This is a genomic window from Sphingobacterium sp. LRF_L2 (assembly GCF_965644235.1).
Taxonomy (GTDB): Bacteria; Bacteroidota; Bacteroidia; order Sphingobacteriales; family Sphingobacteriaceae; genus Sphingobacterium.
Map to the genome: position 1 here is coordinate 1 of NZ_CBFFRI010000007.1, position 230686 is coordinate 230686.

Below are 230686 nucleotides of genomic sequence, written 5' to 3' on the forward strand. Positions count from 1 at the left end.
TCCTTCTGGAATCAGCAGCGGTAAGAGGGCTTTAAAAGAATCGTGCATCTCAACAAAATATCAAGCTGCAAATATCTCATTATTTTTTCTCCTCTCCACAACATTTAAACATGATACTTTTTATTGCCCCCAACAATTCCGATTGATCCAATCAAACATGCCCCTTGACCGTTTCATCTTTAGTAAGATACAAAAAAAGCTTTTCAATTTTCATGAAAAGCTTTCCTATATCATTAATTACTAATAATTTTATTCTTTTTCTACTTGCATATAATTCAGCTCTAGTGGCGTCTTTCTTCCAAAGACCTTCACCATCACCGTAAGTTTCTTCTTGTCTTCGTGAACTTCTTCGATTTCTCCGGTAAAACCATTGAAAGGACCGTCGTTCACTTTTACTGTTTCACCAACATAGTAAGGAACATTCATGCTTTCTCCCTGCTCGGCCATCTCGTCCACCTTACCTAAGATACGGTTAACCTCCGCCGGACGTAATGGTATTGCATTCCCGGCTTTATCACCCAAAAATCCAATAACACTATTTAAATTTTTGATAGCATGTTCAATTTCCCCATCCAATGCCGCTTCAATCAAAACATATCCTGGGTAGTAATTACGCTCCTTAGCAACCTTCTTACCATCGCGCATTTGGTAGTATTTCTCCATAGGAATCAATACCTGTGGAACCAAGTGCTGTATACCTAATCGCCCGATTTCAGCTTCTACGTATTGCTTTACCTTCTTCTCTTTTCCACTAACGGCACGAACTACATACCATTTCAACGATTGATCTGCCATAAAATTTTATTGATAATTAGGAGGTAATTCCGTACAACAATTCTAACACATTGCTTGACGCTTTATCCATAACGAATACAACTAACGCAATAAGGATAGATGCTACAAGTACTACCACAGCCGAACTCTGTAACTGAGACCAAGTTGGCCAAGTTACTTTCTCCGTAACTTCGACATAAGAGTCTTTAAAAAAATCAAGTACTTTAGCCATTTTTAGTTTACCTAAATTATTTTAGCACGGGCACCAGGACTCGAACCCAGACCAAAGGTTTTGGAGACCTTCGTTCTACCTTTAAACTATGCCCGTGTAGAATTTATTTTACTGATGCAAATATAGTGTTTAAGCACTATTAGAGCAAATATTATTTATCTTTTTTTTACTTTTCTAACTATAAAAGCTAGAGAAAAAAACAAGCTAATTAGCCTCAGCTAATTAGCTTGTTTTATATTGTAGTATAATCCAAAGATTACGCTAAGATTTCAGTTACCTGACCAGCACCTACTGTTCTACCACCTTCACGGATAGCGAAACGTAGACCTTTTTCCATAGCGATAGCGTTGATCAACTTCACAGTGATAGTGATGTTATCACCAGGCATAACCATCTCAGTACCTTCTGGTAAAGAAATTTCACCTGTTACGTCTGTTGTACGGAAATAGAACTGAGGACGGTATTTGTTGAAGAATGGAGTGTGACGACCACCTTCAGCTTTTGACAATACGTAAACCTCAGCTTTGAAATCTGTGTGAGGAGTTACTGTACCTGGTTTACAGATAACCATACCACGACGGATATCAGTTTTCTCAATACCACGTAACAACAAACCTACGTTATCACCAGCCTCACCGTAATCTAAAATCTTACGGAACATCTCAACACCTGTAACTGTAGATTTCAAGTTCTCAGCACCCATACCTAAGATCTCAACTGGATCACCAGAGTTGATTACACCTCTTTCGATACGACCTGTAGCAACTGTACCACGACCTGTGATTGAGAATACGTCCTCGATAGGCATCAAGAAAGGTAATTCTGTCAAACGTGGAGGAATTGGAATGTAGTTATCTACAGCATCCATTAATTCCATGATTTTGTCAACCCACTCAGGCTCGCCATTTAACGCACCTAAAGCTGAACCTTTAACTACTGGAATATCATCACCTGGGAATTCGTAGAATGATAATAATTCACGAACTTCCATTTCTACTAAGTCTAATAATTCCGCATCGTCTACTAAGTCAGTTTTATTCATAAAAACAACTAGAGCAGGTACACCTACCTGGCGAGCCAATAAGATGTGCTCACGAGTTTGAGGCATAGGACCGTCAGTAGCAGCAACAACGATGATAGCACCATCCATCTGAGCAGCACCAGTAACCATGTTTTTCACGTAATCGGCGTGACCTGGACAGTCAACGTGCGCATAGTGACGGTTAGCTGTTGAATACTCAACGTGTGCAGTGTTAATTGTGATACCACGCTCTTTTTCTTCAGGAGCAGAGTCAATTGAATCAAATGAACGAGCTTCTGACAAACCTTTATCAGCTAATACTTTAGTGATAGCGGCTGTAGTAGTAGTTTTACCGTGGTCAACGTGACCAATAGTACCAATGTTTAAGTGTGGTTTACTACGGTCAAATTTCTCTTTTGCCATGTTTATGCGAATTAGTAATTATAAAATATTTCTTAATTAATCCTTTACAAAAGTAAAAAACTTTTTTGTTATACGAGCCAAAGATGGGATTTGAACCCACGACCTCTTCCTTACCAAGGAAGTGCTCTACCCCTGAGCTACTTCGGCTTTCCTAAAAGCTTATCTACAGATAAATGCCCCCACCTTATTTTAGATATTTTCACCAAAAAGACAGAGACTTAAATCAAATATTAAAAAAAATGAGCGGAAGACGGGTCTCGAACCCGCAACCTATAGCTTGGAAGGCTATCGCTCTACCAATTGAGCTACTTCCGCTTATTGTTCGAATTCCGAGTAAAAATTCGAACGGTTAAAAAAAGTGTGGAGGGAGAAGGATTCGAACCTTCGAAGCCGAAGCAACGGATTTACAGTCCGTCCCATTTGACCGCTCTGGAACCCCTCCAAACCTGCAAATTTCTTTGCATTTTAGAGCCTCTTATCGGAATCGAACCAATGACCTACTGATTACAAGTCAGTTGCTCTACCAGCTGAGCTAAAGAGGCGAATTATATTTTAAAAAACTCTCTTTCTAAGAACGTCTATCCTTTCAGATAGCGAGTGCAAAAATCTAATTTTGTTTTGACATTTGCAAGTTTTTTAAAAAACTTTTTTTTATCGTGTTAAAGAACTTTTCCAATCTTCCTCAAACATCACAACCGTGTTTGATTTTGATGATGCAAAGATAGCGACTCCTTCGAAACTTCAAAACTATTTACGAAAAAAAAACGCTGTTTTTTACCATATACTTGATATGCAATGAAATAATTTACATCTTGCACCGCCTTTAAAAGGCAGCATATACTTACATATTCATGAATTTCGATTTTACGATTAAGAAAACACTTTATTTCGCGCTCATTTTTAATTTAATTTTTACAATTTCCACCCATGCACAAGAAGGCAATCTAGTAAAAAGAGTAATCAATAAATTTTTATCATCCGAAAAAGATTCCACCCGTTCGGCGAGTCTTATCCTTCTCCCTGCTGTTGGATATGCACAAGAATCAGGACTTGAATATGGAATTGCAGGTACTTATAACTTCTATCTAGACAAAGCTGACCTAGCAAGCAGAACATCGAACGTCACGTTGATTGGAACACTGACGACAAAACAACAAAAGAATATCAAACTATTAACGGACATCTGGACTAAAAAGAATAAATATCATATTTTATCGGAGTTACGTTACCGTGATTGGCCTTTCAATTTTTATGGATTAGGCGCAGATACCTGGGCAGCAGATGAAGACTTTATCGAACAAAAGCTTATCCGTGCAAAGATAGATGTAGAAAAAAACATAGCTTCGAACCTCTATGTTGGCGTAAATAGTAGTTTTGAATATTTCAAATTTAACGATCGTGAGTCTGGCGGCATTTTTGACAGCCCAGAGGTCTTAGGCAAAACCGGAGGCCGTTATGTTTCCTTGGGAATATCCACATTATACGACAACCGCAACAATACAACGTATACAACCGTCGGCATATATTCCCGACTGAAATATGCTTATGCGCCCAATTTTTTCGGAAAGGACAACTATCAAGGAAGTCAATTAGAAGCTGATATAAGAGCCTTTCATCCTTTATCCAAGACACTAACGATTGCCGGTCAGATCCTATACCGAGGCACATTTGGAAAAAACATTCCTTTTTATGCTTACCGGGACCTCGGAGGTGATATGACGATGCGCGGCTATTATTTAGGTCGTTATAAAGACCGTAATTATGCCACCGCCCAAGCAGAACTTCGTTACAGATTTATGCCTCGCTTTGGTATCGTCGGGTTCGCTGGATCAGGAAGCACGTTCTCTGAGCAGCACAATATTCGTTTCGTACCGAGTTTTGGTGGTGGTATCCGTTATTTTTTCAGCTTAGAACATAATAGTACAATTCGTTTTGATTATGCCTATGGCGAAAAAAGACCTGGAGAATCTAGACAATCTGGATTTTACTTAAGTATTAGCGAAGCCTTTTAGATTGGTCTATCCCCCTATGAGGTCTCTTTTTCACGCGTTATCCAATAAGGATAACGCAATACAAAGTTTTCTTTTTGCTGGCCTTTTCTTTGCATCAGGACGCCAAAATGAAATAAGTTAATGGAAACGACCACTGCAGGATTATGGATCAATCTATCCCATTTTTTTTTGCTTTTTGTCGGCTCATGGATAACGACAATCTTGCCGGCACGGACTGCTTCGATAATTTCTTCCTCCGACACAGTTCCTAGGTCAGCCCATAAGGCTTCGTTATTTTCAGAAAATGGAAAATACGCTATAGACCTTATGTTTAAAAACGAAAGTAAATCCCTCAACAAAAATTTATAGCACGCCGAAAAATCAAATGGAAACTCCACAGGGGCAGCTTTGTAATCATGGGTATAGATCACATTTTCTGTAAGTCCGTAAACAAAAGGAGAATGTGTACCATGCCTGCTATTAGAAATAAAAAAATGTTTAATTAAAGCCCAATTATAACATAACATGCTGCAAAAATAATATTTTGATCTTGCTTTAAGGCTGAAATTGAAGTATAAAGGAACTACCTTTCCCCTCCTCACTCTCCACAAATAGATTGCCTTTATGTAAGAGCATAATCTGTTTACTCAATGTAAGTCCCACCCCTGTGCCCGATTTTTTTGTTGTAAAGAAAGGCGTAAAGATCTGCTCCTGTATATCTGCAGGCATTCCACAGCCATTATCTTGTATTTTGATAATCGTATAACCATCTCTATTTATTCCTGCCAAACTAATATATGGACTGTCCACTTGTTTGACCGCTTCTATAGCATTTAGGAGAAGATTGATCAGCACCTGTTCAACTAAATTAACGTCGGCCCGCAAAACAAGCCTCGTATCCTTTAATATAATATCTAAATCTATATTTTTTTGTAGCAGTGTGGGTTCTAACAACTGATAAATATTCTCAAAAAGAACTTTCAATTGAATCTCGTCAAAATTAGGCTGATCCACTTTATTAATCAGTCGGTAACTCTTTGCAAATTGAAGCAACCCCTCACTTCGGCGTTTTATGGTATAAATACCAACTTTCAGATCTTCAATATCTTCTTCCCGATGTCCCTGTTCAAGTCGATCGTGCAATGTCTCAGCGAGGGAACTAATAGGCGCTATCGAGTTCATAATTTCATGTGTCAAAACCCTTAGCAGCTTATGCCACGCTTTAGTTTCAGTTTCATCGATAGCTTCATTAATATCCTGATAGACTACTATTCTGAAATTTCCATCCTGTGTATCAAATTCGGAACTATGCATCAAAAGCTTGATCTTGCCGACAGCAGAATTAGCCGTATCCACCTGCTGCCTTCCCGTCTTCATATGGATCGTTTTCTCATACAGGTCTTGATGCCGTTTTGTTAACCCCGCGATATTTCCCAAATGTGGTGTCTTAAAAAGCTGCTTGAACGCATCGTTAATCCAAATGACTTTTCCCGTATCAGACTGATAAAAAATAATGGCAGAATCCAACATATTGATAACCTTGTTCAGATATTGATGTTGAATCTCCTTATCTATACTAATTTGTTTATATACCTGATTGATTTGATTAAAGGCTGTAAAAAGCTTTCCTTCGACACTTTTTACACGGTTTACAGCAAAACGTCGCGTAAAGTCCCGATAACGCACGGCCTCCGAAAAATCCAATACATGATTGACCAATTTTTGCTCTGCACGAAACCATTGGTAACTCACAAAAAAAAACAGCAGAAAAAGACCTGCAGCGTAGACATAAACTTTCAAAAACAACAAAAAGGCTATCGCTGTCGCTCCTCCCAACATAACCAACACCTTTAAAAAGTAAAAGAAACCAGATCTCCCCATTTAAATGTTGTATTTCTCCATACGACGGTACAGTGCAGCCCTGGTAAGACCTAATTCTCGTGCCGCCTTACTAATGTTTCCTCCATAGCGTTCAATAGCTGATTGAATCGCCTTACGCTCCATTTCTTCTAAACTCGGGTTAGAAATCGTTTGATTTCCAACTGCGGACGCTAAAACCGCATCTTGTTCTATAGGTGAAAACAAAATATCAACTTCTCGGATACTTTGTTCTTCAGCCATTATTACCGCTCGCTCCAAACTGTATTGTAGCTCACGCACGTTACCAGGAAAATGGTAGGATTTCAGCTTTCGCAATGCATCTCCATCTATCCCTTCAATATGCTTATGATATTTCTGGTTATAAAATTTCAAAAAATGATTAGCCAATAATACAATATCATCCCCCCTCTCGCGCAATGGCGGAACTTGAATCTCTACCGTATTTATTCTGTATATCAAATCTTTCCTAAAGCGGCTTTCATCCGCTAAAGATTTCAAGGGTACATTTGTAGCGCTTAAAAGGCGTATATCGATAGGAATACCTTGATACGACCCCAGAGGTGTTACCAACCTATTTTGCAATACCGTCAATAACTTAGCCTGTTGCTGAAGGGTAATATTTCCTATTTCATCAAGAAATAAAGTTCCACCATGTGCCGCTTCAAATCTCCCTTGACGATCTTCTCGAGCATCGGTAAAAGCACCTTTTTTGTATCCGAATAATTCGCTTTCAAAAAGAGTATCTGTCAATGCCCCGACATCAACCTTCACATAAGGCGCTTTAGACCGCAATGAACGACGATGCAAAGCTTGCGCGATCAAATCTTTTCCTGTACCATTTTCACCCAAAATCAGAATATTAGCTTCAGTAGGAGCCACCTTGTCCATCTTATACTGTAAATCTTCCATGATGGCTGATCGCCCCACCAATTCCGATTCTTCGGACGGCTTAACATTGACTTTTTTGCCCCCGGTATCTTGCTTCGCCTCCTCAAAGACCGTGCTCAACGTCTGTAATAGAAGGTCATTCTGCCAAGGCTTTACAATGAAATCGGAAGCCCCCTGTTTTAATGATCGCACAGCCAAATCCACAGCACCATAAGCAGTTATCATAACAACTTTGATCTGCGGATATTGTGTCTTAATCTTCCCAAGCCAAAATATCCCTTCATTTCCAGTATTGATAGCACTCTTAAAGTTCATGTCTAAAAGCACAATATCCACCACTTCTTTTGCTAAGATATTTAAGAGATTCTCGGGATTCTTCTCCACAATCACCTGCTTAACCTTAGGTTTCAAAAGAATACGCACAGCGGTCAAAAGATCCTGGTCATCATCTACTATTAATACAGAAGCCTTTTTCATCGTTTACTAAGATAACTATAAATCCAATGAGCCTGCATAATAGTCATTAATATATTTCTGCAATAACCATTCATATTGTTTGATTAGCAGTTGATTTTTCGTGTTATCTAACTTGTTCTTTGCCGTAAGAAACAATACAGAGTTACTATTACCCGCCTCAAAATGCACCTGTGCTATGCGAAAAGCTTCCGTATAACTTCCTTCTTGATCCAACAAGTTGGATACATTTTTTTGCAGCGTAATCAAACTAAAAACAGCCTTAGCCGTCTCTTCACGGAGATTATTTTCTTGAATTTTTTGGTTCCATTCCGCTTCATTCAAATCCAATTTTGCTAGCTTCACATTAGTCCGGATACTCATCTGACTAAAAATAGGAACGCTAAGTGTCAATCCCGCCCACTTTGATGGATAGCTTTTAAACTGCTTCCAATAATTATAGCCTGCTGGATCCACGCTTGAAAAGCGTGACTCAATTCCTGCAGAAAAAGATAACGAAGGGTAATAAGAAGACTTTGCAACCTGAATACCTTGTTTAGCCTCGTTTATACGCGCTTCAAGCGCTCGAAATTGAGGTAACACCGATAAAGCTTGTTTGTAGAGCAGCTCACGCGAAACGATCCCTTCTCCCAAAGGCAAAGCCAAAGGAACAAGATCTGGCAAAACATCAAGAGACATATTCAATAGAGATGCTAAGCGAGCCTTACAATCGTTTAGCGTCTGTTTGGTCCCCATTAATGTATTCTGCTCCGAACTTGCTTGTCCTTTCAAATCATAATAATCGCCTGGATTTATATCCCCTTCCCTATTCAGTATCTCTGATCGATGAAGGGTCTCCACTGTTACAGCAAGTTGTCCTTCTGCCTGTTTAAGCATATCTTGCGCGGTAAGCACCAACACATATGCCTCAATAACATCTAATTTGAGTTCATTAACAGCAGTTTCAAACTCAAACTTTCCTGCTTCACGTGCACTTGCCTTCATACGGGTATCATGCAAAATGCGTAATCCATTGAAAACAGGAACACTCAGCGACAACGATTGATTTCCAGAGAAATAACTGGATTCTACAAATTGATTAGTCGTACTATTTACACTTCGACCTTGGTTGTAATAATGACTCAATCCACCACTGACTGAAGGCAGACGGTTATATTGCGATTGCTTATAAAGGATTTCATTACGTGATAAACTAATCTCCGATTTTCTCAAATTAGGGTTATTTTTGACCGCAATTTCTATACACGCTGAAAGAGACAAGCTATTCACAGCCTGCCCTCTCCCTGCATGAAAAAGACAACTCAATATAATCGAAGCAAGGATTCTAAATAACATACTCAATATATTTTAGAATCAGCAAACACAGGGCATGCCAAATAAAGAAACAGCTGTATACCAAATACATACAAAAACATTACATTCAAAAATGTCCATTAACGAACAGTCGGTGTACGTAGATGAACAATGTAGCATTCAATAATCCAGCAGTAGAAAAATTTGATCCTGCTATCAAAATAACCCACATATTTCTATAAATCTACGGTTAAAATAATTTCCTTATTTGATCATTCTTCTGCCTTTCTTCGGACCAACTTCTACCTTTCTTCGGTCATCGCTATACTTTTGTTATACTGCCGTTATACTGTTGCTTTACATATGTAACGCGACAGTATAACGGCAGTAAGTAAATAGTAAGTCAAAGGCGGAACAACATCCGAAGTTAGTAGGATGTTGGTTAAAAGTTTGGTAAATAGAATTATCTACACACAGTTGTACGCCACCGAACAAGAACTGTCCACTATCGAACACCCAACAATAGCACAAACAAAACAAGACTCTAAAAATCAGTAAATTACATTATTGGCACAGCTTTCATAGCCATAAATAAAATCGACTTCATATTATGGACAGACCTTTAGAAAAGAAGAAATGGAATACAAAACGTATATTAACGCTTACAGGCGTTATAGGTATTGTCGCATTAATTGGAGCTAGCTATTATTTTACAAGTGGAAATAGCAAATTAAACGTCGATGGAGACAGGATAAGCATCAGCGAGGTAAAAGAAGGAACATTTCAGGAATTTATCCCAATCAATGGAACCGTATTACCGATAAGTAGTATTTATTTGGATGCTTCTGTTGGCGGCCGTGTTGAAGAAAAATATGTAGAAGATGGTGCGGTACTCAAAAAGAACGATCCTATTATGCGTCTGTCCAATACCGATCTGGAACTTAGCCTTGTGAATCAAGAAACACAAGTGTTGAATCTCCTAACACAAGCACAAATTGCACAGACAAACGCACAACAGGTTACTATATCCAATCGCAATCAGATGGCTGAAGTTGAGCAAGCGCTCAAAGAAGCCGAGCGTATATATACGTTAAACAAAAAACTATATACCGAAAAAGCCATCGGTTCTCAAGAATATCAAAAATCTGTCAATGAATACAATTATCAGAAACAGCGTGTGGAGCTTACAAAGCAGATCTTGAAACAAGATGAGGTATCCAATCACCAAAAAGCAACCCAAGATCAAAAAACGTATGAACGTACACAAAGTGCGCTAGAGCTCATGCGGCAAAAGGTGGGAGATCTCATCGTTCGCTCCCCTGTAGATGGTCAACTTACATCCTTTGACGCAGAGATCGGCCAAAACAAAAATGCCGGCGAACGCCTCGGCCAAATAGACGTACTCACAGGCTTTAAAGTCAGAGCAGAAATCGATGAACACTATATTAACCGTATCTTCACGGAACAAGTTGGCCAATTTCTCATTGGTGGAAAAACATACGAACTAAAGATTAAGAAAGTCTATACACAGGTAACCAACGGACGTTTTCAAGTAGATATGGAGTTCGTAGGTGACGCGCCAAAGGGAATTCGTAGAGGACAAACTTTACAGATACGTCTCGCTCTGAGCGATGAAACAAGAGCAATATTACTCGCAAAGGGCGGTTTTTACCAGCAAACGGGAGGCAACTGGGTATTTAAATTAGATAAAAATGGTACAACGGCATACCGTGTCGACATACAATTAGGACGACAGAATCCAGAATACTATGAAGTAATTAGCGGTTTACATCCCGGCGATAAAGTGATTGTCTCGAGCTACGAAACATACGATAAGATCCAAGAATTGAATATAAAAAAATAGTGCCCCTTAACACAAAATATATGATCAAAATAACAAATCTCCAAAAATACTACCGGACAGAAGAAGTCGAGACAGTAGCATTAAACAACTTGAATATCCATGTCAAAGAAAGCGAGTTTGTTGCCGTTATGGGTCCTTCAGGCTGTGGCAAATCGACTTTGCTCAATATCATTGGACTATTAGATGATCTTGATGAAGGCAGCTACCTGTTCAATGATATTGAAGTTGCCAAATTCAAAGAACGCGGTCGTTCAGACCTACGCAAGCATAACATTGGATTTGTATTCCAGAGCTTTAACCTGATCGACGAGCTCACCGTCTTTGAAAACGTAGAGCTTCCTTTAGTTTACACGAATGTCCCTGCTGCAGAACGCAAGCGTCGCGTTGAAGAAGTATTGGAAAAAGTACAAATTATGCATCGCCGCAACCACTTTCCGCAACAGCTATCGGGCGGACAACAACAGCGTGTAGCGGTAGCACGCGCCGTCGTAAATAACCCCAAATTAATTCTTGCGGATGAACCTACAGGAAACCTCGACTCCAACAATGGAAATGAGGTTATGCAGCTCCTAACGGAATTAAATGAAGCGGGAACAACAATAGTCATGGTGACCCATAGCGAACATGACGCCAAATTCGCCGATCGAATCATTCGCATGTTAGACGGACAGGTCATTATGGAAACAAGTGCGACCTAATAAATCCACACAGTAACCAACTATTAATCTCATAAACCAAACGACAATGAGCAATATTAAATTAATTTTCAGACAACTATGGCGAAACCGCCTCTTTGCGTGTTTAAATGTATTTGGACTTGCCATTGGAATTAGTGCCTGTTGGCTTATTTTCCGTATCGTCAATTATGAATTTAGTTTTGACCAACATCATCCGGAAAGGGAACAGATTTATAAGGTTCATACTTCTTACGAAGAAAAAGATAAATTGGATCATTTTGATGGTGTCCCCGCTCCCTTACCGGCATACATCAAAGAAAACTTCGCAAATATTGAACTTACGGTCCCCGTCTTTAAACAATATTTCGAACGCGTCAGTAATAACGGGGGTACACAAAAAGTAGAATTCGAAGATCAAACTGAAATAATCGGCACAACAGGCGACTACTTCAAAATGACATCTTACGTTTGGTTGGCCGGTGACCAAAGAAATGTATTAAAAAACAACCATGAAGTTATACTGACGGAATCGCGGGCGAAACTGTATTTTCCAAGTATGCCCATAAACCAAATCATCGGACAGACATTGTCCTATGACAGCACTTTGTACAATGTCAGCGCTGTTGTAAAAGATCTGGCTCATCCAAGCAGCTTTATCGGCAAAGAATTTATTCGGGTTCCGGAAAAGGAATGGACAAGCACAAATTGGAACAACTCAAACTCCAACTGGGAACTTTTTGTTAAGGTAAAATCCCCGAATTCCCTTCCCAACTTCATCAAAACAGTCGACAAAAAGGCCTACGAAATGACGCATGCTGAATTTGACAAGTTCGGATTTAAGATGCATATCAATACTATATCTTTAAAAGACTTACATTTTACGCCTTACGCCCAAAATAATGTGGATAAAAAAATAATGTATGGTCTGATTGGTATCGGTATATTTCTTCTCCTACTGGCCTGCGTCAATTACATCAACCTGACTACAGCACAAATCCCACAACGGGCTAAGGAAATTGCCATCAGAAAAACATTAGGCGAAAGTCAAAAAAGAATTACAAAGTCCTTTTTGCTAGAAACGTTTTGCATTACAGCCTTTTCTGTACTTTTATCCTGGCCTTTACTGGTTCTTATTCAAACTATTTTAGCCTCTTATATTCCGGATCAGCTTACGCACTATCCCGATTCCTGGGGAGTGGCTTTATTTTTAACCGTATTGACAATTACAATCACCTTCATTTCAGCAGGTTACCCCATTCTATTAACAAACAAAGTCAAGATTGTTGAAGTCATTAAAATATCGAACACACAAAGCATCAAATTTGGTAGCCTTTCTTTTCGGAAAATACTCATCATTTTTCAATTTCTGATTGCTCAACTGTTTGTTATCTCAACTTGTATCATTGGTCTACAATTGAAACATGCGCTACAAAGCAATCCCGGTTTCGACAAGGATGCAATCATCACCTTACGCTTTCCCAGCAAAAGCTATCAGGACAGCAATGTTGACCCCTTCGTGTTCAAGCAAGCGATTACCCATGTTGCTGGAGTCGAGCAGGCTTCTTTAGGCCACCTCCCCATGAGCATGGACCATTGGGGAAATACCTTATTTATAAAAAGTGATACGGGACAGGTAAAAGTGGATGTACAAGTGAAATTTGTCGATCAGGATAACTTTAAGCTCTATAATTTCAAAATGCTAGCTGGCCGACCATTACAGCTGGCCGACACAAGCACAGGCATCGTTTTAAACTTAGCCAGCATTCAAAAATTGGGTTTTAAATCTGCCGAACAGGCCCTCGGGATTTTTGTGACGTATTCGGACAAACAGCGGCAGATTGTGGGAGTAACCGACAATTTCCACACAAAAAATCACCATGTAGCCATCCAACCGGTCATGATGGTGAGCGCAATTAAAAAATGGGAATTGAACAGGCTCAGCGTCAAACTCAACAATAATTCAGCGACTTGGCCAGAAACGTTAAAGCACATTGAAAAAGAATGGAAGAAGTACTATCCTCAAGCTCCATTCAAATACGACTTCTATGATCAGCAAATTAAAGAACTCTATAGCAGTGACCTCAAGTTTTCGAAGATCATTAACCTATTTACATCGACGACAATTCTGATCAGCTGTTTGGGACTGATTGGCCTGGTTACCATCACCACAATACAACGCACAAAAGAAATCGGCATTCGCAAAGTGTTGGGAAGCACCGTACTCGGGATTGTCGGACTATTATCAAAGGATTATATCAAACTTATACTCATTTCAATTTTGATTGCCACCCCCATTGCATGGTGGGCAATGCATAAATGGCTGGATGATTTTGCCTATAAAATAGACCTATCCTGGTGGATGTTTATGATTCCGGCTGTAGTCACCCTCTTCATTGCGTTTTTTACGATGAGCTACCAATCCATAAAAGCCGCACGAGCGAATCCAGTTGATAGTTTAAGAGACGAGTAAATAACGACATAAAATCACACACCATGATAAAGAACTACATCAAAATCGCCTGGCGAAATTTGATCAAACACAAAATGTATACATTGATCAAAATTGGAGGTTTTGCATTCAGTATTACGGCTTGTATATTAATAGCAATTTACATTCTTCATGAAAAAAACTATGACAACAACTATAAAGATGTTGATCGGATTTTCCGCATAGTAGGTGTTTTCAATGATCAAGGGGTCATCAAAAGAGGAACGTCTTTCCAAGCGCCGTTGAGTAAAGTCATAAAAACGGACCTTCCCGAAGTTGAATATGTAGGCAGAATTTTACCCAATGCATTATTTTACGGTGCTGGTAGTAATCAGGTGTCTACCGAAGACAACAATGAAAGTGTCTATGAAGATGGCTTTACCTATATGGATCAAGAAGTTCTGGACATGTTAGAGTTACCTGTACTATTTGGCAACCGGCAGCAGGCACTGCTTGCCCCGCGGTCATTGGTCATGACAAAGAGCAAAGCTGATAAGCTATTTCCCGGCAAAAATCCAGTTGGAAAAGTAATCTACCTGAATGGCAATAAAGAATCTCCTTACACCATACGCGCCGTTATAGAAGATTTTCCAAGCAACTCACATCTAAACTGTTTTAATTTCTTGCTGACGTTAAAAGATTTCGTTTTCTATCCTGGCGAGCAAGACAACTGGGGAGCGACAAATTACCCTATTTACATCAAATTGCGCCAAGGTACCGATATCCCACAATTTGAGAAAAAACTGACAGCACATATCCAAAAAAATTATTGGATACCAAAACTTAGAGAACTAAATAACGGCAAATCTGCCGATACTTGGGGAACGGTAGAGCTGACTTTACAACCCATTAAAGATATTCACCTCTACTCAACAGGTATAATGGATTATAAACAGTTTGAGCAAGGAGATATCAAATTCATTTGGCTGTTCGGTGCTATTGCAGTTTTCATACTACTTATTGCCTGCATCAATTTCATCAACCTATCTACTGCAAAATCAGCCAACAGAGCCAAGGAAGTCGGACTTCGCAAAGTCATCGGATCTCAACGCCGTGATCTTATCGTTCAATTTTTATGTGAGTCTGTATTATACAGCCTCCTCTCCTTCCTTATAGGCGTGCTCCTTGCGTGGATTACCCTTCCTCTATTTAATCTGGTATCAGGAAAAACTCTTGATTTTCCGTGGTTAAACGGGGTATTCTTCTTTACTATTTTTCTTGCAGCCCTATTTGTAGGAATCCTTGCCGGTATTTATCCTGCCTTCTATCTATCGAGTTTTAAACCAGTATCGGTATTTAAAGGTGAAATTCGACAAGGCTCCAAGAATCCTACCCTGCGGAATGGTATGGTGGTTTTTCAGTTTGTAACATCCGTGATTCTTATCATCTGCACATTTATCGTAAACTACCAGATGAATTTCATTTTGAACAAAAAAATAGGATTTGATAAAGATCAGATTATTGTACTACAGGGAACAGCAACATTAGGCAGCCAATTAAAAGCGTTAAAAGAAGAACTCGGGAAACTCCCTCAAGTAAAATCGGTTTCAATAAGCGACTATTTACCCGTTCAGGCCTCGGGTGTAAAACGTAACGGAAATGGCTTTTGGAACGAAGGCAAAACCCAAGAGGCGAGTCAAAATGGTCAGTTTTGGGGCATAGACGAAAACTACTTAACGACATTCGGTATGCAACTCGTTGCTGGACGAAATTTTTCGAAAGATATCGTTTCGGATTCTTCTGCAGTAATCATCAATGAAACGCTTGCCCGAAATCTCGGACTAAAGGATCCTATTGGAGCACGTATCACCAATGGAACGGTTTACACCGTGATAGGAGTTGTTCAAGATTTCAATTTTGAGTCTTTAAAAGATAATATCGGAGGCTTATGCCTAGCCCTGAACAATAGCCCTACGATGTTGGCCGTAAAACTTACCGGCAAAGACATGGAAACAAACATCCAAGCTTTGCAGCAGGTTTGGGATAAATTTGCACCAAACCAAACGATACGATACAGCTTTCTCGACGAAAGTTATGCAAAGATGTATGTAGACGTCAAACAGACCGGCAACTTATTTACTGCGTTTTCAATCTTAGCTATTTTTATAGCCTGTTTAGGTTTATTCGGATTAGCAGCATTCATGACGGAACAACGGATTAAAGAAATCGGTATCCGTAAGGTACTTGGCGCAAGCGTCGGTAGCATCCTCAAACTGTTGACAAAAGATTTCCTACGTCTGGTGATCGTAGCGAATGTTATTGCATTTCCTGTCGCATGGTGGTCAATGCATAATTGGTTGACTGATTTTGCTTACCGGATCCATATACAATGGTGGTTTTTCTTAGTTGCCGCTGCAGTTTCTATACTTATCGCATTATTTACTGTTAGCTATCAAGCCCTAAAAACCGCTAATAGCAAGGCTATTGATAGTTTACGAAACGAATAAAAACGATAACATAGCGAGGCCCAAGATATAGGTTAATTACCCTGTTAAATTTTAAACGATGATCAAGAACTATATAAAAATTGCATGGAGAAACATTCTTAAAAATCGATTCTTCAGTTTGCTGAACATATTTGGACTCGCCATTAGTCTATGTGTAGCTATATTACTCGTTACCTACGGTCGTCAAGAGCTAAGCTTCAATAAACAATTCGACAAGCAAGAAAACCTATACAGGGTTATCATGCAGGCAAACAGTGAGTATAATTTTGAAAAATGGACCGAGCTGCCGAATGCTGTAGGTCCAGCTTTGCTTGCTGACATACCAGAGATTACCTCCATGGCACGTATCGTTAAACTTGATTTTACAGGATTTGGTTCCATAAGGGCAAACGAGCATAACTATATCGAGCAAAATATTCATTTAGTGGATTCTTCTCTTTTTGATCTTTTCAACTTGAAATTTAGTGAAGGGAACAGCAGAACCGCCTTCCTAAATCCCAAAAGCATTGTTATCTCTGAACAGAAAAAGCAAAAAATTTTTGGAGACCAACCAGCCTTAAATCAAAAATTAATCATCAACCAACGGGACACAGTTACGGTATCAGCAGTCGTCCAAGATTTCCCTAAAAACAGTACCTTTGAAGCCGACTTATTCTTGAATATCATGGACTCTTGGATGGGCAAAAATGTATACTGGTCTAATGCGAGCTACCAAACATTTTGTCTACTTAGACCCGATGCTGACGTGGCTAACGTCGGCAAAAAAGCAACGGCACTGATCGACAAATACGTCCCAAAGGATCACCAATATTACATACGTTTCTTTTTGCAGCCCTTATCGAAAATACATTTGTATTCGGCCGACTTCCGCGACAGTATAACCAAACAGAAAGGCAGTATAACCACCGTACGCACCGTCTTCCTACTTTCTATTCTTATCGTGATCATCGCTTGTATCAACTACATGAACCTAGCGACTGCTCGTTCCCAGAAAAATGCGAAAGAAGTAGGAATAAATAAAGTTTTAGGGGCGCAACGCAGCCAAATAAAAGTTCGCTTTTATATAGAGACTGCAATCATTACATTCTTTGCCATTGTAGTAGGACTAGGTATAGCGTTGGTCGCTTTGCCTGCTTTCAACCAATTAATTTCTGATCAATTAAACATTTCGCAACTTCTTTCTCTAGAAAATAGCCTGCTATGTTTTGGCATTTGGCTTCTAGTGACGCTTGTTGGAGGAAGTTATCCTGCCGTAATGATGTCGAAGATTCCGAGTTTGACACTCATGAAAAAACTCATTATCAATAGTAATCAGGCAAATTATTTACGGAAGGGACTTGTAGTCTTTCAATTCACCTGCTCTAGCATCCTAATTATTGGAGTCATCGTTGTCTCCTTACAAATGCAGCATGTGGCTCAAAAAGATCTAGGCTATGAGCCAAATGGTATTGTGATTGTTCCAATTCGATCCATAAATTCTCCCGAAAAATTTAACAATATTAAAGCATCCATAAGCAACCTAGCGAATACAGATGCTCTAGCTACCGTACAGAGCTATCCTGGATTTGGAGAAAGTGGAAAAACAATATATCGACCAGGAGGGGCAAAGGAAGGCCTTCCGATAAGATCGTCAAGCAGCTATGGCCCTGTTGTTCCCACACTAGGTTTACACCTCCTTGCAGGGTCAGATATACCAGAATTAATCGCAAAGAATGATACAAGCTGCTATATGCTAATCAATGAGGTTATCGCAGGTTATCTTGGCTATAAAAACCCCGAGGAAGCGGTCGGACAGCACGTACAGACAGAAATGTCAACAAATACCATCATTACGGGTGTGGTTCGAAACTTTAATTTCGAAAGTCTCAAAGATGCAGTGGGAGGATATACCTACTACCGGATGAATAATCCAAACGAGGGCTATCGTTATTTCCTTATCCGCCACCATGCTGAAAACATAACCACGTATGTCACACAGCTACGGAGCATATTTGAGCAACAGCTACCCGATGCAGCTTTTGATTACCAATTTTTAGACGATTATATCACTGGTTTTTATACCACAGAATACAAAACAAATAAAATCATTACCACATTTTCGTTCCTTACCATTGGCATAGCATGTTTGGGGCTCTTTGGCTTGATGGCATTTACAGCAGAACAACGTAGAAAAGAAATTGGCGTACGTAAAGTCTTAGGAGCAAGTATTTATAAAATAATCCACATGCTGTCCGTTGACTTTTTAAGTTTAATACTTATCGCGCTACTTATCGCAACACCTATCGCTTGGTGGTTATTATCGACCTGGTTAGATGATTTTAACTATAAAATTGAGATTCCTTGGTGGTCATTCCTTATGTCTGGCTTATTTTCATTAGCCATAGCGCTGCTAACTGTAGGATACCAAGCCTTACGAGCTGCAAAAACAAATCCGGTAGACAGTTTACGTAACGAATAAGGAACAAGCTACAAAATGAGGAAGCCATAACAGCATAATCTCTTTGATGGTCACGAAGCTGTTCGCTGATGTACAATTACTGTTCGAAATCGAACAATACAGAAAAATTAAAAAAACATAAACAACTAAAAAACAAACAGATAAAAACAAGGCTTAGGAATTGTCTACTGTATAATCGCGGTAGATTAACAATAATAAAGAAACGATCTCACGAATAAAGTACAACCATATGGTAAAGAACTATCTAACAATTGCTTGGAGAAACCTCTTAAAAAACAAGGGGTACTCGACTATCAATATCCTCGGTCTAGCGATGGGGCTTGCCTGTTGTCTATTGATTGTATTATATATTCAGGATGAGCTTTCCTTTGATCAATACCATACCAATAAGGATCGGATTTACCGCGTTGTGCATACATCAAAAGAAACGAATACGTTAGCGCGTAAAGAGATCTGGGGAAATGCCCCCATAGGCACAACACTTAAAGCAGATTTTCCCGAAATAGAGAAAATAACCCAGTTCTCTGGGCAGGCATCCATCTTATTTAAATATAAAGAAAAAGCATTTCAGGAAGAGCGTGTTTTCTTCATGGATTCTACCGCTTTTCAAGTCTTCAGCTGGAAAGTCCTGGCTGGAGACCCCACAACAGCTTTAACAGCACCGTATTCGGCTGTTTTAACAAAAAGTACGGCACAAAAATATTTCGGAAATGAAAACGCTATTGGAAAAACACTAGATGGAGGATTGGCAGCAGGAAGAGCAAATGAAGGAATCTATACCGTCAAGGCCATCATTGAGGATATTCCGAGCAACTCACATTTTACGTTCGACGCGCTCCTTTCCATGAGTACATTTAAAAAGAACATTCCCGAATTATTCGAGGCATGGGGATATGTTGATTTCTACACTTACATCCTGGTAGGTGAAAAATTCGATCTCAACCAGTTTCGAAAAAAGATACCAGATTTTCTAAAACGTACACAGGCATTTGCAGAAGACAAATATACATTTGATCTTGAGCCACTATCCCAAGCCTACTTACATTCTGATGCCAGTCGACAACCTGGTGTAACGGGTAACATGCAAAATCTATACATATTCTCGATCATTGCAGTTTTTATACTCGCTATCGCCTGTGTAAATTTCATGAATCTGGCAACTTCAAGATCGATGGAACGAGCGAAAGAGGTTGGCGTCAGGAAAGTGGTCGGCGCTAGTCGGAGCAACCTCATTATTCAGTTTATGTCCGAATCGCTAATGTTGGTTGCCCTATCTGCGGTATTAGCTATCGTCATAGTCTTAATCGTTCTACCCTTCATGGAAACATTCACCGGGAAACAGTTGACATGGCTAAGTCTAATACAATTAAATACTGTATTCGTGTTTTCAGGAATCGTGCTGATCACCGGTATTCTTGCAGCCAGTTATCCTGCATTAATTTTAGCCCGCTTCAAACCGGTCAAAGTACTCCACGGAAAGAGAATTCGAAGCGGGACAACCGGAAGTAACTTACTGCGAAAAACGTTAGTCATCTTTCAGTTCAGTCTTTCCATAGCCCTCATTGCCGGCACACTCATCGTGTTCTCTCAATTAACGCATCTGCAGCACCAAGACCTGGGATTTCAAACCACACAAAGGCTTGTCATCGACTTCAACTTTGATGAAAAGATCCGAAATTCGCTGGAAGCGGTAAAAAAAACATTCGCTGATGATAAAGACGTACTGTCCGTATCCGCCTCCCGAACTGTTCCAGGAACATTCTTTCCAAATGCCTATACCGAGATTGAATCTGCAGAAGGAAAAATGATGGGAATAAATCCCTCACTATTTGAAGTTGATATCGACTTTATACCGAGCTTTCATATTGCCCTAGCTGCCGGACGTGCTTATTCCCGAGATTTTCCGACAGATACAGCACATGCTATGGTCATCAATGAAGCTGCAGCTCGTGTATGGGGCTACGCAGACCCCAAAGATATTATCGGAAAACGCTTCTCTCAATGGGGACAAGAGGGACAGATTATCGGTGTTGTCAAAGATTTTAACTACCTTTCTTTACATAGTAAAGTTGAACCATTAGCATTAAGATTAGAACCTGGAAGTAGTCGATACCTCACAATTGAAGTAAAACAGGCTAATATGGTCCAAACACTAGAAAGGTTAAGCTCCACATGGAGCAAGATTGCTCCTCACAGACCATTTTTATACAGTTTTTTAGACCAGAATTTTAACAAACAATACGAAGCAGACTTTCGCTTTAGAACCTTATTCTCCGCATTTTCTAGCTTTGCATTATTTATAGCTTGTCTTGGTCTATTGGGATTAGCTACCTATACTGCACAGCAACGTATTAAAGAAATCGGCATCCGTAAAGTATTAGGTGCTTCTGTTTTTGAATTGATAAGCCTTCTTTCCTTTGACTTTTTAAAATTGGTCATTATTGCAATAGTCATTTCTATTCCTATTGCCTGGTGGGCCATGGGCAAATGGCTTGAGAATTTTGCTTATCATATACGGCCTGAATGGTGGATGTTTACTTTAGCAGGTGCCTGCGCAGTGGGAATAGCTATCCTAACAGTAAGCTTCCAAGCATTCAAAGCTGCCAATACAAATCCCGTTCATAGCTTAAGAAATGAATAGTGAGCATACAAAACATTAGGAATAACATAAAAGTAGGAAAAGATGATAAAAAACAATATCAAAGTAGCATGGCGTTCGTTGGGAAAAACAAGAACACTTAGTGTTATACATATTCTCGGTCTTGCCGTTGCTATTGCTGCAGCCACATTACTGTATCTCACGGCTATGTACGAACTTTCTTATGATAACTTCCACACCAACAAAGAGCAAATCGGTTTACTATATACGGAGAGCCAGCCTGAACAAGGTATCGATAGGAGTTCTACCCTTCCCACACCTCTAGCGCCTCTTCTGAAATCTACTTTCCCCGAAATACAATATGTTAGTCGCTATCTGAACACAAGCATTATTTTACGGTACGGCGAAAAACAAATCGAATCAGAAAACAAATACGTAGATAACGATTTTCTATCCATCTTCAGTTTCCCATTAGTGCAAGGCAATACCCAAGCTTTAAATGGCTTGGATAATATGGTCATCGATGAAAACACCGCACAGAACTTATTTGGCCGCAGCGATGTTGTTGGCAAACAACTTGAGGTATACCAGAACGGTAAATGGGACGCAAAGACCATTACCGCTGTTGCAGCCAAAGTGCCCTCAAATTCAAGTCTTACATTTAACACCCTTTTACGCTTTGAACACAAACCAAATTATCAAGGTACAATAAACGATTGGGGACACAAAGATCACAGCGTCTTTGTCAAGCTCGCTTCTGGGAAAATCAACGATGATACGTTTACTAAAAAAGCAAAGTCCTTTATAGATCTATACTACAAGGACGAAAGCAATATGTTGAAACGGGACGGAGGAAAAATCGATAAAAATGGCGTATACATTTCATTACACCTGCTCCCTTTAAAAAACTACCACCGCAATGACCTGGATGTCGGGCATAGCGGCTCACCACAGTTTCCTTGGATATTGCTGGCAATTGCAGCCCTAATTCTATTTACAGCTTGTTCTAACTTCGTCAATTTATCATTGGCAAATTCCTTCGCAAGGAATAGAGAAATTGGCACACGTAAAACATTGGGAGGCTCGACATTACAGCTCATTATACAACTCTGGACAGAATCGCTGCTGCTTTGTATTCTCGCTTTGTTTATCGGACTAATCATAGCCTGGGGATTATTAGGACAATATAACGCCCTCATGAATTATCAACTATCCATAGGTAATTTGTTTAGCACACAAAATATGAGCATCTTCCTATTGCTATTCTTGGCTCTTACGATCGTCACCGGCGGCTATCCCGCATGGCGTATTGCACGTTCAAATATTATACAGACGCTAAAAGGAACCTCGAATATAAAGAGTAGCAAATTAAGAAACAGCTTAACAGTCATCCAATTTTGCATTGCCACGGTCCTGATTTTGGCCACCATTATCATCAGCTTCCAGCTTCGCTATATCGCAGATCGTCCCTTAGGATTTAACAAGGAGGAAGTGATCAGTATTCCAATTGGAGAAGGCGTTGATCATGAAAAAGCACTACAGCAAATGCGTGTAGCACTCGCATCCCAACCCTGGGTTGAGGGGGTAAGTGCTTCGGATATTAACTTGGGTCGTGGACGTGACGGCAGTATGTCAACAAGCCGTTTTGGCTTCGATCATGAGGGCAAACAAATCTACACCAATTTTATGCGCGTAGATTACGACTACCTAAAAACACTGGGGATAAAACTACGAAATGGTCGTGATTTCGACCGCAGCTATTCCAACGATACCGCGACCGTCCTTATCAACACCCGAATGGCCGCTCAGCTAGGCGGAATAGATAAAATATTGGGAAAGACCCTCGAAATGGATGGAAATCCGCGGGTAATCGGTATTATTGACGATTTCAATTTTCAGGATCTCCGTCGAAAAGTAGAACCACTCACCTTATCAATAAACCCCAATATCTTCACTGTATCTTATATTTTTGTACGGGTGAAAACCGATAACCTTAACCAAAGTATGGAGAACGTGGAACGAATCTGGAAACAGTTAAATCCTAAAGCGAACATCGCGGCTTCCTATCTCGACGAGAATACCCAAAACATGTACCGTGATGAGCAACGTTTTGCACAAATTATAGTCAGCGGAGCCGTAGTTGCCATTGCTATCTCTTGTCTAGGACTGTTTGCCCTCGCTTTACTTATGATAAATAAACGTATAAAAGAGATCGGTATTCGCAAGGTACTTGGATCATCCGTGTCCAATATCGTTATATTGTTATCGAAAGATTTTTTAAAACTAACACTCTTAGCTTTCATTATTGCATCGCCCTTGGCCTGGTGGATGATGAACAACTGGCTTAAAAGCTATGCCTATCGTATCGATATGGAATGGTGGATGTTTGCCGCTGCAGGAATAATAACAATAGCCATTGCACTCGCCACGATTACCTGGCAAACTTTAAAAGCCGCAACAAGTAACCCAGTAGATAGCTTAAGAGACGAATAAACAAACCTTTTCAACAATATGTTACAGCTATTTTTTAAATCGGCATTTCGCCAACTTTTAAAATATAAGTTTTATTCCATGCTACACATTTTTGGTGTAGGTTTGGCAATAGCCTGTTTCCTATTCATTTTTACTTTTATAAGCTATCAACAAAGTTTCGATACCTTTCACTCCGCAGCCGATCGTACCTTCATATTGGTCGAGGACTTGCATTTAGACAAAGTAGAGCACAGTAAGGGCGGATCATATGCGATGTTCGATGCCATCAATAGCGAGCTCCCTCAAATTGAACGCGCAGCGCTATACATCGATAAAGAAGACATCCAATTAAAAGTAGGAAGCAGTGTATTTAAAACTGACGGAAAAGCAGCCTACACCTCTTCTGCCTATTTTAGCATATTTGACCAACCTTGGATATCGGGAGTACCGGATGATCTCAACAAACCTAATACTGTAGCAATAACCCGCTCTTGGGCACAAAAGTATTTCCCTGATAAAGAGGCTATGGGACAAACGATCCTTGCAGAAGGGAGAATAAACCTCACTGTCGTAGGTATAATAGATGATCGTCAAAATTCCGATTTCCGATCCGATATATACATCTCGCTCTCTTCTTTAGCTGCGGTACGGGACATTTCAAAAAATGAAGGTTTCTTCCATATGTGGGGATATACCAATAGCGCAAATAATATAATTGTAACATTGCGAAACCCACAAGATCAAAAGATAGTGGAACAAGAAATTCGGAATTTAGTAGCGAAACACTGGCATAAAGATGTATTAAAGTATTATACGTATAAACTACTTCCTTTAAAATTATTTCATTTCGATACAGATTACGGAAAAGGTATGCAACAATCTCTTTTACTCATACTAGCAGTCATAGCAACGGCAATCCTATTGATGGCTGTCGTCAATTACTGCAATATTATGTCTGCCCAGCAATTTCATCGTCATAAAGAAATGGGTATCCGAAAAATATTAGGCAGCTCTAAGCAACAACTTTTCGCCCAATACCTCACCGAGTCTATATTGGTCTCCTTTCTCGCATTGCTATTTGCCTTTGTCCTACTCTATTTCTTCTTACAGTGGAGTAACACATATCTTCTCGCCACAGAACCCATTTATATACTATCAATAACTAATCTTCTGTTTACTGGTATCGGTATCTGGTTATTCGTTGTTTTACTGACCAGTCTTTACCCGGCCTTTTCTATCAATAACATACAAAGCAGAATTAACTGGATAGAAAAAAAACAAAAAACCAAGAATTGGGGAATGAAATCCCTAATTGTCTTCCAAAATACCATAGCATTACTATTGATATCTGCCACCATCGTTATTGTACAACAAGCTTACCACCTAAAAAACACTGATGTAGGATTTAGCCGGAATAAGATCCTGATCCTCCCCCTACGAAAGGAAACCGTAAAAAATCAAGAAAAATTACTTAATTTCTTACGTGGGCATACAGACGTCGAATCTTTCAGCCGATGTGAAAATCCTCCGGCCAACGATAAGGTATGGGGCGGCACATTTCAATTCGATAACAGAGAGGAATGGGAAACATGGCCTGCACGCTATGCTATAGCCGATAGTTCCTACCTAACGACATTTGGAATCAAACTCTTGACAGGGAGAAACTTTAAGGAAGATCAAGTAAATCCCGAATTTTTGATCAATGAAAAAATGGTTAAAAACCTAGGACTAACTGACGTAGATGAAGCAGTAGGAAAACGCTTACATGCAGGCGGACTCAATGATGCTTTCGTAGGAACAATTGTAGGGGTCGTACAAGATTTTAACACGAACTCCCTCTATGAGCCAATTTCTCCAACAGTAGTCGGATATAATGCAGAACGCATAAAAAAACTGGCTATAAAATACACGGGACACGATCTTCAAGGCTTTTTAGCAACAATGGAATCCTCCTGGAAAACATGGTATCCTGATCAGCTTTTCGAATATAACTTCTATGATGATCAAATCGTTGAACTGTATCAAAAAGAAATACTCCTCGAAAAATTGATCTGGATAGCTGCAGTAGTTGCCATTCTCATCAGTATTCTTGGAATTTTAGGTCTGTTATCAATAAACATTATAAAACGGAGTAAAGAAATTGGCATCCGTAAAGTTCTTGGATCCAGCATAAGAGATATCGCTATACTACTAGCACAGGACTTTCTAAAATGGATTGCATTAGCCTTTGTCATTTCCGTTCCCATCAGTTTATATATACTTGAACATTGGCTCAACAACTTTGCCTTTCGGATAGACCTAAAATGGTGGATGTTTTCCTTTGCTGGCCTGGCATGTCTGTTGATAACAAGCCTGTCTATTGCCTATCAAGTCGTGAAAGCGGCCTATGTGAATCCGGTAAACAGCCTGAGAGATGAATAAAAAAGTAAATAATAACCATACAGCACCACGACATGATCAATAATCACATCAAAATTGCTTTCCGTACAATCTACAGAAAAAAGGCACAGAGCATCACGAATATCATTGGTTTAGTGGCAAGCATGACCTTTGTACTGCTCATTGCAGCCTATATTTGGCAAGCTTATCAAGTAAACAGCCATCTTCGAAATAAAGACAGGCAATTTGTATTACAAAGTTCCTACAAACAACCCGGAATAGGTCTAGATCTTACTACGGTAGGAGCCTTACCGAAGGCGCTAAAAGAACAATACCCTGATTTGGTAGCAGACTATTACCGTTTAGACGGGTTGACCTGCATCATCTCCAATGGAGCAACTGTCTATGAAGAAAAGGTTTCCGTAGGCGACCCATCAATTTTGACAATGTATGGATTTGAATTATTAGCAGGAGATCCCCATACTGCACTCAACTCACCAACATCAGTGGTCTTAAAAGAAGAGGCTGCAATCAAATATTTTGGAGAAACGGATGTCGTAGGACGTCGATTGAGCATTCGGAATTTTGCCGGCGAAAAACAGGATTTCGAGGTCACAGCCGTACTTAAATCAACCATACAAAACTCTGTTATGGAGCTCATGCCTGCCTTACAGACCTCCATATTTCTTCCTATCAGCAGCGAAAAATACTTCGATAGAAGCATAGACAATTGGTCGAACATCTGGATCGTAGGATTTCTTGAGCTCCAAGAAGGGGTAACTCCAGATCAATTGAATCTCCCCATAGAAAAGCTTCTGCACGAACATGCAGATAAACAGATTGCTGAGAACCTTGTTCCTAAATTAAATCCTTTACCATCTTACTATTTGGATGACAACAAGGGTGCCATCCGTCAACTTATACTCATACTAAGTTGTACAGCCGCTTTTTTAATCGTAATGGCCACCGTTAACTTCATCAATTTCAGCATAAGTCAAAGCTTTACACGATTAAAGGAGATTGGTGTACGTAAGATCATGGGGAGCAGTAAAATTCGACTTATCTTTCAATTGCTTATCGAATATAACATAATCGTATTCATAGCGGCCTGCATTGCCTTATTCAACTATCCCTTACTCGCTCCATTGTTCTCATCTATCATGATGAAAACCTTGCCTTCTTTAACCGATCTGCCGACTGTATTCTTTATTTGTTTCGCCCTCGGCACCCTTTGTTTAGGCTTACTGGCGGGATTATACCCTGCAATCAGGCTATCCAAGAATCCCATTACGAGTGCGGTAAAAAATCAATTTCCGGATTTTGGAGGAAAGCATATTGTTCGACAAGTACTTCTCTTCGTGCAGTTCACTGTTGCGCTTATTGTTTTGATTTCATCCATTGTGATTTCGAGACAGGTAGATACCTTTATCAACGGTAATTTGGGCTACAACAAGGACTATCTGCTCACGGTACAGGTGCCGCGGGACTGGTCCGAGAAAGGCCTACATCAGATGGAAGTGGTTCAACAAGAGTTAAAACAGCTTCCTCAAGTCCAAGATATCAGCCTTTCTTATGGCGTCCCGAACGCTTTCGGCAATGGTATACAAAAGATAAAAAAGGTAGGGGCAGAACAAGATATCGATGCGCTCCTCATCACATCAGATCAACACTTCGCATCTACTTATCAGATCCCCCTATTAGCCGGAGAATTTTTTGCAGCCCAAGCTGATGAAAGCATTACGTCCAAACTAGTGATCAATCTTAAAGCAGCGTTCGCTTTAGGATATGCAACGGCAGAAGAGGCCATTGGTCAGCGGATCACTTTATTTGAAGATAGTTTTAGCGGAATAATTGCAGGTGTAACTGCTGATTTCTATGCAAACTCCATGCACAGCTCCTCGCCTGCTGTAGTTTGGTTTCCGCTGAGAGCTACAAATCAATACCGATTCCTGTCCATCCGTTTAAAGGCTGGCCCGATTACCGCAGCATTGGCACCTATTGAAAAAAAATGGAAACAACTGATGCCCGAAGCTCCTTTTGACTATAAATTTATGGATCAAACGCTCGAAAGCATGTACAATACAGAATTTCAATTGCAACGAGCAGCCAAATTAGCAACCGGTATCTCTATTATCATCGTGGGATTAGGAATTATTGGACTGACGAGCCTATCGATCAATCTCCGTTTAAAGGAAATAGGCATCAGAAAAGTTTTAGGAGCATCACTACATCAAATCATTTTCCTTTTCAGTAAAGAGTTTTATGTCACATTTTCTATTGCGCTTGCTGTTGGTATTCCAATAAGCTATATGTTCATGAAACATTGGCTGGCAAATTACGTGCTGCGGACCAAGCTAGATAGCACACTATTTATTTTACCAATGCTTGCACTTGCCTTACTTATATTTTGTTTTATAGGTATACTCATCATTCGATCTACAAAACATAACCCCATAAAACATTTGAGAGACGAATAAAGAACAGGCATTCTTTAATGACGAATATGCACACGGAATAGTCAACGTACTATTCCGTCTTTTTCTTATATTTTTTGATGTTGCCCTCTCTAATATACTCAAGTTGCCCCTCTTTACAATAACCGGTTAGATATACAGAAAATTTATTACTATCCGCTTTGTCCGAATGCAATTCCCGGATGACCTCAGCTACTCGCCTAGGCGTATTGAAAAAGTCGCTGTTATAGACAAGATTATCTAACTTTTGGGTAGCCTCTATTTTACGCTTAGCATCTGGGGGAAGACTATACAATGGAGATAAATCAATATCGAAACCTAAAATCTCTTTGGGCTGTATCGCTAAGGCCCTACAGATTAATATAAAATTGTAAAGACTAGCCCCTTTCCCCTTTTCTAAAGCAGAAATCGTATTAATAGTTAATCCTGTCATTATGGCTACATCATTCTTCGCATAAGAGAGGGCTTCACGACGCTGTCGAAGACGAACGCCAATTTCAATAAGGATATCTGTATTCGCTTTGTACACAAAACAAATACCGCTAATATTTGCGCAAACATTAAATAATTATTTTACAAACATTTTGCGCAAACAAAATTATTACGTATACTTGTGTAGAAAATTAACCACTTTATCCATTATGCGTAAACTTAAATACAAAAACATTATCAAGTCGCCCGTTTAGCTAAACAGGTATACTCTTTTCAATCCTGTCCTATTACTTTTGAAACTGAACATGCTCATTCGAAAACCAATATAGCAGAATAGGACAATACAATTTTTATTTTGATGCAAACATCGCTTTTATCGCGATCTGGGAATTGTTTGCAATGTATGCAACAAGCCCCTGTAGAGATAAACTGCTCTTTGACATATTGCTGTTTGAAAATTCAGCGGGATTACGGAACATAAAAGAGTCCAATCTCCTGATGGGAAGATCAATCACGGGTAACACTGGTAAATACAACAAAGAGGCTCCTTGTGGCGCCGTAGGGTGAGGGTATAAGCCACTCACTAAATACTTTTCTTTAAAGAAATGCTAACGGTGAAAACCGAAATCAAGAGATGCTTCCTATAGGTCACATTTCTAAAGGTATTCACAACTCCGTGTAAACTGCTTTTCAAGAATGTCAGTTTTTATAGATCACTTCTTGAAAGGTATTCACAACAGTAGAAAGGCTACAAAATTGCCTTCTCTTATTGCTATAGAACACACTTTGAAAGGTGTACACAACTGAAGAAAAAACAACTGTACAAAAATCTCAGGTGTTATAGATCATACTTTGAAAGGTATACACAACGCATTCCGATGGATTATCAATCAATTTTAATTGTTATAGCTCACACTTTGAAAGGTATACACAACGGGTCGGTTTTTATTCATTTCCGTGAATGGTTGTTATAGATCACTTTTCGAAAAGGTATACACATATCTGCGCGCCTGAGTAGCGTTGTTATAGCTCACATTTTGAAAGGTATACACAACTAAAACCAATATGAAACCTCGTATCGTTCGTTGTTATAGATCACTTTTTTGAAAGGTATTCACAACTAATCATCCTCTGTATAATTTGTAGACAATAGGTATTATAGATCACACTTTGAAAGGTATACACAACAGTAGAGCGATTTTATTAGTTCCTCGATAAGTTGTTATAGATCACATTTTAAAAGGTATACACAACTATTCTTTTTCATTTATTAACCGCGAGGTGTAATAGATCACATTTTGAAAGGTATTCACAACGGGGTCGGTTTTTTTTAAGGGTGTTATAGATCATACTTTGAAAGGTATACACAACATACCACTGGTATTTATTTCCCATTGAGCGTTGTTATAGATCACACTTTGAAAGGTATACACAACTTCCCATCAGTCTTGGTCTCCGCGTCGACGGTGTAATAGGTAACATTTTGAAAAGAATACGTCCAATAAAGATATACACAGCCAACAGGCTAAAATAAGAATCAGAACTGAGCGTCAACGATGCTAACAACAAAGAGGCTCCTTGTGGCGCCGTAGGGTGAGGGCATAACACTCGCCAAGTACCTTTTATTTAATAACGACCGCAGACCTATAGCAGCTTAAATCAAAAGTTCCTATAGCTCATACTGTTGCCTCTGTAAACCTCCCGTCCTTTGACGCACCTTACATTTCCGTTAGTATATATCTTCCCTCCGAATCTTCCAAACAGCACTATATCTTAGTCATCAAGCGGGGCACAACAATCCGAAAATCCGGGCTCTTTCGAACATATTCGAGAGACATGGCATCGGTATGGCCTATCCTATTAACGACTTTTAACGAACAACAAATTATGAAGAAACAGCTACCAGATATAAACAAACAATTAATACGACTCAGGGAAGGCAACGAAAAAGGACTCGACTTCTTCTACAGAAAGTTTTACAATTATTTTCTTTTCCGTGCAGAAAAGGCAACACAAGATGCTTGTGCTGCAGAAAGTATTGTTCAAGAGGCCTTTCTACGACTATGGCTTTTTCGTGAAAATATCAATTCTGAAGAGGCACTGTTTAACTTTCTTAAAACACAGCTTAAAGGCGCAGTCAAAGTATTTTACAGCAAGACACGGAATAGATTTCACCGCAGCCTACTTCGTCTCGATAGTATAGAAGACTATCAGGAATTTATGCTCGGCTACGAACTTGAGGAAGAAGAACAGTCCAATATGGTCTACCTTGATCAATTGGAGGAGGAGAAACAGGAGAAGCTGACAAAAATCAATACCCTCCTCCCTCATCTCAAAAGTGAGCAGCAGCTTTTTATACAGCTTTGCCTTAAATATAGTTTCAATTATGAACGTATAGCCTACTACCTCGGTGGCATATCCGACTACGAAGTCAGCACACAGGTAGAAAAAGCGATTGGACAACTACGAACAATATTCGGCAGCGCAGAAAAGATGTCCGCGTTAAATAAACCCTCAAAAATGATTATGCAAGGCGAGTTTAGCGATCAACAAACCGAGATCTTTCACATGCGTTATGAACTACAGCTTTCCTTCGATCAGATATCGGAAGCGCTCAACTTAAACGCGACAACAGTTAAGAAACTGTTCGTGGAAGCGCACACAAGAATTAAACAATCCAAGAAAACGGCATAAAGAACTTTTCCCATGGCAAAAGATACCATCGTACTGACACGCAAAATTCAACTTTATATCGATTGCGACGATAAAGATAAACGGGCTGCATATTTTAAGACCTTATTCACTTGGCAGGATCTTGTTTTCCGAGGGTCGAATATGGTGCTCACCCACCAATATGTACAAGAAAATCTCAAGGATCTTATTTACCTGGAAGAGGGTGTTAAAGCCAAATTGGCCAATGCGACAGCCGATCCCGAAGGGATATTAAATACCTCTCGCATGAATACCACATACAAAATCTTATCCATGTATTTTAAAGGCGAGATTCCGACTAATATTCTTTCTACCGTAAACACCTCGCTGATCAAAGCTTTTAATTCAGATCGATTGGCTTACTGGAAAGGCGAAAAATCCTTACGTAACTTCAAAAAAGATCTGCCGATACCCTTCAGCGGAAATAGCCTTAAACTAAGTAACGATGAAAAAGGCAGGGAATTTCTAATATCACTTTTTAAGGTTCCTTTCCGAACTTATCTCGGCAAAGATCGATCGGACAAGCGTGTACTGCTACAACGGGCACTCGTAGGGCAAGTAAAAATCTGTACCAGCGCCCTGAAGATAGTGAAAGGAAAAATATTCCTGCTACTCGCTCTCGAACTGCCAAAAAAACATCATGAACTCAAAGAACATGTTATTGCTGAGGCTTCCTTGTCCGTCGAACATCCTATTACGGTAAGCATAGACAAAAATCATTTTCAGATCGGTAATAAAGAGGAGTTTCTATACAGAAGAATGGCAATTCAAGCAGCTCGACACCGAATACAGAAAGCCGCCGCTTTTAACAAAGGTGGAAAAGGACGCAAAAAAAAGATGAAGAGTGTCGAACAGTTCACCAATAAAGAGAAAAATTATGTAAACGACCGATTGCATCTCTATAGCCGACATTTGATCGATATATGCATCAAACAACAGGCGGGCACACTTCTATTGGTCAACCAAACAAGCAAAGAGGAAGTGGCGAAAGAAGATGAATTTCTCCTTCGAAACTGGAGCTATTATGGTTTAGTGGAAAAGATTAAATATAAGGCAAATATGGCTGGAATCAACGTTATCATTGAATAAGCATCCACCGTTCACGCAATCCGTTTTCGATGGATACTTATCAAGATCAACAGGCCTTGACCTGTAGTATATATACTTGTGGGTTAGTCTAGCTTAAGCTGTCCATCTAACAAATTGATGATACGCTTTCCATATTCTGCATTCTTTTCGGAATGGGTAACTTGGATAATCGTGACACCATCTTCATTCAGCTCTTTAAACAGCTCCATAATCTCTTCTCCTTGTTTTGAGTTGAGATTTCCTGTGGGCTCATCTGCGAGCAATAGCTTTGGACTCGCGGCCAGGGCTCTAGCAATACCCACAATCTGTTGCTGTCCCCCTGAAAGTTGTGCCGGAAATAAGTCTTTCTTACCCACAATGCCAAATCGGTCGAGCATATCAGCAACGATAGCCTTCCTTTCTTTGCCCGAGAGATCTTTATAAATCAAGGGTGTCTCAATGTTTTCATAGACAGTCAACTCGTCGATAAGGTGGTACGATTGGAAAACATAGCCCATATACGATTGAAAGAGCGCAGTCCTCTTTTTCGCTTTCATCGCTAAAACATCTTCATCCAAGAAGAAATACTTTCCTTCATTTGGCTCGTCCAACAGGCCGATAACATTTAACAATGTAGATTTTCCTGAGCCCGAAGGCCCCATAATTGAAACAAAGTCTCCCTCTTCAATCGTCAGATTGATATCTTTCAATATAAAAGACCGTGTGCCTCCTACATTATACCATTTAAAGATATTTTCTAGTTTTATCATTGTCATGTTTACTTTATCTGCGCCTGTCTTTAACGAACAAATTTCTTATTTTCCCGATACCAATACCCAATATAATCTGTTTTTACCAATATCCCTATTACAAATCGAAATAGTAGAAACGTACTTGTATTCTTTCGCGAGAAATATCCAATCGCCAAGCCAAAAACACAAAACGCTAAACAACAGAATTTTAACAAAAACAATCAAATACAAACTGTTCACTATCGAACAATATTCGTCCGATAGCGAACAACAAATAGTGGTATATTTACAGTCTGCTTTTCTTCTAGGATACAGCAGACTGTACCCTACCCTAAAGCCGTTACAACCGTATTAAATCCGAGTTGAGTCCGAGTCAAGTCCGGGTTTTAGTCCCTCTCACCGCAGAAGAGTTTGGCCGGAAACTTTCTCACAGCTACTTTCAATAACGAATCAATCTGCCTGCTACACCCTAGCGAAACTAATGGAAATATTTTTGATGACTGAGAACGACTTTGCTCTTTAAACACCTTATACCCCTCCGCACACGTTACTAACAATTCTAGCATTATCTTTGCAATACGATAATAAAATCGTAAATTCGTTTAAGATGAATGAACAGGAATTAAAAGCTTTGATTTCCCTGTTGGATGATCCTGATACGGAAATCTATAACACTTTAGAAGATAAGTTGATTACTTGTGGCCCAGAGGTTATTCCCTTATTGGAACAGTCTTGGGAAGAATCTTTCGATGTATTGCTTCAAGGGCGTGTAGAACAGATTATTCATAAGATACAATTCAATGAAGTAAAAAACGACCTGCAGCTGTGGAAAATAAGCAACCAAGATGATTTATTGGAAGGTTTATTAACCATCAACCGATACCAATATCCGAATCTGGCAGAGCAGGAGATCTATACAAAGTTAGCGGAACTGAAAAGAAGTGCATGGTATCACCTGATGTATGATATGAGCCCTTTGGAAAAGGTGAAACTGTTAAACAATGTCCTTTTTCGCGAATTTGGACTATCCGGCAATACCTCCGATTACCATGCGCCACAGAATTCTTTTATCAATAAGGTACTAGAAACAAAAAAAGGAAATCCGATATCGCTCGCTTGCGTGTATAGCTTGGTAGCCCAACGTCTAGATATTCCCATCTACGGAATAAATCTCCCAAAACACTTCGTATTAGCGTATATGAAGGAGGAAAATCCAGAGGAAGTATTGTTTTATATCAATGTATTCAACCGGGGACAGATTATGCGCGAGGAGGATCTGGTATCTTTCTTACAGCAGCTAAATTTACCTGCTAGCGACGAATACATGAAACCCTGCAATAATCTAGCCATCATCAAACGTGTACTCCGCAATCTTATTGCGGCTTACAACCATGTAGACAACCTTGAGAAACGCCAAGAAGTGCAGTTATTACTGGATCTGATCGATCCTACGTAGAACTTCGTTCATCCAGAGCCAATGCTACTGGGGTTTGGCTCGTTTCCAAGACCTTATCAGGAGCTACATCGCCTTCATCGGTGATCAAGAAACGGGAAATCTTTTTCGCACTTTTATCTGCGACATAAAGATAAACACCATCTTCACGTGTATCGATCACTACATCTAAGGGCTGAATCAAGCCCGTAGAAACTCCTGTTATGATGCGTGTGGGTGTAATGCTCGTAGTGGACTGTTCTACAAGATCTGAAAAATTCTCGAAAATAAGGATGCGTCCACTTCCTTCTGTCGTCGTACTAACATAGTCCGTAACGGCTAGTATGTTTTTAACCGAGTCATAGAATAGTCCCCGAAGATTTGTTGCATCAGCAATCTCCAACGTCTTTGCAGGTGCTATCGTTGCAGAAGAATCTGTCGTGCTGACAGCAACCGTTGTGATATCGTCAAAAACTAAAATTCCCTTTGTTCCACTTATGCTCGACACAAACAAACGGTTATCGCCATAAGCAGCCCCCCACATTTGCAGACCAGTCGTTTTCAACTTTTTTCGGGCATTTGCGTGTTTGGTTTGTCCGTCGGGACGTTCAAACACATAAATACCGGCAGAAGCTCCGGTACCATTGACAACAAACATCGTTCGCGATAACTGATGGTAAGCCATTCCTTTCACAGAAGTCAATACCTGATTCCCAATACGGCCAATATTTGTTAAGTTTCCTGTTTTTGATCCAACGCTCATCACCCTAATTAACGTATCATTTTGTCCCGATGGATTAGCACTCGCCTGAAACAGCGTACTCAACGTTGGATTATAGCACAATGGCCCTCCGCCTTTTGCCTCAGACAGGTGCCTTAAGGAGAATTTAAACACCGAAGAGTCGGCAGGATAAATAATACGGACATTCGTGTCCGAAGCCGTTGTCGTTGTTTGATAATTTTCAAAAGAAACGTATAACCTGGTAAATTTTCGCGTAGTGGACTCCGGTTCTTCATCATTTCGCTCACAGGCATAAAATCCGACTATTGCTGCAAAAAAAATAAAAACCTTATATATGAGAAACTTCCTAGACATAATCTTGCTTTGCTATGTTACAAAAGTATAAAAATAAACGCTTCGAGTGTCTCTAAAGCGACAAGCAAGCTGTTAAGTTTTGTAAAATCTTACACTTTTCCGTAAAATTGCAGGATAATTACCTGTTATCATGGACAACAAAGAGCTCAAAAGGGAGAAATTAAGCTTACCCAAGGAAGGAAAAAAATTACTTTTGCACTCGTGCTGCGCACCCTGTGCAGGTGAGGTTATGGAAGCTTTAATTGCCTCAGACATTGATTTCACCATTTATTTCTACAATCCAAATATCCATCCAAGAAAAGAATACGATCTTCGAAAAGAAGAAAATATTCGTTTTGCGGAAAAACATGGTATTCCTTTTATCGATGCAGATTACGATGTCGATCATTGGTTTAATCTGGCAAAAGGTATGGAGCAAGAACCTGAACGTGGTATTCGTTGCACCATGTGTTTTGACATGCGTTTTGAAAAAACAGCTGAATATGCTGCAGCAAACGGATTTGATGTGATTTCTAGTTCGTTGGGAATCTCCCGTTGGAAAAATATGGAGCAAATAAATGATTGCGGTCTTCGCGCAGCTTCTAGACATCCGGAAATGGAATATTGGACATTCAACTGGCGTAAAAAAGGAGGATCAGCGCGTATGCTGGAAATCAGCAAAAAAGAGAAGTTCTATATGCAGGAATACTGCGGCTGTGCTTATTCTCTACGCGATACCAACAAATGGCGAATGGCCAACGGCCGCGAAAAAATCGAACTTGGGAAATACTATTACGGAGACGAAGAACAATAATTTTAAAGAAAGTTTCCTTTTTACTGAAATAATAATTAACTTTGCAGGCTCAAATGCAGATTTCAAAATATCTAAAACAATATAGGATACCGTTCTCAGGTCTATCGAGAGGGAAACACGAATTTGAATTTGAGATTGAAGATAAGTTCTTTGACTGTTACGAACATAGCCTTGTTAAAAAAGGAACATTACAAGCCTTGGTCTCTCTACAAAAACAGGAGAACATGTTGGTTGTCAATTTCCATATCACAGGGATGATTCAATTGACTTGTGATGTTTGCTTAACGGAGTTTGATTCGCCTGTAGAGTTTGAGGAGCGCGTGCTTGTTAAATTCAGCGAAGACGATTGGGCAGACAACACGGAGGAAGTGCTTACATTATCTAAAACGGATTACGAATTGGATATTGCCGAACTTCTCTATGAATACATAAATGTTCGTGTTCCTTATTATAGCAAATGTTCGGAACAAGGTATTGGGATTAGCTGCGATCCAGAGATGTTGGCAAAGCTAAGTAACGAAACCGAAACAACAGAAGAAGAAAATACAGAAGAAAAAATAGACCCGCGTTGGGATATATTAAAGAATATTAAAAATAACTAAAACAGAAATACGAGATGGCACATCCAAAGCGTAAAACTTCGAAATCCAGAAGAGACAAAAGAAGAACACATTATAAGGCTGAAAGACCTACGTTAACGGTATGTAGTGAAACTGGTTCAGTTCATACACCTCACCGTGCATACACAGTAGATGGTAATCTATATTACAACGGAAAATTGATTATTGAAAACACCGCTGCTGTCTAACGACATCATTCAAAGAAATTAAACATCCCAAATAGGTGTAAAATTCAATTTTTATACTTTAATTTGGGATGTTTTTGCGTATTATTGATTTAAAAAATAATAACGAATGAAGATTGGTTTAGACGTTTTAGGTGGAGATTATGCCCCTAACTCTACGATAACTGGAGCTATCGAAGCTCAAAAAATATTACAGGGTAATCAACGTCTTGTTCTTATCGGAGATGAGTATGATACCATCAATCGATTGAAGCAGGCTGGAGCGGATCCTGATAATTTTGATTATATCCATGCTCCTGATGTCATCAGTATGCATGAACATCCAACGAAAGCCATCAGCCAAAAGCCGAATTCTAGCATAGCAAAGGGATTTGAGCTTCTTAAAAATGGTGAATTGGATTCTTTTGCCTCCGCTGGAAACACAGGTGCAATGTTGGTTGGCGCAATGTTCAGTGTCAAAACAATCCCAGGTGTTTTACGTCCTGCAATAGCCACAAACGTACCCAAGATAAAAAGTGGTTATGGTATATTATTGGATGTTGGTGCCAATGCAGATTGTAAACCCGAAATGCTCAATCAGTTTGCTATACTAGGCAGCCTCTATGCAGAACATGTCTACGGTGTGGAAAATCCTAAAGTTGGTTTATTGAACATTGGAGAAGAAGAAGAAAAAGGGAACAATTTAACAATAGCAACCTACCCCCTCTTAAAAGAAAATTCTAAAATCAATTTTATTGGCAACACAGAAGGACGGGATTTGTTCACCGACCTTGCTGACGTATACGTATGCGATGGTTTCACGGGTAACGTCGTGCTAAAACTAGCAGAATCTTTCTATGTGGTAACACTAAAAAAGGGAATGAAGGATGATTTTTTTGATAGATTTAACTATGAGCGTTATGGAGGCAGCCCTATACTAGGCGTAAATGCGCCGGTTATCATAGGACATGGTATCTCTACGCCCGAAGCTATCAAAAACATGGTTTTACTTTCAAAAGACATGATCGAATCGAAATTTATCGATAAAATCAAGTCTGCTTTCAATTAATTTTAATATGTCAAAAATACATGCTGCCATTACCGCAGTACACGGTTATGTGCCTGACTATATCCTAACCAACCAAGAGTTGGAAACCATGGTCGATACAAATGACGAATGGATTGTTTCCCGTACCGGAATTAAAGAAAGAAGAATACTAAAAGGAGAAGGTAAAGCAACGTCAGACTTAGCAGTCCCCGCAGTTGAGGGATTATTGAAAAAAAGGGGAATTACTGCTAATGATATCGAACTTATCATTTTTTGTACGAGTACACCTGATATGCTGTTTCCTGCGACGGCGAATATTCTTGCCGAAAAAATCGGTGCAAAGAAGGCTTGGGGATATGATTTACAGGCTGCATGTTCGGGCTTTCTTTTTGGATTGACCACGGCAGCACAGTTTATCGAATCTGGAAGACATAAAAAGGTATTGGTTGTCGGTGCGGATAAGATGTCGTCTGTCGTAAATTACGAAGACAGAAACACCTGTATACTTTTTGGTGATGGCTGTGGCTGTGTTCTTTTAGAACCCAACGATGAAGGAAACGGACTACTTGATGCTGTTTTAAAAACAGATGGAGCGGGCGGGCCTTTTCTTAATATCAAAGGTGGAGGATCTCTCAATCCTGCAACGCATCAAACTGTAGATGCGGGGTTACATTACGCTTACCAAGAAGGACGTACCGTATTCAAATTTGCTGTTACAAATATGGCAGATGTAGCCGCTGAAGTAATGGAAAGAAATAAGTTAACGGCCGACGACGTTGCTTGGCTCGTTCCTCATCAAGCCAATAAGCGTATCATCGACGCTACTGCTGAACGCGCTGGATTACCAGAAGAAAAGGTAATGGTTAACATCCATAAATATGGAAACACGACAAGTGGAACAATACCACTGTGTCTTTGGGAATGGGAAGATAAACTCAAAAAAGGAGATAATCTTATTCTTGCAGCATTTGGTGGAGGCTTTACATGGGGATCTATTTTCCTAAAATGGGCATACACAAAATCATAATATTTGCGCTTAAAAAAATAACTTTCTTTAAGTTTGCTTAAATTTAAAAATTCATCGGACGAAATTTTAACATAAAACCTACTAGAAAATGAGTATGGATATTAAACAAATTCAAGACCTGATTAAATTTGTTTCAAAATCAGGCGTGAATGAAGTCGCTATCGAAGAAAAGGACTTTAAAATTACCATAAAAACAAATCAAGAGCCTACATACGTAACTGCTACAGTACCTAGTCCAGTAGCAGTGCCTGCTCAGGCGATTGCTCCAGCGGCTTCTGTTGCAACAGTTACAACCCCTGCTGCTCCTGTTCAGGAAACATCCAACCTGATTACGATTAAGTCTCCTATGATTGGCACATTTTACCGCTCTTCGGGACCAGATAAACCAACATTTGTGAATGTCGGTGATGAAATTACTTCAGGAAAGGTGTTGTGTATCGTAGAAGCTATGAAACTTTTTAACGAAATCGAATCGGAAGTTTCTGGTAAAATCGTAAAAATCCTTGTAAATGATGCTCAACCTGTAGAATTCGACCAACCATTATTCTTGGTTGATCCTAGCTAATTGTGTTCTTCTTATACAGAACATGATTTTTCGCGAATATTCGCACACTACAGTAACAACATTATTTATCTATGTTTAAAAAAATATTAATAGCAAATAGAGGAGAAATAGCCCTTCGTATCATTCGCACTTGTCGCGAAATGGGTATTAAAAGTGTCGCTGTATATTCTACAGCAGACAGGGATAGTTTACATGTTCGCTTTGCAGATGAAGCGGTTTGTATTGGTCCTCCTGCCAGTAGAGACTCCTATTTAAGCATACCTAATATTATAGCAGCAGCTGAGTTAACAAACGCAGATGCAATCCATCCGGGCTATGGCTTCCTTTCTGAAAATGCTAAATTTTCTGCTATCTGTGCAGAATATGGCATTAAGTTTATAGGTGCTACATCCGAACAGATCGAAAAAATGGGTGATAAGGCTTCTGCCAAAGACACCATGAAAAAAGCAGGTGTTCCTACGGTACCTGGTTCTGACGGACTTATTCCTGATGTAAAAACCGGTATTCGCTTAGCCAATGAAATTGGCTACCCTGTTATCATCAAAGCTACAGCTGGTGGCGGTGGACGAGGTATGCGTATTATTTGGAAGGATGAAGAGTTTGAACCAAACTGGGATTCAGCACGTCAAGAGGCTGCAGCAGCTTTTGGTAACGACGGTATATACTTGGAGAAATTCGTAGAAGAACCCCGCCATATCGAAATTCAGGTTATCGGAGATCAATATGGAAAAGTTTGTCACTTATCTGAGCGGGATTGTTCTATTCAACGTCGCCACCAAAAATTGGTGGAGGAAGCTCCATCTCCTTTTATCACGCCTGAACTACGTGCTAAAATGGGTGAAGCGGCCATAAAGGGAGCGCAAGCCGTAAACTATGAAGGAGCTGGTACCATTGAATTCTTAGTGGACAAACATCGCAACTTCTACTTTATGGAGATGAACACCCGTATCCAAGTTGAACACCCTGTAACGGAAGAGGTTATTAACTTCGATCTCATAAAAGAGCAGATAAAAGTTGCTGCAGGTATTCCAATTTCTGGAAAGAGCTATGAGCCAACCAGGCATGCTATTGAATGTCGTATCAACGCTGAAGATCCATTTAACAACTTCCGTCCATCACCCGGAAAAATCACTAATTTTCACTCACCAGGCGGACACGGTGTACGCGTGGACACACACGTATACGCAGGTTACAGCATTCCACCAAACTACGATTCCATGATTGCCAAATTGATTTGTGTGGCTCAAACACGCGAAGAGGCAATCAACACGATGGAGCGTGCTCTTAGTGAGTTTGTTATCGAAGGTATTAAAACAACAATACCTTTGCATTTGCGGTTAATGCGCGATCCGAATTTTAGAGCGGGAAATTTTACCACCAAATTCATGGAGACATTCGATTTAACGGAATACCCTGAAGATGAGATTTAATAAAATTTCTTTTACATAAGCATAAAATACCATTCTTAACTAGAAGAATGGTATTTTTGTTTTTATCGGTAATATATTATTGAAATGTCAAAATCAAACGAACTCATAAAGGCTATTAAAGATAAAGGAAAAAATTTAGAGGCAGAGATGTCCTTTTTTGATCATCTAGAAGTACTCCGATGGCATATTATCCGATCTGTTATTGCCATTGCTGTTTTTGCTATTCTTGCTTTTACCTTTTATGATTTCGTATTCAACGAAGTCATCATGGGTCCCAAAAATTTAGACTTTTGGACTTACCGCATGATGTGTAAAGTGGGCGATCTACTTAGTTTAGATGGCTTCTGTGTCGAACAGATTCCGTTCAATATCATCAATACGGAGTTGGCAGGGCAATTTATGCTACAGATCAACTCTTGCCTCCTAATGGCACTTGCATTAGGCTTTCCTTACCTCCTATTTGAAGTTTGGCTCTTTATTAAACCTGCTTTAACAGACGTCGAAAGAAAATCAGCGCAAGGATTTGTATTCTATGCCTCTATTTTGTTTATCATAGGTGCACTGTTTGGCTATTATATCGTTGTTCCGCTATCGGTAAACTTCCTCGCTAATGTATCGTTGAGTCAGGAAATCACCAATCAAATTACGATAGATTCTTATCTATCGACAATAGCAACACTAACGTTGGGCTGCGGCGTTGTATTCTTACTTCCTATTCTCGTTTTCATCTTATCGAAAATTGGACTTATGACACCGGAATTTATGCGTGCAAGCCGCCGTTACGCGACTGTCATCATTTTGATTATTGCCGCGATTATCACGCCAACAGCGGACGTTATTACGCTACTTACGGTCAGTGCACCAATGTTCTTACTTTATGAATTAAGTATCATGGTGTCGGCCAACGTAAAGAAAAGAAAACAGGAAGCCGAGAAAGCATTTTATAAAAACTAATCAAATATATCATGTCTAAAAAGATAGCCATAGGAAGTGATCATGCAGGATTTGCCTACAAAACAGAAATCATAGCATTTTTAAAAGCAGAAGGGTTTGAAGTAGAAGATTTTGGTCCAACAACAGAAGCATCGGTTGATTACCCAGATTTTGCGCATCCGGTCTCTTCTAGCGTAGAAGAAGGAAAAAACGAGCTTGGTGTATTGGTTTGTGGTAGTGCCAATGGTGTAGCGATTACGGCCAACAAACACCAAGGAATCCGTGCAGCAATTGCTTGGCAAAACGAAATATCGGCTTTAGCCCGTCAACACAACAATGCCAACATTGTATGCATCCCGGCTCGTTTTATTGATATAGAGTTGGCAAAAAAAATTGTCAAAACCTTCCTCACCACAGATTTCGAAGGTGGTAGACATGCAACACGTGTAGGTAAAATTGCTTGTAGCTAATCGGCTAAAAATGGTAAATAAATTACTCCGATCATTTGTCTTTGTATCGTTACTTTACAGCTGCGCAGTTGCACAAGATGCTACACAAGAAACGTATGCTGCCCAACTTTCTGAAAAATCGGCAAAAGCCCATCTATCCTTGTTAGCATCGCCTGCTTTCGAAGGACGCGGAACAGGACAAGAAGGTGGAAAAAAAGCAGCAAACTATATCGCTGAACAATTTCAATCTTATGGATTAGAAGCGCCAGTGGCCGGTAGTTATTTTCAGCCATTGCAGCTTGTACGTTCTTCTTACCAAGTACATCGGTTTTTTATTGGAGAAAAAAGCTTCCAGAATGGGAAAGATTTCTTTATCCAAGGCGATAATACCAACGCAATATTTACGTCATCTGATATTCTTTTCGTCGGATACGGTATCCAGGCCCCTAAACATAATGATCTAGAAGGCATTGATATTACGAATAAAATCGTGCTCGTCATTAACGAGGGGGAACCCTTAGACGCGAACGGGCATTCTATCATTACCGGATCAAAGAAAATGTCGGATTGGTCAACCAGTAGATTCAAACGTATACAGGAACTTGTCAAACGAAATCCAAAAATGATTTTAGCGACAAATGCCACTGCACCGGAAATGATTGCAAGGTTTGGTAATCGCCCTAATGCGGGAAGATTTATGTTGGAAAAAGGAAATACCGAGCCCGAACAAAAACAAACCGTTCCTGTTGTTACCATTACGGAAGATGTTGCGAATGAGATTCTTTCGAGAAAGAAGACGAGCATTGCGGAGCAAAAAGTGAAAAATTCGTCATTCCGTATACCGATTGCCATTGATATCGAAATGGGGGTGACGAAAGAATCATTCAACGATCCCAATGTATTAGGTTTCTTAGAGGGGACAGACAAAAAAGATGAAATTGTCGTCATATCTGGACACTACGATCATGATGGCATTTTGCCTGATGGCACAATTTTTCCTGGAGCAGATGATAATGGTTCGGGAACAGTCGGTGTGTTGGAACTAGCACGTGTCTTTTCTCAAGCAAAAAAAGATGGTAAAGGTCCTAGACGAAGTATTCTTTTTATCGGTTTCGCAGCAGAAGAAAAGGGTCTTTTAGGATCCCAGTTTTATTCAGAAAACCCAATATTCCCGCTAAAACAAACGGTGACTTGTTTAAATATGGATATGATTGGCCGTATCGATGATAAGCACCTGAATGGAAATCACGACTATTTACATGTTATCGGTTCTGACAAATTGAGCACAGAACTCTACGAGATCAATAAAAAAGCCAATAGTCTTTACACAAAAATGGAACTGGATTATATGTATGATAATCCAAAGGATCCGATGCGTATATACTACCGATCCGACCAGTATAACTTCGCAAAGCATAATATTCCAGTTACGTTTTATTTCTCTGGCTTACACCCACATTATCACACACCTGACGATACGGTGGATAAAATTGATTTTCCGATGATGGTTAAGCGGGAGAAACTTGTTTTTCATGTCGCATGGGAAATTGCAAATCGGGATAAACGACTTGCCGTAGATAGCCACAAAGAATAATATTTATCGAAAAAAGCCTTCTTAATCAAAGAAGGCTTTTTTTTCGCCCTCCCCCACAAACTCAGCGTTTTTTATTTTCAAAAAGGCGACCTCTGAAAACCGAACAATATCCAGCCATATTTGTTAAGCCTTTATACACAATGTATCAGTATGGCTTTTGTAGATTACTATAATGTATTAGGGGTTGAAAAAACGGCTTCCCAAGATGATATAAAGAAAGCATACCGGAAACTTGCTAGAAAATATCATCCGGATATGAATCCCAATGACGATGCGGCGAAGCAAAAATTCCAGGAAATAAATGAGGCAAACGAAGTACTCACTGACCCTGAAAAGAGAAAAAAATACGACCAATATGGCGAAAACTGGAAGCATGGGGAGGCCTATGAACAGGCGCAACGTCAGCAAGGGGATCAACGGAGAAGATCGGGAAATAGCTTCGAAGGGTTTGACTTTGGCGGCTACACAGGTGATTACGATGCGGGCGAGTTTTCAGATTTTTTCGAACAGATGTTTGGGAATCGACATGGAGGTGGAAGACAAACAAAATTTAGGGGAAATGACTTCAATTCTGTTCTTGAACTCACATTAAAACAGGCATACACAACGCACCAACAGACATTCAACATCAATGGTAGGAACATACGAATCACGGTTCCTGCAGGGGTAGAAAGCGGACAAAAGATTAAACTAAAAGGGCAAGGCGGAGAAGGTGTCAATGGAGGTCCTTCTGGAGATCTCTTTATCCAATTTGATGTAAAACCTGATCCTTTATATCAACGCGAAGGCAATGATCTGTTTAAAACCGAAGAGATTGATCTATATAAGGCTATCCTGGGTGGAGAAATGATTGTCGAAACATTGGCTGGGAAAATAAAAATAAAAGTTAAGCCTGAGACACAAAGTGGAACAAAGGTTCGGCTTAAAGGGAAAGGCTTCCCAATCTATAAAAAGGAAGGCGAATTTGGCGATTTATTCGTCCATATTCACGTGAAACTCCCAACGGACTTATCGGAACAAGAAAAGGTTCTATTTAAACAACTAGCAGATTTAAGGAAATAGAATATGGCAAATACATGGATAAAAGTGCGCGATCTTTGCGCCTCTCATCAAATAGAAATACAATTCGTCCGCGAACTTTCAAATCATGGAATGATCAAAATATTTGTCGAGAAAGAAATTGAATTTGTTGATGAAGAACAACTAAGACCTATAGAGCAATTTGTCTCATGGTATTATGATCTCGAACTGAACATACAAGGTATTGAAATCGCTGCGAACTTATTACAAAGGATAGAAAGCTTGCAACAAGAAATTGAACAATTGAAAAAGCAGAAGCATACTGTTATCAATACGCTGCTTTAGCAATTAGAAAAAAAGGGATCTCCCCATATTTAATCAAAATCTATTCTACGACGAAGCGACTTCTTCTGTCCTTGTTTTTTCTTGCGATCCAGTCGGTCTAAAACCTGAGATTTAGGAATTTTTGTAGCTATGCGTTTCTTTTCTTGTTGGAGTGCCTTTGCCAATAACGTTAAAAATCTTTCGATAACAATTTCTTTATTCTTGAACTGACTACGGGTGTCCGAAGCATCCAATTGTAAAATACCGTCTTTACTGATTTTATTGCTGAGTTTGTCCTGTAGTCTTTGTCGCTGATCTGCACGAAGACATTGGGAGGCATGAATATTCCAAAACAAAGAGACTTTAGACTCCACCTTATTCACATGCTGCCCACCTGCCCCACCTGACCGAGCTGTGCTAAAAAACAATTCCCTCATTAATAACTCTTTATTCAGTTCCATTTCTTTTTTGGTTACTATTTGCTAAACAAAATTATTGCAAAACAATTATAAAACCATCCTTATCTTTACGCCGTTAAAACTAAAATCACAGCGTGCTTATTCCTACGGAAAAAAGCTCGTTTAAGAGTAAGCACGAACAGACGAAACGAGTATACATAGAACTTGATTCGTATGACGAAAGATAAAAACATTATCTTCAACTAAGATACGATCATGTTACTAGAAGTATGCTTATTACATATAACAATTAAAAATAACACATATGAAATATTCATGTTAGACAAATACAAACACGCATGACCACGAAGTAGCATGAGTGCCAATGAAAACAAAATAACACGAATAATATTCCATATGGCCATTAAAAAACAAACCGAGTGAAACGAGCTCATTTATTCCAATGAAATCTAACACTCATAAATAATAATATTCATATGAAAATCGGTATCGTATGTTACCCTACGTTTGGAGGTAGCGGTGTTGTCGCAACAGAGTTAGGCAAGGCTTTAGCTTCCAACGGTCATGAAATACACTTTATCACCTATTCACAGCCTGCACGTTTAGACTTCTTTTCTGAAAATCTTTACTACCACGAGGTCTCAATGGCACAATATCCGCTATTTGACTTCTCTCCCTACGAATCTGCACTCGCGAGCAAACTCGTCGATGTAGTCAAATTTGAAAAGTTGGATTTACTACATGTGCATTATGCTATTCCGCATGCATCCGTCGCCTTCTTAGCGAAACAGATTCTTGCTTCATATGGGATACATATTCCCGTCGTCACCACATTACATGGAACGGATATCACTTTAGTGGGAAAAGACAAGAGCTTCAGTCCTGTCGTTACTTTTTCTATTAATCAGTCTGATGGAGTTACGACAGTATCAGAAAATTTAAAGGAACAGACCTTAGAATATTTTGATATAAACAGGGATATCCGTGTCATTCCTAACTTTATAGACTTTTCGCGCTTCCACAATAAAAGCAAAGAGCACTTTAAACGCGCTATTGCTCCAGGGAACGAAAGAGTGATTACCCATACGTCCAATTTTAGAAAGGTGAAAAACACCCTTGACGTAGTTCGGATTTTCGAAAAAGTAAACCAAGTTATACCAAGTAAATTGCTCATGGTAGGAGATGGTCCAGAACGGAGAAATGCAGAAGAGTTAGCCCGCCAACTGGGAGTCAGTCAAGATGTACGTTTTCTCGGGAAACAAGATGCCATTGAAGAAATCTTGTCGGTGTCTGACCTCTTTTTAATGCCCTCCTCTTCTGAAAGTTTCGGACTAGCAGCTCTAGAAGCAATGGCTTGTCATGTTCCCGTTATATCAACAAGTACAGGTGGACTCCCCGAATTAAACGTACATGGTCTGAGTGGCTATCTGAGTGAAGTAGGTGATGTGGACGACATGGCAAAAAATGCCATACATATTTTAGAAGATTGTGATCGCTTAAGTACTTTTAAAGAGGCTGCATTTCTTCGGGCGCAAGAATTTGATCTCGCTAAAATTCTCCCTCTTTATGAAAAATATTACGAAGAAGTGCTATTGGCATCGAAAAAAGCCTAATATAATCACAAATCGGTGAGAAAAAATTTTTATCTTTGGCTTTTGGAAAATGCTCCCAAAAAACAATCATGAAATATAAACGTATCTTACTTAAACTTAGCGGCGAAGCCTTAATGGGCGAACAAAGTTACGGCATAGACATTAACCGTGTTATGCAGTACGCAAATGACATTAAAGAAATCCACAGCCTTGGATTAGAGATTGCAATCGTTATTGGCGGAGGCAATATTTACCGGGGGTTAAGTGCGGAGAAAGCTGGTATGGATCGCGTTCAAGCGGATTATATGGGTATGCTTGCAACTGTAATTAACAGCATGGCATTGCAAGACGCGCTAGAAAAAGTTGGACTAAAGACCCGTTTATTGACTGCTATCAAAATGGAACAGATCTGTGAACCTTTTATTCGCAGAAGAGCTGTACGCCATTTAGAGAAAGGTAGAATTGTAATATTTGGTGCAGGAACAGGTAACCCCTACTTTACAACGGATACTGCGGCATCTTTACGTGCCATAGAAATAAATGCAGATGCTGTTATTAAAGGTACACGTGTTGATGGTATTTATACTGCAGATCCAGAAAAAGATCCTACTGCACAACGATACGATACGATTTCTTTCCAAGAAGTATACGAAAAAGGATTAAATGTAATGGACATGACCGCATTTACGTTATGTCAAGAAAATAAATTACCTATCATTGTCTTTGATATGAACAAAGCTGGAAATTTGAGAAAATTAGCAGACGGAGAGCATATCGGTACAATTGTTAGTTAAACAAGCTATTGCAAAAGAAATACTAGAGATATGAACGAACTAATTTCCTTAGAATTAGATGACTGTAAAGAGAGCATGAAGAAAGCTGTGGCTCATACAGAATCTGAGTTAACTAAAATAAGAGCTGGCAAGGCTTCTCCGTCAATGTTAGACGGCATTTCTGTTGACTATTACGGTAGCATGACTGCCCTTTCTCAGGTGAGCAATATCAATACGACAGATGCCAGAACAATTGTTATCCAACCTTGGGAGAAAAACCTTATTGGTGCAATTGAAAAAGCAATTATCGACTCTAATATTGGATTGAATCCACAAAACGATGGTTCTGTTATTCGTTTAGCAGTGCCACCGCTAACGGAAGAAAGACGCCGTGATTTGGTAAAGAAGGTTAAAGAAGAAGCAGAGAAAGGTCGTATCGCCATTCGTAACATCCGCAAAGACGCCAATGAATCTATCAAAAAATTGAAAGGTGACGGCGTATCGGAAGATGAGATCAAAACAGGAGAAGGCGAAGTTCAGAAATTGACTGATTCATTTATCGTTAAAGTAGATCAGTTGACAGAGTTGAAAGAAAAAGATATCATGACGGTTTAATCGACCTTTATTTAAAATGTTAAAAAAGGATTCCCTAATCAAGAATCCTTTTTTCGTTTATATATTTTAAGTAACTTTCATTAAAAAATCACCAATTTAAACACAAAGTGACTATGCAAAATAATAGAAGGAAATTTATAAAGCAGGCCGGCATGGGTTTGTCTGCTGCTTTTTTGAGCCCCTATTTATTTTCCTGTGATGGAAAAAAAACAGGAACTGGTCCATTCCATAATATAGGAATCCAACTTTACTCTATTCGAGATCTCATTAGCGTAGATCCTGTTAAAACACTGGAAACTGTAGCCAAGATTGGCTATAAACATGTGGAGACTTTTGGTGTAGACGCCGCTGCAGGAAAGTATTGGAACTTGCCTATTGCCGAGTTAAAAAAGGTCTTGCAAGATAACGATCTCAAATCCCACAGCGGACATTATGATATGTCCAAATACCTCAGCAGAAACCATCAAGATAAAGAAAATATAGAGAAATATATTGAGATCGCACATGAATTAGGTCAGAGCTATGTCGTAGCTCCCGTAACGCCTATGGACGACCTAAATAATCTCAAGGTGGAAGACTACCAATATGCTGCCGAACAGCTTAACAAAGCCGGCGAAATGGCAAAAAAAGCGGGAATCAAAATTGGTTATCACAATCACTTTTGGGAATTCCGGAATTTCGCAAATGGCACTAGAGGTTTAGACATACTTATTGCTTTTACACAGCCGGATCTAGTAGATTTCGAATTAGATATTTTTTGGATAGAAAAAGCAGGATTAAGTGCCCAATCTTATTTCGAAAAATATCCTGGAAGATTCCCAATGTGGCATGTAAAAGATATGGATAAGAATTTTACGACCCCAGTAGTAGGCGAAAAATTTGACAAGTTGGATTTTATGGAAATCTTTAAAGAGATAAAATACACGGAGGTAGGGACCGGCGCTATTAATTATGTAAACATTTCGAATTACGCAGATAAGGCTGGTCTAAAATATGCATTTGTGGAGCAAGACGACATCCATATGCCCAACAAGTTTGAAAGTATTAAGAAAAGCTACGATTATGTAGAAAAATTTCTTGCTAAATAACAGTAATGGCCGTCTCTGACGGCCATTACTGTTATTTTTTAAAAGTCAGTCTGTTCGACTTCCTCAGCATTCCGTTCTACAACTTCTCTTAATTCTTCTTTGAAAGCTATTACCCGTCGAGATAGTTCTTCGGAGTTAACAGCCAAGATCTGAGCCGCCAAAATACCAGCATTTTTTGCTGCATTTAAAGCCACCGTAGCAACAGGTATTCCATTAGGCATCTGTAAGATAGAAAGTACCGAGTCCCATCCATCGATCGAGTTTGAAGACTTAACAGGAACGCCAATAACAGGAAGATGTGTGATTGAAGCAACCATACCTGGTAAATGTGCTGCACCACCGGCACCAGCGATAATAACCTTTAGACCACGCTCTGCAGCAGATTTCGCATAGTTGAACATCCGTTCTGGAGTTCGATGTGCAGAGACAATAGATACTTCAAAAGAAACATCTAGCTTCTTTAACAAATCTATCGCATCTTGCATGACGGGAAGATCAGACTTACTCCCCATAATAATACCTACTAAAGGTGTTTTACTTATACTCATCCTAATTATAATGTCTATGCTTTTACTTTCAACGTATTTTGTACCCAACGGGCATTTTTAATCGCCAATTCACGGTCATCATTTACGATACATACATGTCCCATTTTTCGAAATGGTTTCGTATATTTTTTTCCGTATAAATGGACAAATACCCCCTCAACCCCCAATACCTCTTCTACACCGTCGTACTTCGCAAGTCCCTCATACTTTGGCTCCCCCAACAGATTTATCATAACAGCTGTTGTTCTAGCTGCTGTAGAGCCTAAAGGCAAATTAAATATTGCTCTAAGGTGCTGCGCAAACTGAGAAGTAATATTCCCCTCAATAGTTTGATGACCGCTATTGTGTGGTCTAGGAGCTAATTCGTTTACTAGAATGCGACCATCTTTCGTTAAAAACATTTCAACCGCAAGTAAACCAACTATTTGTAAGTCACTCGCAATCTTTTTGGCAATCTCTTCTGCTTTCACCTGTATATCTTTCGATAAAGTCGACGGGGAAATAAGGAATTCCACCAGATTAGCCTCAGGGTTAAACTCCATTTCCACTAAAGGAAATGAAGAGATATCACCTCTATCATTTCTAGCAACAATCACTGCGATTTCCTTCTCAAAGTCTACCAATTCTTCTACTAATGAAGGTTCTTGGAAAGCAGTATCTAAATCTTCAACACTATTAATCTTTTTCACTCCTTTCCCATCATATCCATCTCTTCGTAATTTCTGAATATAGGGTAATGCGATTACCGTATCAGCAAGATTATCTTTAGAAGAAATCAATTGAAAGGCAGCAGTGGGAATATCGTTTTGTTTGAAAAATTGTTTTTGAAGACCTTTATCTTGAATTAATCGGATCACACGAGATTGAGGATACACCAATACACCTTCTTCTTCCAACTTCTCTAAAGCATCTACGTTCACCTTTTCAATCTCAATGGTAATCATATCGAGGTCTTTTCCGAAATTGTACACCGTATCAAAATCATGAAGAGCTCCACACTCAAACCTATTACATAGCTTACGGCAAGGCGCATTCTTGTCAGGATCTAACACATGCACATTTACGTTGTAATTGATCGCTTCTTGGATGAGCATACGTCCTAATTGTCCTCCGCCAAGAATTCCCAATTGCATCTCACCATAAAAATCTTTTGCCATAATGTTTTAAAATATATTAAACGTTTTCAGGAAAATACTGATCCTGTAAAATGTTTTCAGTTTCTATCTTCTTTTGAAGTTCTAAAAAGGCGCCAATTAAAGCCTCAGGCCTTGGTGGACAACCTTGCACATATACATCAACTGGAATAACCTTATCCACACCTTTCACAACATGGTAACCATGTTGCCAATATGGACCTCCACAATTTGAACAAGACCCCATGGAAATTACATATTTCGGTTCAGGCATTTGCTCGTAAAGTTTCTTGATTCGATCAGCCATCTTGAATGTAACCGTACCAGCTATAATCATTACATCTGACTGGCGAGGTGAAGGACGCGGGAAGACTCCTAAGCGATCAAGATCATAAGTTGAGGCCATAGCTCCCATCATTTCAATGGCACAACAGGCTATACCAAAACTAACAGGCCACATCGATGATAACCTCGCCCAGTTTAACAAATCATCCATCTTGGCAATAATAACTCCACCACTCTGATTTTGAGGTGTACTCATAGATCAATCATTTGATTTCTTAAATTTAGGCCGAAAACCTACAGTCGCCTTTGCAACTACAGGTGTCTCCTCTCCTTTTTGACTTTCGACCTCCGGTTCAACGGATTTTCTATAATCTCGGACGGAGTAAGTCTTATCATTTAAAATTGCATAAGCCGTATCTGGAATACCAACTGAAACCTGCGGCTTTGTGTGTATAGGCTTTATCCAAGAGATATCGCCTCTCTTCCAAACGTATATTAACCCAAGGATCAGAATACCTATAAAAATTCCCATCTCCACCAATGTGAACCAGCCCCAACGACTATCTGCCAATACAAATTCCCGTTGACCAAACACCGTTGACCACGGAAAAACAAATATCAGCTCGACATCAAAAAGAAGGAAAACTAATGCGATAACATAAAACCTAGAATTGAGCTGAACCCATGATGTTCCGATGGCTTCTTCACCACATTCATAGGTACTTAATTTTTCAGGATTGGGTTTCTTAGGCGATAATACCTTCGCTAGGAGAATAGTCATAGATACAAGCAAAACACCTACTATTCCAATGAGTAGTATTTTTCCGTATTCCGATAACTGCGCGGGGTCGTCCATGAGGCAAAATTACTAAATATAAAACATAAATTTAATGAAAGATTCCTAAAAATAAAAAGGAAAGCCAATCTTGCTTTCCTTTTTATTTTTAGATTACTCAATTTCTCTAAAAGGGCTTACCAGGCATTTTTGGCATATTCCTCATCATCTTTGATGCAATATTCGGATTAGACATCTGTTTCATCACTTTACGCATATCAGCAAATTGTTTCAACAATTTATTGACTTCGTTAACGTCTGTACCAGAACCTTTTGCTATACGGATTCTTCTTTTTACATCAATAGCATCCGGATTCTCACGTTCAAAAGGCGTCATGGAATCAATAATAGCTTCAATAGGCTTAAAAGCGTTATCATCTACCTCAACATCTTTTAATGCCTTCCCCACACCCGGTATCATCCCCATCAAATCTTTCATATTCCCCATCTTTTTGATCTGTTGAATTTGAGATTTGAAATCATTAAAATCAAACTTATTTTTTCGGATTTTCTTCTGTAATTCTGCAGCTTGTTTCTCATCAAACTGTTGCTGCGCACGCTCTACCAACGACACAACATCTCCCATACCTAAAATACGGGAAGCCATACGATCAGGATAGAATACATCTAAAGCTTCCATCTTCTCGCCTGTACCAATAAACTTGATTGGTTTATTCACAACCGACTTGATGGAAAGCGCAGCTCCACCTCTCGTATCACCATCCAATTTAGTAAGAACGACCCCTGTAAAATCCAATCGATCATTAAAAGCTTTCGCCGTATTGACAGCATCTTGACCGGTCATGGAATCCACAACAAATAAAATCTCGTGTGGCTGTGTCGCATCTTTAACAGCCGTAATTTCGGTCATTAGTGCCTCATCGATTGCAAAACGACCTGCCGTATCAATAATAACGACATTATATCCGTTACGCTTCGCTTCCTCTACCCCCTCTTTGGCAATACCAATTGGATCATTAGATTCACGGTTGACATAAACCGGTACATTCACCTGTTCACCTAAAACCTGTAACTGGTCAACGGCCGCTGGGCGATAAACATCTCCGGCCACCAACAATGGCTTCTTACCTTTTTTATCTCGAAGATAATTTGCTAGCTTTCCAGAAAACGTCGTTTTACCCGCTCCATTCAAGCCGGCGATAAGAATAACAGTTGGATTTTTAGAAAGATCCAAATCCGTCACTGTACCTCCCATAAGGCCAGTAAGTTCGTCATTCATAATCTTCGTCAACAACTGTCCTGGCGAAATACTCGTTAATACGTTTTCACCAAGAGCTTTCTGACGAACCTCATCTGTAAATGTTTTTGCTGTTTTATAATTCACATCGGCGTCCAACAACGCCTTGCGAATTTCTTTCATCGTCTCTGCGACGTTTATTTCAGTAATACTTCCTTGTCCCTTTAATACTTTAAAGGCCCTATCCAGTTTATCCTGTAAATTCTGAAACATGTTTATTTCTCGTCTTAAATATTGCTAAGTGCCAAAGTTACAAAATAGTGTCGAAGCTACCATATTTTTATGTGCATAAAAAAATGCGACACTTTCGTATCGCATTATAATATTAATAAATGAATTATACCCCAATCTAGTCCCTACGACTTAGAAGAAGAGAGGCGTAATATAATAATGTTACCAAAGCCGATAGCGCCGCTACAACGTAAGTCATTGCAGCCCATTTCAAGGCATCCTTAGCACCATCGTGTTCATCACGGCTGTGTGTTACATTTGAGGTATTTAACCATGCAAGTGCTCGGTTTGAGGCATCAAATTCCACCGGAAGGGTCACAAAAGCGAAAACGGTCGTTAAGAATAAAGCCCCAACACCTATAGCAAGCACCAAAGGATTATGTGTAAAAGCTAACAACAACACACCCGCAAACAATACCCAAGAAGTTAAACGCGAGGCAATACTCACCATCGGCACCATTGCTGATCGAAACTGTAACCAAGAGTAAGCCGTTGCATGTTGTACAGCATGTCCACATTCATGGGCAGCCACAGCAGCAGCAGCCACACTACGTCCATAATACACTTCTTGACTCAAATTAACCGTTTTGTTTGCAGGATTATAATGATCCGAAAGCTGGCCTTCATTAGCAACCAAGACCTGTACATCATGAATACCATTTTCTTGAAGCATCTTTTGTGCAATTTCCGCCCCAGATAAACCAGAGCTCAAAGGATACTCCGAATATTTCTTAAACTTATTCTTGAATCTTGTCTGAACGATCCAACTGACTAACGCTATTCCTATAAATATTATCCAATACATATTATATATTTTTTCTTTTCATTGATATGCAAATCATACGCAAATAATATTCCATTGCATCACATATTGGTGAATATACTAAAAAAATACCATTTTGACAGCAATAAGGTGAAGCACCACCAATCAAAACTGTCATTTCTTCTCCTATGCAGGAAACTCAATGACAAATGGTCGGGCAAGTACTACATCGAAACGGCAACGGAAACTAAAAATCATTGCACTCGAGCGTATGAAGTGTTTAAAGCAACGACAATTCACCCCAATCACACAATGATAGTTAATTTCTAGACCTTAGAAATTTGACAGGTACAGTAACGGCAAACGCTACCCGAGGTTCAACATCATGTTATGTTCTTCAATCATCTTTCGCAGATTATTAAGCGCATAGCGCATCCTGCCTAACGCAGTATTAATGCTAACGCCTGTAATATCAGCAATATCCTTAAAGCTCATATCACAAAAGTGTCGCATAATTAACACCTCTTTTTGATCATCAGGCAAACGCTGAATAATTTTTCGCAAGTCGAGGTCGCGTTGATTAGCCATGAGTTTTGACTCAACACTTTCATCGGCAAATTCCAATACACCAAAAATATCGTAACCTTCGCTACTCACAACCGTAGGACTCCGTTTTTCCTTTCTAAAATGATCAATGACCATATTCTGAGCAATACGAACCACCCAAGGCAAAAACTTACCTTCATCGTTGTATCGACCAGATTTCAACGTCTTAATTACTTTAATGAATGTTTCTTGGAAAATATCCTCAGCTAGATATTCATCTTTAACCTGAAGATAAATCGATGTATATATCTTGGATTTATATCGATTTAATAAAACCTCTATACCGGCCTCATCCCCCGCAACATAAGCTTGAATCAGTTCAAGATCACTTTTATCTTTTAACACTTTCATAATAAATCTCCCAGATTTAGTTTGAATTAATTTTAAGAGTAAAGTGTTTTATATAGGCGCTCCTTTTTTTAATTTATATTCCAAATCAACTGAAAAATAACGAAGTTTCAAATTAAGCAGTTGATTTTTAACATTTCTTTACATTTAATCACATTCCTGTTACAAAATAAACATACAACAAAAAAAGAGCCAAAAAAAAGAGCCTGGTATGACTACCAGGCTCTTTTAATTCTGTTTTTCAGTTATTTGTATAATGGAAATTGCGCCATTAATGATTTAACCTTCTCGTGAATGCTGTTCAACGCTACTTCATCAGCCCGTTTTGACAATGCCTCATCAATTAATTCACCAATTTGAACAATTTCATTCTCTTTGATTCCACGTGTTGTAATAGCTGCTGTACCAAAACGAACACCAGACGTAACAAACGGAGAACGTGTATCAAAAGGAACCATATTTTTGTTGGTTGTAATTCCAGCTTTACCCAATACAGCCTCAGCTTCTTTTCCAGAAATATCTTTATTACGAAGATCGACTAACATCAAATGATTGTCCGTTCCACCAGAAATAATGTTATAATCTCTATCGACAAAGAACTGCGCTAAAACAGCCGCATTCTTTTTAACTTGTTGCACATAGGCAAGATATTCATCTGACAATGCCTCACTATAAGCAATTGCTTTTGCAGCAATCGTATGCTCTAATGGACCGCCTTGCGTACCCGGGAACACCGCTAAATCCAACAATTGAGTCATTGTACGAATCTCTCCTTTAGGATTCGTAAGTCCCCATGGATTTTCGAAATCCTTGCCAACCATAACCATACCTCCACGTGGTCCGCGAAGGGTCTTATGTGTCGTTGTGGTAACAATATGACAATGAGGAAGAGGATCACTTAATAAGCCTCTCGCAATTAAACCAGCTGGATGCGAAATATCAGCAACAACAAGCGCACCGATTTCATCTGCAACTTTACGGATACGTGCATAATCCCAATCACGGGAATAAGCAGAAGCACCACATATGATTACTTTAGGTTTTTCTTGCAAAGCGATTTCTTCAAGCTTCTCATAATCGATTAAGCCTGTATCCTCCTTAACACCGTAAAATAATGGCTCATACAATTTACCTGAGAAATTCGCAGGAGAACCATGAGTCAAGTGACCTCCATGAGAAAGATCAAAACCAAGAATTTTATCACCTGGTTTTAGAATAGCTAGGAAAACAGCAGCATTTGCCTGTGCGCCAGAATGTGGCTGAACATTCACCCACTCTGCGCCGAACAATTTCTTTGCACGATCAATCGCGATGTCTTCAATCTGGTCTACGACTTCACAACCGCCATAATAACGCTTGCCCGGTAAGCCTTCAGCATATTTATTTGTTAATACAGACCCCGCAGCCTCCATGACCTGTTTGCTCACAAAGTTTTCGGACGCAATTAACTCAATACCTTCTTCCTGACGTTTTAGCTCATCTGCTATGAGGTTAAAAACCACCTGATCTCTTTCCATTATTTTATTCTTAAGGAGTAAATTTTATTAAACTTCTAAATTTGTCGCAAATATAGCATAAATCCAACGAAAAGACGTACTTACGACTTTATTCTTTTTTATCCTTTCATTTCTCGCTTCAGAAGCATTTGGACAGATTGATATGGGCTTACCTCTATACCTTTCACATGATTCAATACAATAGCTACATATTGAGCAGAGGTCCCATTTTCCGGAAGTGTTTTCAAGGTATTCTTGAAAAGTAGTAATGTATCGTTTTTCAAATCAGTAACCATCTTCCAAGCAACTTCAGAAACGTATAGCTGCTGCGCTAAATTATGTTGGTATTCATTTTCTAAATCGGCAATAAGCTTCGCCACAAAAGAAACCGGGGCAACCTCATCTTCATGATTTCGTCCGATAGCCTGCTGCGGATCCATACGATGAACGAGCAACAACAATCGTTCGTAAGCCGCGAATTCCAATTGTTGCAGCGCCTTATTTTGAGAACGCCCCTGAAAAGACCTTGCCTTATAAAGAGTAAGTTCAACCTTGGACCAAAACATCCTAAAAGCTACAGCAATCCCCAAAAAGACGCCAGACGCAACAACAAAAACCTGTGTAAACAACTCAATAAGTTCTTTATTCATTCGTTATCTTAAATAATGATTGTTTTATTATTGTCAAAAATAGACACACCTAAAAAGTGTGATCAAAAATATGTAAATTTGTTGATTCTTAAAGGTTTTAATTTAAGCGTAATACGTATGGAAAGTGCAACGATTTCAGCACCGGTATCATTAACCCAAGGTGCAATAAATGAATTAAAAAAATTGATAGATCAACAAGAAATTAGTCCAGATTTTGGTTTACGTGTGGGCGTCGAAGGCGGGGGCTGTTCGGGCATGAGCTATATTTTAGGCTTTGATCAAAAGAAAGACGGGGACAGCGAATATAGTATAGAGGGTATACGCATCTTTATGAATAAAGCTCATGGACTGTACCTCGCTGGGATGGAAATTGATTTTAAAAATGGGCTAGATGCACGAGGTTTTACCTTCAACAACCCCAACGCGACTAGCACATGCGGCTGCGGAAGCTCTTTCTCGGCATAAATAGTAAAAAAACAGGCTAACAAGATATCGTTTTTGTTAGCTTGTTTATCCTATCCCCTCCCTCCTTCTATTTAAATCTCCTTTTTTCAATTTCATCTATTCCTAGCTGCAAACAGCTATAGCCTATTTATTCTTAAATATAAAATCATTAAATTAGCGACCTTTAATAAAACACAGGAAAAGTCGGATGTATAAGGAATATAAGCAGTTAAATCTGCCTGCAATAGGGAAAGAAATATTGAAACGTTGGGAATCGAATAATATCTTTGAAAAAAGTATTTCGAATCGCCCAGCTAGTAAACCATACACCTTCTATGAAGGCCCTCCTTCTGCGAACGGAATGCCGGGGATTCACCACGTTATGGCTCGTTCCATAAAAGACATTTTTTGTCGATACAAGACGCTTAAAGGTTTTCAAGTAAAAAGAAAAGGTGGCTGGGACACACACGGTTTACCAATAGAGCTTGCTGTGGAGAAAACCTTAGGCATCACGAAAGAAGACATCGGCAAAAAGATATCCGTTGAAGCGTACAATGACGCCTGTCGCAAAGAAGTCATGAAATACACAGATGTTTGGAATGACTTAACTTTGAAAATGGGATATTGGGTAGACCTCAATAATCCTTATATCACTTATCAAAGTGAATATATAGAAACATTATGGTACCTTTTAAAAGAGTTGTACAACAAAGGACTACTCTATAAAGGTTACACAATCCAACCTTACTCTCCTGCTGCGGGAACAGGATTAAGTTCACATGAACTCAACCAACCCGGGACATATAAAGATGTAAAAGATACCACCATCATTGCGGAGTTTCGACTGGATAAAACACAAGTTCATCCATTATTGGGCGAACTAATAGATTCTGAAGAGGAAGATGTCGCATTTATTGCGTGGACGACAACTCCTTGGACTCTGCCTAGTAACACAGCACTTGTTGTTGGAAAAAACATTGATTATGTAAAAGTTAAAACATTCAATCAATACACTGGATCACCAGTTTCTGTTATCCTCGCTAAAAATCTTGTAACCAAGCATTTTAAAGCTGAAGGTGAAAATGCATCATTTCAAGATTTTCAAGTAGGTGCCAAAGTTATTCCTTGGGAAATCGCTACAGAAATTAAAGGTGAGCAACTTGTGGGCTTACGTTACCATCAGCTTCTTCCTTACATTACTTCTGAAGAATTATTGGACAAGGCTTTCCGTGTGATTCCGGGCGATTTCGTAACAACAGAAGATGGTACAGGTATCGTACATGCTGCCCCAACTTATGGTGCGGATGACTTTCGTGTGGCAAGGGAACACGGAGTTCCGGCAATACTTGTCCGCGATGAAAACGGAAAAGATGTACCAACAGTAGACCGTACAGGTCGTTTTGTGAAGGAAATCACTGATTTTGCCGGTCGTTTTGTGAAAGAAGAATATTACACAGCCGAAGAACGAAGTGATAAAGATTTTCGTCCTACGGATGTGCTTATTGCCATAAAACTAAAGGAAGAGAACAAAGCATTCGATGTAAAGAAATACGAACACACCTACCCACATTGTTGGCGGACGGACAAACCCGTACTTTACTATCCTTTAGATAGCTGGTTTATCAAGACTACAGCTGTTAAAGAGCAATTAGTCACATTAAACAAAACCATAAATTGGAAGCCTGAAGCTACAGGCTCCGGTCGATTTGGCAATTGGCTTGAAAATTTAGTGGACTGGAACCTTTCCCGCTCGAGATACTGGGGTACTCCCCTTCCTATTTGGCGATCAGCTGACGAAAACGAAGAGTTATGTGTAGGTTCATTACCTGAACTACAAGATCTTTTAGAGAAAGCAATCCGATCTACTGTGCTAACTGCTGAAGAAAAAGCGGTTAATCAAGCTTATTTAGATAAATTCGGGACAGAAGAGTTGGATCTTCACCGCCCCTATGTGGATCACATCGTATTGGTATCCGAGAACGGGCAGAAAATGTTTCGTGAACCGGATCTGATTGATGTGTGGTTTGATTCAGGAGCTATGCCTTATGCTCAATGGGGATTAGATCATGAGAAACTTGCTCAAGGTCTAGAAAACCCGTTTAAAGAGGGCTACGAACAAGCATTCCCTGCAGACTTCATCGCCGAAGGGGTGGATCAAACTCGCGGGTGGTTTTTCACGCTACATGCGATATCTACCATGATTCGCGGCTCCGTAGCGTTTAAAAACGTGGTTTCCAACGGTTTGGTTCTCGACAAAAATGGAAACAAAATGTCAAAAAGATTAGGCAACGGTGTCGATCCTTTTGCAACCATTGAGCAATATAGTGCAGATGCTACACGTTGGTACATGATCAGCAACGCAGCACCTTGGGATAATCTAAAATTTAATGAAGAAGGCTTGGATGAAGTGCGTCGCAAATTTTTCGGCACGCTTTATAATACCTACGCATTCTTCGCTTTGTATGCAAATATTGATAACTTCACCTATGCAGAAAGTGATATCCCACTAATAAACCGTCCAGAAATAGACAGATGGATCATCTCTTTGCTAAACAGCTTGACAAAAGAGGTTGATGAATATTATGCGGACTATGAACCAACAAAGGCTGCTCGTGCTATTCAAAATTTTGTAGATGAACATCTAAGCAACTGGTATGTAAGATTATGTAGACGTCGTTTTTGGAAAGGAGAATACAGTGAAGATAAAATCTCTGCCTACCAAACACTTTATACTTGTCTAGATACCATTTCGAAATTAATCGCACCGATATCTCCATTCTTCGCCGATCAACTGTACTTGGATTTAAATACGGGATCAAACAAAGAAAGTCACGAATCTGTGCATCTTGCTGATTTCCCAACATATCAAGAAAATTTAGTAGATAAAGAGTTGGAAGAGCGTATGGCTTTAGCACAGGACATCTCTTCGTTAACATTATCATTACGGAAGAAAACCGGTATTAACGTTCGCCAACCTTTGAACAAAATTCTCGTGCCTGTGTTAGACGGGGCTTTTCAAAGCAAAGTTGAAAAAGTGCAAGAATTGATCCTATCGGAAACGAATATCAAAGAAATTTCTTTTATAACAGATACGACAGGAATAATTAAAAAGAAAATAAAACCAAACTTTAAAGTTCTTGGCGCGAAAGTTGGTAAGGATATGAAAGTGGTAGCCACTGCGATCCAAAGTTTAAGTGATTCTCAAATAAATCAATTAGAATCAGCGGGAATTTTAGAATTAGCAGGAACATCACATAGTATCAAACCGGAAGATGTAGAGATTATTGCAGAGGATGTTGCTGGATGGCAAGTAGCAAACCTAGGAAAATTAACCGTAGCATTAGACATCAACATTACAGCGGAACTTAAGAAAGAGGGACTTTCTAGGGAATTGGTGAATAGAATCCAGAATTTACGTAAAGAAAAGGGATTCGAAGTAACAGATCGTATTCATGTTATCTTAACACAAAATACTGAAATACAAGAAGCTGTAAACGATAATTTGTCTTATATTTGCACTGAAATTCTAGCGAACTCTTTAGACTTTAAAGAAGCATCGGTTGAGTCCGGAGATACTATCGAGATCGATGGTATAGAATTAAAGGTAATTATTGATAAAATTTAATTATGGGAACGACGAACGAAAAAACACGCTACAGCGATGCTGAACTGCAAGAGTTCAAAGATATTATTCTTGAAAAAATTCGCATTGCGAAAGAAGAATTAACATCGTTAACATCTACACTCAGCAATAGCAATGCTAATGGAACGGATGACACAGCGGGAACGTACAAGACTCTAGAAGACGGTTCTGCCACACTAGAAAAAGAACAGATCAATCAATTAGCTGCCCGTCAGAAGAAATTTATTGATAATCTTGATGCCGCATTGGTACGTATTGAAAACAAAACGTATGGCATTTGTCGCGAAACAGGCAAACTTATTCAGAAAGAGCGTTTGAAGGCAGTGCCACATACAACGCTCAGCATCGAAGCAAAAAACAAACAATATTAATTTAAAGATTTAAAAAGATGAGATCGCCTCAAAAATTCTTTGGGGCTGTTTCATCTTTCTTGTATATGAAAGGCTACACAAGACCTCTACTGCTTATCTCCATTATTTTATTAGTAGACCAATTGTCTAAATTTTGGGTAAAGCTTAACATGACGATTGGTCAGGACTTCAATGTCTTAGGCAATAAATTCCTTATTCATTTCATCGAAAATAATGGAATGGCCTACGGAATGGAGTTTGGCGGCGAATTTGGCAAATTATTTCTGACACTCTTTCGTATTATTGCCGTTGCGGGAATTGGCTACGGCCTTTACTATATGGTGAAGAACAAATATCATCGAGGTTTTATTTTAAATGTAGCGCTTATTTTTGCTGGCGCGCTAGGAAATATCATTGACTCGACGTTCTATGGACTCCTATTCAGTGAAAGTACATTCTACGAAAAAGCGGTATTATTCCCAAGTACGGGAGGCTATGCTTCTCTATTTCATGGAAAGGTCGTAGATATGCTATACTTTCCTTTACTTGAAGGAAATTTCCCAGATTGGTTTCCAATATGGGGTGGAGAGCATTTCTTATTTTTCCGACCTGTTTTTAATATTGCAGACTCCGCAATTTCTGTAGGCGTTTTTCTTATTTTAATCTTTCAACGACGTTACTTTAAGGAGGAACATAAAGAGAAAGAAAGCGCAAATAGTGAAATTTTAGAAGATTAATGAAGCCCCAAATGGGGCTTTTAATTTTTTGTAAGGTTCGCTTTGTGGCAACAATAGTCGGTACGCACGACATCTCTTCCTGTGAGATTGCATATAAAACTAAATTTAACTAAGTTTGACCAATGAAGTACTTATCAATATCTTATAAAATAGCTTGCACACTTCTGGTTCTATGCGCTACCGTTCCGTTATCATTTGCTCAAATCAAGCAGCAAAACCTGAAAAAACACATTTATTTTCTAGCCTCGGATCAAATGAAAGGACGAGGAACAGGTTCTGCCGAAGTAAAAAAGGCCGCAAATTATATAGAAAAAGAGTTTAAAAAATATGGTTTGTCTCCACTAGGAGAAGTAGGTTACAGACAGTCCTTTGAAGCCCGTGTCCGGAAAGTCGTAGTGAAAGACAGTATCCGAACCGCAGAAAATATTATTGGATTTCTAGACAACAAGGCTCCTTACACGATTGTTGTAGGTGCCCACTATGATCACTTAGGAGAAGGACATCAAGGTAGTTCAAGAGATTCCCTAGGTGTGGGAAAAATTCATAATGGGGCTGATGATAATGCTTCGGGTGTCTCCGGTCTATTAGAGTTAGCAAGACACTATAGTAGTAATAAGGAAATAGAGAAATATAACCTGCTTTTCATCGCATTCGGAGCGGAAGAACTTGGGTTGATTGGATCAAAATACTTTACAGAACACCCCACAATCCCTCTAGAAAACATACAGTGGATGTTAAATATGGATATGATTGGTCGGTACAATCCAGAAAATGGCCTTGCCATTATAGGCTATGGAACAAGTTCCAAATTTCCAGAAATTTTTGAAGGAATACAGAGTGAAATTAAATTCTATACCAGTAGAGACGGCAGTGGAGGATCCGATCAAACTTCTTTCTATAAAAAGAATATCCCTGTTTTATTCTTCCATACCGGAGGACACCCAGATTATCATAAACCTTCAGATGACGCGGATAAAATAGATTATCCATCGTTACGAGCTATTTTAGAACTTGAACGTCAAATTATTGATCATTCAATGAAACAACCTAAAATGGATTTTCAATGGACCAACTAAAACCCAAGTTATTAATCACTGGGGCCAATGGATTCTTGGGCCAGAAGTTAGTTGAAAAGATTGTTCCTACAGATCAATATATAGTCTATGCAACATCTAATCGTGACAATCGAAATCACCTCAAAGAAGGTTACATTTACATCTCGAGTAATTTTGAACAACCGGACTCTTTAAAACAACTTTTAGAAGAAGTTAAACCAGATTTTATTATTCATACCGCAGCTATCAGCAGTGTCGAAGCATGCGAAAATAATCCCGCAGCTTGTAAAAAAATCAACATAGACAGTGTTCTTGAACTTGGGGAATACTGCAAGAAATACGACAAATATCTATTATTTCTTTCTACTGATTTTGTATTTGATGGAGAGAATGGTCCTTATACAGAATCAGACAGGACAAAGTCTCTAAATGCATATGGCTCAACTAAAATAGCGGCAGAAGAAACATTAAAAAAAACGAACTGCCGCGCCAGCATTTTACGAACCATCTTGGTGTATGGTGTAAATGGAGATAGAGAGCGTTCTAACTTAGTCCTATGGGCAAAAAAACAATTGGAAATAGGTACTACTATCCGGGTGGTGCAGGATCAGTGGCGTATGCCTACATTTGTTGACGATCTCGTTAAAGCCTGTCAAACTGCATTGGAAAAAGAAGCTGAAGGTATTTATCATATCTCGGGAAGTGAAATGATGTCTATTTTGGAAATCGCTCAGGGAGTCGCTAGTTTCTGGAATCTTGACACATCGCTTATCACCCCAATTTCTGCGGCGGAAATTAATCAAGCAACCAATAGGCCTCGCAAAACTGGCTTTATTTTGGATAAAGCGGCGCATGAACTTGGCTATCGGCCGACCTCATTTCTTGACTCTTTGCAAGAAATTGACAAACAACTAAAATTTTATAAAAGATAAATGGAATCTAAGAAAGCAAAAGAATCGTATACAGAGATGAATGAACTCGTTCTTCCCAACGATACAAATACCTTTGGCAACTTGATGGGAGGACGCTTGTTGTATTGGATGGATATTTGCGCAGCTATGGCTGCTCAAAAACATTCAAACAGCCCCGTCGTTACTGTTTCAGTAGATAATGTTTCCTTTAAAAGATCGATAAAACTTGGGGAAGTGGTCACCATAGAAGCGCAGGTTACTCGCGCCTTTTCGACTTCTATGGAAGTGCGAATGGAGATATTTGCCCAAAATCTACCAGAGGGGACTAAAGAAAAATCAAACGAGGCTTATTACACTTTCGTAGCGATTAACAAAGACAACAAACCTAGAGTTGTTCCAGCTTTGGTTCCGGAATCAGACATCGAAAAAGAGCTGTTCGAAAAAGCCCAGCAAAGAAGAGAATTACGTCTAATATTAGGCGGAAAACTCTCTCCAGAAAACGCTATCGAGCTCAAAAACATCGTGAATGCAACAATGAAAGGCTAAACAAGCGACAGTAGCTTAATGTTACTGTCGCTCCTGTTCTTTATATTGCGGCACCTAAGGCAACAATACGATCGAATTCTTCTACCTTAAGAGGCATCACAGAAAGTCTACCTTGCTTAACGAGTGCAATATTCTGCAAATATTCATCTGCCTTTATTGTTTCTAATGTAACGGGATGATGAAAAGTTTCCACTGGAGCCAAATCAACTACAACCCAACGTTCGTCATCTGTCGTTGGATCTTGATACGATTCGTTAACCACTTTGGCAATACCAACAACCTCTTTCCCTTCATTACTGTGGTAAAATAGAACAAGATCACCTTTTTGCATTGACTTTAGGTTATTGCGGGCTTGATAGTTTCGCACCCCATCCCAAAAGGTTTGCCCATCCTTATTGAATTGATCCCAACTGTATTTAAAAGGTTCTGATTTTACAAGGAAATAGTTCATGTCTACGAGTAAAGATTAAAATTCTAATACGTTATCCTTCCTGTTCCAAAACTTCCATTTTTTCGGCAAAATGTGCACAATAATCACGCAAATCACCAATTACTTTGTCCGCCATAGGATCTCCCCCAGATGCTCTTAAAAAAGAATCACCTAAAGTTTGTAAAGTTTCATAAAAGAAGCGCTTCATTTCATCATAAGGCATCTCTTTTGTCCAAAGGTCTATACGTAACGAGTTTTTATATTGTGCATCCCATAATGCTAAAAACATTGCCTTAGCAGGCATTTCGTCCGATGTCTCTCCATCCGTAGAAGACCAATCAATCGTGTCTGGAACATTATTTTCGTCTAATGTGACATTTAATTTTATTTCTGCTTTTTTCATCTTCTATTTTTTGACTGCCGGCAATACCGACAATAATTTCAATTTTAATCTATCAGGCAATCAACGCCAAATATTTTTAAGTACAATCATCAATATACCTGCGATCAAGATAAACGCAATTTCATTCAACCACAATTTCTTCAGATTGCGAACCAAACTTCTAAACAACAAATCAACCGCGGAAACAACAACCAAGAAAAGTAGAACTTTCCACCAAGAAAAAATTAACTGATCATTTCCCCATTCGGAAATAGTCCATGTCAAAAAACAAGCTATAACGATATTCAAGGGGGTCAACTTCATCTGGATCGTCCTTTTGTTGGCTTTTTAGTAGATTTAGCTTTGCTTGCTGACTTAGATCTTCCATTATTCTTGAGTGCATATTTCTTTTCGTGGAATGCACCTTTAAAATCTGGATCTTCTTTCTTTTTTTGGTTATCGATTTCTCGTGCTATGGCTTGCCTTTCCTCAAAACCAGTCTTCTCCACGAATACTTCTAACGGAACGTCTTCAACAGGTATTTGCTGTCTAATTAATTTCTCTATCTTCTCGACGTAATATTTTTCTGCGGGATTGCAAAATGTTATAGCATCCCCCTGATTATATGCTCTTCCCGTTCGACCTATTCGATGTACATAATCCTCTATAACAATAGGAACGTCGAAATTAAAAACATGACTTACATTGGAAACATCCAACCCCCTTGCGGCCACATCTGTTGCTACGAGAATACGGATACTTCCCTCTTTAAATGCGTTAATAGAATTAATCCGTGTATTCTGTCCTTTATTCGCATGGATGACACGTACATGATCTTGTCCATATTTTCTTTCCAGGTAATGGAATACGTTATCAGCAACTGTCTTTGTTTTGCAGAAGACAATAATACGATGAAAAGCTTCATCGTCTTGCAATAAATGTTGGAGCAAATTTAACTTCGTCTTTAAGTTTGGGACTTCGTATAATCTTTGACTCACAGTCTTTGCCGGTGTTGCCTGTTCTGTAACCTCAATCACCGTTGGAAAGGCTAAGAAATCACCGGATATCTTACGCACCAGCTCGCTCATTGTTGCTGAAAACAGCAGATTCTGTCTTTTTCGGGGAACAATTTCCAAGATCCTATGAATCTTACTTATAAACCCCATATCCATCATCTTGTCTGCTTCATCCATCACAAGAAATTTTAGGCCCTTTGTAAGGATTTCTCCTTCAAGGTATAGATCTAAAAAACGCCCCGGTGTCGCCACAATGATATCACATCCTGCTGCCAATTGTTCTTTTTGAACTTTTGGTCCCAAACCTCCATACAACACGACTGTCCGTAGATCCAAGTAAGTAGAAAAGCTTCTTATATTTTCTTCTATTTGCATTGCCAATTCTCGCGTAGGAGATAATATCAATGCGCGAGGATCACTTCCTTGAGCATACTTTAGCTTCATCAATATAGGAAGTACAAAAGCGGCAGTCTTACCTGTACCCGTTTGTGCTATCCCCATCACATCTTGCCCCGACAAAATAGGAGTTATTGCTTTCTGCTGAATCTCCGTTGGAATTGTATATCCTGCTTCCTCTATCGCATTAAGCAGTTGCTTGTTGAGTTTGAAATCTTCAAATGACGCCATTCGGCAAAGATAAGCAAATCCGCAGACTTCGTTTGATCAATCAGAATATATGACATTCATCCTGCATGTGGAATAAATTTCCGTTTAATTTTGAATTGAAAAGGAATTAAATCAACTTTGTGCTTTATAAATTGGTTAAACATGAAAAAAATTTGGATTTTCATACTACTTACCGCAGTAAGTATGGCCACATTTGCCGACGAGGGAATGTGGTTTCTCATGCATTTAAAACGCCTGAATGAAGCGGACATGCAGAAAAAAGGCTTAAAGCTCAGCGCTGAAGAGATTTACAGCATCAATAACTCCTCTCTTAAGGATGCAATTGTACAGTTCAACGGCGGATGTACTGCCGAAATCGTATCTGGACAAGGTCTTGTTTTTACAAACCATCACTGTGGATACGGAGCTATCGCAGAATTATCGACTCCTGAACATGACTATCTGACTAATGGTTTTTGGGCAAAATCGTACGCTGAAGAACTTAAACCAAAGTCAATGTCTGTACGTTTCTTCGTAAGAATGGATGATGTATCGAAACGTATTTTGAGCTTGGTGAATGATAAAATGAACGAAAAAGATCGCGAAAAAATCATTAATCAAGAAATAGCAAAGATTGAACAGGAAAATAGCGAAGGAGGAAAATATGTGGTATCTGTAAAATCTTTCTACAATGGTAACGAATATTACTACTTCGTTTATCAAGATTATACTGACGTGCGTCTTGTAGGTACTCCCCCTAATAGCATAGGCAAATTTGGCGGCGATACGGATAATTGGGAATGGCCAAGACATACAGGGGACTTTTCTATTTTCCGCGTCTATGGCGATAAAGATGGAAACCCAGCTCCGTATTCGGAAGAAAATGTTCCTTTAAAACCTAAATATTTCCTTCCAATTAGTCTTAAAGGTGTTAACGAGGGTGATTTCTCCATGATTTTAGGCTATCCGGGACGTACAAATCGTTGGATGCCAGCAGCGGGAATAGATCAAAATGTGAATTTCGCTTATCCTGCTTGGGTCGAGGCCTCCAAAACTGGTATGGATGCAATGAAGAGACATATGGATAAGGATCAAGCTGTTAAATTAAATTATGCATCAACTTATTCTGGAGTTGCTAATTACTGGAAAAATCGCCAAGGGATGATTGATGCCTTGACAAAACATAACACGGCTGCAACAAAACGTATTCAAGAAGCTAAGTTTCAAAAATGGGCTAATAAAAAGGCAAACAAAAGTCAGTATGCTGATGTTTTGTCGACCATCAATAGCTATTATGCAACAACAAATGAAAAAGCGAAACATGACAATTACCTCATAGGAATGCTTCGTTCGTCTACCTTCGCAGCTCTTCCGTATAGCTTAGGTAGCGCTTTAAAACAATATGCTGCAGCAAACGAAGCCAAACGCGCACAAATGCTACCTAATTTCGAAGCAAGTGTCGCTGAAACATTCGAAAAAATATACATCCCTTTAGAAATTGATGTATTATCAGATGAGCTCAACCTCTACGCAAAGAAAGCTGGCCAAATAGCTCCTTATATACAAGAATTAGCATCCAAAAATGGTGGTAATTTCCAAAAAGATATCCAATCAGCTTTTCAAAACAGCGTTTTTGGATCTGTAGACAAGTTGGATAGTTTTCTAAAGAGTCCCTCGGATGAAGCTATCGATACCGATCCATTATACCTTATTTCCAAAGCTTTAATGGATAAATACAGAGAAAAATCTCCCGAAATAGACAACCTTAATGACAATTTTCAAGCAGCATATAGAAAATATATTGCTGGAATTCTAGCGTCGAATCCGAAAGGTAAATATTACCCTGATGCTAATTCCACTTTACGCTTAACCTATGGTACTGTAAGAGCATTGCCTAACGATCCTAGAAATGACGCAGAAATCAACAACTATACGACATTGAAAGGAACGATCGCGAAATACAAACCAAATGATGAAGAATTTGATCTTCCGAAACGCCTAATGGACTTGTATGAAGCGAAGGACTATGGTCGTTATGCAGATAAAAAAGGATATATGCCGGTCAATTTCCTAAGTGATCAAGACATTACAGGAGGAAATTCAGGGTCTCCTGTATTAAATGCAAAAGGTGAACTTATTGGATTGGCATTCGACGGGAATATTGAAGCTATGGCTGGTGACGTGATTTTTGATCCAACACTTCAACGGACCATTTCAGTAGATATTCGCTACGTGCTTTTTATCATCGATAAATTTGCTGGCGCCCAAAATATCATAAATGAACTAAAAATTGCGGAATAAGAGCTAAAACACAAATTTATTTTTGAATTTAAATACAAAAATTGGACATTGGTTCGTTGTTTTTGTATATTTATGATATCTTAGAACAGGAATTAATAGAAACTAAAATTATATAATTAAAAATGGAAAATTACAACAAATTAAAAAGCTTAGTAGCATCTATCGAAGCTGATGCAGATAAGTTCTTCAACAACGGAAACTCAGCAGCTGGTACTCGTGTACGTAAAGGTTTGCAAGAAATCAAAACTTTAGCACAAGAAATTCGTAACGAAGTAACATCTAAGAAAAACGAAGAGAAATAATTTTTTTTTCTTGTCAAATAAAAAATGGTCACTGTAATCAAGTGACCATTTTTTATTTATACAGAACTGATGTGCTGTTATAATAGCAGATTAATCATCAAAAAGTTAAATTCTTCCTCAGTGCTCCAGTCACCTATACCCATCCTATCCCGCATAAAATTATACAGTTCCATTCGAGACATCGGCTTATCACGCTTTTTCCCAAGTTCGGCAGTAATCACAGGTTGATACAGTTCCACTTTTGTAGCGTATATGCTGTAATGTTGCTCTGGAACGGCTGCACCTAATATCATGCCAGGAAGCCCATGAAAAACCGCAGGGCCAGACGACAACGGAATCTCGTCTGTATAAAAGGCAACAACAAAAATCGAATCCAGTAAAATGCCATTGGCACGACGACAGGAATATCCCGCAATATCGCGATACTCATTTGTGATCTTCCATTTAATGTCCAGCAAGGAGTCTTGCGTTAAAATATTCGAGCCGCCATATTCCAACAAGGATTTAAAGCTATTATTTTTTAGATGCTTGTAATATGTCGTGGAATAATCAAACCCATACCATATTAGATTACGCATCATATTCGTCAATTCTTCTTTGACTGGTTCAGCGCGAGATTCATCTCCCTGAAAAGATAGTGTACTTTTAAACACATAGGTATTTGGCGCTTTGCTCATTAATTGCTCCACGTAGCTCCGATCAAAATTATCATTCTTGGCGAGTGCCATCTGCCGCTTCATAAAATTCTTGACGTGCACCGTCTTTTCAAAGTGGATCACTCCTCCAGTAGGAAAATGCGCATATTGCGCAACCAACACCTTCGTTACAAGTGTTAGCAATACGATAATCCATGTTTGCTTTTTCATCCTTATTGTCCTCCTTTCATCGATGTGAAATCCCAGCTAACTTTAAGCATAAAATAGCGAGATATCGTGTTATACGTATCTTGAACCAGTGTACTAGCATATTGCTGTCTGCTAAAGCCTATATTTTGGTTTAAAATGTCATTAATAAAGAAGTCTATCAGGAGTGACTCATCTTTCAGAAACTTTTTGCTCAGTCCCGGTCGTACCAACAGACGTTCAATTTTTTCATCAAAAATTTCCGTTGGTGCTTGATAGGTATAATTCATTGTGGTATATAGCTTTAATTTTAGTGGCATATAATAAGATAGCTCGGTAAAGTTATTAAATACAAATCCGTTGCTATTCAAGTTGGGCTGTAGTGAATTGCGTAAGGAGTTATAACCTGGAGCCAACTCCACATTAAAATCAAAACCCTTCTTCGTCCTTTTATTAAAACCTAATGATACTGAGAAATCGTAGTTATCGTTTTCGCTCAAGGCCCCATTAATGTAATTGAAGTAATTATTATAAGTACCATCAAAAGATAGTGAACCATTAATTTTAGACTTTTTCACGACACTGCGTGAAAAGCTGCTCCATAAACTAAGCGTGTTGGCCACTTGGTCCAAATTTGCATAAGAAAGTGTACGTCGACCGTTATCTATCTGAATATTCTGTTGGATGTTGTTAAATCGTTGCGACCAATTTAACGACAGATAACCGTACGAATCTTTCAACATATTATACGTATTATAGCGCAGATTATAGCTGTTGCTCTGCGACGGACGTAGGTTTTCATTTCCAACCACAATGTTCAGCTGGTCCGTATTTTGGCGCAAAGGTTGTATCTGCGTTAGCGAAGGCAAATTATTGTTTCTCGAAAAACGGAAGCTTACACTTTTCGCTTTCGTTATCTTGTAGCGGAACTGCAAACTCGGGTTATAGGTTAAAAAGCTCCTTTCTAGATCCATGCCCTCGTAGTTGTTAATCTGATACATTTGATCGTTACGCACATTATTCGTCAAGTTGGCTTCAATGATATCAGATCGGTAACTAAAGGCTAGATTAGCTGCATTTCGCGTGGTATTAAAATTAAAATGGTTACTAAATTCTTCATCCAACAGCGTATAAGCATTTTCCGTATTGGAGAAGTCAAACGAGTTATTGATAGACGTTGACACTCCTCGGATAAATTCATACTGCAAACTCGCATTTATGCGCTTCGTTATCGGCTCTGTATACGCCAATGTCGATCTAAAATTATTGCTGCTCGATCGCATTTCCTTACGTTGATCGATGACAGAAACACTATCCAGTATAAAGAAATTAGCTTCCGATTTTAAGAAACCATCTCCGTCAGATTCATTGTAACTTCCGTTGATCCGCAAAGACAACGATCGCCCTTCTTTCTTTAATTTTCTAGTTAAGTAAGTACTGTAATCCAGCGATTGTGTTGCCGACACGCTCTCTTGTAAAGATGTATTATCATTAATACGTTCATTATCTCCATCCATAGTAATCGCCGTATGCGATTTGCTTACCTCCGAATTTCCCTTGGCGGCACCTATACTCATGGTTAGGGTCGTCAAGGAGTCTACTTTTAAATCATACCGTGCATTAAACCTGTGCTTTTGATTTCGTGTAGTATTCAAATCGCTTTCATTCGAATTTTGTACCGCATCAACTAAATTCTCCTGTGAAATACGTGAACTGACCTCATTGTTTTCCACGATACCAAATTTGTAACTGGTGTTAAGCTTGTGCTTGCCTTCTTTCCAAGCATCAGCAAAAGAAACCCCTGTACTCAATGCCCTCGGAAGTCCTCTCCCATTCCAATAATCCATATTATCACCCGTCCAGGAAAACGAAACCGATCCATCATCCGACACCTCGGTGCTAAAACTTGAAAAGCCAAACTTATCCTGATCTTCCCAATTTAACGATATCGTACCATCATTAGAGGTTAAGCCAAATAACCCAATCTTTTGCGTACCGTTGAATTTGTTCAGAGCCATTGTCCCTGTATAATAGCCGTTATTTTGATCTGCGCCTCCCCCAGCTTCCACTTTGCCAAACAGCCCCTTTTTAGCATCTTCTTTCAATTTCAGATTAATCGTTTGTAAACGTTGTCCATCATCCACCCCCGTGCGCTCTGCCTCTTCCGATTTCTTTTCATACAATTGCACCTTATCCACCATATCCGAGCGCACATTCCGCGTGACGAGCGTTGGGTCATTGCCAAAAAACTCTTCCCCATCTACCAATACCTTTTCCACCGTTTTACCCTGCGCGGTTATTTTACCATCTGCATCCACCGAAATACCAGGCAATGCCTTGAGCAAATCTTCTACTTTGGCATTTTTTTCCACGGCAAAGCTAGAAGCGTCGTATTCGGTGGTATCGCCTTTAATGACAATAGGAATTTTCCCCGTAACCATCACTTCTTCAATCAAGAGACTCACGCTATTTAATCCTATTTGTCCCAATGAAATATCATCTTCACTATTTATTTCTTTAAAGTAATCCCCAAATTTGGGATAAGTAACGATCAAGAGGTAAGCCGAACTATCGGGTTTACGCAGCGAAAACTTCCCATCTTGATCCGCTCGGGTATGTGCCACCAATACAGAATCTTTAGCTTGCAGCAACATCACAGTCGCATTCACCAGCTTAGTAACACCATCACTTTCGTCCACTACGATACCTGTAACAGCTTTTTGACTATACACATACGTACTCAGCAACATGGAGAGAAATAGGAGGAACGGCAGTTTCATAATATAAATCCGTTAATAATTTAGTTATACTACGAAACTATCATAATGACACATCTTTTCAAAACCAATTGAAATTATTAACATTTTTTTAACAAGTCCGGCATCCACACCTCTTGACACACCATTGTGGTTAAGGAATAAAATTATAATTGGTAGCTTTGCAAAAACATTAAGCTATGCAAACGATAAAAGAATATGTTCAATCCAATCAGGAGAGATTTTTAGAAGAATTATTCGCTTTATTACGTTTTCCGTCTATTAGTGCGGATCCTAAATACAAAGAAGACGTCGTAAAAACTGCGGAATTCGTCGCCGAAAAACTTAAAGAAGCAGGAGCCGATCAAGTAGAAATTTGCCAAACGGCTGGAAATCCGATTGTATATGGTGAAAAAATAGTTGACGCTTCACTTCCCACAGTATTAGTGTATGGTCACTACGATGTTCAACCAGCAGATCCATTAGAACTTTGGCACACGCCACCATTCGAGCCAACAGTACGAGATGGAAAAATCTACGCGCGCGGCGCAGCAGATGACAAAGGTCAATTTTACATGCATGTCAAAGCTTTCGAATGCATGATGCAAAACAATGCATTGGCATGTAACATCAAATTTATGATTGAAGGCGAAGAAGAAGTTGGTTCAGCCAACTTGGGCACCTTTGTAAAAGATAATAAGGAGCGTTTACAAAATGATGTTATTGTCATTTCAGACACTTCGATGATCAGTATGGAACAGCCTTCACTGGAAACTGGCTTAAGAGGTTTATCTTATGTTGAGGTTGAAGTGACTGGGCCAAATAGGGATCTTCACTCTGGCGTATACGGCGGAGCAGTTGCTAACCCTGCCACGGTCCTATCAAAACTAATCGCATCCCTACATGATGAAAATAATCATATTGCAATACCAGGTTTCTACGACGATGTTGTTGAACTTACCGCAGAAGAGCGTGAAGAGTTGAATAAAGCTCCTTTTGATGTAGAAGAATATAAGCATGATTTAGGTGTAGATGAAATATGGGGAGAAAAAGGTTATTCAACGATAGAGCGCACCGGAATTAGACCAACGTTGGAGGTCAATGGTATATGGGGAGGCTATATCGGAGAAGGAGCAAAAACGGTACTCCCATCTAAAGCTTTCGCTAAAATATCCATGCGATTGGTTCCCAACCAAAACTCACAACGTATAACACAACTTTTTAAAGATCATTTTGAAAAAATAGCGCCAAAATTCGTCAAAGTAGAAGTAAGACCACATCACGGAGGTGAACCAGTTGTCACCCCTACAGATAGCGTCGCTTACAAAGCTGCGGAAAAAGCTTTAGAAGAGGCCTTCGATAAAAAACCTATTCCAACTCGGGGCGGCGGATCCATCCCTATCGTAGCGCTATTTGAAAAAGAATTGGGCGTAAAGACTGTTTTATTAGGTTTCGGACTAGATAGTGATAATTTACATTCCCCAAATGAAAAATATGGCATAGAAAACTATCTAAAAGGAATAGAAACTATCCCCTCTTTTTTCAAATATTATGCAGAGTTAAGTAAATAAAAAAAGAAAGGATGTTCCTCGAAAATATTCATCGAGGAACATCTTTTTATGGCATTCAGCGATCGAAGATCGAACAGAAACAAACGCAGGAGAAATCTCCTGTATATTGGATTTAAAACCAATTTTACCTATGTTTGGATATGCTTAAATTATTGAGAAAAATCCATCTATATACTTACTTTGTTGCTATTCTCTTTTTCTTTTCTTTAGCTTATCCTTTCCTATATTTTCTGGCCAAAGATTACGAAAAGCAATACAATAAAATAGTAACAATACGGCGTTGGATTAGTTTAGCGGGCATGTATACACTAGGTATGAAGGTTGAAGTCGATACAGAATCTGATATAGACTGGTCAAAGAACTATGTCATCTGTCCGAATCATACCTCTTTCTTGGACATCACGGTTCTGACCTACCTTTGTCGATCTCCCTTTTCCTTTATGGGTAAAATAGAATTACTCAATAATCCAGTCACCCGAATTTTTTTTAAAACGATTGATATCCCTGTAAAAAGAGATAGTAAAATATCTTCGTTCAAGGCCTATAAAAAAGCGATAGGTATCTTGAATGACGGCAAATCATTGGTTATATTTCCAGAAGGAAAAATTGACGACTCTTATCCTCCTATCTTGCATTCTTTCAAATCCGGTGCTTTCAAGATGGCGGTAGAAAATAACATCCCCATACTACCGGTGGTTATACAAGACGCATGGAGAATATTATGGGACGATGGAAAGAAGTATGGTTCTCGTCCAGGAACAATCCATGTAAAAATATTATCACCTATCTACACCGATTCCTACGATAAAGAAAACCTGGATCAACTCGGAGTCGAGGTGTACAGCAAGATGAAGGCTATTTGGGATATCCAGAATAAATCGTAACTTAAAACTGTTCTAACCAGAAAGGCATGGAGGAAAATTTTTTAATTCAAATTGAAGATATTGGCCGTGAATACATAATAGGAAGTGAAAAAATCTACGCACTAAAATCTGTAACACTAAACATTCATAAAGGTGAATTTGTAGCACTCATGGGGCCTTCTGGATCAGGAAAATCTACACTTATGAATATCCTCGGCTGCTTAGATACACCAAGCAAAGGTCAATATATACTAAATGGCATCAATGTGTCAGATATGAGTGAAAATGAACTTGCGGAAGTTCGAAATAAAGAGATTGGATTCGTCTTTCAGACTTTTAATCTTCTTCCTAAAAGCACAGCACTTGAAAATGTAGCTCTTCCTTTGATTTATGCCGGTATACAAAAAAAAACTCGACAAGAAAAAGCTTTAACTGCGTTAGAAAATGTTGGCTTAGGAAACCGTGTAGACCACAAGCCGAATGAGCTATCCGGAGGACAGCGTCAACGTGTTGCCGTTGCTAGAGCATTGATCAACGATCCTTCTATTATTCTAGCTGATGAACCAACAGGTAATCTAGATACGAAAACATCCATCGAAATTATGGGGTTAATGGAAGAAATACACCGCAAAGGAAATACGATAATACTGGTCACACACGAAGAAGATATTGCTCAACATGCCCATCGTATTGTTCGCATGCGTGATGGACTTATAGAGGATGACTACAAAAATCCTAGCATTAAATCCGTGTATCCAAGACTTGATGCATTAAATGAAAAAGGTTCCGATTTCGAAAAAATAGATTAAAATAACCTATATCCTTTCCTTCAGAAAACTGATCTACTTTTATCTGCTTATAGAGCATAGAAATAAAACAAATCACCCAGTTAATTTTAAATAACTGATATACAAATAATTATATACAAAAAAATTTGATAACATTCTTTTGACTTGATTTAGTGAATAATAATGTTATTTTTGCCCAAAATGGCAACTTAAATTATTAGATATGTATTGGACACTAGAACTTGCATCACATTTGGAAGATGCGCCATGGCCAGCAACTAAAGATGAGTTAATAGATTACGCTATTCGTTCAGGGGCTCCAGTTGAGGTAATTGAAAATTTACAAGCCCTAGAGGATGATGGAGAGCCTTATGAAAACATCGAAGAAATTTGGCCAGATTATCCGACTAAGGATGATTTCTTTTTTAATGAAGATGAGTATTAAGACAAAATAAAAAACGCCTACCATGGGCGTTTTTTATTTTTATATATTAAATTAAACCTCTATTATTCTTATATAGTCTCTTAATTAAAATGACTACATACTCATGAGAATAATTTCCTTATCTATTATACTGTATTTTTTTTGCTCGATAGGTCACGCACAGTCCTCCTTCGAAACAGATCAAGATAAAGATATTGCAGTAATACAGTCCTTTCTGAAGGATATCGCAAACACTTCAACACGTCCCGATGTCATTCTTAGTCAACATGTCTTGATTGAAAATACAAATACAGATGAGGCATACGATTATCTAGAAGCAAGTATAGACGAAATCAGGCTGAATCTACAAAGCAAAAAATTAACGGATATTGAATGCATACCTTTCTCAAGCCTTTCCAGAAATTTAACGCGAGATATAGATCCTGAAGGTAAGCCCACATCAAAAATGTACTTTTTATATTATAAAAAAAGACAAATATTCGCCGTCTATATTGCTATGCATAAAATCGCATCTTTTACTCTCGTCGCGAAAGGGAATCAAATGGCGCACTTTGTTACCTATTAATTTTTTAAGCAAAAAAATTTGCAACTACATAATAATTATTTGATATTTGTTTATAACGATTTATAATGATATCAACGAATGTAAATAAAGCATGGTGGTGGCACAACAAATAATGTTGTGGCAAAAACCTATCGCTTGAATTTTTACATCAAAAGAATAGTGGCTTGCCTAAATGGCGAGCCTTTTTTATTTTATTATCCGACAACAATGAAAGAAATATTAGCTCATTTATTTGAGTACAAAACCTTTACCAAACAAGAAGCATACGATATCCTTACAAATATAGCTACAGGAAAGTATGACACACATCAAATCGCTGCGTTTATGACGACGTACGGTATGCGGAGTATTCGCGTAGACGAGTTAAGCGGCTTTAGAAATGCGATGTACGACCTTTGTATTAAACTTGATTTCCCCGAATATGATTTAATAGATTTATGTGGTACAGGAGGCGATGGAAAAAATACCTTTAACATCTCTACTTTAGCTTCATTTGTTGTCGCTGGAGCGGGATATCATGTTGCAAAACATGGAAATGTAGGTGTTTCTTCCAGCTGTGGTTCATCAAATGTTATGGAATATCTTGGCTATACCTTCACAAATAATAAAGAATCGTTGCAAAAACAATTGGATGAAGCAAATATTTGTTTCTTGCACGCCCCTCTTTTCCACCCCGCGATGAAGACCGTAGCTCCAATTCGCCGAGCACTAGGCGTAAAAACCTTCTTCAATATGCTTGGCCCCCTTACAAATCCTGCAAATCCAAAATACCAAGCTGTTGGTGTATTCAGCCTTGAGTTGGCGCGATTGTATAACTACCTGTATCAAAGCACGACAAAACAATATAGCATCGTGCATGCCCTAGATGGTTATGACGAAATATCACTAACAGGAGATTTTAAGATCATTGACAACGATGGAGAACAATATTACACAACCGAGGGCCTTGGATTTAAGAAAATATCAGCCATTGATCTGGCAGGAGGCAGCTCGGTAGAAGAAGCATCTAAAATATTCTTAAACATTATACAAGGCAGTGGAAGTGATATACAAAATAACGTAGTTCTTACCAATGCTGCATTTGCTATTAAAACAATACATCCAGAGAAAACATTTGGAGATTGTTTCTACGAAGCCGAAGAATCTTTATTAACAAAGAAGGCTTTCAGTAGTTTCAAAACTCTTATTCAAAAATAAGATGACTTTACAAGTAAAAGTTTGCGGCATGCGCGATGAAAAGAACATAGAGGATCTCCGCATGTTAAACATTGATTACATGGGATTCATATTTTATGAGCGATCGGAGCGTTATATCCAAAAAGTTCCGCTACTTTCCAGTGTCGGCAGCGAAATAAAAAAAATAGGAGTTTTCGTAAACTCGCCTATCGATTTCATAACTCAAAAGTTAGAAGATGGCTTAGATGGTATACAACTTCACGGTAGCGAAACGCCTTCAATTTGCCAATATTTTAAGGATAAGGGCATACTTGTATTGAAAGCTTTTGGTATACAAGAAAACTTTGATTGGCAACAATTAGAACCCTATATTAAACATGTGGATTATTTTCTTTTCGACACAAAAAGCCCAAAACATGGAGGAACAGGAAGAACATTCGATTGGACAGTATTAAAATCTTACCCTTTTGACACACCATACTTTTTAAGTGGAGGACTAGGCTTAGAAAACATAACAGAGGCATTAGCAATTTCCGACACTCGTTTAAGAGGTTTGGATTTAAATTCCAAATTTGAACTGTCACCTGCCAATAAAGACATCGAAAAATTAAAAAAAGCTTTGAAAATTATAAAAGATGAGTAAATATCAAGTTAACGATAAAGGATACTATGGCCCTTTTGGAGGTGCTTATGTCCCTGAAATGCTTTACCCAAATGTAGAAGAACTTCAACAGAAATATTTGGAAATAATGCATGAAGAAAGTTTTCAGCAAGAATTTCATGATTTATTAAAAAATTATGTTGGTCGTCCTTCTCCACTTTATTTTGCAAAGAGACTTTCGGAAAGATACGGAGCCAATATTTTTCTGAAACGCGAAGATCTCAATCATACCGGTGCCCATAAAATAAACAATACTATCGGTCAAATCTTACTAGCAGAGCGTCTTGGAAAAAAACGAATCATCGCAGAAACGGGTGCGGGCCAGCATGGTGTTGCCACCGCAACAGTTTGTGCATTGAAAGGTCTAGAATGTGTCGTCTATATGGGCGAAGTTGACATACAACGCCAAGCCCCAAATGTAGCCCGCATGAAAATGATGGGTGCTACGGTTATCGCTGCACAGTCTGGTAGTAAAACACTCAAAGATGCAACGAATGAAGCACTACGTGATTGGATTAACAATCCTATCGACACCCATTACATCATTGGATCTGTTGTGGGTCCTCATCCCTACCCTGATTTAGTTGCAAAATTTCAATCGATCATATCTGAAGAAACAAAGAAGCAGTTGGTAGAAAAAACAGGAAGTAGTCTTCCCGATTATGTATTAGCTTGTGTCGGTGGTGGATCCAACGCCGCTGGAATGTTTTATCACTTCTTAGATGACAATAGTGTAAAATTAATTGCCATCGAAGCCGCTGGTCACGGCGTCAACAGTGGGGAATCTGCGGCAACAACAGCTTTGGGCAAAGAAGGCGTATTACATGGTAGCCGCTCTATATTAATGCAAACCGAAGACGGACAGGTCGTGGAACCTTATTCTATTTCTGCAGGATTAGACTATCCTGGCATAGGCCCTCAACATGCTTGGTTGTACAAAAGTGGACGTGGTCAATATGTTAGTATAACAGACGATGAAGCAATGAAAGCTGGCCTTCTGCTAACGCAGTTAGAAGGTATCATCCCTGCTATAGAAAGCTCTCATGCTTTAGCATATCTGGAGAAAATGGAATTTAATAGAAACGAGAATGTAGTCATCTGTCTCTCAGGAAGAGGCGACAAGGATCTAGACAACTATATGAAATATTTTGGATTTTAAGAGATGCAAACAACAAATACATTATTTACAGCTAAAAAAAACAGATTATTATCCATCTACTACACAGCAGGCTACCCTTCGCTAGATAGCACCATCTCTATCGCGACACAACTGGAAAAGGCAGGTGCCGATTTTCTAGAAATAGGCTTCCCGTATTCAGACCCCGTCGCTGATGGACCTGTAATCCAACGCAGCTCTGAAATCGCCTTACAGAATGGCATGACTCTCCATCTTCTTTTTGAACAACTGAAAGAATTAAGAAAAAATGTTTCTATTCCAGTATTTTTAATGGGATACTGCAATCCGGTATTACAATATGGGGTTGAGAATTTCTGCAAATCGTGTCAGGAGGTCGGTGTAAATGGTGTGATTATCCCCGATCTCCCGATGTATGAATACGAAGAACTCTATGAAGCCATTTTCAAAAAATATAATATCAGCAATGTTTTCTTAGTTACACCACAAACTTCCGAACAGCGTATACGTAAAATCGACAAACTTTCTACAAGCTTTATCTACCTGTTGTCATCCAATGCAACAACTGGAAAAAACTTAAATGTGGGGGATCAAACAACCGCATATTTTGAACGTTTAGCGAACATGAAATTAGAACACCCACTGGTTGTCGGATTTGGTATTTCAGACGCAAGAACATTTGAGAAAGCAACGGATCACGCGAAAGGTGCAATCATTGGAAGTGCTTTCGTTAAACTGTTAGCGGAAGAGAATTATGAAGGGAAGATAGAAAGCTTCATAAAGGAAATTAAACAGTAATAACAGGGGGCTGTGTAGCTCAATTAACAGCCCCTGTTATTCTTATAAAAAACATTCCCATCAGACTCTTTGCATTGAACCTCATTTAATTTTTATTACCTTTGTAGAGAATGAGAGCACTATTGGCATATATGATGTTGTTTTTCTACAGTTTGACCTGTACAGGAACAACAGTTTATATGCATCTCTGTCGGAGCAGCTCTAATCTAATTATACAAGACAATAATGAGACAGTTCCTCAAACTTGTCCATTTTGCAAAGAGAATAGTGAAAAAACAACTAAACAAGATACGAAGGAGCAGAGTTGTTGTACTACCGAGCAAAGCGATTGTTGTCATGACATCAAATTAGATTTGAAAAAAGGAGACCAGGATAATGAAAATGCACCTACGGTCTATTCTTTCTTCTCACTATCCCCTGCTACCATTACTCTTTTTTGGATTATTGGCTTCCAAAGAGAGACAAAATCTCTGGATACTCCCGACTCTGGAAATAATACGTTATTAGTTTCCACGAATTCTCCACCTTACCTTAAACATTGTAACCTAAGAATTTGAAAATGGTCTTTTAACTAAATATTTTCTAAGCGCTAGATAGGGATCTATCAACAGCTTAGCACTGTTTAATTTAATTCCATGTCATCAAATTCTAAAAAATGAAATCTATTTACACGGGTTTATTGACCCTATTTTTAATTCTATTTTGCTTATTTTCTTTCGGACAAACAAACAACACCATCACATTTGAAGTTGGAGGAAATTGTGGGCTTTGTAAACAGCGAATCGAGAAAGCTGCAAAAATAAAAGGTGTTTCAGAGGCTTCTTGGGATCCTAGTAGCGGAAATGCAACAGTTACTTTTAATCCGACTAAAACCTCATCAACCGATATTAAGCAAGCCATTGCTGATGTAGGTCACGACACCGATGAAATCGCCGCTAAAGATGAGATTTATGCACAACTTCACGAATGCTGTTTATACGAAAGATTAACAAATAAAGGTGATACTATATCTAACACACCTAGCCAAGATCACAAGGTCCGCGGCGTAGTGGTTCAAGAAACTGGAAAAGGAGAATTGACACCTATACCTGGTGTAAACGTATTTTGGCTAAACAAAGGAAAAGAAGGGGTACAAACCAATGAAAATGGTGTTTTTGATATTAAACATGAGGAAGGGTATAACGATCTTGTCGTTAGTTTCGTAGGAATGAAAGCAGACACCATTACCATACAAAATCCGCATGAGGTTCTCGTTATCCATGCAAAAGATAATGTACTTGCCGAAGTCGTTGTATCCCGGAAACAACGTTCTACCTATATATCCTCTTTAAGTCCTAACCGTGTAGAAGTTATTACAGCAAAGGAACTATTTAAAGCAGCTTGTTGTGATCTAAGTGAAAGCTTTGTAACCAATTCATCGGTAGATGTGGTGAATAGTGACGCCGTTACTGGTGCTAAACAAATTCAATTACTAGGTTTAAGTGGCGTTTACACCCAGTTGACTGTAGAGAATCTTCCTGGACCGAGAGGATTTGCGTCTCCCCTAGGACTGAACAGTATGGCAGGCCCATGGATAGAATCAATACAGATTAGTAAAGGTATGGGCTCTGTAGCGAATGGATTTGAAAGCATGTCGGGACAAATCAATGTAGAATTGAAGAAGCCTCATAACAGTGATCGTCTGTATTTTAATGCCTACGCCAACAATATGGGAAGAACAGATGTAAACTTGAACCTTGCCCAGAAAATAAATGATAAATGGTCTGTCGGGTTATTACTCCATGATAACTTTATGTACAATAAAGGTATGAACTTCAGTAATAATGGTTATAGAGATATGCCTGTCGGTAATGTTTTTTCAGGAATAAATCGTTGGCATTACGAGAACGGCAAAGGACTGATTGCACAATTTGGAGTTAAGTATCTAAGCGATGACCGTACCGGAGGAGAAATAGATTTCGAGAAATATTCCGACAAGTTAACGACTAACCGATATGGCTTAGGATTTGATATTAATCGAATTGAAGGTTTTGCAAAGATAGGCTATGTTTTTCCAAATCATAAGCTACGCAGTATTGGATTGCAGCTCTCAGGCTCGCATTATCGCCAAGATAGCTACTTTGGATTGACGACATATAACAATGAACAAAACAGTGGTTATGCAAATTTACTCTATCAAGATGTTATCGGTAGTGTAAAACATAAATACAGAGCAGGATTCTCTCTTTCCTACGACAAATTTTATGAAACGGTCAAAACAAATACATTTGACCGAACAGAAGCAGTAAGCGGGGCATTTTTCGAATACACTTTCGCTCCCAACGAGAAGTTTGATGCTGTATTAGGCTTACGTCAAGATTACAATAACATATTTGGATGGTTCACGACACCACGTCTAGCTGTTAAATATGCTCCGACCCAAACTACCACGATTAGGCTTAGCTCGGGCCGAGGACAGCGCACAGCAAATATTTTTGCCGAAAATCTAGGAATATTCGCTTCAAGTCGCTCGATTCCCTACACCAATCTCGCCCATTCCGATGGAACGGTATATGGTTTAAAACCTGAAGTTTCATGGAATACTGGTGTTACTGTAGATCAAGACTTCCAATTGTTTGGCAGAACATCAGGTGTATCACTAGAAGTATTTCATAATAACTTCACGAACCAAGTGGTGGTCGACTGGGAAAACCCTCGCGAGGTGTCCTTCTACAATCTGGAAGGAAAGTCTTTTTCTAACAGTTTACAAGCCGAATTTAGATTTATGCCTCTTGAACATTTTGAATCAAAGATTGCCTATCGTCTTTTGAATGTTGAAACAGATTACAAATCGGGACGACTACAAAAACCCTTAACAGCAAAACATCGAGGCTTTATTAATCTGACATATAATTTACTAGAGACCTGGAACTTTGATTACACCCTTAATGTTGTCGGAAAAAAGCGTTTACCCTCTACATCCGAAAATCCTGAAGCTTACCAACTAGGAAACTATGCACAAGCTTACACAACAATGAATGCACAGATTAGCAAAAGCTTTGGAAAAAACAATAATTTCACCATATACATTGGTGGCGAAAACCTTACCAATTTTTATCAAAAAAATCCCATCTTAGCATTTGATGATCCATTTGGACAATACTTTGATACAAATCTTGTATGGGGACCAATAACAGGAAGGCTATTTTACACCGGTGTACGATACGGTATAAAATAACTAAAAAGCCCCGTTATCTCAGATAGGAACGGGGCTTTTTATTCAAGAACACGCAATCAAAAAATCTCTTTAAGTTTCTGGTACAGCCTTGCAACAGGCAATCCAACAACATTCTCATAGGATCCATGTATAGCTTTTATTCCCATTAATCCAATCCATTCTTGAATACCATAAGATCCCGCTTTGTCTAAAGGCATATACTGGTCTACGTAATGGCAAATCTCTTCCTCCGATAGTTCAAAGAATTTCACAATCGTCTCCTCAACAAAATCGTAAACACAATCTTCGTAAGAGATAGCAACAGCTGTTAAGACCAAGTGTTCTTGTCCCTGTAAGGATCGCAAAGTTTCAATAGCTTCACTTCTATCCTTTGGTTTACCCAAAATACGTCCTTCATGAACAACGACGGTGTCTGCTGTAATCACCAAAGCATCCTGAAATTCCGATTTCTCGAAAACATACAACTTATTCAAGGCAATACTCCTAACGATTTCAGAAGGACTTAATTGCTTATCAAATTGTTCATCGGTTTCTTTTACAATAACTTGAAAATCTATTTCAAGCTTAGCCAGCAATTCCTTTCGTCGTGGTGATTGTGAGCCTAATACCACCCGAACATCCTTTAATCGATCTATTAACATCATTATATACTTCTTATTTCGGTTAATACCGACCAACGTCCTGTCAAACGCAATATCTTCTCGATAACATCCCGAACACATCCTTCCCCTCCTCTTTTTGGAGAGACGTAGCCAGCTATATTTTTTATATCATCTACAGCATCATACGGACACAAAGATAACCCCACATTATTCATACAATCAAAATCAGGAATATCGTCTCCCATAAAAGCAATTTCATTCTTCTCCAACTGAAAACGTTGAACGATCTCCAACATGAGCGTCAATTTATCCGACACACCTATATAAACCTCTTCAACACCCAATCCTTTCAGCCTATGCAAAACCCCCTCAGATTTCCCTCCTGTGATCACGATGATCTTAAGCCCTGCTTTTATTGCAAACTGAATTGCATAACCATCTTTTATAGAAAACTTCCTTAATTGTTCTCCATTCTCTGTAACGAGAACAGTCCCATCTGTCAGTACACCGTCAACATCCAAAAACAACACTTTTATTTTTGCAAAATCTTGTAAAATCATAGTGATCAAAAGTACTTAAAAACCTATAAATTCAAAAAAAACGAATACCTCACTAATCCGTTAAAGACATATTATTATTGCAAAGAGACATAAAATCAAAAATATGTCAGAAATTGGTTGCAATAACAATCAACAGCACCAAAACCATTGACAAATAATGTTTTTAGCTGTACATTTGCAGTGTAATCAATGAAAAATCAACGATTACATTATTAAATTGTCTTTTCATAATTTAGGTTTATAATTGGTTAGTAGCAGACCCTGACGCCCATCGTCAGGGTTTTGTTTTTGCAGCAACTTAATTCCCTAAAATACATTAAATAAAAAAAGTCGATAGGATTCTCCTATCGACTTTTTTTATTTAATGGCAACAACTAGTGTTTTCCTTTATCTCCTGTATTTGGTTTAGATATGGAAGTTCGCATATCCGTATCAGCTTGAATATTCTGCATCTTATAATAATCCATAATGCCCAGATTACCATTTCGAAATGCTTCCGCCATAGCCAAAGGGACCTGCGATTCCGCCTCTATCACTTTTGCCTTTGCTTCCTGTGCCTTCGCCTTCATTTCCTGTTCAGTAGCAACAGCCATAGCACGGCGTTCTTCTGCCCTTGCATTTGCAACTTTCAAATCTGCCTCTGCTTGATCGGTTTGCAATTTAGCACCGACATTTTCTCCAATATCAATGTCTGCAATATCAATCGACAAAATTTCAAAAGCTGTTCCCGAATCCAAACCTTTAGATAAAACGGTTTTTGATATTCTATCTGGGTTTTCCAATACTTCTTTGTGATTTGTAGAAGAACCAATAGTCGTTACAATACCTTCTCCAACTCGAGCTAAAATAGTCTCTTCTCCAGCGCCCCCTACCAACTGATTAATATTTGCTCGTACAGTAACTCTAGCTTTTGCAATAAGCTGAATACCGTCCTTGGCAACTGCTGCTACAGGAGGCGTGTTTATAACCTGAGGGTTTACAGAAAGTTGAACCGCATCAAAAACGTCTCGCCCGGCTAAATCAATGGCTGTTGCCAATTTAAAATCCAACGGGATATTTGCCTTATCAGCCGAAATTAAAGCCTTGATCACCTTATTCACGTTTCCACCTGCAAGGTAATGGGTTTCTATCTCATTAGATGTAATACGCAACCCTGCTTTAGTAGAAGTAATCATCGCATTGGTAACCAATGAAGGCGGAACTTTACGCAAACGCATCAGCACCAAGTTTAAAAGGCTTATTTTTACGTTGGAAAGTTGCGCTGTGAACCACAAATTAACAGGCAATAAATACAACAATAAAAAGAATGCTACAACGGCACCTACAATGATCAAAACTAAACTAATTCCTGGATCCATAATCTTCATGTTTTAAGTGAACCCTAAAGATATTATTTTCTGTTAAATTTTCAGCAAATTAAGACCTTTTATTCGCTTGGACAACCACCTAACAGCGACAAATGCCTTTATTAAGCCTTTGAGGCAATACGTTTTTACCGATTTCATACAATACTACATTATTCCACAATTAATAATTAAATTTGCAGGTACGTATACTCTACCTGAGAAAAACAGTTTATCGATTAATTGACTACATAATTATGGAGCTTAAAATAAGAATATTGCGAAAGTTTCTGATTTTGTCGTATACGGAGTCAAAATCAGTAGAAATTTGCGATATTTAGCACCGTGATTAACATTCAACATACACAAATGTGCATACGAAATAAGGAGTTAATACATTCATAATTCCTTATATATAATATCTGTCGGCTCTATGAAACTAAAAAAAGAAGCAATTCTAAAATGGGAATTATTTATAGGGATATTCCTAGCCTACTTGATTATTATTGGAACCGCAGTTTACTTCTTTAGTACCATCGGTACTAAAGTGGATCGCGTGAAAGTCGCTAATGATCATATTCAACAAAAAACCAATTCGCTGAACGAGATAGACCAAGAGTTATTTAACGCTATACAAGCGAAAACACGTTTTCAACTCAAAAAAAACAATCTTGATTTACAAGAAATAACATCTTTGCGAAAAGATTTAACGCGATCTTTTATCAACTTAAAAGAAGGATTTCAGCCCAACTCAACTATTGGTTCTGAGGTTCGACAACTTGAAGGATATGCAGGAGAAGCGCTAAATCTAAAAATGTTACAAGAAGAGGCAAACCAAGAAATAGCCGACTTTAAAGAAATTTCATTGCAGGACCAAGCGGAGGTCAACAAAATGATTTTGTCCATAAGGAATTTGCTGCTTAAGGAGCGTCAAAAGATGTCCCAAGATTTTCATGACTCTATTTCCTCCTCAAAACAAACCGCTTATTTTCTAATCGGGCTTCCGCTATTATTCATCTTTTTCATTTTTAACCGTGTGCTAAAAATTGTAAAAGAACTCAGTCGCCGTTCCAAAGAAACACATGAACTTAATAAAGAGATCCAGAAAGCGCAGAAAAATATTGAAGAATCAAACTGGGTTCTGACCGAATCAAGTAGACTTAACGAAGCCATTAGCGGAATAGATAATGAAAATATAATTGCTAAAACCTCATTCGAATCAATATTGAAATCGATAGATTTTTTAGCAGGGGCTATTTACATCCGGCGGATGGACTCCTACGAATACATTTTGAAACAACAAATAGGCGTTGACAAAACACACAAACTTTTAAAAAGCTTCGCAGAAGGAGAAGGTCTCTTGGGACATGTAACCGAAACAAAAAAAACAAAAATAATACACACAGATGTAGAGAGTGTACTTAGTTCCTCGACTCTTGCACAATCGAATCAGATCAACACAATCATACTAACACCTCTCGTCTATGAACAGCATGCTATTGGGATACTAGAAATTGGTGGAAGATATACAGACGAAACATTATCCAGTACATTAAAGTACCTGGAACGAGTTTCACGTATCATTGCTACCGCTATTAAATTTGGACAGAGCCATACACTTGTTGAGAATCTTTTGGAAGAAACGCAGCAACAAACCGAAGAGCTGGAAGCACAACAGGAAGAGCTGCGTATCACGAACGAGGAATTAATCTACAAAACAAATTTACTTGAAGCTTCTGAAGAAGAATTGCGTGTCCAACAAGAAGAATTGCAACAGACAAATGTTGAATTAGAGGAAAAGGCAAAACAATTGGAAATCCGCAACGTTGAGCTTAATGAAACACAAAAGGTCGTAGAAGAAAAAATTCAGGAGGTCGAGTTAGCAAGTAAATATAAATCGGAGTTTATGGCCAATATGAGTCATGAGTTACGTACTCCGTTGAACAGTATATTGATTTTAGCCAAGTTACTACAAGACAATAAGATCAAAAATCTGAATGCAGAACAAGTTAAATATGCATCGGTGATCCATAGTGCCGGCAGTGATTTATTACAGTTGATCAACGAACTTTTAGATTTAGCTAAAATTGAATCAGGAAAGGTTGAACTCAATTATGAATCCATTCGCACAAAAGATTTTATAAACAACCTAGAAAACCTTTTTCAAGCTACAGCTCAAGAAAAAGGAATAAATTATGCCATAAAAATTGATTCCAACACACCTAAGGAATTTATCAGTGATGAATATCGACTAGAGCAAGTATTAAAAAACTTCCTATCTAATGCATTTAAATTCACGGAGAAAAACGGCACAGTTGAACTATCTTTCCAAGCAGATAAAGATAATATACGTATTACAGTTAAAGATGATGGAAAGGGAATCTCCGAAGAAAAACAGCAACTCATTTTCGAGGCTTTCAGACAAGAAGATGGGTCGACTAGTAGAAAATACGGTGGTACAGGACTTGGCTTATCGATAAGCCGAGAAATCGCCTCGTTGTTAGGCGGTCGCATAAGCCTAGATAGTAAAATGGGAATTGGCAGCACATTTACGCTCATCATTCCTTATAAAGCTCCTTTCGAAGATCAAAAATTAACAGCGAAAAATATACAAGTCCCAGTTATTACGCCAAACGACACAAAATTAGAGCTAGAAAATTTGTCCCTTTCGCAAGAAACGGTTTCAGCTGACATTACTGCTACCGCAACATCAAAGAACCTTCTAATAATAGAAGACGATATTAATTTTGCTGATATTTTGAAAGATTTCGCACAAATTTATGGCTTTCATGTGATGATAGCACACGACGGAGCGGACGGAATTCAAAAAGCAAAGCAATTTAATCCTCATGCTATCATATTAGACGTTATGCTTCCTGTATCAGATGGATGGGAGGTTTTAAAAACGTTAAAAGCGAATCCCGAAACAAGACACATTCCTATACACATGATGTCTGCTGCGAATTTCAACCAGCGAGAATTTATAGAGCGTGGTGCTATTGGCTTTTTACCCAAGCCCGTATCTGAAGATTCCTTGAAGAAAGTATTTGATAATATCCACCTGAATATTAACAAGGGAATTAAGAAAGTTTTACTTGTTGAAGATCAAGAATTTCAGAGTGAAATCATCAAATCAGCTTTTGCAGAACAAAATATTAACGTTATACAAGCTTTTTCAGCAAAAACCGCATTAAACAAATTAGATGAGGAAGAAAACATAGACTGCGTCATTTTAGATATCAAACTCCCAGACGCGAATGGTCTAGATCTCTTAGATGAAATTAAAGCAATGCCTAATTATGTGGATACTCCAATGATTATAAATACGGCATACGATCTTTCTCAAGAGCAGATCACACATATCAGAAAACACACCAAAGCAATGGTTCTCAAATCTGGGAAAAGCAACAACAGACTTATTGATGAAGTTAAATTGTTCCTTAACAAAATCAGCTCGGAGGACTATTCACCCCTAAAAAACATGGGAAAATTAGACCAAGTCAGTCAGCTATCAGACAGCTTACAAGGGAAAAGGGTGCTTATTGCGGATGACGACATGAGGAATGTGTTTGCCTTAACGACAACACTTCAGGAATACAATATGGAAATCGAAATTGCCAATAATGGCATCGAAGCAGTTGATATCGTAATAAAAAATCCGGGAAAAATAGATATTGTGCTTATGGATATCATGATGCCTGAAATGGATGGATACGAAGCTATTGAAAAAATCCGTCAACAAAAGGAGAACGCTAACTTACCGATTATTGCCGTTACGGCAAAAGCGATGAAAGGCGATCGAGAGAAATCCATCCAGATTGGTGCAAGTGACTACATTAGTAAACCGATAGATATTGACAAACTAGTCTCATTGATGCGCGTATGGCTAAGTTAAGTATATCTCATATCAGTTTTCAAGAACTTCAAGAAGTCGTTACTTTGTTAAGAAACGTATCCGATTTTGATTTATCAGGCTACAGTAAATCATCTTTGAAACGTAGAATACAACGAGTAATGGATTTGGAGCGTATGGACTTTGTAGATTTGAAAAATGCCGTCACAAATATGGGTAACTTTCAAATGTACTTAATGAATGAAATTACAGTCAACGTGACAGAAATGTTTCGAGACCCTAAATATTATGCTACGCTTAGACATGAAGTTCTCCCCTATTTGGAAACGTATCCTGCTCTAAAATTCTGGAGTGCTGGCTGTTCAACAGGCGAGGAAGTATATTCCCTAGCTATTTTGCTTCAGGAAACCGATCTATATCCCCGAAGCTTTATATATGGTACCGACATCAACATACATGTTTTAGAAACTGCAAAAAAAGGTATATATCCTATTAAAAAAATAAAGCAGTACAGCGAAAACTACAATGGAACAGAAGGAACTGGAAGCCTTTCTGACTACTACACAGCAATGTACGAAGCCGCGATTTTCAATAGCGATATACGGAGAAACATACTATTCTCTCAACATAATTTAGTCTCTGACTCGGTGTTTAATGAATTTCAATTTATTTCTTGTAGGAATGTCTTGATATACTTCGACATGGAACTTCAGAATCGTGTATTACAATTGTTTTACGATTCCCTATCAGAATTTGGTTTTCTGTGTTTAGGGCCAAAAGAAACACTACTAAGCCGAGATATCATGGTTAACTTTAAAGTCGTAAACAAGGAGTTTAACATATACCAAAAAATTAAATAATGGAAAAGGCAAAGGAGTTGGTCGTCATAGGTGGAAGCGCTGGATCCTACAATTTAATCGTAGATATCATAGAATCCTTGCCTCTCCAATTTTCTCCTGCCATCGTGGTCGTCATCCATCGAAACCCAAAGTTTACAACAAAAATAGAAGAAACCTTGTCTCTCAAATTAAAAAGAGCTATTGTACCGGCAAAAGACAAAATGCAAATCTGTAGCAATATGATCTATTTTGCGATTCCTGGCTATCATTTACTTATAGAACCAGATAGTACGTTTTCTTTGGATGTTTCAGAACCCGTTCAGTTTTCTAGACCTTCCATTGATGTCTTATTTGAGACTTCAGCAGAAGTATACTGTAAAAAATGCATCGCTTTTCTTCTTTCTGGAGCAAACAAAGATGGAACCGATGGCTTTAGACGCATCCAAGAAATGGGCGGCAAAACTTATGTTCAATCGCCCGAGGATGCCTTAATAACAACAATGCCTGAACATGCAATACGTTCTAGTCATTATACGGATATATTTAGTGATCAACAGATTATTTCCTACTTCAGGAATTTAAAATAGAAAGTCTATGAAAAGTGTAAATCTCCTGATTTTAGATGACAAGGAAGAAAATATCATCAGCCTATCAGCCCTGTTAGCAGATATTCAACACATCAATATTATCAGTTCAACAGATCCAAATGAAGCTTTAAAAATCTGTTGGAAAAATGATATTGCCATTGCCCTAGTCGACGTCCAAATGCCAGGTATTAATGGATTTGAATTTGTCTCTCTTTTAAAATCTAATCCCAAGACGAACCATATTATGGCAATCATGGTGACTGCAATATCAAAAGAAGATAAGTATTTATTGCAGGGATTGAAAAGTGGCGCGGTGGATTATCTTTACAAGCCTTTAAATCCTGAAATCACAGTAGCAAAGGTGATTTCTTTCATCAAACAAATTCATATACAGGAAGAAATAAAGCAAAAAAATATCGCTTTGGAGGAATCCAGAAAGCAACTCATTCTTGCAAAAGAAGAGGCAGAAGAGGCTAGAAAATCAAAAGAGAGTTTTCTCGCAAATATGAGTCACGAAATACGAACTCCGATCAATGGCATCGTAGGAATTATCCACATGTTACGCAGCTCCGAGCTCAATGACGAACAAAAGGATTGGATAAATAGACTCGACACTGCTTCAAATTCCTTATTGCTAATCATTAATGACATTCTGGATATTTCCAAAATTGATTCAGGCATGATGAAAATTGAAATAGAAAGCTTCTCTATCAGAAAGAAACTGGCGGATATCAAAAATATCTTTAAGGTCAAGGCGCTCGATAAGCAATTAGATTTCGATGTAGATATTGACCCATTACTCCCAGAATATATCAAAAGTGATCCGTTGAGGATACAGCAAATCATCAACAATTTTATATCAAACAGTCTTAAATTTACTGAAAGTGGTAATATAACATTAAAAGTAGCTGTACTGGAAAAAACTCTTCATGCGGTGACTGCGCAGTTCACAGTGATTGATACAGGTATAGGCATTAAACCAGAAGCTATAGAAAAAATCTTCTTGGCCTTTGAACAGGGTGATGACGGGATAACAAAGAAATTTGGCGGAACAGGTTTAGGCCTTGCCATTGTAAAACGTCTCGCAGATTTACTAAACGGCAAAGTGGAAGCAAAAAGCACGTATGGCGATGGTTCTGCATTCAGTTTTCAGGCAACCTTTGAACAAACGGAAGAATTGCCTCCTGAGGAAAAAATCGACAAAAAGGTATTTTCAACTTTAGAAAAATTTGACAACTTAACGATACTTATTGCAGAAGACAATGATCTCAACAGTTTCATGCTGGCCCACATGTTAGAATCATGGGGATGCCATGTAGACATCGTAAAAAATGGTCGACAAGCGGTTGAGAATGTTAATCAGCAAGATTATGACTTAATTATGATGGATACGCATATGCCCATCATGTCTGGATTTGAAGCAATCAAGGAGATAAAAAAACATGCCAATCCAAAGAAAGCTTACATCCCTATTATCACCATATCAGCCTCAGTATTAGAGCATGAACAGGCAGCAGCCTATGAGGCTGGAGCTGACAGTGTAATCGGAAAACCTTTTGATCCTGTTGATCTTCATCAAAAGATAAGTAAGCTTATTAGTAAAAAAACTGCGATATCTTGATTCTAAAAAATATTGTTAAATTTGTTGAAAGCACACATATTTAATTTGTAAAATGAAAAGATTATTTGTTTTTCCTGCGATTGTTATCGCTTTATCACTAGCTGCCTGTGGGGGATCAGAAAATAAGAGCACTTCTGCAAGCACTGAAGAAACCGCTACATCTGAACCAACAGCAACGGAGACCGTTCCTGGAATCGAAAATGTAGAATTGTCAAATACAATTTCAGTAGAGTCTAATGATCAAATGAAATTTGACAAAGAGTTATTACGTGTTAAAGCTGGTGAACCTGTTGAGTTGACCCTAAAAAATGTAGGAACACTTCCGAAAGAGTCAATGGGACATAACCTTATTGTTTTGAAGCCTGGTGTTGATATCGCAACTTTCGCAGGTGAGGCAACAGGAGCTGCCGATTCAGACTACATCCCTAAAACATCACTTTCGTCAATCGCTGCACACACGAAATTGTTAGGCCCTGGTGAGGAAGATAAGATATCTTTCACCCTTGAAAAAGGAGTGTACACATTTATCTGTAGCTTCCCGGGTCACTATGGTGTCATGCAAGGAAAAATTGTAGCAGAATAAACTTTTGAATACAAAAAAATAAAAAGCACTTCACGTAGAATAAGTGCTTTTTATTTTTTCAGATGGACAAAAAGATTACTTAGAATTCTCTCCTACCAAAGGAGCAAATTAAAGATCTCCAAAACAGCATTTTTATCCGAGTGTTCTCGTGCATGAAAATGGCTTATTTCTCTTCGCCCTCCGCTTTTCATTACACTTGTTTTTTACAACTTAAATACGATTAAGTTTATTTAATTAATTAACTTTGAGGCCGAAAACTATTTAATAATTTTTATGCAATACGACGTAATCGTTATAGGAAGTGGTCCTGGTGGATATGTAGCTGCTATCCGCTGTGCTCAGCTTGGACTAAAGACAGCTGTAGTAGAAAAATACAGTACTTTTGGAGGTACATGTCTAAATGTTGGCTGTATTCCTTCCAAAGCTTTATTAGATACATCAGAGCATTTTCACAATGCGGCACATAACTTCGACGCACATGGCATTAGCCTAAGCAATCTAAAGATTGATGTCAAAAAAATGATTGAACGCAAAAATGAGGTCATTGCCCAAAATACGGCAGGCATTACATTTTTGTTCAAAAAGAATAAAATAGATTCCTTTGAAGGCGTAGGCTCTTTTATAGACAAAAACACAATCAAAGTAACAAAGAAAGACGGAAGTTCAGAAGAGTTAAAAACGAAGAACGTAATTATAGCAACAGGCTCAAAACCTACTTCGCTTCCTTTTTTACCGGTCGACAAAAAACGCATTATAACTTCTACAGAGGCTTTAAATCTGCAAGAAGTTCCAAAACATCTTATTGTCATAGGTGGCGGAGTAATTGGACTTGAACTAGGTTCTGTATATGCACGTCTAGGAGCTAAAGTTTCTGTCGTTGAATTTGCTAAATCAATTATTGGCACAATGGATGGAGGTCTAGGGAAAGAATTACAACGTGTCCTAAAAAAGAACCTTGGCATGGAGTTTTTCCTTGGACATAAGGTTACTGGTGCGACTACGAAAGGTAAAACAGTCACAGTTACAGCAGAAGATGCCAAAGGACAGAATATCCAAATTGAAGGAGACTATTGTATTGTAGCTGTTGGAAGAACGGCATATACCGAAGGACTTGGACTAGAAAATATTGGTATCAAGGCAGAGGAAAGAGGTAATAAGATTCCTGTCAACGAACATCTTGAAACCGCAGTAGAAGGTGTATATGCTATCGGTGATGTTGTAAGAGGAGCTATGCTTGCCCATAAAGCTGAAGACGAAGGTATTTATGTCGCTGAGCGTCTGGTTGCTCAAAAACCACATATCGATTACAATCTTATCCCTGGTGTTGTGTATACGTGGCCTGAGGTAGCTTCGGTAGGAAAAACTGAAGAGCAGTTAAAAGAAGCTGGTGTTAAATACAAATCGGGGTCTTTTTCATTTAAAGCATCTGGACGTGCAAAAGCATCAGGAGATACAGATGGTTTTGTTAAAGTACTAGCTAACGCTGAAACCGACGAGGTATTGGGTGTTCATATCATTGGCCCAAGAGCTGCTGATATGATTGCTGAAGCTGTAGTAGCAATGGAGTACCGAGCATCGGCAGAAGATATTGGAAGAATATGTCATGCACATCCAACATTCACTGAGGCTCTCAAAGAAGCTGCTTTGGCGGCAACAGCCAATAGAGCTATTCACGCCTAAAAAAGCATAAGAAAGTGCTGCCCTATCGCATAATGCCTAGAGCAGCACTTTTAACAGGAAATAAAAAAGAAGATGAACTTCTATACACGAAAATGGGTTAAACCCGAAGATTTAAATCCTAATGGGTCTCTTTTCGGAGGAACCTTGCTTCGTTGGATTGATGAAGAGGCTGTCATTTATGCGATTGTACAGCTCGGAAACCCGCATGTAGTCACCAAATATATTTCAGAGATTAACTTTGTAAGCTCAGCAAAACAAGGCGATATTATTGAAATGGGGATTGAAGCTGTAAGTTTCGGACGAACCTCTCTGACCATGCGCTGTGTCGTTCGTAATAAAATAACTCGAAAAGTGATTTTATCCATAGATAAATTGGTCTTTGTCAACTTAGACCCGGAGGGTAATCCTAGCCCACATAACAAATCAGAAATTACCTATGCTTATAGCGGCATAGAAAAAACGACTAAATAGCTTCTATCTTTTAGAAGCTATTTGCTTTTTTAAATCCCGTTCTACCCAAAAAGAAACGACAGGAATCAGTGATAGCACCAAATACGTTAACACGCGACTTAATGGCCATTTGTATGTATTCCAGCATAACAATAAAAGAGCCACAAAAAGTACAACCAAAAAGCCATGTATAGAGCCTGCTACTGATACAGCCTCTTTAATACCAGCCAAATATTTTAACGGCATAGCGATAAAAAATAGAATAATAGTAGACACTGCTTCCCAAAGAGCGATTTGTTGGAAAATTCGTAACATAATTAGAATAGAAAATGTTTCCGCAAACATACATGCAAAAACATGAACTCGTGTATTTTAATAATCTATTTACCCTTTCTTGACATAGCAACTATCTGTCATCAACTCTTGTCATCAATAAACCTAAAAAACGATTACTTGATACCCGAAAAATTATGTATTTTTGAGAGTTCTGAATAAGAACAAAGTCTTAACTACTAATATTTTTAAATAATATTCCGTGAGGCTGAAAAGAACCCCATGTGATATTATATATGACGTTAAAAAATAACACACATATGAATTACGACATCGTAGTAATCGGTAGTGGTCCTGGAGGATATGTAGCTGCTATCCGTGCATCCCAATTAGGCTTCAAAACAGCGATCATCGAGCGCGAAGCATTAGGTGGAATCTGCTTAAATTGGGGGTGTATCCCGACCAAAGCCTTGTTGAAAAGTGCTCAGGTATTTGAGTATTTGAATCATGCCGAAGAATATGGAATTAAAGTTCAAGGTGGAGAAGCCGATTTCTCTGCTATTGTAAAAAGAAGCCGTGGAGTTGCAGATGGAATGAGCAAAGGGATCCAATTCTTAATGAAAAAGAATAAGATCGATGTGATTATGGGAACTGCCAAAGTAAAAAAAGGTGGTAAAATTGAAGTTAAATCTGCAGACGGGTCAACAAAAGAATATACAGCTAAGCATACCATCTTAGCAACAGGGGCTCGTTCAAGAGAATTACCTAATCTTCCACAAGACGGCAAAAAAATCATTGGTTACCGTCAAGCGATGAACCTTCCTAAACAACCAAAATCACTAGTCGTAGTAGGCTCCGGAGCTATTGGTGTTGAATTTGCCTATTTCTATAATGCAATTGGCACTCAGGTTACCATCGTTGAATTTATGGACAGAATTGTCCCTGTAGAAGACGAAGAGGTATCAAAACAATTGGAGAAATCTCTGAAAAAGGCGGGTATCAATATTCTTACAAAATCAGAAGTTCAATCTGTAGATACTTCTGGAGATTTGAGCAAAGTTTCAATAAAAACTGCTAAAGGCGTGGAAACCATTGAGGCTGAAGTTGTACTTTCTGCAGTAGGTATTGCGCCAAATATTGAAAACCTAGGCCTAGAAGAAACGGGTATAAAAACAGATAAGGGACGTGTACTAGTAGACGATTTTTACAAAACCAATGTTGAAGGTGTTTATGCTATTGGCGATATCGTAAAAGGACAAGCTTTAGCACATGTTGCATCTGCTGAAGGTATCACCTGTGTTGAAAAAATAAAAGGTTTACATGTAGAAGCAATTGACTATAACAACATCCCAGGTTGTACCTACTGTTCCCCTGAGATTGCCTCAGTAGGCTACACAGAAAAAGCGGCTAAAGATGCTGGATACGAAGTAAAAGTTGGTAAGTTCCCTTTTTCTGCATCTGGTAAGGCTTCTGCTGCAGGAGCAAAAGATGGTTTCGTAAAACTCGTTTTCGACGCTAAATATGGAGAACTACTAGGTGCACATATGATCGGTGCAAACGTTACGGAAATGATTGCAGAAATTGTAGTAGCTAGAAAATTAGAGACAACAGGCCACGAAATGATTAAAGCTATTCATCCTCACCCGACGATGAGTGAGGCGATAATGGAAGCAGCGGCTGATGCTTATGGAGAAGTTATACATTTATAAAATGTATCATAAATAAAAAAGAGAAGCGTAAATTAGATTTACGCCTCTCTTTTTTCATTCCTCTACTTCTGTTGTGAGGCTATCTAAGGATTAATTTCGAATCAAAACTTATTTCCTCCGCGGCAATATCTGCTTCCGTAGCTATATTTTTGAATAATATTTCAGCAGCACATTTACCTTGTAAATCCGGATACTGCTCAATACTTCCCATAGGCGGATTCTCCATATATTTCCAGAGGGGGTAATTTGCATAGCTAATAAAAAAAACATCTCTTTTTTGGACAAGCCCTCTTTGTCTTATATATTTCATAAGATCCAAGGTTACGAAATCATTGAAGGAGACGATTGCTGAGGGACGTGTAGGTAATGCCAAAAGCTTTTCCATAGCCTCGATATTTCCAGATTCTGTTAGATTGGTATGAACCATATATTTTTCATTCAAAGGGATCCTTTCAGCTTCTAGAGACAGCTTATAAGCAACCTCTCTTTCATGTGAGGCCAGAAGATTTTTAGGACCGTTGATCAGCGCTATATTTTGATGTCCAATAGAGGCGAATGCTTGAATAGCCTCTTTCATTCCAGAAGAAAGATTACTATACACTTTATTGACATGTTGTACATTGGGCACACAATCAAAGAACACAATTGGAATTTCCGACTCCTTTAACATATCCAAAAAATGAAGATCTTGTGTATTTTTCCCAAGAGACATTAAAATACCATCTACACGATGTCTTTTAAACGTCTGTATAATTTTTAATTCCCTATCAGGATCATCAAGCGACTGCCCGATAAGAACAGTATAGCCTTGCTTTGAAGCTACGTTTTCAATTTCACTTAACGCCGTCGAAAAAAAAGGTTCAGAGATATTAGACAGAACAACACCAATTGTAAATGTTCGTTGTTGTTTAAAAAAAATGGCAGCTTGATTTGGCTCGTAATGAAGTTCTTCCGCTACTTTTTTCACGCGCATTGTTGTCACCAAACCAATACTTGGATGATCTTTAAGTGCACGAGAAACTGTCGACGGGGAAATCTTAAGCTTTTTTGCAATTTCCTTTATTGTTGCAGGTTTTCTCTTCATATGTCATCTATCAGAAAAAGATCAACACCATCAGTGTTACTTTAGTTTTTCAAAAAGGTGCACTGGTGTTTCTAAGATGGAAATCGAAAAAGAAAATCTTACGCGAAGAAATCGTAAATATTGTTTTATAAAGATAGTTCTCAACTTAATTCGTCGCGTATGACCGAAATATCGTCCTTAGAAACCCCATATTCCTCTACAATATAATCAATTGGATCGATATTTCTAAATTTAAGCTCCTCTATAAAGAAAACCTTTAAAGAAGTTAAATGGGAAGTTAGCTCTTCCCAATCCATATGCTTTAACTTATTTAGCTGTTCTACGGGATTCCCAGATGTTAAAATCCCCACATTTTTCCCTCCATCAAATAACGCAAGCAAATATTTTTTCATATTGGGCTTCAAAAATAACTTTAGAGGAAGATTCGCATTCGCTTTTAATCGTTCATAATTCTCCCCATATACGCTGTCAAGCCCAAAATGATCTAATGTCTTCTCCAACACAGCGTCTTCTCCCATATCTTCAAAAACCAACTTCATATAGTCCAATATAGACGCCGCAAGTGGCCTAGCCTCACTGTATTCCACAAAGTTTGAGAATAAATAATAGACTTGCAATAAATAATCCCGCTTAGGATAAAGCACATCATCTATTTCAAATACATATACCGACTTCGAGTTATCCATGAAACGTTAGTTTATAATATAACAGAATTATATGAGACAAAGTGCTGGTTCATCCCCCTCATTGGAAAAAACGGCAACGCCAGAAAAATAATGTCCAGCTTTCTTCGTACCATCCAAGATATCGTTACCTTCAAAAACAACACGAACATCCATTTCTTTTACTGGATTTTGTAAAACGAGGCAATTGTCCAACGTTTCCGGCAGAAGTAATGCGATTCCATATTCTTCGAGTAAGACACGAGATTCCAATAACGGTTGGAGTTCTGATTTTCCCAAAGGAAGAAGCCACCGATAATCGTTATCGAGACAAAGTTTTAACATTTCATGTGCAAAGGTAGGATTGGCCCCCGTAGGAATCTTCGTATAATTTTGCTTTAAAAGTAGATCCGGAAAGGGTTCTGAAGTAGCGTAGTGGCATATAAAACGAGAAGCCAGGATTTTACCTATCCGCTGGGCAAATGGCTGAGTACCAAAAGTAATTAATATTTTTTCCATATCTATGGCCATCAACTTATTTGTCCATCCCGCATGTGAATGGTTCTATCCGAAATCCCGGCGAGCTCTTCGTTGTGTGTAACAATAATAAATGTTTGGTTCAAAGAATCGCGTAGATCGAAAAATAACTTATGTAAAGATGCCGCATTTTCCGAATCCAAATTTCCAGAAGGTTCATCTGCAAGCAATAAGGAAGGACTATTAATCAAAGCCCTAGCAACTGAGATCCTTTGTTGTTCCCCCCCTGACATTTGATTGGGTTTATGCTGCGCCCGATGAGCAACCCCAAGCCGCTCTAACAGCTCCATAGCCCTTATTTCCACTTGTTTTCTACTCGTACCGTTGATAAATGCAGGAATACAAACATTCTCCAATGCCGTAAACTCGGGCAGTAAGTGATGAAATTGGAAAACAAAACCTATATGTTCATTTCGGAATAAACTCATTTTATTTTCACTCAAGTCACCAATGCTCACTCCATTAATAACAAGACTTCCTCTATCCGGTCGATCAAGAGTACCTATAATGTGTAACAACGTACTCTTCCCTGCACCAGAAGCGCCCACAATAGATACAATCTCCCCCCGTTCGACGGAAAGATCAACACCCCGTAAAATTGGCAGCTGCCCGAACGACTTATAGATTTGACTTGCCTGCAATATCATATTGCGAAGGTAATGAAAATGCCTCACAATTTAACTTGCCAATTCCATCCTTCTAAACTGCTACTATTATCTACTTTTTTACCAAAGAATTACTTGCCCCTTCCATTTAAAAATCATATTTTTACGACAAATTTTTTAAGATGAACATTCACGAATATCAAGCTAAAGAAATACTTAAAGGTTTTGGTGTAAGGGTTCAGGAAGGAATTCTTGCAGAAACTCCAGAGCAAGCCGTACAAGCTGCACAGAAATTAAAAGAAGATTTTAATTCGGACTGGGTTGTTGTGAAAGCACAAATTCACGCTGGTGGTCGTGGTAAAGGTGGTGGCGTCAAATTGGCGAAAAACCACGATGAAGTTTCACAACGTGCCAACGACATCATCGGTATGCAATTGGTTACACCACAAACAGGACCTGAAGGAAAAAAAGTACACAAAGTCTTGATTGCACAAGATGTATACTATCCTGGCGAAAGCGAAATCAAGGAATTTTATGTTTCTGTTTTGTTAGATCGTGCAAAAGGACGTAACATCATCATGTATTCTACTGAAGGTGGTATGGACATCGAAGAAGTGGCAGAGAAAACTCCTCATTTAATCTTTAAAGAAGAGGTTGATCCTAAAGCTGGCTTACAAGGTTTCCAAGCTCGTAAAATAGCGTTCAATTTAGGCCTTTCTGGTGCAGCTCACAAAGACATGGTGAAGTTCATCGCAGCGCTATATAAAGCATACGATTCAATCGATGCCTCTTTATTTGAGATTAACCCTGTATTGAAAACATCCGATGATAAAATCTTAGCTGTTGACGCAAAAGTAAACTTTGACGAAAACGCCTTGTACCGTCATGCGGATTATGCAGCTTTACGTGACGTCTTAGAAGAAGATCCTACAGAGGTAGAGGCCGGAGCGTCAAACTTGAACTATGTGAAATTAGATGGTAACGTAGGTTGTATGGTGAATGGAGCTGGTTTAGCGATGGCTACTATGGATATCATTAAAATAGCTGGTGGTGAGCCTGCAAACTTTTTAGACGTCGGTGGTACTGCTAATGCAGAAACTGTAAAAGCTGGTTTTAACATCATCTTAAAAGACCCGAACGTTAAAGCAATCTTAATCAATATTTTCGGTGGTATCGTTCGTTGTGATCGCGTTGCTCAAGGTGTAATTGATGCCTACAATGAAATCGGTGATATTCCCGTGCCAATTATTGTTCGCCTTCAAGGTACAAACGCCGCTGAAGCGAAAAAATTAATTGATGATTCAGGATTACAAGTTTACTCAGCGATCCTTTTGAAAGAAGCTGCAGAATTAGTTACTAAAGTATTGAAAGGCGAATAATCTCCTTTTCTTTATACAGCATATTAAAGCCTTTGAGAAATTTCTTGAAGGCTTTTTTCATACCTCACCTCTATCCACCTGATGCCAATAACGAAAACAGTGTGCAGCCCGTCTAAAACATACCTTTTTCGCGATACATAGCATATTTAGGAAATAATAAACTATTTTTGTATTCTAAAAAGAAAAAGACGCTTATTACACTAAAAAGAATGGAACACACACGTATAAAAGAGCTATTACAATCGGAAGATTTTGGTAAAGAAGTTATTGTTAAGGGCTGGGTTAGAACATTTCGTAATAATCAATTTATCGCTATCAATGATGGTTCTTCAATGCATAATATACAAGCTGTCGTTGATTTCGAAAATACAGATGAGACGCTATTAAAGCGTATTACCACAGGTGCTTCATTGCGTATTAAAGGCTCCTTAATCGAATCATTGGGAAAAGGACAACGTGTGGAGATTAAGGTAGAAGAACTCTCTATCTTAGGTGATTCAGATCCTGAAAAATTCCCACTACAACCGAAAAAACATAGTCTAGAATTCCTCCGTGAAATTGCACATTTACGATTTCGGACGGGTACATTTAATGCTATTTTTAAAGTACGTAACGCACTATCGTTTGCCGTACATCAATTTTTCAGGGAGCGTGATTTTGTCTATATGCACACCCCTATTATCACGGGATCTGATGCAGAGGGTGCTGGTGAAATGTTTCGCGTCACTACACTTGACTTAAACAATCCTCCACGTACAGAATCTGGAGAGATAGACTATAAAGAGGATTTTTTTGGAAAATCCACGAACTTAACGGTATCGGGCCAGCTCGAAGGTGAGCTAGCGGCTATGGCGTTTGGAAATATCTATACTTTCGGTCCCACGTTCAGAGCTGAAAACTCCAATACGACACGCCATTTAGCCGAATTTTGGATGATTGAACCCGAAATGGCTTTCTATGAGCTTGAAGACAATATGGATCTTGCCGAAGATCTACTTAAATATGTCATCGAATATGCGCTCAAAAATTGTCCCGATGAAATTGAATTTCTAAAAAACCGTTTATTAGAAGAAGAAAAATCGAAACCTCAAAATGAACGTTCTGAGTTCGATCTCATTGAAAAACTTAACTTTGTTTTGGATAATAAGTTCGAGCGAGTGACTTACACTGAAGCTATTGAAATCTTAAAACGTAGTAAGCCCAACCAGAAAAAGCAATTCAAGTATCTTATTGAAGAATGGGGAGCAGATCTACAATCGGAACACGAACGTTATCTCGTAGAAAAACATTTTAAAAAGCCTGTAATACTGACAGACTATCCCCGAGAAATAAAATCCTTTTATATGAAGCAAAATGCTCCCGATGCTAACGGCCGTCAAACAGTTCGCGCAATGGATATTTTGTTTCCAGGAATAGGAGAAATGGTCGGAGGTTCACAGCGTGAAGAAGATCTTGAGAAACTGTTAACGCGTATGGCGGAAGTAGGTATTCCTGAAAAAGAGATGGATTGGTTTTTAGATACACGAAGATTCGGATCGGCACCGCACGCCGGATTTGGTGTAGGCTTCGAACGATTAGTATTATTTGTAACAGGTATGACCAATATTCGCGACGTAATCCCATTTCCACGAACGCCGAAGAATGCTGAATTCTAAGATATAAACTAGAACCGCCGAACATTTTTAACGTTTGGCGGTTCTAGTTTAAAACAAGGAAAATATTCTACTCATCAATATGTAATTGTAAAATCAATAGCGATCACCATTTCATAAGACAAGCATATGCTACTTAAAATATACGACGATAATCCAAATCCTAAACACATACAACAAGCTGTGGAAATAGTAAGAAAGGGCGGCGTTATTATATACCCCACAGATACAGTTTATGGTATAGGATGTGACATAACCAATCATAAGGCTATCGAACGTGTATGTCAAATAAGAGGTTTAAAAGTCGAGAAATCAAATCTTTCTTTCATTTGCTACGACTTGACTTCCATATCAAATTATACCAAGCCTTTTGACACTGCATTATTTAGAGTTTTAAAAAAGGCATTACCAGGTCCATTCACTTTTATTTTTAATGCAAGCGGCCAAGTTCCTAAGCTGTTAAGCTCGAAGAAAAAAACCGTAGGTATTCGGATCCCCGATAATAATATTGTACGAGAAATCGTCAAGGAATTAGGAAATCCAATTGTGACCTCGTCCATACATGACGAAGACGACATTATAGAATATTCTACCGATCCCGAACTTATTTATGAAAAATATAGAGATGTAGTTGACCTCGTTATCGACGGTGGATATGGCGGGAACATTCCTTCTACGATAGTAGACGTAACATCTGGCGAATTTGAAATTGTTAGAGAGGGAAAAGGAGATTTAAACGACTATATCTAATAGATTCTTCACAAAACAGCTTTAAAGGATAATAAATTCCTCAACGACAACATGCCCTACATATTCATTTACCCGTCCAATAATCTGCCTACGCATAATAGCTAATTCATTTTTTATCACGGCAGATTCCACACGAACGAAGAGTTTCTTATCGTGGATATAAATTTTCTGCGTCCTATTTGCGATTGCAATCCCAATAATTTGAGGCCAAGCTGATACAATAGAGGATTCGTCGAATTTAGAGCGTAAGCGATATACTTCAATCCATTTCTCAACAGCTTCCTTTATTCCGACATCATCTTTCGTCGGGATTTCATCAAACTTCTTCTTATATTTCAACAGAACCTCCTTGCACTTCAAAAATACGAATTGGCTTTGCTATTTCATCAAAAATATGTTTTATTCTTTCCCCATCAGTGTCTGTTAAGAAAATCTGACCAAATTCATCCTCGGACACAAGTTGCATCAATTTTTTTGTACGACGCTCGTCGAGTTTATCAAAAATATCATCCAATAAGAGAAGAGGTTTGTATTTTTTCTTACTTCTTAAAAAACTATACTGCGCCAGTTTTAAAGCAATTAGAAAAGACTTTTGCTGCCCTTGAGAACCAAATTTCTTGAGTGGCATACCCTCATGAATCGTAAAGAGCATATCATCCTTATGAATGCCCTGTGTGGTCCTCTCCAAAATACGATCCCTTTCAAAAGATTCTTTCAAAAGATATTCAAATCTATGCGACATCAAGGCTGACTCGTACGTAAGTGACACCTGTTCAGCCTCCTCAGTGAGGAAAGCGTAATACCGTTCAAACTCTGGAAGAAATTCGAGCATAAATTGACTTCTGCGTTGGAAAATACGCTCACCGACGTCACTTAATTGCATATCCAACACCTCAAGTAAACCTACATCAAAAATCCCCTTTTCACGGATTTGCTTCAATAGCGTATTTCGTTGCAAAAGAACCTTATTATATTGGATCAAAATATCGAGATACTGATTATCGGTTTGTGATATTACATTATCTACAAATTTTCGACGTTCCTCACTTCCTTCTGTGACAATTGCGGTATCATTGGGCGAAATCATAACCAATGGAAATTGACCGATATGATCTGCCAAACGTGTGTAATCTTTTTTATTTTTTTTAAATTGCTTCTTCTGGTTTCTCTTCAAGCTGCAAGAAACGGTGTCAGGTAGATCTTCACGCTCAAACTCACCTTGTACCATAAACCAATCCGTTCCCTTTTTTATATGCTGCGAATCAATAGGATTAAAATAGGACTTGCACAAAGCCAGATAATGAATAGCATCGAGTAAATTCGTTTTCCCCGCACCGTTAGCTCCTGCAAAAGCATTTACCTGCGATGAAAACTCAATCGAAGCATCCGTATAATTCTTAAAATTTAAAACTGAAAGTTGTTTTAGCCACATTCGGAGAGAATCAAGATTAAAAAGCCAAAAATAACTATATAGACACAAAACAAAAAATGCGTATAAAAAGTAAGGGCAAAAATATTTTTGCCCTTACTTTTTAAAACTGCTTACACCTGTTACTTTATCTCTTCGAAATCGATAAACTCACCAGCAGTCTGTGTTCCTTTACGGGATTTAGCATCTTCCTGCGGCATATAATCAACCTTGATCTCACCATCTCTTTTCGTTGAATTCGTCTGCTTAAACTGATCGAAGGGGTTATTTGTTGTATATCGATATTCTGCATGTCCATTTCCAGCAGTGGACTGCTGTGCTTTTTGCATAACTCTTTCTGTAAGCTTACGTAAAGCAAAGGGCATTAGTAATCTAAAAAGATACTTCATCCCATAAAAAACAACAAAAAATATGACAATAAATTTTAAAAGCAATTCCATTTTTTTAACCTTTTTATCAAATTTACTAAAATTCCATGTACCCTTTCGTCAACTAAATGTCAGCATCGATACCTTAACAGAAATTAACAATAGACTATCAGGAAGACTTCTTCTTCGCTTCCAAAACTGCCCGAGCGAACTCTTGCGGCTTATGTGAACCTATAATATATATTAATCCATCCTTATCCGTAAGCCAGACAGCTTGCTTTCCCCCAGAATAAAAACGAATTTTTCCATTTTTATGCAAGTTATATACTGGATTATTAAAAACAAATGAGCTATAAGACTTCACCTCGACTTTTGCAATATTGTAAAGATCAATCTTCACCAGCTTAGAAGACCAAAGACCACTCAAAATCAAAAACTTACGACCAACTACAGTTTTATAGTGCACCATATAGATCATGATTAACGATACAACGATAACACCAACTCCTACAATAAAAAATAACTGTCTAGAGGGAAGATTTTCTAAATTAAGACAATACGCAATAAAGCAGAACAAGACTAAAATCATGCGCACACTTATCCATGTAGCATCTCTTCCCAAATATTGTTTTTCTTCAAATAAATATTGTCCTTCCATAGTATTTATTTACAAACTAAAGTAAACACTTTTTTTGTACTTTCAGTGATACGATAACGATTATCTAAACGATAGTTGACAACCCAAATGATATCACCATTTCCATTGATCAAAATGGGAACATTCTTCTTCTCATAAAGATTCACCTTATTCTGTATAAAAAAATCACTCAACTTTTTCCGACCAGACATACCCAATGGAAAAAAATAATCTCCCTCCTTCCAGAAACGTAACACAAGTGGAAAAATAAGTTTATCATAATCAATCTGTGCACTTCCATTCATTATCTTCAGACCTACATCGGTATCTATACGTTGCTCAAAATGCTTATTCCCAAATTCGAATGTATCTGAATTTTCTACCAAAGTCCAAAACGAGTCTTCGTGATGAACATCTAAAGGCCTTAACCAAAGATTGTTTCGATCTAATAACAGCTCGAAATTTAAAGACTGAAAAAGTCTACCAGATTCTCCTCCCCAGCTCTTCTGTAAATCTTCCAACACCTGCTTTGAGAAACCATACGGCTTAAAAAGCTCAAATAGAAGGGCCGTATGATCAATATGCTTGTTGAGCAACAATCTATCGATTCGAATCAATCCATTCTCTTCAAAAAAAATAGTTGACCGGATAGGCTCTATAAACGATTGCAGCAGTTGATAGGTTTCTTGAAAATGCGAGATATTTTCGGTGGCAATTTCATCAAAGTTCGGTGCCAACTCCCGAAACTTGGGAATAATTTCCAACCGAATTTTGTTGCGCGCATATTTGGTAGAAAAATTGGATTGATCATCTCTGTAAATAATATTTTTATTGGAAGCAACTTCTGCAATCTCGTTAGCCGCCAGAAAAAGAAGTGGACGGATGACATGACCACGCTTCGGCAAAATCCCCTGCAATCCCTGTAGTCCTGTTCCTCGCGTAAGGTTTAGTAACATCGTCTCTATATGATCATCACGATGTTGCCCAATGGCAATCCAATCCGCATCTTCCCTTATACGTAACTCCTCGAACCAAGCATAACGTAAGTCTCTTGCCGCCATTTGTATAGAGATTCCACAATTCTCGGCATATACCGTTGTATCAAATCTCTTTACGAAGCATGGAACACCATGCTTCTTTGCAAATCCAAGAACCAGTTCCTCATCTAATTCAGATGCTTCACCTCGCAACATAAAATTACAATGTGCTATCACACAGTCATACCCTAATTGAAGAAAAAGCGAGCTCATTAACATGGAATCTTTCCCTCCACTAACAGCCAACAAAATTTTTGATTTTGAGTCTATAGCAAGGGTTTCTTTTAGATAATTCTCAAATCGGTAGATCAACTCCATGATTCAAAGTTAAGACATTATTTCAAGGCAAAAGTATTTGTCAGGAAAATTTCTGCTTTAACAAATTTTTGCTATTTAATTAGCTATTTTTGCCCTCGTGAAGCATTTTTTTACCCTCATAATAAGCCTTTTCTGCCTAACATCTTTGTTTGCACAAGATGAACTTAGGCTAGTATCCTCACTGTACAGTACGATTATTGACCAAAAGGGTTTCAGTAGTATACAACCTGTCTACTCACATAAAGGAAACACCCTTAAAGCGGATAGCGGCATCATCTATGAAGATGCAATCGGTCGTCAATTTTTTGAGGCGTTTGGTAATGTGGTAATCACACAACCTTCAGGCACACTCATTTATGCAGACAAATTACATTATGATGCAACTCCACAAATTGCAACGTTAACCAACAATGTTCGAATGGTAGATGCCACCTCTGTTTTAACGACAAATTTTCTAGTATATAAGATGCGAGATAAAGTTGGAACATACACAGGGGGAGGACGAATAATCTCCAAAGGCGACACGATCACGTCAAAAAATGCATACTATTTTGAGACAACCCAAGATGCTTACTTCCGTAATAAAGTCGTCGTGAGAACACCCGATGTGAAAATATATACGGATACCATGCGTTACAATTCTGCGCAACGAATGACTTATTTTTTCGGACCGACAAACATTAAGGGAAATAAGGGCGAAAATCTTTATACAGAAAAAGGGAATTATAATACAGCAAATGGTATTGCCAATTTCTCTAAGAATAACCTATATACAGAAGGTACACGTTTTCTAAAAGGAGATAGTCTACACTACGAACGGGAAAGCGGATTGGGAAAAGCTTATAGAAATGTGGTATTTGTAGATACTTTAGATAAATTCTATGCCTATGGAGGATATGGCCTTTATAACCAAGCGGATGAATCTATCACGATGACAGAAAAACCGCTCATCATAACCTTAATCAAAAACGATTCTACAGAAAACACAAAAGTCGACAGCCTAGCTACGGATTCTTTACAGTCCGATACCAAAAAGACCAAGCGTAAAAAGGACAAAGAAACAGATCGAATAGAGGAAATCGAAAGCATAACATCTAAATCTAACGATCCGTTGAAAGATAGCCCACCTCTTGGTGCAGCCGACTCCACGCAAGCACTTCCAAAGCCTGAAAAAAACAAGGTAGATTCAGTTTATATGACAGCTGATACGTTGTATTCTCGAATGATTTTGCTGAAAGATTACAAAGCCCTGGATTTTAAATTAGATCGAGATGGAGGCGCCTTCGAGGAAGAACAAGACGTCGATTATGGTGATGACGATACTATTGGCATAGAAGAAGAAGGAGAACACGACATGATGCTATCCGACTCTTTGTCTATCCCTATAGATAGCCTTGTTTCAGATAGTCTTAAGATCGAAGTTCCCATCAAAAAGGTAGAACAACCTCTCGAAAAAAAATTGGAACAATTGAAGCCCAATGCCCCAAAGACGAAACCCGGAACACCTACAAAACCGCCGATAGAGACCGATATCGCTCGAACGATGCGCCAAGACTCTTTGATGCGCCAGAAGGCCATCGTCCCTCGTGAAGCCGAAGCAGATAGCTTAATTAACAAAGCATTGAATGTAGCACAGCGTCCAGACAGCTCAAACATCATCATAAAAGACAGTACGAATCAAGCTTATCTGGATACAGCAAGAACCCGGATCGTGAAAGCCTACTACAATGTACGGATGTTCAAATCAGACCTTCAAGCCGTCGCCGACTCCGTTTATTATGGTATGGCTGATTCCATGTTTCGATTTATGGGACGTCCAATGATTTGGGCTGAGGAATCTCAGATTTCTTCAGACACTATATATATGCAAATTGTCAATCAACAAATGGACAATGCACTATTAGTCGGTAATGCTTTTATGGTAAACGCAGTTCTAGACTCTCTCAAATACAACCAATTAAAAGGACGGAAAATTACTGCATTTTTTGCCAACAACGCTATGGACCGATTATTCGTAGATGGAAATGCCGAAAACCTCGTATTCTCAACAAACGATAAAACCAACACTATCACAGAAATGTTCCACGATCGCGGTGCGAGGATTAAGATCAAAATGGAAAACAAAAAGATCATCGATTACATTACCATGCGAAAAGTGGATCAGAAGGTATATCCTTTCAAACTTGTAACACAGGAAAATGAAGTTTTACCTGGATTTATCTGGCGACCTCAAGACCGTCCAAAGTCAAAAGAAGATATGATAAACCGCAAACGTGAAATAGAAAAAGATAAACCCGCTGAAACAAATAACAAAAAAGAGGACGATAGTAATTCGTCTGATTTATCGCCAAGGGATAAAGAAGAAAAAACTCCTCCTTCTCCTGGTGCCCATCCACCTAAAAAAGGAGGCACAGGGGCAAAACCTCCGCTCGTTAAATAAAAGAAACGTCCCTCAAATTTTATTTTGAGGGACGTTTCTTTTATTTCTTTATAACGTGTTAACTGTATCGTTCCCTTAAAAAATCTGTTAATTTTTGTACAGCGATTGCTCGGTGACTAATTTGATTTTTCTCAGCAGGAGTCATCTCCGCAAAAGTTTGACTATATCCATTGGGAATAAATATAGGATCATAACCAAACCCTCCACTACCACGGCGTTCGGTGATAATTCTTCCTTCAATAGTACCCTCAAAAAAATGCTGTTGCTCATTCAAATATAAAGATATAACAGTCCGAAAATTCGCGACACGATTTGCGTTATCCCCCAATTTTTCCAGTACCAAGTCAATGTTCTTCTCCATATCGCGCGTACCAGAATAACGAGCAGAAAAAACACCAGGTTCTTTACCTAATGCATCAATCTCTAAGCCAGAATCATCGCCAAAGCAATACAAACCGTATTTGTTTACCAAAAAATCAGTTTTCTGTTGAGCATTCTCCTCAAACGTAACCCCAGTTTCGGGTATATCATCAGTACAGCCAATATCAGCCAACGATTTGATTATAAATCGCTCCCCAACGATAGCCTGCACCTCCTCCAGTTTATTAGCATTATTCGTAGCAAAAATTAATTCCATATAGTGTTGTATTAAACGAGATAAATTATATTAATACGAATACAAACCCTTTATCCATTACAAAGAGCTAATAAACGTTTTAAACTCACCCCAAAAAAGTTTTTTCTTTTCCACATCCGCAAACATTTCCTCAAAACTAAAAGTATTAAAAACTGTCGCAATTTTACCTTTCATATAAGCATTATGCGCAATTATGGGAAGCTTTAAAGATACGGGCTCTACGCCCAAAAGAGTAATTTTGGTTGGTTGAAAGAAGGACATTATACGCTTGAAGTCATTGGGATTGTGCTCATTCGCCAAATTAACCACAGCCACGTTACTTAGAGTTAAACCCAATGCTCCTATCGTTTTGGTAAAAGCCTCCTCAGCTTGCGGTGAAAAATAAGGATACGCTGGATAACGCAGTATAAATAGCACACCTGTCGATTTATCACCTTGGTAGATAAATTCTTCTCTGCTACCTTGCTCTTCATCGCTCCCTCCAACCGAAACCATTACTGGAGTGGAAGCAGTGGCATCCACCTCCCCACATACAAAAATTGTCTCCGACATGAGAGACTGTAAAGCCGCCGGATTATTTGTAAGAAGATTCATTCGACAAATTTTATATTTTGCAGGCTTCATCTCAAGAAATAAAGCCTGCAAAATCAAGAGTTAATGTCCTAAGATATAGGAAAAAATTAGAGGAGCCACAATAGTAGCATCCGATTCCACAACAAACTTAGGTGTATCAATATCTAATTTACCCCATGTAATCTTCTCATTGGGAACAGCACCAGAGTAAGATCCATAAGAAGTTGTTGAATCTGAGATCTGGCAAAAATAAGCCCAAAAAGGTACATCTTCCCATTCCAAATCCTGGTACATCATCGGCACAACACAAATTGGGAAATCGCCAGAAATTCCACCCGCAATCTGGAAGAATCCAACACCTTTACCTCCTGAATTAGCACGATACCATTCCGAAAGATAAATCATGTACTCGATACCTGATTTAACAGTACTCGCTTTCAAATGTCCTTTAATAACATTTGCAGCGAAAATATTTCCTGTAGTAGAATCCTCCCATCCTGGACACACAATTGGCAAGTTTTTCTCTGCTGCCGCCACAATCCAAGAATTCTTTGGATCAATTTCATAGTACTGCTCCAATATCCCAGAATTAACCACTTGATACAAAAACTCATGTGGAAAATAACGCTCTTCCTTTTCTTCTGCAGCATGCCATACATCTTCTAAATGCTTCTGTAAACGACGAAAAGCTTCTTCTTCTGGAATACATGTGTCAGTCACTCGATTATAGTGTTGATCAAGCAATTCTCTTTCTTGCTCAGGCGTTAAATCACGATAATTAGGCACACGTTTATAATGAGAGTGAGCCACTAAATTCATCACATCTTCTTCTAAGTTAGCACCCGTACAGGAAATAAATTGCACTTTATCTTGGCGAATCATCTCCGCTAAAGAGATACCTAACTCCGCTGTACTCATCGCACCGCCCAAAGAAATTAACATCTTACCACCATCTAATAGGTGAGCTTCATAGCCTTTAGCCGCATCCACGAGAGCAGCGGCATTGAAATGCAGGTAGTTTTTCTCCAAAAACTGAGAAATAGGACCTTTTTGTGTACTCATATTCTTTAATTTTCTTTTCTACCCACAAAGGTAAACAAACTGACCGACATGGGGTAGCTTGTTTTTATTTATCCTACAGATACCTTATCCTATGATCCAGCGCTCACATTGATCTAAAAATTCCGGTCGAATATCAGCTCCGATCCCTATTCCGTCAGAAACCGACACATGATAACCATTAAAGTGCACCCCACCCAGAACAGGATCCTCTAAATGCCCAATCATACAGGTATCCAAATCATAAAACTTAACATTTTTTGCGACATAGGCAAAATGAACCTTTGCAGATAACGCGAGACGGGATTCCAACATCCCTCCTATCATACAAGGAACTTTGTAATCACTTGCAACTTGTTGGATCTTCATAGCCTCTGTTATACCACCACTTTTAGCCAACTTGATATTGATATAATCACAACCATCATTTCGACAAATACGCTCCGCATCTCTATGGGAATAAACAGATTCATCAGCCATAATTGGAATAATTGTCTGACTACGCAATTCAGCTAATAAATGATCATTATAAGCTCGCATCGGTTGCTCACAAAATTGAATTTTAAAAGGCTCAAGACCTTGTAATGCTTCCAAAGCTTCATCAAATGTCCAGCCTTGGTTAGCATCAATACGTAACGGGATATCGAAGCCAACAACTCTTCTTATGGCACGTATTCGCATAACGTCTTCTTTCGGGTGTTTACCTAATTTAACTTTCAATACTTCAGCTCCCCTTTCTTTAAAATACAGCGCTTTCTCTGCCATAACTTCTGGTTCTCCAATACCGACTGTAATATCTGTAACAATCTCTTTTTTTTCTCCCCCAAGAAATTTATACAAAGGAAGAGCTGCATCCTTCGCAGCCAAATCGTACAACGCCATATCGAAAGCAGATTTAATCGTCATATTTCCCGCCACGTAATGATTGAGTTCCGACATCCGATCTACAATGGCCAAAGGATCTTTACCTTTCCAAAGTCTGGCAAAATCCTTCGCTAAGGCTAGGCAGGTATCTTGTGTTTCACCAACAATCATCGGGAAAGCAGAACATTCGCCAACCCCATACATTCCCACGTCTGTATGCACACGAATAAACACATTTTGTGCAAAAGACATCGTCCCTGTCGCAATGACAAAAGGTTCCATAGGAATACTTAACCGAAAAATTTCTACCGAAATGATTTTCATAGCTGCAAATTAATTTTAAAATAGTAAAATATCATATAATTTACCATATTCATTTAAAGAGAGATTCTTCTCTCAGCGAGAAAGTAAGGCCACTGATAAATTGATCCAAAAGATCCTTTAATAGCTTTCAAAAAAAAGATTACATATTCTTCTGAATCAATGCTGCCAAAGTCTTTGCAGTTTTTGCATACCCTTCAGCTATTCGATCGTTATTATTTTGCACGCCCACAAACCCCACATCACCGGGAGCTTCCCGACTTTCTATCTTCAGCAAAATCTTCCCAGGATTCGAAGATTCTATAAAAGTCAAAACTGTACTAACCTTAGCCTTCTGTTTCATCACCCCTGCAAACCAACCTGGATAAATCCAAGTCGTGGACACGAGTAGTGTATATTTTGCCTCCTTATTATCTGTAGAAGAAACAATTGATAAATTCTTATTCATAGAAGCTAAGAATTTATTAACAAACGTAGTCGACTTGGAGTCGTCCCAATCCTTCCGCCATACCTCTGCTTCCGCCTCACCTTTGTTCGAACCAATCTCTTCCATTCTATTTTTAATGTAAGTTTGCTCAGACATCATCTCATTATAGAACGTAACATCCCTATAATCAAATGCAATATTTAAAATACGTTGATCCCGTAAGAAGGCAAAATCTCCTGTTAGGATCTTTATCTTTTGGGCAAAACCCAACGAAGGGAGAATTAGAAATAACAACGTAGTAGCCAAAACTACTTTCAATACATGCTTCATATATTTTTATTTAGATTAACGCCTAAATATAAGGTAAAATGACAAGATTTTGCTCTCATCAGAATTTGTTCTCTTACACAATTCTGTTACAGAACGAAATTCTCATTTCTCTAAGTTTATCGAATAAGAATACAATATCAATAAAAAAAACGCTCTTATTTATAAATAAACTAACAACAAAGTTATTTTTTTATAAAATCTTTAACAAAAGATGTTTTTTATTTGTATATTAGCAACCTAATATTTTGAGGAGAAAATGATAAACGAAAGACTACCGGAACAAGGGCTTTATAACCCCGACTTTGAGCACGATGCCTGTGGAGTAGGTTTTGTAGCGCACATCAAAGGTCAGAAGTCGCACCAGCAAGTCAGAGATGCTTTAACCATGTTAGAAAACATGGAGCATAGAGGGGCGTGTGGTTGTGATCCTGAAAGTGGCGATGGTGCTGGTATTATGATCCAGCTACCTCATGAATTCTTATGGGAAGAATGTATAAATCTAGGTATTCAACTCGAAGAACCTGGTTATTACGGAACGGGAATGGTTTTCCTTCCTAAAGAAGAAGAGTTAAATACAATTTGTCGAGCTGCTATCATTTCTGCAACTGAGGAACGCGGAATGAAATTTTTAGGTTTTCGGGCGGTCCCTGTAACTCGTGATGGTATCGGTCCAACAGCATTAAGTGCAGAACCTGAAATTGTTCAGTTTTTCGTATCACGTCCCGATGGCGTTTCCACTACCGAAGATTTCGAACGGAAACTATTTGTGTTAAGACGTTTCATTATCCAAAAAGTAAAACAACATCAAGAATATCCGTTGCCACTTTACATAGCTTCGCTTTCTTGCAAAACTATTATCTACAAAGGGCAACTCACAACATATCAAGTAGGCACTTATTACGATGATCTTAAAGATCCTCGAGTAGTTTCTGCTTTCGGTTTAGTCCACTCTCGTTTCTCTACAAACACGTTCCCGTCATGGTCTTTGGCACAGCCCTTCCGCAATATTGCTCATAATGGCGAAATCAACACCTTGACCGGTAATCTAAACTGGTTTTACGCTGGAGCGCGGTCCTTGTCGTCTCCTTATTTTACAGAAGAGGAGATGCAAATCTTACTCCCTGTTGTAGATCGCGGACAGTCAGATTCAGCATGTCTTGATAACGTTGTAGAACTCCTGCTCCATAGTGGCAGAAGTCTACCACATGTCATGTTAATGCTCGTTCCTGAGGCTTGGGATGGAAATACCCAAATGGATCCTTTGAAAAAAGCATTCTACGAATATCACGCAACACTAATGGAGCCTTGGGATGGTCCAGCTGCATTATGTTTCACAGATGGTAAAACTATCGGGGCTACTTTGGATCGTAATGGATTGCGTCCATTACGTTTTGCCATTACCTCAGACGACCGAGTTATCGTCGCATCCGAGGCTGGAGCATTACCGATCCCAGAAAGTCTTATTATTAAAAAAGGACGTCAACAACCTGGAAAAATCTTCGTTGTTGACATGGAAAAAGGTGTGATCCGTTCCGACGAAGAGGTAAAGGGAGAATTAATCAGTCAACAACCTTACAACGAGTGGTTAAACAACTATAAAATCCGCATGGATGAATTAGAGGAACCTCGTGTAACTTATACTTATTTAAAGAAAGAATCCGTTTTCAAATACCAACAGGCTTTTGGTTATTCACGGGAGGATCTGGAGACGATCTTAACTCCAATGGCTTTAACAGGGTATGAGCCTATTGGGTCAATGGGAACGGATGTCCCTCTTGCTATTCTTTCCGATCAGCCACAACATTTATCGAGCTATTTCAAGCAATTTTTCGCGCAGGTCACGAATCCTCCTATTGATCCGATCCGTGAACGTCTGGTCATGAGTTTGGCGACATTTATAGGAAATGCAGGCAATATCCTGATTGAAGATAAAAAATTCTGTCACTGTGTTACCTTAGAACATCCAATATTAACGTCAAGCGAACTTGAAAAACTTCGTTCGATTGATACGGGTATATTTCAAGCAAAGACTTTACAGCTTTACTTTCAAGCGGATGGCAAACCTGGTTCTCTGGAAGCAGGTCTAGAAAGACTTTGCCGTTACGCTGATGACGCGGTACGCGATGGCTTCGAAGTCATTATCTTATCCGATCGTGCAATAGATTCGCAACATGCTGCTATACCATCTATTTTAGCGGTATCCGCTGTTCATCACCACCTCATCAAAACAGGAAACAGAGGAGCTGTTGGTCTAGTTGTTGAAGCAGGTGACGTTTGGGAAGTACACCACTTCGCTTGTTTATTAGCTTTCGGGGCAACGGCGATCAACCCTTACATGGCTTTGGCTTCTATCCGTACCATGAAAGAACTGGGACAGATAGAAACAGACTTGGCTTGGGATGATTTAAGGAAAAACTATGTCAAAGCAATTTGTGCAGGCCTTCTGAAAATTTTCTCAAAAATGGGAATATCTACGCTACAATCTTACCATGGCGCACAAATTTTCGAAGTGCTAGGTATTGATAAATCTGTTGTAGATAACTACTTCTGTGGCTCTGTTTCCCGTATCGGAGGTCTTGCCTTAGACGATATTGCAAAAGAAGCACTCTCCAAACATTGGCGCGCATTCGGCGAATCACGTGTAGAAAAGAAATTACTACCTGAAGGCGGTATATATCAGTGGAAACGTCGTGGCGAAGGTCACCTTTGGAGTCCTGAAACGGTACACCTTTTACAAAAAGCCTGTCGTACAACGGACTACAACTCTTATAAACAATATGCTTCGATAATCAATAACCAAAAAGAGCGTATGTATACGCTACGTGGTCTATTGGATTTCGCTAAACATAGAACACCTGTTTCTATCGACGAAGTAGAACCTATTGAAAGCATCATGAAACGCTTTGCGACTGGCGCTATGTCAATGGGATCCATTTCTACGGAAGCGCACAGCACTTTAGCCATTGCAATGAACCGTATTGGTGCAAAAAGTAACACCGGCGAAGGAGGAGAAGATCCTATGCGTTTTGAGCGTCTACCTAACGGTGATTCTATGCGTTCTGCAATCAAACAAGTTGCTTCTGCTCGCTTTGGTGTAACATCACATTACCTTACTGAAGCCGATGAGATACAAATCAAAATGGCTCAAGGTGCAAAACCAGGTGAAGGAGGACAGCTTCCTGGACACAAGGTTAATGATTTTATTGCCCGTTTACGTCACGCTACTCCTGGAGTGGGATTAATATCTCCTCCTCCTCACCACGATATCTACTCGATCGAAGATTTAGCGCAGCTAATCTTCGACCTCAAAAATGCAAACCGTAAGGCTAGAATTAATGTAAAATTGGTTTCCAAAGCTGGTGTAGGAACAATCGCTGCCGGGGTAGCCAAAGCACACGCTGATGTGATCTTAATAGCTGGTTACGATGGTGGTACAGGAGCATCTCCTATCAGTTCTATAAAACATGCAGGTTTGCCGTGGGAATTGGGATTAGCTGAAGCTCACCAAACACTTGTACAAAACAAACTTCGTAGCCGTGTAGTTCTTCAAGCTGACGGACAAATGAAAACAGGTCGCGATATCGTTATTGCAACTTTACTTGGCGCAGAAGAGTGGGGTGTTGCAACAGCAGCTCTCGTCGCTGGTGGGTGTATCATGATGCGTAAATGCCATTTAAATACTTGTCCTGTAGGTGTGGCAACGCAAGATCCCGAATTACAAAAACTTTTCTCTGGAAAACCAGAAGATATCGTCAACCTCTTCCGTTTCCTAGCAGAAGAAATTCGCGAAATCATGGCGCAACTAGGCTTCCGGACAATAAATGAAATGGTTGGACGTGCTCAGTTCTTGAAAAAACGGGAAAATATCGACCACTGGAAAGCTTCTAAAATCGATTTCTCTAAAATACTATACGTTGCTAGAAATGAGCCTTCAGAAAGTTTATACAACACACAAGAACAGGATCATGGTATGAGTATGATTCTTGACTGGGGACTATTAACTCAGGCAAAATCAGCTCTTGAAACAAAAACACCTGCGTTCGGAACTTTCAAGGTCAAAAATACGGACCGAACTATCGGAACTATGCTCTCCAATGAGATTTCCAAATTGTACGGTGCAGAAGGTCTACCTGATAACACGATTAATTTTAAATTTGAAGGTTCAGCCGGCCAATCTTTTGGCGCATTTGGAGCCAAAGGTCTTTCGTTCGAATTAGAGGGAGAAGCAAATGACTATGTTGGTAAAGGTTTATCTGGTGCACAGCTGGCTATTTATCCAACAGATGATAGTCCTTTGACAGCGCACGACAATATCATTATTGGTAACGTTGCGTTATACGGAGCCACTTCTGGACATCTTTTCATCAACGGTATGGCAGGTGAACGTTTTGCGGTGCGTAATTCCGGAGCAACAGCAGTAGTTGAAGGAATCGGTGATCATGGATGTGAATACATGACTGGGGGCCGCGCACTTATACTCGGCCCGACAGGAAGAAACTTTGCAGCTGGTATGAGTGGTGGTATCGCTTGGATATACGACATATCAGGTACATTCAGAGACAACTGTAATCAAGAAATGGTTGATCTCGATCCTCTTGATACAGAAGACGAGAACGCCATCATTGCATTATTGAAGCGTCATATTAACTTGACCAACAGTGAAAGAGCTAGCTTCATTTTAGAACATTGGGGTACAGAAAAGAACAAATTCATTAAAGTATTTCCTCGGGAATACAAAAATGTACTACTTAAAAAATTAGTCGAAGCTTAATACAGAGAGGAAATAGTCATGGGAAAACCAACAGGATTTTTAGAATTTGAAAGAGCGCTTCCTCAGAAAGAATCTGTAGAAAGCAGAAAACAAAATTATCAAGAGTTTGCACACAGCTATTCAGATGATCAGCTGAATAATCAAGCAGCTCGATGTATGAATTGCGGAATTCCGTTTTGCCATTCGGGATGTCCACTAGGAAATGTTATTCCAGAATTCAACGATGCCGTTTATGATGGACGCTGGGAAGAGGCTTATAATATCTTAGTTTCTACAAACAATTTCCCGGAATTTACCGGAAGAATATGCCCAGCACCGTGCGAAGCTGCCTGCGTACTTGGAATAAATAAATCGCCTGTAGCAATTGAGGAAATAGAAAAACATATTATCGAAATTGCCTTCAAACGTAACTATGTTCAACCGAACAAAACATACATCAAAACAGGAAAACGTATTGCTGTCGTAGGGTCAGGCCCTGCAGGCCTAGCCGCAGCAGCCCAATTAAATAAAGCTGGCCATGATGTAGTCGTATACGAACGTGACGACAAACCTGGAGGCTTGTTACGTTATGGTATTCCCGACTTCAAACTTGACAAAGACGTCATCGACCGTCGGGTAGAAGTTATGAAACAATCTGGTATTGTATTCCACACAAACGCTGAAGTTGGAGTCAATGTTCCTGCGAGTGAACTTCAGGCATATGACGCAATTGTATTAGCTGGAGGCTCTACAATTCCGAGGAACCTTCCAATACCTGGCCGTGAACTAAAAGGAGTTCATTATGCCATGGAATTCTTAAAACAACAAAACAAACGGGTTGGCTCCTCTCCTATCGATGTAGAGGAGATACACGCCGCTGATAAAAATGTCTTGGTCATTGGAGGTGGTGATACAGGTTCAGATTGTGTGGGAACATCTAACCGTCATGGAGCTAAAAGTGTAACACAGTTTGAACTGATGCCACAACCACCAAAAGAGCGTACCGTTGCTATGCCTTGGCCTACATATCCTATGCTTCTAAAGACTACCACTTCACATGAGGAAGGTTGTCAACGTTTTTGGAGCGTCAGTACAAAATCATTTTTAGGTGATGATAATGGCAACTTACGCGCAGCACTTGTTGTTGATTTGGAATGGGAGACTGATTCTTTCGGTCGACCTACAAAATTCAAAGAGGTTGAAGGATCCGAAAGGGAATTGCCTTGTGAGTTAGTAACACTTGCTATGGGATTCTTACACCCACAGCACGAAGGTCTGTTACAACAATTAGGGGTAAAAATAAATGAAAGAGGAAATGTTGACGCCTTAGAGGGTGACTACAAATCTTCAGTAGACAAAGTATTTGTTGCTGGAGATATGCGACGAGGACAATCATTAGTTGTCTGGGCTATTTCCGAAGGTCGCGAATGCGCTAGAAAAGTAGACGAATACCTCATGGGATATTCAGAACTAGAGCGCAAAGATAAAGCTGTCTCATACGCTTAATTTCATATACTTTAGTACAAAGTGAAAAACCGGACTAGGTCCGGTTTTTTTCATTTTATATACTCTTCTAAACAAGTTTTCTATTCTATCGAAAACTCCTATCATACGACGTCTACAAGTTGGGGAATCAATATTTCTTCGGGAGGCTCACGGCAGGCACTATATCTCCTTCTGTGTTAAGTCTACCTTTGACTTCGCGAATTTTGTCTTCAAATAAGGATAAAGAAAAACAGCTCCCAGAACAATAAAAGCCCCTATATAAAAACCCAAACTCATCGTTTCTTTATGACCAAAGATTAAAATAGCTAACAAGATGCCATATACAGGTTCCATATTGGTTGTCAACGCAACAGTAAATGCACTTAGTTCCTTCATTACTGCCACTCCAAGCACATAGGCTACTGCAGTACAAATTATGCCCAAAAGCAGCAAATAGGCCCAATCTTCTCCATGCAACCACATCTCCTGGCTAAAATCTCCTGTAAATAACATCATAACCGACACCCAGAAAAAAGCGCCTAGCATCTCATAAAAGGTGATAATCGTAGGACTTGTATGTTTCACCATCCGAGCGTTTAATATAGAAAATACACTTGCGCAGACTGCACAAGCTAGCCCGCAAAGAATGCCCCACACATATTGAAACTCAAATTTAAAAATAAGGTAAATGCCGAAAACGATCACCACTCCTATTGTCACATCCGCCTTCGAAATTCGCTTTTTATTGATCAACGGCTCCAGAATTGAAGTAAATAAGGTAACAGAAGACAGAGTAACCAGAGTAACGGATACCGTTGAAATTTTAATCGCGTGGAAAAACAAAACCCAATGTAAACCTACGACTCCTCCGACAAGTAAAAATTGTATTAACCGATCACGAGTAACGTGAACAGATTTGCCCGCAAAAATAAAATAGATAAATAAAGACAACGCTGCGATGAGCACACGGTACCACACCAAATGTAATGCGGAAATTGAGATTAAACCTCCTAATACACCTGTAAATCCCCATATCAACACCGTTAAATGCAGAATAAGGACATTTTTATTAACAATAAATCGAGTCATTACAAAATAACATATGATATTTAAGATCATTAGACGATCCTAAAATACACCTAACGAAGAGGCGCAGAAAAAACAAATAACATAGCTTTTATTTTGGAGCTTTATGCTTTAGCCAAAACCCCAGCGTCAAAAATAACACGTTTGGTATTAAAATCGCAATAAGTGGCGGAAGCCCCCCTTTTAAAGAAAACATTGTAGAAAACTGAACCAGCACTAGGTAAGTAAAACTCAAGGCAATACCTATCCCTAAACTCAATCCAATTCCACCACGTACTTTCTTAGATGAAAGAGACACCCCCATCAACGTCAAAATAAATGCTGAAAAAGGGCTGATATAACGTTTATATTTTTCAAGCAATAAATCCGTCATCATACCTGTCCCTCGCGTTTCTTCCTTGCTGATCCGGTCATTTAGCTCTCGCGTATCCATGGCCGTAAATACATTGTCATAAACCTCGAAATCCCGCGGCAACATATCTAACGTAGTATCACGACTAACACCTTTATCCATCGTCTCTTTCAATCCATCAATTTTCCTAACCGTATAATCTTCAATCTTCCATTTCGTTGCAACAGAATCCCAAGTAATACGTTGTGAAATTAATTTCTCTATGAGCTGATCGCCGTCAAACTTCTCAAGTGAAAAATCAAATCCTATATTTCTCTTTGTATCAAAATTACCTATGTATACATAGGTATTAGAATCGATTTGCATATGAGTGGATGGTGTAGTCGTGCTAACTTTCTGTGGCTTTACATATACATTTTCAAAACTCACTTTAATTTTATTCGTATACGGGATAATCCAGATATTAGAAGCAAACGTAAATAAGAAAATTATACCCGCAGCAATCATATAAGGCCGTAAAAAACGATTAAAGCTCATCCCTCCGCTCAAGATTGGAACAACTTCAGTTTGATCCGCCATCTTCGAAGTAAAGAAAATAACGGCGATAAAATTAATCAGCGGCGTTAACATATTCAAGAAAAAAGGGATACTTCCTAATGCATAATACTCTAAGAACACCTTTGACATAGGCGCCTTATTTTTTAAGAAGTCGTCCAATTTCTCAGAAACATCGAATACGACAATCACTACAATGAAAATACCCACCGTAAAAACGAAAGTACTCAAGTATTTCTTAATGATATAGCGATCTATAATATTCATCTACTAAAAATTATAATTCATTCACCTTGCATGGATAACACTAAAAATTCGAAAACCCGAATTACAACCTCTGGCCTAGCACTTTAACCATTTTCTCTTTCCATGCATAGAAAGTTCCCTCAACGATCTTCTCGCGGGCTTGTTTCACCAACCATAAATAAAAATGAAGATTATGAAGAGACGCAATTTGTGCACCTAAAATTTCTTGTGAACGAATCAGATGTCGAAGGTATGCCTTCGTATGTACTTGATCCACTAACAAATCACTCTCAGCCTCAATTGGTGAAAAATCATCTTTCCATTTTTCATTTTTGATATTGATGATACCGTTCTGTGTAAACAACATACCGTTGCGTGCATTACGTGTGGGCATCACACAATCAAACATATCAATTCCCAATGCGATATTCTCCAAGATATTTACCGGTGTACCCACGCCCATTAGATAACGAGGTTTATCTTTCGGCAATATGTTGGTAACCACTTCCGTCATGGCATACATTTCTTCAGCGGGTTCTCCTACAGAAAGTCCTCCAATTGCATTCCCATCACGGTTAAATGAAGCGATTACTTCAGCTGATTTCTCACGAAGATCTTTATATACAGAGCCCTGAACGATAGGAAAAAGCGTTTGTTCATATCCATACAAAGAATCTGTGCTATCGAAACGGTCGACACAACGTTTCAACCAACGATGTGTCATATCCAGCGACTTACGGGCATAACTATATTCGCAAGGATACGGTGTACATTCATCAAAAGCCATAATAATATCAGCCCCAATCACACGCTGCGTATCCATCACATTCTCTGGTGTAAAAAGATGTTTAGATCCGTCAATGTGTGAACGGAACGTCACCCCTTCTTCTCGTATTTTACGTACTTCCGTAAGCGAATAAACCTGATAGCCCCCCGAATCGGTAAGTATAGGGCCATCCCAATGATTGAATTTGTGTAGCCCCCCAGCTTTGTGCAACACATCCAATCCAGGACGAAGATATAAATGATAAGTATTTCCCAAGATAATCTGTGCTTGGATATCCTGAACAAGTTCATGTTGATGTACAGCCTTCACAGTTCCTGCGGTACCTACTGGCATAAAAATAGGTGTTTGAATAGCGCCATGTGCTGTTTCCAACACCCCAGCTCTTGCCTTCGATTCCTTATCCTCTGCCTGAAGCGTAAATTTCATATCGTTATTTTTCCTCTCTAACCCTTGATAAAATCAACTGCAAAAATAGGATAAAATTCGTGAGTAAACGAGTACGGGACAAAAAGTTAATAAAACTTAACTATTCTCCCAAATATCTTCACAGAACACCTTATCTTTGAGGCTTTGTATGCAACAACTCGAATTACTTATACCTTATTTGCCTTTTATTCTCTTCGGGATATTAGGCATATTAGTGCTCTTACAGCTTTATTATATCTATTTTTCTTACGGTAAACTGAATACTTATAAAGTGGAGACATTCCAGAAAGAAGTCGACCAACCGCCTGTTAGTATCATTATTTGCGCCCATAACGAGCAAGACAATTTACGCGCATTTCTTCCCTATATTATGGATCAGAATTATCCTCAGTTTGAAGTCATTCTTGTCAACGACTGCTCGGATGATGATACCCCTTGGATTCTTCATGAATTTGCCCAAAAGTACCCGAATCACTTTAAAATCGTAGAAATAAAAGACTACATCAGATTAAAGAACACAAAAAAATACGCGGTAACCATGGGAATTAAAGCTGCAAAATATGAACATCTTGTATTTACAGATGCAGACTGTCAACCCCAAAGTCCGAATTGGCTTTCCGAAATCGTAGGCGCTTTTACCTCCGGAAAAGAAATTGTGTTAGGATATTCTCCATACTTTAAAGAGAAAGGTTTCCTCAACAAATTAATAAGGTTTGAAACCACACATACCGCGATGAGTTACCTGTCCTATGCTTTAAAGACTAATGCTTATATGGGCGTAGGTCGAAATTTGGCCTATACCAAAACATTATTTTTTAAAGGAAAGGGATTTAACAAACATATGCACATCAAGTCTGGTGACGACGATCTTTTTGTTAATCATAATGCGACGGCCTCGAATGTAAATATAGCCATTCATCCAGATGCTCATGTATACTCTGTTCCAAAAAAAACATGGAAAAGTTATTATACACAAAAAGCGCGTCATGCTGGAGCCTCCGTCCTTTATCAGACAAAACACAAGCGTATGCTAGCCACCCAATTGGTATCTGCAGTACTTTTTTATACAGCATTGATCACCTGCCTTATCAGCTACCCTTCTTATTGGTTTATTCCAGTATCTTTTTACATGCTACGTCTAATCAGTCAATATATTATTTTTAGTCGTATCTATCGAAAGCTAGCGGTATCGGATCTTCTTTTTTGGCTCCCCCTATTAGACTTTTTTTATTACTTCTATATTTGCATTAACGGTTTATTTAACCGTCGTAAATCAAAACTTTCTTGGAAGTAAGAAATTTAACACACCATGAATCCAACTGTCGACATTATCTATAACTATTTTCCTCGCTTGACGGAAAAACAGAAACAACAATTCGCACAACTAGCAGAAGTGTACCCTTTTTGGAATAACCAAATCAATGTTATTTCTCGAAAAGACATGGATAGCCTCTATCTACACCACGTATTGCATTCCTTAGGTATCGCAAAATTTATAACTGATTTCACACCGGGCACGAGAATACTAGATGTAGGAACCGGAGGAGGTTTCCCGGGCATTCCACTTGCCATACTATTTCCACTGGTTAAATTTCATTTAGTAGATTCCATAGGGAAGAAAATCAAGGTAGTACGCGAAGTCGCCCAAGCTATCGGTCTCGAGAATGTAGAAGCTGATCATATCAGAGCAGAGCAACTCGACTATAAATATGACTTTGTTATTTCTCGTGCAGTAACACGTCTAGGCGAATTCGCGCCTTGGATCAGAAATAAATTTGAGAAAAAAGACAAAAATGGCATTCCTAATGGCATTCTCTATCTTAAAGGAGGAGAACTAAAGGAAGAGATAAAAGAATCAAAACTTAAAGCGGAACTTCACCCTTTATCCAGTTATTTCACCGAAGATTTTTTCGATACAAAATATGTCGTTTACGTGCCGATGTAGTGGCTTCAGCGGTAAAAAACCCGTAACACGTTCTAATCTTCGACACATTTCCAAAATAAATATTTAACGGAACAAGACACATGGACAATCTTCGATAAAATTGTCCATGTGTCTATCAGCCCTCCTTCATTTTTTGCATCCGCTGTTTCTTCTTAAACAATCTTTACGGACTAAAGTACTGCCTCTCCTCAAGGAGAATATTTTTAAGATGATGAACCTTGTTCTTCAAGTATCTTCTGACCTATAAAATTCACTTCTTCATCCATCCCGAAAAGCGGCAATTCTGTCTCAGGATTCAATTTCAACCAAGAGGAATCCGTATCCTTTATAATCTTAAGATACTCCTCTCCATTTTTAAAAACGATATAAACATCCTTTTCTTCGGGGAACACCGAATAAACGACATCTCCCCACTCAATATCAAACGGTTCTTGTGGCCCTTGTAATTCCATATTTTTATTTTCGATCAAAGTTAGAATTTTTAAACAAATTTCTTATTTTTAAGAATCCAGTTATGAACAAGTTACAACAAATTGCACTTACCAAGATCAGAGGTGTAGGTCCTAAGACCGCACGCTTGCTTCTAGACCACTGTGGTTCTGTGGATGCTATTTTTGCGGCCGACAAAAAAGAATTGTTACATATTCCGAATATCGGTCAGACCACCGTAGCCTCTATTTTATCCAAAAACCATATTGATGAAGCAGAAAAAGAGCTTCAATTTATAGAAAAACATCATATTGATGTATTATGGACAGATGACCCACAATATCCAAAACGACTAAAGCAATGTGAGGATGCTCCGTTAGTTCTATATTATAAAGGGCATGCAGCTTTGAATCCCAAGCGATGCGTTAGCATCGTAGGCACCCGAAATGCGACAAGTTACGGAAAACGTATATGCGAAGAATTAGTCGAAGGACTTCAAAATCTTGATGTTCAAATCATTAGTGGACTCGCCTACGGCATCGATGTCAATGCTCATCGTTTAGCGGTACGACACCACATCCCTACAATTGGCGTCTTAGGTCATGGTCTAGACCGCATATATCCTGCTGCCCACCGGGAACTTGCCTCCCGCATGCTAGATGAAGGTGGACTTCTTACCGAGTTTCCATCTGGAACTAACCCCGATCGTTCAAACTTTCCGGCAAGAAACCGGATTATTGCTGGTTTAGCGGATGTCACTATTGTAATTGAAGCCGCTCAAAAAGGAGGTGCATTGATTACAGCAGAAATCGCCAATAGTTATAATAGAGATGTTTGTGCTTTTCCCGGAGCTATCGATCAAGAATATTCTGCAGGATGTAACTATCTCATCAAGACCAATCGCGCCCATCTTATTCGTCATGTCGACGATTTACGCTATCTTATGGATTGGAACTCAACCCTTCAAAGTAAAAAACAAGACACACAGCTTTCTTTACTTTCTATGGCCTTGAGTAAAGATCAACAAACAGTATACAACTACCTAAAAGACAAGGATCATGCCCCAATCGATGCTCTTGTAAACGACTTAGATTGGCCGACAAGTAAATTAGCTATGATTCTTTTAGAGATGGAAATGAACAATATCATACTTTCTCTACCCGGCAAATGCTACAAGATTCTATAAAATTATAACCTTAAATAAATACATGCAAAACGAAAAGAAAAACTTATGGAAAGTGATTGGCGCATCATCGCTAGGCACACTCATTGAATGGTATGACTTTTTCATTTTTGGGAGTCTATCGATAGTCTTATCTACTAAATTTTTTCCTGCCGACAATCCTACTGCCGCATTTCTCTCTACACTCGCGACTTTCGCTGCGGGGTTCGTCGTTCGCCCATTTGGAGCACTGTTCTTCGGAAGACTTGGAGACTTAATCGGTCGGAAATATACGTTTATGGTGACTCTTATGCTTATGGGAGGAGCAACCTTTCTCATTGGCTGTACACCGAGCTACGAAAGCATAGGCTTCTTGGCACCTTTGATTGTACTTATTCTTCGCCTGTTGCAAGGATTAGCACTAGGAGGTGAATATGGGGGAGCAGCTACTTACGTCGCTGAGCACAGCCCTGAAGGACAACGCGGATACTGGACCTCGTGGATACAAACGACGGCCACTTTCGGCCTCTTCATCTCCTTAGTAGTTATCCTTCTTACACGACTACTTCTTACAGAGCAACAATTTGACACCTGGGGTTGGCGTGTCCCTTTCGTCCTATCCATTCTTATGGTTTATGTATCCTATCTCATACGCAAGAATATGGATGAGTCGCCCGAATTTGCAAAAGCAAAATCCGAAGGAAAAACAGCAAAAAACCCTCTTAAAGAAAGCTTTGGAAATAGATACAACCTCAAATTTGTTTTACTAGCACTATTTGGTGCCGCTATGGGACAAGGTGTAGTATGGTATACAGGTCAATTTTATGCTATGAGCTTTATGAAAACAGTCATGTTTATCGACACCGATCAAGCGGACTTGATTTTAGGTATTGCTTTGCTATTAGGCACTCCCTTTTTTGTCATCTGTGGTAAACTAAGCGATAAACTAGGGCGAAAATGGATCATGTTAGCAGGCATGTTATTGGCTGTAACAACCTATCGTCCCATATACGAACAAATGTATCAGCTGAGTAACATTGAAACAAAAATAGAAAACAAAGAACTTCGACATAATGAAACAGAGGTAACCAATATAGAAGGAGAAAAAAAAGAGATCACCACACATCGTAAAACATATACCGATGGAACACTAGTCAAACAAACAACGAGCAAAACACTTGATAAGAATAAAGAGAGCTTGTCAAATGCTCAGGAACAGCATACAAAGACTTCCATACATCTTTCTGGAAGTAATTATATTAAACTTGTCTTACTCATCTTTATTCAGATCATTTATATTACATTGGCATACGGGCCAATTGCGGCATTCTTAGTCGAAATTTTCCCTGTAAAGATAAGATATACGTCAATGTCTCTTCCTTACCATGTAGGAAACGGGATTTTTGGAGGCTTACTTCCTGCTGTTTCTACTTATTTAGCGAGTAATGCACACAGCAATGGCGACCCTCAGTACTATCTGGCAGGATTGTGGTATCCTATAATCATCTCCGCGGTATGTTTCCTTATCGGAACGTTATACATAACAAAATCAATGGCAACAAAAAATATACAAAATTCATAATGGAAAATTTAAAGAAATTTTTAGGCCTCGTCTGGATAGTTTTGGCTATATTAACCGCCTACTTCTGTATTTTTCAATTTGGACTTCCCAAGTTAACAACGGGAAATCAGGAGGATTTAGTCTTCGGAATTATTATTCTTTTTATTTTAACTCCTATAATAAGTATCGGTTTAGCCACTTTTGGCTATTTTGCATGGAAAGGCGAATACGGAGAAGAGAAAATGTAATTTTTATTACTGACAATCAAGCCCCTATACACAGTAAATAAAAAAAGTTTTCAGAACCCTATTTTTTTACTACTTTTGTCGCGGGCAAGTCTCCTACGACCAGCTCCCATTGACTCCCCCAGGTTGGGAACAAAGCAAGGGTAATTGGTTGAGCGGTGCGATAGGAGTAGCTTGCCCCTTTTTTAAAAATCTAGAAGCGCGTTAAGAAGCGCTTTTTTTATGCCTTCTCTCTTCTAAATAAACCCTAGCAACAAGTATCGGATGGATCATGAACAACAGTTGTTGAGGAGGAATAAAATGTCCGATATTTGTTTTTTTTGTACAGCAAAAGCAAGTATAATTGGAACGTCCGCTCGGGATTACCTTATCCCATAAGCTTAAACGAGACGGAAGTTTACTTCGAAGAGAATCTTCTGAAATAACATATTCCCCACCACTTGAACCCCTTTCTTCTTTGGTATTCCATCTTTTCACAAAAATATGCCCAAGCAATTTATAGACCTGGAACTAAAACTAAATTAAAATTGCAAGTATTAAAGCGCATCTTCTACACTAAAAGAGAGAAAGCCAGAACAATAACTCGACAAATGACTCAGCTAAAAAAGTTTTCATCCGTCGGCGAAATGCCTTAAAAAGACAAGAGAACTTTTGACGTATTAAACACAATCACTTTCAATAAAAAAACGATTAATCCATTTTTAGGATATTTTTCGTTTATTTGTAGTCCGAATTAGCGAAAACTTTATGAGTTGGTTTAAAAGAAACAAAGCAGGTATCAGTACTGCTACCGAAAATAAAAAGGAAGCACCTGATGGCATGTGGAATAAATGCCCGAACTGTAAGAAGCCTTTATTGAATAGCGAGCAGATCGAAAACAAATATGTATGTCAATATTGCGATTATCATATCCGTATTGGGTCGTCGGCATACTTTTCTATCCTTTTTGATGACAATAACTTCACTGAATTATTTGAAAACCTGAGCTCTGGAGACCCTCTACATTTTTCCGACACTAAACCTTATCCTGTTCGTTTAGCTGATAGCCAAGCAAAAACAGGATTAAAGGATGCAATCCGTTGCGGACATGGTAAAATAGAGGGACAAGATGTTGTCATTGCGTGCATGGACTTCAATTTCATTGGTGGTTCGATGGGCTCAGTTGTTGGAGAAAAAATTGCCAGATCTATAGATTATTGTCTTGAACATAAGATTCCCTTTATGCTCATTTCCAAATCAGGTGGTGCCCGAATGATGGAAGCAGCTTTCTCTTTGATGCAAATGGCAAAAACGTCAGCAAAATTAGCTTTATTGGCTAAAGCACAAATTCCTTATGTATGCCTTCTAACAGACCCTACAACAGGAGGTGTTACAGCGTCCTACGCGATGCTAGGAGACATCAATATTGCTGAACCAGGCGCACTTATTGGTTTTGCTGGACCACGCGTTATTAAAGAAACAATCAAGAAAGATTTACCAAAAGGATTCCAAACATCCGAATTCGTACTAGAACATGGCTTCCTTGATTTTATAGTCGATAGAAGGAACTTAAAAACAAAAGTTGCTACTTATTTACGACTCGTATACGCATAATCATAGTATTTTTTATAAAGTAAATAAGCCGTCCATTTTAGAAAATTGACGGCTTATCTATTTGAAAGAACTTCAAATATAGTTCAGAAAAGCAGCATACTTTCGATGATCCAAGTAAAATAAATCCTCTTGATGACGATAAGCTTCTTTCTCAAAAGAAATCTGCAGGTAAGCACGCTTGAAATCCCAACATCGTAAAAAATGAATTAGAAATTCAAACAGATACCAAACATAAAAAAGAATCACTCCTAATTCAATAGCCTGTCTAATATGTATATTCTCATGATTAATTAATTTTTCATCCTTACTCAAGCGTTCGTCAATCACAAAAATAAAGGGGAAAATAGTGACAGCTACCGCATTTTTCCCCGAGAAGAAAGCTGTCCAAAACTTACTGACAACAATAATACCTTTCATGCTTTCACCAATGTTTGTAAAATATTCTAAGACGGAAAAATTTTGAAAATCAATCTGACGTCGTATATTTGTTAAAGTAGAAAATAAAATATGCCTTACAAAGAACGCGAAATAAACAAGTTATACTATACGATGGGTGAAGTTACAACCATGTTTGGAGTAAACGCTTCACAAATACGTTTTTATGAGCGCGAGTTTGACATCTTACAACCTAAAAAAAATAAAAAAGGCAATCGTCTATTCACCCAAGAAGATATTTCCAATCTAAAAATCATCTTTAACTTAGTTAAAGATAAAGGTTACACATTACAAGGAGCAAGAGATTTCCTACGCTCCAACAAAAACGAAGTAAAAGAGAACCAACGTGTAGTTGACTCATTGGAGCGGTTGAAAAAATTTCTTCTTGAAGTTAGAGATAGTCTTTAATTAGCGTCCCCCCAACTCAATTACTTCTAGATTTTCTATTCGATCATCCTGAATATCAAAACGCATTAATGTCCGCACTTTATGCCAGCCTTGTTTTCCCGCTGCACCAGGATTAAGATGAAGTAGATTGAGCTTCGGATCAAACTGTACTTTCAAGATATGAGAATGGCCACAAATAAACAATTTCGGTGGATTTCTGCTAATTTCTGGTTTTACCTCATTGGCATATCGACCAGGATATCCTCCAATATGTGTCATCCAAACATCCACCTCCTCACATAGAAAACGCTCGTGTTCCTGGCATACCAACCGAACATCCTTACCATCTATATTACCCCATACTCCTCTAAACGGCTTAAAAGCTTTTAAGGTATCAATAATCTCAACGGTTCCGAAATCGCCAGCATGCCAAACCTCATCGCAAGACTCAAAATAACGAAACACCGCATCATCCAAATAACCATGGGTATCTGATAAAAGACCGATTTTTTTCATACAGTATATAAATTAGTTATAAAAATAGGATATCAACGGCATAGATAAACTTTGCATACTATTACGATTCGATACTGAAACAACATTCTGCCATTAAAAAGCTAAAAAATATGGCCGCAAGATATCTTTGTATCGATCGGAATAAACATTGCGTTCCTTATAAATTGCCATAGTATCCAGTTCGATATCCGTATGAGATCTTCCAATTGTCAATAATTTTCTTATCGGTAATTCTTCAGGAAAAGAAGAGATAGCTAAATCCCGATGTAAGAAAAGAGTACGTACCGGAAGCAACCTGTCAACAATTTCCTCTGCAAGAGCAAGTGGCACTATAAGTTGAAATTGACCATGCGGAGAAAGGTGCTCCTCCACAAAATCAAGTAACCTTTCAAAGAAAACGTAATCGGCATGTTTAGCAATCCCTTTTCTTGGATCAGGATTCCGAAGCGAGTTGGTATAAAAAGGTGGATTGGAAACAATCAAGTCATACCTTTCTACTGGTAACATATCTTCAAAGCTTCCATAAATTGACGTTAATCGCGCATCAAATATCGAATTCCGAAAATTAACCCTAGCCTGCTCGCTCGCATCTCTATCAATTTCAACCGCATCAATATATGCACTTGGATATCTCTGAGCGAGCATCATTGCTATAACCCCTGTACCAGTTCCAATATCAAGGATACGTTTTACCTGACTTCCATCGGCTAATCCTCCAAGAATGACACCATCTGTATTAATCTTCATCGCACAATTCCCCTGATCAACTTCGAATTCTTTAAAACGAAAGACTTTACCCATACACAAAGTTATATTTAAATTCAATCATTTAGAGATTCTTAACTTTATAAAGCAAATTAATTTTGTTACTTTGTCGAAGATTATCACATCATGGCTAGATTTTTCACTTTCGTACTCCTTCTTCAATTGTCATTAACTCCATTTTTCTTAAAAGCCGAAACGCCTGAAGAAAAATGGCAAGACTGTGAACAGATTACAAAGATCGCTTTAGAAAAATTAACTCCTATAGTTGAAAAAAACAACTACGAGAATCTGGAATCCGTGCTTAACACTATACAAAGCACCTGCGGAGAAAATGAATTCACACAACGATTGCGCATACTTCGAACATTAATTGAAAAAAAAACCAGTGGGGCACTTATTGCAGATTATCTAGCAAAAAATTACCAAGAAATTCTAGTCATGCGTTGGGATTATTCGGCAGAAAAAGAGTATAAACGTATATATCAAAACAACAAAGCCGATTTCAATTTTATTCCTCTAAACCACCCTATTGATTCTCTTGTTAAGCTAAAAGCAGAAGCCTTGCTAAACTCGACTTCATTTGTACTTACTGAACAAGAGCGAGAAATTGCCCTTTTATTTGCAGATCATCTTGACGAGTTTTATCAAACCTTTGAAGAAACACCAGCTCAACAGCCAGCTACCTCTCCAAAAGAGAGACAGCACCACGGATACAAAGATCGAACAGGTTTCTCACTATACGCGGGGGCTGAATTTCCGATAACTGGTTCTGATCCCCTTTTCAAAACAAACCCTACATTCGGTTTTTATGTTTCTTCAAAACTCTCCTCACTCTTTCTTTTTGAGGTAGGGGCAAAAGTACGTGTCAACTCAAACGACAGATCGTTCGATTATTTACTTTACGATGAAGTGGAACATGTTAATTCATCCATTTCATTCAGCTTAGGGGGAAACATAGGAGCAAAAGCTTTCGATAACGACAAATTTTTAATCTACCCAAAAGTAGGACTCTACTGGGAATCTACCAGCACAGGTTTATCCGAAGTAACAAGTTACTATGATGATGGATATTACTATGACGATTATAATAACGGATCAACTAGTACAGTGAAGTACCATAATGTAAATACGATGCGCACAACACTAGGAATATCCGTCATGCGTCACTTAGCAAAGAAAAACTATATTGGTCTAGAGGCAGCCTACCACTATATCCCCTATAATTGGGATGACAATCTGATCACATCTATACAACCCAATTATGCAAGTTTGCAATTATTCTTCCGTTTTTAAGCAAGAAGGACTTTCAACAGAACCTCTAGAAATATTAGCGGATAAACGGATCTGTCCGAGCTTCTCTCTAATTTTTCAGTAAACGTTGTATCTCGTCTAATTTCATCAAGGCTTCTACAGGAGTGAGCGTATTGACATCTAGATTGTTAAGCATGTCCCTAATCTTTTCCAAAATAGGATCATCTATAGCAAACATCTGCAATTGGTAAGCCTGTTTTTGAATTTTACGCATACTATCCTTTATTTGTTCTCCACCTGTTCGTTCTTGTTCTAAGCGTTTCAAAATTTCACTTGCCCTACCAATCAATTTCGGAGGCATACCTGCTAATTTTGCGACATGAATACCGAAACTATGTTCTGATCCACCAGGCACGAGTTTACGTAAAAAGATAACTTTATTATTCAGTTCCTTCACCGTTACATTGAAGTTCTTAATCCTCAACATCGAATTCGTCAGTTCATTCAACTCATGATAATGTGTCGCAAATAATGTTTTTGCCTTTGCACTAGGATGATTATGCAAGAATTCTGCTATAGCCCAAGCAATAGAAATTCCATCATACGTACTCGTTCCACGACCGATTTCATCCAGCAAAATCAACGATCTGTCTGACAGGTTATTCATGATACTTGCCGTTTCGTTCATCTCTACCATAAAAGTAGATTCTCCGGAAGAAAGATTATCGGACGCTCCTACCCTTGTGAATATTTTATCGACAAGACCTATTGATGCCTCTTTCGCTGGCACAAAAGATCCCATTTGTGCCATCAATACAATAAGCCCAGTCTGACGAAGCAAAGCTGACTTACCCGCCATATTAGGTCCAGTGATTATAATAATTTGTTGAATTTCGGGATCAAGAAAGGTATCATTCGTAATGTAATCTTCTCCAATAGGTAAGTTTCTTTCAATCACAGGATGTCGCCCACCTTTGATATCAAGAATCTTACTGTCCGACAAAACAGGTTTTACGTAATAGTTTTTCTCTGCAATCAATGCAAAATTCAATAACACATCCAATTTCGCAATCAGTTGTGCATTTAATTGTATAGGCTTAATATAAGCAGCGATATCAACCAATAGTTCGGCATAAATACGATTCTCGATGGCCTGTATTTTTTCCTCCGCACCTAATATTTGTTCTTCGTACTCTTTTAATTCTTCTGTGATATACCGTTCGGCATTAACGAGAGTCTGCTTTCTGATCCAAGAATCCGGCACTTTATCTCGATGTGTATTGGTAACCTCTAAATAATAACCAAAAACATTATTGAAGGCAATTTTTAAGGAAGGAATACCTGTAGCTTCCGCCTCACGACGCTGGATTTCCAACAAATAATCTTTCCCTCCGAAGGCTACTTTACGCAATTTATCCAGATCTTCATCAACACCATCGGCGATTACATTTCCTTTATTAAGCGCGACCGGAGGTTCCGCTTGCAACATTTTCTCCATCTTGTCGCGAATAATCTGACATACATTTAACTGTTCAGAAATAACACGCAACGCCTCAGATGCTTCAAGATCCGTTAATTCCTTCAACTTTTCAACTGCGTATAACGATCTTTTCAGTTGTATAATTTCACGAGGATTTGCTTTCTGCAAGCCTATTTTCGAAATAAGCCGTTCCAAATCCCCAACCTGTTTAATTTCCTTTATCAGACTATCACGTAGATCCCGATTATTGAAAAAGTAATCCACAACGTTCAAACGCTCATGAATAGATTTCAAATCCTTTAGCGGCATCACCATCCAACGTTTTAACAACCTCGCACCCATAGGAGAAGCAGTTTGATCCAATACATCAGATAACGTAATCGCATTTTCGTTCGCAGAACCAATAAGCTCAAGGTTACGAATTGTGAAACGATCTAACCACATAAACCGATCTTCTTCTATTCGAGCAATCTGAGAAATATGTTGTAAATTCCGATGTTCTGTTTCGTTAAGGTAATGAAGCGCTACCCCTGCAGCGATAATCCCGAAAGGCATACGTTCGATCCCGAACCCTTTCGTCGACTTCACTTCAAAATGCTTCAGTAAGGTTTCTATTGCGTAATCTCCACTGTAAGGCCACTCATCCAATGTGTATGTATAGTAGGCATTCCCGAACTGTTCAACGAAATCTTTATATTGTTTCTTCGGCAGAATAATCTCTGTAGGTTTGAACCCCTGCAAAAGTTTATCGATATAATTAGCACTCCCTTGAGCCACCAAAAATTCACCGGTAGATATATCTAAAAAAGAAATTCCATATTGACTTTTATCGCAAAAAACTGAAGCCAAGTAGTTATTCGCCTTTTGCTGAACGATATTATCATTGTAAGATACACCTGGCGTAACCAACTCAGTTACCCCCCGCTTAACAATTGTCTTCGTCTGTTTTGGATCTTCCAACTGATCACATATAGCCACACGTTGGCCTGCACGAACAAGTTTAGGCAAATAGGTTTCCAACGAGTGATGCGGAAAACCCGCAAGCGCTGTTTCTGATTCAGATCCATTTCCACGTTTCGTGAGAACAATCCCCAAAATACCAGCAGCTTTGATAGCGTCCTCGCCAAATGTTTCGTAAAAATCTCCCACCCTAAACAACAATAAAGCCCCAGGATACTTCGCCTTGATCGTATTATATTGTTGCATTAAAGGCGTTTGTTTCTTCTCTTTTGCCAATGGTTTTTCGATTTTTAGTGAGCCGTAAAAATAAGGTAAATGCCTCGATTTGGCAAGTTAACGAATTAGCCAAATCACTTTTATTTTTTTAAAAAATTTGCCCTAGCTTTGCGTCACAAAGTAAAAATCATGGCAATAAAAAGGGCGAAAACAACGAGAAAGAATTCCTCCAGAAAAAAAACAAACTATAACTGGAAACAGACGACAGGGATCTGGTTCATCCGTTTAGTATTGTTATTTTTCGGTTTTACGCTATTTTGGGTACTTTTACTTACCATCATGAATCCACCTGTCACCTATTTGCAGCTTTTAAGAGGATTTGAACGAAAGGCTGCAGGTAAAGAATGGAAGATAGAAAAAGAATGGTTGTCCTACGACGAATTGTCCGATAATTTAAAAAGAGCGGCAATTGGCGGTGAAGACGCACATTTTCTAACCCACAATGGTTTCGATACAGACGCTATTATGAAAGCCTTTGAAAAAAACCAATCCGGCAAAAAATTAAGAGGAGGCAGCACAATAAGCCAACAAGTGGCTAAGAATGTTTTTCTTTGGCCCGAACGTTCTTGGCTTAGGAAAGGATTAGAAACCTATTTCACAGTCCTAATTGAAATCTTCTGGAGTAAAAAAAGAATTCTAGAGGTTTACCTCAATGTTATCGAAATGGGACAAGGTGTATATGGTGCAGAAGCAGCAGCACAATACTACTATCACAAATCTGCAAAGAGCCTTACAAAAAAAGAAGCCGCATTAATCATTGCGATCCTGCCGAGCCCCCAAAAATGGGATGCACGACATCCGTCCAATTACGTAAATAGAAGAGCCAACAGCATCGTTCGTTACATGAACTACTACAGCATCCCTGAGTAAGAAAAACCATCACGAACATAATAAAAGCCAGGAAACATTAAATTTCCTGGCTTTTTATTTTTACTTGAGATCAACAGCTAAAATAGCTTTATCTATTCCTGCAGACACATCAATTGTAAATATATAACTCATTCCATTTTGCAGCTGCTTTCCTGCTAAAATACCAAGGTTACCGGCATCCCGATTATTTGTACCATCTCCAATAAAAATTAAATCGCTGCCAGTCGTCAAAGCATCATTTTTAAATTCTCCTCCCCATCCTTTTTGATGAAAAAATTTGAAATTAATATCCGTTGTTTTTATTTGTTGTCCAGCTACTAGAGTAATGCGATATTTCTTATTCCCTATTGGGGCTAAACACAAGGCTTTCTCTGTAGTCCAACCAACTTCATTGGATAGCCCAGGTTTTCCAACACCTTGACCGATAATCCAGATTGCTCCCGTTCCGTCCGCATTCAATGTAGCTAAATTGTCACCATTCAATACCTCAACGACAAAATATTTATAATCGAAATCTGCAGTAATTTTATATCTTCCATCTGCTGCATCAAAAATAAATTTATCACCGTCTTTTCGAATAAAGTCAGAGTCAAGCCACCAACTTTCCAAATCAGGAATACCTGTCAAAGCAATTTCTTGACCATTTACTAATGATACATTCGCCGCATAATGACTATCGTCGACCATTTGCATCTCAACATCATTTACTTTATAGCTTTGAAAAGGGCTTGCCATATAAGAAAGTGTATTAAACGAAATAGTGTAACTACCCGTAGACAGATACGAAAAAGGAATTTGTTCTGTACTACCCTCCACAATATGGCCATCTTGCCATCCGAAATGAAGCACATTTCCATGCTCTCCAAAAGCCGGAGCTTCGATATACGCCTTTACTTTTTGAGGAAATTCACCTTCTGCCGCGTATTCATGCGTTCCAATCTTATCTAAACGGATTGTTTCTGTAGAGGTAACAAGATTTAAATATGGAAAATCTGGACGGCTAAGCACCAAATCTCGTTGTTCTTCAACCTTAACCATACCAACATTTTCCAACACAAATCGCAATTGAGCTGTGCCATCAGGGACATCTTTCAAAAAAGGTATATAAATCTTCCCACTATAGTTACCATACGTTTTAGTCCGAATCGTCTTCTCAGATACCAGATCACCGCTAAAATACAATTGTACCTTAAGCGTAGAAAGCTCTGTTCCATCATCCGCTACCGCCATGTCAAAAGCAATACTATCACCAAAATAAGCTGATGAAGGTAATTCGTTAATATTCAACATTGGATGCCCGCCACCCAACGAATATTTATAATCTTGTTTACAGGCAAAAAACATTGCCGATACAAGCATAAACCCTAAAAACTTTACGATCTTCTCCATTATCTCCAAGTGTAAGAAACCACAGACTGTGCAGGAATATCATAACTAAAGAATTTTGTACCATCATCAAACGTAATACGTTTCTTTACGTTATTCTCATTAGCCAATACCACAGCATAGCTATTATCTATATTTTTAAAAGCGGATAAAGTAACACCATCTTCCACAAGTCCCTCTGTGCCGATGCGCACTGCTCCAGGTTTTACAACAGCAGAAAGATGACCTATAATAAAGTAATGCGAATTTTTTTTCATCGTCTTGTAGTCTGCAGAATTAATATCAACAGCTCCAAAACAAGTTTGACATCCTCCTTCTCGATTGGGACCACGTTCAGAATCTAACATGAGGTTCCATACGATGACTGCTCTACTCCAATTATTGATAGTCCCCAATGCCACTTCTTTCATGTCATCTAACAGCCTTTTTCCAAGGTTTTGTCCATTATTCCATGTTCCTATAGAGGTTTCTGTGAAGATCAATTCCTTTTCGGGCGCCTTATTATGAATATCAATTAACTCCGCTTTATCCCCCCCATAATTGTGATACGCGGCACCTGCAAAAAAACTAGCGGCAGCAGCATCTTCATAAATTTTCACGGGATAATCTTCCTGACTAGCGATGTTATCGTAATTATAATTATGGTCAAAAGCATATATTTTTGTGGACAATTCAGCTTGCCTCAACTGAGGTCCTAGAGCATCGCGCACAAAATCACGCTGTTCGGACCAATACATTAACATAGAGGCCGAATTCTGCGGATTCAACGGCTCATTTTGTGGGGTAATAGCATAGATATGAATACCTTCGGCTTCCATCGCTTTCAACCACTTTATAAAGTATGTCGCATAATCTTGGTAATATGCAGGATTAAGGTGGCCGCCAGTCCAAGAGTCATATGCCTGCAAACTGGTCAAATCATTAACCTTCATCCATCGAGGCGCTGTCCAAGGCGATCCTAAAACTTTAATTGACGGATTAATAGCCAATATTTCTTTCAAAATAGGTATAACATACTTATTCTCCTCCTCTTGTAACGCAAAATTTTCTATTCCAGGTTGGTCATTCAACGTATATTCACTTAATGAAAAATCGGAACAGCCTATAGCTATACGAATATAACTTTGTCCCATACCTTCTGAAATGGAAAAGGTTTCTTTCAAAAATCGTGTACGATCCTCTTGCGACATACGAAGCAAATTGTAAGCCGTTGAACCGGTGATTGCTGAACCAAATCCATCCATCGTCTGATAACGAATTTGCTCATTAAGTCGGATTGTCCGTGGAGCCATATTGACACCTGTGCCAAAATCCACGTAAGATTTACTAAACTCTAATGTACGAGCCGCTGTGGTTGTATAAATCAACACGTCTCCAGTCTTAGCAGGAGGTGATTCGGGCACAATTTCGCTTGTGCCACTCGAACCGCAAGCCATAATCATCAAACTAAATAAACTGCCAAACAGTATAGTTTTCTTTAAATTTTTCATGTCATCTATTGGTTTTATAAAAGGGTACTTATCGCGTACAGTCTAATTAACATAATTAAACATCCACATTGTACCTTTCGGTTAATAGCCTAAATTTTGTTTAAGATTTGGATTTTGATCTAAAATACTTTGCGGTATTGGCAATCTATACGAATACTTTGTAAAAGGATATAGCTGAGATCGACGGCCACTGTCTTTCGCATAAACATTATTCATAACAGATTCCACCTTTTCCAAGCGCACTAGATCAAACCAACGTTGTCCTTCAAAAGCTAATTCCAGCCTTCTTTCTTTTAAAACAGCATCTAGCAAAGCTGATCGACTACTCCTTATCCCACTATTTAGTTTCGCCAATTTAACACGCCCCCGTATTAGATCAATGATATCAGCAGCAGCATTGAGGTCCCCACTTTCTTGCTGTATAAGCGCTTCAGCCTTTAGCAAGAGAATATCAGCATACCGATATTTGATAATACTGTTTACTGCAGAGCGTAGTTTATACATGAATGGGTAATTATTTGCCGGGTAATAGTTGCTCCATGTTGTTTGATAGTAGACGATCGATTCGTTCAGTCTCACGAGATCTCCTTCAGCTTGATAGGTAGTAATCAAATCTCTCGACGGTGTAACCCATTTCGCCCAAGTAAAATTAGAGTCGTAATTTGTCAAATCACGTCCAAACATCCAAGTTACCCAGTTTCCATTTCCTGCAAAAAACTGTCCCTCCAAAATTGATTCCTTTGTGTTTCTCATTTTGGCATCCGTACGCCCCTCATTCATGCCGAATAAATTTGTAAAGTCGTCTTCCAATGCAAATCCATCCGCAGCCAACTCGTCCGCATATTGAATCACCTTATTATAATCACGCAATGGCTTTTCAGCATAAACTTTGGTCAGAAGTGCGCGCGCAACTGATTTACTAAAGATAGTCTTGTTAGCCATATTGTTAGTAGGCGCGTCTGCAATAGCCTCCAATAGATCTTTTTCAATCTGCTCATAAACTTCCAATTCCGTACTTTGTTTGGGAAAATAAGAATCATAAACCTCCTCAATATTCTCAGATGTTATATCCCTTGCCACCGTTGTAATCAAAGGGACATCCCCCCATAAACGCACCATATCAAAGTAAACCATTGCTCTAAAAATCTTAGCCTCCGCTTTGTATTGTTTTCTTTCTGCGGTTGTCAAACTATTATCGTTAACCGAATCAACATAGACAATCATCTTATTGGCCCGACCAACATCTTCCATATAACGAGTCCAATCCCTTGCGAGTACAGAATTAGATCCTTCGATAGAATTATTTTCAAACGGAAGAACTTCCGCTCCTGTTGTCCCTGCATACGCATTATCAGCATGTGCATCCGCCACGAGTAATAAATCAAGATACCAATGTTCTTGGCGATCACGAATTTGGTCATACAAGGTTTGTCGATGACTGATAACCGCAGCTTTATCCTTAAAAGCCACATATTCCCCAACCTCATCGACCCCTTCACTTATGTCCGAATAAGTATCTAACGGATCCTTCACTAACGAACAGCTCCAAAAGCTCGAAAGAACAAGTATTACTGCTATAACCTGGAAAAAAAATCTTTTCATGTTCTCTAAAATTTGATGTGTTAAAACTCAAGGTTCAATCCAGCCACAAAAGATCGACTTTGTGGATAAGTACCCCAATCGATTCCCTGCACTGCACCACTATTTCCCCATTGATTTACTTCGGGATCAAATCCAGTGTACCTCGTCAACGTTAAGAGGTTACTCACAGAAATAAAAGGTTGTAAGCGACGAATTCCCAAATTAGATAGGCGATTAGTCTTAATATCGTAAGAAAACGAAACATTCTTCACACGGAGATAACTACCATCCTCAACAAAATAACTGGAATTCTTCAAATCAAACCCAGCCTTAGGTATGCTGGTTTGTTGTCCGGGTATACGCCAGCGGTCAAGCACACGTATAGATTGATTTTTCCCATCATACATTCCCTCGGTCTCAATCCTAGATGCATTGAAAATATCGTTACCATAAGACCCTTGCAAAAATATACTCAGATTAAATCCTTTATAAGACAGAGTATTGGTTAATCCAAAAATGAAATCAGGATTAGGGTCGCCGATAAATGTTCTATCAGAGGAAGAAATGCGCCCATCTTCATTCACGTCACGATAACGCAGTTCACCTGTCTCAGGATCAACACCATCACTGATATACCCAAAGAAGCCCCCTAACGATCTCCCTGGCTCATTGCGAACCACATGTTCATCAATAAAATCTGAAGTACGTGCGGTCGTATATATCTTCTGCAACTCCAAATCGGTCAATCTATTTCGATTAAACGAGATGTTAAAATCTGTAGACCACTTCATGTCACCGACCAGGTTTTTACTGCTTACATTAACTTCAAACCCTTTATTGGTCATCACCCCCTCATTACGCATAATAGCCCCAACTTGAGCAGCCCCCGGAGGAACCTGGGCATACATCAACATGTCCGTTGTTTTTTTATGATAATAGTCAAGATTTATTGTCAGTCGACTTGCAAATCCTGTAAAATCAATTCCAAAATTACTTTGTGTGGTCGTTTCCCAACGTAAGTCTCTTGTTCTTAAATTTGCTTGATTTATGGTTGGCAATGCATTCTCCTGTCCCGTCACAAACCAAGCCACTCGGTTTTCATTATATCTTTGTAAATAAGCGTAGTCTCCCAATCCCGACTGGTTTCCAGTTCGTCCCCATCCGCCACGAATTTTCAGATCATCAATCCACACAACATCAGAGAGAAATTCTTCCGTCGAAAGTCGCCATGCAGCGGAGAAAGAAGGCAAAACACCCCAACGATAATCCGGATGTATTTTCGACGAACCATCTCCTCGAAGGTTTGCTGTGACTAAATACTTGCCATCGAAGTTATAAGAAGCTCTTCCAAAAAGAGACATAATAGCCCATTCAGAAGCACCACTCCCGGTATTCGTCCAAGATATTTTATTTGCCACATTAAGCGTTTCGATAAGATCGTTGCGATAATGGGAGCCGTTGATCCAACTATTCGTATAGTCAGAAGTCGTCCACGAAGTTCCTCCCATCAAATCAATATGATGCAATCCAAACTGTTTTTTATAGTTTAAAATATTATCAAACGTAAGAACAGTATTCATGTTTCTATTATCGGATCCCTCACCATACTGCGTTCTTCCCCAACTGGTTGAAATAGGATCTAGGAACGTTGTTGTCAAACCATTACGCCGATCAACGGATAGCATCGTTTTGAAGTTGAGATCCGGACTAAATTTTACGGTAGCACTTCCCGACGCTATCAAACGATTTTCTCTACCTTTATTGTTTTTCGTACGCGCAATATTTTCTAATGGACTCGTGATATTAACCCCATAAAAATCAGTGTAGTATTGCGATGGGTTGTCCAAATCCCAAATTGCGCCATAGGTCGGTGTATTTATAACCGATAAGACAACTCCACCTCGATTAGCCCCATTACCTGTGTTTATGCCATTTTTATTATCGTCCGAGTAGGAAATATTCGCATTGATTTTTAACCAACTTCGCACATCATTTTCAATATTTCCCCGGAAATTATACCGTCGATAGAAAGAAGATTCAATAATCCCCGATTCATTCAAATACCCTCCAGAAAGGAAATAACGCAATTTCTCTGTGCCATCAGATATTGACAACTGGTAATTTTGCATCAACCCTTTATTGAATGTTTCAGCAAACCAATCCGTCTGGTCAGGCAGCCTCTCAGGCAGATTAACCAAACCAATTTCATCTTGCAACTCCTTATACTGCGCAGAATTAAGTGACTCCAACCTACTAATCACTGTATTCTGGGTTACTTGGGCATTCAAAGCGATTTTTGCATCGCCTACCTTACCTTGCTTCGTCGTGACTAGAACCACGCCATTTGCAGCTCTAGAACCATAAATAGAGGCCGATGATGCATCTTTCAAAATTTGCATATCTGCAATATCAGTTGGTGATAAAAAGTTAAGATTATCCACAGGCACACCATCTACGACGTAAAGCGGGTCATTACTCGCATTAAAAGATGTAGTCCCTCGTATGCGAATAGAAGTCTCTCCTCCCGGTGCACCATTAGGCTGCAACACTGAAACACCTGCAGCACGCCCCTGTATTGCTTGCGCTGCTGATACAATAGGACGTTCATTTAAATCCTCCAGCGAAACACTTGATATAGCCGTGGTCACATCTTTTCGCTTTACAGCACCGTAACCTATTACCACCACGTCTTCCAGGGAAGAACTATTCGGAATCAACACAACATCCACACTCAATTCTTGGACAAGAACCTTTCTGTTCTCGTAACCTACAAAAGAAATAGATAAAGTCGCTCCTTTGGAGATATTATTCAGTATAAACTCTCCAGATTCATTGGTCGAAGTCGCCTGTGAAGTACCAATAACTGTGATGGTAGCTCCAACAATAGGCTCACTTGTCTGTCCATCTTTTACCGTTCCTCGTACAAGCGTTATTGTCTGGGAGTACAGCGGTACTTGTACCAACAGAAAAACGAAGAGGAAGAAAGGACACGTCATTTTAGTAGAAAATGCCATAGGTCTTATAATTTGATCTTTATTTTGGAATATAATTGTTCATCCCCGAGGGACTATTACAAAAGTAAGGAATGAACAATCGGAATATGGAGCATAACAAGGCAATTCTGATTCGAAAGTAAACCAGAAAAACAAATAAAAAACTATAAAACAATAAGTTAGCAAACAACAGACAGCTGCAAAAAGTAACCTAAATGTGTTTATAAGGAGCGGATATTCCCTATATTTCGGATACTTTCTTCGAATTCATCCTTAGAACCAGCAACCTTACCGCGCACTTTAACGCGATAATTGTATACTGTGCAGAGCGAATAGCGAAGGAAAGATGCAATCTTCGTAGAGTCCGTAATTCCTAAACGAATAAGTGCAAATATGCGCAACTCGGTATTTAGCAATTCACCAGATTTCAAGATGATAGCTTCCTCAGTACGTAATAAACTGTTAAAATCTTCGATAAAAGAAGGATAAAGATTTAAAAAAATAATATCAAAATTATGATAGAGTTCATCCAGTTCATTCTTAACCAAATCTTGCGATTTTAGAATTTTATTTATCTCCTCAAATTGTTTCAACGTAAACTTCTTCAATAAGGATTTTCGTTGTTCGTCAATCTTATCAATATAACTCGAACAGATATCAAAAAATTGTGCGATATATTCCTCTTTAATATGATTTGATTCCGAAAGGTTACTATTTGCATGAAGCAATAATTGATTCAGATCCTTTAATTCATCATTCGCGTGATGCAGTTCTGCTCGCGCCAAACGTAGTTTCTTCAATTGAAAATATAGCAAGAAGAGCACGACTAACAATAACATCGTGAGTACGCTAATAACCAATAAATTTTGCCGTAGAACACGCTTTTGCGCTAATTCCTTGTCCTGGAAAGCGGCATTGATAATAGAATAAAATGAAGAATTCTCTAAAGATCGATAACGAACATTACAAAATACAGCATCATTTACCGCCTCTTGTATAAAAAGATAAGCCTTATCAATATCTCCTTTACTATAGTAACATTGCGCAAGGCTCTGTAAAGAAGCATTGTCCTTCACCACATACTTTCTGTCGACAATAGCGGATATACCAAAATAATATAATTGTTTTTCGATATCACCCTTATTCTTATAAATAACGCCCATAAGATAGGCAATAACAGCACGGTCTACTTGTTCATCCGTTGTCGATGACAGTAGACGTTGTAAGATTTCCTCAGCTTCATCACTTCTATTACCGTATAGCAATTTTGTTGCTAAAGCTATATCATAAGACAATGACTCCTTATCTAAAATCAATAAAAGGGAATCCCTGTAAACCTCACTTCTTTTGAAATAGAGTTGATTATCACTACTCTGTCCATAATGACTACTAAATGCAGTATAAGCTTCAAAATAAGCTGGCAGCAAATCGGTTGAAAGTCTATCTCTCCTAATTCCTCTAAGAAGTTGTTCCGACTCTATGAATTTACCTGCTGAAGAATAAAGAATTGCCAAATAGATCGAAGCCTTGTCGACCACGAATTCGTTTTGTGCTCCTAGCCCCATCTTTAGGTAGAGCTGTGTATATTTTATTGCGGAGTCAATTTGATATTTGCGATACTCATTAGACAATTGAAATGCCAATTCCAACTTTTTCGTCATCACAGTTTCTTTGAAAAACAAATCTTTGGTTTGCTCAATGCGGAGCAATTTTACTCTTTCAAAGCTCTCTTGGTTCAAAAGGACCTGCGATAGTTCGCGCAGAACGGAATCAGGACCTGCCTGAGCAAATCGAACAATCCCCAACGATAGAAACAAGATGATGAATCGTATAGAAATCAACATATCCAGCGACTAACTTTTCTCTTCCTCCCACCAATCGGTAGTCAAATCATCAATTTCCCTACGATCTTTCTTCGTGGGTCTTCCAGCTCCCCTATCCCGCTTCAACACTGGTGCATGAAAAACAGACTTAAATGCATAGGTATCTTCCACGGGCGTCTGATCAACATAAAACTGTACAGCAGTCTTTGCATCAACACGTCGTTCCAGTAGACCTGTTACCTGAACTACTTTACGTTCTGGCCCCTTCTGTATACTATATACCTCCCCAACTTTAACTACTGCAGATGGCTTCACATTTTGTCCATTCAATTTAACACGGCCCGCCTTACAGGCTTCCGTAGCAAGACTTCGGGTTTTAAAAATACGAATTGCCCAAAGGTATTTATCTATTCTTAACTTTTCCGCAACTGGTTCCATACACAAAAATACTTGAATTTAGGCTAAAATTAGTCAAGATTCTGCGGTGTTTCCGCAAAAAATTGTAATCTTTGCAAGAAAGATCAGTGGCTGAATTAGATAAATAGCGTCACGGTCATTTTTAATTTTTATTTTTTACCTTTTAATTTTCAACATGGAATTGGAATTACAAAAACTGCAAAAATTAGTCGAAGAAGCTTGGGAAGACAGAAAACTATTGGAATACAAAGAATACTTTGAGGCTATTGCCCTCGTAATCCAAAAGCTTGATCAAGGCGAATTACGTGTAGCAGAACCTATTGGAACACGTTGGCACGTTAATGACTGGATAAAAAAAGCAGTTATTCTCTATTTCCCTATCCGTGAAATGAAGGAAATCGACAACGGTCCATTCGTCTATCACGACAAGATGAAATTGAAAACAAACTACAAGGAGCTAGGTGTTCGCGTCGTTCCTGGAGCAAGTGCTCGATATGGCGCATACCTTTCAAAAGGTGTTATTATGATGCCTTCCTATGTGAATATTGGAGCATATGTCGATGAGGGTACCATGGTAGACACATGGGCAACAGTAGGATCCTGTGCACAAATAGGTAAACATGTTCACCTTAGCGGTGGTGTAGGAATCGGAGGAGTACTTGAACCCGTTCAGGCAGCACCCGTTATTATTGAAGACAACGTATTTGTAGGTTCTAGAGTTATCGTTGTTGAAGGTATACGTGTAGAAACGGAAGCTGTTCTTGGAGCAAATGTCGTGTTGACCGCTTCTACAAAAATCATTGATGTATCTGGCCCGGAACCAGTAGAGTATAAAGGTTATGTTCCTGCTAGATCCGTCGTGATACCAGGTTCATATACGAAAAAGTTTCCTGCTGGTGAATATCAAGTCCCTTGTGCACTAATTATTGGCCAACGCAAAGAATCAACTGATAAGAAAACATCTTTAAATGATGCTTTACGTGATCACAATGTAGCCGTTTAAATGAACAACAGTTTCGTTAATAGAAATGATTTGAATAAAGCCCTTGATACGTTGAAAAACGGAGGGCTTATTCTTTATCCCACAGATACCATTTGGGGAATTGGCTGCGACGCAACAAACGAAGAAGCCGTTGAGAAAGTATTTGCATTAAAGGGTCGAGATAAAGCAAAAAGTCTGATTATTCTTTTACACAGCGACAATCAGCTGGTTTCGTATGTCAACGATGTCCCAGAAGTAGCCTATGAATTAATCGAATATGCAGACAAACCACTTACTATCGTATATTCTAAAGCAAAAAACTTAGCTCCCAGTGCCATTGCTGAAGACGGCAGTATAGGGATACGCATTGTAAAACATCCATTTTGCGAACAATTGTTGCAGCGTTTCAGAAAACCCATTATCTCCACATCGGCCAACCTCAGCGGTGCCCCTTCTCCAGCATGCTTTGATGACATCGCAGATTCAGTAAAACAAGGTGTAGACTATGTCGTGGAATTCAATCAACAACAAAAAAGCAATGGAAAATCCTCCACAGTCATGAAACTTGATCCCAGTGGTAAATTCGAATTTTTACGTAAATAATCCAACGCATGAAAAACATTGTAAGCTTAGTTATTGCTCTATTCGTTTCTTTTCAAATTAGTCAGGCACAACAACCCATCGAGCCTGCAAAGAAAGGAATACAATATGGGAAAAAAATTGACCAAAAAAATAGCATCACCGTAGCCGACCTAGAAAAAAAACTGAACAGCTCAGGCAGCTATAAAGGGAAAATCGAAGGTGAAGTCGTAGAAGTATGTAAGAAAAAAGGATGTTTTTTAACCCTTAAACGCGCGAATGGAGAGTCCGTTATGGTGCGATTTACAGATTATGCTTATTTTGTTCCTCAGGATTTAGCAGGAAAAAAAGTAACAATCGAAGGCCGCGCAAAAATTAAAGAAACATCTGTCGATTGGTTAAAACACTATGCAGAAGATAATGGGGCTTCCAAAGAAGAAATCGCTAAAATAACCAAGCCAAGAACCGACATAAGCATTGTTGCCGATGGTATACTTGTTCTCAACTAAAAAAGAGGAACTCTCAAATCAATAAAGTTGTTATCCGAGCAGTAAAAGAGAAGCTTTTTGTATTTTCGTAACAATGAAACACATTTGCACAGCACCTGCTCAGTCTATCAATGCAGGAGGAAAACTAATTACATTCGAACGTCCATTACTTATGGGCATCTTAAATGTAACTCCTGATTCTTTTTTTGACGGAGGACAGCATAACCTTCCAGATCAAGCCGTCGGAAAGGCAATCCAACTTATTCAAGAAGGAGCTGACATCATCGATATTGGCGCATATTCCTCACGTCCAGGCGCGGCATTAATCTCCTCACAAGAGGAAATCGATAGAGCACTACCTGTTATCGAACGCCTTCACAAACAATACCCCGAAGTCATCCTCTCTATTGATACCTTTAGAGCTGACGTCGCCGAAGCAGCAGTGAGATCAGGAGTTCATATCATCAACGATATCTCTGGCGGCACCATCGATAGCAATATGTTCTCCACAGTAGCTCGTCTCCAAGTACCTTATATCCTTATGCACATGCGCGGCACTCCAGAAAACATGCAAGAGCTAACACAGTACGATGATGTTGTCATTGACGTTGCTACATTTCTGGGAGATAAAATAGCCGAGTTACGTGAAATAGGCGTAAAAGATATCATACTAGATCCAGGCTTTGGCTTCGCCAAAAATAGCCATCAGAATCACGAACTTCTCTATCGTATAGACGAACTACAGTACTTCAACCTCCCTATTTTAGGAGGATTATCCAGAAAATCGATGATCTATAAAAGGTTAAATTTGGACGCCACACAGGTATTGCCTGCCACTATCGCATTGAACACCATTCTTCTATCCAAAGGTGTACAGATCCTCCGAGTACACGATATCAAGGAAACAAAACAAGTTGTAGATATACTTTTTGATCACGAATAACATGTGAGCATCAATAAAAAAGGAATCCTATATTGGATTCCTTTTTTATTGATATAACGTTAACAGCATTTAGCGTATAGTACTTCCTGCTTTGATGTTCGAAATCGGATTGACAAAATCCAATCGTCCATCCGCATCTTCCGCCATAAGGATCATACCTTGAGAAGTAATTCCCTTAATTTCGCGAGGTTCTAAATTAACCAAAATTGAGACCTGTTTACCTACAATATCTTCGGGAGCAAAGTATTCCGCAATCCCTGAAACAACCGTACGTTGATCAATTCCTGTATCAATTTTCAGCTTGAGTAATTTCTTTGTCTTTGCCACTTTCTCAGCCTCCAAAATAGTACCCACACGAATGTCCATCTGTAGAAAATCATCGTAACTAATATTACTTTTTGCAGGGCTTGCCTGTGTATTCTGAAGTACATTTTTCGTCTTAGCAGCTTTAAGTTTCTGCAGCTGAAAATCGACCTGTTCGTCCGTAACCTTTTCAAATAACAATTGTGCTTCTCCCAATACCTGACCGTCAGCTACGATCGAAGTACTACCTGCACAGGCCCAATCCTGTGGCTCTAGCCCCAACATAGTAAAAAGTTTACCTGCAGTTTTTGGTAGAAATGGCTGCGCCAAAACTGCCAAATTAGCTACTATTTGTGTCGCAACATACAAAACAGTCTTTACGCGTTCTGGATCCTCTTTAAACAATTTCCAAGGCTCTTCATCTGCCAGATATTTGTTACCCAAACGAGCGGCATTCATAAAATGACTTAATGCCTCCCTAAATCTATACAATGAAATAGACTGCGTAATTTCCAAAGGATAAGATGCCAACTCGTTCAATACAGATTGATCCTGATCAGTTAAAGCAGTACCCAAAGCGACTTTCCCTTCAAAGTATTTATGAGAAAGCACCATGACGCGATTCACAAAATTCCCCAAAATCGCAACAAGCTCATTGTTTACGCGAGATTGGAAATCCTTCCAAGTAAACTCACTATCCGATGTTTCTGGTAAAATCGATGTCAATACATAACGTAATTCATCTTGCTTATCAACAAACTCTTCCAGATATTCGTGCAACCATACCGCATGATTTCTTGATGTAGACAGTTTTTCGCCCTCTAGATTCAAAAATTCATTCGCCGGGACATTTTCCGGAAGTATGTAATCTCCATGTGCATGAAGAATTGCTGGAAAAATTATGCAATGAAACACGATATTATCTTTGCCAATGAAGTGTATCAACGTAGAATCATCTTCCGGGTTTGCTTGTTTCTTCCAATAAGCCTCCCAGTCTTTACCGTGATCGATAGCCCATTGCTTTGTAGCAGAAATATAACCTATAGGAGCATCCAACCAAACGTATAGTTTCTTTCCTTTCGCTTCTTCCAAAGGAACATCAACTCCCCAATCTAAATCACGCGTCATCGAACGTGGCTGCAAGCCCGACTTTAGCCAAGATTGACATTGTCCAAATACATTCGATTTCAACACATTCTTTTTCCCCTCAATAAGCCATTTTTCCAACCAAGGTTGATACTTATCCAAAGGAAGATACCAATGTTTCGTTTCTTTTAAAACAGGAGTTTTACCACTTAACGTCGATTTAGGACTAATCAGATCTGTAGGATTAAGCGAAGTACCACATTTTTCACACTGATCTCCATAAGCCCCTTCATTGTGGCAATGCGGACAAGTTCCAACGATATAACGATCCGCTAAAAATTGGTGGAACTCTTCATCATAATATTGTTCAGAGAACTTTTCTATAAATTCTCCCTTTTCATACAGATTAAGAAAAAATTCCTGAGAAAGCTTGTGATGAATATCTTCTGATGTACGATGATAAATATCAAAATGAATTCCAAAATCCTCAAAACTCGATTTAATCTGCTGGTTGTATTTATCAATAATCTCACGAGGACTTACCCCTTCTTTTTTTGCTTTAATCGTAATCGCAGCCCCATGCTCATCCGAACCACACACAAAAACCACATCTTTGCCATTTAAACGCAGAAAGCGTGCAAAAATATCTCCCGGTATATAAGCACCCGCTAAATGTCCAATATGTAATGGACCATTAGCATAGGGTAAAGCCGAAGTAATTGTAAACTTGTTTTTTGCTAGAATACTCAACGTAGAAAGATTTTAAAATAATAACAACAAACTAAAAAAATAAACAAAAGATTTGTTTGTTTGACAAAGATAACTCAATTTGCGCTTAAAATAAGTGCGAAGGATGAAAATACCTGAATTTCTTAAAAAGGGAGACAAAGTGGCTATTGTATGCCCTGCTAGTTATATCAAAGGCAATATCGACACCGCCATAGAAATTCTTACGGAATGGGGCTTGCAGGTTGTCGTAGGGAAATCAGTCCACGCACAATTCCATCAATTTGCCGGTGAAGACAGCTTACGAGCGGAAGACCTACAAAAGGCATTAGACGCACCCGATATTAAGGCCATTTTTGCCGCCCGCGGAGGATACGGAACAGTCCGCATTATCGATGAAATTGATTTCAGCCTATTCGAAAAAAAACCGAAATGGATCATCGGATTTAGTGATATTACCGTACTACACAGCCACATTCATAATAATTTTCAAATTGCAAGCATACATGGACAGATGCCCAAATCCTTTGAAGATAGTTCCGCTGATGCCCTCACATCACTACGAAACACACTATTTGGCAAACCAATAGACTACACGTATAAACAGGATCGATTTCCCAACCGATCAGGATATGGAGAAGGCAATCTCATCGGCGGAAATCTAGCCATACTTCAGAGTATCCTCGCCTCACCCTCCGACGGCTCCTACGACGATAAAATTCTTTTCATAGAAGACGTTGGAGAAGCTCATTACAACTTGGATAGAATGCTATGGACTTTAAAAAGGGCACATAAATTCAACAAGCTACAAGGATTAATTGTCGGTGGCTTCACCGCCCTTCGCGATAGTGATCCAGCTTTCGGTCAGCGTTTTGAAGAAATTATCTTCGACAAAATCAGAGCGTTCGATTTTCCCGTCTGCTTCGATTTTCCCGCGGGTCATATCCAAAATAACCACAGCCTAGTCTTGGGTCGAAAGGTATCTCTTGAGGTTAAAAACAAAGAAACTACGCTAAAATATATTTAAATCAGACTAATATTCGATAATTTACACAAATAAAAAACACACAACAAAACAGCCCCCACTAAACCCTGTTGAAACGCTTCCTAAAAAAGGGCGTTAATGTTTTTTGCTCATTCCTTTACGTAAACTATCCAAGGTCTTTTTTACGCCCTTATTCTCCCTACCTTAGCCCCGTAAAACAAATTATGATATGGCTATGGAACTGGAATATCCTAATCCCTTAAACATCGCAGCCCCTCTAAGTAAGATGGCCAAACAGATCTACTTGAATCTTGATGCAGACAAATTGGTCGAACAAACGACATCGCGTGGGCAAGGACAACTTAGCGATGCTGGCGCACTATGCATTAAAACAGGAAAATTCACAGGCCGATCTCCTCAAGACCGATTCATCGTACAAGATGAATTCACCAGCAAACATGTAGACTGGGGAGATGTGAATATCCCTATTTCCGAACAAATTTTCGACAATTTACTCGAAAAGATGCGTTTGTTCATTGCCGACAAAGAAATATGGATGCGTCATTGTCGCGCAGGAGCTGATCCTTCCATTGCAATCGATATCACGGTTATCAATACAACGCCTTGGGCAAATCTTTTCTGTCACCATTTGTTTATTCGTCCTACAAAAGATGAGCTAAACAAACACGAACAAGGATGGGTCATTTTGCAGGCTCCCGAATTTCTAGCCGATCCTAGCGTCGATGGAACAAGACAAGAAAACTTCTCCATCATCAACTTTACGAAAAAGATGATTCTCATAGGAGGAACGGCCTACACGGGCGAAATGAAGAAAGCCATCTTTTCTGTCTTGAATTTAATACTGCCTTACAAACATGGGATTCTTCCCATGCATTGTTCTGCAAATGAAGGAATAGATGGAGATACGGCCCTATTCTTTGGGTTAAGCGGTACAGGAAAAACGACCTTATCTGCCGATAGTGATCGAAAATTAATTGGAGATGACGAACACGGTTGGTCGGATAATTTAATCTTCAACTTTGAGGGAGGATGCTACGCCAAGTGCATAGATTTAACCGAAGAAAAAGAGCCAGAAATCTTCGCCGCGATAAGGCGACCTGCATTATTGGAAAATGTATCTTTTTATCCCCTTAGCAACAGTGTCAACTATGCCGATGTCAGCCTAACAGAAAACACACGCGTAGCCTATCCCATCCATCATATCAATAATGCCAAAGAAAGATCTATTGGCAGAATCCCAAGTCATATTTTTTTCTTGACCTGTGATGCGTTCGGTATACTACCTCCTATTTCGAAACTGACAAATGCACAGGCAATGTACCATTATCTATCGGGATATACAGCAAAAGTAGCTGGTACAGAAATTGGTATCCGCGAACCGCAAACAACATTTTCTGCATGCTTTGGCAGGGTCTTTTTGCCGCTATCACCGACACATTACGCGGATATGCTAGGAGATAAACTTACACAAAACCCGGATACAAAAGTATGGCTTGTGAATACAGGTTGGACTGGCGGTGCTTATGGCATTGGGAAACGAATCAGTTTACAACACACAAGAACAATAGTCAAAGCAGCCCTAGCAGGTGCGCTAAACAACGTAGAATTTGAAGCAGATCCTATTTTTGGCATATTAATTCCTAAAAGCTGTCCGCAAGTTCCCAGTGAGATTCTATTTCCTAGAAATACATGGAGCAACAAAGAAGAATATGACAAACAAGCAAACAACTTAGCGACGTTATTTATCAATAACTTTAAACAGTACCAATCAAAAGCAAGCAGCGAAATTAAAAGTGCATCACCAAAACTAACAGCTATACTTGCATAAAAAAAACCTCCGATGTTATCGGAGGTTTTTTTTATAGAAATACCTTTGCATGCCAACTTTCCTTTAACGGAACTTCCCACCGTGCTTCAATCTCATCAGCTTGTGTGAGCATATTATTAAATACGATTGTATCCGCAGTTATATCACCAAGTTTCAACAATTGTTCGAAATCAGCGCGTGATACCACATGTATTTTATGATCCCGATCTGATAGATAGGCCAATTGCAAACGATCAAATAAGGAGACATCCAATTCTTGCTCGATTTTTTTCAATAAATGCACCGACTTATCAATAGAACAGCCCGTCACTGCAGCCTTTTCCTCATCAACTTCCAAGAAAATAAACAAGTTGTATTTTATAGCGTAAGTTCCCGCCAATTGATTTCCATGTGCAGTCCATTGCGCAACGAATTCCTCCAAAATCTGCTCGATAATACCGACTTCAGCTTCTGTAAACGTTCTATTGCTTTGATAAATCCAGACCCTTTTCATCATCTCGAAATTTAATGTGTGTAATAAGGGGAAATCATCAAATAAACGATAACACCTGTAACAGCAACATACATCCACATCGGATATGTGATACGCGCCAATTTTTTATGTCTTTCATAAGCACCTGCTATGCCGCGCACGAAAGTAAACAGAACAAAAGGAATAATAATAATAGACAATAAAATATGCGTTATTAAAATAAAAAAGTATACATATCGAATCACCCCCTCTCCTCCATACGGAGTTGAATCGGAAGTCATATGGTAAGCAACGTACATTACTAAAAATGCTACGGAACATCCCATACAAACCTTAACTAAATTTTCATGTAACTTTATATTTCCTTTCTTTATAGCAGCCACGGCCATAAACAACAACACAGCAGTTAGTCCATTAATTGCTGCATATATGGGTGGCAAAAAAGAAAGTGGTTGAACGTCATAACCTAGTTTTCTAAGGTTAACACCAAAAAGAATAGCAACTGCTACCGGAATCACGATCGACAAGGTGACAATCCACTTCTTGTATTTTTTTTCCTCTTCTGTCATCATCTTATTTCTTCTCTACTTTCATTGGTCGATTTCTGATCTCTTCGACCATTAGTAATTTAATTTCATCTTCTAAGCGATCTACCTCGTCTTTCTGACTAACATCATAGAAACCACGGATACGACGTTTCGAATCAAGAAGAACAAACTGACTTCCTATCAAAAACCGAGAAGAGTCTGCTGGATCAACCATCGCATCAATTAACAACGAATTTTTCGCATAGGCAAAAATATTCTCCGATGGATGCGAAACAATATGCCAATAGCTGCTTTTTTGTTTTTCATAGGGAGCAACAAAAGTAGCCAAATCCGTTTTCGTATCGTTGGGATCTACCGATATGGAATAAAACTGAATACGTGAATTCGACTGGAATCGCTGCGCTAGCAACTGTATCTGATCAAGCATCAAACGGGAGAACGACAAATCCTTCGTATAAAATAGATGAACCACACTCACCGAAGTGTCTGATTTTGGAAAAGAAAGTTTTCCGCTATCATAATCATCTACCTCCAACAAAGGAGCCATATGAAAGATTGTATCCGGATATTCCCTTCCCCAATTACGTTTCATCTCCCCACTAAGTTTCTTCTCGCCGAAGACAGGAAGCGAAACGTATTCGTTCGCTCCAAATCTATTAACAGCTATATATAAAAATCCCGGCAATAATAATATTAATGCCAGGATAATTACTTTCGATTTACTTCTTTGAGTACGGTTACTCATCAAGTTTTTCCCTCCTCACTTACTTCGCAGGAAAGACAGGATGTGATTGCAAATGATGCAATAAATAATCCCCCTCAACGAGCATAAGTACAATAAAGTAAGCAATAAATATAAATCCGATTGCGCAACATACAATGAAACCTGATCGCTCAAATTTCAAGTGCATAAAATACGCTACGATATAAAAGGCTTTTACCAATGTTAAAACGATATAAACCGCATTCAGCAACATGCCTTTTTCAACGATTCCCCAGTGGTGAACAAAACCTAACGCGATTAAAAACTCAAGTGCAGTTAACGCTAGAAGTATAAAAAATACCTTCCAAATACCTTTTTTATCCATTCCACCATGATCGCCATGATCATGTCCTGCTGCTATATTTTCGTGATGATGTGACATTTTCTCTTAAATTTAAAATGAGATAGTTAACAATTAGATTAGATAGAAGAATGTAAATACAAACACCCAAACTAAATCCACAAAGTGCCAATACAAACCTACTTTCTCAACCATAAGGTATGTGCCACGTTTTTCGAATGTATTATTCAATGTCATAAACAAAATAATGATATTCAAAATGATACCGACAGACACGTGGAAACCGTGGAAACCAGTAATGGTAAAAAACAAATTAGAAAATTGCAACGCTGCAGTATACGATATATCTTTTGTAAAATACGGCGCCAATGCTTGCGTAACAGCATCACCTTCTAGACCTGTGGCAGGATTTCTACCAAACCAAAAACCCTCATGGTGCAAATGTGTCCATTCAATAGCTTGACAGCCCACAAAACATAAACCACCCAAAATTGTCCATAGCATCCATTTAATCACTTCTTGTTTTTGATTACGATGTCCAGCATCCACAGCCAATACCATGGTCACCGAAGACATGATCAAAATAAAGGTCATAATACCAACAAACACCAATGGCTGCCCATGCTCAGCGATGCCAGGAATAGACTGAAAAATCTTATCAGCGTCAATCCAGGTAGGTTGTGCAAACTTCTGAGCGCCATAATAAATTAAGAACGCTGAAAATGTGAACGCATCCGATACCAAGAAAAACCACATCATGATCTTTCCATACTCCAAATTCCAAGGCGACTTACCACCACTCCAAGGGCCGTCTTTTACCTTATCTAATTGCGATACAGTTGTTGTACTCATTTTTTACGATTATTGATTCAAAAGTAAGAAAACATAAATATAAATCCATAGAAGATCGAGAAAATGCCAAAATATAATGGCTAAATTCATGCGGAATTGGTTATCTGCAAATGGAATCGGTTTAACCGCTCCAATAAAACAACGAACCAATACGATCAACCCCGCAATAATATGCGCTAAGTGCAGTCCAGTAAATACATAAATAAAGGACTGAGAAGCATTCGTATTAATAAAGTGAATACCGCGCTCCACAAATACCATCCAAGCTTCCACTTGCAGTACGAAAAACACGACTCCAAATACAATTGTAAGGACGAGAAATAGCTTCTGCTTTCCCAGCTGTTCGAGCTTTGCAGCACGATACGCCAGATGTAAAAGCACACTGCTCAAAATAATAACAATTGTACTATAAATAAATACATTTGGTAGACTCGTCTTGATTCCCTTATCAACCCCACTCGCCGTGTATACAATGAAGCCACTGGATAACGCCGCAAACATCATAAACATACCAATCATACCAAGCCAAAGATTAAACTTCTTCGCCTTTCTAGATTGGATCAATTCCTCCGTAGTATAATCTGTATTCTCCATCTATTTCAAAGGGATAAAATCAAACAAAAGCACTAACTGCGTTAATGGTAAATAAATAAACGATGTAAACATCACCTTCTTCGCGGTTACATCTGTCATATGAACAAGATGCTTATAACCATAAAACGAAAAAAGCAAGCCACCCAACAACGATACAGCTGTGAATACATATCCGCCAAACCCATAGTGTAACGGCAAAAAGCTCACAGGAATCATTAACAGCGCAGATATAAAAATCATCCAAGCAGACACTTTATCTTTACGCGTCGAGGGTAATAAACGGAAACCCGCATTCTTATAATCCTCGTCAGCAACCCATGCAATAGCCCAAAAATGAGGAAACTGCCAAAAGAACTGTATTAAAAACAGAACCCAAGGGGTTATGACAATAGCAGCCTCACTTACTGCCGCGTATTCAAAACCAAATCCCGCCGATTTAAAAGCTGCATAGTAACCAATCAATGGAGGTAAAGCTCCAGGAAAAGCGCCAACAAAAACAGCGATAGGCGATTTTTGTTTCAACGGTGTATACACAAATGCGTACAAGATGATCGAAAACACCGACAATAATCCAGCTAAGAAATTCAGTCGCACCAACAATAGCGTACCAAAAATCCCCATGAAGACACTCAACACCAAGGCTTGTCCCGTAGTCATACGACCAGCTGGTAACGGTCTATCTGCAGTGCGCTTCATCAACTTATCTAAATCGCGCTCAATGATCTCATTAAATCCGTTCGCGGAACCAGTCACAAAAAAACCACCAATTGTAAGAATCAACCAATTCAACCAAATAATATCGCCTTGTTGTGTTGCTCCTACCAAAAATGAAATAGACGCCGAAAATACAACCGTTAGCGTGAGCCTTAGCTTGACTAATTTATTAAAATCAGAAATGAACTCCTTCATGAATACTTAATTCTAATCCTCTGTGTGAACATCATTTTACAAACCTCACAAATCTCAGCAACTTTGTCCAAACTATCGTTTTAATTTTGTCATTAATAGCATCAAATAATATTGAGCTCCAAAAAAAAGACTAGCTACAACCAAATGGGTCGTTTGAGCAAACGCTGGAACGTCAAAGCGAGCTAGAATAATTCCGGACATCATTTGAATTCCCACAAGAATTAGTACTATCCAAGCGTATTTACTTTGTAATGTCAATGAACTAAACCTATTTCGAACTAAGAAGAACAACAAAACTGCTAATCCTAGCGATGTATAAGCCAATATTCGATGTACAAGATAAGGTTGTCCTAACTGCTCAACCCATGATGTACGTGATAAACCTTGATCATTTAAATGATCTATATTTTCACGAACCTCTGTACCAAAAACCACCTGTACTACGGTAAGCAATAAAGCTAACAACGATAATGCTTTTAATGGTCCAACTTTCTCCGTATACAAAATACCTTTATTTCGTAAAGTTGTTGCCAAATAAAACGTGAAAATAGCTATTGCGACAATTATCAACGCCAGCAACATATGTACCGTGATGATCCAAGGCATAAGGTTAGTAGAAACAACTATCGAACCCAGCCAAGCCTGCAAAATCACAACAAAAACATTAAGAACGCTCCAAACAACAATCGAAGGCTTGGTTTTACGATAAGAGAAAGAAAAAATTGCTGAGAATAAAAGACAGAAACCTGCAATAACGCCTACAAGACGATTAACATATTCAGTCCACGTTTTCGCAGCATTAAATTCCTCGTGAACCAATATCGATTCGTCATGACGAATTTTATCTGCAATTTCCGCGTATCCAAACAGGTCTACAACCTTTGCAAATCGTTGGTTCTTTTTAGCACGACCTTCGACATACTGCTGTTCATAGCCTTCCGGAAGCTGCGAAATATCGGTAGGTGGAATAACACGATTGAAACACTTTGGCCAATCGGGACAGCCCATACCAGATCCTGTACTCCGAACAATCCCCCCCGCTGCAATAACGAGAAATAAAACAATAATTGTTATTCTGTTTGTTCGAATGAATCGCTTCTCAGCACGCGGATACATAATCCTCTTTCTACTTAACGCTTATGATAAGAGAGAGGTAGGAATAAACCTACCCTTCTATTATTTCTCTATTATTTTGTTTATTCCATTCATTTTGAATGCGAATAGCTTCTTCATTCCCTTCAAAATCATGCGCCATATTTGAGCTCATCGTCTCAGAAAATGGAACATTCTGTGGAATAAAGTCCGTATCATGTCCTGGCTTACTGTAATCATAAGGCCAACGGTGTACCGTAGGAATTTCACCTGGCCAGTTACCATGAATATGCTCTACAGGTGTAGTCCACTCCAATGTATTGGCATTCCAAGGGTTCTGTGGAGCACGTTTTCCTCTCCAAATAGAAGCGAAGAAGTTCCACAAAAAGGCAACCTGTGCCAAACCAGCAATGATAGCAGCCCAAGTAATCAACATATTAACAGAAATCCACTTATCCATAAAAGGGAATGCTGTAAATGTATAATAACGACGAGGTACACCGTCAATACCCATAAAGTGCATTGGGAAGAATACCAAGTACGCTCCGATAAATGTCAACCAAAAGTGTAAATAACCCAACTTTGTATCCATCATACGTCCAAACATCTTTGGATACCAGTGGTAAACACCACATAACATACCGAAGATAGATGCCGAGCCCATTACCAAGTGAAAGTGAGCTACAACGAAATACGTATCATGAAGATTGATATCTAATGCCGCATTACCTAAATAAAGTCCTGTTAAACCTCCTGATACGAAAAACGAAACCATACCAATAGCAAACATCATAGCAGGCGTAAAACGAATATTACCTCTCCATAATGTAGCAATGTAGTTAAATGCTTTTACAGCAGATGGAACAGCAATGATCAATGTTGTAATCATAAATACCCCACCCAAGAAAGGATTCATCCCGGTTACAAACATATGGTGCCCCCATACGATGAAAGACAATACCGTGATACCAACTAAAGAGTAAACCATCGCATGGTATCCGAAAATCGGCTTACGTGAATTCGTTGAAATAACCTCAGATGTCAAACCTAAAGCCGGCATAACAACGATATACACCTCAGGGTGACCTAAGAACCAAAATAAGTGTTGGAATAAAATTGGCGAACCACCTTCATTCGGTAAAATCTGTCCTTGTACAACAAGATCAGAAAGGTAGAACGAAGTACCAACTGTACGATCAAAGAACAGAAGGACAACGGCTGATACCAATACAGGGAATGACAACAAACCTACAATAGCTGTCAAAAAGAAAGCCCATATAGTCAACGGCATTTTCCAAAGATCCATTCCCTTTGTACGCATGTTCAAAATTGTACTCACGTAATTTACACCACCCAATACCTGAGAAGCAATAAATAAGGTCATACTCACCAACCACAATGTCATTCCTAAACCTGATCCAGGGATAGCAGTAGGAACTGCAGAAAGTGGCGGATAAATTGTCCAACCGGCAGATGCAGGTCCGCTTTCAATAAAGAAAGAAGCAACCATGATCACGCATGCAATAAAAAAGAACCAGTACGACAACATGTTCATCAATGGAGATGCCATATCTCTAGCTCCTATTTGATAAGGGATCAAAAGATTACTAAATGTACCCGATAAGCCTGCCGTCAATACGAAGAAAACCATCATAGTACCATGAATGGTAACCAAGGATAGGAAAAACTCCGGCTTTATTCGACCTCCCTCAGCCCATTTTCCTAAGAAAACTTCTAAGATTGGAAAATCTGTTTCCGGCCAAGCTAATTGGATACGGAATAAGATAGACAATAACATGGCGAAAACTGCCATCACAATACCAGTGATTAAGAACTGCTTCGCAATCATCTTATGATCCTGACTAAATATATATTTAGTTAAGAATGTTTCATGATGATGATCGTGTGCATCATGATGCTCCGCGCCGTGCGATATAACTGTACTTGACATATTCGTTTAATAATTTCTTCAATTTATTTTTTCTTCATCGGCTGAAGAGAACTCTATGTAGACAAATAAGTTAACCTACATGTCCACATTTCGATTTCCTATTTCAATTAATTTAATGAAGCTGTAGTAAGTGTTGTAGTTTCTTTCGATTCTACATTTACAAACTCTTTCTGTAAGTCCTCAGTAAAATACTTGTTTTGTGTGCTCAACCATTCTTTATACTCCTCTTCCGTCACAACAACAACTTTCTTCTGCATGTTATAGTGACCAGAACCACAAATCTTGTTACACAACATAACATAGTCATATTTCGGATCGTTCATGCGTTCGCGCATCTCTTCTGTCGTAACAGTAGGTGTAAATTGAAAATAGTTCGTCATACCCGGAACCGCATTAATCTGTACACGGAAATCTGGGATATAAAACGAGTGAATGATATCTTTAGAAATAATGTGAAAACGAACAGACTTATTTACCGGAAGAACAATATCAGACGCCTGAATGTCATCCCATGCATTTTTATCGTTAAAATCAATACCGTAAGAGTTTATCGGAGTTGTCATCTTATAATTACGTTTTCCGATTACACCATCCGCTCCCGGATAACGTACTTGCCATTGGAACTGCTCGCCCAAAACTTCAACTTGAAGTGCAGATTTCTGCAAATCCTCAGGAACATTTGTTATCGAACGCCATGTAAAGAAACCGAACAAAACCAATACCGTTAAAACTACTGCAGGAACAATCGTCCAAATCTTCTCGATCGTATCATTATGCGGGTAGTAATAAGCTTTTGTTTTCGCACGCATGCGATAGATATAAGGAAAGGTTAACAACAACAAATGAACCAATACCAAAACTGTTGTAATAATAACAGTAGTAATGATAAACATGTTATCTAAATCCTTACCATGCTCTGTCACAGCCGAGCGCCAAGCCCAACTTCCCCAAACACTATATCCATAGTAAACAAAACCAAAGAAAGCGACAAGAAAGACAAGGAATAAAACCGATTGAAATGTATTATTAGCGAATGGATTATATTTACCATTCATCTTACGTGTCAATTCATAGATTGACAACACCTTGCCAACCACGGCCACGATTGTACATATTATTAAAAATAACAATACGTAATAAGTCAAGTTCTTGTAGACTTGAGGATCTACCTGTTTCACTTGTTCTGCAGCACCTGGTGTAGCGGCAGCAGTTGTAGATGCGGAAACCGAATCCGTAGCTGCAGGAGCAGCAGCAGTCGTATCAGCGACAGCAGACGTATCAGCAGCAACAGCAGTAGCGCTATCTTTAGCTAATGAATCTTGCTGTATAGCGAAACTAGGCGTAGAGCATAACAACCCTACTGCTAATAAGCATCCCAACACGGCTTTGAATCTGTTATTAATTTTGAATTTCATTTCTTATTAAAACGTTTAAACGTATTATGCAATGACTAGACTATATTTGATGATGTAAACTTTCGTCCAAGAAAGGATGGTTTTTCGGCGCCAATGGATGCTTACTCAATTTACTCATCACAAGGAAAGTGAAAAGACCAACGAAACCAATTGCTGTTCCAATCTCAATAAATCCAAATCCACGATGTGCTTCGACAGTACCTGGCATAATCATAATATAATAATCTAACCAATGTCCACACAACAATAAAATTGCGACAAACAACATCATTCCTTGTTTACGTTTCGCGTCGCGGTCAACCAATAACAACAACGGCGCTACAAAGTTAATGATTATGCTTAACCAGAACCAAGGTTTAAATTCAGGTTCCCATCTTTTGTAGAAATAAACAGTCTCTTCTGGAATATTTGAATACCAAATCAACATAAACTGCGCAAACCAAACATAGGTCCAGAAAATAGAAAAGCCAAACATCAACTTACCCAAATCGTGCAAATGATTTTCATTAACCCAGCTCAAATAACCTGCCTTTTTCACTAAAATAGTAATAACTACGATAGTTGAAATACCACTAACCCACATTGCTGCAAAATTATACCAACCAAACATCGTAGAGAACCAGTGCGCCTCCAAAGACATGATGGTATCAAAAGACCAAATTGGTGTAGTAAATCCAAAAATAACTAAGAAAATAGCCGAAAGCTTAAAACTTCTTTTGTAAGAGTTCAAACCACCTTCTAAGTCCTCTTTATGAGATAACTTATTTAAAGCTAACGCAAATATACTGTATGATCCCATGAATAAAATCTGGCGAATCAAAAATCCAGGTACATTCAAGAAAGCAGATTTTCCGGCAACAAGCTTATCATAATGCGGGCTATTTGGATCTGTCAACCCTTCCGCATTCCAATGATGATATAAATTATGTGTTGTTAAACCCAAAGCTACTATAACCAACAAAAGAATAGCTGCAATTGGCAACACGCCTGCCATCGCCTGCGGAATACGAATCAGACCAGCTGACCAACCCGACTGCGTAACCATCTGAAGCGCTACAAAGAAAGCCCCAGCAGCACATACACAAGTAAAATAATAACCCATCAATAACAGGTTTGCGTATGTACGTTCAACCATAATATGGTCACTTGAAATTAGGCCCATAACAATAGCTATAACACCTACAGCAATTCCCAACAAACTAAGTATCTTGGCGATACCAGCAAATTGAAATTTTTCGCTGAAATTATAATCGTGATGATGATTGTGAGTTCCCATTTATAATATTGATGTTAAATTATTTTTTTTGTAATTCGTGTACATACATGACCACCTGCCAACGCTCTTGTGGCGACAACTGTGAAGCATGAGATCCCATCGAGTTATGTCCATAATAAATTGTGTGATAGATCTTGCCATCTGTTAAATCAGCCATTAGCCCACCTCTAGAAGAAGAAGCTGCATCTGAGCGCTGATAAGACGGAGGAGGAGGAAACGTTTCCAACGAACGTTTTCCACGCGAATCTTCCACAGATCTTTCTTTTGTTATAGGGCCGTCACCTTTACCTTCTTTACCGTGGCAAACCGCACAATAAGTATGAAATAAAGCATCACCTTTTACCAAATTTTCCTGTGTAACGGCTAACGGGCTTTTAAGTTCACGTCCTGCACGCTCATACTCCTCCAAAGAATTTGCAAACTCGAAGCGTTCAAAACCTATTGGATTCGTACCAGCTGGAGGTACCTGAGCCGTAATTTTATTCTTAAAATTATTATTAGGCTGATCCGGATTGTATGCTATCGGATCATACATATTTCTGGAGAATTCCCACCCTGTACTACGCGTCTTTCCATCGCCACAGCTGGAAATTACTGCCGCCAAAGCAAATGCAGCACATACAGATCCAAGAAAACTCTTCTTATTCATAGCTAACATATTTTCTTTCATTGTATTTAACTTCAACCGCACCAGCGTCTTTCAACAAAGACTCTACAAGAGTATGGTCCGTGTTTTCCCGAGCATCCACAGCAATTATAAAACGATCATCCGAAGCTCTCAAATCCATTACACGAGGCGTGCGACCTGGGAAAAGGTGGTTACGGAAAAAGAACGTAGCAACCATACCTAAAGCACACAATAAAATCGTTACCTCGAATGTAACCGGAACAAAGTTTGGAAGAGGCAACGATGGCTTTCCTCCCACATTCATCGGCCAATCGTAAGCCATTGTATAAAACAACAAGCTAAAACCCAAACAAGTACCCAAAGCGCCGAAACAGAATGCTGCAATTGGTAAACGTGACGGTCTTACACCCAATTTAGCTTCAATTCCGTGAATTGGCATTGGGGTGAAACAATCATATATGCTGATATTGTTTGCTTGCAATTTTTCAATCCCATGCATCATATCATCGGGATCAGCAAAACTACCTAATATATATTTTGTATTGCTCATTGCTATTATTTTTGTGTTAATGCGTTAATATCCTCTTGTGTAACAGAATCGTACTTCTCTAACGAGTTCGCAAAGTGCTCCACTTGCTCCGCAGGGAACGCTCCTTCTTGAGCCAGTTTTGTCTTTTGCTGTAAAGATGCCGATTTCAACAACAACTTCACCTCTGCAATAGCGATACCTGGCAAGAAACGAAGGAACAAAAGGAACAACGTAAAGAACAAGCCGATTGAACCTACAAAGATTCCAACATCCGTCCATGTAGGGTAAAACATTGCCCAAGAAGATGGCAAGTAATCGCGGTGTAACGACGTAACGATAATTACAAAACGCTCAAACCACATCCCGATATTTACTACGATTGATAAGACCCAAGAGATAGGAATACTCGTACGGATTTTCTTGAACCAGAACAATTGCGGAGAAATCACGTTACATGTCATCATCGCCCAGTAAGCCCAAGCATAAGGACCAGCAACACGGTTTGCAAATGCGTACATCTCATATTCCGAACCAGAATACCATGCCACAAAAAGCTCTGTTAAATACGCAATACCTACGATCGAACCTGTAGTCATGATAATCTTATTCATAGACTCGATGTGGAACATCGTGATGTAGTCTTCAAAGTTCATCACCTTACGTAAAATCAACAACAAGGTCTGTACCATCGCAAAACCCGAGAAGATCGCTCCCGCCACAAAATAAGGAGGGAAAATCGTTGTATGCCAACCCGGAATAACGGAAGTTGCAAAGTCCATGGATACGATCGTGTGTACAGAAAGTACCAAAGGAGTAGATATACCAGCCAAGATTAAAGATACAATCTCAAAACGTTGCCATGTTTTAACCGATCCATTCCAACCGAAGGATAAAACACCGTATACCTTTTGTTTTAAACCTGTTGCACGGTCACGAACAGACGCAATATCAGGCAACAATCCACAGTACCAAAACACCAAGGATACTGTAAAATACGTTGAAATTGCAAAGGCGTCCCATACCAATGGAGAGTTGAAGTTTACCCAAAGAGAACCAAATTGATTTGGCAAAGGGAAAATCCAATACGCTAACCAAGGACGTCCCATGTGCGCTACGACATAAGTTGCCGCACAAATAACGGCGAAGATCGTCATCGCCTCTGCGGAACGGTTAATGGAGTTACGCCAGTTTTGACGGAAAAGTAACAATACAGCTGAAATCAACGTTCCAGCGTGACCGATACCTACCCACCAAACGAAGTCGGTGATATCCCATGCCCAACCTACTGTTTTGTTCAATCCCCAAGCGCCGATACCTGTCCAAAATGTATATCCAACACTCACTACCCATAACATGGCGCCTATAACAGCTACTGTGAATCCAATCCACCATGCTTTGTTGGGTTTATTTTCAACCGGCAATAAGATATCATCAGTCACTTTTGCGTAAGTGATGTTTTTGCCGGTTATTAATGGTTCTCTTAATATTGATTCGTTATGCGATGACATAATTGCTTTATTTCTGAATTAAATAAATTACGCTTCAAATGTGTTTCTAACTTTTGTCATATACCCAATGTTTGGTTGAACGTTAATCTCTTCCAAAACATAGTATATGCGTTCGCTACGTAGCGCTTTAGAAACTTCAGAATTAGGATCATTAGCATCTCCGAAGATCATAGCGTTTGCACTACATACGCCAGAACATGCTAATTTGATATCTCCGTCTTTCAAAGGACGACCTTCAATTTTCGCTTGAAGCTTTCCTGCTTGAATACGTTGAATACACATTGAACATTTCTCCATAACCCCGCGTGAACGTGTTGTTACATCAGGATTCAACAACAACTGCGTAAACTCATTATTCAAGTAGTTGTCGAAACGTGAATCGTTCCAGTAGTTGAACCAGTTAAAACGACGCACTTTATACGGACAGTTATTTGCACAGTAACGTGTACCGAAACAACGGTTGTAAGCCATGTGATTTAAGCCCTCAGAAGAGTGAACAGTTGCCAATACTGGACATACAGTTTCACAAGGAGCGTGATCACAATGCTGACACATCATCGGTTGGTGCACAACTTTCACGTTTTGGAAATCATTCAAATTCGCGATTTCCTTTTCTTTCGTGTAATCTACACCATCTTCTTCTATCGTGTAGTAACGATCGATACGCATCCAATGCATCTCACGACGACGACGTACCTCATCGCGACCAACAACAGGAATATTGTTTTCAATATTACAAGCAACGATACAAGCACCACAACCTGTACAAGCATTCAAATCGATTGCCATGACCCACTTGTGACCTGGTGATTCAAACTTATTCCACAAATCGTAAGACTTGTGAGATTCAGCAAAACGACCAGATTCAGATGCAGGATTTTTCAAATACTTACCAAAGGTAGTTTCACGAATGATATTTCTTCCTTCAATAGTATGGTGTGTTTGTGTTTGCGCAAGTTCATACGTTCTAGAGACTTTAGAAACTTTAGCTTTTGAAACAAACTGATTCAAGCCATTTTTCTGAAGTACAAATGGATACGCATTTACACCTACATTGTTACCAGCCTTACCAACCTTCGTACGACCATAACCTACAGCTATAGATGCAGTACCTAGTGCTTGTCCAGGCTGAGCCAATACCGGAACCTCAATCTTATATCCATTAGCTTCTACCTCAACGACACCATTTTCACCTAAACCTAAAGACTCGATATCTTTCGGATTTAGCGCAATATAGTTATCCCAAGTTACTTTGGATACAGGATCAGGCAATTCTTGTAGGAAGGCATTATTTGCATAACGACCATCACGAATCGCAGATGATTCATACAAAGCTAATTCAAATCCTTCACCTGCAAGTGTCTTAGCCAAAGACTGAACATTTGCAGCTGCCTCTTGCACATTTCCAGCAAAAGAATAAGTACCAGCAGCAAGTTTTCCTTTATATTCAAAACCCGTTTGTAAGATATCTTTCCATTTCTTCGCACTACCAGCTAAGATCTGTGTCTCCCAAACATTCTTTACAAAATCAAAAATCGGCGTTACATTACCAGACCAAATCAAGAAGCTCTGCTCTGCTTGACGTGTGTTAAACACCGGATTGATAGTTGGCTGCACAATTGTGTAGTATCCCTCGCGAGAAGATTCATCGCCCCAAGATTCCAAATAATTGCTTACTGGAGCAATCACATTTAAGCCTGAAGCCGTTTCATCTGCACGATCCGAGAACGACAACGTAAAGTCAATTTTCGCTAGTGCTTCTTCAACAGATTTAGCATCGTAATAATCGTAAAGCGGGTTCGAATTCAGGAACAACACCGCTCCTACACGTCCAGCTTTTGCATCGTTCAAGAACGTTGCGAATGCCTCTTCTGAACCTTGGAATTTTTTAGAAAAATTATTTAAGTCAATAACAGAACCATATGCACCTAGCGCAACGTTAATAGCGTTCGCTAACACCTGAATATCTGTATTATTAGCTCCTGCAACAACAACAGCCTGACCTTTATTCTTCAATAATTCTTGCGCAGCCAATTTAATAGCTGTTGCCGCACGATCATTACCAGCAATACCGCCAGCTAAAGAAGAACCTGTAATCTCGTTATATAAAGAAATTAACACCGCTCCTTCTTCTGAAGGTTTAATAGCGATACGAACATCCGCGTTAGTACCTGTCATACTCATACCAGCTTCAAACTGAATATGACGTGACATTTTACCGCCTTCTAAGGATTTATAATTTCTATTTTTAATGTAATCTTGTGTATGCTCTTCGCCATCCAACCAAGTTCCTAAGAAATCTGCACCTACCGAAAGTACCACAAGTGCTTTATCAAAAGCATACGATGGAATAACAGCCTTACCGAAATTCAATTCGTTTGCCTTGCGTATTGCAGCATAAGAGATCGGATCCACCTGAACAAGGGTTGTCGTAGGGAAAGACTCTTTGAAAACCGCGATAGATTGTAAAGTAGATGGGCTGTTTACGGTTCTAGAAACAATGGCAATTTGTTTACCTGCACTAGAAGCCTTAACAAGAGCTTGCTTAACTGTAGTATCTACCTTATCCCACTCGGCATCTTTTCCAGCAATCTGCGGGTTCTGCAATTTATTTGTCATATCATACAGATCCAAAACCGAAGAAACGGTAGCGGATTCTGTACCTTGAACTAAACCAACACTATTTGGATTAGCTTCTACTAAAATAGGACGCCCTTCACGCGTTCTAATCAACACACTTTGTCCGTTAAAAGACGAAGCATAATAATTTGGAATACCAGGAGTTACCTCTTCTGGTTTGATAACATAAGGCACTGCTTTATGAACAGGTGTACGATTACACGCCGCTAATGTCACAGCTCCCAAACCGAATCCCAAAGCCTTCAAAAAGTCACGACGAGGAGTCTTTGTACTTAATCCAGCTTCGTTCAATACATCTTCTACAGGAATAGGTTCGGCAAACTCACCTTTCGCATTTTCGACGAAAGCAGGTGTTTGTTGCAATTCCTCCAAACCTTTCCAATATTTTTTGTTGCTATCCATTTAAGCTTTATATTAAAGATTGCGTATTTCTAATTTATTATTAATAGTGACACTTACCACACTCTAACCCACCAATCATAGCTGCTGTCATCTTCTCACCTTTCTTCAACTTCTCGTGAGCTTCAATCAACTGATCGTAATAAGCGTTGTCCGAATTAACTTCTGTGTTTCTGTGACAATCCACACACCACTTCATCGTTAATGGAGAATATTGATAAATCTCTTCCATTGTCTCTACTGGACCGTGACAAGTCTGACACTCGACACCAGCAACAACGACGTGTTGAGAGTGATTAAAATAAGCGAAGTCAGGAAGATTGTGAATACGAACCCACTGAATAGGCTTAGGATTATTCCCATACTGACGCGTATCAGGATTATAATCTAATGCTTTGTAAATCTTAGCGATTTCAGGCGACAATTCTCCATCGTAGTGATCAGAAGCCGTAACTGTATTATGACAGTTCATACAAACATTCGCAGAAGGAATTGAAGCGTTCTTAGATTTAAATGCACCTCCGTGACAATACTGACACTCAATTTGATTGACACCCGCGTGAATCTGATGCGAGAATTTGATAGGCTGAACAGGCTCATAACCTTGATGAACACCGACGTTCCATAAGGTATTCCACCCTAAGACAGCCAAGAAAGCAACCAACATCAAAACAACAAACCCAACGAGTTTCTTATTTTTCAAAAAGGCTTTCGCAAACTTCGCAAAACGCGCTTCCTCAACCGCTTCATTTCTAGCTTGAGCAGCCTCAATTGCAGCTTGATTATTCGCGATAACCTTCTCTAAGGTACGAATAACCCGATTCAAAACTACGATCACGACAATTGCCAAAGCAACAATTGCGATTAAACCAACGATCATGAACGTGTTCGCATCATCTGATTTCGCAGCAGTAGCATCAGCACCACCATCAGCAGGACCTGCAGCAGCTTTTGCTTCTTCATCCTTTACATAAGCGATGATACTTTTGATTTGATCGTCAGACAAATCAGTGAAAGAAGTCATCACCAACTTGTTGTACTCTTCAAAAAGCGCATTAGCAGTAGGATCTCCCGAAGCGATAACCGCCTGCGAGTTCTTAATCCACTTCAATAGCCACTCTTCATCGTGTCTCTCAGACATTCCAGCCAAAGCCGGTCCAACAACCTTCTTTGTCACACTGTGACAGGTGGTACATTTTGACTTAAAAAGCGTCTGACCCTCTTTAACATCTTGCGCATGCGACATTGTAACAGCAAACAACAACATCATTCCAACGGACATTGTCTTCGCAAGTTTTCCCAAAACGGATGAGATATTTCTCATATTTAGCACTTTATACTATTTATTGATGATAAAAAACTTTTTAAACTGCATCGTCGAGATGGTCTAAACCCTCCAAACATGCACAAAAGTATAACTATTTAAGCAATCACTGACAATTTAATGACGCAAATTATCAATTTAAAACCATTCTAAATAACTTGGAAAATGACCCCGTTAAGAGGGTTTTTAGGTTTTATACACCTCTATTTTCCACAAAAAAAACACGAAAAATGAGGCGGAAATTCTTGACATCAAAAAAACAATACAATATGATAATTTTGCGAACTTAGTTCTATGTATAAAATTTACATTTTTGTCTTATTCAGTCTGTGTATCTGCCTATCTTGTACGCAAATATCGGGCTCCGTTTCGAGTCACAATCTCGATCAAAAAAATATGAACATGAACGATACAAACAAATACAACAAACTTAACCCAGAAGAAGAATATGTCATCTTACACAAGGGTACAGAACGTCCTTTCACAGGAGAATTGTTAAACAACAAAGCGGAAGGAACCTATATATGCAAAAGATGTGATGCGCCTCTCTACCTATCTCATGATAAATTCGAATCGCACTGTGGTTGGCCAAGTTTTGATGATGAAATCCCCGGAGCCGTCAAACGTGAGATAGACGCTGACGGCAGACGAGTTGAAATCCTTTGTGCTAAATGCGGCGCACACCTCGGACATGTATTTGAAGGAGAAGGATTTACAGCAAAAAACACAAGACACTGTGTAAATTCCTTATCCATGAAATTCGTTCCTACGAAGAAATAGAAGATTCGCGGATAATCAAGTCGCAAGGAATAGTCAATTGACGGATTTCCTTTAGTCTCCCTTCAATTTGAGCAATTAACGTAGAAATCAACTCCTTTGTTAATTGTTCAATATCTTGCGACACGACAGAAATAGAAGGATCATGCAATTTAAATAGGGTATGCTCGTCAAAAGCCACCATTTTCGGCAGATGCACTTTCTGCCCTTTCAAAGCTTTCAAACCACTTACCGCTAAATAATTTGTAGCAAACAACACGGCATCTAATTTATTGTCGACAACGAATTCTGTAATTTGGTCCTTTGCCTCTTCCTCCGGTGTATCCATATTTAATTTCTTAATAAAAGATTGCACCCGAAATTCATCCATAGCTTCCATATAACCATCCAACCGATCCCGCATTTGGGTCTGATTCGAATAAAGTGAAATCAAGCCTATACGTTTATTATTTCCTTCCAACAGATGTCTAGTTGCCTCATAAGAACCTCTTTTATTATCCGAAACAACGTAGTTCGTTTCCACAGACGGAACAAAACGATCAAATAACACCAATGGAATATTGTTCTGCTTAATCGTTGAGATCGTGTCTTCAAGCCCCTCAGACGGCGTAATGATGAACCCATCGACCTGACGATCCATAAAGAGTTGGATCAGCTCCTTTGCTTTGTTCTCATCGTTATCCATACTACAATAGATGATATGATATCCCGCTTCATAAGCGCGACGCTCGATATGCTTCGCAACATTGGAAAAAAATGGATTGGCAATATCCTCTACAAGAAGACCTAATATCTTTGTTTGTCCTGTACGTAAACTCTTCGCTAATTGGTTTGGCTTATATCCTACTTTTTTTACATAATCTAACACCCTTTTCGTAAGCGCCTCACTAATTCTTTTTTCTTTGGCTTTATCATTTAGTATAAAGGAGACCGTTGTCACGGAAATACCTAGCGCTTTAGCGATATCACTTATTAAAACTCTTTTCTTCATAGATCGGTTTATGGAAATTTTCGTTGACCAATCTACTAAATTTTTTTAGCAAAAGACATATCATAGCTAAAAAAATATTTTTGCTAAAAGGTTTTATTTAACTAAATCCTTTTTTTTGTGTATTATTATCCCCTGAAATCCAAAATGTGATCTAAAAGATTATAGATCAGAAAAAACAACAGCTAACAAACATATAATGAAGAAGCTCTTTATTCCCCTAGTCGGATTACTCGCTTACACAACAAGCATTAGCCCGTCTCATGCGCAAAATCTCACAAAACATGTCAATCTCCTTATTGGGACTGGAGGACATGGACATACCTATCCTGGGGCTACCGTACCGTTTTCACTCGTTCAATTAAGTCCCGACAACGGAAAAGGTGGTTGGGATTGGGTAAGCGGCTATCACATATCTTCAGATAGTATAGAGGCTTTTAGTCATATGCACCTCAGCGGAACGGGCATCGGAGACTGGCTTGACGTTGCTATTATGCCTATCCCTACTCCTGTAACAGGAGAAACAGTCGAAACCCGTGTGAGATTTTCACGCGCAGATGAAGTGACTAGCCCTGGATACTATCGTGTTAAATTAGAAAATGGTATTGAAGCGGAGCTAACAAGTACCGAACGCGTTGGTTTTCATCGATACCATTTCCCAAAAAAGTACACACAGCCTACCATCTACCTGGATCTTGACCATACCTACAACTGGGACAAACCCCTAGAAACGGAAATAAAAGTAATAAACGATAGCACAATTATCGGCAAACGATATTCAAAAGGCTGGGCAGATAAACAGCATATTTATTTTGCAATACGTACATCCAAACCTTTTACAAATACCATCTTAGCAGGGCAAAAAGCAGCTGCAGGTAAAAACGAGAACCAAATCACCATTACAAACAGCGGCGAGCAGAAACGTAAAGCAGCGGATGCACAGCTGATCTTCGATAACACATCGGAAATTCTTTTGAAAGTTGCGCTATCGACCACAAATGAACAAAAGGCATTACTCGCTTTGCATGAAATCCCGGATTGGAACTTCACCCATGTACAACAGACTGCGGAAGCAAAATGGGAAAAAGAACTTGCAAAAATCCAAGTTGAGTCCACAGATGAACAACTAAAAACAATCTTTTATTCTGCATTATACCACACTGCTGTCGCTCCGACTCTCTATTCGGATAGCGATGGTGAATACAAGAATTATAAAGGCGAAAAACACCAAATGAAGAATGCCGGTCAACGGTATACTTTCTTTTCTCTTTGGGATACTTTCAGAGCACTAAAACCACTTTTCACGATAACACAGCCGGAAAAATACAGCGACATGCTCAACAGTCTCCTCGCATTTCATGACGAAAACGGATTACTGCCGGTATGGGACTTAAGTACTTTCGAGACCAATACAATGACGGGGTATCACGCTGTACCCGTATTAGCAGACGCTGTCCTCAAAGATTGGCCGGGCGTAGATCCTGAACGTGCATACCAAGCTATGCGCAACAGTGCATTTCAACAAATTAGAGAAGTACCATCCTATATCGAATACGGCTACGTACCTCAAGATGTCAACGGCGGAAGTGTTACAAAAACATTAGAATACGCTTTTGACGATTATTGCATTGCACTTGTCGCGAAAAAATTAGGTAAAAAAGAGGATGAGTTACTATTTTTAAAGCGCGCGAAAAACTACATTAATCTTTTTGATCACTCTTCCGGATTCATGCGTGCAAAATATAAAAATGGAAAATTTGTGGAACCTTTCGACCCGTTTTATTCTGAACACGATTTCGACAAAAGCCAATACATCGAAGGGAATGCTTGGCAACACTCATTTTTCGTTCCACACGACGTTCGCGGCTTAGCAAAATTATTCCCAAATAAAAATGGCCTCAGCAAAATGCTCGACACACTTTTTACGGCACCATCCTACATGACGGGGGAAAACCAATCGCCTGATGCCAGTGGTTTCATTGGACAATATGCGCACGGGAATGAACCCAGTCATCACATCGCTTACATGTACAGCTATATCGGCGAAGCTTGGAAAACACAAGAAAAAGTACGTTTTATCGTCGATTCCATGTACCACAATAGACCTGATGGTTATGCCGGTAATGAAGATGCAGGACAAATGAGCGCATGGGCCGTATGGTCTATGATGGGACTTTATCCAGCCTCGCCAGTAGGCGGAGAATATGTGTTCGGAAGCCCCTCACTGGATCGCTCAACCATCACCATGCCTAATGGAAAAGCCTTCAGTATTATTGCACGGAACAACAACAAGAAAAATATCTATATTAAATCCGCGAAACTTAACGGAAAAACATATACGAAGACATTCATTACTCATCAGCAGATGTTACAAGGCGGCGAGCTTATATTTGAGATGTCAGATAGACCCAACAAAAAATTTGGAAAAGCGAAGTCAACTTGGCCTACATCAATGGAAAATTAAACAATACAACAGACAAAATGTCACAGCAAACTTTAGGTACAGTTCTTGAACAGTAGGATACAAGGAGAAATTAATATGAGTGACTTTAGCAACATCAACATTCAGGACTTACCTGAAAACGAAGGAAATACGCCAACTGATTTTTACGACAATTTTCGCGTAAAATTGAATACAGTCGAACAATTCCCTAGTTTATATACGTTCAAATTTATCGTAAAAGCGGATGCAGAAAAATTAGAACAAGTAAAAGTATTATTCGAACACCCGAGCACCAAATTTTCGGAAAAAGAATCTTCAGGAGGCAAATACAAATCCATCACCGTAGAGACTTTCGTAAATAATGCAGAAGACGTTATCGATTATTACAAAAAGGTTTCTAAAATAGATTCTGTGATTATGCTATAAACAAGAATTTTCTAAAATAATAAAGGGCTGCAAATGCAGCCCTTTATTATTTTAGAAAAACGCTTTATGCTTGAGGAGCATCTGGTTTTTGATCTTGTTTCGGCTTTTCTTCACGTGGAGGGCGAGGCAATAAAACCTTACGAGAAAGTTTCATTTTACCTTGCTTATCGATATCAAGAAGCTTAACAGTAATCATATCACCTTCTTTCAACACACCATCCATTGTTTCCAAGCGCTTCCAATCAATTTCAGAGATATGCAATAATCCATCCTTACCCGGCATAATCTCAACGAAAGCACCAAAAGGCATAATAGATTTTACTTTTCCTTCATAAATTTCACCAATCTCAGGCTTAGCAACAATCGCACGGATACGGGATACAGCAGCATCAATTGCCGTTTTATTATCAGCAAAGATCTGTACAATACCCTTTCCTTCAACCTCTTCGATAGAAATAGTAGATCCTGTCTCACGCTGCATCTCTTGGATGATTTTTCCTCCTGGCCCAATCACAGCACCAATAAATTCCTTGTCGATCGTCAACGAAATGATACGAGGCGCATGTGGCTTATAATCCTCACGAGGCTCAGCGATGGTTTTCTTCATTTCACCTAAGATGTGTAAACGAGCTTCTTTCGCCTGATCCAACGCTTGTGTCAACACTTCCCATTTCAGTCCGTTGATTTTCAAATCCATCTGACACGCTACAATACCGTTCTCTGTACCGGTTACTTTGAAGTCCATATCACCTAAGTGATCTTCATCCCCTAAGATATCCGATAAGATTGCATATTTACCGGTTTTCTCGTCTGTAATCAAGCCCATTGCAATACCCGAAACCGGGGCTTTCAACTTGATACCTGCATCCAATAAAGCCAACGTACCAGCACATACTGTAGCCATTGACGATGAACCATTTGACTCTAGAATATCGGAAACCACACGAATGGTATAGGGGTTTTCAGTTCCTTCAGGAAGAACCTGTTTTAAGGAACGCATAGCCAAGTTACCATGACCAACCTCACGACGACCTGGCCCACGGTTTGGTCTTACTTCACCTGTAGAAAACGCAGGGAAATTATAGTGAAGAATAAATTTGTTATAACCATTAATAAATGCACCATCAATCATCTGCTCATCATCTTTTGCACCTAACGTAACAGAAGTAAGAGATTGTGTTTCGCCACGTGTAAACACTGCAGATCCATGTGCAGCAGGAAGATAATCTACCTCCGACCAAATAGGACGAACAGTACGAACATCACGACCATCTAAACGGATTCCCTCATCCAGCACCAAGTTACGAACAGCATCATACTGTACATCATGATAATACTTCTTCGCCAAGAACTTCGTCTCATCATCAATTTCCTCACCCAAAGTTTCAAAGAATGCCGCACCTATTTCAGCAAATTTCTCTGAACGTTCGTGTTTAGTAGATCCTGATTTTGCAATAGCATATACTTGATCATATGTTGCTGCAAAAACAGCTTCACGCAATTCAAGATTAGAAGGTTCGTGATTAAACTCGCGCTTAGTTGCAGACCCCACCAAGCTAGCCAACTCCACTTGAGCAGCCACTTGTTTCTTAATAGCATCATGAGCAAAAGCGATAGCTTCTACCATTTCCGCTTCCGAAATTTCTTTGGATTCACCTTCCACCATCACGATATCTTGAGCAGAACCCGCCACAATATATTCCAATGTAGCATTTTCCAAAGCGGACAAAGTTGGATTAATCACCAATTGACCATCAATCTTCGCTACACGAACCTCGGAAATTGGCCCATTAAAAGGAATATCCGAAACAGCCAGCGCTGCAGAAGCTGCCAATCCAGCCAATGCATCAGGCATAATATCTTTATCTGCCGATATAAGGGAAATCATGACCTGAGTATCCGCATGGTATGTCTCAGGGAACAAAGGACGTAAAGCTCTGTCTACTAATCTTGAAATCAAAACTTCATAATCTGACAATCTCGCTTCACGGCGCAAAAAGCCTCCCGGAATACGACCTGTAGCAGCATACTTCTCTTGATAATCCACCGATAGCGGCAGAAAATCTACACCTGGCTTCGCTTCGCGAGCAGAAACCACTGTAGCAAGTAACATCGTATTTCCTTGCTTCAATACAACAGATCCATCAGCTTGCTTCGCTAACTTACCTGTCGACAATTCAATCGCAGGCAAACCATTGCCCAAATCGATTGAAACTTTTTTTTCGTTATAACTCATCTGTAATTCATTTCGACATACGGTTACATCTTTACTATACGTATGTCATCTTATTTTTAGACCTTTAAAATTCACACAAAGGTAAAAAAAAATATACTTTATACCGCAGCTTATAAAAAACATTAGGTACCACCGATTTTTTAGAAATAAATCCTAAATCTCCTTTTTTATCAGCACCACAGGAACGAGCCAATTTCCTCGCACCATTTCCCTATCCAACGTTTTAAATACCATATAAACAAAAAAGCCGCCTACACAAAGTAGACGGCTTCTATTTTTTATTTCTAAAAGCTTATTTGATGATATCACGTAAACCTAATGCTTTGATAATAGCACGGTAACGATTGATATCTTTTTTGTACAGATAAGCTAACAATGAACGACGTTTACCTACCAACATTTGTAGTGCACGTTGCGTGTTAAAATCTTTTCTGTTTTTTTTCAAATGCTCTGTTAAGTGAGCAATTCTTTTAGTGAATAAAGCAACTTGTCCTTCTGTAGAACCTGTGTTTGCTGCTGCACCTGCAAATTCTGCGAAGATATCAGCTTTGTACTCTTTACTTAAATACATCTCTTGAATAATATTAAAGCGTTATAAATTATTTAATTGTGCGCAAAGATAGCAATAAAAACCTAAAAACAAAAAATGATAGAGCAACTTATCATTTACTCCTGCTCCCTTGTCACCTTCTTAAAATCGGCTATGCATCAGCGCATTTCTTTTACGACAACATGTTTAATATTCTTGCGATCGTGTGTATAAACGATATGAATCAATCCATCTTTTCCTTGCATAATAGTCGGATAGCTAAATTCGCCCTTCTCTTCATCTTCCAATGTCAATACATCATGCCAGGTCAAGCCGTCTTCAGACATCGCCAACCGCAACTTTGCCCTACCTTCCCACCAATCTCTCCCAGGGAGATCCGGATTATAAACGATATAAAAATGATCCCCTACACGAATAGCATCCGTTCCCGAGTTTGGATTGACGAGATTTGTCCGTTCCAATGCAGACCATGTTTTTCCTTTATCAGTAGACCATGCCGTCGCAACAACACCTTCCTTGCTACGGCACAGAACTTGTAATCGTCCATCTAGATGTTCCAAGATACTAGGCTGAATAACATTAAAAGCAGACTCGTGATCTATTGGATACGCCGACCAGCTCTTTTGGCCATCTTCACTCCGTTCCACGTGGGCTACCCAGCGATCCTCACTTACTTCCACACTAGAAGGAGAAACCACGGCACCATCTTGCAACGCAATGGGTCTATTTTTTATTGGTCCTAGAATACCTTTAGGTAGTGCTCTTGCTAGAGACCATGTTTGTCCCCCGTCGTCAGAAGTCTTTACCATCCCCCACCATGCTCTGGGATTAGGCCCTACCTTATAATAGAGATAGATCTTATTTTCCTTAGCCGTACGGAATAAAACTGGGTTCCAACAAGGATTAGCCTCCTCAGCCTCCGCCCAAACCTTGGGTTCAGTCCATTTTCCATCTACATATCTCGCCCCCCAAATCACCACATCCTTATTTCCTTCATGCGATCCTCCAAACCAACTCGCTAACAAGACACCGTCTACCGTTTCCTCCAACGTAGAAGCGTGGCATTGTGCAAAGAACTTCCCCTCCTCAAAGAGAAATTCACTTTTTATCACCTTTATTTGCTTCTCCTGTGCAGAAAGATGCAATGTCGCACAAGCGACCAAGAGATATATCATCCATTTCATATACGCTACTTATTTTGATATCAATTGAATAGTTGCGGCATAGTCTACCGCTAGTTTTGGCTTTTGAACCGTCACACGATTTCCTTTTTTCGACCATTTCACTTTACCCTTGTACCCTAAAAACCGGAGTTCTTTTGGCGAAAAATTATCAGGCACAATAAAATCAAATTGCTCTGGAGCAGCATAAACTTCTCCATCCGACAGATGAAACACATTCAACACTTTCCCATCTTTACTTTGCGTGTAGTAAAAGGAACCGTCATGATAAGGTGCAGCCGCCCTAGTACTGTATACCGCAGTTCCATTGACATCAATCCACTTTGACATTTCTTGTAAACGATCATAAGCCGCTTGATCAAAATCGCCATTCGGTCCAGGCGCTATATTTAACAAGTAATTACCGCCCCTTGCTATAATTTTAACCAAGGTCTCTACGATTTTCTTCGTCGGTTTATAAGCATCATTGGGTATATAAGAGAACGAGTCGCCCATCGTAATACAGCTTTCCCAAGGAATATCCAACGGATGCTCAGGAATAGCTTGCTCTGGTGTCACATAATTCTCCCAATTTCCAGGCACGGTACGATCCACAACAATAATTCCCGGCTGGTTCTTCCGCGCCATCGTTCCAATACGATCCATATCGATATCCTGCTCAACCTTAATCGTACGTTGCCATTCCACACTTTGATCAATTGTTTTAAAAGGACGCACCCAGCCGCCATCAAGCCATAAAATATCAACCTTCCCATAATTCGATGTCAGCTCGTTAATCTGATTAAAAGTGAACTGCTTATATTTTCCCCAACGTTCAGGGTATTTCTCAGGATCATAATTCACATTTCTATCTTTTGGTGGAAAATAAGGCCACCAATAATATTCTGTGTGCCAATCGGGTTTAGAAAAATAAGCCCCGATCTTAAAGCCATCTTGTCGAAAACTATTAAATATAGCTTTTGTAACATCAGCCTTCGGATTCGTAGAAAAAGGACTCTTACTTGATGTTATTTTATAGTCGGATTCTTTCGTGTCGAACATCGCAAATCCATCATGATGCTTTGTCGTGAAAACCACGTACTTCATTCCTGCCGCCTTTGCCGCATTGGCCCATTTTTCCGGATTGAAATCTGTTGGATTGAACGATTGTTGAAGACTTTCGTAATTTTTCACGTAATCGTAATAGGTAGCCCCGTGTTCCAATTTGCGTTGTGTCCAACCTTCATCTTCGGGACAAAGACTCCAACTTTCTACAATTCCCCACTGACTGTAAGTCCCCCAATGCATAAACAAGCCAAATTTAAGGTCTTGCCACTGTTCAAGATTTTCGACCACTTGTGGATCAGTAGGTTTTTGGTAGCCCGAGGAGACATTATGAGCCTGGGAAAAAGCAAAAGTAGTTGTCAAAGACAAAGCAACAGCTAAAACGTTTTTATAAAAAGAGCGCATGTGTGTTGATTAAATAGCTAATAATATAAATTCAAATACCAATATACACTTTATGCCCAGAAGAGGCAAATTTACTTATCAAAAACAGCTTCGACTAAACGTAAAGTATGTACATCTTAATGGCATTGACACCCCAAACAATAAGAAAATAGAAAAGCCACCCTGCGGTGGCTTTTCGTTATGCGATACTAAAGATTAATTAACATCCCAGAAAATCTTGGTTGTGCGTGTATCCTTCGCTCGTACAGCCTCGTAATTCGTAGAATTATTCGATACTTCTTCGGTAGGATATAAGAATCGTAAAGGAGGGGTTGCATAATTCGCTAAACCTGCGGTCAAGACAGTAAGTTGCGGGTACCCCGTTCTTCTATATTCAGACCAAGCATGTTGTGCTTGCAAGAAACCGTAATGCAACCATTTTTGCGTAAGAATCAATTCTAGCTTCGTGGTTGAATTACCTGTATAGGTAATGGTTGAGTTATCTACAAAATCATCTATAGCTTCATCTTGCGGATTTGTTGCCTTTGGCAATTCTTTTGAACTGTTAAGCTGATTAATGTAATAATAAAAAGTAATCGATTGCCTAAGCGCGGCATCGTAAGCACTTTTTGCATTTGCATCTGTACCCCAACGTAAATAAGCCTCGGCTTTGTTAAAATTAGTTTCGGACGCTGTCATAACTATTCCTGGCAAATCTACATTATCGAAAAATGTTGTCGAATCTAAAACTGCGTACTTCTGGTAATTTGTTAAAATATCGTTTTCAGTGAATGTGATAGGCATAGCATTGTAATCTGTATTAGGGGTAAAAATACCGTCACTAGTAACACCGAATTTATCATAGAATACTGGTATACGAGGGTCATTTGATGGCTTCATAACCTTATTTAACATATAGTCAGAAGCATATTGGTTATTACCCTCGGATAATGCACTTCTTAAAGTAACAGTATTTGTGGATAATGAATGTAAAAGGATATCTGTACTTTCAACAGTATAGTCACCTAAATTCCCTCCATCAACTAAAGGATATTGTGTAGGATCGCTAAGCATTGCCATTACCTCCGTCTGTGCTGTCGCCTCGTCATAATTTGAGATCCGCATCAAAAGTCTTAAGCGCAGAGAATTCGTATATTTTCTCCATTTAATAACATTCCCACTATTTAAAATATCATATTTGCCAAAATCCCCTGTCGAACTCGCTGAAGCAAAATATGTGTTGATTGTTTTCAAATCATCAATAAATGAATAGTAGAGTTCTTTTTGGTCATCAAATTTAGCTTTTACAATTGTACCATTTACAGGTAAACTACCTGCTTCGGAAAATGGAATATCACCAAAATTATCAATTAGTTTAGAAGCTTCGTCGTACAATACCACTTTTGCAGCTTGTAAAAATATCTCCTGTTCTCCTTTCTCCTCCTCCGTTAACGCAGCATAAGTTCCTTCCATCTTTCTATAGATCCCCATCACACCTGGCGCATAGAAATCTTGCCAGTAATCGTAAGTATAAGAATCATTAGCTTGATACATCGTGTTTGAAGGAATGAATGAGCTTGTCTGTGTAAAAATAGCTTGATTCGATAAAATAAAAGTCCGATAATGCCAATAAGACGGTCTCACACGGTCGTTATTCAGTAAATCCGTAAAGAAACCAGGAATACTAGCCTCCGTTGTCTGATCTGGATTTTCAAACGCCTCCTCTAATTGGCTTTTACACCCCGTAAAACCCAAAATAGATAGCGTAAAAAATAATATAATATAAAATGATTTGTTCATGATAATTTAAGATTAAAAATTAGCATTTAATGAAATACCGTAACTACGTGTAGCCGCATTCGAACCAACATCTACACCTTGTGACCACCACTGGTTTCCAACCGGCGACTCAGGATCTAAGTTCTCTAATGTTCTGTAAAAATAGAATAAATTTCTTCCCAACAAGGAAACACGCAGGTTATTGATTTTTAATTTCTGTGTAACAGAAGACGGTACACGATAAGAAATGGAAAGTTCACGCATCTTGATATACGAATTATCATACACAGCACCTTTTTCACTCCAAGAGTCTGCACCCCATGCAAAGGTATTCAAGTAATAATCAGCCGCACTTAAGTGAACATCATTTTTAGCTCCTGTATTCTGATTCACCCCATCCAATGTCACACCCGTCTCCCTATATTCCATCGTATTCTCGTATTGACCAGTACCCATAGCGTACTTCTGGTTCTCCGAAACCATTTTTCCTCCAAAACGATAATCCACTGTAAAATCTAACATCCAATTTTTGTAATTGAAGGTATTCGTCAAACCACCGATGGCTTTAGGTAATATATTACCAACTTGCTTATATTTGGTTTTATCAATCACATAATAACCTTCATCAGAGATGAGATTATTCCCCTGATCGTCTTTTGCGATATCGTACACGTAGATATTCCCTAACTTTTCACCTTCTTTAGCAACAATCTTTAAAGAACTTTCGTCTGCTGAATAGAATGTCAATTCATCGACACCCGGAGTCAGTTCTTCTAGTATTGTTCTATTAAATGAATAATTTAACCGAGCATTCCAACTAAAATTCTCACGCTGTATCGGTGTCCCAGAAATAGAAACTTCTAAACCGTTGTTTGCAACACGTCCGATATTTACAATTTGACTACTAGCTCCTGAAGAAGCTGGTGTGGTTAAATTTAAGATTTGATCCTTAATATAATTATCATAATAACTAACATCCAATCCCAATCGATTCTGTAAAAATTTCAATTCCATACCAAACTCCATTTCATACTTACGTTCAGGCAACAAGTTTAGATTACCATAGGAGCTATTATAAGTCAAAGAAGGAACAGAGCCATTTACGGTAGCCAAAGCTGTTTGTGTATAAGCGATATTTGCTGCATAAATTGGAGCATCGTTTCCTACAATGCCATAAGATGCTCTTAACTTTCCAAAGTTGAATTTAGAAGATTTTAACCCAAATGCTTCACTAAAAATAAAACTTCCACTAACAGATCCATATTGATAATTATTGTTTGCTGTAGGAAGCGTCGAAGAGTATTCGGATCTATAGGTTCCATCTAAGTAAGCAAATCCTTTATAACCAATATTTGCCATTCCGAAATATGCATATTTGATCATCTCCTTACGCGTATTTGTGGTAGTCGCTTGATCATATGTATTACTTAAACTAAACCAATTTTCCTTCACCAATCCTCCTACTGTTGTTGAAGACTGATCGTTGTATTTCTCTTGACGTGACTGAAAACCAGCACTTACACTATAGTCCCATTCGTTATTGATTTTGTTAGCATACGTCAATAATAGATCACCGTACAAAATAGAGTATAAACCTTTCGAAGTTGCAAATCCTCCAGAGCTACTTGCCGATGAATTATATCGAGTAGCATATTCATTATATCTTTGTTCGCTTATTCCTGCAGATGTGAAGTCATTACCAATACGTCCTCTAAACTTCAAATTTTTCACTAAATCCCAATTCAAGGTCGCGCTTGTCAATATACGATTTTCCGTTTCATCGTAGTTATTTTTGTATTGCGACCAAAAATAATCCAACAAATTATAAGGACGAATAGTATATTTGAAATCTTCTTCGCGCCCTGTTCCAAATGCAGAATATTTATAGCCATCAGTAGTTTGGTATTTCTCTTTTAAAACAGACATATCTTCTGTACGGCTTATAAAACCACCATAAGATCCCAAAACTTGACCCAATAACTGCGAACGATTATGTGTATTGGTATTGATGTAATTAGCCACTACGTCCAACGAAACCTTTTCGTGCATTTTTATCGAACTATTCAAATTAAATGTATTTCTATTTTGCTTCGAACCGGGACTGGTACTTTTGTAGTCCATACGTGTACCGCTTAGTCGATAATTAACTTGATCAGTTTGGTTAGATATCGCAAAATTGATATTCGAGTTGTAACCTAAATCAAAGATATCTTTGTAGTTATCCTCACGTGCCTCATAGGTTTTGGTAGAACCGTCCCACCAGCTCACTTCTTCACCCGTAAATTTAGGCCCGAAATTTCCGTATGAACGAAAATACGGACGTCTCCCCGAAGGAGAATTGGCATCCACAATCCAACCTTCTTCGTCAGCGCCATTCGCCAGATTGGTCGCAGCGTCATAACCCGGACCGTATACATTTTGAAATTTCGGTAAAAAAGCAGCACGCTCTAAAGATCCGCTATAATTAAAGTCCACACCGAGACCTCTTCCTTTAAGACCTTTTTTTGTCGTGATCACAATAACACCACTAGCCGCATCAGAGCCATACAATGCGCTTGCCGCTGATCCTTTCAAAATAGAGAGACTTTCGATATCCGCAGGATTAATATCCAACATACCATTTCCACGAATCCGCTGATCATCCCAGTAGTTATTATTATTTGACCCTGATGATCCATATTGTTGGTCATTTCGAATAATCACACCATCAACGACATACAAGGGCTGCCGTTGGTAATTTAGAGAGTTTATACCGCGGATCTGTACGTTTACAGCACTGGATGCCCCACCTGGAGCTGTCGTAATTTTAACACCTGACGCTTTTCCATATAAAGCTGAGCCAAAGTTTGTATTTCCTGCTTTAGTTATTTCTTCAGCTTTAATATTGCTCACCGCATACCCCAATGCTTTTGCGTCACGCTTTATTCCCATAGCCGTGACCACAACCTCGTCAATCGCCCCTGCGTCCTCCTGTAAAGTAACATCTAGTTTACCGCCAGAAACTGCCAACTCCTGTGTCACATAACCGATAATAGTAAAACGAAGTTTTACACCATTAGCCGCTTGAATAGAATAATTCCCTTGCGCATCTGTTTGCGTACCATTTGTTGTTCCAGCAACGGAAACAGTAACACCTGGTAGCACGCCTTTTGCATCTGTTACTTTTCCCGTAACAGTCTGCTGTGCAAATAACGGCGTAATGCCTGCCAGCATCATCACCATCAAAATGCAACATCCTTTGTAAAGTTTGCTCATGTTGTTTTTGTTAATTTAGTTTTGTTAGTTCAATTGTGTTTTTCTCTTCTTAGACCAAGACATTTGCTGAACAGCAATACATGCCGAGGCCAATAATTGTACATCGTTAATTTCTGAAATTTGTATAGTCGTTTGTTTTGATAGTCTAGGAATGCAATATTCTTGTACAGCAGATTGTATCTGAGGCACTAATGCTTCACCGAAAGCAGCTCCTCTGCCACTGATAATAATTTTTTCTGGATTTAGGATATGAATCAGCGTAGCGATTCCCTTTCCTAGCATATGTGCAATATTTTTCACTGCACGTATAGTCAACTGATCTCCTTTCTCGTAAGCGGCAAGTACTTGTTCAAAACGGACATTTCCCTCCCTTGCATACACCTCTTCCAAACTTGACCGTTCTCCACTCTCCAACGCACAATGAATCTCTTCCATAGCACAAAGCAAAGAGGCTTCAACTTCCAAACACCCCTTTTTTCCACAAGAACAAAGCTTACTTTCATTTGCTAAGGGAATATGACTAAATTCACCTGCATTACCACTGTGCCCGCGAAACAGATTCCCCTGCATCACCATACCCAATCCTACACCCCAATTCAGATTTAACACCAAGACATCATTCACACCACGAGCTAAACCGAAATGTTGCTCTGCAATAGCTATTGCAGACGAATCGTTCTCTATGAAAACAGCAATACTAAATTCATTTTCTAAGCTAGATTTGATTTTATAAAGCGAATTATCTTCGTCAAAAGAATGGTTTATCCCTTCATTTCTATTCACAAAACCAGGCATGGTAACACCGATCGAAAGTACTGATCTTCCTTTTAAATCTTCAATGACCGCATAAATCAATGACTTGATGCATTCAAAGACATCTTTTTGTTCCAACAAGTGAATCTCTACACTTTTAGTACCAACAAGAACCTCATTAGACAAATCTACTGCAGTGGCGTATAAATAATGTTGATCAATTGCCACAGATATTAATGCCCCAAGCTTACTGTTGTTCAACGTAAAATTCATGGCACGTCGTCCTCCTGTCGAAGCACGAAGTCCACTTTCCACGATCATCTTATCTTCTAGCAACTCCTGAACGGCCTTTGTGGTCAGCGGAATACTCTTTCCGACCGACTCACTGATTTCTGCTATCGACTGTATCGACGAGAAATAAATGCTTTTTAATATGGCTGACTTCAGGCTCTCCACAATTAATACTAGTTAGTTAACACAAATATATCATTGAATAATATAACTTCCAAATACTTTTTAAAAAAATTAAAAAGTAAGTCAATCATTTTTTTTAACAGTCTAAAGTACATTTATTCCTTTAAAATTAACTACATTAGAAAAGGATTCTCCGCAAAGGGAAACCCGACATAACATGACTAACAAAACTAATTATGAAACAACGTTATTATTCACTTGATGTTTTTCGTGGTGCAACTGTAGCTCTCATGATTCTGGTGAACAACCCTGGAACATGGCTCCACACGTTTTCACCACTTAAACATGCTCCTTGGCATGGCTGCACCCCCACCGATCTTGTCTTTCCCTTTTTTCTATTTGCTGTAGGAAATGCAATGGCATTCGTAATCCCACGTCTTCAAGCAGAAGGTCAACAGACGTTCTGGAAAAAAGTTTCCAAACGCACATTTTTGATATTCGCCATCGGTCTTTTTCTAAATTATTGGCCTTTTGTAGAATGGTCCAACAATCAACTTGTCATGCGCGAATGGGTCAGTTCAGTTGATCCAACAAAAGGAATACGTATACTGGGTGTACTGCAACGTATAGCCTTGGCCTATTTCTTTGCTTCCATCCTTTCCTATTACCTAACACCCAAAAAGTTAATCTATACCTCTTTCGTTATTCTTTTTGGCTATTGGGGGATAACTATGCTATTAGGCGGTAACGACCCTTACTCTCTCGAAAATTGGTTTGGTACAGCAATAGACAAAAAAATTCTTGGCGTTCCGCACATGTACAAAGGCGAAGGCGTCGCATTCGATCCGGAAGGTTTAGCCAGCACAATTCCAGCAATCGTTCAGGTTATATTCGGCTACCTTATCGGTCTGTTTATTAAACAGCAAGGTGAAGTCAATTGGTTATGGAAAAAAGTCCCAACAACGAAAGAACCTCACTTCAAATTATTAGCGGGGCTATTAGTAACAGGCTTCCTTCTACTCGTTTCGGCATGGACCTGGTCACTCGGCTTTCCTATTAACAAGAAAATTTGGACAAGCTCCTATGTACTATACACCACAGGATTAGGAATCCTGACCATCGGAACCCTCATCTGGTTCATTGAAGTACAGAAAACAGAAAATAAACTAACCAAGTTTTTTGATGTTTTTGGCAAAAATCCACTATTTATCTTCGTCTTGAGCGGACTTCTACCTCGATTTTTGGGATTATTCCGTATCGCAGACGGCTATACCGATAGCGGAGAAATAAATTATACCACAGCACTTAATTGGTTTTATAATCATGTATGCGCACAGATCCCGGGCCCACCAGAAATAGGATCATTCGCCTATTCTTTTTGTTTCTTATCATTTATGTGGCTAGTCTGCTTCTTTTTAGATAAGAAGAAAATTTATATCAAAGTATAAAAGGAAATCGGGCATCTTGTAAAGAGATGCCCGATTTATATTACTTCAAAAAGCTATAGTCTTTCTTCAATGCGAATTCACCAGACAACCTCTCATCCCCTGATGACGATCCCACAAAAAACGTAAATTTACCCTTCTCCGTCTTCCAGTTTCTATCAAGTCCCCACAACTTCAAATCCTCTTTTGCAAGCACAAAAGTAAACTCCTGCGACTCGCCTTGCTTAATCTGCTGTCTCCGAAATTTCTTCAACTGTTTTACAGGGGTAACCACGCTGCTCACCTCATCCACAACATACAATTGCGCAACTTCATCACCGTCAAAAGATCCTTTATTTTTAACGGTAAAACGTATTGTACAGGTAAAGTCCTCCCCTCCTTCAGCCAGATCAACACGTAAATTGTCATAAACAAATTGGGTATAACTTAATCCATAGCCAAATGGGTATAAAGGTTTCGCATCAAACTCAACATAATTATGATGTTTTGGCTTCGTATGATTATAATGTACAGGCAATTGTCCAACAGAACGTGCAATGGAAATCGGCAAACGACCCGCTGGATTATAATCACCAAAAAGAACATCGGCAATAGCAAGACCACCTTCCTGTCCAGGATACCATGCATTTAGGATAGCCGGAATATTTTCTGCGGCCCAATTCAAGTTCAATGGTCTTCCCATAATGGTAACCAACACAATAGGAGTCCCCGTGTCTTTCAATCTTTTCAACAATTCCAGCTGTTTACCCAAGAGATCCAATGTTGCTCGGTCAAACCCTTCACCACTTTCCATATCACTCACCTGCTTAGCCCCTGTTTCTACGTTAGCTGCTCCAGTTGCTTGATAAGAGGTCTTAAAATCCCTAGCACTTGAGCCGCCTAGCACAACAATCGCCACATCCGCCACTTTCGCTACTGCGACAGCTTCATCGATATCATTTGTACTTGTATCACGAATAGCACAGCCTTTTACATAACGAACTTCCGTCGATTTAGAAACCGCAGCTTTAACACCTTCCAAAACAGTCTTCACCTTCTCCTCAGGCTGAGGTGCCGTGTAGTCACCCAGCTGATTGTATATATTGTCTGCATTAGGGCCGATAACCGCAATCTTCTTCAAGCCCTTGGACAAGGGCAACAACTGTTGTTCATTTTTCAGCAATACAACGGATTCCCTTGCCACAGCTCTTGCAAGAGCAATATGCTCTTTTGTACCTACTTTTTTCTCGACCAAGCGTTCATCAACGTAAGGCCTTTCAAAAAGTCCCAATGCAAACTTCTGATACAATAACCGAGCAACAGCCTTATCAAGGGTTTGTTGATCAACCAGGCCTGATTTCACCGCAGCCAACAAATTTCCACCGTACCCAGAACCGCTTAAATCAACGTCTAATCCAGCTTCTATACTTTGCTTAGCAGCGTCTACCGCATTCTCTGCCGTAGCATGACTTCCATTTAAACCAGAAATACTCAGTAAATCCGACACAACAAAACCTTTAAATCCCCACTCATCACGCAAGACCTGATTTAAAAGCCAGGAATTCGACGAACAAGGAATACCGTCAATCGAATTATATGATGACATGACCGAGCCTGCACCTGTTTTTACAGCTTGCTCAAAAGGAGGAAGAAAAGCCTGACGCAGCGCTCGCTCACCTACACTAACGCTTCCTCCATTATGCCCTCCTTCAGGCACTGCGTAAGCTACAAAATGTTTTAACGTCGCAATAATTCTATCGGGATCCCCTGCTCCATTCCCCTGAAAGCCGCTAACCATAGCTTGCCCCATCTGCCCTATTAAATAAGGATCTTCACCGTAACTTTCTTCTGTTCGCGACCAGCGAGGATCTCTCGCTAAATCTAAAACTGGCCCGTATCCATTCTTTCCCCCGACTGCATATGTTTCACGTGCAATCGTTGTTGCCATCTCTTGAATCAGCGCAGGGTTCCACGTACTTGCCTGTCCAATTGCTGTCGGAAAAACCGTAGCACCGATTGCCATATGTCCGTGCGGAGCTTCCTCTGACAACAAAAGCGGTATCCCCAAACGGGTACTATCTACCATATAACGCTGAATAGCGTTTGTCGCTTTCGCGGCTTCTTTAGGATTTAACCCGTTGCTTAGTGTTTTCTGTGTCCAAGGGTCCGCGCGCAAGGTTGCCCAAAGCAAACCAATATGTTGATCTTTGACAGCATCTTTTAGTTTTTTACTTACTCGGATCGATTTTCCATCTTTCTCATACATCTCCCAACCTAAAAGTTTGGACAGCTGCCCAACTTTCTCCTCCACGGTCATTCTGCCGACCAAATCTTTCACTCGATCCTCAATCGGAAGTTGACTGTTTTTATAAGGCAACACTTGCGCAGACGCATTCACGCCTATACAAGCCATCCCAAAAAATAAAAGATACTTTATTTTCATACGTTATTTTGTAACTATTTATAACATATAGCGATCTCTACACGATAAGAGAGATCGCCATACTTGATTTATTAGATGGCCAACTTCGCTGTTCAGTAGCTGTACCCTTTTATTTCGAATTCGCTTCTTACGCTTCCCAATAAAAGTCATTTTCCATACCTATTGTACAGAAACCGGTCTCGTTTCCTTACTGACACCAAACGTAGCCGAAGGCGTACTTCCCATCTCAAACTCTAATTTCCCTCCTTTTAAGATATCTTCGTAAGAAATATAAGACTTATCATATACCTTACCGTCCAAACGTACAGATTGAATATACTTATTCTCTGCACTATTATTTTTGGCTATAATCTCTAAATTTCTACCTTCACCCACATCCACGATAGCTTTATCAAAAATCGGGCTACCGAACACAAAAGGACCGCCTGCTGGAGATACTTGATAAAACCCTAACGAAGAAAGCACATACCAAGCTGACATCTGTCCTACGTCTTCGTTGCCCGAAAGCCCATCCGTTTTATCGGTATATAAGGTGGCCAAAGTTTGACGGATACGATCTGCTGCTTTCCAAGGTTCTCCAGCATAATTGTACATATAAATAACATGATGGCTAGGCTCATTCCCATGCGCATATTGCCCGATCAGTCCGCTAATATCCGGAGAAGCCTCCTCTCCCAGATCTCCCGAGACAACAAATAGAGAATCTAATTTTTGAATAAATGGTTTATCTCCACCAAACATTCCTATAAATCCGTTTACATCCTGCGGCACCAACCACGTATATTGCCAAGCATTTCCTTCGGTATAATCATTTGCCAGGTGGGCGGAGTGAAATGGATCAAAAGGACCTGGTCTAAATTTACCATTCGAATCCTTTCCCCGCAAAAACTGAATGTCCTTATCGAAATAATGTTTGTAAGCCTGACTCCGGTTTAAGAAGTAAGCATAATCTTTCTCCTCACCACGCAGCTTGGCAACTTGTGCTAAACTCCAATCCGCAATAGCAAACTCCAATCCCTTTGCTACCGACTCTACTTTCTCTTTGTCATAAGGCACATAACCGTATTTTTTATAGGAGTCTAATCCCCGGTCATCTTTCATAGCGGATTCCTTCATAGCCTCATAAGCTAAATCCTTATCAAAGCCCGTCACACCTTTTAGGTAAGCGTCGGCAACAACAATAATCCCAGGATTACCTACCATACAATCCGTTTCATTGCCAACCAAATGCCATACAGGAAGTTTTCCTTGTTCCTGATAAATCCGCAACATGGTATTGACCATATCAGGTAATCGGTCGCGATGGATAAGACTCATCAACGGATGCGCCGCCCGATAGGTATCCCAAAGCGAAAAAGTAGTATAATTGTTTCCCTGATCCAAGTGATGTGGTTTAAAATCAGATCCCATGTAATCCCCATTCACATCATTAAACAAAGAAGGAGCAATCATCGTATGATAAAGCGCCGTATAAAAGATCTTGCGTGCAGTAGAATCCTTGGTTTCTATTTTTACTTTTTGTAATTCTTTGTTCCAAGCAAGGTCTGCTGCCTGCTCCGTAGCGTCAAAATCCCAACCGGCCAACTCTTCCTTCATATTCAGTTTCGCATTTGCAATGCTTACCGGGGAGACTGCTACTTTAACCAAAACTTCCTTAGGTTGATCTTCCTTGGTAAAGGAAAACTCACCATACGTACGTCTAGCCGTTATACTATCTCCTCCTTGTACCGAAGTACTATCAGCCAGTCGATAGCCTGCAATCGGTTGTGAAAAAGTAGCTGTAAAGAAAATCTTCTGTTTTTTTGCCCAGCCTTGCGAGTAACGATAGCCAGAAACCACGGTATCATTTTCCACAACAAGATGCCCAACTTTTTCTCCTTCCCAGCCAATACCTGCATCTAAATTGATCAATACTTTTGCCGTTTCTCCTTGAGGGAAAATGTATTTATGAAATCCCACACGTTCTGTGGCCGTCAACTCCACATCTACATCAAACCGATCCAAATGGACAGCATAGTAGCCTGGTCGAACCTTCTCCGAGCTGCGTTGAAAAAGGGAATATGCGCCAGATTCTTCCTTACCTTGCTCCCCACGATCAAATCGAACATCTCCGGTAAACGGCAGAAAAACAATATCGCCCAAATCGCCAATACCGGTTCCGCTGAGGTGCTGATGCGCAAATCCCAAGATTGTCGAATCAGAAATATGATAGCCAGATACCCAATCCCATCCCGTAGAGATATTGGAAGGACCTAGTTGTACAGCTCCATAAGGTACATTTGCACCAACAAAGACGTGTCCATGTCCTCCCGTACCAATATAGGGATCTACATAACGCGTCAAAGAATCTGAATGAACAGATCCAGTCCCCACACTACAAGAGGCCATTGTCAATAAACCTCCTCCGAAAATTGCGAGCTTCTGCACGAAGCTTCCTACTGCTATCATATATAATTTTATAATTTATCAGAATATTTTGATCACTATTTCCAATTCGTGTCAACAAGAAGCAAATACAATCAGTTCACTAAATTAACGTTTTAGCAATTAAAATAAAGACTATCCCACCTTTTTTACACAAAATGATCTCAACATCGTCATTTTCCAGACGGTCTGCTCCCCCTAGCAGCGACGAAAAACAATTTCCGTTCAACACGCTCCGCTAATATAGAAAATTGCCTTACATCTTGATTTCAAAAGATATGACTATATTAGCTTGTCACAAGCTATATACTAGAAGAAAATAGAACCAACATTTATTTTTGACAGACCTAACACAGCACTATAAACGCATGAAGACAAAACGCATCTCCTTACTGCTCATCTTGGTTGCCTACCTCACTGTATGTTCCATAACACAAGCGCAAGAAAAACGATCCGAATGGTTTGAAGAAGCCCGCTTTGGCATGTTCATACATTGGGGACTTTACAGCGCAGCGGAAGGAATATGGAAAGGAGAAAAGCTCCGGTATATGAACAACTACGCGGAATGGATCCGATACCGTAACCGCATATCCAAAGATGAATATGGCGAACTTGCAAAACGTTTTGTATGGGACAGCATAGACCCCGAACAATGGGTGCTTCTAGCAAAGCAGGCTGGCATGAAATACATTATCATCACATCCAAACATCATGACGGTGTTGCCCTTTGGGACACCCACGTCGGAGATTATTCCCTCCCTAAATTATCGGGATCAAACCGCGATGTAATTAAAGAAATTGCCGAAGCCTGTAGAAAACACGGAATGAAATTAGGTTTTTACTATTCTCACTGGATAGACTGGGAGCATCCCTATGCTTGGGATCACAACCAAGAGCTAACCGGGCACGTAACGGACGAACAATTCAATCAATATTGGCAAGAAAAGGCACTCCCCCAACTTCGTGAACTATTAACAAATTACGGAGATATTGCACTTATGTGGTTCGATATGTGGATCCCCTACCAAAATACCATATTTAAACGCGAACAACTGGAACAAGCTGTCGCACTCATTCGCGAGCTCCAGCCCAATTGCCTCATCAATTCGCGGTTGGGGCTTCCAACCGATGCAAAATACGTAGACTTTGAGACCTTAGGCGACAATCAATTTGGATCAAACTACCTAACACACCCTTGGGAGACACCGGGAACCATAGCGCACTCTTGGGGCTATAACGGACAAGAAAAAGAATGGAAGTCTACCAGCCAGCTTTTCGAATCCTTAATCAGCAACGTCGCATTGAATGGGGGGGTCACCCTTAATATAGGTCCTCGTGCGGATGGATCTATACCTTTTGAAACCAGTGAGCGCTTACATCAAATCGGAGATTGGCTCAACAAATATGGAGAAGCGATTTATAACAACACAGGATTAACGCAAAGAATACAACGACACGACTGGGGAACAATAACCCGAAAAAAGGATCAGAATACAGTATATCTCCATATTTTTAATTGGCCTCTCGATAGTATACTACGCGTATCCGGCATAAAGAGCAAACCAAAATCTGTAGAATTGCTAGCAAGCAACCAACATATTCCGCTACGCTATCAGCAAAATGGCCCATTGACACATATTCAACTCCCAAGTAAACAGAGCGATCCTTTTGTTTCTGTTGTCAAACTAGATTACGATACCATTCTATTAGAGGAAGAGATTGTAACAGAGTCGACATTTGCTGGATTTGCCCTGAATACGGAAAATAAAATCAGTCCGAACGACATTCATATTTTTACCTATGATGGAAAACGGCCAAATCACATCCAAACAAAGGGAGAAAAAGTGAGTTGGGAAGTTTATTTTCCAGAAGCAGGAATCTACAGCGTTGATCTTTCGGCTCACAATCCTACGGACGATATTGTCCCTATCACCATTCAAATAAATGGAGAACACCTTAATGGCAGCCTAACTCCCAACGGAAAAATAGTTGTGGAACCTAATGAAAACAATTACACAGATGAGTTTGTTGATCAGTTGATCGGAGAAATCCAGATCCATCACGCAGGAAAACACAAAGTCCTGTTTCAATCACATGGCAATCAACAACTTTGGTTTAACCGCATCTGGATTCAAAAAAAATAACAGCATCCGATCAATTCATCCGAATAAAAAATTCGTATCCAACGAGAGACGTAAACATACTTATTATTTTTTTTGAATGGAACTCGAACAAGTTTGTCCCGCTAAGGCTTGATACAACTGGTATCACAACGCTAATTCAAAAATAAATTGCCTTAGAATTCTTTAGATTCCTTCTAAATTATTTGGAGCATGTCGAATAGAACTGTACATTTGCATTGTTTATACTAAATCTAAATAAAAGATTAGTGTAGAATGAGCCTGTCGGCGGCAACCGATGAAGCACATAGAAGAAAATCCAAACCGTAAAATGGCATAAAAATGAATTCAGCATAATAAAAAACGTCATAGCGAACGGCAATTCAGCTATGACGCATAAGCTAGCCTAACGGCAATTAGACTAGCCAACTCACTACGTTTAACACGTAGTCACTTTCTAACGCATTACCATTAAAAGATGAAACAAAATAGTACTTTTTTTCTAACTATCTGCATGTTGCTGTCATTTTTTTCCACGATAGCACAACAAAATTCCAAAACTTATCAGGGACGTGTCTTAAGTGCACAAGAGCCTGTTGCTGCAGCAACAATCCGCATTGGCGAAGACGTATACACCAGTGATGAAAAAGGCGCATTCTCTTTCTCATCACAATCCGATAAAACCATAAACATTGAAGTATCAGCAATAGGTTTTAAAAAAAATAGACAACGTATTTCTCTAAATACAACCACTAATAATATCGTTATAAATTTGGAAAAAGACGACCAAACCATTGAGGATGTAACAGTTGTGGGACGTACAAAAGCCCAGGAAGTTAACAGACAGGCTTTCAACGTCACTGCTGTAGATGCGACTAAACTATACAATACAACTATGGACATATCCAGCGCATTGGACCGCGTTGCAGGTGTACGCGTTAGAGAGTCTGGTGGAGTCGGATCCAATTTCAACCTTATGCTCAACGGATTCAATGGCGATCAAATCCGCTACTTTATCGATGGGATTCCAATGGAAAATTTCGGAGAAGCATTCCAAATCAACAATATTCCGATCAATATCGCTGAGAGAATAGAAATTTACAAAGGAGTAGTCCCCGTTTGGTTAGGCTCAGATGCCCTAGGAGGCGCCGTCAATATTGTCACTGGAGATCGGATGAATAGCTACATCGATGCTTCTTATTCCTTTGGCTCTTTCAATACACACCGTACCGTTATTAACATGGCTCATACCACAAAAAAAGGACTGTACTTTCAATTAAATGCCTTTCAGAACTACTCAGACAACAATTATAAAGTTACCGTAGACGTAGCAGATATCAATACCGGTGTGTACCAGGAAGGAGTGAGGCTCAGGAGATTCCACGACACTTATCATAATGAATCCCTCATTGCAAATATCGGTGTTGTAAATAAACCTTATGCAGATAAACTTCTTATCGGTGTCGTATTGGGAAAAAGTTACAAAGAAATTCAAACAGGAGCCCGTATGGTATCCGTATTTGGTGGTTGGCATAGACGAGCAAATACAGTAATGCCTACATTAAAGTATAAAAAATCCGATCTATTCGTCAAAGGACTTGACTTAATCGTGAACGGGAACATCAATCTAGGATCTGACCAAAACATTGACACGCTTCATGCTAGGTTTGACTGGTATGGCAATAAAAAGCCTCTCGATGGCAATGGTGGCGAGCGATCGTATTCGATGTATAAATACAAAAACAATGAAGGCATTCTCAATGCCATATTGAACTACCAATTATCAAAAAAACAAAGCGTATCCTTAACAGACGTATTCAGCAATTATAGTCGGAGCGGAAGTGATGAAGTTAATCCACAAAATGCGGCCAATGAACGGGAACAGCTGAGTCAAAAAAACGTCTTATCATTAGGATATCAATATGATGTAAAAGACAATTTTAGTTTAAATGCTTTTTTGAAACATTATAACCAGCATAATGTGGTTGGTGCTGATGAACAGAAAAAAAATATATCAAGATTAGGTTATGGTTTAGCAGCATCCTATTACGTGATTCCCGACTTACAGCTAAAAGCCTCCTACGAATTAACCACTAAAATGCCCACCCCCGTAGAACTATTTGGTGATGTGGAAAATTATGAAGGTAACCCCAGTTTGAAACCAGAGAGCAGCAATAACTTCAACTTGGGGGTTCTATATGATTTCGCGATAAATAATGATAATCGATTTGCCCTGATGGCGAATGGCTTTTTCCGTCAAGCAGACGATTTTATTTACCAGCGCCTTAATAATAACCAAACGAAATATATCTCCGATAACAGAGATGGTGTTAGATCTTCAGGAGGTGACATCGATTTACGGTATTCTCACAAACGTTGGCTAACAGCAGGCGTTAATATGACTTATCAAAAAGTTATAAATCTACAAGAGATAGAACCGGGTTATACGGGACGAAGTCCTCTTTATGGATTTGACATGCCAAATATTCCAAATCTATTCGGAAATATCGATGCATCCGTTATTATACCAAACTTTGGTGCTAAAAACAACAAACTCACTATAGGAGGAAACATGTTATTTGTACGGGATTTTTGGCTATACTGGCCAGCTCTTGGACTACAGGATAATTCAAAAAAAGGAATTCCTACACAACTCAGCCTCGATGCTAATATCGTGTATTCCATTGCAAATGGGCGCTACAATATAGCGTTTGAGGGCAAAAACTTGAGTGATAATCGTCTAGTCGACAATTTCAGCTTGCAAAAGCCAAGCCGAGGATTCTATCTAAACTTACGCTATTTTTTAAATAAACAATAATTCTTAATTTGATATGAAAAAAAGATCAATTTTTGCAACGTTAGCTGCTGCAATATTATTTTCAGCATGTTCTAAAAGTGAAAATAACAACGTTACTCCAGATCCTGTCGACAGTACAGAAACTGGGAAATATGTTGTAGCAGTAACCCCTATTGCAAGTACAGGTGTCGCAGACTACCTACTGACATCAAGCAGTTTAGACCAAGGAACTGTATCCATTATCGGAAATGGTATAGAACAAGATGGTACCTATCGTTACTACTTAACAACAAATAATAAATTCTTTAGCTTCCTTTATGGCCAGGGAAATCCAGGTGCTGTTACAGCCTATAATCTAACTGATGGAAAACTGAAAAAATTAACAGATTTTCAGACGGAGACAGTGGCTGCTTTCGCAGCGGTCAACGAAGATGTGTTAATGACAAAACTATCTAGAAACATAGCTTCTCCTACGCACTATTGGTATAGAGTTAGTACAAATAGCTTATCAATAGTAGGCGAAGGTTCCATAAATGCACTCTCATTAGCAAATAATGGTGAAATAGGATACTTTAGCTGGTTAACACAAGTTGGCAACAAAGTATATGCTCCATTCTTTTCTATCGAAAGTTCGGCTTTTACCACAGCATATCCTAACAAAGCTTGGGTAGCCGTATTTTCTTATCCAGACATGACACTTGAAAAAGTATTTACAGACGAGCGGACAAGCTACATTGGCCAGTACTTCACCAACGGACTAGGCACAGTAGAAAACGGCGACATTTATGCATTTTCAGCAGCCAACGCGACTTCTAAAGTAGACGGTGTAACAAAAATAACGTCTACAAACCCATCGGCTATATTACGTATTGCATCTGGAACAACAGAATTCGATAAAAACTATTTCTTCAACATACATGACGTATCAGGCGGTTACAATATTATCAACTGGACATATGTGGGGCAAAACAACTTTGTTGTAAGTTCAAAAAAGAAGCAGTCGGATGGTACTTATAGCTCTGCTGTAACAATTGCAGCAGTCAATGTTGTAGACAAAACCTATAAAATCGTATCTGGTCTTCCTGAAGCTGCCGACGTAAAATCATTTACACAAAGAAATAACTACAGTAAAAAAGATGGTAAAACGGCATATATCGGAGTCAATCTAGCATCTGGTGAAAGCTATGTCTACAAAATTGATGCTTCTACAGCAACAGCCACTAGAGGTTTAAAAGTTGAAGGGGGATCAATTACAGCTATCGAACACCTAGATTAACAATCTTTTATCGATTTTCCATTTCCACCATATTATACAGGAAGAAGGAAAAGCTAATATTATTTTTTAAATAAAAGCGCTGCCAGTAACAACTTCTGGCGGCGCTTTTCGTTTATATATCAGGATACAATAAGCTTAGCCCTAAAGCCTATACATCCGTCCCCCGTCCGTGTTAAGTCCGAGTCGAGTCCGAGTTTTCCTACCTACCACGTCAGACAAACCAGCATCACATCTCCCACACATATACTTGCACAACAGTATCAATACTAGTGCTATGTCCTAGACAACACCTTAAAATAGATACCCTGCCATCAAACGCACCATAAAGGCAAATGCAGATCTATTGCCATTTTCATAATCGTCTTGTACTGCATTTTTCAATTTTAAAAATGCAGCTCGGACAGTTATTTTAAAATTCGCAAAAATAAACAAAACGTTGTTTTTCAACAAAATACATACGTATATTTAATCTTATGGCAGTTATTGAAAACGGTTTCTTCCGTGGACAGATTGGAAATCTGGTCAACAGAAAAGTGGGCAATCAAAACATTGTCCAAACAAAATCAAGTCACAAAACACGACAAACACAATGGACAAAAGCAGCAGCTTCCGACTTTGGCAAAGCAAGCAAAGCCGGCGCCATGATACGTCAGGCCTTTATCCTTGCCCATCAAAAAATGCATGATGGACTGATGCACACGTGGCTCGTTAAGTACCTTCAACGTGTTTTACGAGCCAATGGTACGGCCGATATGGGTGACCTACGTATCAAAAATGGCAACATCAACCGATTAGTAGGCTTTCAATTTAACGAGCAGTCACACATCTACGATGCACTGTATTTTGATCCGCAGGTTTCCTTTGAAAAAGGGCTGGTTACAATAAACCTTCCCCGTTTTAATAAACATACAAATCTGTTTCGTCCAAAGAATTGTAGCCATATCAACCTTCGATTTGAGACAATAGGATTTAACTTCGGAAGGCAATATTTTGAAAGTTTAGGAACACATGAAATTGATATTGATATGTCGACCAATAACGAGGCGATCAACACATCCGAAACACTAACGTTCGACAGTAAAGGACAACAATACGACAGCATTATCACCGTATGTGCCGTACTTTACCTTAATAAAAACACAAACTACAGTATCCTTATAAACGATATAAACTTAAATCCAGTAGGTATAATTGCAGCCTTCAATCCTTAAAAGCTGCCAATCAGAACGTAAAAAGAACGTTCTTAAAAAGAAGGGCTGATCACTTTTAATGACAGCCCTTTCCTAATTTAAATTGCTTTCGTTTTTTGTTCCAGCCACGCGCATTCTTCGGTCATCAAATGAACGGATAACACTTCAAATACCCAAGCATTATAACGATTCAACCAATCCACATGTTTTTGATCCAGTAACGATTTCTCCACCAAATCCGTCGCTATATAACAAAGTGTAAGCGTCTCAAAATGCATAAATTCGCCAAATTGATTCGAGTCCAAGACCTTGCTTAACACGAGATTTTCAATTCGGATACCATAATTTCCTTCCCGATACAATCCCGGTTCGATAGAAGTAATCATCCCCGGTTCTACCGGAATATCGACATTAGACGGATTAAATGTATGCGGACCTTCGTGTACATTAAGGAAAAATCCAACCCCATGCCCAGTTCCATGTCCATAATTTCTTCTTGATTCCCACAACGGCCGACGCGTTATTGCATCAATCTGATACCCTCGCGTACCTTTAGGAAAAACAGCCAAAGACCCCTCAATAGTTGCTTTCAACACCAAGGTATAATCTTCTTTCTCAGCAGCCGTAATCTCACCAAGGGAAACCACACGCGTAATATCTGTTGTCCCATCTTTATACTGTCCACCCGAATCCACAAGCAACAAACCCCTCGGATAAAGTGTAGCATCGTTTGACAGTGTCGCTTTATAATGCGGAAGAGCACCGTGTTCCAAGTATCCGGCAATCGTATCAAAAGAAATATCCACAAAACCGTCCCCCTCGGCACGCAGGGCTTCCAATTTTTCTGCGATTGAAATTTCTGTTAAATTTTCATGTGAAACCTGCTCCTCCACCCACTTAAAGAACCGCGTCATTGCGACACCATCTTTTATCATCGCTTGGCGTGTATGCCCTATTTCCACCTCATTCTTAATTGCTTTTAAATGTGTAGAAGGATTAATATCCTCCACAATATCAACTGAAGCTGGAATAGCATCATACATCGCAAAACATGTTCTTTTCGGATCTATCCATATACGATCGGCTTTCACATCACGCACTGCTTGGAAAGCCTCTGCATAAGGTCTAATAAACACATCTGCTGCCGTCAGTTGAAGCTGTTCCTCCGCTCCAAGCTTATTTACATCAATAAAAAGAGTCGTGTGCTCCTCTGCTATCAACAAAAATCCCAAAACAACAGGATTACACTTCACATCATTCCCCCGTATATTGAGTACCCAAGCCAGATCGTCCAAGGAGGAAATCAGATGCGCATCCGCACGTTTAGCCTTCAGGCGTTCCTTAACCCGCGCAATCTTACCAACCGTAGACTCACCGACCAGTGATTCATCTAAAAGGTATGCCCCAGCGGTAGGTAATAAAGGCCTTTGCTCCCACACATGTTCTAAAATATCGACATGCCCATCTACCATAACACCTACAGGTTCCAACGCTCCTTTCACCGACTGTGCAACAGACAAGGAAGCCAAGTTACCATCAAAGGCCACCTTACTTCCTGCAGGAAGAACCTCCGCTAGCCAAAAAGCATATTCGGCAGCCCCCTGGTTTTTTAACTTAACAAGTTCAAAGCCTGTATCCTGCAATTGTTCCACCGCCTGCACAAAATAACGAGAGTCCGTCCATAGCCCCGCAAAATCTTGTGTGATAGCCAATGTACCTGCAGAGCCGGTAAAACCTGAGGCCCATGCAATACACTTATATCGCTCTGGTAAATATTCGCTGATATGAGGATCCGAAGAAGGAATGATATATGCATCAATCCCTTGTGTTTTCATCGCTTCCCGAATAGCTTTTAGTCGTTCAATCTGTGCCATACTATTTCATTTCTTGTACCTCGCAAGTTAGAAAATATGTCCTGAATTTGGTAATGAAAAGGTCCTTCATAAATGCATTACGAAGGACCTTCCAAAAGACAGTAACTTAACCTATCGGAAAAATATCCGAAAGTTAATACCAAAATTAGTGTAGGAGGTTGCAAAACTCTGTGAAGTATAAGGACGAACCACGTTGGAATTGTAAAAAAACTGAATGTTGTACTGCTGATTGATTACATAATCCAAAGTAGGGTTAAAACTTATACTTTTATTTCCAGCAGACACCTCTGCCGAGTTCAGATCCGAACGATAAACAATTGTCTTTCGGTCATTGACCGCTACATCAAGTTTAAAATTGATATCGCTATTCCACTTTCGATCACTAAATAAACCAAAAGGCAAACGAACGTTATTCTTTCGGTAGCCCACACCAAATACAAAAGAATTCTCGGTCAACATGGACATCTGACTATTCGCCAAACTAAAATTCAAATTTCGGATACGTCTGATCTCGCCGTTACCAGATAAACTATTTGCAAAACGTACATCCATCCCTATCAATGGAATAAACTGATCCAAAATTGACACCTGATCGTATTGAAATTCCGGCAGAAAATTAGTATTCACATCGCGTTCAGAAGGCATCCCATCGGTCTCCTTGTAGCGTAATACCGAATTATACCCACTAATAGAATACAGGGAATTGTACGCATGCGAGATGCCTATCGACGTAATAAAATCCGTTATCTGCAACAAATTAGCCAATTGATTATACGTAAGCCGCCAATTGGGCAATGGAAATTTAGGTAAATTATTTAGACGGCTTTTTTCGACATCCTTACCTAGGTAAGTCGCCAGAAACGAATTCACCACCACATCCTGTTGCGACTTTCCATAACCATCGGCAAACATATCCGCATCTAAGAAACTTGTAGCATTTGGATTTTTAGCCGATAATAAAAGGGAGGCCGTCAGTCTACTCTCCTCAAAACGTCTGAAAAGCTCCCCATGATTTTTAAATGCCGATTGAATGGCAATCTGGGTGATACTATAGTTACCCGTACGGTAGGGCGTAATACTCTCTAACAAACCTTCTGCTGTAAATTGCGTAGCTGCCGAATAATTATAATTGTCAATTCGGCTAAATGACAGATGAATACGCAAACCCTTAAAAGGCTCCAAATTAGCTGTCATAGAAAAGTTCTCCGCATAGGTCTTCGTATACAAGCTCGTTTGCAATGTATCTTGAGAGAGCCAATTATTGGCAATGGCCTTATTTAAAATACTAGACTGACTTCCTAAAATAAATCCCCATCCTGGCGAATTCGAATCAAAATCGTACCCCAATATATTGGTTTGTGGCAAATACCCCGGGAGAAACTGTCCTTCATTTTTCGTGTAAGCACCATTCACGTTACGAACAGAAGACAGCAACTGTGCAACAATAGCTTTTGACCCTTTCGCATCCCTTCTCGTATTCTCCCTAAAAAAGCGAATCTTATTGTACAGGCTACTTAAATTCAATGTCGGGTTGATCTGGATCGTTCGATTGTTCTGTATGCTATTTCCAATGTTGATATTATCATCTTGAAGCGTCAATAGCGGTTCACTCTGCCAGTTAAACTGTGTTCCATAACGCGTGACAATATTTACCCATTCCAAGTAAGGAATCTTATTGATAGGCAGCGTATAGGTAATGTTCATCATATGGTTATAATCCGTTGTACGGCCCATTTTCCAAAAATTAGACCACATCGTATCTTGTGCCAGCCCATTTATCCTACCAGCAGGTTCATCAATAATACTATAATTTGTCGCATTAAAATCTAACCGCAAAGATTTCGTCAAATCCCAACTTATCCCATAAATCCGGCTCATATTGAAATTCTTATTATAATACGTCGGTAACACATTATCCGATGTATTATCACGCATCGTATTTTCATTATAGACACGATTCACGTCAATCCTAAAATTGATCAGGGAAGGCATCAAATTAAAATTAATATCACGGAGTATTGCCAGATTTTTTGATTTCAACCCTTTGAATGGCTCGATGAACTTCACATTCGTATTACTAAAATTATAGTCCAACGCTGCGCGATAATTCTTTTGAATAGAATTCGCAATGTTGTAATCGTAATGCTGATAAGACGAATAAGCATAAGACACTGCAAAGTTCTCAATATCCCATGGACGCACAGTCTTGCTATTATTTGTACGGATTTTACGAACATTCATAAAGCTAAACGACTTACGTGTAGTCAAGTCCCGCACCAACCTTAAAAGCGAGTCTTGCTGATTGGCAGACAACGTCGCCAATGCTGTATTCAGCTCAATATCCGGATTATAAGGGTTATATTCAGGGGTCGCCACTTGACGGGAATAGTTGAAAAAGAAAGGAATCGCAATTCCATGTCGAGGATGAAAAAACTTACCTAACTCCGCATTCGTAGTTACATCGAAAAACAAATTATCCGAGCGCTGCCGCTCATTTAAAGTTTGCGAAATTGTTCCAAATCCAATTGTACTCTTTGTACCTGAAAACGAAATATTAGCAAAATCTGCAAGTTTAATATCCATACGTGCTGTTGCTGCCCATCCGCCACGATCATCAAAATCTGTTAAACGCAACTCGTTAAACCAAAACTCACCACTCAAATCCCGGCCATCATCACGCACTGTCGCCGTAGTTGACCCTTCCAACGGATTTCGAACCCCAATCATATAATACCGTATTTTACTGATATCGGGAGTTCCGATTACCGTTATCTTCGCATCACCATCAAAATACGCATAAGGTATATCTATTGGCCAAGGTGCCCCATTCAGAAAAGCAGCATCCCGCGCCACCTTAGCGGCTTTCAGCTTATCGATCTTAATCAGCATGCGGTTCTCTTCAGGCCAGATCAGATCTGCAGAGCTTGTACCATAAGACGTAATTTTTAAAGGAATATCATATTCATAAAAGTTGTCTTTATTATCCGTACCTACGCGAATAAACGCCCGAAAATCCCCGTCCTGGAGATTTGCACCTTCGCCATGCACAAACATTTCCAGATTACCGTAAGGTCTAAAATCATGGCTCGCCGTACGGTAGGCTGCACGTCCATAGCCATCGCGCAAGTTCTTCACATCCAAGCTCAACGCTTGTTCATTGAGCTGTACATTGTAATTATTGTTACTCCAGTCTACCTGTCTGTTTATCCCAGGAGGAACAACATAAGGAATAGGGCTCCGCGTGCCGTTTTCTTCTATATTGACATTCGCAATATTGAACTCGGAGTTATCAGAAGCAACAATTCCCATGCTAGGGTCCACAATAACTTTATTTGCCGAATTCTCACTGTTGTATTTCCGCCACTCGCCACGAATAAACTGGAGTTTCCCAAAGCGCACCACAGCTGTATCTGCATAATTGGTCATAAACATCCGTACATAACGGATCGTTTTAAAATTACCAACATCCCCATACTTACTTTCATATTCGTTCAAGGGTATCCGAATCTTATACCATTTTACCGATTCCGTATTTCCGTTTGCCAGTTTGACGTCAGAAATGACCTCATCAACAATAAAATTCTCGCCAACAACCATATCTTGCGGCCGGGTAGACAGACGGTATTGGTAATACTCGTCTATTTCATTCATGGTATTATCGCGGTTTAAATCTTCACCATCCGGCAATAAGGTGTTTGCAGAGGTTTCCACTCCGAAATCAATTTGAGATTGTTCATTGGTGCGGGAATTGCCTTCAATTCCATTATAATACTGGTAACGATCCATAATACCAGCAGATTGCTGTTCCAATGTACTAGCGCGGAAGTATTGGTAATCATCAGACGACGGGTCATTCCGCAACTTGTTGAAAGCCGAAGCAGAAAGTACCCCCTGAACCTGCGACAGGAATTGACCGAAAAAGGTAGCTTCCTCGGCATTACTCAAACCATCCAATCCCACATCCTGTTTTAAACGGTTCGCATTATCATTATCGAAAGCCTGCACAACAGGTTGATTTTTTACAACGTAACCCCAATTCGTTTGATCGATTTGTGAAAGATCCGCAGTTAAAGGAATCGCGTTTTCCAGCGATTTCCTTCCATCTTTTAAGACATCCTCCGATATATTACCTAAATTGAAATAAATATCCCCGCCTTCCTTATTCGGATTCGTCAACGTCGGATCCATCATCCACATCTCCAAAAACTCTATATTTTCGGCTTCAAAATCCGTCTGATCAAGCTTTCTGAAAATCCCACCCCATTTCGTTTTCGGTGCCGTAAAATGTCCATCGCTGTTCAATCCTGTTGTCGCATAATTGTAAGGCCCGCGCAACATGGGATAAAAAGCAAGATTGAGGGTATTAATAAATATAGCACCTCCCGTACGGCTCTCCTTATAAGGAAAAATTTCCTTCTCCAAAACCTCCCGCACCCGATGGTTCGAAAGTTCTGTATTGGTAATATTAGTAGGAGTCAGTGAACTACGATTATAAAACACAGGATCGATATTATAGTAAGCCAATAAAGATCGGTTAAACCCATAACGCAACTCATTTGTCAAATCAGATTCGGCAAACATACGCGGCGTTCCCGCAATTTGCCATGCATTACGACCTAAGATATCAATATAGGAAACGCTATTTTCAAAATCATCAATATACGATGTTCCAGCTGTACTGTTCGCTGTATTCAAGCCTCGTGGATGCCCCGGAAGAAGTTGAGCAAATTCCCCATAAAAGGAAATACGGGATTCTTCTTTTGTGCTTAAAAAAGGAAGCTTATCCACCATGCGCGTCAACCAACGGGAAGGACTATTATAGCTGATATCTGCACCAATCATCGTATTCGACATAGGTTCTTGTCCAATGTTCACTTTTTCAGTTAAAGGCTTCTCCGTTAGGTTCATGATCGTTGCCCCCACATGCAACTTCTCGTTTACAGTATAATCAAACCGCCCGCCTAGCAGCGTCTTCTGCTGTAACCCAAACATCGCATCGTCCTCCATACTCACGGTGATTGGCACTCCACTCATCACCATGGCCTCATTCAATATACGAAGCGTTCCAAGTTCATAATTGATATAAAAATCTGTTCCCTCTTCCAGCTGCATTCCTCCCGCCATTACCCGTACAGACCCCGCTTGTATATTGAACGCCTCCAATTGAAACTCTGTACCAGAGGTTGAGCTATACCGCCCGCGCATCTTATATCGATTTTTATTCGGGTAATTCTGTTGCGCATCTACCTGCGTTTCCGAATACAGTTCATGAAAAGCATATTTCTCGGCAAGTGCAGATTCATTGGTTTCAAACTGCGCTGTCAAATCGTCACCAAAAGGCTCCACAAGCGGAAAAATAATTTTGCCGCGTGCAGCATCGATTGTAATGCCTTCAATATAATCAAAAAGACCATCGGGGTTTGCCGCCTGCACTTGGTCGAGCCGATCCAATCCCAATACCTGAAGCCATGTTTTCCCTTGCGTATTCTGCCCCTCAAACATCGAAACCCGATCTGTTCCTGTTTCGTCCTCCGTACGATAGATCTGTAATTGAAAATTGCTATTTGAAATATTATAAGAATTTAGGGAATACACATTCTTCATCATCAAATCCCAAAGCGGCAAGTCCGTCTTTAAGGTAGATGCCTTGAGCAATTTGGTATAAAGTACCGTTGGATCCGAGGGAGCAACGGGGATATCCGTGCTAAACTCCCCCACTTGATATTCCACGCCATTCAATATATAACGGTAGGCAACCGATAAGACCTGATCTTGATTCAGAGCCGTTAACAAAGAAATATAGCCCAATTTTGGATGTAGGAAATAATCCTTTCCTTGAACCAACTTCCGCGCATAAGTCAGCTTCTCATAATTGTTGTTGGCCCCGGTTCCAGCAAAAAAACTCTGTACAAAATTACTATTAGATGATCGTGCATTCTCGCCAAGCAACGTCAATAAATTATTCGACAATCGCGGATTAACTTCCCCTGGAATACCTGTAGAAGGATTACGAGACGAACCTCTCGAAACTAAATTATTATACGGCGTATATTCACCGAGATCCAACAACGCCAAAATATCCCGGGCATCATCATAACTATTGGAACGATTGTTTACCCAAACTTCAATCTGCGTGATATTCACGTTCGAGGAAACCAATGGTGCCAGGGCAAGTGCCTGATTATAGGTATCTCGAAAATATTGACTTAAAAAATAGTGTTGATTGGCTTCGTATTCATCCAAATTCAATTCAATTTCAGTATCACGAGAGCCATTCGTAATCGTAAATTCTTTCTGTCTTGACCGTTGCTGCGAAACTAACCCTGTAAACATCAACTTACCAAATTGCAACTGCGCTTTCACCCCAAATAAGGATTCAGATCCCTGTATTAAGGTGCTATTTAAGGCCATGTTTACATTACCCACCTCCAGCCTTCGTAAAATAGCATCATCCTTGGCAACATAGTCAAATCGTATCTGATTCTCGAAATCAAACTGTGCGCGGGAATTGAAATTAGCATTAAGTTTAACCCGTTCACCGATTTTACCACTTAAATTCAAGTTAATATTTTGGTCAAAGTCAAATCCCCATTGCTCTCGTTGAATCTCATTAAACATCGGGTTCTCGTTAGTATTACGTTGCCCCTGCAAGATGATCTCAGCACTTCCGCGCGGCGTAATTTCAATGGTATTCCCGCCAAATATCTTTTGAAAAGTAGGGCTCGTCACCTCTATAATAGGAATAAGACGACGCGCACGCTCCTCCATCAACGACTTTTCGGCAAGCTCCTCCCAGTAATTTTTCTCTAAACGCTTAAATTCATAATCTTTATACTCCTCAATCGACAGGTATAGCGGGGGTCTATACATTTTTCCACCGAGTTTCTCGCGAATAATATACTGTCGTGAATCCGTATCATAGACAATCTCCCTGAATACATTATTGGGTTGGCCAAGGCTAATAGGACGATAAGACTGCTGTATATTCAAAAAGGGATAATCCCTAAATTTATAAGGTAAGCGGAGTGAATCTGCTTTCGCTTGCTGTGCACTAGTTACATCCTGAGCCCGCAATACAAAAGAAAAAAATAACAAATAGGTCAAGCACAAAAAGGCTATATTGATTAGTTTTTTCAACGGTTATTAGCAAATAAGTTAATTAATCAGCGACTACTTGTTCATAAGCACTAGGAATCACTGGTTGAATGCAAATATCTACCAATTTTCGTAAAAAAACAATTGAAATATATTTTCCTTAAGAATTAAAATATTAAATATTAAACAAACACCGAAACAAATCCTTTTAAAGCTTCTTCAAGGCGGCTTTAATAAGCGCTTCCACACTTTGATTAGGGTCGACCGCCACCAGACTATTCAGTACCTTCTCCGCTTGTGGCTTACCAAAGCCCAACATAACTAGTGCTGTCAATGCTTCCTCCGGAACAGAAAGTTTGGCCAACGGTAGTGGAATAAGCGCATCTGCACCTTCTTTCTTCAATTTATCTTGCAGCTCCAGAATAACGCGTTGTGCAGACTTGGGACCAATCCCTTTTATTTTCTGAATAACTTGCACCTGACCGTTCACAATAGCCGATTGGATTTCCTCAGGAGTAATAGAGGAAAGCATCATACGCCCCGTATTTGGCCCTATACCCGACACCGAAATCAAATGATTAAACAACTGTCTTTCAGCCTCCGTAGCAAAGCCATATAGCGTATGTGCATCTTCTCGCACCTGAAACGAAACGAATAATTTACAATTTTCCTGTTCCTTAATCTGTGAAAATGTCGTTAGGGAAATATGGATATGGTACCCTATTCCTCCAACATCAAGAATAACATGCATCGGCGCTTTAAAGACAAGTTTTCCATTAAAATAATCGTACATAATGTAAAGTCAAAATTAAAAAGGTAAAATTAATAAAGAAAAGAGCAGCGCATCAATTATAATTAAAAAATCGAAAGTTAAAAAAACAAACGACAGAAGAAACACCAAAACAAAAACTTAATTAAAAAACAACACCGTTACAGGATACGACATAACGGTGCTGTTTTTTGTTGATATTTTTAGATGATCTCGTCGAAAGAAGTTTAATTTTTCTTTTCGTGTTCTTGCACGTCTACAACGGCAATAGTAACCATATTAACGATTTCACGAACCGAACTATCCAACTGCAATACATGCACAGGCTTATTCATTCCCAATAAAATCGGGCCTACTGCCTCCGCATTTCCGACTTCCTGTAACAACTTATAGGCGATATTTCCTGATTCCAGATTCGGAAACACCAAAGTATTCGCCGGCTCTCCATTTAATACACTAAATGGAAAATTCGCTTGTAGCATACTGCTATTCAGTGCAAAGTTCGCTTGAATATCTCCGTCCACAACCACATCAGGAGCCTTCTCTCTTAAAATTTTTGCCGTTTCACGAACTTTTGTAGCCACACGTCCGTCGTTTGACCCAAAATTAGAGTACGATAACAACGCAATACGTGGTTTAATATTAAATCTTTTGATTGCATTTTCAAGCAATAAGGTAATATCTGCTAATTCTTCTGCTGTGGGATCTTCGTTAACGGTTGTATCGCCAAAGAAAATCGGTCCCTTTGAAGTCAACATCATATACATGCCCGCAACGCGACTGTCCGGTTTTGCACCGATAACCTGTAAAGCCGGCTTTATTGTCGAACCGTAGTTACGGGTCAAACCAGAGATCAAGGTATCAGCTTCTCCAAATTGAACCATGGATGCCGCAAAGTAATTACGATTTGCCATGAGTTTTCTTGCGTCACTTTCAGAGATACCTCGACGCTGCCTTCTTTGATAAAGGTGCTGGCTAAATTTCTCAAATCTAGGTGAATCAACCTCTTCTTTCGGATCGATAATTTCTACGTCCCGCAACTCAAAATCATACTCCTTAATAAGTCCTTCGATGACTTGCCTGTTCCCCAAAAGAATAGGAAAAGCAATCTTTTCTTCTTTAACAATCTGTGCCGCGCGCAAGGTCTTATAATTATCTGCCTCAGCAAACACAACACGTTTAGGATTGGCTTTAGCTTTTGTCGTTAGATTACGCATGATCCCATCGTCCTTTCCTAAACGCTTCCTCAATTCATCCTTATACTTATCCCAATCGGTAATCTGTTGTCTAGCAACCCCCGAAGCAATGGCTGCTTTCGCTACGGCGACGGAAACTTCCGTAATAAGACGCGGGTCTGTTGGTTTCGGAATAATATAATCCGTACCAAATTTCAAGTTACTCGTGTCATAGGCCTGATTTACCTCTTCCGGAACAGGTTGCTTTGCCAAGGCTGCCAAGGCTTTTACCGCAGCAATCTTCATTTCTTCATTTATGCCCGTTGCACGCACATCGAGCGCACCGCGGAAAATATAAGGAAATCCTAAAACATTATTTACTTGGTTCGGAAAATCGGAACGTCCAGTTCCCATAATCACATCATCTCTCGTCTCCAATGCTAAATCATAAGAGATCTCCGGATTAGGATTGGCCATGGCCAACACAATAGGACGCGCATTCATAGACAACAACATCGCTGGCGAAAGTACATCTGCCGCAGATAAGCCTATAAATACATCGGAATCCTTCACTGCCTCTTCCAACGTATAAATATCACGTGTTGTCGCGTATTCTGCTTTCGTTTTATCCAGGTTCTCCCGGTCAGTACGTATAACTCCCTTACTGTCTAACATGACAATGTTCTCCTTTTTCGCACCAACAGCAATGTACATCGCAGTACAAGAGATTGCTGCCGCTCCCGCCCCATTTACTACAATCTTTAAATCGGCAATATTTTTTCCGATTAGCTCACAAGCATTAATTAATGCCGCGCCGGAAATAATCGCAGTACCATGTTGGTCATCGTGCATGACCGGAATATTCATTTCTTCCTTTAAACGGCGTTCAATCTCAAAACATTCCGGAGCCTTGATATCTTCCAGGTTAACGCCACCAAAAGTAGGCTCCAATGCTTTTACAATCTTTACAAACTCATCAACATTCTTTGTATCCAACTCGATATCGAACACATCAATATCAGCAAATATTTTGAACAACAGTCCCTTTCCCTCCATCACAGGTTTCCCCGCTTGCGCTCCTATATCTCCTAATCCCAATACCGCCGTACCGTTACTGATAACAGCGACAAGATTACCCTTAGATGTATACTTATAAGCATCTTCAGGATTTTCTGCAATTGCTAAACAGGGTTCCGCCACCCCGGGTGAATACGCCAATGAAAGGTCTCTTTGCGAATGGTGCGGCTTGGTAGGCACGACAGCAATCTTTCCAGGTCTTCCCATTGCATGGTAGTCCAAAGCGTCTTTTTTTCTGTTGCTACTCATTTTCTCTACGTAAAAAGTGAAAAGTAAAAATATGTTTGTGTTGCCTACAAATCTAAAACTTCCAAGGAGAAATCGCTAATTTTTAAGGTTATTTAAGTATATCCAACAACTTAAACAACTCCTGTCGCATAGCCGTTGTACTTCCTGCATAATTATTTAAAAGAACCGAAAATACGACCGGAACGCCTGTTTTACTTGTTTGGTACCCCGTATATCCAAGCACAGCACTTATGGTTCCACTTTTCATACGGGTATTATTGATCTCAGGCAAGCTCTTTTGAAAATCGGTAAACCAAGGTCTGCTTTGCGCATAGTACATGATCTTCGCCATAGCCATAGTCGTCACACGAGTTTGAGGCGACAATCCAGATCCATCCGTTATCTGCAACTCGCCAATGGGAATCCGTAATTTCTGCTCCCAATATTTTGACAACAACGTAGCGGCATACTTTGTATCGGATTTGTTTCCACTGCGTAAGCCAAAACTCTTCAACAGAGCCTCTCCATATAGATTAACACTTTTCTGATTAAACCAATACACTATTTCTTTCAGTGGAGGAGAAACATGCACATCCAACACCGCCTTCGCAACGGACAGTCGCTGTCCCCCATCCTGTAACCTTTTTCCGGTATCAGGAAGGCTGTCGGTCAAAATACCATGCTCGCTCAATGCGGTAGTCAGCTGTTGAGCCAATGCCAAAGCGGGATCTGGAACCGATATCTCAATCTCTTTTTTCAAATCTTTCCCATAGGTTCCACGGAGATAAATCACCGTTGAATAGGGTGCCGAATACGCGTAGACATTATCGCCAGATCCTTGTGGACCAGTCGCCACTTCGTTCACAAGATTGATACCCTGAAGTGCTGACGTCGTCTTGACCAAAGAAACCCTTTGCCCTACCGTCGACGGTGCGAAAGTTACACCGACTTTGTTCTCCTGCCAATTCAGTCCGGAAATTCCAGCGCCATAATAATTTCCGATATCGTCCCAAGGCCATCCGCCCGGAACATCGTAGCCATTGAAGTGTAAATCATTGCCGATCACACGTCCCGCCACATGTCTAATACCTGCATGCTTAATTTTAGAAATCCACTTGTCCAGTACAACCTCGCCCTTAGTCGAAGCATACCTATCACTCCCCAGCGTGGGATCTCCGGATCCAGTTATGATAATATCACCATGCAGCACACCCAAACTATCAACCTCCCCGCTGTAAGACAATTGGGTTTCATAGGTGAAGTTAGGCCCAAGGATATCCAACGCCGTAATAGCAGTAATCACCTTCATCGTCGAAGCAGTAGGAAAACCAACTGCAGCATTGCTTGAGAAAATAGGGGTTCCACTTTTACCGTCCAAAACGGTTAACGACGCTATGCCGTTATTCAACTTGCCATTCGTCACAAAAGCCTCATAAGCCGCTGCAACCTTTCCTTTCAGATCTTGAGCCCTAACAGAAGTCGTGTAACACAAACAGGCAAATAAAAGAAATCTATAACTGTATTTTCCTATCATATCCTACAAACCTATAGAAATTCAACTTGATATGCAATACAAATCAAGGGATAGGCGAAACGCGGGCACCAAGGCTCAGGCTATTATTTCCATCGCTGTTTCTAACCGCAGGATGACAGAAATATACTCCTTTCCTTGTATTTTTGTCGTCAACAAAGGATAAAAAGAAATGGCAGAAGATCTAACCATTGCGACGGGAACGAAAGAACAACAGTACCAATTGTTGGTAAAACAAATTGAAGCATTAATAAGCGGAGAAACGGATACAATCGCCAATATCGCAAATATTGCGGCTGCGCTCAAAGAGCAGTTTCAATTTTGGTGGGTTGGTTTTTACTTGGTCAAACAAGATCAACTTGTATTAGGCCCTTTTCAAGGCCCGGTTGCTTGTACGCGTATAGCTTTCGGAAAAGGCGTATGTGGCCGCGCTTGGGAAGACAAGGAAACCATCATCGTTCCAGATGTCGATCAATTCCCTGGACATATCGCATGTAGTTCACTATCCAAATCCGAGATCGTCGTTCCTCTCTTTCAAGCTGGAAATTGCGTGGCTGTTCTCGATGTAGATAGTGAGCATCTCGATCACTTCGACAACATCGACAAACTATATTTGGAGCAAATCTGTCGTTTAATTGCGAACGGATAACTCCTCAATCTAAGGCGTGTTACTTTTCCTGGAAAGTAACATTCCAAACCTTGATCAATTTATCATCACCCGCCGTGATCAATTGATTATTAAACCACATCCCCGTGTTTATGGAAAGTCGATGCGCATCAAATCCACGATCCACACTCACATTCTTCAATAAGGCTAAAGAAGACCTTTCCCATATTTTAATCGATTTGTCCCGGCTTATAGTCGCCAAAATGGCCTCCTGCGGATGGACAAGAATACGGTAAACGGTGAACATATGAGCTGTCAAATGCTGTGCAATAGAAAGATCCTTTTGCGTCAGCTGAAACAGTTGCGCGTCACGTCCGCCAGAATATAAATAGAGTTCGCTTGCCGCTAGTGCGGTGACCGGCATCGAATGAATCTTCTTCTTCTCGACAGCCTTAAATTCAGCTACGTCATATAAATGAATATACCCGTCCTTGTCACCAAAAGCAACCTGATTTCCCCCTGGATAAGATTCTATGGTACGCACGGTGGTTGTCGAAACACGAAACCGATATAACAAATCAAAATTCTCTAAAGACCATACATAGGCAACCCCCTCTTCACCAATAGCTATAAGTTCACCTTTCTCGGGAATAGATTTTAACGCAAACACGGCTCCACGTTCGGTACTCATTTTACGAACTAAAATCTGTTTATCGATATCAACACACCAAATTTCTCCATTACGCAGACCTATCACAAGGATAGATCGCTCTTCCAACAATTCCATCGCATAAACAGAAGCAGGAACCGAGCAGAGAATACGTTTGAATTTACCTGCTTCCAAATCCCACTCGACAACCCCCTTATCGTTTCCTGCACTAAAGATATGCGAGGGGTGACTACTTTTAGCTAACGAAAAAATTGGGTTCTGATGTCCGGTCAATGTGGCAGACAAGGCTATATCGATAGTATACATATGCTTTCGGTAACGGGCGTTTAAGTTTGTTTCTTTTTTCAGTTCCCAATAACTACAGGGATGCACTGATTTCAATAAAAAAGTGCCGTACAAATATACAGCACTTCCTTTTGGTATATGTCATTAAAAAGCCAAGACTCTTACTGGTGTCTGCTTTCTAAGTTTTTAGCAATACGATTCAGGTCTAACCCCTTCTCCCGAATAAGAACAAGAAGATGAAACACTAAATCCGATGTCTCATTAACAAAATCATGCTCAGTTTCTGCTAACGCAGCAATCACCGTCTCCACAGCCTCCTCTCCTACTTTCTGGGCAATTTTATTAATCCCACGTTGCCTAAGCCTGTTTACATAAGATTCCTCTGCCGGAAATTCGTACCGTTGTTGTACAATACGCTCCAACTGCAGCAAAAAGTTCTGATTATATTCCGTCTTAAAACAACTTCTAGCTCCCGTATGACAGGTTGGCCCTACTGGATTAGCTTTAATCAATAAGGTATCTTCATCACAATCAATATGCGTAGATACCACATGAAGGAAATTTCCACTCTCTTCGCCCTTCGTCCACAAGCGATTCTTACTTCTCGAGTAAAACGTCACTCGTCCGTCGTTTTGGGTCTTTTCCCAGGCTTCTTCATTCATATAGCCCAACATCAAGACTTCCAATGTTTGGTTATCCTGAACGATAACGGGAATTAAGCCATCTCCCTTTGCAAAATCTAACATACTTAACGTATAAAATAAAAAATGAATCCGTCACGATTTATTTATCACACAAAGGAATGAATAAATCTGATCGCTTCATCAAATTCAAGAACAAATTTATGCCGAAGCAAAGTAAAGCAACTTACTTCGCTTCGGATCTTACCGAACGACTATACCAGCTTCATGTAATGTTTTCTTCAATTCCGGTATCAATATCTCTCCATAATGAAAAACGGAAGCTGCCAATGCAGCATCCACATTTGCCTGTTCAAAAACATCCACAAAATGTTGTTGATTTCCAGCACCACCTGACGCGATCAACGGGATATGAATAGCGCTATTGACACGTTTTAGAAAATCACAATCAAATCCTCCCTTCGTACCGTCGTGGTCCATTGAGGTTAAAAGAATCTCTCCTGCGCCTCTGCTTTCTGCCTCTTTAATCCAGTCTTCTGTTTCCAACGCTGTCTTATCCCTTCCCCCGCGGAGGAAAACAAAATTTTTATCGTCCACCACACGTGTATCCACCGCAACAACAACAAACTGTCTTCCAAAAGCGCGTGCCAACTCATCAATTAACGTAGGCGAGCGAACGGCTGCCGAATTAATAGAAATTTTATCCGCGCCCGCATTTAAAAGAAGTTCAGCATCGTGCAACTCATTAATTCCCCCACCGATAGTGAACGGAATATTGACTTGCCGAGCGACAGCCTTCACGAGGTCAATCGTTGTTTTTCGCTTCTCATGGGTGGCGGTAATATCTAAAAACACCAACTCATCTGCCCCTTGCTGAGAATATTGCCAAGCAAGTTCTACAGGATCCCCAGCATCACGAAGGTCCACAAAATTTACCCCCTTTACCGTCCGTCCATCTTTTACATCCAAGCAAGGAATAATACGTTTTGCTAACATATTAAAAGTTAATAAGCGATTGTAGGTTCCACGCTTTTATCTCCTCGATCGTAATCTTATTTTCATAAATAGCTTTCCCTACAACACAGGATTCCATACGCCCAATAGCGTGCAATGCACGTATATCATCCATTGAACTTATACCTCCCGAACCGATAAGCTTAATGATTGGCGAGTGATCCAAAAGCTTTTGATAAAGCTCAATACCCGCACCGCCCAATTTACCATCTTTACTGATATCCGTACAAAGGAAACGATAGAATCCTAATGCCAAACATTTGTCGATATATTCCACAAGCTTAATTGGAGAACTCTCCAACCAGCCAGAGTACTTGATAACTTCGTCCAATACATCAATAGCAATCACAATATGATCTGCATATTTTGTACGTCCTTCATTCAGCTTACTCAACTCTTCCAAAAAGCTCGGATTTGTGATTGCCTGCGTTCCGACAATAACACGATAAACACCTGCATCCACCAATTCCTTTACCTTCTCAATACTTCTAACACCTCCTCCGTATTGTACTTTCATATCCGTCTTCCGGATAATGTCAAACAGATACTCTTGGTTGCTAAAATCTCCTTTAGCTCCATTTAGATCAATAATGTGCACAATTTCAGTACCATTTGCGTGATACTTTTCAATCTGTTCTTCCAACGATATTTCGTAGGTTGTCACATCGTCATAGTTACCCTCTCTTAAACGGACAACTTTCTTGTCCAGAACGTCAATAGCAGGAATGATATACATATGTTAAGTAATAAGTTAAAAGTCAAAAAAAGATAAATGTGCTACGAGAACATTCCTACATGCCTCTTACCACATTGCATCTCATCAAAATAACATGTCCAATTATAAATTGGAGAAATTCAGCAACACCTGCTCACCAGCCTTTCCTGATTTCTCCGGATGAAATTGAACACCGAAGAAATTATCTTTTTGAATGGCCGCCGAAAAAGCGATACCATAATTACAAAGTGCACTCGTGTACTCTTGATTTTCCTCAATAAAATAGGAGTGTACGAAATAAAAGTAACTATTATTAGGAATATCCTGAAAAAGAGGACATTTATTTTTTGGAGAAATACTATTCCAGCCCATATGCGGAACCTTCTCACCAATAAAGCGGTCAAAATGTAACGTCTTTAGTGGAACGATATCCAACAAATTGGCATCCCCTTCTTCGGAATGCGTCGTTAACAGTTGCATCCCGACACAAATTCCCAAAACAGGTTTTCCTAATGTAATGATTTTCTCGACCAAGCCCGATTCTGTCAATTTATCCATAGCTGCACCTGCATGGCCAACGCCTGGAATAATGATCTTTTCATACCGATCGAAGTCTTCTTCTTGGTTAATCATACCGTATGAAATACCAACACGATCTAAAGCTGCCGTAAGAGAAAAAATATTTCCGGCACCATAGTTTACAATTCCTATCATATCGAAGCTGTGTTAAATAAGGAGTAACAATTAGTAACCATTATAAAACTCCCTTCGTACTAGGCAACTGCATATTTTCAGCGTCTCGGCGCACCGCTTTCTTTATTGATTTTGCAAATGCTTTGAAAATCGCCTCAATCTTATGGTGCTCATTCTCGCCATCTGCTTTTATATTAATATTAGATTTAGAAGCATCCGAAAAGGACTTAAAGAAATGGAAAAACATTTCAGTAGGCATATCCCCAATTTTTTCGCGTTTGAATTGCGCATCCCAGACGATCCAATTCCGACCACCAAAATCGATAGCAACCTGTGCTAAACAATCATCCATTGGTAAGGTGTACGCATACCGTTCAATACCACGCTTATCTCCGAGAACCTGTAAGAAAACCTCGCCCAACGCAATACCCGTATCTTCGATCGTATGATGTTCGTCGATATGAAGATCTCCTTTTGCACGTACAGTTAAATCTATAGCGCCATGTCGAGCAATCTGATCCAGCATATGATCAAAAAAAGGCAATCCTGTATCAATGTCGCCCTTACCCGATCCATCCAGATTCAAATGAATATAGATATCGGTCTCATTAGTTTTCCGCCTATGTTCACCCGTGCGCGTGCCTAGTTTTAAAAACTCGTAAATAGACTTCCAATCCGTCGTTTCCAACGCCACAGATTCGGTTTGATACACCAGGTTTTCCGCCAGTCCCAAACTATCGTCATTTCTTAGCCAAATAGCTTTAGCACCTAGATTCTCCGCAAGTTTTACATCATTTAACCGATCGCCGATCACAAAAGAATTTGTCAAATCATATTGCTCCACATTAAAATATTCCTGCAACATTCCTGTACCAGGTTTTCGTGTAGGGGCATTTTCATGCGGAAATGTGCTATCAATATGTTCACGCACAAAATGTACGCCTTCTCCAGCGAGAGTGTCTATCACAAAATGATGGACAGGCCAAAAATTGGCTTCAGGATTAGCATCCGTTCCAAGCCCATCTTGATTGGATACAAGAACCAACTCAAAGTCCAGTTCTTTCGCAATGCGTGGCAAATATTGCAACGCACCAGGGTAAAATTTAAGTTTCGCAAAGGAATCGATCTGCTCATCCTCCGGTTCCAAAATAAGGGTACCATCACGATCAATAAATAATACTCTTTTCACGATATCAGGCATAATTTTTTAAATAAAATATAGAATTTACGCGTTATTTGCACTATTCACATCGACGTAGAATGCCTGCACAGCACGCAACAATCGGCTATTCTCAGCAGGAGTTCCCACTGTAAATCGAAGACATCCTTCACAAAGCTCCACCTTCGAACGGTCACGAACAATGATCCCCTGCTCCACCAAATACGTATATAGTGCCCTTGGCTCTTCCAACTTAACCAGAATAAAGTTAGCATCGGATGGTGTAACATAGTCGACCTCCGCGATCAATGAGAGGTCCTGCGTTAATTTATCCCGCTCGACCACGATGCTCTTGATCCACTCGTTCACTTGTTCCACACCTTGTAGCGCTTCCAACACAATCTCTTGTGTCGCTTGATTGATATTATAGGGTGGTTTAATCTTATTAAATACAGCGATAATATCCGGGCTTGCAAAAGCCATCCCCAATCTTAAAGCAGCTAATCCCCAAGCCTTCGATAAGGTCTGCAGAACAACCAAATTCGGAAATTCAGCCAAGTCCTTCGTAAAAGAGGCCTGTTTAGAAAAATTAATATAAGCTTCGTCGATAACAACGATTCCGTCAAAATTCACTAAAATCGTTTCTATATCCTGCCTTCTAATACTATTACCTGTTGGATTATTGGGTGAACAGATAAAAATAAGCTTGGTATGTGCATCAATAGCAGCGGCGATACCATCTAGATCTAATTGATAATCGCGCGTTAAGTTGACTTTTTTATAACCAACATTATTAATATTTGCAGACACCTCGTACATGCCATAGGTTGGGGGCACCAGAATAACGTTGTCTTTTCCTGGTTCACAAAAGGCGCGAAAAAGAATATCAATTGCTTCGTCGCTTCCATTGCCTAAAAAGATGTGGCTACTTGGAACACCTTTTATCTGAAAAAGCTTGTCCTTCAACTGATGCTGCAAAGGATCAGGATAACGGTTATAGTTCCTTGAATACGGCGATCCAAAGGCATTTTCATTCGCATCTAACAAAATAGACGCCTCTCCTTTAAATTCATCTCTCGCGGATGAATAAGGTACCAAATTTTTAATATTATCCCTCAGCAGAGCGTTTAGGCTAAAAGACTCTTTCATAACTTTTTTATTGTAACTATATGTCTTCAACGGACAACAAAAACTTTTTATGATGCCTAAGGAATCACGAAAGTTTTTATTGAGCGTGTAAACTTAGATAATTTGCTTTTTTTTTGCAAAATAATTGCACCTCAGCGCAAACAAATTATAACAAGCCGTATCAACTGCCTATTTATACTTCAAACCATTTCCCTTCTTCCGACAGCTCCGTATTTGCAAAAACAGATCTCGATTCCACTAAAAGAGGCTGCAGATCTTTATAACGTGCCGAGTAATGCCCCAACAGTAATTTCTTAACGGATACAGCATTGGCAACCTCAGCAGCCTCAAAACTTGTCGTGTGAAATGTTTCTTTCGCACGATCAACCATATCGTGTAAAAATGTAGCTTCGTGATACAACAGATCCACTTCCTTTATCGATTCGAAATAATCAGAGCTGTATATCGTATCCGAACAATAGGCATAACTCCTAGACTTCGGTGCAGGGAAAGTGAGATCCTTTGCATAATATACCGTGCCATCGGCAGCCACATAGTCCACTCCTTTTTTCAGCAGTTTAAGGTAAGGCGTAGGAATTCCTAAGCGCTCCACTTCATCAGCTTTCAATGTTGCCGATCGCTTACCTTCATCAAATCGAAATCCTGTACAGGCGATACGATGACGCAATGGAAAGCTCGTCACTTTCAACGTCGGGCTATCTAAAATAATCTCCGCACGTTGGTCGTTTGTCGAATGGAAAATGATCTCAAATCGCAATTGCGTATCGGAATGCTTAAATTGTATCTCTAAAATATCCTTCAAAGGCGCCGGACCATAGAGATGAAGATCAGCCTGTCTTCCCATGAGGTGCTGCGAAGAGATTAGTCCCACTAAACCCAAGTAGTGGTCACCGTGCAAATGGCTGATAAAAATATGGTTTATCCTATTACTGCGAACGCCGTAACGGAATAGCTGCATTTGTGTGCCTTCTCCGCAATCGATGAGGAAAAGCTGTTCATTGAAATTCAATACTTGGGAAGTCGGATGACGACCATACATAGGCGTAGCCGAACTATTGCCCAAAATCAGAACTTCAAATTTACTCATGACGATTCTCCTCTAAGATCCAATCTAATCTCATGACCGAATATCATATCTTCTGCATCTGACAGCGTTGGCGTAATTTTGAAGTACCCTTCCAAATTTGTTATTTTCAAAAGATCACGTAACTTTTGATTTAACCCCGTTAGAATAAACAATCCTCCAGAGGCCTTACATAACCGCCTTGCCAACAAGCCCATCCTTATCCCATCTTCATTCGCGTCTTCCACATGACAAAGATTTAACACGATATTACGCTGCCCTCCCGTATTCCGCAACATAAACTCTCCTTTCAACTTTACAGCAGCTTCGCCATTCAAAAAGTTGGTCAGTGGCTCAATAACCACATACCGCTCATGTTTGTCAATTGTAAATTTCATATGTAAATAATTATTTATCAGTGTTAGATTTCATTGGAATAAATGAGCTCGTTTCACTCGGTTTGACTTTTAAAGGCCATATGGAATGTCCGGGTTATTTTCATTCGTATTTGTGTGAAGCACTCGTAAACATTTCATAAGTACTTGGTTTTAAATTACGATGATTGCTTATTATTTCGTAACATACGTATCTAAAACGACGTTGATATCTGACGTTCTAGATACGTATATTGTCGTTATCTAATTTATGCGATCTTCTTCAATGCCTCTCGGACATTCTCTTCCACCCTGCGGATTACCTCTCCTGCCTCGGGATACACAAAACCTTCTCCCGTAATATGCTCATAAAGCTCAATATAGCGTTCCGATATAGACTGAACGATTTCATCGGTCATTTCTGGTACATGCTGACCATCTTTGCCTTGAAAACCGTTATCGATCAACCATTGACGGACGAACTCTTTGGACAACTGCCGTTGAGACTCCCCTTTCGCTTGCCTTTCCGCATATCCCTCTGCATAAAAATAACGTGAAGAATCCGGCGTGTGGATTTCGTCCATCAAGTAGATCTGTCCATCTTTCTTTCCAAACTCGTATTTCGTATCCACCAGAATAAGCCCACGTTCTTTAGCGATCTCCACACCACGCTGATATAACGCCAATGTATACTTTTCCAATTGTATGTAGTCATCCTCTGCTACAATACCTTGGCGTATAATTTCATCACGTGAAATATCCTCGTCGTGACCAAAAGCGGCCTTTGTGGTCGGTGTGATAATCGGAGAAGGAAGTTTATCGTTCTCTTTTAAGCCTTCCGGCAATTGGACACCACACAACGTTCTTCCCCCTTCTCTATAGGTACGCCAAGCATGCCCTGCAAGATATCCACGAATAACCATCTCCACCTTAAAAGGCTCACATTTTTTACCAATGGTAACACTTGGATCAGGCACACTGATCACCCAGTTGGGCAGGATATCCTGTGTAGCACGCAGAAATTTCGCAGCGATCTGATTCAGAACCTGCCCCTTAAAAGGTATAGCTCTCGGTAGTACCACATCGAATGCAGAAATACGATCCGACGCCACCATAACCAAATACTCGTCCGCAACGGTATATACATCCCTCACTTTACCTTTGTAGAAGGCCGTCTGTCCCTCAAAATTAAAATTTGTTTCTTTTATTGCATTCATATTATTTCTGTGCGTCAGCACCACTTCTATTTAAATATCTCCATAAGCTTCTAAGATCCGTCGCACCAATTTGTGGCGTACAACATCCGCTCCACTTAAATGTATAATTTCGATTCCCTCGATAGTATCCAACAATTTTACGGCTGTCGCCAATCCTGATTGCGTTTTCTTGGGCAAATCAATCTGTGTTAAATCCCCGGTAACAATAAACTTAGCCGTCGGCCCCATACGGGTCAGAAACATCTTCAATTGCATGTCCGTTGCATTTTGGGCTTCATCCAATATAACGAAACAATTATCCAACGTACGTCCACGCATAAAAGCCAAGGGTGCGACCTCGATCACCCGACGCTCCAAGTAATCTTTCAACTTGTCCGATGGAATCATATCATCGAGGGCATCATAAAGTGGACGAAGATAAGGATCTACCTTCTCTTTAAGGTCTCCCGGCAAGAAACCTAAATTCTCACCAGCCTCTACCGCAGGACGTGTCAGAATAATCCGTTTTATTTCTTTATTACGTAATGCCCTGACCGCCAACGCGACGGCGGTATACGTTTTCCCCGTTCCGGCCGGACCAATAGCAAATAGGATATCATTTTTTACAATGCTATCCACCATACGTCGCTGATTTACCGTACGCGCCCGAACGATAATACCGTTAGGACCATAAACGATAGGCTCTCCTTTAAAAGCTGCGCCATCCGCTGGTTCTTTTCGCTCAATTTTGGTTCCTTGTACACCCACCAGATCCTCGAGTGCATTGGTATTCAAGGACTGAAACTGATCGATGTGCTGAAGAATGCGCTGAAAAACCTGCTCGAAACGTTGCTGCTCCAACTCTTCGCCCAGCACTTTCAATTCATTTCCCCGCGCGACCAAACGAAGCTTCGGAAAACCTCTTTTTATAAGTTCAAAATTTTCATTTTGAGCGCCCCACAATGTCACCAAGTTGACATCGTCCAACATGATAAGTACTTCGTTCAAATTTAATGCGTTTTAAATTCCTGTAATAAACTTAGCTAATTTGTCCCTTTTTCGCAAAATAGATCTCCACCAAGCCCCGCATCATTCACATCATGAATACGCATTGTTGTGGCGACTTTTTATAGAGGAAATATAACTGTTTTTTTACAGAAATTCTACACCTCTTGATCCAACTTTTTATAAACTATTGGCTTGAAACCATTTAATACTTCAAAAATACAAACTATAATTAGTTATTTAGTCAACTGCCGCAAAAAATGGACATTTTCCCCAAACGAAGGTCGTTATTGCACTTTCTTTTATTACTTTTGTAGTCCCTTTTTCGGCAGAAAGGAATTCACCACTATTTAAGTCAACTTTTTAGTATCTTTAGAAGGTACAC

General features: G+C 39.3%; 189 protein-coding genes, 5 tRNA genes and 1 other RNA gene. 88 read left to right on the forward strand and 107 right to left on the reverse strand.

Going from position 1 to position 230686, the window contains the following annotated elements:
• Positions 1–249: 249 nt before the first annotated feature.
• From nusG to ACSZOX_RS14690, 8 genes are all read right to left on the reverse strand, one after another.
• Positions 250–795 (reverse strand): transcription termination/antitermination protein NusG, encoded by a 546-nt coding sequence (nusG, locus tag ACSZOX_RS14655; protein WP_437920813.1) that lies wholly within the window; start codon positions 793–795, stop codon positions 250–252.
• Positions 796–811: 16 nt separating this feature from the next.
• Complete coding sequence (secE, locus tag ACSZOX_RS14660; RefSeq protein ID WP_437920814.1) at positions 812–1006, reverse strand: preprotein translocase subunit SecE; 195 nt, start codon at positions 1004–1006, stop codon at positions 812–814.
• Between the two features lie 25 nt (positions 1007–1031).
• A tRNA-Trp gene (locus ACSZOX_RS14665) sits at positions 1032–1102 on the reverse strand.
• Between the two features lie 160 nt (positions 1103–1262).
• The gene (gene tuf / locus ACSZOX_RS14670) at positions 1263–2450 is read right to left on the reverse strand and encodes an elongation factor Tu (protein WP_437920815.1); all 1188 of its coding nucleotides are present in this window, start codon (positions 2448–2450) and stop codon (positions 1263–1265) included.
• Between the two features lie 75 nt (positions 2451–2525).
• A tRNA-Thr gene (locus ACSZOX_RS14675) sits at positions 2526–2597 on the reverse strand.
• A 95-nt stretch (positions 2598–2692) separates the two neighbouring features.
• Positions 2693–2765 (reverse strand) — tRNA-Gly (locus ACSZOX_RS14680).
• Positions 2766–2811: 46 nt separating this feature from the next.
• A tRNA-Tyr gene (locus ACSZOX_RS14685) sits at positions 2812–2892 on the reverse strand.
• Between the two features lie 27 nt (positions 2893–2919).
• Positions 2920–2992: transfer RNA gene (locus ACSZOX_RS14690), tRNA-Thr, on the reverse strand.
• A gap of 309 nt (positions 2993–3301) precedes the next feature.
• Here ACSZOX_RS14690 and ACSZOX_RS14695 point away from each other — a divergent pair.
• Positions 3302–4462 carry a BamA/TamA family outer membrane protein gene (locus ACSZOX_RS14695; RefSeq protein ID WP_437920816.1) on the forward strand — a complete coding sequence of 387 codons (1161 nt, stop codon included), beginning with the start codon at positions 3302–3304 and terminating at the stop codon, positions 4460–4462.
• A gap of 14 nt (positions 4463–4476) precedes the next feature.
• Here ACSZOX_RS14695 and ACSZOX_RS14700 read toward each other — a convergent pair whose 3' ends face one another.
• Genes ACSZOX_RS14700 through ACSZOX_RS14715 form a run of 4 tightly spaced genes read right to left on the reverse strand, consistent with a single transcriptional unit; the run spans position 4477 to position 9019 of the window.
• A complete protein-coding gene (locus ACSZOX_RS14700) occupies positions 4477–4968 on the reverse strand; it encodes a hypothetical protein (RefSeq protein ID WP_437920817.1) in 492 nt (163 codons plus the stop codon).
• A 28-nt stretch (positions 4969–4996) separates the two neighbouring features.
• A complete protein-coding gene (locus ACSZOX_RS14705; protein ID WP_437920818.1) occupies positions 4997–6322 on the reverse strand; it encodes a sensor histidine kinase in 1326 nt (441 codons plus the stop codon).
• Positions 6323–7687 (reverse strand): sigma-54-dependent transcriptional regulator, encoded by a 1365-nt coding sequence (locus tag ACSZOX_RS14710; RefSeq protein WP_437920819.1) that lies wholly within the window; start codon positions 7685–7687, stop codon positions 6323–6325.
• Between the two features lie 15 nt (positions 7688–7702).
• A complete protein-coding gene (locus ACSZOX_RS14715; RefSeq protein ID WP_437920820.1) occupies positions 7703–9019 on the reverse strand; it encodes a TolC family protein in 1317 nt (438 codons plus the stop codon).
• A 568-nt stretch (positions 9020–9587) separates the two neighbouring features.
• Here ACSZOX_RS14715 and ACSZOX_RS14720 point away from each other — a divergent pair.
• The 9 genes from ACSZOX_RS14720 (at position 9588) to ACSZOX_RS14760 (ending at position 28838) form a co-directional block, all read left to right on the forward strand.
• Positions 9588–10841, forward strand: a complete 1254-nt coding sequence (locus ACSZOX_RS14720; protein ID WP_437920821.1) for an efflux RND transporter periplasmic adaptor subunit — start codon at positions 9588–9590, stop codon at positions 10839–10841.
• Between the two features lie 20 nt (positions 10842–10861).
• Complete coding sequence (locus ACSZOX_RS14725; RefSeq protein ID WP_437920822.1) at positions 10862–11539, forward strand: ABC transporter ATP-binding protein; 678 nt, start codon at positions 10862–10864, stop codon at positions 11537–11539.
• Between the two features lie 46 nt (positions 11540–11585).
• Positions 11586–13988: an ABC transporter permease gene (locus ACSZOX_RS14730; protein ID WP_437920823.1), complete on the forward strand. Its 2403-nt coding sequence runs from the start codon at positions 11586–11588 to the stop codon at positions 13986–13988.
• Positions 13989–14011: 23 nt separating this feature from the next.
• Positions 14012–16453, forward strand: coding sequence for an ABC transporter permease (locus tag ACSZOX_RS14735; protein WP_437920824.1), 2442 nt, complete (start codon positions 14012–14014; stop codon positions 16451–16453).
• A gap of 58 nt (positions 16454–16511) precedes the next feature.
• Positions 16512–18911 (forward strand): ABC transporter permease, encoded by a 2400-nt coding sequence (locus ACSZOX_RS14740; RefSeq protein WP_437920825.1) that lies wholly within the window; start codon positions 16512–16514, stop codon positions 18909–18911.
• Positions 18912–19140: 229 nt separating this feature from the next.
• The gene (locus tag ACSZOX_RS14745) at positions 19141–21552 is read left to right on the forward strand and encodes an ABC transporter permease (RefSeq protein ID WP_437920826.1); all 2412 of its coding nucleotides are present in this window, start codon (positions 19141–19143) and stop codon (positions 21550–21552) included.
• A gap of 42 nt (positions 21553–21594) precedes the next feature.
• Complete coding sequence (locus ACSZOX_RS14750; RefSeq protein WP_437920827.1) at positions 21595–24003, forward strand: ABC transporter permease; 2409 nt, start codon at positions 21595–21597, stop codon at positions 24001–24003.
• Between the two features lie 78 nt (positions 24004–24081).
• On the forward strand, positions 24082–26403 hold the full coding sequence (locus ACSZOX_RS14755; protein WP_437920828.1) for an ABC transporter permease: 2322 nt from the start codon (positions 24082–24084) through the stop codon (positions 26401–26403).
• 32 nt (positions 26404–26435) lie between these two features.
• A complete protein-coding gene (locus ACSZOX_RS14760; protein WP_437920829.1) occupies positions 26436–28838 on the forward strand; it encodes an ABC transporter permease in 2403 nt (800 codons plus the stop codon).
• A 49-nt stretch (positions 28839–28887) separates the two neighbouring features.
• On the opposite strand, the gene ACSZOX_RS14765 is transcribed toward ACSZOX_RS14760, so the two are convergent.
• A complete protein-coding gene (locus ACSZOX_RS14765; RefSeq protein WP_437920830.1) occupies positions 28888–29364 on the reverse strand; it encodes a helix-turn-helix domain-containing protein in 477 nt (158 codons plus the stop codon).
• 253 nt (positions 29365–29617) lie between these two features.
• On the reverse strand, positions 29618–29851 hold the full coding sequence (locus tag ACSZOX_RS14770) for a hypothetical protein (protein WP_437920831.1): 234 nt from the start codon (positions 29849–29851) through the stop codon (positions 29618–29620).
• A 1303-nt stretch (positions 29852–31154) separates the two neighbouring features.
• Between ACSZOX_RS14770 and ACSZOX_RS14775 the strand changes: the two genes are divergently transcribed.
• Together ACSZOX_RS14775 and ACSZOX_RS14780 are read left to right on the forward strand one after the other, a co-directional pair.
• On the forward strand, positions 31155–31961 hold the full coding sequence (locus ACSZOX_RS14775; protein WP_437920832.1) for an RNA polymerase sigma factor: 807 nt from the start codon (positions 31155–31157) through the stop codon (positions 31959–31961).
• Between the two features lie 12 nt (positions 31962–31973).
• The gene (locus ACSZOX_RS14780) at positions 31974–33068 is read left to right on the forward strand and encodes a hypothetical protein (RefSeq protein WP_437920833.1); all 1095 of its coding nucleotides are present in this window, start codon (positions 31974–31976) and stop codon (positions 33066–33068) included.
• Positions 33069–33151: 83 nt separating this feature from the next.
• Here ACSZOX_RS14780 and ACSZOX_RS14785 read toward each other — a convergent pair whose 3' ends face one another.
• A complete protein-coding gene (locus tag ACSZOX_RS14785) occupies positions 33152–33817 on the reverse strand; it encodes an ABC transporter ATP-binding protein (protein ID WP_437920834.1) in 666 nt (221 codons plus the stop codon).
• A 589-nt stretch (positions 33818–34406) separates the two neighbouring features.
• On the opposite strand from ACSZOX_RS14785, the gene ACSZOX_RS14790 reads away from it, so the two are divergent.
• Positions 34407–35255: a transglutaminase-like domain-containing protein gene (locus tag ACSZOX_RS14790; RefSeq protein ID WP_437920835.1), complete on the forward strand. Its 849-nt coding sequence runs from the start codon at positions 34407–34409 to the stop codon at positions 35253–35255.
• Here ACSZOX_RS14790 and ACSZOX_RS14795 read toward each other — a convergent pair.
• Positions 35248–36327: a hypothetical protein gene (locus tag ACSZOX_RS14795; RefSeq protein ID WP_437920836.1), complete on the reverse strand. Its 1080-nt coding sequence runs from the start codon at positions 36325–36327 to the stop codon at positions 35248–35250. The genes ACSZOX_RS14790 and ACSZOX_RS14795 overlap by 8 nt on opposite strands.
• A 130-nt stretch (positions 36328–36457) precedes the next feature.
• Here ACSZOX_RS14795 and ACSZOX_RS14800 point away from each other — a divergent pair, with 130 nt between their 5' ends.
• The 12 genes from ACSZOX_RS14800 (at position 36458) to ACSZOX_RS14855 (ending at position 46315) form a co-directional block, all read left to right on the forward strand.
• A complete protein-coding gene (locus ACSZOX_RS14800; RefSeq protein WP_437920837.1) occupies positions 36458–37120 on the forward strand; it encodes an epoxyqueuosine reductase QueH in 663 nt (220 codons plus the stop codon).
• Positions 37121–37173: 53 nt separating this feature from the next.
• A complete protein-coding gene (locus ACSZOX_RS14805) occupies positions 37174–37722 on the forward strand; it encodes a YceD family protein (protein WP_437920838.1) in 549 nt (182 codons plus the stop codon).
• 14 nt (positions 37723–37736) lie between these two features.
• A complete protein-coding gene (gene rpmF / locus ACSZOX_RS14810; RefSeq protein ID WP_437920839.1) occupies positions 37737–37928 on the forward strand; it encodes a 50S ribosomal protein L32 in 192 nt (63 codons plus the stop codon).
• 106 nt (positions 37929–38034) lie between these two features.
• A complete protein-coding gene (gene plsX / locus ACSZOX_RS14815; RefSeq protein ID WP_437920840.1) occupies positions 38035–38973 on the forward strand; it encodes a phosphate acyltransferase PlsX in 939 nt (312 codons plus the stop codon).
• 7 nt (positions 38974–38980) lie between these two features.
• Positions 38981–39979 carry a beta-ketoacyl-ACP synthase III gene (locus tag ACSZOX_RS14820; protein WP_437920841.1) on the forward strand — a complete coding sequence of 333 codons (999 nt, stop codon included), beginning with the start codon at positions 38981–38983 and terminating at the stop codon, positions 39977–39979.
• 88 nt (positions 39980–40067) lie between these two features.
• Complete coding sequence (gene accB / locus ACSZOX_RS14825) at positions 40068–40544, forward strand: acetyl-CoA carboxylase biotin carboxyl carrier protein (RefSeq protein ID WP_437920842.1); 477 nt, start codon at positions 40068–40070, stop codon at positions 40542–40544.
• Positions 40545–40615: 71 nt separating this feature from the next.
• The gene (gene accC / locus ACSZOX_RS14830; RefSeq protein ID WP_437920843.1) at positions 40616–41974 is read left to right on the forward strand and encodes an acetyl-CoA carboxylase biotin carboxylase subunit; all 1359 of its coding nucleotides are present in this window, start codon (positions 40616–40618) and stop codon (positions 41972–41974) included.
• Between the two features lie 84 nt (positions 41975–42058).
• Positions 42059–42928: a twin-arginine translocase subunit TatC gene (gene tatC, locus ACSZOX_RS14835; protein WP_437920844.1), complete on the forward strand. Its 870-nt coding sequence runs from the start codon at positions 42059–42061 to the stop codon at positions 42926–42928.
• An 11-nt stretch (positions 42929–42939) separates the two neighbouring features.
• Positions 42940–43377, forward strand: coding sequence for a ribose 5-phosphate isomerase B (rpiB, locus tag ACSZOX_RS14840; RefSeq protein ID WP_437920845.1), 438 nt, complete (start codon positions 42940–42942; stop codon positions 43375–43377).
• 10 nt (positions 43378–43387) lie between these two features.
• A complete protein-coding gene (locus tag ACSZOX_RS14845; protein ID WP_437920846.1) occupies positions 43388–44950 on the forward strand; it encodes a M28 family peptidase in 1563 nt (520 codons plus the stop codon).
• 150 nt (positions 44951–45100) lie between these two features.
• Positions 45101–46012 carry a DnaJ C-terminal domain-containing protein gene (locus tag ACSZOX_RS14850; protein WP_437920847.1) on the forward strand — a complete coding sequence of 304 codons (912 nt, stop codon included), beginning with the start codon at positions 45101–45103 and terminating at the stop codon, positions 46010–46012.
• 3 nt (positions 46013–46015) lie between these two features.
• A complete protein-coding gene (locus ACSZOX_RS14855; RefSeq protein ID WP_437920848.1) occupies positions 46016–46315 on the forward strand; it encodes a chaperone modulator CbpM in 300 nt (99 codons plus the stop codon).
• A 29-nt stretch (positions 46316–46344) separates the two neighbouring features.
• Here the strand turns inward: ACSZOX_RS14855 and arfB are convergent, their stop codons facing one another.
• Complete coding sequence (gene arfB, locus ACSZOX_RS14860; RefSeq protein ID WP_437920849.1) at positions 46345–46755, reverse strand: alternative ribosome rescue aminoacyl-tRNA hydrolase ArfB; 411 nt, start codon at positions 46753–46755, stop codon at positions 46345–46347.
• Between the two features lie 434 nt (positions 46756–47189).
• Here arfB and bshA point away from each other — a divergent pair, with 434 nt between their 5' ends.
• From bshA to ACSZOX_RS14880, 4 genes are all read left to right on the forward strand, one after another.
• Positions 47190–48326, forward strand: coding sequence for an N-acetyl-alpha-D-glucosaminyl L-malate synthase BshA (gene bshA / locus ACSZOX_RS14865; protein ID WP_437920850.1), 1137 nt, complete (start codon positions 47190–47192; stop codon positions 48324–48326).
• Positions 48327–48394: 68 nt separating this feature from the next.
• The gene (gene pyrH, locus ACSZOX_RS14870) at positions 48395–49099 is read left to right on the forward strand and encodes a UMP kinase (RefSeq protein ID WP_437920851.1); all 705 of its coding nucleotides are present in this window, start codon (positions 48395–48397) and stop codon (positions 49097–49099) included.
• A gap of 30 nt (positions 49100–49129) precedes the next feature.
• Positions 49130–49693 carry a ribosome recycling factor gene (frr, locus tag ACSZOX_RS14875; protein ID WP_437920852.1) on the forward strand — a complete coding sequence of 188 codons (564 nt, stop codon included), beginning with the start codon at positions 49130–49132 and terminating at the stop codon, positions 49691–49693.
• Between the two features lie 113 nt (positions 49694–49806).
• Positions 49807–50781 carry a sugar phosphate isomerase/epimerase family protein gene (locus ACSZOX_RS14880; RefSeq protein ID WP_437920853.1) on the forward strand — a complete coding sequence of 325 codons (975 nt, stop codon included), beginning with the start codon at positions 49807–49809 and terminating at the stop codon, positions 50779–50781.
• A gap of 38 nt (positions 50782–50819) precedes the next feature.
• Here the strand turns inward: ACSZOX_RS14880 and purE are convergent, their stop codons facing one another.
• The 9 genes from purE to ACSZOX_RS14925 all read right to left on the reverse strand — a co-directional run bounded on the left by purE (position 50820) and on the right by ACSZOX_RS14925 (position 58934).
• Positions 50820–51329: a 5-(carboxyamino)imidazole ribonucleotide mutase gene (gene purE / locus ACSZOX_RS14885; RefSeq protein WP_437920854.1), complete on the reverse strand. Its 510-nt coding sequence runs from the start codon at positions 51327–51329 to the stop codon at positions 50820–50822.
• Between the two features lie 14 nt (positions 51330–51343).
• Positions 51344–52486, reverse strand: a complete 1143-nt coding sequence (locus tag ACSZOX_RS14890) for a 5-(carboxyamino)imidazole ribonucleotide synthase (protein WP_437920855.1) — start codon at positions 52484–52486, stop codon at positions 51344–51346.
• Positions 52487–52502: 16 nt separating this feature from the next.
• Positions 52503–53003, reverse strand: coding sequence for an NADH-quinone oxidoreductase subunit B (locus ACSZOX_RS14895; RefSeq protein WP_437920856.1), 501 nt, complete (start codon positions 53001–53003; stop codon positions 52503–52505).
• Between the two features lie 3 nt (positions 53004–53006).
• Positions 53007–53603, reverse strand: coding sequence for an NADH-quinone oxidoreductase subunit A (locus tag ACSZOX_RS14900; protein WP_437920857.1), 597 nt, complete (start codon positions 53601–53603; stop codon positions 53007–53009).
• A 106-nt stretch (positions 53604–53709) separates the two neighbouring features.
• Entirely contained in the window at positions 53710–55053 is a 1344-nt protein-coding gene (gene ffh / locus ACSZOX_RS14905) for a signal recognition particle protein (RefSeq protein WP_437920858.1), read from the reverse strand.
• A gap of 136 nt (positions 55054–55189) precedes the next feature.
• Positions 55190–55876: a zinc metallopeptidase gene (locus tag ACSZOX_RS14910; protein WP_437920859.1), complete on the reverse strand. Its 687-nt coding sequence runs from the start codon at positions 55874–55876 to the stop codon at positions 55190–55192.
• A gap of 324 nt (positions 55877–56200) precedes the next feature.
• On the reverse strand, positions 56201–56791 hold the full coding sequence (locus tag ACSZOX_RS14915; protein ID WP_437920860.1) for an RNA polymerase sigma factor: 591 nt from the start codon (positions 56789–56791) through the stop codon (positions 56201–56203).
• 242 nt (positions 56792–57033) lie between these two features.
• Complete coding sequence (gene glyA, locus ACSZOX_RS14920) at positions 57034–58305, reverse strand: serine hydroxymethyltransferase (protein ID WP_437920861.1); 1272 nt, start codon at positions 58303–58305, stop codon at positions 57034–57036.
• A gap of 98 nt (positions 58306–58403) precedes the next feature.
• Complete coding sequence (locus tag ACSZOX_RS14925) at positions 58404–58934, reverse strand: hypothetical protein (protein WP_437920862.1); 531 nt, start codon at positions 58932–58934, stop codon at positions 58404–58406.
• Between the two features lie 117 nt (positions 58935–59051).
• Between ACSZOX_RS14925 and ACSZOX_RS14930 the strand changes: the two genes are divergently transcribed.
• From ACSZOX_RS14930 to ACSZOX_RS14960, 7 genes are all read left to right on the forward strand, one after another.
• A complete protein-coding gene (locus ACSZOX_RS14930; RefSeq protein ID WP_437920863.1) occupies positions 59052–59399 on the forward strand; it encodes a HesB/IscA family protein in 348 nt (115 codons plus the stop codon).
• Positions 59400–59586: 187 nt separating this feature from the next.
• Positions 59587–63003, forward strand: coding sequence for an isoleucine--tRNA ligase (gene ileS / locus ACSZOX_RS14935; protein WP_437920864.1), 3417 nt, complete (start codon positions 59587–59589; stop codon positions 63001–63003).
• Between the two features lie 2 nt (positions 63004–63005).
• The gene (locus tag ACSZOX_RS14940) at positions 63006–63392 is read left to right on the forward strand and encodes a TraR/DksA family transcriptional regulator (protein WP_437920865.1); all 387 of its coding nucleotides are present in this window, start codon (positions 63006–63008) and stop codon (positions 63390–63392) included.
• Between the two features lie 65 nt (positions 63393–63457).
• Positions 63458–64108 (forward strand): lipoprotein signal peptidase, encoded by a 651-nt coding sequence (locus ACSZOX_RS14945; protein WP_437921149.1) that lies wholly within the window; start codon positions 63458–63460, stop codon positions 64106–64108.
• 122 nt (positions 64109–64230) lie between these two features.
• Positions 64231–65184 carry a M20/M25/M40 family metallo-hydrolase gene (locus ACSZOX_RS14950; RefSeq protein ID WP_437920866.1) on the forward strand — a complete coding sequence of 318 codons (954 nt, stop codon included), beginning with the start codon at positions 64231–64233 and terminating at the stop codon, positions 65182–65184.
• Entirely contained in the window at positions 65172–66095 is a 924-nt protein-coding gene (locus ACSZOX_RS14955; RefSeq protein WP_437920867.1) for an SDR family oxidoreductase, read from the forward strand. The genes ACSZOX_RS14950 and ACSZOX_RS14955 overlap by 13 nt, the downstream gene beginning before the upstream one ends.
• Positions 66096–66620: an acyl-CoA thioesterase gene (locus ACSZOX_RS14960; protein ID WP_437920868.1), complete on the forward strand. Its 525-nt coding sequence runs from the start codon at positions 66096–66098 to the stop codon at positions 66618–66620.
• Positions 66621–66660: 40 nt separating this feature from the next.
• On the opposite strand, the gene ACSZOX_RS14965 is transcribed toward ACSZOX_RS14960, so the two are convergent.
• Genes ACSZOX_RS14965 through ACSZOX_RS14980 form a run of 4 tightly spaced genes read right to left on the reverse strand, consistent with a single transcriptional unit; the run spans position 66661 to position 69075 of the window.
• Positions 66661–67071, reverse strand: coding sequence for an EVE domain-containing protein (locus tag ACSZOX_RS14965; protein WP_437920869.1), 411 nt, complete (start codon positions 67069–67071; stop codon positions 66661–66663).
• A 31-nt stretch (positions 67072–67102) separates the two neighbouring features.
• Positions 67103–67453, reverse strand: coding sequence for a gliding motility protein GldC (gene gldC / locus ACSZOX_RS14970; protein ID WP_437920870.1), 351 nt, complete (start codon positions 67451–67453; stop codon positions 67103–67105).
• A gap of 60 nt (positions 67454–67513) precedes the next feature.
• Positions 67514–67756: a hypothetical protein gene (locus tag ACSZOX_RS14975; protein WP_437920871.1), complete on the reverse strand. Its 243-nt coding sequence runs from the start codon at positions 67754–67756 to the stop codon at positions 67514–67516.
• Positions 67753–69075 (reverse strand): DEAD/DEAH box helicase, encoded by a 1323-nt coding sequence (locus tag ACSZOX_RS14980; protein ID WP_437920872.1) that lies wholly within the window; start codon positions 69073–69075, stop codon positions 67753–67755. The genes ACSZOX_RS14975 and ACSZOX_RS14980 overlap by 4 nt, the downstream gene beginning before the upstream one ends.
• A 141-nt stretch (positions 69076–69216) precedes the next feature.
• Between ACSZOX_RS14980 and ACSZOX_RS14985 the strand changes: the two genes are divergently transcribed.
• Both ACSZOX_RS14985 and ACSZOX_RS14990 read left to right on the forward strand, forming a co-directional pair.
• Positions 69217–71355 (forward strand): S46 family peptidase, encoded by a 2139-nt coding sequence (locus ACSZOX_RS14985; protein ID WP_437920873.1) that lies wholly within the window; start codon positions 69217–69219, stop codon positions 71353–71355.
• A 122-nt stretch (positions 71356–71477) separates the two neighbouring features.
• On the forward strand, positions 71478–71657 hold the full coding sequence (locus ACSZOX_RS14990) for a histone H1 (RefSeq protein WP_437920874.1): 180 nt from the start codon (positions 71478–71480) through the stop codon (positions 71655–71657).
• A gap of 77 nt (positions 71658–71734) precedes the next feature.
• Here ACSZOX_RS14990 and ACSZOX_RS14995 read toward each other — a convergent pair whose 3' ends face one another.
• Positions 71735–72523 (reverse strand): GLPGLI family protein, encoded by a 789-nt coding sequence (locus tag ACSZOX_RS14995; RefSeq protein ID WP_437920875.1) that lies wholly within the window; start codon positions 72521–72523, stop codon positions 71735–71737.
• Between the two features lie 2 nt (positions 72524–72525).
• On the reverse strand, positions 72526–75279 hold the full coding sequence (locus ACSZOX_RS15000; protein WP_437920876.1) for an outer membrane beta-barrel protein: 2754 nt from the start codon (positions 75277–75279) through the stop codon (positions 72526–72528).
• Positions 75280–75455: 176 nt separating this feature from the next.
• Between ACSZOX_RS15000 and ACSZOX_RS15005 the strand changes: the two genes are divergently transcribed.
• From ACSZOX_RS15005 to ACSZOX_RS15055, 11 genes are all read left to right on the forward strand, one after another.
• Positions 75456–76826 carry a dipeptidase gene (locus tag ACSZOX_RS15005; protein ID WP_437920877.1) on the forward strand — a complete coding sequence of 457 codons (1371 nt, stop codon included), beginning with the start codon at positions 75456–75458 and terminating at the stop codon, positions 76824–76826.
• 140 nt (positions 76827–76966) lie between these two features.
• Complete coding sequence (locus ACSZOX_RS15010) at positions 76967–77710, forward strand: lysophospholipid acyltransferase family protein (protein WP_437920878.1); 744 nt, start codon at positions 76967–76969, stop codon at positions 77708–77710.
• A gap of 26 nt (positions 77711–77736) precedes the next feature.
• A complete protein-coding gene (locus ACSZOX_RS15015; RefSeq protein WP_437920879.1) occupies positions 77737–78498 on the forward strand; it encodes an ABC transporter ATP-binding protein in 762 nt (253 codons plus the stop codon).
• A 202-nt stretch (positions 78499–78700) separates the two neighbouring features.
• Positions 78701–78922 carry a DUF2795 domain-containing protein gene (locus ACSZOX_RS15020; RefSeq protein WP_002996718.1) on the forward strand — a complete coding sequence of 74 codons (222 nt, stop codon included), beginning with the start codon at positions 78701–78703 and terminating at the stop codon, positions 78920–78922.
• Positions 78923–79025: 103 nt separating this feature from the next.
• The gene (locus ACSZOX_RS15025; protein WP_437920880.1) at positions 79026–79487 is read left to right on the forward strand and encodes a hypothetical protein; all 462 of its coding nucleotides are present in this window, start codon (positions 79026–79028) and stop codon (positions 79485–79487) included.
• 207 nt (positions 79488–79694) lie between these two features.
• Positions 79695–80684, forward strand: coding sequence for an anthranilate phosphoribosyltransferase (trpD, locus tag ACSZOX_RS15030; protein WP_437920881.1), 990 nt, complete (start codon positions 79695–79697; stop codon positions 80682–80684).
• 1 nt (position 80685) lies between these two features.
• The gene (locus ACSZOX_RS15035) at positions 80686–81306 is read left to right on the forward strand and encodes a phosphoribosylanthranilate isomerase (RefSeq protein ID WP_437920882.1); all 621 of its coding nucleotides are present in this window, start codon (positions 80686–80688) and stop codon (positions 81304–81306) included.
• Positions 81299–82483 (forward strand): tryptophan synthase subunit beta, encoded by a 1185-nt coding sequence (gene trpB / locus ACSZOX_RS15040; protein WP_437920883.1) that lies wholly within the window; start codon positions 81299–81301, stop codon positions 82481–82483. Before ACSZOX_RS15035 ends, trpB begins: the two co-directional genes overlap by 8 nt.
• 3 nt (positions 82484–82486) lie before the next feature.
• Positions 82487–83257: a tryptophan synthase subunit alpha gene (gene trpA / locus ACSZOX_RS15045; protein WP_437920884.1), complete on the forward strand. Its 771-nt coding sequence runs from the start codon at positions 82487–82489 to the stop codon at positions 83255–83257.
• A 110-nt stretch (positions 83258–83367) separates the two neighbouring features.
• Positions 83368–83814, forward strand: coding sequence for a hypothetical protein (locus tag ACSZOX_RS15050; protein WP_437920885.1), 447 nt, complete (start codon positions 83368–83370; stop codon positions 83812–83814).
• Positions 83815–83912: 98 nt separating this feature from the next.
• Complete coding sequence (locus tag ACSZOX_RS15055; protein ID WP_437920886.1) at positions 83913–86474, forward strand: TonB-dependent receptor domain-containing protein; 2562 nt, start codon at positions 83913–83915, stop codon at positions 86472–86474.
• 56 nt (positions 86475–86530) lie between these two features.
• Here ACSZOX_RS15055 and ACSZOX_RS15060 read toward each other — a convergent pair whose 3' ends face one another.
• From ACSZOX_RS15060 to floA, 3 genes are all read right to left on the reverse strand, one after another.
• Positions 86531–87118, reverse strand: a complete 588-nt coding sequence (locus tag ACSZOX_RS15060) for a Maf family nucleotide pyrophosphatase (RefSeq protein ID WP_437920887.1) — start codon at positions 87116–87118, stop codon at positions 86531–86533.
• The gene (locus ACSZOX_RS15065) at positions 87118–87636 is read right to left on the reverse strand and encodes a KdsC family phosphatase (RefSeq protein WP_437920888.1); all 519 of its coding nucleotides are present in this window, start codon (positions 87634–87636) and stop codon (positions 87118–87120) included. Before ACSZOX_RS15065 ends, ACSZOX_RS15060 begins: the two co-directional genes overlap by 1 nt.
• 374 nt (positions 87637–88010) lie before the next feature.
• Positions 88011–88994 carry a flotillin-like protein FloA gene (gene floA / locus ACSZOX_RS15070; protein ID WP_437920889.1) on the reverse strand — a complete coding sequence of 328 codons (984 nt, stop codon included), beginning with the start codon at positions 88992–88994 and terminating at the stop codon, positions 88011–88013.
• Positions 88995–89412: 418 nt separating this feature from the next.
• Here floA and ACSZOX_RS15075 point away from each other — a divergent pair, with 418 nt between their 5' ends.
• From ACSZOX_RS15075 to ACSZOX_RS15105, 7 genes are all read left to right on the forward strand, one after another.
• Positions 89413–92874 (forward strand): response regulator, encoded by a 3462-nt coding sequence (locus ACSZOX_RS15075; protein WP_437920890.1) that lies wholly within the window; start codon positions 89413–89415, stop codon positions 92872–92874.
• Positions 92862–93692 carry a CheR family methyltransferase gene (locus tag ACSZOX_RS15080; protein WP_437920891.1) on the forward strand — a complete coding sequence of 277 codons (831 nt, stop codon included), beginning with the start codon at positions 92862–92864 and terminating at the stop codon, positions 93690–93692. The genes ACSZOX_RS15075 and ACSZOX_RS15080 overlap by 13 nt, the downstream gene beginning before the upstream one ends.
• Positions 93692–94258: a chemotaxis protein CheB gene (locus tag ACSZOX_RS15085; RefSeq protein ID WP_437920892.1), complete on the forward strand. Its 567-nt coding sequence runs from the start codon at positions 93692–93694 to the stop codon at positions 94256–94258. The genes ACSZOX_RS15080 and ACSZOX_RS15085 overlap by 1 nt, the downstream gene beginning before the upstream one ends.
• Before the next feature lie 7 nt (positions 94259–94265).
• A complete protein-coding gene (locus tag ACSZOX_RS15090; RefSeq protein ID WP_437920893.1) occupies positions 94266–95879 on the forward strand; it encodes a response regulator in 1614 nt (537 codons plus the stop codon).
• Positions 95880–95931: 52 nt separating this feature from the next.
• Positions 95932–96462 carry a plastocyanin/azurin family copper-binding protein gene (locus ACSZOX_RS15095; RefSeq protein ID WP_437920894.1) on the forward strand — a complete coding sequence of 177 codons (531 nt, stop codon included), beginning with the start codon at positions 95932–95934 and terminating at the stop codon, positions 96460–96462.
• 273 nt (positions 96463–96735) lie between these two features.
• Positions 96736–98142: a dihydrolipoyl dehydrogenase gene (lpdA, locus tag ACSZOX_RS15100; RefSeq protein WP_437920895.1), complete on the forward strand. Its 1407-nt coding sequence runs from the start codon at positions 96736–96738 to the stop codon at positions 98140–98142.
• Between the two features lie 72 nt (positions 98143–98214).
• The gene (locus tag ACSZOX_RS15105; RefSeq protein ID WP_437920896.1) at positions 98215–98613 is read left to right on the forward strand and encodes an acyl-CoA thioesterase; all 399 of its coding nucleotides are present in this window, start codon (positions 98215–98217) and stop codon (positions 98611–98613) included.
• Between the two features lie 3 nt (positions 98614–98616).
• On the opposite strand, the gene ACSZOX_RS15110 is transcribed toward ACSZOX_RS15105, so the two are convergent.
• Positions 98617–98907, reverse strand: coding sequence for a DUF3817 domain-containing protein (locus ACSZOX_RS15110; protein ID WP_437920897.1), 291 nt, complete (start codon positions 98905–98907; stop codon positions 98617–98619).
• A 278-nt stretch (positions 98908–99185) separates the two neighbouring features.
• Here ACSZOX_RS15110 and lpdA (ACSZOX_RS15115) point away from each other — a divergent pair, with 278 nt between their 5' ends.
• Positions 99186–100574, forward strand: a complete 1389-nt coding sequence (gene lpdA, locus ACSZOX_RS15115) for a dihydrolipoyl dehydrogenase (protein WP_437920898.1) — start codon at positions 99186–99188, stop codon at positions 100572–100574.
• A 79-nt stretch (positions 100575–100653) separates the two neighbouring features.
• On the opposite strand, the gene ACSZOX_RS15120 is transcribed toward lpdA (ACSZOX_RS15115), so the two are convergent.
• The 4 genes from ACSZOX_RS15120 to ACSZOX_RS15135 all read right to left on the reverse strand — a co-directional run bounded on the left by ACSZOX_RS15120 (position 100654) and on the right by ACSZOX_RS15135 (position 103504).
• Complete coding sequence (locus ACSZOX_RS15120; RefSeq protein ID WP_437920899.1) at positions 100654–101658, reverse strand: LacI family DNA-binding transcriptional regulator; 1005 nt, start codon at positions 101656–101658, stop codon at positions 100654–100656.
• A 140-nt stretch (positions 101659–101798) separates the two neighbouring features.
• Entirely contained in the window at positions 101799–102344 is a 546-nt protein-coding gene (locus ACSZOX_RS15125) for an HAD family hydrolase (RefSeq protein ID WP_437920901.1), read from the reverse strand.
• Between the two features lie 27 nt (positions 102345–102371).
• Complete coding sequence (locus ACSZOX_RS15130; RefSeq protein ID WP_437920902.1) at positions 102372–102839, reverse strand: hypothetical protein; 468 nt, start codon at positions 102837–102839, stop codon at positions 102372–102374.
• Between the two features lie 11 nt (positions 102840–102850).
• Positions 102851–103504 (reverse strand): ABC transporter ATP-binding protein, encoded by a 654-nt coding sequence (locus ACSZOX_RS15135; RefSeq protein ID WP_437920903.1) that lies wholly within the window; start codon positions 103502–103504, stop codon positions 102851–102853.
• A 140-nt stretch (positions 103505–103644) separates the two neighbouring features.
• Here ACSZOX_RS15135 and sucC point away from each other — a divergent pair, with 140 nt between their 5' ends.
• The 3 genes from sucC (at position 103645) to ACSZOX_RS15150 (ending at position 107243) form a co-directional block, all read left to right on the forward strand.
• Entirely contained in the window at positions 103645–104841 is a 1197-nt protein-coding gene (gene sucC / locus ACSZOX_RS15140; protein WP_437920904.1) for an ADP-forming succinate--CoA ligase subunit beta, read from the forward strand.
• A 209-nt stretch (positions 104842–105050) separates the two neighbouring features.
• On the forward strand, positions 105051–106496 hold the full coding sequence (gene asnS / locus ACSZOX_RS15145; protein WP_437920905.1) for an asparagine--tRNA ligase: 1446 nt from the start codon (positions 105051–105053) through the stop codon (positions 106494–106496).
• A 126-nt stretch (positions 106497–106622) separates the two neighbouring features.
• Positions 106623–107243, forward strand: coding sequence for an L-threonylcarbamoyladenylate synthase (locus ACSZOX_RS15150; RefSeq protein WP_437920906.1), 621 nt, complete (start codon positions 106623–106625; stop codon positions 107241–107243).
• A 21-nt stretch (positions 107244–107264) separates the two neighbouring features.
• Here ACSZOX_RS15150 and ACSZOX_RS15155 read toward each other — a convergent pair whose 3' ends face one another.
• The 5 genes from ACSZOX_RS15155 to tilS all read right to left on the reverse strand — a co-directional run bounded on the left by ACSZOX_RS15155 (position 107265) and on the right by tilS (position 111032).
• Positions 107265–107582 carry a DUF721 domain-containing protein gene (locus ACSZOX_RS15155; RefSeq protein ID WP_437920907.1) on the reverse strand — a complete coding sequence of 106 codons (318 nt, stop codon included), beginning with the start codon at positions 107580–107582 and terminating at the stop codon, positions 107265–107267.
• Complete coding sequence (gene recF, locus ACSZOX_RS15160) at positions 107572–108675, reverse strand: DNA replication/repair protein RecF (protein ID WP_437920908.1); 1104 nt, start codon at positions 108673–108675, stop codon at positions 107572–107574. The genes ACSZOX_RS15155 and recF overlap by 11 nt, the downstream gene beginning before the upstream one ends.
• 119 nt (positions 108676–108794) lie before the next feature.
• Positions 108795–109112, reverse strand: a complete 318-nt coding sequence (locus ACSZOX_RS15165; protein WP_437920909.1) for a DUF4834 family protein — start codon at positions 109110–109112, stop codon at positions 108795–108797.
• A gap of 97 nt (positions 109113–109209) precedes the next feature.
• On the reverse strand, positions 109210–109698 hold the full coding sequence (locus tag ACSZOX_RS15170; RefSeq protein WP_437920910.1) for a hypothetical protein: 489 nt from the start codon (positions 109696–109698) through the stop codon (positions 109210–109212).
• Between the two features lie 5 nt (positions 109699–109703).
• The gene (gene tilS / locus ACSZOX_RS15175) at positions 109704–111032 is read right to left on the reverse strand and encodes a tRNA lysidine(34) synthetase TilS (protein ID WP_437920911.1); all 1329 of its coding nucleotides are present in this window, start codon (positions 111030–111032) and stop codon (positions 109704–109706) included.
• A 97-nt stretch (positions 111033–111129) separates the two neighbouring features.
• Between tilS and ACSZOX_RS15180 the strand changes: the two genes are divergently transcribed.
• Positions 111130–113472: an OstA-like protein gene (locus tag ACSZOX_RS15180; protein WP_437920912.1), complete on the forward strand. Its 2343-nt coding sequence runs from the start codon at positions 111130–111132 to the stop codon at positions 113470–113472.
• A 58-nt stretch (positions 113473–113530) separates the two neighbouring features.
• On the opposite strand, the gene rdgB is transcribed toward ACSZOX_RS15180, so the two are convergent.
• The 5 genes from rdgB to ACSZOX_RS15205 form a co-directional block, all read right to left on the reverse strand.
• Positions 113531–114109 carry an RdgB/HAM1 family non-canonical purine NTP pyrophosphatase gene (rdgB, locus tag ACSZOX_RS15185; protein ID WP_437920913.1) on the reverse strand — a complete coding sequence of 193 codons (579 nt, stop codon included), beginning with the start codon at positions 114107–114109 and terminating at the stop codon, positions 113531–113533.
• Positions 114110–114166: 57 nt separating this feature from the next.
• Positions 114167–114703 (reverse strand): hypothetical protein, encoded by a 537-nt coding sequence (locus ACSZOX_RS15190; RefSeq protein ID WP_437920914.1) that lies wholly within the window; start codon positions 114701–114703, stop codon positions 114167–114169.
• A gap of 60 nt (positions 114704–114763) precedes the next feature.
• Positions 114764–115744, reverse strand: a complete 981-nt coding sequence (locus ACSZOX_RS15195; protein ID WP_437920915.1) for a deoxyhypusine synthase family protein — start codon at positions 115742–115744, stop codon at positions 114764–114766.
• An 84-nt stretch (positions 115745–115828) separates the two neighbouring features.
• Positions 115829–116929: a mandelate racemase/muconate lactonizing enzyme family protein gene (locus ACSZOX_RS15200; protein ID WP_437920916.1), complete on the reverse strand. Its 1101-nt coding sequence runs from the start codon at positions 116927–116929 to the stop codon at positions 115829–115831.
• Between the two features lie 139 nt (positions 116930–117068).
• The gene (locus ACSZOX_RS15205) at positions 117069–117683 is read right to left on the reverse strand and encodes a hypothetical protein (protein WP_437920917.1); all 615 of its coding nucleotides are present in this window, start codon (positions 117681–117683) and stop codon (positions 117069–117071) included.
• Between the two features lie 256 nt (positions 117684–117939).
• Here ACSZOX_RS15205 and gltB point away from each other — a divergent pair, with 256 nt between their 5' ends.
• Together gltB and ACSZOX_RS15215 are read left to right on the forward strand one after the other, a co-directional pair.
• The gene (gltB, locus tag ACSZOX_RS15210) at positions 117940–122454 is read left to right on the forward strand and encodes a glutamate synthase large subunit (RefSeq protein ID WP_437920918.1); all 4515 of its coding nucleotides are present in this window, start codon (positions 117940–117942) and stop codon (positions 122452–122454) included.
• Positions 122455–122472: 18 nt separating this feature from the next.
• Positions 122473–123939, forward strand: a complete 1467-nt coding sequence (locus ACSZOX_RS15215) for a glutamate synthase subunit beta (RefSeq protein ID WP_437920919.1) — start codon at positions 122473–122475, stop codon at positions 123937–123939.
• 159 nt (positions 123940–124098) lie between these two features.
• Here the strand turns inward: ACSZOX_RS15215 and ACSZOX_RS15220 are convergent, their stop codons facing one another.
• The 3 genes from ACSZOX_RS15220 to tgt all read right to left on the reverse strand — a co-directional run bounded on the left by ACSZOX_RS15220 (position 124099) and on the right by tgt (position 127370).
• Complete coding sequence (locus ACSZOX_RS15220) at positions 124099–125007, reverse strand: DMT family transporter (RefSeq protein ID WP_437920920.1); 909 nt, start codon at positions 125005–125007, stop codon at positions 124099–124101.
• 88 nt (positions 125008–125095) lie between these two features.
• A complete protein-coding gene (locus ACSZOX_RS15225; RefSeq protein WP_437920921.1) occupies positions 125096–126178 on the reverse strand; it encodes an LptF/LptG family permease in 1083 nt (360 codons plus the stop codon).
• Positions 126179–126239: 61 nt separating this feature from the next.
• Positions 126240–127370 (reverse strand): tRNA guanosine(34) transglycosylase Tgt, encoded by a 1131-nt coding sequence (gene tgt / locus ACSZOX_RS15230; RefSeq protein ID WP_437920922.1) that lies wholly within the window; start codon positions 127368–127370, stop codon positions 126240–126242.
• A gap of 148 nt (positions 127371–127518) precedes the next feature.
• Here tgt and ACSZOX_RS15235 point away from each other — a divergent pair, with 148 nt between their 5' ends.
• Positions 127519–128664, forward strand: a complete 1146-nt coding sequence (locus ACSZOX_RS15235) for a glycosyltransferase (protein ID WP_437920923.1) — start codon at positions 127519–127521, stop codon at positions 128662–128664.
• Positions 128665–128679: 15 nt separating this feature from the next.
• Positions 128680–129315 (forward strand): 16S rRNA (guanine(527)-N(7))-methyltransferase RsmG, encoded by a 636-nt coding sequence (gene rsmG / locus ACSZOX_RS15240; protein ID WP_437920924.1) that lies wholly within the window; start codon positions 128680–128682, stop codon positions 129313–129315.
• A gap of 203 nt (positions 129316–129518) precedes the next feature.
• Here the strand turns inward: rsmG and ACSZOX_RS15245 are convergent, their stop codons facing one another.
• The gene (locus ACSZOX_RS15245) at positions 129519–129767 is read right to left on the reverse strand and encodes a hypothetical protein (protein WP_437920925.1); all 249 of its coding nucleotides are present in this window, start codon (positions 129765–129767) and stop codon (positions 129519–129521) included.
• A 62-nt stretch (positions 129768–129829) separates the two neighbouring features.
• Between ACSZOX_RS15245 and dprA the strand changes: the two genes are divergently transcribed.
• The 5 genes from dprA (at position 129830) to accD (ending at position 134305) form a co-directional block, all read left to right on the forward strand.
• The gene (gene dprA, locus ACSZOX_RS15250) at positions 129830–130930 is read left to right on the forward strand and encodes a DNA-processing protein DprA (RefSeq protein WP_437920926.1); all 1101 of its coding nucleotides are present in this window, start codon (positions 129830–129832) and stop codon (positions 130928–130930) included.
• 22 nt (positions 130931–130952) lie between these two features.
• Positions 130953–132488: an MFS transporter gene (locus tag ACSZOX_RS15255; RefSeq protein ID WP_437920927.1), complete on the forward strand. Its 1536-nt coding sequence runs from the start codon at positions 130953–130955 to the stop codon at positions 132486–132488.
• Positions 132488–132715 (forward strand): DUF6814 family protein, encoded by a 228-nt coding sequence (locus tag ACSZOX_RS15260; RefSeq protein ID WP_437920928.1) that lies wholly within the window; start codon positions 132488–132490, stop codon positions 132713–132715. Before ACSZOX_RS15255 ends, ACSZOX_RS15260 begins: the two co-directional genes overlap by 1 nt.
• 82 nt (positions 132716–132797) lie before the next feature.
• An RNA gene (ffs, locus tag ACSZOX_RS15265) (signal recognition particle sRNA small type) lies at positions 132798–132895 on the forward strand.
• A gap of 564 nt (positions 132896–133459) precedes the next feature.
• A complete protein-coding gene (gene accD, locus ACSZOX_RS15270; protein ID WP_437920929.1) occupies positions 133460–134305 on the forward strand; it encodes an acetyl-CoA carboxylase, carboxyltransferase subunit beta in 846 nt (281 codons plus the stop codon).
• 72 nt (positions 134306–134377) lie between these two features.
• Here accD and ACSZOX_RS15275 read toward each other — a convergent pair whose 3' ends face one another.
• The gene (locus tag ACSZOX_RS15275) at positions 134378–134722 is read right to left on the reverse strand and encodes a hypothetical protein (protein ID WP_437920930.1); all 345 of its coding nucleotides are present in this window, start codon (positions 134720–134722) and stop codon (positions 134378–134380) included.
• Between the two features lie 90 nt (positions 134723–134812).
• Here ACSZOX_RS15275 and ACSZOX_RS15280 point away from each other — a divergent pair, with 90 nt between their 5' ends.
• Positions 134813–135148 carry a MerR family transcriptional regulator gene (locus tag ACSZOX_RS15280; protein WP_437920931.1) on the forward strand — a complete coding sequence of 112 codons (336 nt, stop codon included), beginning with the start codon at positions 134813–134815 and terminating at the stop codon, positions 135146–135148.
• Here ACSZOX_RS15280 and ACSZOX_RS15285 read toward each other — a convergent pair whose 3' ends face one another.
• Together ACSZOX_RS15285 and ACSZOX_RS15290 are read right to left on the reverse strand one after the other, a co-directional pair.
• Entirely contained in the window at positions 135149–135643 is a 495-nt protein-coding gene (locus ACSZOX_RS15285) for a metallophosphoesterase family protein (protein ID WP_437920932.1), read from the reverse strand.
• 93 nt (positions 135644–135736) lie between these two features.
• Positions 135737–136444 (reverse strand): tRNA1(Val) (adenine(37)-N6)-methyltransferase, encoded by a 708-nt coding sequence (locus tag ACSZOX_RS15290; protein ID WP_437920933.1) that lies wholly within the window; start codon positions 136442–136444, stop codon positions 135737–135739.
• A 90-nt stretch (positions 136445–136534) separates the two neighbouring features.
• On the opposite strand from ACSZOX_RS15290, the gene ACSZOX_RS15295 reads away from it, so the two are divergent.
• Positions 136535–137701 (forward strand): hypothetical protein, encoded by a 1167-nt coding sequence (locus ACSZOX_RS15295; RefSeq protein WP_437920935.1) that lies wholly within the window; start codon positions 136535–136537, stop codon positions 137699–137701.
• A 67-nt stretch (positions 137702–137768) separates the two neighbouring features.
• Here ACSZOX_RS15295 and mutS read toward each other — a convergent pair whose 3' ends face one another.
• Complete coding sequence (gene mutS, locus ACSZOX_RS15300; RefSeq protein ID WP_437920936.1) at positions 137769–140375, reverse strand: DNA mismatch repair protein MutS; 2607 nt, start codon at positions 140373–140375, stop codon at positions 137769–137771.
• Positions 140376–140504: 129 nt separating this feature from the next.
• On the opposite strand from mutS, the gene mtgA reads away from it, so the two are divergent.
• Complete coding sequence (gene mtgA, locus ACSZOX_RS15305; RefSeq protein ID WP_437920938.1) at positions 140505–141245, forward strand: monofunctional biosynthetic peptidoglycan transglycosylase; 741 nt, start codon at positions 140505–140507, stop codon at positions 141243–141245.
• Positions 141246–141305: 60 nt separating this feature from the next.
• Here the strand turns inward: mtgA and ACSZOX_RS15310 are convergent, their stop codons facing one another.
• From ACSZOX_RS15310 to ACSZOX_RS15335, 6 genes are all read right to left on the reverse strand, one after another.
• Positions 141306–142634: a DUF5125 domain-containing protein gene (locus ACSZOX_RS15310; protein ID WP_437920939.1), complete on the reverse strand. Its 1329-nt coding sequence runs from the start codon at positions 142632–142634 to the stop codon at positions 141306–141308.
• Positions 142634–144121, reverse strand: a complete 1488-nt coding sequence (locus ACSZOX_RS15315) for a glycoside hydrolase family 30 protein (protein WP_437920940.1) — start codon at positions 144119–144121, stop codon at positions 142634–142636. The genes ACSZOX_RS15310 and ACSZOX_RS15315 overlap by 1 nt, the downstream gene beginning before the upstream one ends.
• A gap of 81 nt (positions 144122–144202) precedes the next feature.
• Positions 144203–145723, reverse strand: a complete 1521-nt coding sequence (locus ACSZOX_RS15320) for a RagB/SusD family nutrient uptake outer membrane protein (RefSeq protein WP_437920941.1) — start codon at positions 145721–145723, stop codon at positions 144203–144205.
• Between the two features lie 20 nt (positions 145724–145743).
• Complete coding sequence (locus tag ACSZOX_RS15325) at positions 145744–148716, reverse strand: SusC/RagA family TonB-linked outer membrane protein (protein ID WP_437920942.1); 2973 nt, start codon at positions 148714–148716, stop codon at positions 145744–145746.
• 200 nt (positions 148717–148916) lie between these two features.
• Positions 148917–150539, reverse strand: a complete 1623-nt coding sequence (locus tag ACSZOX_RS15330; protein WP_437920943.1) for a DUF6377 domain-containing protein — start codon at positions 150537–150539, stop codon at positions 148917–148919.
• 9 nt (positions 150540–150548) lie between these two features.
• Entirely contained in the window at positions 150549–150956 is a 408-nt protein-coding gene (locus ACSZOX_RS15335) for an RNA-binding S4 domain-containing protein (RefSeq protein ID WP_437920944.1), read from the reverse strand.
• A gap of 154 nt (positions 150957–151110) precedes the next feature.
• Here ACSZOX_RS15335 and ACSZOX_RS15340 point away from each other — a divergent pair, with 154 nt between their 5' ends.
• The 4 genes from ACSZOX_RS15340 (at position 151111) to folP (ending at position 153927) form a co-directional block, all read left to right on the forward strand.
• Positions 151111–151938, forward strand: a complete 828-nt coding sequence (locus ACSZOX_RS15340; protein ID WP_437920945.1) for a 2,3,4,5-tetrahydropyridine-2,6-dicarboxylate N-succinyltransferase — start codon at positions 151111–151113, stop codon at positions 151936–151938.
• Positions 151939–152520: an L-threonylcarbamoyladenylate synthase gene (locus ACSZOX_RS15345; RefSeq protein ID WP_437920946.1), complete on the forward strand. Its 582-nt coding sequence runs from the start codon at positions 151939–151941 to the stop codon at positions 152518–152520.
• An 8-nt stretch (positions 152521–152528) separates the two neighbouring features.
• Positions 152529–153005, forward strand: a complete 477-nt coding sequence (locus ACSZOX_RS15350; protein ID WP_437920947.1) for a DUF4920 domain-containing protein — start codon at positions 152529–152531, stop codon at positions 153003–153005.
• A 73-nt stretch (positions 153006–153078) separates the two neighbouring features.
• The gene (folP, locus tag ACSZOX_RS15355) at positions 153079–153927 is read left to right on the forward strand and encodes a dihydropteroate synthase (RefSeq protein ID WP_437920948.1); all 849 of its coding nucleotides are present in this window, start codon (positions 153079–153081) and stop codon (positions 153925–153927) included.
• Between the two features lie 69 nt (positions 153928–153996).
• Here the strand turns inward: folP and metG are convergent, their stop codons facing one another.
• Complete coding sequence (gene metG / locus ACSZOX_RS15360; protein ID WP_437920949.1) at positions 153997–156066, reverse strand: methionine--tRNA ligase; 2070 nt, start codon at positions 156064–156066, stop codon at positions 153997–153999.
• Positions 156067–156169: 103 nt separating this feature from the next.
• Here metG and ACSZOX_RS15365 point away from each other — a divergent pair, with 103 nt between their 5' ends.
• The gene (locus tag ACSZOX_RS15365; protein WP_437920950.1) at positions 156170–157069 is read left to right on the forward strand and encodes a S66 peptidase family protein; all 900 of its coding nucleotides are present in this window, start codon (positions 156170–156172) and stop codon (positions 157067–157069) included.
• A gap of 187 nt (positions 157070–157256) precedes the next feature.
• Entirely contained in the window at positions 157257–158876 is a 1620-nt protein-coding gene (gene pckA / locus ACSZOX_RS15370) for a phosphoenolpyruvate carboxykinase (ATP) (RefSeq protein WP_437920951.1), read from the forward strand.
• 31 nt (positions 158877–158907) lie between these two features.
• On the opposite strand, the gene ACSZOX_RS15375 is transcribed toward pckA, so the two are convergent.
• The 16 genes from ACSZOX_RS15375 to ACSZOX_RS15450 form a co-directional block, all read right to left on the reverse strand.
• The gene (locus ACSZOX_RS15375; protein ID WP_437920953.1) at positions 158908–159372 is read right to left on the reverse strand and encodes an ABC transporter ATPase; all 465 of its coding nucleotides are present in this window, start codon (positions 159370–159372) and stop codon (positions 158908–158910) included.
• An 8-nt stretch (positions 159373–159380) separates the two neighbouring features.
• Complete coding sequence (locus tag ACSZOX_RS15380) at positions 159381–159920, reverse strand: DUF420 domain-containing protein (protein WP_437920954.1); 540 nt, start codon at positions 159918–159920, stop codon at positions 159381–159383.
• Between the two features lies 1 nt (position 159921).
• On the reverse strand, positions 159922–160641 hold the full coding sequence (locus ACSZOX_RS15385) for an SCO family protein (protein WP_437920955.1): 720 nt from the start codon (positions 160639–160641) through the stop codon (positions 159922–159924).
• A 19-nt stretch (positions 160642–160660) separates the two neighbouring features.
• Positions 160661–161041, reverse strand: coding sequence for a cytochrome C oxidase subunit IV family protein (locus ACSZOX_RS15390; RefSeq protein WP_437920956.1), 381 nt, complete (start codon positions 161039–161041; stop codon positions 160661–160663).
• Positions 161042–161074: 33 nt separating this feature from the next.
• The gene (locus ACSZOX_RS15395) at positions 161075–161812 is read right to left on the reverse strand and encodes a cytochrome c oxidase subunit 3 (protein WP_437920957.1); all 738 of its coding nucleotides are present in this window, start codon (positions 161810–161812) and stop codon (positions 161075–161077) included.
• 9 nt (positions 161813–161821) lie between these two features.
• Positions 161822–162406, reverse strand: a complete 585-nt coding sequence (locus ACSZOX_RS15400) for a cytochrome c oxidase subunit 3 (RefSeq protein ID WP_437920958.1) — start codon at positions 162404–162406, stop codon at positions 161822–161824.
• A complete protein-coding gene (cyoE, locus tag ACSZOX_RS15405; RefSeq protein ID WP_437920959.1) occupies positions 162407–163315 on the reverse strand; it encodes a heme o synthase in 909 nt (302 codons plus the stop codon). It abuts the gene before it with no gap.
• Positions 163316–163387: 72 nt separating this feature from the next.
• Positions 163388–164431: a COX15/CtaA family protein gene (locus tag ACSZOX_RS15410; protein WP_437920960.1), complete on the reverse strand. Its 1044-nt coding sequence runs from the start codon at positions 164429–164431 to the stop codon at positions 163388–163390.
• A 49-nt stretch (positions 164432–164480) separates the two neighbouring features.
• Entirely contained in the window at positions 164481–166358 is a 1878-nt protein-coding gene (locus ACSZOX_RS15415) for a cytochrome c oxidase subunit I (RefSeq protein ID WP_437920962.1), read from the reverse strand.
• 107 nt (positions 166359–166465) lie between these two features.
• On the reverse strand, positions 166466–167773 hold the full coding sequence (locus ACSZOX_RS15420) for a cytochrome c oxidase subunit II (protein WP_437920963.1): 1308 nt from the start codon (positions 167771–167773) through the stop codon (positions 166466–166468).
• A gap of 40 nt (positions 167774–167813) precedes the next feature.
• Positions 167814–169049 carry a quinol:cytochrome C oxidoreductase gene (locus tag ACSZOX_RS15425; protein WP_437920964.1) on the reverse strand — a complete coding sequence of 412 codons (1236 nt, stop codon included), beginning with the start codon at positions 169047–169049 and terminating at the stop codon, positions 167814–167816.
• Between the two features lie 19 nt (positions 169050–169068).
• On the reverse strand, positions 169069–169719 hold the full coding sequence (locus tag ACSZOX_RS15430; protein ID WP_437920965.1) for a c-type cytochrome: 651 nt from the start codon (positions 169717–169719) through the stop codon (positions 169069–169071).
• Entirely contained in the window at positions 169691–170227 is a 537-nt protein-coding gene (locus ACSZOX_RS15435; RefSeq protein ID WP_437920966.1) for a DUF3341 domain-containing protein, read from the reverse strand. Before ACSZOX_RS15435 ends, ACSZOX_RS15430 begins: the two co-directional genes overlap by 29 nt.
• Before the next feature lie 5 nt (positions 170228–170232).
• Positions 170233–171714 carry an NrfD/PsrC family molybdoenzyme membrane anchor subunit gene (gene nrfD / locus ACSZOX_RS15440; protein ID WP_437920967.1) on the reverse strand — a complete coding sequence of 494 codons (1482 nt, stop codon included), beginning with the start codon at positions 171712–171714 and terminating at the stop codon, positions 170233–170235.
• A gap of 27 nt (positions 171715–171741) precedes the next feature.
• Positions 171742–174756 (reverse strand): TAT-variant-translocated molybdopterin oxidoreductase, encoded by a 3015-nt coding sequence (locus tag ACSZOX_RS15445; RefSeq protein WP_437920969.1) that lies wholly within the window; start codon positions 174754–174756, stop codon positions 171742–171744.
• Between the two features lie 40 nt (positions 174757–174796).
• Positions 174797–176077 carry a cytochrome c3 family protein gene (locus tag ACSZOX_RS15450; protein WP_437920970.1) on the reverse strand — a complete coding sequence of 427 codons (1281 nt, stop codon included), beginning with the start codon at positions 176075–176077 and terminating at the stop codon, positions 174797–174799.
• Positions 176078–176371: 294 nt separating this feature from the next.
• On the opposite strand from ACSZOX_RS15450, the gene ACSZOX_RS15455 reads away from it, so the two are divergent.
• Positions 176372–176857 (forward strand): methionine-R-sulfoxide reductase, encoded by a 486-nt coding sequence (locus tag ACSZOX_RS15455; RefSeq protein ID WP_437920971.1) that lies wholly within the window; start codon positions 176372–176374, stop codon positions 176855–176857.
• Here ACSZOX_RS15455 and ACSZOX_RS15460 read toward each other — a convergent pair.
• Complete coding sequence (locus ACSZOX_RS15460) at positions 176844–177845, reverse strand: LacI family DNA-binding transcriptional regulator (RefSeq protein ID WP_437920972.1); 1002 nt, start codon at positions 177843–177845, stop codon at positions 176844–176846. The two genes, ACSZOX_RS15455 and ACSZOX_RS15460, sit on opposite strands and share 14 nt — an antisense overlap.
• A 196-nt stretch (positions 177846–178041) precedes the next feature.
• Between ACSZOX_RS15460 and ACSZOX_RS15465 the strand changes: the two genes are divergently transcribed.
• A complete protein-coding gene (locus tag ACSZOX_RS15465; RefSeq protein WP_437920973.1) occupies positions 178042–180306 on the forward strand; it encodes a GH92 family glycosyl hydrolase in 2265 nt (754 codons plus the stop codon).
• Between the two features lie 75 nt (positions 180307–180381).
• On the forward strand, positions 180382–180711 hold the full coding sequence (locus ACSZOX_RS15470) for a DUF493 domain-containing protein (RefSeq protein WP_437920974.1): 330 nt from the start codon (positions 180382–180384) through the stop codon (positions 180709–180711).
• 64 nt (positions 180712–180775) lie between these two features.
• On the opposite strand, the gene pnp is transcribed toward ACSZOX_RS15470, so the two are convergent.
• The 7 genes from pnp to ACSZOX_RS15505 all read right to left on the reverse strand — a co-directional run bounded on the left by pnp (position 180776) and on the right by ACSZOX_RS15505 (position 192349).
• Positions 180776–182947, reverse strand: coding sequence for a polyribonucleotide nucleotidyltransferase (gene pnp, locus ACSZOX_RS15475; RefSeq protein WP_437920975.1), 2172 nt, complete (start codon positions 182945–182947; stop codon positions 180776–180778).
• A 292-nt stretch (positions 182948–183239) separates the two neighbouring features.
• Positions 183240–183518, reverse strand: a complete 279-nt coding sequence (rpsO, locus tag ACSZOX_RS15480; protein ID WP_437920976.1) for a 30S ribosomal protein S15 — start codon at positions 183516–183518, stop codon at positions 183240–183242.
• A 137-nt stretch (positions 183519–183655) separates the two neighbouring features.
• Complete coding sequence (locus ACSZOX_RS15485; protein WP_437920977.1) at positions 183656–184681, reverse strand: sialidase family protein; 1026 nt, start codon at positions 184679–184681, stop codon at positions 183656–183658.
• Positions 184682–184690: 9 nt separating this feature from the next.
• Positions 184691–186127 carry an alpha-L-fucosidase gene (locus ACSZOX_RS15490; protein WP_437920978.1) on the reverse strand — a complete coding sequence of 479 codons (1437 nt, stop codon included), beginning with the start codon at positions 186125–186127 and terminating at the stop codon, positions 184691–184693.
• 195 nt (positions 186128–186322) lie between these two features.
• On the reverse strand, positions 186323–187906 hold the full coding sequence (locus tag ACSZOX_RS15495) for a SusD/RagB family nutrient-binding outer membrane lipoprotein (RefSeq protein WP_437920979.1): 1584 nt from the start codon (positions 187904–187906) through the stop codon (positions 186323–186325).
• Positions 187907–187918: 12 nt separating this feature from the next.
• Positions 187919–191140 (reverse strand): SusC/RagA family TonB-linked outer membrane protein, encoded by a 3222-nt coding sequence (locus ACSZOX_RS15500; RefSeq protein ID WP_437920980.1) that lies wholly within the window; start codon positions 191138–191140, stop codon positions 187919–187921.
• A gap of 24 nt (positions 191141–191164) precedes the next feature.
• Positions 191165–192349, reverse strand: a complete 1185-nt coding sequence (locus tag ACSZOX_RS15505) for an ROK family protein (protein WP_437920981.1) — start codon at positions 192347–192349, stop codon at positions 191165–191167.
• A 194-nt stretch (positions 192350–192543) separates the two neighbouring features.
• On the opposite strand from ACSZOX_RS15505, the gene ACSZOX_RS15510 reads away from it, so the two are divergent.
• Complete coding sequence (locus ACSZOX_RS15510; RefSeq protein WP_437920982.1) at positions 192544–193755, forward strand: acyltransferase family protein; 1212 nt, start codon at positions 192544–192546, stop codon at positions 193753–193755.
• A gap of 40 nt (positions 193756–193795) precedes the next feature.
• Here the strand turns inward: ACSZOX_RS15510 and ACSZOX_RS15515 are convergent, their stop codons facing one another.
• Positions 193796–196174, reverse strand: coding sequence for a glycoside hydrolase family 3 N-terminal domain-containing protein (locus ACSZOX_RS15515; RefSeq protein WP_437920983.1), 2379 nt, complete (start codon positions 196172–196174; stop codon positions 193796–193798).
• 159 nt (positions 196175–196333) lie between these two features.
• Positions 196334–198622: a GH92 family glycosyl hydrolase gene (locus ACSZOX_RS15520; RefSeq protein WP_437920984.1), complete on the reverse strand. Its 2289-nt coding sequence runs from the start codon at positions 198620–198622 to the stop codon at positions 196334–196336.
• Between the two features lie 344 nt (positions 198623–198966).
• On the opposite strand from ACSZOX_RS15520, the gene ACSZOX_RS15525 reads away from it, so the two are divergent.
• From ACSZOX_RS15525 to ACSZOX_RS15540, 4 genes are all read left to right on the forward strand, one after another.
• Positions 198967–200742 (forward strand): alpha-L-fucosidase, encoded by a 1776-nt coding sequence (locus tag ACSZOX_RS15525; protein WP_437920985.1) that lies wholly within the window; start codon positions 198967–198969, stop codon positions 200740–200742.
• 454 nt (positions 200743–201196) lie between these two features.
• Complete coding sequence (locus ACSZOX_RS15530; protein ID WP_437920986.1) at positions 201197–203536, forward strand: TonB-dependent receptor; 2340 nt, start codon at positions 201197–201199, stop codon at positions 203534–203536.
• A 13-nt stretch (positions 203537–203549) separates the two neighbouring features.
• Positions 203550–204791 carry a DUF4374 domain-containing protein gene (locus ACSZOX_RS15535; protein ID WP_437920987.1) on the forward strand — a complete coding sequence of 414 codons (1242 nt, stop codon included), beginning with the start codon at positions 203550–203552 and terminating at the stop codon, positions 204789–204791.
• A gap of 473 nt (positions 204792–205264) precedes the next feature.
• Positions 205265–206002 carry a hypothetical protein gene (locus tag ACSZOX_RS15540; RefSeq protein ID WP_437920988.1) on the forward strand — a complete coding sequence of 246 codons (738 nt, stop codon included), beginning with the start codon at positions 205265–205267 and terminating at the stop codon, positions 206000–206002.
• A 77-nt stretch (positions 206003–206079) separates the two neighbouring features.
• On the opposite strand, the gene ACSZOX_RS15545 is transcribed toward ACSZOX_RS15540, so the two are convergent.
• The 5 genes from ACSZOX_RS15545 to dacB form a co-directional block, all read right to left on the reverse strand.
• Positions 206080–207855 carry an aminopeptidase P family protein gene (locus ACSZOX_RS15545; RefSeq protein WP_437920989.1) on the reverse strand — a complete coding sequence of 592 codons (1776 nt, stop codon included), beginning with the start codon at positions 207853–207855 and terminating at the stop codon, positions 206080–206082.
• A 111-nt stretch (positions 207856–207966) separates the two neighbouring features.
• Complete coding sequence (gene sprA / locus ACSZOX_RS15550) at positions 207967–214992, reverse strand: cell surface protein SprA (protein ID WP_437920990.1); 7026 nt, start codon at positions 214990–214992, stop codon at positions 207967–207969.
• A 166-nt stretch (positions 214993–215158) separates the two neighbouring features.
• Positions 215159–215743: a Holliday junction branch migration protein RuvA gene (ruvA, locus tag ACSZOX_RS15555; protein WP_437920991.1), complete on the reverse strand. Its 585-nt coding sequence runs from the start codon at positions 215741–215743 to the stop codon at positions 215159–215161.
• 203 nt (positions 215744–215946) lie between these two features.
• Complete coding sequence (locus ACSZOX_RS15560) at positions 215947–218220, reverse strand: NADP-dependent malic enzyme (RefSeq protein ID WP_437920992.1); 2274 nt, start codon at positions 218218–218220, stop codon at positions 215947–215949.
• An 88-nt stretch (positions 218221–218308) separates the two neighbouring features.
• Entirely contained in the window at positions 218309–219733 is a 1425-nt protein-coding gene (dacB, locus tag ACSZOX_RS15565) for a D-alanyl-D-alanine carboxypeptidase/D-alanyl-D-alanine endopeptidase (RefSeq protein WP_437920993.1), read from the reverse strand.
• Positions 219734–219902: 169 nt separating this feature from the next.
• On the opposite strand from dacB, the gene ACSZOX_RS15570 reads away from it, so the two are divergent.
• Positions 219903–220379: a GAF domain-containing protein gene (locus tag ACSZOX_RS15570; RefSeq protein WP_437920994.1), complete on the forward strand. Its 477-nt coding sequence runs from the start codon at positions 219903–219905 to the stop codon at positions 220377–220379.
• Between the two features lie 19 nt (positions 220380–220398).
• Here ACSZOX_RS15570 and ACSZOX_RS15575 read toward each other — a convergent pair whose 3' ends face one another.
• The 11 genes from ACSZOX_RS15575 to ACSZOX_RS15625 all read right to left on the reverse strand — a co-directional run bounded on the left by ACSZOX_RS15575 (position 220399) and on the right by ACSZOX_RS15625 (position 230304).
• Positions 220399–221313, reverse strand: coding sequence for a WD40 repeat domain-containing protein (locus ACSZOX_RS15575; RefSeq protein WP_437920995.1), 915 nt, complete (start codon positions 221311–221313; stop codon positions 220399–220401).
• 140 nt (positions 221314–221453) lie between these two features.
• On the reverse strand, positions 221454–222038 hold the full coding sequence (hisIE, locus tag ACSZOX_RS15580) for a bifunctional phosphoribosyl-AMP cyclohydrolase/phosphoribosyl-ATP diphosphatase HisIE (RefSeq protein ID WP_437920996.1): 585 nt from the start codon (positions 222036–222038) through the stop codon (positions 221454–221456).
• Positions 222039–222176: 138 nt separating this feature from the next.
• The gene (gene hisF, locus ACSZOX_RS15585) at positions 222177–222929 is read right to left on the reverse strand and encodes an imidazole glycerol phosphate synthase subunit HisF (protein WP_437920997.1); all 753 of its coding nucleotides are present in this window, start codon (positions 222927–222929) and stop codon (positions 222177–222179) included.
• A gap of 1 nt (position 222930) precedes the next feature.
• Positions 222931–223683 carry a HisA/HisF-related TIM barrel protein gene (locus tag ACSZOX_RS15590; RefSeq protein WP_437920998.1) on the reverse strand — a complete coding sequence of 251 codons (753 nt, stop codon included), beginning with the start codon at positions 223681–223683 and terminating at the stop codon, positions 222931–222933.
• Between the two features lie 102 nt (positions 223684–223785).
• Positions 223786–224376, reverse strand: coding sequence for an imidazole glycerol phosphate synthase subunit HisH (gene hisH, locus ACSZOX_RS15595; RefSeq protein ID WP_437920999.1), 591 nt, complete (start codon positions 224374–224376; stop codon positions 223786–223788).
• A 40-nt stretch (positions 224377–224416) separates the two neighbouring features.
• Positions 224417–225556 (reverse strand): bifunctional histidinol-phosphatase/imidazoleglycerol-phosphate dehydratase HisB, encoded by a 1140-nt coding sequence (gene hisB, locus ACSZOX_RS15600; protein WP_437921000.1) that lies wholly within the window; start codon positions 225554–225556, stop codon positions 224417–224419.
• A 24-nt stretch (positions 225557–225580) separates the two neighbouring features.
• Positions 225581–226663, reverse strand: a complete 1083-nt coding sequence (gene hisC, locus ACSZOX_RS15605; protein WP_437921001.1) for a histidinol-phosphate transaminase — start codon at positions 226661–226663, stop codon at positions 225581–225583.
• 172 nt (positions 226664–226835) lie between these two features.
• The gene (locus ACSZOX_RS15610) at positions 226836–227750 is read right to left on the reverse strand and encodes a ribonuclease Z (RefSeq protein ID WP_437921002.1); all 915 of its coding nucleotides are present in this window, start codon (positions 227748–227750) and stop codon (positions 226836–226838) included.
• Positions 227747–228124 carry an STAS domain-containing protein gene (locus tag ACSZOX_RS15615; RefSeq protein ID WP_437921003.1) on the reverse strand — a complete coding sequence of 126 codons (378 nt, stop codon included), beginning with the start codon at positions 228122–228124 and terminating at the stop codon, positions 227747–227749. The genes ACSZOX_RS15610 and ACSZOX_RS15615 overlap by 4 nt, the downstream gene beginning before the upstream one ends.
• Positions 228125–228369: 245 nt before the next feature.
• On the reverse strand, positions 228370–229317 hold the full coding sequence (locus ACSZOX_RS15620) for a phosphoribosylaminoimidazolesuccinocarboxamide synthase (protein WP_437921004.1): 948 nt from the start codon (positions 229315–229317) through the stop codon (positions 228370–228372).
• Positions 229318–229347: 30 nt separating this feature from the next.
• Entirely contained in the window at positions 229348–230304 is a 957-nt protein-coding gene (locus ACSZOX_RS15625; protein ID WP_437921005.1) for a PhoH family protein, read from the reverse strand.
• Positions 230305–230686 lie beyond the last annotated feature (382 nt).

Excerpts from the sequence above, each read along its gene's own strand:
- ACSZOX_RS14845 (WP_437920846.1), top strand. The coding sequence starts at position 43,388 with ATGGTAAATAAATTACTCCGATCATTTGTCTTTGTATCGTTACTTTAC.
- ACSZOX_RS14915 (WP_437920860.1), bottom strand. The coding sequence starts at position 56,791 with ATGAAAGTGTTAAAAGATAAAAGTGATCTTGAACTGATTCAAGCTTAT.
- ACSZOX_RS15000 (WP_437920876.1), bottom strand. The coding sequence starts at position 75,279 with ATGAAACTGCCGTTCCTCCTATTTCTCTCCATGTTGCTGAGTACGTAT.
- rdgB (WP_437920913.1), bottom strand. The coding sequence starts at position 114,109 with ATGGAATTAATTTTTGCTACGAATAATGCTAATAAACTGGAGGAGGTG.
- ACSZOX_RS14780 (WP_437920833.1), top strand. The coding sequence starts at position 31,974 with ATGGCAAAAGATACCATCGTACTGACACGCAAAATTCAACTTTATATC.
- pnp (WP_437920975.1), bottom strand. The coding sequence starts at position 182,947 with ATGAGTTATAACGAAAAAAAAGTTTCAATCGATTTGGGCAATGGTTTG.
- ACSZOX_RS15105 (WP_437920896.1), top strand. The coding sequence starts at position 98,215 with ATGAACTTCTATACACGAAAATGGGTTAAACCCGAAGATTTAAATCCT.
- hisB (WP_437921000.1), bottom strand. The coding sequence starts at position 225,556 with ATGCCTGATATCGTGAAAAGAGTATTATTTATTGATCGTGATGGTACC.
- ACSZOX_RS15010 (WP_437920878.1), top strand. The coding sequence starts at position 76,967 with ATGCTTAAATTATTGAGAAAAATCCATCTATATACTTACTTTGTTGCT.
- ACSZOX_RS15350 (WP_437920947.1), top strand. The coding sequence starts at position 152,529 with ATGAAAAACATTGTAAGCTTAGTTATTGCTCTATTCGTTTCTTTTCAA.
- hisC (WP_437921001.1), bottom strand. The coding sequence starts at position 226,663 with ATGAAAGAGTCTTTTAGCCTAAACGCTCTGCTGAGGGATAATATTAAA.
- ACSZOX_RS15090 (WP_437920893.1), top strand. The coding sequence starts at position 94,266 with ATGAAAAGTGTAAATCTCCTGATTTTAGATGACAAGGAAGAAAATATC.
- ACSZOX_RS14805 (WP_437920838.1), top strand. The coding sequence starts at position 37,174 with ATGCAGATTTCAAAATATCTAAAACAATATAGGATACCGTTCTCAGGT.
- ACSZOX_RS15515 (WP_437920983.1), bottom strand. The coding sequence starts at position 196,174 with ATGAAAATAAAGTATCTTTTATTTTTTGGGATGGCTTGTATAGGCGTG.
- ACSZOX_RS15445 (WP_437920969.1), bottom strand. The coding sequence starts at position 174,756 with ATGGATAGCAACAAAAAATATTGGAAAGGTTTGGAGGAATTGCAACAA.
- ACSZOX_RS14725 (WP_437920822.1), top strand. The coding sequence starts at position 10,862 with ATGATCAAAATAACAAATCTCCAAAAATACTACCGGACAGAAGAAGTC.
- frr (WP_437920852.1), top strand. The coding sequence starts at position 49,130 with ATGAACGAACTAATTTCCTTAGAATTAGATGACTGTAAAGAGAGCATG.
- ACSZOX_RS15415 (WP_437920962.1), bottom strand. The coding sequence starts at position 166,358 with ATGTCAAGTACAGTTATATCGCACGGCGCGGAGCATCATGATGCACAC.
- ACSZOX_RS15130 (WP_437920902.1), bottom strand. The coding sequence starts at position 102,839 with ATGGAAAAAATATTAATTACTTTTGGTACTCAGCCATTTGCCCAGCGG.
- tatC (WP_437920844.1), top strand. The coding sequence starts at position 42,059 with ATGTCAAAATCAAACGAACTCATAAAGGCTATTAAAGATAAAGGAAAA.
- ACSZOX_RS15430 (WP_437920965.1), bottom strand. The coding sequence starts at position 169,719 with ATGAAAGAAAATATGTTAGCTATGAATAAGAAGAGTTTTCTTGGATCT.
- rsmG (WP_437920924.1), top strand. The coding sequence starts at position 128,680 with ATGAATCCAACTGTCGACATTATCTATAACTATTTTCCTCGCTTGACG.
- ACSZOX_RS14880 (WP_437920853.1), top strand. The coding sequence starts at position 49,807 with ATGCAAAATAATAGAAGGAAATTTATAAAGCAGGCCGGCATGGGTTTG.
- ACSZOX_RS14925 (WP_437920862.1), bottom strand. The coding sequence starts at position 58,934 with ATGAATAAAGAACTTATTGAGTTGTTTACACAGGTTTTTGTTGTTGCG.
- gldC (WP_437920870.1), bottom strand. The coding sequence starts at position 67,453 with ATGAAAAAAGCAGAAATAAAATTAAATGTCACATTAGACGAAAATAAT.
- rpmF (WP_437920839.1), top strand. The coding sequence starts at position 37,737 with ATGGCACATCCAAAGCGTAAAACTTCGAAATCCAGAAGAGACAAAAGA.
- ACSZOX_RS15135 (WP_437920903.1), bottom strand. The coding sequence starts at position 103,504 with ATGATATTGCAGGCAAGTCAAATCTATAAGTCGTTCGGGCAGCTGCCA.
- ACSZOX_RS15235 (WP_437920923.1), top strand. The coding sequence starts at position 127,519 with ATGCAACAACTCGAATTACTTATACCTTATTTGCCTTTTATTCTCTTC.
- ACSZOX_RS15190 (WP_437920914.1), bottom strand. The coding sequence starts at position 114,703 with ATGAATCTTCTTACAAATAATCCGGCGGCTTTACAGTCTCTCATGTCG.
- folP (WP_437920948.1), top strand. The coding sequence starts at position 153,079 with ATGAAACACATTTGCACAGCACCTGCTCAGTCTATCAATGCAGGAGGA.
- ACSZOX_RS14710 (WP_437920819.1), bottom strand. The coding sequence starts at position 7,687 with ATGAAAAAGGCTTCTGTATTAATAGTAGATGATGACCAGGATCTTTTG.
- ACSZOX_RS14715 (WP_437920820.1), bottom strand. The coding sequence starts at position 9,019 with ATGTTATTTAGAATCCTTGCTTCGATTATATTGAGTTGTCTTTTTCAT.
- ACSZOX_RS15255 (WP_437920927.1), top strand. The coding sequence starts at position 130,953 with ATGCAAAACGAAAAGAAAAACTTATGGAAAGTGATTGGCGCATCATCG.
- ACSZOX_RS15450 (WP_437920970.1), bottom strand. The coding sequence starts at position 176,077 with ATGAGAAATATCTCATCCGTTTTGGGAAAACTTGCGAAGACAATGTCC.
- ACSZOX_RS15150 (WP_437920906.1), top strand. The coding sequence starts at position 106,623 with ATGCTACTTAAAATATACGACGATAATCCAAATCCTAAACACATACAA.
- ACSZOX_RS14795 (WP_437920836.1), bottom strand. The coding sequence starts at position 36,327 with ATGTCTAGGAAGTTTCTCATATATAAGGTTTTTATTTTTTTTGCAGCA.
- ACSZOX_RS15245 (WP_437920925.1), bottom strand. The coding sequence starts at position 129,767 with ATGGAATTACAAGGGCCACAAGAACCGTTTGATATTGAGTGGGGAGAT.
- ACSZOX_RS15335 (WP_437920944.1), bottom strand. The coding sequence starts at position 150,956 with ATGGAACCAGTTGCGGAAAAGTTAAGAATAGATAAATACCTTTGGGCA.
- ACSZOX_RS15620 (WP_437921004.1), bottom strand. The coding sequence starts at position 229,317 with ATGAATGCAATAAAAGAAACAAATTTTAATTTTGAGGGACAGACGGCC.
- ACSZOX_RS14940 (WP_437920865.1), top strand. The coding sequence starts at position 63,006 with ATGGGAACGACGAACGAAAAAACACGCTACAGCGATGCTGAACTGCAA.
- ACSZOX_RS14800 (WP_437920837.1), top strand. The coding sequence starts at position 36,458 with ATGGACAACAAAGAGCTCAAAAGGGAGAAATTAAGCTTACCCAAGGAA.
- ACSZOX_RS15465 (WP_437920973.1), top strand. The coding sequence starts at position 178,042 with ATGAAGAAGCTCTTTATTCCCCTAGTCGGATTACTCGCTTACACAACA.
- ACSZOX_RS15380 (WP_437920954.1), bottom strand. The coding sequence starts at position 159,920 with ATGATGACAGAAGAGGAAAAAAAATACAAGAAGTGGATTGTCACCTTG.
- ACSZOX_RS15200 (WP_437920916.1), bottom strand. The coding sequence starts at position 116,929 with ATGAAAATCATTTCGGTAGAAATTTTTCGGTTAAGTATTCCTATGGAA.
- ACSZOX_RS15365 (WP_437920950.1), top strand. The coding sequence starts at position 156,170 with ATGAAAATACCTGAATTTCTTAAAAAGGGAGACAAAGTGGCTATTGTA.
- ACSZOX_RS14895 (WP_437920856.1), bottom strand. The coding sequence starts at position 53,003 with ATGAGTACACCTCAAAATCAGAGTGGTGGAGTTATTATTGCCAAGATG.
- nusG (WP_437920813.1), bottom strand. The coding sequence starts at position 795 with ATGGCAGATCAATCGTTGAAATGGTATGTAGTTCGTGCCGTTAGTGGA.
- ACSZOX_RS14745 (WP_437920826.1), top strand. The coding sequence starts at position 19,141 with ATGGTAAAGAACTATCTAACAATTGCTTGGAGAAACCTCTTAAAAAAC.
- ACSZOX_RS14965 (WP_437920869.1), bottom strand. The coding sequence starts at position 67,071 with ATGAACTATTTCCTTGTAAAATCAGAACCTTTTAAATACAGTTGGGAT.
- ACSZOX_RS15310 (WP_437920939.1), bottom strand. The coding sequence starts at position 142,634 with ATGGAGAAGATCGTAAAGTTTTTAGGGTTTATGCTTGTATCGGCAATG.
- ACSZOX_RS15375 (WP_437920953.1), bottom strand. The coding sequence starts at position 159,372 with ATGATGAAAAGGGTCTGGATTTATCAAAGCAATAGAACGTTTACAGAA.
- ACSZOX_RS15345 (WP_437920946.1), top strand. The coding sequence starts at position 151,939 with ATGAACAACAGTTTCGTTAATAGAAATGATTTGAATAAAGCCCTTGAT.
- ACSZOX_RS15005 (WP_437920877.1), top strand. The coding sequence starts at position 75,456 with ATGCAAACGATAAAAGAATATGTTCAATCCAATCAGGAGAGATTTTTA.
- ACSZOX_RS14755 (WP_437920828.1), top strand. The coding sequence starts at position 24,082 with ATGCTACACATTTTTGGTGTAGGTTTGGCAATAGCCTGTTTCCTATTC.
- ACSZOX_RS15435 (WP_437920966.1), bottom strand. The coding sequence starts at position 170,227 with ATGAGCAATACAAAATATATATTAGGTAGTTTTGCTGATCCCGATGAT.
- recF (WP_437920908.1), bottom strand. The coding sequence starts at position 108,675 with ATGTGGCTAAAACAACTTTCAGTTTTAAATTTTAAGAATTATACGGAT.
- ACSZOX_RS15065 (WP_437920888.1), bottom strand. The coding sequence starts at position 87,636 with ATGATTTTACAAGATTTTGCAAAAATAAAAGTGTTGTTTTTGGATGTT.
- ACSZOX_RS14910 (WP_437920859.1), bottom strand. The coding sequence starts at position 55,876 with ATGTATTGGATAATATTTATAGGAATAGCGTTAGTCAGTTGGATCGTT.
- plsX (WP_437920840.1), top strand. The coding sequence starts at position 38,035 with ATGAAGATTGGTTTAGACGTTTTAGGTGGAGATTATGCCCCTAACTCT.
- hisIE (WP_437920996.1), bottom strand. The coding sequence starts at position 222,038 with ATGTTAGATTTTGCAAAGGGAGATGGCTTAATTCCCGTTATCGTTCAG.
- ACSZOX_RS15575 (WP_437920995.1), bottom strand. The coding sequence starts at position 221,313 with ATGTATACTATCGATATAGCCTTGTCTGCCACATTGACCGGACATCAG.
- ACSZOX_RS14850 (WP_437920847.1), top strand. The coding sequence starts at position 45,101 with ATGGCTTTTGTAGATTACTATAATGTATTAGGGGTTGAAAAAACGGCT.
- ACSZOX_RS14995 (WP_437920875.1), bottom strand. The coding sequence starts at position 72,523 with ATGAAAAAGCAAACATGGATTATCGTATTGCTAACACTTGTAACGAAG.
- ACSZOX_RS15395 (WP_437920957.1), bottom strand. The coding sequence starts at position 161,812 with ATGAGTACAACAACTGTATCGCAATTAGATAAGGTAAAAGACGGCCCT.
- ACSZOX_RS15165 (WP_437920909.1), bottom strand. The coding sequence starts at position 109,112 with ATGGAATTGCTTTTAAAATTTATTGTCATATTTTTTGTTGTTTTTTAT.
- ACSZOX_RS14930 (WP_437920863.1), top strand. The coding sequence starts at position 59,052 with ATGGAAAGTGCAACGATTTCAGCACCGGTATCATTAACCCAAGGTGCA.
- ACSZOX_RS15520 (WP_437920984.1), bottom strand. The coding sequence starts at position 198,622 with ATGATAGCAGTAGGAAGCTTCGTGCAGAAGCTCGCAATTTTCGGAGGA.
- ACSZOX_RS15500 (WP_437920980.1), bottom strand. The coding sequence starts at position 191,140 with ATGAGCAAACTTTACAAAGGATGTTGCATTTTGATGGTGATGATGCTG.
- sucC (WP_437920904.1), top strand. The coding sequence starts at position 103,645 with ATGAACATTCACGAATATCAAGCTAAAGAAATACTTAAAGGTTTTGGT.
- ACSZOX_RS15260 (WP_437920928.1), top strand. The coding sequence starts at position 132,488 with ATGGAAAATTTAAAGAAATTTTTAGGCCTCGTCTGGATAGTTTTGGCT.
- ACSZOX_RS14775 (WP_437920832.1), top strand. The coding sequence starts at position 31,155 with ATGAAGAAACAGCTACCAGATATAAACAAACAATTAATACGACTCAGG.
- ACSZOX_RS15610 (WP_437921002.1), bottom strand. The coding sequence starts at position 227,750 with ATGAGTAAATTTGAAGTTCTGATTTTGGGCAATAGTTCGGCTACGCCT.
- ACSZOX_RS14950 (WP_437920866.1), top strand. The coding sequence starts at position 64,231 with ATGAAGTACTTATCAATATCTTATAAAATAGCTTGCACACTTCTGGTT.
- ACSZOX_RS15020 (WP_002996718.1), top strand. The coding sequence starts at position 78,701 with ATGTATTGGACACTAGAACTTGCATCACATTTGGAAGATGCGCCATGG.
- ACSZOX_RS15570 (WP_437920994.1), top strand. The coding sequence starts at position 219,903 with ATGGCAGAAGATCTAACCATTGCGACGGGAACGAAAGAACAACAGTAC.
- ACSZOX_RS15080 (WP_437920891.1), top strand. The coding sequence starts at position 92,862 with ATGGCTAAGTTAAGTATATCTCATATCAGTTTTCAAGAACTTCAAGAA.
- tgt (WP_437920922.1), bottom strand. The coding sequence starts at position 127,370 with ATGAAATTTACGCTTCAGGCAGAGGATAAGGAATCGAAGGCAAGAGCT.
- tilS (WP_437920911.1), bottom strand. The coding sequence starts at position 111,032 with ATGGAGTTGATCTACCGATTTGAGAATTATCTAAAAGAAACCCTTGCT.
- lpdA (WP_437920898.1), top strand. The coding sequence starts at position 99,186 with ATGAATTACGACATCGTAGTAATCGGTAGTGGTCCTGGAGGATATGTA.
- hisF (WP_437920997.1), bottom strand. The coding sequence starts at position 222,929 with ATGTTAGCAAAACGTATTATTCCTTGCTTGGATGTAAAAGATGGACGG.
- ACSZOX_RS15220 (WP_437920920.1), bottom strand. The coding sequence starts at position 125,007 with ATGACTCGATTTATTGTTAATAAAAATGTCCTTATTCTGCATTTAACG.
- ACSZOX_RS15095 (WP_437920894.1), top strand. The coding sequence starts at position 95,932 with ATGAAAAGATTATTTGTTTTTCCTGCGATTGTTATCGCTTTATCACTA.
- ACSZOX_RS15035 (WP_437920882.1), top strand. The coding sequence starts at position 80,686 with ATGACTTTACAAGTAAAAGTTTGCGGCATGCGCGATGAAAAGAACATA.
- ACSZOX_RS15025 (WP_437920880.1), top strand. The coding sequence starts at position 79,026 with ATGAGAATAATTTCCTTATCTATTATACTGTATTTTTTTTGCTCGATA.
- ruvA (WP_437920991.1), bottom strand. The coding sequence starts at position 215,743 with ATGTACGATTATTTTAATGGAAAACTTGTCTTTAAAGCGCCGATGCAT.
- ACSZOX_RS15390 (WP_437920956.1), bottom strand. The coding sequence starts at position 161,041 with ATGTCACATCATCACGAAAATATAGCAGCAGGACATGATCATGGCGAT.
- ACSZOX_RS15330 (WP_437920943.1), bottom strand. The coding sequence starts at position 150,539 with ATGTTGATTTCTATACGATTCATCATCTTGTTTCTATCGTTGGGGATT.
- ACSZOX_RS14820 (WP_437920841.1), top strand. The coding sequence starts at position 38,981 with ATGTCAAAAATACATGCTGCCATTACCGCAGTACACGGTTATGTGCCT.
- ACSZOX_RS15120 (WP_437920899.1), bottom strand. The coding sequence starts at position 101,658 with ATGAAGAGAAAACCTGCAACAATAAAGGAAATTGCAAAAAAGCTTAAG.
- accC (WP_437920843.1), top strand. The coding sequence starts at position 40,616 with ATGTTTAAAAAAATATTAATAGCAAATAGAGGAGAAATAGCCCTTCGT.
- ACSZOX_RS14735 (WP_437920824.1), top strand. The coding sequence starts at position 14,012 with ATGATAAAGAACTACATCAAAATCGCCTGGCGAAATTTGATCAAACAC.
- nrfD (WP_437920967.1), bottom strand. The coding sequence starts at position 171,714 with ATGTCATCGCATAACGAATCAATATTAAGAGAACCATTAATAACCGGC.
- ACSZOX_RS15410 (WP_437920960.1), bottom strand. The coding sequence starts at position 164,431 with ATGTATCCGCGTGCTGAGAAGCGATTCATTCGAACAAACAGAATAACA.
- ACSZOX_RS15540 (WP_437920988.1), top strand. The coding sequence starts at position 205,265 with ATGGCAGTTATTGAAAACGGTTTCTTCCGTGGACAGATTGGAAATCTG.
- ACSZOX_RS15460 (WP_437920972.1), bottom strand. The coding sequence starts at position 177,845 with ATGAAGAAAAGAGTTTTAATAAGTGATATCGCTAAAGCGCTAGGTATT.
- ACSZOX_RS15280 (WP_437920931.1), top strand. The coding sequence starts at position 134,813 with ATGCCTTACAAAGAACGCGAAATAAACAAGTTATACTATACGATGGGT.
- mtgA (WP_437920938.1), top strand. The coding sequence starts at position 140,505 with ATGGCAATAAAAAGGGCGAAAACAACGAGAAAGAATTCCTCCAGAAAA.
- ffh (WP_437920858.1), bottom strand. The coding sequence starts at position 55,053 with ATGTTTCAGAATTTACAGGATAAACTGGATAGGGCCTTTAAAGTATTA.
- rpiB (WP_437920845.1), top strand. The coding sequence starts at position 42,940 with ATGTCTAAAAAGATAGCCATAGGAAGTGATCATGCAGGATTTGCCTAC.
- ACSZOX_RS15205 (WP_437920917.1), bottom strand. The coding sequence starts at position 117,683 with ATGAAGCATGTATTGAAAGTAGTTTTGGCTACTACGTTGTTATTTCTA.
- ACSZOX_RS15385 (WP_437920955.1), bottom strand. The coding sequence starts at position 160,641 with ATGAGTAACCGTACTCAAAGAAGTAAATCGAAAGTAATTATCCTGGCA.
- gltB (WP_437920918.1), top strand. The coding sequence starts at position 117,940 with ATGATAAACGAAAGACTACCGGAACAAGGGCTTTATAACCCCGACTTT.
- dacB (WP_437920993.1), bottom strand. The coding sequence starts at position 219,733 with ATGATAGGAAAATACAGTTATAGATTTCTTTTATTTGCCTGTTTGTGT.
- cyoE (WP_437920959.1), bottom strand. The coding sequence starts at position 163,315 with ATGAAGGAGTTCATTTCTGATTTTAATAAATTAGTCAAGCTAAGGCTC.
- ACSZOX_RS15560 (WP_437920992.1), bottom strand. The coding sequence starts at position 218,220 with ATGAGTAGCAACAGAAAAAAAGACGCTTTGGACTACCATGCAATGGGA.
- ACSZOX_RS14785 (WP_437920834.1), bottom strand. The coding sequence starts at position 33,817 with ATGATAAAACTAGAAAATATCTTTAAATGGTATAATGTAGGAGGCACA.
- ACSZOX_RS14900 (WP_437920857.1), bottom strand. The coding sequence starts at position 53,603 with ATGGACGACCCCGCGCAGTTATCGGAATACGGAAAAATACTACTCATT.
- ACSZOX_RS14740 (WP_437920825.1), top strand. The coding sequence starts at position 16,512 with ATGATCAAGAACTATATAAAAATTGCATGGAGAAACATTCTTAAAAAT.
- trpA (WP_437920884.1), top strand. The coding sequence starts at position 82,487 with ATGCAAACAACAAATACATTATTTACAGCTAAAAAAAACAGATTATTA.
- bshA (WP_437920850.1), top strand. The coding sequence starts at position 47,190 with ATGAAAATCGGTATCGTATGTTACCCTACGTTTGGAGGTAGCGGTGTT.
- accB (WP_437920842.1), top strand. The coding sequence starts at position 40,068 with ATGAGTATGGATATTAAACAAATTCAAGACCTGATTAAATTTGTTTCA.
- ACSZOX_RS15470 (WP_437920974.1), top strand. The coding sequence starts at position 180,382 with ATGAGTGACTTTAGCAACATCAACATTCAGGACTTACCTGAAAACGAA.
- ACSZOX_RS15455 (WP_437920971.1), top strand. The coding sequence starts at position 176,372 with ATGTATAAAATTTACATTTTTGTCTTATTCAGTCTGTGTATCTGCCTA.
- ACSZOX_RS14750 (WP_437920827.1), top strand. The coding sequence starts at position 21,595 with ATGATAAAAAACAATATCAAAGTAGCATGGCGTTCGTTGGGAAAAACA.
- ACSZOX_RS14855 (WP_437920848.1), top strand. The coding sequence starts at position 46,016 with ATGGCAAATACATGGATAAAAGTGCGCGATCTTTGCGCCTCTCATCAA.
- ACSZOX_RS15285 (WP_437920932.1), bottom strand. The coding sequence starts at position 135,643 with ATGAAAAAAATCGGTCTTTTATCAGATACCCATGGTTATTTGGATGAT.
- ACSZOX_RS15055 (WP_437920886.1), top strand. The coding sequence starts at position 83,913 with ATGAAATCTATTTACACGGGTTTATTGACCCTATTTTTAATTCTATTT.
- trpB (WP_437920883.1), top strand. The coding sequence starts at position 81,299 with ATGAGTAAATATCAAGTTAACGATAAAGGATACTATGGCCCTTTTGGA.
- ACSZOX_RS15225 (WP_437920921.1), bottom strand. The coding sequence starts at position 126,178 with ATGAATATTATAGATCGCTATATCATTAAGAAATACTTGAGTACTTTC.
- ACSZOX_RS15615 (WP_437921003.1), bottom strand. The coding sequence starts at position 228,124 with ATGAAATTTACAATTGACAAACATGAGCGGTATGTGGTTATTGAGCCA.
- ACSZOX_RS15170 (WP_437920910.1), bottom strand. The coding sequence starts at position 109,698 with ATGGAAGGACAATATTTATTTGAAGAAAAACAATATTTGGGAAGAGAT.
- ACSZOX_RS14890 (WP_437920855.1), bottom strand. The coding sequence starts at position 52,486 with ATGGCAAAAGATTTTTATGGTGAGATGCAATTGGGAATTCTTGGCGGA.
- tuf (WP_437920815.1), bottom strand. The coding sequence starts at position 2,450 with ATGGCAAAAGAGAAATTTGACCGTAGTAAACCACACTTAAACATTGGT.
- ACSZOX_RS15050 (WP_437920885.1), top strand. The coding sequence starts at position 83,368 with ATGAGAGCACTATTGGCATATATGATGTTGTTTTTCTACAGTTTGACC.
- ACSZOX_RS15290 (WP_437920933.1), bottom strand. The coding sequence starts at position 136,444 with ATGGGTAAAGTCTTTCGTTTTAAAGAATTCGAAGTTGATCAGGGGAAT.
- ACSZOX_RS14730 (WP_437920823.1), top strand. The coding sequence starts at position 11,586 with ATGAGCAATATTAAATTAATTTTCAGACAACTATGGCGAAACCGCCTC.
- asnS (WP_437920905.1), top strand. The coding sequence starts at position 105,051 with ATGGAACACACACGTATAAAAGAGCTATTACAATCGGAAGATTTTGGT.
- ACSZOX_RS14980 (WP_437920872.1), bottom strand. The coding sequence starts at position 69,075 with ATGGCGTCATTTGAAGATTTCAAACTCAACAAGCAACTGCTTAATGCG.
- ACSZOX_RS15510 (WP_437920982.1), top strand. The coding sequence starts at position 192,544 with ATGAAACAACGTTATTATTCACTTGATGTTTTTCGTGGTGCAACTGTA.
- ACSZOX_RS14985 (WP_437920873.1), top strand. The coding sequence starts at position 69,217 with ATGAAAAAAATTTGGATTTTCATACTACTTACCGCAGTAAGTATGGCC.
- ACSZOX_RS15325 (WP_437920942.1), bottom strand. The coding sequence starts at position 148,716 with ATGGCATTTTCTACTAAAATGACGTGTCCTTTCTTCCTCTTCGTTTTT.
- ACSZOX_RS15125 (WP_437920901.1), bottom strand. The coding sequence starts at position 102,344 with ATGGATAACTCGAAGTCGGTATATGTATTTGAAATAGATGATGTGCTT.
- ACSZOX_RS14975 (WP_437920871.1), bottom strand. The coding sequence starts at position 67,756 with ATGAAGTTGACCCCCTTGAATATCGTTATAGCTTGTTTTTTGACATGG.
- ACSZOX_RS15195 (WP_437920915.1), bottom strand. The coding sequence starts at position 115,744 with ATGAGTACACAAAAAGGTCCTATTTCTCAGTTTTTGGAGAAAAACTAC.
- rpsO (WP_437920976.1), bottom strand. The coding sequence starts at position 183,518 with ATGTATTTAAGTAAAGAGTACAAAGCTGATATCTTCGCAGAATTTGCA.
- lpdA (WP_437920895.1), top strand. The coding sequence starts at position 96,736 with ATGCAATACGACGTAATCGTTATAGGAAGTGGTCCTGGTGGATATGTA.
- ACSZOX_RS15485 (WP_437920977.1), bottom strand. The coding sequence starts at position 184,681 with ATGAAATGGATGATATATCTCTTGGTCGCTTGTGCGACATTGCATCTT.
- arfB (WP_437920849.1), bottom strand. The coding sequence starts at position 46,755 with ATGGAACTGAATAAAGAGTTATTAATGAGGGAATTGTTTTTTAGCACA.
- ACSZOX_RS15110 (WP_437920897.1), bottom strand. The coding sequence starts at position 98,907 with ATGTTACGAATTTTCCAACAAATCGCTCTTTGGGAAGCAGTGTCTACT.
- accD (WP_437920929.1), top strand. The coding sequence starts at position 133,460 with ATGAGTTGGTTTAAAAGAAACAAAGCAGGTATCAGTACTGCTACCGAA.
- ACSZOX_RS15315 (WP_437920940.1), bottom strand. The coding sequence starts at position 144,121 with ATGAAAAATTTAAAGAAAACTATACTGTTTGGCAGTTTATTTAGTTTG.
- ACSZOX_RS15425 (WP_437920964.1), bottom strand. The coding sequence starts at position 169,049 with ATGGGAACTCACAATCATCATCACGATTATAATTTCAGCGAAAAATTT.
- ACSZOX_RS15530 (WP_437920986.1), top strand. The coding sequence starts at position 201,197 with ATGAAACAAAATAGTACTTTTTTTCTAACTATCTGCATGTTGCTGTCA.
- ACSZOX_RS15490 (WP_437920978.1), bottom strand. The coding sequence starts at position 186,127 with ATGCGCTCTTTTTATAAAAACGTTTTAGCTGTTGCTTTGTCTTTGACA.
- ileS (WP_437920864.1), top strand. The coding sequence starts at position 59,587 with ATGTATAAGGAATATAAGCAGTTAAATCTGCCTGCAATAGGGAAAGAA.
- ACSZOX_RS15525 (WP_437920985.1), top strand. The coding sequence starts at position 198,967 with ATGAAGACAAAACGCATCTCCTTACTGCTCATCTTGGTTGCCTACCTC.
- pyrH (WP_437920851.1), top strand. The coding sequence starts at position 48,395 with ATGAAATATAAACGTATCTTACTTAAACTTAGCGGCGAAGCCTTAATG.
- ACSZOX_RS14705 (WP_437920818.1), bottom strand. The coding sequence starts at position 6,322 with ATGGGGAGATCTGGTTTCTTTTACTTTTTAAAGGTGTTGGTTATGTTG.
- ACSZOX_RS14955 (WP_437920867.1), top strand. The coding sequence starts at position 65,172 with ATGGACCAACTAAAACCCAAGTTATTAATCACTGGGGCCAATGGATTC.
- ACSZOX_RS15495 (WP_437920979.1), bottom strand. The coding sequence starts at position 187,906 with ATGAACAAATCATTTTATATTATATTATTTTTTACGCTATCTATTTTG.
- trpD (WP_437920881.1), top strand. The coding sequence starts at position 79,695 with ATGAAAGAAATATTAGCTCATTTATTTGAGTACAAAACCTTTACCAAA.
- ACSZOX_RS15420 (WP_437920963.1), bottom strand. The coding sequence starts at position 167,773 with ATGAAATTCAAAATTAATAACAGATTCAAAGCCGTGTTGGGATGCTTA.
- ACSZOX_RS15215 (WP_437920919.1), top strand. The coding sequence starts at position 122,473 with ATGGGAAAACCAACAGGATTTTTAGAATTTGAAAGAGCGCTTCCTCAG.
- purE (WP_437920854.1), bottom strand. The coding sequence starts at position 51,329 with ATGAGTATAAGTAAAACACCTTTAGTAGGTATTATTATGGGGAGTAAG.
- secE (WP_437920814.1), bottom strand. The coding sequence starts at position 1,006 with ATGGCTAAAGTACTTGATTTTTTTAAAGACTCTTATGTCGAAGTTACG.
- ACSZOX_RS15400 (WP_437920958.1), bottom strand. The coding sequence starts at position 162,406 with ATGGAGAATACAGATTATACTACGGAGGAATTGATCCAATCTAGAAAG.
- pckA (WP_437920951.1), top strand. The coding sequence starts at position 157,257 with ATGGCTATGGAACTGGAATATCCTAATCCCTTAAACATCGCAGCCCCT.
- ACSZOX_RS14790 (WP_437920835.1), top strand. The coding sequence starts at position 34,407 with ATGAATGAACAGGAATTAAAAGCTTTGATTTCCCTGTTGGATGATCCT.
- floA (WP_437920889.1), bottom strand. The coding sequence starts at position 88,994 with ATGGATCCAGGAATTAGTTTAGTTTTGATCATTGTAGGTGCCGTTGTA.
- ACSZOX_RS14945 (WP_437921149.1), top strand. The coding sequence starts at position 63,458 with ATGAAAGGCTACACAAGACCTCTACTGCTTATCTCCATTATTTTATTA.
- ACSZOX_RS15545 (WP_437920989.1), bottom strand. The coding sequence starts at position 207,855 with ATGGCACAGATTGAACGACTAAAAGCTATTCGGGAAGCGATGAAAACA.
- ACSZOX_RS15085 (WP_437920892.1), top strand. The coding sequence starts at position 93,692 with ATGGAAAAGGCAAAGGAGTTGGTCGTCATAGGTGGAAGCGCTGGATCC.
- ACSZOX_RS15060 (WP_437920887.1), bottom strand. The coding sequence starts at position 87,118 with ATGATGTTAATAGATCGATTAAAGGATGTTCGGGTGGTATTAGGCTCA.
- ACSZOX_RS14700 (WP_437920817.1), bottom strand. The coding sequence starts at position 4,968 with ATGTTATGTTATAATTGGGCTTTAATTAAACATTTTTTTATTTCTAAT.
- ACSZOX_RS14760 (WP_437920829.1), top strand. The coding sequence starts at position 26,436 with ATGATCAATAATCACATCAAAATTGCTTTCCGTACAATCTACAGAAAA.
- ACSZOX_RS14990 (WP_437920874.1), top strand. The coding sequence starts at position 71,478 with ATGGAAAATTACAACAAATTAAAAAGCTTAGTAGCATCTATCGAAGCT.
- ACSZOX_RS15535 (WP_437920987.1), top strand. The coding sequence starts at position 203,550 with ATGAAAAAAAGATCAATTTTTGCAACGTTAGCTGCTGCAATATTATTT.
- hisH (WP_437920999.1), bottom strand. The coding sequence starts at position 224,376 with ATGATAGGAATTGTAAACTATGGTGCCGGAAATATTTTTTCTCTTACG.
- ACSZOX_RS15295 (WP_437920935.1), top strand. The coding sequence starts at position 136,535 with ATGGCTAGATTTTTCACTTTCGTACTCCTTCTTCAATTGTCATTAACT.
- glyA (WP_437920861.1), bottom strand. The coding sequence starts at position 58,305 with ATGGAAAGAGATCAGGTGGTTTTTAACCTCATAGCAGATGAGCTAAAA.
- dprA (WP_437920926.1), top strand. The coding sequence starts at position 129,830 with ATGAACAAGTTACAACAAATTGCACTTACCAAGATCAGAGGTGTAGGT.
- ACSZOX_RS15075 (WP_437920890.1), top strand. The coding sequence starts at position 89,413 with ATGAAACTAAAAAAAGAAGCAATTCTAAAATGGGAATTATTTATAGGG.
- ACSZOX_RS15275 (WP_437920930.1), bottom strand. The coding sequence starts at position 134,722 with ATGAAAGGTATTATTGTTGTCAGTAAGTTTTGGACAGCTTTCTTCTCG.
- ACSZOX_RS14960 (WP_437920868.1), top strand. The coding sequence starts at position 66,096 with ATGGAATCTAAGAAAGCAAAAGAATCGTATACAGAGATGAATGAACTC.
- ACSZOX_RS15340 (WP_437920945.1), top strand. The coding sequence starts at position 151,111 with ATGGAATTGGAATTACAAAAACTGCAAAAATTAGTCGAAGAAGCTTGG.
- ACSZOX_RS15320 (WP_437920941.1), bottom strand. The coding sequence starts at position 145,723 with ATGAAAAGATTTTTTTTCCAGGTTATAGCAGTAATACTTGTTCTTTCG.
- ACSZOX_RS15590 (WP_437920998.1), bottom strand. The coding sequence starts at position 223,683 with ATGTATATCATTCCTGCTATTGACGTTCTGGACAAGAAAGTTGTCCGT.
- ACSZOX_RS14695 (WP_437920816.1), top strand. The coding sequence starts at position 3,302 with ATGAATTTCGATTTTACGATTAAGAAAACACTTTATTTCGCGCTCATT.
- ACSZOX_RS14720 (WP_437920821.1), top strand. The coding sequence starts at position 9,588 with ATGGACAGACCTTTAGAAAAGAAGAAATGGAATACAAAACGTATATTA.
- ACSZOX_RS15015 (WP_437920879.1), top strand. The coding sequence starts at position 77,737 with ATGGAGGAAAATTTTTTAATTCAAATTGAAGATATTGGCCGTGAATAC.